This window comes from Marinobacter sp. C7 (assembly GCF_022343555.1).
GTDB lineage: Bacteria > Pseudomonadota > Gammaproteobacteria > Pseudomonadales > Oleiphilaceae > Marinobacter.
In genome coordinates this window covers 170,266-354,745 of sequence record NZ_JAKQZH010000003.1, presented here as the reverse complement: position 1 = coordinate 354,745, position 184,480 = coordinate 170,266, and the positions used below count along the sequence as shown (strand labels likewise).

183 protein-coding genes and 1 pseudogene (1 of these 184 cut by a window edge) are annotated in these 184,480 nt (G+C 59.6%); 58 read left to right on the top strand and 126 right to left on the bottom strand.

Annotated features, from left to right (window positions below; translation table 11 throughout):
* From MD273_RS16150 to MD273_RS16125, 6 genes are all read right to left on the bottom strand, one after another.
* The coding region (locus tag MD273_RS16150) for a type VI secretion system Vgr family protein (protein ID WP_251068312.1) at positions 1-674 on the bottom strand (674 nt) is incomplete at its 3' end.
* Between the two features lie 322 nt (positions 675-996).
* Positions 997-1,884 carry a 3-hydroxyisobutyrate dehydrogenase gene (gene mmsB, locus MD273_RS16145; protein ID WP_239038827.1) on the bottom strand — a complete coding sequence of 296 codons (888 nt, stop codon included), beginning with the start codon at positions 1,882-1,884 and terminating at the stop codon, positions 997-999.
* A gap of 62 nt (positions 1,885-1,946) precedes the next feature.
* Positions 1,947-3,017 carry an enoyl-CoA hydratase/isomerase family protein gene (locus MD273_RS16140; RefSeq protein ID WP_239038826.1) on the bottom strand — a complete coding sequence of 357 codons (1,071 nt, stop codon included), beginning with the start codon at positions 3,015-3,017 and terminating at the stop codon, positions 1,947-1,949.
* Between the two features lie 20 nt (positions 3,018-3,037).
* The gene (locus tag MD273_RS16135; RefSeq protein ID WP_239038825.1) at positions 3,038-3,817 is read right to left on the bottom strand and encodes an enoyl-CoA hydratase; all 780 of its coding nucleotides are present in this window, start codon (positions 3,815-3,817) and stop codon (positions 3,038-3,040) included.
* A gap of 234 nt (positions 3,818-4,051) precedes the next feature.
* Positions 4,052-5,218, bottom strand: coding sequence for an acyl-CoA dehydrogenase family protein (locus tag MD273_RS16130; RefSeq protein WP_239038824.1), 1,167 nt, complete (start codon positions 5,216-5,218; stop codon positions 4,052-4,054).
* A 79-nt stretch (positions 5,219-5,297) separates the two neighbouring features.
* A complete protein-coding gene (locus MD273_RS16125) occupies positions 5,298-6,791 on the bottom strand; it encodes a CoA-acylating methylmalonate-semialdehyde dehydrogenase (RefSeq protein ID WP_239038823.1) in 1,494 nt (497 codons plus the stop codon).
* A 116-nt stretch (positions 6,792-6,907) separates the two neighbouring features.
* On the opposite strand from MD273_RS16125, the gene MD273_RS16120 reads away from it, so the two are divergent.
* The 3 genes from MD273_RS16120 (at position 6,908) to MD273_RS16110 (ending at position 9,296) form a co-directional block, all read left to right on the top strand.
* Positions 6,908-7,828: an AraC family transcriptional regulator gene (locus tag MD273_RS16120; RefSeq protein WP_285229170.1), complete on the top strand. Its 921-nt coding sequence runs from the start codon at positions 6,908-6,910 to the stop codon at positions 7,826-7,828.
* Positions 7,829-7,920: 92 nt separating this feature from the next.
* On the top strand, positions 7,921-8,349 hold the full coding sequence (locus tag MD273_RS16115) for an SRPBCC family protein (protein WP_239038821.1): 429 nt from the start codon (positions 7,921-7,923) through the stop codon (positions 8,347-8,349).
* Positions 8,350-8,495: 146 nt separating this feature from the next.
* Complete coding sequence (locus MD273_RS16110) at positions 8,496-9,296, top strand: oxygen-binding di-iron domain-containing protein (RefSeq protein WP_239038820.1); 801 nt, start codon at positions 8,496-8,498, stop codon at positions 9,294-9,296.
* 84 nt (positions 9,297-9,380) lie between these two features.
* Here MD273_RS16110 and MD273_RS16105 read toward each other — a convergent pair whose 3' ends face one another.
* A complete protein-coding gene (locus tag MD273_RS16105) occupies positions 9,381-9,734 on the bottom strand; it encodes a hypothetical protein (protein ID WP_239038819.1) in 354 nt (117 codons plus the stop codon).
* 317 nt (positions 9,735-10,051) lie between these two features.
* On the opposite strand from MD273_RS16105, the gene MD273_RS16100 reads away from it, so the two are divergent.
* Positions 10,052-10,774: a YebC/PmpR family DNA-binding transcriptional regulator gene (locus MD273_RS16100; protein ID WP_239038818.1), complete on the top strand. Its 723-nt coding sequence runs from the start codon at positions 10,052-10,054 to the stop codon at positions 10,772-10,774.
* Positions 10,775-10,837: 63 nt separating this feature from the next.
* Here the strand turns inward: MD273_RS16100 and MD273_RS16095 are convergent, their stop codons facing one another.
* On the bottom strand, positions 10,838-11,332 hold the full coding sequence (locus MD273_RS16095) for a CAP domain-containing protein (protein WP_239038817.1): 495 nt from the start codon (positions 11,330-11,332) through the stop codon (positions 10,838-10,840).
* A gap of 249 nt (positions 11,333-11,581) precedes the next feature.
* On the opposite strand from MD273_RS16095, the gene MD273_RS16090 reads away from it, so the two are divergent.
* Positions 11,582-12,307 (top strand): glutamine amidotransferase, encoded by a 726-nt coding sequence (locus tag MD273_RS16090; protein WP_239038816.1) that lies wholly within the window; start codon positions 11,582-11,584, stop codon positions 12,305-12,307.
* A gap of 17 nt (positions 12,308-12,324) precedes the next feature.
* Here the strand turns inward: MD273_RS16090 and MD273_RS16085 are convergent, their stop codons facing one another.
* Genes MD273_RS16085 through MD273_RS16075 form a run of 3 tightly spaced genes read right to left on the bottom strand, consistent with a single transcriptional unit; the run spans position 12,325 to position 15,042 of the window.
* Positions 12,325-12,675 carry an FHA domain-containing protein gene (locus MD273_RS16085; protein ID WP_239038815.1) on the bottom strand — a complete coding sequence of 117 codons (351 nt, stop codon included), beginning with the start codon at positions 12,673-12,675 and terminating at the stop codon, positions 12,325-12,327.
* 10 nt (positions 12,676-12,685) lie between these two features.
* Complete coding sequence (locus MD273_RS16080) at positions 12,686-13,438, bottom strand: PP2C family protein-serine/threonine phosphatase (RefSeq protein WP_239038841.1); 753 nt, start codon at positions 13,436-13,438, stop codon at positions 12,686-12,688.
* On the bottom strand, positions 13,438-15,042 hold the full coding sequence (locus tag MD273_RS16075; RefSeq protein ID WP_239038814.1) for a serine/threonine-protein kinase: 1,605 nt from the start codon (positions 15,040-15,042) through the stop codon (positions 13,438-13,440). Before MD273_RS16075 ends, MD273_RS16080 begins: the two co-directional genes overlap by 1 nt.
* Before the next feature lie 316 nt (positions 15,043-15,358).
* Here MD273_RS16075 and MD273_RS16070 point away from each other — a divergent pair, with 316 nt between their 5' ends.
* Together MD273_RS16070 and MD273_RS16065 are read left to right on the top strand one after the other, a co-directional pair.
* Positions 15,359-15,760, top strand: coding sequence for a PA2779 family protein (locus tag MD273_RS16070; RefSeq protein WP_239038813.1), 402 nt, complete (start codon positions 15,359-15,361; stop codon positions 15,758-15,760).
* Between the two features lie 9 nt (positions 15,761-15,769).
* Complete coding sequence (locus MD273_RS16065; protein WP_239038812.1) at positions 15,770-16,768, top strand: PA2778 family cysteine peptidase; 999 nt, start codon at positions 15,770-15,772, stop codon at positions 16,766-16,768.
* A 12-nt stretch (positions 16,769-16,780) separates the two neighbouring features.
* Here MD273_RS16065 and MD273_RS16060 read toward each other — a convergent pair whose 3' ends face one another.
* From MD273_RS16060 to MD273_RS16015, 10 genes are all read right to left on the bottom strand, one after another.
* Entirely contained in the window at positions 16,781-17,434 is a 654-nt protein-coding gene (locus tag MD273_RS16060; protein WP_239038840.1) for a class I SAM-dependent methyltransferase, read from the bottom strand.
* 2 nt (positions 17,435-17,436) lie between these two features.
* On the bottom strand, positions 17,437-18,426 hold the full coding sequence (locus MD273_RS16055; protein ID WP_239038811.1) for a CobW family GTP-binding protein: 990 nt from the start codon (positions 18,424-18,426) through the stop codon (positions 17,437-17,439).
* Between the two features lie 61 nt (positions 18,427-18,487).
* Positions 18,488-19,291, bottom strand: coding sequence for an ABC transporter permease (locus tag MD273_RS16050; RefSeq protein ID WP_239038810.1), 804 nt, complete (start codon positions 19,289-19,291; stop codon positions 18,488-18,490).
* The gene (locus MD273_RS16045) at positions 19,278-19,886 is read right to left on the bottom strand and encodes an ABC transporter ATP-binding protein (protein WP_239038809.1); all 609 of its coding nucleotides are present in this window, start codon (positions 19,884-19,886) and stop codon (positions 19,278-19,280) included. Before MD273_RS16045 ends, MD273_RS16050 begins: the two co-directional genes overlap by 14 nt.
* 21 nt (positions 19,887-19,907) lie before the next feature.
* Positions 19,908-20,300 (bottom strand): hypothetical protein, encoded by a 393-nt coding sequence (locus tag MD273_RS16040; RefSeq protein ID WP_239038808.1) that lies wholly within the window; start codon positions 20,298-20,300, stop codon positions 19,908-19,910.
* Between the two features lie 107 nt (positions 20,301-20,407).
* Positions 20,408-21,976, bottom strand: a complete 1,569-nt coding sequence (locus MD273_RS16035; protein WP_239038807.1) for a bifunctional GNAT family N-acetyltransferase/carbon-nitrogen hydrolase family protein — start codon at positions 21,974-21,976, stop codon at positions 20,408-20,410.
* Positions 21,977-22,018: 42 nt separating this feature from the next.
* Positions 22,019-22,588, bottom strand: coding sequence for an RNA 2',3'-cyclic phosphodiesterase (thpR, locus tag MD273_RS16030; protein ID WP_239038806.1), 570 nt, complete (start codon positions 22,586-22,588; stop codon positions 22,019-22,021).
* Positions 22,589-22,591: 3 nt separating this feature from the next.
* Positions 22,592-23,350 (bottom strand): glucose 1-dehydrogenase, encoded by a 759-nt coding sequence (locus tag MD273_RS16025; protein ID WP_239038805.1) that lies wholly within the window; start codon positions 23,348-23,350, stop codon positions 22,592-22,594.
* Positions 23,351-23,362: 12 nt separating this feature from the next.
* The gene (locus MD273_RS16020; protein ID WP_239038804.1) at positions 23,363-24,034 is read right to left on the bottom strand and encodes an SDR family oxidoreductase; all 672 of its coding nucleotides are present in this window, start codon (positions 24,032-24,034) and stop codon (positions 23,363-23,365) included.
* 37 nt (positions 24,035-24,071) lie between these two features.
* The gene (locus MD273_RS16015; RefSeq protein ID WP_239038803.1) at positions 24,072-24,389 is read right to left on the bottom strand and encodes a putative signal transducing protein; all 318 of its coding nucleotides are present in this window, start codon (positions 24,387-24,389) and stop codon (positions 24,072-24,074) included.
* Positions 24,390-24,498: 109 nt separating this feature from the next.
* Between MD273_RS16015 and MD273_RS16010 the strand changes: the two genes are divergently transcribed.
* Together MD273_RS16010 and MD273_RS16005 are read left to right on the top strand one after the other, a co-directional pair.
* Positions 24,499-25,557: an alpha/beta hydrolase gene (locus MD273_RS16010; protein WP_239038839.1), complete on the top strand. Its 1,059-nt coding sequence runs from the start codon at positions 24,499-24,501 to the stop codon at positions 25,555-25,557.
* A gap of 9 nt (positions 25,558-25,566) precedes the next feature.
* Positions 25,567-26,238 carry an SOS response-associated peptidase gene (locus MD273_RS16005; protein ID WP_239038802.1) on the top strand — a complete coding sequence of 224 codons (672 nt, stop codon included), beginning with the start codon at positions 25,567-25,569 and terminating at the stop codon, positions 26,236-26,238.
* A 14-nt stretch (positions 26,239-26,252) separates the two neighbouring features.
* Here the strand turns inward: MD273_RS16005 and MD273_RS16000 are convergent, their stop codons facing one another.
* The 3 genes from MD273_RS16000 to MD273_RS15990 are packed head-to-tail and all read right to left on the bottom strand — an operon-like array spanning position 26,253 to position 28,785.
* Positions 26,253-26,597, bottom strand: a complete 345-nt coding sequence (locus MD273_RS16000) for a YdbL family probable chaperone protein (RefSeq protein WP_239038801.1) — start codon at positions 26,595-26,597, stop codon at positions 26,253-26,255.
* Between the two features lie 31 nt (positions 26,598-26,628).
* A complete protein-coding gene (locus MD273_RS15995) occupies positions 26,629-26,850 on the bottom strand; it encodes a YnbE family lipoprotein (protein WP_239038800.1) in 222 nt (73 codons plus the stop codon).
* A 36-nt stretch (positions 26,851-26,886) separates the two neighbouring features.
* Positions 26,887-28,785 carry an intermembrane phospholipid transport YdbH family protein gene (locus MD273_RS15990; protein ID WP_239038799.1) on the bottom strand — a complete coding sequence of 633 codons (1,899 nt, stop codon included), beginning with the start codon at positions 28,783-28,785 and terminating at the stop codon, positions 26,887-26,889.
* Between the two features lie 116 nt (positions 28,786-28,901).
* Between MD273_RS15990 and MD273_RS15985 the strand changes: the two genes are divergently transcribed.
* Positions 28,902-29,405 carry a C40 family peptidase gene (locus tag MD273_RS15985; RefSeq protein ID WP_239038798.1) on the top strand — a complete coding sequence of 168 codons (504 nt, stop codon included), beginning with the start codon at positions 28,902-28,904 and terminating at the stop codon, positions 29,403-29,405.
* 29 nt (positions 29,406-29,434) lie between these two features.
* Here MD273_RS15985 and MD273_RS15980 read toward each other — a convergent pair whose 3' ends face one another.
* The gene (locus MD273_RS15980) at positions 29,435-30,040 is read right to left on the bottom strand and encodes a LysE/ArgO family amino acid transporter (RefSeq protein WP_239038797.1); all 606 of its coding nucleotides are present in this window, start codon (positions 30,038-30,040) and stop codon (positions 29,435-29,437) included.
* An 89-nt stretch (positions 30,041-30,129) separates the two neighbouring features.
* Between MD273_RS15980 and MD273_RS15975 the strand changes: the two genes are divergently transcribed.
* The 4 genes from MD273_RS15975 to MD273_RS15960 are packed head-to-tail and all read left to right on the top strand — an operon-like array spanning position 30,130 to position 32,407.
* On the top strand, positions 30,130-31,035 hold the full coding sequence (locus tag MD273_RS15975; protein ID WP_239038796.1) for a LysR family transcriptional regulator ArgP: 906 nt from the start codon (positions 30,130-30,132) through the stop codon (positions 31,033-31,035).
* Positions 31,032-31,601 (top strand): NnrU family protein, encoded by a 570-nt coding sequence (locus MD273_RS15970; protein ID WP_239038795.1) that lies wholly within the window; start codon positions 31,032-31,034, stop codon positions 31,599-31,601. Before MD273_RS15975 ends, MD273_RS15970 begins: the two co-directional genes overlap by 4 nt.
* A gap of 16 nt (positions 31,602-31,617) precedes the next feature.
* Complete coding sequence (locus tag MD273_RS15965) at positions 31,618-31,971, top strand: gamma-glutamylcyclotransferase family protein (RefSeq protein WP_239038794.1); 354 nt, start codon at positions 31,618-31,620, stop codon at positions 31,969-31,971.
* Between the two features lie 31 nt (positions 31,972-32,002).
* On the top strand, positions 32,003-32,407 hold the full coding sequence (locus MD273_RS15960) for a DUF2721 domain-containing protein (protein ID WP_239038793.1): 405 nt from the start codon (positions 32,003-32,005) through the stop codon (positions 32,405-32,407).
* 4 nt (positions 32,408-32,411) lie between these two features.
* Here the strand turns inward: MD273_RS15960 and MD273_RS15955 are convergent, their stop codons facing one another.
* Positions 32,412-33,008, bottom strand: a complete 597-nt coding sequence (locus MD273_RS15955; protein ID WP_239038792.1) for a CPBP family intramembrane glutamic endopeptidase — start codon at positions 33,006-33,008, stop codon at positions 32,412-32,414.
* 3 nt (positions 33,009-33,011) lie between these two features.
* Positions 33,012-33,866 (bottom strand): crotonase/enoyl-CoA hydratase family protein, encoded by an 855-nt coding sequence (locus tag MD273_RS15950; RefSeq protein ID WP_239038791.1) that lies wholly within the window; start codon positions 33,864-33,866, stop codon positions 33,012-33,014.
* 241 nt (positions 33,867-34,107) lie between these two features.
* Between MD273_RS15950 and MD273_RS15945 the strand changes: the two genes are divergently transcribed.
* Positions 34,108-34,632 carry a hypothetical protein gene (locus MD273_RS15945; RefSeq protein WP_239038790.1) on the top strand — a complete coding sequence of 175 codons (525 nt, stop codon included), beginning with the start codon at positions 34,108-34,110 and terminating at the stop codon, positions 34,630-34,632.
* 51 nt (positions 34,633-34,683) lie between these two features.
* Here MD273_RS15945 and MD273_RS15940 read toward each other — a convergent pair whose 3' ends face one another.
* A complete protein-coding gene (locus MD273_RS15940; protein WP_239038789.1) occupies positions 34,684-35,319 on the bottom strand; it encodes a phosphoribosyltransferase in 636 nt (211 codons plus the stop codon).
* Between the two features lie 69 nt (positions 35,320-35,388).
* Between MD273_RS15940 and MD273_RS15935 the strand changes: the two genes are divergently transcribed.
* Positions 35,389-36,366 (top strand): ribonuclease Z, encoded by a 978-nt coding sequence (locus MD273_RS15935; protein WP_239038788.1) that lies wholly within the window; start codon positions 35,389-35,391, stop codon positions 36,364-36,366.
* Between the two features lie 39 nt (positions 36,367-36,405).
* On the opposite strand, the gene MD273_RS15930 is transcribed toward MD273_RS15935, so the two are convergent.
* Together MD273_RS15930 and MD273_RS15925 are read right to left on the bottom strand one after the other, a co-directional pair.
* On the bottom strand, positions 36,406-37,905 hold the full coding sequence (locus MD273_RS15930) for a CoA-acylating methylmalonate-semialdehyde dehydrogenase (RefSeq protein WP_239038787.1): 1,500 nt from the start codon (positions 37,903-37,905) through the stop codon (positions 36,406-36,408).
* A 78-nt stretch (positions 37,906-37,983) separates the two neighbouring features.
* Positions 37,984-38,316, bottom strand: a complete 333-nt coding sequence (locus MD273_RS15925; RefSeq protein WP_239038786.1) for an antibiotic biosynthesis monooxygenase family protein — start codon at positions 38,314-38,316, stop codon at positions 37,984-37,986.
* Positions 38,317-38,477: 161 nt separating this feature from the next.
* On the opposite strand from MD273_RS15925, the gene MD273_RS15920 reads away from it, so the two are divergent.
* On the top strand, positions 38,478-38,897 hold the full coding sequence (locus tag MD273_RS15920) for a universal stress protein (RefSeq protein WP_239038785.1): 420 nt from the start codon (positions 38,478-38,480) through the stop codon (positions 38,895-38,897).
* Between the two features lie 10 nt (positions 38,898-38,907).
* Here MD273_RS15920 and MD273_RS15915 read toward each other — a convergent pair whose 3' ends face one another.
* On the bottom strand, positions 38,908-39,741 hold the full coding sequence (locus tag MD273_RS15915; protein WP_239038784.1) for a CPBP family intramembrane glutamic endopeptidase: 834 nt from the start codon (positions 39,739-39,741) through the stop codon (positions 38,908-38,910).
* Positions 39,734-40,567 carry a DUF6544 family protein gene (locus tag MD273_RS15910; RefSeq protein ID WP_239038783.1) on the bottom strand — a complete coding sequence of 278 codons (834 nt, stop codon included), beginning with the start codon at positions 40,565-40,567 and terminating at the stop codon, positions 39,734-39,736. The genes MD273_RS15915 and MD273_RS15910 overlap by 8 nt, the downstream gene beginning before the upstream one ends.
* A 191-nt stretch (positions 40,568-40,758) precedes the next feature.
* Here MD273_RS15910 and MD273_RS15905 point away from each other — a divergent pair, with 191 nt between their 5' ends.
* A complete protein-coding gene (locus tag MD273_RS15905) occupies positions 40,759-41,262 on the top strand; it encodes a hypothetical protein (RefSeq protein ID WP_239038782.1) in 504 nt (167 codons plus the stop codon).
* Positions 41,263-41,272: 10 nt separating this feature from the next.
* Positions 41,273-43,021, top strand: coding sequence for an ATP-binding response regulator (locus tag MD273_RS15900; protein WP_239038781.1), 1,749 nt, complete (start codon positions 41,273-41,275; stop codon positions 43,019-43,021).
* Here the strand turns inward: MD273_RS15900 and MD273_RS15895 are convergent.
* From MD273_RS15895 to MD273_RS15885, 3 genes are all read right to left on the bottom strand, one after another.
* Positions 43,018-43,644 carry a response regulator gene (locus MD273_RS15895; RefSeq protein WP_239038780.1) on the bottom strand — a complete coding sequence of 209 codons (627 nt, stop codon included), beginning with the start codon at positions 43,642-43,644 and terminating at the stop codon, positions 43,018-43,020. The two genes, MD273_RS15900 and MD273_RS15895, sit on opposite strands and share 4 nt — an antisense overlap.
* A gap of 65 nt (positions 43,645-43,709) precedes the next feature.
* On the bottom strand, positions 43,710-44,165 hold the full coding sequence (locus MD273_RS15890; RefSeq protein WP_239038779.1) for a MaoC family dehydratase: 456 nt from the start codon (positions 44,163-44,165) through the stop codon (positions 43,710-43,712).
* Positions 44,166-44,197: 32 nt separating this feature from the next.
* A complete protein-coding gene (locus MD273_RS15885) occupies positions 44,198-44,653 on the bottom strand; it encodes a CopD family protein (RefSeq protein ID WP_239038778.1) in 456 nt (151 codons plus the stop codon).
* Between the two features lie 176 nt (positions 44,654-44,829).
* Between MD273_RS15885 and MD273_RS15880 the strand changes: the two genes are divergently transcribed.
* Positions 44,830-45,651 carry a M90 family metallopeptidase gene (locus MD273_RS15880; RefSeq protein WP_239038777.1) on the top strand — a complete coding sequence of 274 codons (822 nt, stop codon included), beginning with the start codon at positions 44,830-44,832 and terminating at the stop codon, positions 45,649-45,651.
* On the opposite strand, the gene MD273_RS15875 is transcribed toward MD273_RS15880, so the two are convergent.
* The 5 genes from MD273_RS15875 to MD273_RS15855 form a co-directional block, all read right to left on the bottom strand.
* Positions 45,648-45,881 (bottom strand): hypothetical protein, encoded by a 234-nt coding sequence (locus MD273_RS15875; RefSeq protein WP_239038776.1) that lies wholly within the window; start codon positions 45,879-45,881, stop codon positions 45,648-45,650. The two genes, MD273_RS15880 and MD273_RS15875, sit on opposite strands and share 4 nt — an antisense overlap.
* 45 nt (positions 45,882-45,926) lie before the next feature.
* Positions 45,927-46,259 (bottom strand): SMR family transporter, encoded by a 333-nt coding sequence (locus MD273_RS15870; RefSeq protein WP_239038775.1) that lies wholly within the window; start codon positions 46,257-46,259, stop codon positions 45,927-45,929.
* A gap of 125 nt (positions 46,260-46,384) precedes the next feature.
* Complete coding sequence (locus MD273_RS15865; protein WP_239038774.1) at positions 46,385-46,681, bottom strand: antibiotic biosynthesis monooxygenase family protein; 297 nt, start codon at positions 46,679-46,681, stop codon at positions 46,385-46,387.
* Positions 46,682-46,727: 46 nt separating this feature from the next.
* A complete protein-coding gene (locus MD273_RS15860; RefSeq protein ID WP_239038773.1) occupies positions 46,728-47,354 on the bottom strand; it encodes an NAD(P)H-dependent oxidoreductase in 627 nt (208 codons plus the stop codon).
* Between the two features lie 210 nt (positions 47,355-47,564).
* Positions 47,565-48,461 (bottom strand): LysR family transcriptional regulator, encoded by an 897-nt coding sequence (locus MD273_RS15855; RefSeq protein WP_239038772.1) that lies wholly within the window; start codon positions 48,459-48,461, stop codon positions 47,565-47,567.
* A gap of 126 nt (positions 48,462-48,587) precedes the next feature.
* Here MD273_RS15855 and MD273_RS15850 point away from each other — a divergent pair, with 126 nt between their 5' ends.
* Positions 48,588-49,544, top strand: a complete 957-nt coding sequence (locus MD273_RS15850) for a DMT family transporter (RefSeq protein WP_239038771.1) — start codon at positions 48,588-48,590, stop codon at positions 49,542-49,544.
* Here the strand turns inward: MD273_RS15850 and MD273_RS15845 are convergent.
* The 4 genes from MD273_RS15845 to MD273_RS15830 form a co-directional block, all read right to left on the bottom strand.
* Entirely contained in the window at positions 49,523-49,984 is a 462-nt protein-coding gene (locus tag MD273_RS15845; RefSeq protein ID WP_239038770.1) for a methyltransferase family protein, read from the bottom strand. The genes MD273_RS15850 and MD273_RS15845 overlap by 22 nt on opposite strands.
* 72 nt (positions 49,985-50,056) lie before the next feature.
* On the bottom strand, positions 50,057-50,281 hold the full coding sequence (locus tag MD273_RS15840) for a GDCCVxC domain-containing (seleno)protein (RefSeq protein ID WP_239038769.1): 225 nt from the start codon (positions 50,279-50,281) through the stop codon (positions 50,057-50,059).
* Between the two features lie 60 nt (positions 50,282-50,341).
* On the bottom strand, positions 50,342-51,085 hold the full coding sequence (locus MD273_RS15835; protein WP_239038768.1) for a GGDEF domain-containing protein: 744 nt from the start codon (positions 51,083-51,085) through the stop codon (positions 50,342-50,344).
* Between the two features lie 185 nt (positions 51,086-51,270).
* Positions 51,271-52,323, bottom strand: a complete 1,053-nt coding sequence (locus MD273_RS15830; RefSeq protein WP_239038767.1) for a hypothetical protein — start codon at positions 52,321-52,323, stop codon at positions 51,271-51,273.
* A gap of 82 nt (positions 52,324-52,405) precedes the next feature.
* Between MD273_RS15830 and MD273_RS15825 the strand changes: the two genes are divergently transcribed.
* Positions 52,406-53,335 (top strand): hypothetical protein, encoded by a 930-nt coding sequence (locus MD273_RS15825; RefSeq protein ID WP_239038766.1) that lies wholly within the window; start codon positions 52,406-52,408, stop codon positions 53,333-53,335.
* On the opposite strand, the gene MD273_RS15820 is transcribed toward MD273_RS15825, so the two are convergent.
* The 5 genes from MD273_RS15820 to MD273_RS15800 form a co-directional block, all read right to left on the bottom strand.
* Positions 53,332-54,573 (bottom strand): Glu/Leu/Phe/Val family dehydrogenase, encoded by a 1,242-nt coding sequence (locus MD273_RS15820; RefSeq protein ID WP_239038765.1) that lies wholly within the window; start codon positions 54,571-54,573, stop codon positions 53,332-53,334. The two genes, MD273_RS15825 and MD273_RS15820, sit on opposite strands and share 4 nt — an antisense overlap.
* Complete coding sequence (locus MD273_RS15815; protein WP_239038764.1) at positions 54,570-54,836, bottom strand: hypothetical protein; 267 nt, start codon at positions 54,834-54,836, stop codon at positions 54,570-54,572. The genes MD273_RS15820 and MD273_RS15815 overlap by 4 nt, the downstream gene beginning before the upstream one ends.
* A 152-nt stretch (positions 54,837-54,988) precedes the next feature.
* The gene (locus MD273_RS15810) at positions 54,989-56,794 is read right to left on the bottom strand and encodes a tetratricopeptide repeat protein (protein ID WP_239038763.1); all 1,806 of its coding nucleotides are present in this window, start codon (positions 56,792-56,794) and stop codon (positions 54,989-54,991) included.
* The gene (locus MD273_RS15805) at positions 56,791-58,185 is read right to left on the bottom strand and encodes a glycosyltransferase family 2 protein (protein ID WP_239038762.1); all 1,395 of its coding nucleotides are present in this window, start codon (positions 58,183-58,185) and stop codon (positions 56,791-56,793) included. Before MD273_RS15805 ends, MD273_RS15810 begins: the two co-directional genes overlap by 4 nt.
* Position 58,186: 1 nt before the next feature.
* Positions 58,187-59,176: an NAD-dependent epimerase/dehydratase family protein gene (locus tag MD273_RS15800; protein ID WP_239038761.1), complete on the bottom strand. Its 990-nt coding sequence runs from the start codon at positions 59,174-59,176 to the stop codon at positions 58,187-58,189.
* A gap of 252 nt (positions 59,177-59,428) precedes the next feature.
* Between MD273_RS15800 and MD273_RS15795 the strand changes: the two genes are divergently transcribed.
* On the top strand, positions 59,429-60,913 hold the full coding sequence (locus MD273_RS15795) for a glutamate-cysteine ligase family protein (RefSeq protein WP_239038760.1): 1,485 nt from the start codon (positions 59,429-59,431) through the stop codon (positions 60,911-60,913).
* The gene (locus tag MD273_RS15790; RefSeq protein ID WP_239038759.1) at positions 60,910-61,950 is read left to right on the top strand and encodes a M14 family metallopeptidase; all 1,041 of its coding nucleotides are present in this window, start codon (positions 60,910-60,912) and stop codon (positions 61,948-61,950) included. The genes MD273_RS15795 and MD273_RS15790 overlap by 4 nt, the downstream gene beginning before the upstream one ends.
* On the opposite strand, the gene MD273_RS15785 is transcribed toward MD273_RS15790, so the two are convergent.
* Positions 61,947-62,441, bottom strand: a complete 495-nt coding sequence (locus tag MD273_RS15785; RefSeq protein WP_285229169.1) for a gamma-glutamylcyclotransferase family protein — start codon at positions 62,439-62,441, stop codon at positions 61,947-61,949. The two genes, MD273_RS15790 and MD273_RS15785, sit on opposite strands and share 4 nt — an antisense overlap.
* Before the next feature lie 222 nt (positions 62,442-62,663).
* Here MD273_RS15785 and MD273_RS15780 point away from each other — a divergent pair, with 222 nt between their 5' ends.
* Complete coding sequence (locus tag MD273_RS15780; protein WP_239038757.1) at positions 62,664-63,491, top strand: MipA/OmpV family protein; 828 nt, start codon at positions 62,664-62,666, stop codon at positions 63,489-63,491.
* A gap of 95 nt (positions 63,492-63,586) precedes the next feature.
* On the opposite strand, the gene MD273_RS15775 is transcribed toward MD273_RS15780, so the two are convergent.
* The 12 genes and pseudogenes from MD273_RS15775 to MD273_RS15725 form a co-directional block, all read right to left on the bottom strand.
* Positions 63,587-64,078: a hypothetical protein gene (locus MD273_RS15775; protein WP_239038756.1), complete on the bottom strand. Its 492-nt coding sequence runs from the start codon at positions 64,076-64,078 to the stop codon at positions 63,587-63,589.
* 32 nt (positions 64,079-64,110) lie between these two features.
* Positions 64,111-64,839 carry an adenylate/guanylate cyclase domain-containing protein gene (locus tag MD273_RS15770; protein ID WP_239038755.1) on the bottom strand — a complete coding sequence of 243 codons (729 nt, stop codon included), beginning with the start codon at positions 64,837-64,839 and terminating at the stop codon, positions 64,111-64,113.
* Between the two features lies 1 nt (position 64,840).
* Positions 64,841-65,362: pseudogene (locus tag MD273_RS19220) on the bottom strand (Pycsar system effector family protein).
* 96 nt (positions 65,363-65,458) lie between these two features.
* Positions 65,459-66,775, bottom strand: coding sequence for an ATP-dependent nuclease (locus MD273_RS15765; protein ID WP_239038754.1), 1,317 nt, complete (start codon positions 66,773-66,775; stop codon positions 65,459-65,461).
* A gap of 126 nt (positions 66,776-66,901) precedes the next feature.
* A complete protein-coding gene (locus MD273_RS15760) occupies positions 66,902-67,282 on the bottom strand; it encodes a hypothetical protein (protein ID WP_239038753.1) in 381 nt (126 codons plus the stop codon).
* A 93-nt stretch (positions 67,283-67,375) separates the two neighbouring features.
* Positions 67,376-68,149 carry a HEPN domain-containing protein gene (locus MD273_RS15755; protein ID WP_239038752.1) on the bottom strand — a complete coding sequence of 258 codons (774 nt, stop codon included), beginning with the start codon at positions 68,147-68,149 and terminating at the stop codon, positions 67,376-67,378.
* A 347-nt stretch (positions 68,150-68,496) separates the two neighbouring features.
* Positions 68,497-69,000 carry a copper chaperone PCu(A)C gene (locus MD273_RS15750; RefSeq protein ID WP_239038751.1) on the bottom strand — a complete coding sequence of 168 codons (504 nt, stop codon included), beginning with the start codon at positions 68,998-69,000 and terminating at the stop codon, positions 68,497-68,499.
* Between the two features lie 105 nt (positions 69,001-69,105).
* A complete protein-coding gene (locus tag MD273_RS15745) occupies positions 69,106-70,227 on the bottom strand; it encodes a dihydrolipoamide acetyltransferase family protein (protein ID WP_239038750.1) in 1,122 nt (373 codons plus the stop codon).
* Between the two features lie 159 nt (positions 70,228-70,386).
* On the bottom strand, positions 70,387-71,379 hold the full coding sequence (locus MD273_RS15740; protein ID WP_239038749.1) for an alpha-ketoacid dehydrogenase subunit beta: 993 nt from the start codon (positions 71,377-71,379) through the stop codon (positions 70,387-70,389).
* Positions 71,376-72,458, bottom strand: coding sequence for a pyruvate dehydrogenase (acetyl-transferring) E1 component subunit alpha (pdhA, locus tag MD273_RS15735; RefSeq protein WP_239038748.1), 1,083 nt, complete (start codon positions 72,456-72,458; stop codon positions 71,376-71,378). Before pdhA ends, MD273_RS15740 begins: the two co-directional genes overlap by 4 nt.
* A gap of 175 nt (positions 72,459-72,633) precedes the next feature.
* Positions 72,634-72,972, bottom strand: a complete 339-nt coding sequence (locus tag MD273_RS15730) for a zinc ribbon domain-containing protein YjdM (protein WP_239038747.1) — start codon at positions 72,970-72,972, stop codon at positions 72,634-72,636.
* Between the two features lie 62 nt (positions 72,973-73,034).
* Entirely contained in the window at positions 73,035-73,616 is a 582-nt protein-coding gene (locus MD273_RS15725; protein WP_239038746.1) for a histidine phosphatase family protein, read from the bottom strand.
* Positions 73,617-73,881: 265 nt separating this feature from the next.
* Between MD273_RS15725 and MD273_RS15720 the strand changes: the two genes are divergently transcribed.
* The 6 genes from MD273_RS15720 to MD273_RS15695 all read left to right on the top strand — a co-directional run bounded on the left by MD273_RS15720 (position 73,882) and on the right by MD273_RS15695 (position 80,811).
* Positions 73,882-74,334 (top strand): YaiI/YqxD family protein, encoded by a 453-nt coding sequence (locus tag MD273_RS15720; protein WP_239038745.1) that lies wholly within the window; start codon positions 73,882-73,884, stop codon positions 74,332-74,334.
* Between the two features lie 85 nt (positions 74,335-74,419).
* Positions 74,420-76,210, top strand: a complete 1,791-nt coding sequence (locus MD273_RS15715; protein ID WP_239038744.1) for an ABC transporter ATP-binding protein — start codon at positions 74,420-74,422, stop codon at positions 76,208-76,210.
* Between the two features lie 77 nt (positions 76,211-76,287).
* Positions 76,288-77,061, top strand: a complete 774-nt coding sequence (locus MD273_RS15710; protein ID WP_239038743.1) for an ABC transporter ATP-binding protein — start codon at positions 76,288-76,290, stop codon at positions 77,059-77,061.
* Positions 77,051-77,983, top strand: a complete 933-nt coding sequence (locus tag MD273_RS15705; RefSeq protein WP_239038742.1) for an iron-siderophore ABC transporter substrate-binding protein — start codon at positions 77,051-77,053, stop codon at positions 77,981-77,983. Before MD273_RS15710 ends, MD273_RS15705 begins: the two co-directional genes overlap by 11 nt.
* The gene (fhuB, locus tag MD273_RS15700) at positions 77,973-80,003 is read left to right on the top strand and encodes a Fe(3+)-hydroxamate ABC transporter permease FhuB (protein WP_239038741.1); all 2,031 of its coding nucleotides are present in this window, start codon (positions 77,973-77,975) and stop codon (positions 80,001-80,003) included. The genes MD273_RS15705 and fhuB overlap by 11 nt, the downstream gene beginning before the upstream one ends.
* The gene (locus MD273_RS15695; RefSeq protein ID WP_239038740.1) at positions 79,990-80,811 is read left to right on the top strand and encodes a (2Fe-2S)-binding protein; all 822 of its coding nucleotides are present in this window, start codon (positions 79,990-79,992) and stop codon (positions 80,809-80,811) included. The genes fhuB and MD273_RS15695 overlap by 14 nt, the downstream gene beginning before the upstream one ends.
* A 119-nt stretch (positions 80,812-80,930) precedes the next feature.
* Here the strand turns inward: MD273_RS15695 and MD273_RS15690 are convergent, their stop codons facing one another.
* Positions 80,931-83,108, bottom strand: a complete 2,178-nt coding sequence (locus tag MD273_RS15690) for a TonB-dependent siderophore receptor (protein WP_239038739.1) — start codon at positions 83,106-83,108, stop codon at positions 80,931-80,933.
* A 265-nt stretch (positions 83,109-83,373) separates the two neighbouring features.
* On the opposite strand from MD273_RS15690, the gene MD273_RS15685 reads away from it, so the two are divergent.
* A complete protein-coding gene (locus MD273_RS15685; RefSeq protein ID WP_502846068.1) occupies positions 83,374-84,453 on the top strand; it encodes a PQQ-dependent sugar dehydrogenase in 1,080 nt (359 codons plus the stop codon).
* Between the two features lie 3 nt (positions 84,454-84,456).
* Here the strand turns inward: MD273_RS15685 and MD273_RS15680 are convergent, their stop codons facing one another.
* Complete coding sequence (locus tag MD273_RS15680; RefSeq protein ID WP_239038737.1) at positions 84,457-84,870, bottom strand: GFA family protein; 414 nt, start codon at positions 84,868-84,870, stop codon at positions 84,457-84,459.
* A gap of 125 nt (positions 84,871-84,995) precedes the next feature.
* On the opposite strand from MD273_RS15680, the gene dkgB reads away from it, so the two are divergent.
* The gene (gene dkgB / locus MD273_RS15675; protein WP_239038736.1) at positions 84,996-85,805 is read left to right on the top strand and encodes a 2,5-didehydrogluconate reductase DkgB; all 810 of its coding nucleotides are present in this window, start codon (positions 84,996-84,998) and stop codon (positions 85,803-85,805) included.
* Here dkgB and MD273_RS15670 read toward each other — a convergent pair.
* From MD273_RS15670 to MD273_RS15660, 3 genes are read right to left on the bottom strand one after another with little or no spacing between them, the layout of a single operon-like run.
* Positions 85,720-86,442, bottom strand: coding sequence for a hypothetical protein (locus MD273_RS15670; RefSeq protein ID WP_239038735.1), 723 nt, complete (start codon positions 86,440-86,442; stop codon positions 85,720-85,722). The two genes, dkgB and MD273_RS15670, sit on opposite strands and share 86 nt — an antisense overlap.
* Positions 86,439-87,371: an aldo/keto reductase gene (locus MD273_RS15665; RefSeq protein WP_239038734.1), complete on the bottom strand. Its 933-nt coding sequence runs from the start codon at positions 87,369-87,371 to the stop codon at positions 86,439-86,441. Before MD273_RS15665 ends, MD273_RS15670 begins: the two co-directional genes overlap by 4 nt.
* Positions 87,372-87,409: 38 nt before the next feature.
* Complete coding sequence (locus tag MD273_RS15660) at positions 87,410-88,180, bottom strand: glutathione S-transferase N-terminal domain-containing protein (protein WP_239038733.1); 771 nt, start codon at positions 88,178-88,180, stop codon at positions 87,410-87,412.
* Positions 88,181-88,513: 333 nt separating this feature from the next.
* Here MD273_RS15660 and dacB point away from each other — a divergent pair, with 333 nt between their 5' ends.
* Positions 88,514-90,070, top strand: a complete 1,557-nt coding sequence (gene dacB / locus MD273_RS15655) for a D-alanyl-D-alanine carboxypeptidase/D-alanyl-D-alanine endopeptidase (RefSeq protein WP_502846067.1) — start codon at positions 88,514-88,516, stop codon at positions 90,068-90,070.
* Positions 90,071-90,122: 52 nt separating this feature from the next.
* Here the strand turns inward: dacB and MD273_RS15650 are convergent, their stop codons facing one another.
* Together MD273_RS15650 and MD273_RS15645 are read right to left on the bottom strand one after the other, a co-directional pair.
* On the bottom strand, positions 90,123-91,562 hold the full coding sequence (locus MD273_RS15650) for a DUF4397 domain-containing protein (RefSeq protein WP_239038732.1): 1,440 nt from the start codon (positions 91,560-91,562) through the stop codon (positions 90,123-90,125).
* Positions 91,563-91,715: 153 nt separating this feature from the next.
* Entirely contained in the window at positions 91,716-91,964 is a 249-nt protein-coding gene (locus MD273_RS15645; RefSeq protein ID WP_239038731.1) for a DUF2798 domain-containing protein, read from the bottom strand.
* A 185-nt stretch (positions 91,965-92,149) separates the two neighbouring features.
* Between MD273_RS15645 and MD273_RS15640 the strand changes: the two genes are divergently transcribed.
* Positions 92,150-92,980 carry a DUF6279 family lipoprotein gene (locus MD273_RS15640; RefSeq protein WP_239038730.1) on the top strand — a complete coding sequence of 277 codons (831 nt, stop codon included), beginning with the start codon at positions 92,150-92,152 and terminating at the stop codon, positions 92,978-92,980.
* Positions 92,981-93,185: 205 nt separating this feature from the next.
* Here MD273_RS15640 and MD273_RS15635 read toward each other — a convergent pair whose 3' ends face one another.
* From MD273_RS15635 to MD273_RS15615, 5 genes are all read right to left on the bottom strand, one after another.
* Positions 93,186-93,956, bottom strand: coding sequence for an SDR family oxidoreductase (locus tag MD273_RS15635; protein ID WP_239038729.1), 771 nt, complete (start codon positions 93,954-93,956; stop codon positions 93,186-93,188).
* 17 nt (positions 93,957-93,973) lie between these two features.
* Entirely contained in the window at positions 93,974-94,663 is a 690-nt protein-coding gene (locus MD273_RS15630; RefSeq protein ID WP_239038728.1) for a histidine phosphatase family protein, read from the bottom strand.
* The gene (locus tag MD273_RS15625; RefSeq protein WP_239038727.1) at positions 94,663-95,727 is read right to left on the bottom strand and encodes a phosphotransferase family protein; all 1,065 of its coding nucleotides are present in this window, start codon (positions 95,725-95,727) and stop codon (positions 94,663-94,665) included. The genes MD273_RS15630 and MD273_RS15625 overlap by 1 nt, the downstream gene beginning before the upstream one ends.
* Positions 95,728-95,757: 30 nt before the next feature.
* Positions 95,758-96,579, bottom strand: a complete 822-nt coding sequence (locus MD273_RS15620) for an SDR family oxidoreductase (protein WP_239038726.1) — start codon at positions 96,577-96,579, stop codon at positions 95,758-95,760.
* A 408-nt stretch (positions 96,580-96,987) separates the two neighbouring features.
* A complete protein-coding gene (locus MD273_RS15615) occupies positions 96,988-98,199 on the bottom strand; it encodes an acyl-CoA dehydrogenase family protein (RefSeq protein ID WP_239038725.1) in 1,212 nt (403 codons plus the stop codon).
* 141 nt (positions 98,200-98,340) lie between these two features.
* On the opposite strand from MD273_RS15615, the gene MD273_RS15610 reads away from it, so the two are divergent.
* Positions 98,341-99,234 carry a LysR family transcriptional regulator gene (locus tag MD273_RS15610; RefSeq protein ID WP_239038724.1) on the top strand — a complete coding sequence of 298 codons (894 nt, stop codon included), beginning with the start codon at positions 98,341-98,343 and terminating at the stop codon, positions 99,232-99,234.
* 162 nt (positions 99,235-99,396) lie between these two features.
* Here the strand turns inward: MD273_RS15610 and MD273_RS15605 are convergent, their stop codons facing one another.
* Positions 99,397-99,753, bottom strand: a complete 357-nt coding sequence (locus MD273_RS15605) for a hypothetical protein (RefSeq protein WP_239038723.1) — start codon at positions 99,751-99,753, stop codon at positions 99,397-99,399.
* Between the two features lie 34 nt (positions 99,754-99,787).
* Entirely contained in the window at positions 99,788-100,552 is a 765-nt protein-coding gene (locus MD273_RS15600) for an EAL domain-containing protein (protein WP_239038722.1), read from the bottom strand.
* A 193-nt stretch (positions 100,553-100,745) separates the two neighbouring features.
* Between MD273_RS15600 and MD273_RS15595 the strand changes: the two genes are divergently transcribed.
* Together MD273_RS15595 and MD273_RS15590 are read left to right on the top strand one after the other, a co-directional pair.
* Positions 100,746-101,900 carry an isocitrate/isopropylmalate dehydrogenase family protein gene (locus tag MD273_RS15595; RefSeq protein WP_239038721.1) on the top strand — a complete coding sequence of 385 codons (1,155 nt, stop codon included), beginning with the start codon at positions 100,746-100,748 and terminating at the stop codon, positions 101,898-101,900.
* A gap of 44 nt (positions 101,901-101,944) precedes the next feature.
* On the top strand, positions 101,945-103,204 hold the full coding sequence (locus tag MD273_RS15590; RefSeq protein WP_239038720.1) for an aspartate aminotransferase family protein: 1,260 nt from the start codon (positions 101,945-101,947) through the stop codon (positions 103,202-103,204).
* A gap of 127 nt (positions 103,205-103,331) precedes the next feature.
* On the opposite strand, the gene MD273_RS15585 is transcribed toward MD273_RS15590, so the two are convergent.
* The 3 genes from MD273_RS15585 to MD273_RS15575 all read right to left on the bottom strand — a co-directional run bounded on the left by MD273_RS15585 (position 103,332) and on the right by MD273_RS15575 (position 105,425).
* On the bottom strand, positions 103,332-103,904 hold the full coding sequence (locus MD273_RS15585) for a YceB family lipoprotein (RefSeq protein ID WP_239038719.1): 573 nt from the start codon (positions 103,902-103,904) through the stop codon (positions 103,332-103,334).
* Positions 103,905-103,997: 93 nt separating this feature from the next.
* Positions 103,998-104,189, bottom strand: coding sequence for a CPXCG motif-containing cysteine-rich protein (locus MD273_RS15580; RefSeq protein WP_239038718.1), 192 nt, complete (start codon positions 104,187-104,189; stop codon positions 103,998-104,000).
* 9 nt (positions 104,190-104,198) lie between these two features.
* Positions 104,199-105,425, bottom strand: coding sequence for a pyridoxal phosphate-dependent aminotransferase (locus MD273_RS15575; protein ID WP_239038717.1), 1,227 nt, complete (start codon positions 105,423-105,425; stop codon positions 104,199-104,201).
* A 385-nt stretch (positions 105,426-105,810) separates the two neighbouring features.
* On the opposite strand from MD273_RS15575, the gene MD273_RS15570 reads away from it, so the two are divergent.
* Positions 105,811-106,794 (top strand): D-2-hydroxyacid dehydrogenase, encoded by a 984-nt coding sequence (locus tag MD273_RS15570; protein ID WP_239038716.1) that lies wholly within the window; start codon positions 105,811-105,813, stop codon positions 106,792-106,794.
* 129 nt (positions 106,795-106,923) lie between these two features.
* Here MD273_RS15570 and MD273_RS15565 read toward each other — a convergent pair whose 3' ends face one another.
* The 4 genes from MD273_RS15565 to MD273_RS15550 form a co-directional block, all read right to left on the bottom strand.
* A complete protein-coding gene (locus MD273_RS15565) occupies positions 106,924-107,589 on the bottom strand; it encodes a LuxR C-terminal-related transcriptional regulator (protein WP_239038715.1) in 666 nt (221 codons plus the stop codon).
* A gap of 39 nt (positions 107,590-107,628) precedes the next feature.
* Positions 107,629-109,578 (bottom strand): acetate--CoA ligase, encoded by a 1,950-nt coding sequence (acs, locus tag MD273_RS15560; protein WP_239038714.1) that lies wholly within the window; start codon positions 109,576-109,578, stop codon positions 107,629-107,631.
* 299 nt (positions 109,579-109,877) lie between these two features.
* The gene (locus MD273_RS15555; RefSeq protein WP_239038713.1) at positions 109,878-111,419 is read right to left on the bottom strand and encodes a fatty acyl-CoA reductase; all 1,542 of its coding nucleotides are present in this window, start codon (positions 111,417-111,419) and stop codon (positions 109,878-109,880) included.
* A 232-nt stretch (positions 111,420-111,651) separates the two neighbouring features.
* A complete protein-coding gene (locus MD273_RS15550; protein ID WP_239038712.1) occupies positions 111,652-112,968 on the bottom strand; it encodes a nucleotide-binding protein in 1,317 nt (438 codons plus the stop codon).
* Between the two features lie 208 nt (positions 112,969-113,176).
* Here MD273_RS15550 and MD273_RS15545 point away from each other — a divergent pair, with 208 nt between their 5' ends.
* The 4 genes from MD273_RS15545 to MD273_RS15530 all read left to right on the top strand — a co-directional run bounded on the left by MD273_RS15545 (position 113,177) and on the right by MD273_RS15530 (position 119,288).
* Entirely contained in the window at positions 113,177-115,183 is a 2,007-nt protein-coding gene (locus tag MD273_RS15545; RefSeq protein ID WP_239038711.1) for an HDOD domain-containing protein, read from the top strand.
* Positions 115,180-117,354, top strand: a complete 2,175-nt coding sequence (locus MD273_RS15540) for an EAL domain-containing protein (RefSeq protein ID WP_239038710.1) — start codon at positions 115,180-115,182, stop codon at positions 117,352-117,354. The genes MD273_RS15545 and MD273_RS15540 overlap by 4 nt, the downstream gene beginning before the upstream one ends.
* Positions 117,355-117,584: 230 nt before the next feature.
* Positions 117,585-118,238, top strand: a complete 654-nt coding sequence (locus tag MD273_RS15535) for a class I SAM-dependent methyltransferase (protein ID WP_239038709.1) — start codon at positions 117,585-117,587, stop codon at positions 118,236-118,238.
* 42 nt (positions 118,239-118,280) lie between these two features.
* On the top strand, positions 118,281-119,288 hold the full coding sequence (locus MD273_RS15530; RefSeq protein WP_239038708.1) for a DUF2156 domain-containing protein: 1,008 nt from the start codon (positions 118,281-118,283) through the stop codon (positions 119,286-119,288).
* On the opposite strand, the gene murI is transcribed toward MD273_RS15530, so the two are convergent.
* Entirely contained in the window at positions 119,266-120,123 is an 858-nt protein-coding gene (gene murI / locus MD273_RS15525; RefSeq protein ID WP_239038707.1) for a glutamate racemase, read from the bottom strand. The two genes, MD273_RS15530 and murI, sit on opposite strands and share 23 nt — an antisense overlap.
* Positions 120,116-120,943, bottom strand: coding sequence for an NAD(+) diphosphatase (gene nudC / locus MD273_RS15520; RefSeq protein ID WP_239038706.1), 828 nt, complete (start codon positions 120,941-120,943; stop codon positions 120,116-120,118). Before nudC ends, murI begins: the two co-directional genes overlap by 8 nt.
* Positions 120,944-121,083: 140 nt before the next feature.
* Here nudC and plsB point away from each other — a divergent pair, with 140 nt between their 5' ends.
* Positions 121,084-123,555 (top strand): glycerol-3-phosphate 1-O-acyltransferase PlsB, encoded by a 2,472-nt coding sequence (gene plsB, locus MD273_RS15515; protein WP_239038705.1) that lies wholly within the window; start codon positions 121,084-121,086, stop codon positions 123,553-123,555.
* Positions 123,556-123,559: 4 nt separating this feature from the next.
* On the opposite strand, the gene MD273_RS15510 is transcribed toward plsB, so the two are convergent.
* From MD273_RS15510 to ppc, 5 genes are all read right to left on the bottom strand, one after another.
* Complete coding sequence (locus MD273_RS15510; RefSeq protein ID WP_239038704.1) at positions 123,560-124,378, bottom strand: class I SAM-dependent methyltransferase; 819 nt, start codon at positions 124,376-124,378, stop codon at positions 123,560-123,562.
* Between the two features lie 3 nt (positions 124,379-124,381).
* Positions 124,382-125,080 (bottom strand): tRNA (adenosine(37)-N6)-threonylcarbamoyltransferase complex dimerization subunit type 1 TsaB, encoded by a 699-nt coding sequence (gene tsaB / locus MD273_RS15505; protein ID WP_239038703.1) that lies wholly within the window; start codon positions 125,078-125,080, stop codon positions 124,382-124,384.
* Between the two features lie 30 nt (positions 125,081-125,110).
* Positions 125,111-125,764 (bottom strand): adenylate kinase, encoded by a 654-nt coding sequence (gene adk, locus MD273_RS15500; protein ID WP_239038702.1) that lies wholly within the window; start codon positions 125,762-125,764, stop codon positions 125,111-125,113.
* A 207-nt stretch (positions 125,765-125,971) separates the two neighbouring features.
* Complete coding sequence (locus MD273_RS15495) at positions 125,972-127,342, bottom strand: HDOD domain-containing protein (RefSeq protein WP_239038701.1); 1,371 nt, start codon at positions 127,340-127,342, stop codon at positions 125,972-125,974.
* Between the two features lie 45 nt (positions 127,343-127,387).
* Positions 127,388-130,033: a phosphoenolpyruvate carboxylase gene (gene ppc, locus MD273_RS15490; RefSeq protein ID WP_239038700.1), complete on the bottom strand. Its 2,646-nt coding sequence runs from the start codon at positions 130,031-130,033 to the stop codon at positions 127,388-127,390.
* Positions 130,034-130,136: 103 nt separating this feature from the next.
* Between ppc and MD273_RS15485 the strand changes: the two genes are divergently transcribed.
* Positions 130,137-130,370, top strand: a complete 234-nt coding sequence (locus tag MD273_RS15485) for a hypothetical protein (RefSeq protein WP_239038699.1) — start codon at positions 130,137-130,139, stop codon at positions 130,368-130,370.
* A gap of 78 nt (positions 130,371-130,448) precedes the next feature.
* Here the strand turns inward: MD273_RS15485 and MD273_RS15480 are convergent, their stop codons facing one another.
* The 5 genes from MD273_RS15480 to cysM all read right to left on the bottom strand — a co-directional run bounded on the left by MD273_RS15480 (position 130,449) and on the right by cysM (position 136,340).
* Entirely contained in the window at positions 130,449-130,793 is a 345-nt protein-coding gene (locus MD273_RS15480) for a pilin assembly protein (protein WP_092004802.1), read from the bottom strand.
* A 136-nt stretch (positions 130,794-130,929) separates the two neighbouring features.
* Positions 130,930-131,781: a nucleoside triphosphate pyrophosphohydrolase gene (mazG, locus tag MD273_RS15475; protein ID WP_239038698.1), complete on the bottom strand. Its 852-nt coding sequence runs from the start codon at positions 131,779-131,781 to the stop codon at positions 130,930-130,932.
* A complete protein-coding gene (relA, locus tag MD273_RS15470; protein ID WP_239038697.1) occupies positions 131,778-134,015 on the bottom strand; it encodes a GTP diphosphokinase in 2,238 nt (745 codons plus the stop codon). Before relA ends, mazG begins: the two co-directional genes overlap by 4 nt.
* 58 nt (positions 134,016-134,073) lie before the next feature.
* The gene (gene rlmD / locus MD273_RS15465; protein WP_239038696.1) at positions 134,074-135,423 is read right to left on the bottom strand and encodes a 23S rRNA (uracil(1939)-C(5))-methyltransferase RlmD; all 1,350 of its coding nucleotides are present in this window, start codon (positions 135,421-135,423) and stop codon (positions 134,074-134,076) included.
* A 23-nt stretch (positions 135,424-135,446) separates the two neighbouring features.
* Positions 135,447-136,340: a cysteine synthase CysM gene (gene cysM / locus MD273_RS15460; protein ID WP_239038695.1), complete on the bottom strand. Its 894-nt coding sequence runs from the start codon at positions 136,338-136,340 to the stop codon at positions 135,447-135,449.
* Between the two features lie 220 nt (positions 136,341-136,560).
* On the opposite strand from cysM, the gene MD273_RS15455 reads away from it, so the two are divergent.
* On the top strand, positions 136,561-139,434 hold the full coding sequence (locus MD273_RS15455) for an ATP-binding protein (RefSeq protein WP_239038694.1): 2,874 nt from the start codon (positions 136,561-136,563) through the stop codon (positions 139,432-139,434).
* A 9-nt stretch (positions 139,435-139,443) separates the two neighbouring features.
* Here MD273_RS15455 and pdxJ read toward each other — a convergent pair whose 3' ends face one another.
* The 13 genes from pdxJ to rpoE all read right to left on the bottom strand — a co-directional run bounded on the left by pdxJ (position 139,444) and on the right by rpoE (position 152,770).
* On the bottom strand, positions 139,444-140,184 hold the full coding sequence (gene pdxJ, locus MD273_RS15450) for a pyridoxine 5'-phosphate synthase (protein ID WP_239038693.1): 741 nt from the start codon (positions 140,182-140,184) through the stop codon (positions 139,444-139,446).
* Positions 140,174-140,902, bottom strand: a complete 729-nt coding sequence (recO, locus tag MD273_RS15445; RefSeq protein WP_239038692.1) for a DNA repair protein RecO — start codon at positions 140,900-140,902, stop codon at positions 140,174-140,176. Before recO ends, pdxJ begins: the two co-directional genes overlap by 11 nt.
* 7 nt (positions 140,903-140,909) lie before the next feature.
* A complete protein-coding gene (gene era, locus MD273_RS15440) occupies positions 140,910-141,827 on the bottom strand; it encodes a GTPase Era (RefSeq protein ID WP_239038691.1) in 918 nt (305 codons plus the stop codon).
* Complete coding sequence (gene rnc, locus MD273_RS15435; protein ID WP_092004827.1) at positions 141,827-142,516, bottom strand: ribonuclease III; 690 nt, start codon at positions 142,514-142,516, stop codon at positions 141,827-141,829. Before rnc ends, era begins: the two co-directional genes overlap by 1 nt.
* Positions 142,513-142,902 (bottom strand): DUF4845 domain-containing protein, encoded by a 390-nt coding sequence (locus tag MD273_RS15430; protein ID WP_239038690.1) that lies wholly within the window; start codon positions 142,900-142,902, stop codon positions 142,513-142,515. The genes rnc and MD273_RS15430 overlap by 4 nt, the downstream gene beginning before the upstream one ends.
* A 27-nt stretch (positions 142,903-142,929) precedes the next feature.
* Complete coding sequence (gene lepB / locus MD273_RS15425; RefSeq protein ID WP_239038689.1) at positions 142,930-143,739, bottom strand: signal peptidase I; 810 nt, start codon at positions 143,737-143,739, stop codon at positions 142,930-142,932.
* Between the two features lie 14 nt (positions 143,740-143,753).
* Positions 143,754-145,556, bottom strand: a complete 1,803-nt coding sequence (gene lepA / locus MD273_RS15420; protein ID WP_239038688.1) for a translation elongation factor 4 — start codon at positions 145,554-145,556, stop codon at positions 143,754-143,756.
* Between the two features lie 106 nt (positions 145,557-145,662).
* Positions 145,663-148,389, bottom strand: a complete 2,727-nt coding sequence (locus MD273_RS15415) for a bifunctional diguanylate cyclase/phosphodiesterase (protein WP_239038687.1) — start codon at positions 148,387-148,389, stop codon at positions 145,663-145,665.
* Between the two features lie 127 nt (positions 148,390-148,516).
* Positions 148,517-149,920 (bottom strand): DegQ family serine endoprotease, encoded by a 1,404-nt coding sequence (locus MD273_RS15410; protein WP_239038837.1) that lies wholly within the window; start codon positions 149,918-149,920, stop codon positions 148,517-148,519.
* Between the two features lie 155 nt (positions 149,921-150,075).
* On the bottom strand, positions 150,076-150,522 hold the full coding sequence (locus MD273_RS15405) for a SoxR reducing system RseC family protein (RefSeq protein ID WP_239038686.1): 447 nt from the start codon (positions 150,520-150,522) through the stop codon (positions 150,076-150,078).
* The gene (locus MD273_RS15400; protein WP_239038685.1) at positions 150,519-151,547 is read right to left on the bottom strand and encodes a MucB/RseB C-terminal domain-containing protein; all 1,029 of its coding nucleotides are present in this window, start codon (positions 151,545-151,547) and stop codon (positions 150,519-150,521) included. The genes MD273_RS15405 and MD273_RS15400 overlap by 4 nt, the downstream gene beginning before the upstream one ends.
* Before the next feature lie 21 nt (positions 151,548-151,568).
* Positions 151,569-152,138 (bottom strand): sigma-E factor negative regulatory protein, encoded by a 570-nt coding sequence (locus tag MD273_RS15395; RefSeq protein ID WP_239038684.1) that lies wholly within the window; start codon positions 152,136-152,138, stop codon positions 151,569-151,571.
* A gap of 11 nt (positions 152,139-152,149) precedes the next feature.
* Positions 152,150-152,770, bottom strand: a complete 621-nt coding sequence (gene rpoE / locus MD273_RS15390) for an RNA polymerase sigma factor RpoE (protein WP_239038836.1) — start codon at positions 152,768-152,770, stop codon at positions 152,150-152,152.
* A 201-nt stretch (positions 152,771-152,971) separates the two neighbouring features.
* Here rpoE and nadB point away from each other — a divergent pair, with 201 nt between their 5' ends.
* The 4 genes from nadB to ygfZ are packed head-to-tail and all read left to right on the top strand — an operon-like array spanning position 152,972 to position 156,347.
* Entirely contained in the window at positions 152,972-154,579 is a 1,608-nt protein-coding gene (gene nadB / locus MD273_RS15385) for an L-aspartate oxidase (RefSeq protein WP_239038683.1), read from the top strand.
* A gap of 35 nt (positions 154,580-154,614) precedes the next feature.
* Positions 154,615-154,887 carry an FAD assembly factor SdhE gene (locus tag MD273_RS15380; protein WP_239038682.1) on the top strand — a complete coding sequence of 91 codons (273 nt, stop codon included), beginning with the start codon at positions 154,615-154,617 and terminating at the stop codon, positions 154,885-154,887.
* The gene (locus tag MD273_RS15375) at positions 154,871-155,332 is read left to right on the top strand and encodes a hypothetical protein (protein ID WP_239038681.1); all 462 of its coding nucleotides are present in this window, start codon (positions 154,871-154,873) and stop codon (positions 155,330-155,332) included. The genes MD273_RS15380 and MD273_RS15375 overlap by 17 nt, the downstream gene beginning before the upstream one ends.
* Positions 155,333-155,351: 19 nt before the next feature.
* The gene (ygfZ, locus tag MD273_RS15370) at positions 155,352-156,347 is read left to right on the top strand and encodes a CAF17-like 4Fe-4S cluster assembly/insertion protein YgfZ (RefSeq protein ID WP_239038680.1); all 996 of its coding nucleotides are present in this window, start codon (positions 155,352-155,354) and stop codon (positions 156,345-156,347) included.
* Here ygfZ and ung read toward each other — a convergent pair.
* The 13 genes from ung to ffh form a co-directional block, all read right to left on the bottom strand.
* Positions 156,336-157,088 carry a uracil-DNA glycosylase gene (gene ung, locus MD273_RS15365; RefSeq protein ID WP_239038679.1) on the bottom strand — a complete coding sequence of 251 codons (753 nt, stop codon included), beginning with the start codon at positions 157,086-157,088 and terminating at the stop codon, positions 156,336-156,338. The two genes, ygfZ and ung, sit on opposite strands and share 12 nt — an antisense overlap.
* A 143-nt stretch (positions 157,089-157,231) precedes the next feature.
* Complete coding sequence (gene lysS, locus MD273_RS15360; protein WP_239038678.1) at positions 157,232-158,773, bottom strand: lysine--tRNA ligase; 1,542 nt, start codon at positions 158,771-158,773, stop codon at positions 157,232-157,234.
* A gap of 52 nt (positions 158,774-158,825) precedes the next feature.
* A protein-coding gene (gene prfB / locus MD273_RS15355) for a peptide chain release factor 2 (protein ID WP_239038677.1) occupies positions 158,826-159,921 on the bottom strand; the annotation gives its coding sequence in 2 pieces (ribosomal slippage) (positions 158,826-159,848 and positions 159,850-159,921; 1,095 coding nt in all).
* Between the two features lie 232 nt (positions 159,922-160,153).
* Complete coding sequence (gene recJ / locus MD273_RS15350; protein WP_239038676.1) at positions 160,154-161,884, bottom strand: single-stranded-DNA-specific exonuclease RecJ; 1,731 nt, start codon at positions 161,882-161,884, stop codon at positions 160,154-160,156.
* Positions 161,885-161,890: 6 nt separating this feature from the next.
* Positions 161,891-163,291 carry a threonine synthase gene (gene thrC / locus MD273_RS15345; protein WP_239038675.1) on the bottom strand — a complete coding sequence of 467 codons (1,401 nt, stop codon included), beginning with the start codon at positions 163,289-163,291 and terminating at the stop codon, positions 161,891-161,893.
* Positions 163,292-163,302: 11 nt separating this feature from the next.
* Positions 163,303-164,604 (bottom strand): homoserine dehydrogenase, encoded by a 1,302-nt coding sequence (locus MD273_RS15340; protein ID WP_239038674.1) that lies wholly within the window; start codon positions 164,602-164,604, stop codon positions 163,303-163,305.
* A 144-nt stretch (positions 164,605-164,748) separates the two neighbouring features.
* Positions 164,749-165,492: a DsbC family protein gene (locus MD273_RS15335; RefSeq protein ID WP_239038673.1), complete on the bottom strand. Its 744-nt coding sequence runs from the start codon at positions 165,490-165,492 to the stop codon at positions 164,749-164,751.
* Between the two features lie 124 nt (positions 165,493-165,616).
* A complete protein-coding gene (gene xerD / locus MD273_RS15330) occupies positions 165,617-166,519 on the bottom strand; it encodes a site-specific tyrosine recombinase XerD (protein WP_239038672.1) in 903 nt (300 codons plus the stop codon).
* 75 nt (positions 166,520-166,594) lie between these two features.
* Complete coding sequence (gene rplS, locus MD273_RS15325; protein WP_092004888.1) at positions 166,595-166,951, bottom strand: 50S ribosomal protein L19; 357 nt, start codon at positions 166,949-166,951, stop codon at positions 166,595-166,597.
* 37 nt (positions 166,952-166,988) lie between these two features.
* On the bottom strand, positions 166,989-167,735 hold the full coding sequence (gene trmD, locus MD273_RS15320) for a tRNA (guanosine(37)-N1)-methyltransferase TrmD (protein ID WP_239038671.1): 747 nt from the start codon (positions 167,733-167,735) through the stop codon (positions 166,989-166,991).
* A 3-nt stretch (positions 167,736-167,738) separates the two neighbouring features.
* On the bottom strand, positions 167,739-168,266 hold the full coding sequence (rimM, locus tag MD273_RS15315) for a ribosome maturation factor RimM (protein WP_239038670.1): 528 nt from the start codon (positions 168,264-168,266) through the stop codon (positions 167,739-167,741).
* A 26-nt stretch (positions 168,267-168,292) separates the two neighbouring features.
* On the bottom strand, positions 168,293-168,532 hold the full coding sequence (gene rpsP, locus MD273_RS15310) for a 30S ribosomal protein S16 (RefSeq protein WP_239038669.1): 240 nt from the start codon (positions 168,530-168,532) through the stop codon (positions 168,293-168,295).
* A gap of 163 nt (positions 168,533-168,695) precedes the next feature.
* The gene (gene ffh, locus MD273_RS15305; RefSeq protein WP_239038668.1) at positions 168,696-170,084 is read right to left on the bottom strand and encodes a signal recognition particle protein; all 1,389 of its coding nucleotides are present in this window, start codon (positions 170,082-170,084) and stop codon (positions 168,696-168,698) included.
* A 181-nt stretch (positions 170,085-170,265) separates the two neighbouring features.
* Between ffh and MD273_RS15300 the strand changes: the two genes are divergently transcribed.
* From MD273_RS15300 to MD273_RS15285, 4 genes are all read left to right on the top strand, one after another.
* Positions 170,266-171,072: a cytochrome C assembly family protein gene (locus MD273_RS15300; protein WP_239038667.1), complete on the top strand. Its 807-nt coding sequence runs from the start codon at positions 170,266-170,268 to the stop codon at positions 171,070-171,072.
* Positions 171,073-171,158: 86 nt separating this feature from the next.
* Positions 171,159-172,448 carry an HlyC/CorC family transporter gene (locus MD273_RS15295; protein WP_239038666.1) on the top strand — a complete coding sequence of 430 codons (1,290 nt, stop codon included), beginning with the start codon at positions 171,159-171,161 and terminating at the stop codon, positions 172,446-172,448.
* A gap of 137 nt (positions 172,449-172,585) precedes the next feature.
* Positions 172,586-174,820: a DUF1631 domain-containing protein gene (locus MD273_RS15290; protein WP_239038665.1), complete on the top strand. Its 2,235-nt coding sequence runs from the start codon at positions 172,586-172,588 to the stop codon at positions 174,818-174,820.
* A 5-nt stretch (positions 174,821-174,825) separates the two neighbouring features.
* Complete coding sequence (locus MD273_RS15285; protein ID WP_239038664.1) at positions 174,826-175,629, top strand: energy transducer TonB family protein; 804 nt, start codon at positions 174,826-174,828, stop codon at positions 175,627-175,629.
* Positions 175,630-175,644: 15 nt separating this feature from the next.
* Here the strand turns inward: MD273_RS15285 and grxD are convergent, their stop codons facing one another.
* The gene (grxD, locus tag MD273_RS15280) at positions 175,645-175,971 is read right to left on the bottom strand and encodes a Grx4 family monothiol glutaredoxin (protein ID WP_239038663.1); all 327 of its coding nucleotides are present in this window, start codon (positions 175,969-175,971) and stop codon (positions 175,645-175,647) included.
* A 224-nt stretch (positions 175,972-176,195) separates the two neighbouring features.
* On the opposite strand from grxD, the gene argF reads away from it, so the two are divergent.
* Both argF and MD273_RS15270 read left to right on the top strand, forming a co-directional pair.
* Positions 176,196-177,110, top strand: coding sequence for an ornithine carbamoyltransferase (gene argF, locus MD273_RS15275; protein WP_239038662.1), 915 nt, complete (start codon positions 176,196-176,198; stop codon positions 177,108-177,110).
* Between the two features lie 3 nt (positions 177,111-177,113).
* Positions 177,114-178,187: an ABC transporter ATP-binding protein gene (locus tag MD273_RS15270; protein WP_239038661.1), complete on the top strand. Its 1,074-nt coding sequence runs from the start codon at positions 177,114-177,116 to the stop codon at positions 178,185-178,187.
* An 8-nt stretch (positions 178,188-178,195) separates the two neighbouring features.
* Here the strand turns inward: MD273_RS15270 and glpK are convergent, their stop codons facing one another.
* The 3 genes from glpK to MD273_RS15255 all read right to left on the bottom strand — a co-directional run bounded on the left by glpK (position 178,196) and on the right by MD273_RS15255 (position 182,319).
* Positions 178,196-179,677 carry a glycerol kinase GlpK gene (glpK, locus tag MD273_RS15265; RefSeq protein WP_239038660.1) on the bottom strand — a complete coding sequence of 494 codons (1,482 nt, stop codon included), beginning with the start codon at positions 179,675-179,677 and terminating at the stop codon, positions 178,196-178,198.
* Between the two features lie 260 nt (positions 179,678-179,937).
* Positions 179,938-181,512, bottom strand: coding sequence for an ATP-binding protein (locus MD273_RS15260; RefSeq protein ID WP_239038659.1), 1,575 nt, complete (start codon positions 181,510-181,512; stop codon positions 179,938-179,940).
* Between the two features lie 69 nt (positions 181,513-181,581).
* Complete coding sequence (locus MD273_RS15255; protein WP_239038658.1) at positions 181,582-182,319, bottom strand: response regulator; 738 nt, start codon at positions 182,317-182,319, stop codon at positions 181,582-181,584.
* A 236-nt stretch (positions 182,320-182,555) separates the two neighbouring features.
* Here MD273_RS15255 and MD273_RS15250 point away from each other — a divergent pair, with 236 nt between their 5' ends.
* Positions 182,556-183,317 carry a GNAT family N-acetyltransferase gene (locus MD273_RS15250; protein ID WP_239038657.1) on the top strand — a complete coding sequence of 254 codons (762 nt, stop codon included), beginning with the start codon at positions 182,556-182,558 and terminating at the stop codon, positions 183,315-183,317.
* A 19-nt stretch (positions 183,318-183,336) separates the two neighbouring features.
* Positions 183,337-184,149, top strand: coding sequence for a lysophospholipid acyltransferase family protein (locus tag MD273_RS15245; protein ID WP_239038656.1), 813 nt, complete (start codon positions 183,337-183,339; stop codon positions 184,147-184,149).
* Here the strand turns inward: MD273_RS15245 and MD273_RS15240 are convergent.
* Positions 184,109-184,480, bottom strand: partial view of an FKBP-type peptidyl-prolyl cis-trans isomerase gene (locus tag MD273_RS15240; protein ID WP_239038655.1) — the 3' portion only. The gene runs 99 nt beyond the window's last position; the window shows 372 of its 471 coding nt (coding positions 100-471); the start codon falls outside the window, past its right edge; it ends in the stop codon at positions 184,109-184,111. The genes MD273_RS15245 and MD273_RS15240 overlap by 41 nt on opposite strands.

The following is a 184,480-nucleotide window of genomic DNA, read 5'->3' as shown; positions in this document are numbered from 1 at the left end:
GCCCGGACCCGTTCCTGGTATTTGAAACGAAAAACACAGGGGACTCGCGTGTTACCGCCGGCACGGGCGTTGTAGGGAGCCGGCTCGAGCTTCGGGGCATTGCCGTGGTGATCGGCGAAGACCAGGGCCGGCGGTTCTGCTCCATCCACGCTGGCGTGCTGGTAACGGTAGTGCCAGCCCTCCTCGGCGGCCAGGCGCTCGATCAAGGCCAGGTCGCTTTCCCGGTGCTGGACGCAGTATTCCCGTTCTTCCGGTACCCGTTTGAGGTCGAAGCGCGTATTCACGATGCCCCGCTCTTCCAGCAGGGTGCGGACGATAGTCCCGGTGTCCTGGCCCTGGAAGATCCGGCTGTTGTGCATCAGGCCCAGGCGCCACAGGGGTGGCTGGAAGACCAGCTCATACCGGGTGCGACGGTGGCCGGTCTCCCCTCGGGCACATTCGTTCACCACACCGGTGAAGCGGCGCAAGGGCTGGCCGTCCTGCCAGACCACCAGGTCCACACGCTGTTCCAGCAGGGAGTCGGCGGAGACATCGGGATCGGTACTGGCCAGGTCCAGTCGGCCCTGGAATAGCTCGGAGAGGTGCTCGGTCAGCGCGAAGGCGACCACGGCGAAATGATCAGAGGGGAAGTCACCGACACGGGCGGTGAACTGCAATCCGCTTGCCTGGGGCATGTCTTCAGTCCTTGAAGGGTTGATTCGGTCCGTTGAATCGGTGCGGGGGGTCAAGCCATCGGATCCTTGATGGGGTGCCCGCAGAGTTGGAGAAGGTACCAGTGGCTTTGGAGAAAATCCAGAGTTTGGGGGTGGGTGTAAAGATGGGGTCAGATGAACACGTTCATCAGACCCCTGGGGGTGGGGGTGAAGGTGGGGTCAGAAGAAAGCCTTCTTCTGACCCCGGGTTTGGCCGCGAACTCGGAGTGGGGAATTGAAGGTGGGGTCAGAAGAAAGCTTTCTTCTGACCCCGGGTTCAAACAGTCCCCGACACCCCTTCAGCTCACTCCGGCTTGTACAAGCGCTGGATGCTGGAGAAATCCAGCTCGCCATTGCCCTGTCCGGCGTGCAGCTGGAACAGGTTGCGTGCCAGTGCGCCCATGGGGATGGAGGCCTGGTTCTTGACGGCGTTGTCGAAGGCGAGGCCCAGGTCCTTGGTCATAAGGTTGACCAGGAAGCCACCCTGATAGTCACGCGAGGCGGGCACGCCCTCCATCACGCCTGGCCATGGGTTGTAGACGTTCAGCGCCCAGTTGCCACCGGAGCTCTGCTTCATGATCTCGGAGAGCACGGCAGGGTCCAGGCCATTCTGAACACCCAGGGCCAGGGCTTCGCTGGTACCAGCCATCAGGATCGCCAGCAGCATGTTGTTGCAGATTTTGGCGACTTGACCGGAGCCGTGGGGGCCGGCGTGGAAGATGTTTTTGCCCATGGCATCAAGGATTGGCTCGGCGCGTTTGAAGGTACTTTCCTCACCGCCGCAGATAAAGGTCAGGGTGCCGGCCTTTGCACCGCCGACGCCACCGGAAACCGGGGCATCAATGAAATCCAGGTTCTTGTCGGAAGCTGCTTCGGCTACACCACGGGCCGTCTCCGGCGCAATGGTGGAGGAATCGATGACCAGGGTTCCGGCAGGCAGCTTGGCCAGCAGACCGTCTTCTCCCAGGTAAACAGCTTCCACGTGCTTACCGGCCGGCAGCATGGTGATCACACACTCCGCACCTTGCGCAGCTGCTTCAGCAGTATCCGCAGTTTTGGCGCCCTCGCCCACCAGTGCCTCAACGGCCGCTTTGGACAAGTCGAAAACCGTGACTTCATGCCCCGCCTTGACCAGGTTCGAAGCCATGGGACCACCCATGTTGCCCAGACCGATGAATGTAATCTTTGCCATATCTCTTCCCCTTGTTGTTGTATTCCGATGAGTGGGCCGCTGCAAAGCGCGCACCCCGGCAATCAGTTGAAAAAGTCGTCGATCCAGTCGCCGTCCATCTCTTCCAGCGACGCGAACCGCCAACGGGGCTGCAAATCCTTGTCGATCAGCAGTGCCCGGATACCTTCGGCAAACTCGCCCTTCTTCAGGCAGTTGCAGGACAGCACCAGCTCCTTGTCCAGAACTTCCTTCAGACCATCGAGTCGGCAGCCATGCAGGTGCCGCCAAACCAGAGCCAGGGATGTAGGCGAAGCGTTACCAAGCCCCTTGGTAACTTTCCCCAACCAGTCCTCACGACCGCCCAGTTCAGTGAGCTGATTGACCACCTGCTCCAGCGAATCGGCATCGGTTACCCGGTTGATCTCGTCAAAGTGCTGTCGGACCGGAGACTCAGGCAGGTCCTCCTGACTGTGCTGTTCGTACTGGCGGAGCACCCGGCCGACCACGGCATGGGGGTCTTCATCACGCCAGTCGCTACCGGTAAGCGTCTCAATCACACGTTCCTTGAGGCTGTGTTTCACAAACCGGTCTGCCATGCCCACAAACAGTGCATCGGAAGCGTTGATTCTGGCCCCGGTCAGACCCAGGAACAGGCCGGTACGCCCCGGCATGCGGTTGAGGAACCAGCCGCCCGCAACATCGGGGTAGAGCCCTATGTTCACTTCCGGCATGGCCATTTTCGAGTTCTCGGTCACCACCCGGTGGGAGGCACCGACCATAAGCCCGATACCGCCCCCCATCACGATGCCGTTACCCCAGCAAATCAGGGGCTTCGGGAAGGTATGGATCTGGTAGTCGAGCTCATACTCCTCGGTGAAGAATCGTTCGCCCTCACTGGCACTGCCCGGTTCGGTCATGCTGCGGTACAGGGAGACGATATCGCCGCCGGCGCAGAACGCCTTGTCGCCCTCGGCCTCTAGCCAGACCGCACACACCTGCGGATCCTTCGCCCAGCGATGCAGCTGGGGCTTGAGCAGGTGAATCATGTCCATGGACAGTGAGTTCAGGTTTTTCGGAGTATTCAGGCGGGCCACGGCGATCATCGCGCCGTCCGCGGTTTTCCACTCCTCAAAGACAATCGGTTGATCGCTCATAACAGTCCTCGCGCCGGCGTTTACCGGTTCTTCCACTGAGGTTTGCGCTTCTCGAGGAACGCGTTCACGCCTTCCCGCTGGTCTTCGGTGTAGAAAAGCTCCACGAACAGCTCCCGCTCCATGCGCCAGCCATCACTGTGGCTGCGGCCATCCCGGGCGCTCATGATCAGATTCTTGCAGCGGGCAACGGCCGACGGACTCTGCTTGCAGGCACCCTCAGCCAGCTCCAGGGCCTTCTCCAGACCCTTGCCTGTGGGCACCACGTCCTCGACCAGGCCAATTTTCAGGGCCTTGTCGGCATCAACACGCTCACCACACAGGATCATGCGCTTGGCCCAGCCCTCACCCACCAGCCAGGGCAGGTTCTGGGTGCCGCCGGCGCAGGGCAGCAGGCCGACGCTGGCCTCGGGCAACGCCATCTGGGCATGCTCCTCGGCGATTCGGATGTCACAGGCCATGGCGCATTCCAGGCCACCACCCATGGCATAGCCGTTCACCGCGGCGATGGACACACCGCGGAAGGCGGTCAGTGCCGAAAAGGCCTGCCCGAACAGCTGGCCCATGTAGTTGGCGTTGGCCTTGTCCCCATCGGCAAACGACTTCAGATCGGCACCGGCGGAGAAGAATTTTTCACCCTGCCCGGTAACGACGAGGGCGAAGATGTGCTTGTCCTCGTTAAGCTCCTCGACGGTTTTGGTCAGGGCCTGCAGGGATTCCGCGGTCCAGGTGTTGGCCGGCGGGTTGTCGATGGTCAGGATTGCGATGTGTCCGCGTTTTTCGAGCTGGATGAGATCGCTCATGTTGTTTTTCCTTCCTGTAAACATGGGGTCAGATGAAAGCGTTCATCTGACCCCGGTTTTGACTTTGGGGGTCGGCTTGAACATGGGGTCAGATGAAGGCTTTCATCAGACCCCTTTTGGGCCCCGACTCTGGGGTCTGAAGAACACTTTCTTCTGACCCCGTTTTTTATCTCGTACTCACTGCAACTCTGGGGTCTGAAGAAAGCTTTCTTCTGACCCCACGTTCGCATTGAACTACTGAATCGCCTCAGCCACGCCGTCTTCCAACAACCGGCGGGCCACGATCAGGCGCATGATCTCGTTGGTCCCTTCCAGGATCTGGTGCACCCTCAAATCCCGGACGTAACGCTCCAGCGGGTACTCCCGGATATAACCATAGCCACCATGCAGCTGCAGCGCCTCGTTGACCACATCAAAACAGGCGTCAGTGGCGAAGCGTTTTGCCATGGCGCAGTGCAGGGTTGCTTCCGGATCGCCGCTGTCCAGTTTGAACGCGCCCAGGCGTACCATCTGCCGGGCCGCCACCAGGTTGGTGGCCATATCCGCCAGCTTGAACTGCAGCGCCTGGAAGGCCGCCAATGGTTTACCGAACTGCTCGCGCTCATGCATGTAGTTACGGGCCCGGAGCAGTGCGGCCTGGGCACCGCCCAGTGAACAGGTGGCGATATTGAGACGGCCACCGTCCAGGCCTTTCATGGCGATTGCGAAGCCGTCACCTTCCTCACCCACCCGGTTACTGGCAGGTATCCGCACATTTTCCAGGCTGACCAGACGGGTCGGCTGGCTGTGCCACCCCATCTTGTCCTCGTTCTTGCCGTAGGAGACGCCGTCGGCGTCGGCGGGAATCACAAAGGTGGAAATGCCTTTGGAACCACTGTCGGCATCGCCGGTCCGGGCCATCAGTACCAGGATGTCGGTGCTGCCGGCGCCGGAGATGAACATCTTGCTGCCGTTGATCACATAGCTGTCGCCGTCGCGCACGGCCTTGGTGCGCAGACTGGCCGCGTCGGAACCGGCACCGGGTTCGGTCAGGCAGTAGGAAGCCAGCCACTCGCCACTGGCGAGCTTGGGCACGATCTCCTGCTTCAGATCATCGGAGGCAAAGCTGGCCACCATCCAGGTTGCCATGTTGTGGATCGTGATGAAGGCCGCGGTCGACGGGCAGGCGGCCGCCAGTTCTTCCACAATGACCGACGTGTCCAGTCGGGACAGTCCCATGCCTCCCAGGGATTCCGGGGTATAGAGCCCCATAAAACCCATCTCGCCGGCTTCTTTCATGACGTCTACCGGGAAGATGTGCTCTTCGTCCCATTTGGCGGCATGGGGTGCCATGGATTTTTCAGCGAAGGCCCGGGCCGCATCCCGGAAGGCCAGCTGGTCTTCGGTCAGGTTAAAGTCCATTACCAGGCTCCTGTCATGTCAAAAGGGTAAAAAGAAGGGGCCGGAACTGATTCCGGCCCAAGACCTCACCCTCAACGCTTTAACGAAGCTGAATGGAGAAATTGGTGTCAGAGGAGGCCGCTTCGCTGGAGAACCAACGGGACGTTACCGTCTTGGTTTCAGTATAGAAGCGAACCGCCTGCTTGCCGTAGGCATGCTGGTCACCGTAGAAGGAGCCCTTCCAGCCGGTGAAGGAGAAGAACGGCAGGGGCACCGGAATGGGGATGTTCACACCCACCTGACCCACGTCGATATCGTGCTGGAAGCGACGTGCAGCACCACCGTGGTTGGTGAAGATGGAGGTACCGTTGCCGTAGGGGCTCTGGTTGATCAAATCGATAGCCTCACCCAGATTGTCCACGTTCACGCAGGACAATACCGGCCCGAAGATTTCTTCCTTGTAGATATCCATTTCCGGCGTAACCTCACTGAACAGGGTCGGCCCTACCCAGTTGCCGTCCGGCAGTCCGTCAACGGTGCATCCGCGACCGTCAAGCAGAAGCTTGGCACCCTGGGCCTCGCCAGTGGCAATCAGGGACTCGATGCGGTCCTTGGCCTTGGCGCTGATGATCGGGCCATAGCTGGCACCGGAATCGTTCCAGGCGCCCGGACGGGCCTTGGCCATGGCTTCTTTCAGCTCCGGAATCCATTGCTGGGCCTCGCCCACGAATACCGCGACAGAGATCGCCATGCAGCGCTGGCCGGCAGCACCCACGGAGGCACCTACCAGGGCGTTGATAACCTGCTGCTTGTCAGCATCCGGCATGATCACCATGTGGTTCTTGGCGCCGGCAAAGCTCTGGACACGCTTCATGTGGCGGGTGCCGGTTTCATAGATATAGCGGCCAACCGGAACAGAACCTACAAAGGAAATGGCCTTGATGGCCGGATCGGTCAGCAATGTATCGACCTGTTCCTTGGCGCCATGGACCACCTGCAGGACGCCCTTGGGTGCGCCGGCTTCCTCGAACAGTTCGGCCAGACGCATCGGGGTCAGAGGATCCTGTTCGGACGGCTTCAGGATGAAGGTGTTACCGCAGGCGATGGCCATCGGGAACATCCACAGGGGGATCATCGCCGGGAAGTTGAACGGGGTAATGCCCGCACAAACGCCCAGCGGCTGGATCCAGGAGTGGGTATCCACTTCCCGGGCCACGTTCTCGACCGTCTCCCCCATCATCATGGAGGCCACGTTGGCAGCGTGCTCAACCACTTCAATGCCGCGCCAGACATCGCCCTTGGCGTCGTCGAAGGTCTTGCCGGTTTCCTGAGCCAGGATCTCGGCAATTTCATCGTGATGCTCTTTCAGCAGCGCCTGGTAACGGAGCATGACCCGGGCCCGCTCGGAAACCGGGGTTTCTTTCCAGCTTTTGAACACCTCGCCGGCGTTATCGATGGCCTTGCGCATTTCGTCTTCGGTGGCGCACGGCACCTTGGCGATCACTTCGTTGGTAGCAGGATTGGTGACATCGATCCAGTTGCTGGTCTGGCTCTGGACAAATTCACCGGCAATATACTGGGGAACATTCTTCATGTTGGAATCCCTGGTTTGTTGTTATGTGGGAACGGCTTCACCCCCTCGGGGTTCGGCCACGATTGGAAAAATCCTAGCACGGGGATTGCCGGCGGGTGATTGACTAAATTTCGCCCATGATGGATTATTTTTCGATGACCAGACTTTCAAAGAACGAATCTACAGCGCAAACCTCACAATGGCCGGTACCAGCGGACAGTGTTCGTTATGTAGTTCCGGACCCCATTGTTCGGCTTCTGTCCAGCCATCCACTGACCCGGGAGCTCTACCCGCTGGCTTTCGGGCACTACCGAAAGGCCGCCGGTCACCACATGCATCGCGAACATCATCGCGACAATCTTTTGATCTACTGCACAGATGGCAAGGCCTTTCTGAACGTGGCCGGAGAGCCCTACACCGTGCAGGCAGGAGACCTGCTATTGCTACCATCCGGGGCCAGCCACCGCTATACCGCCGACCCGGATAACCCCTGGACGATCCATTGGGTGCACTACACCGGTCCGCTGGCCGAGGATTTCCGGAACTACATGGGGTTTGATGGCCCCACCCGCATCCGGCACCTTGGCCGCCAGCCCCGGTTACTGGTGGATTTCAACGGCCTGCTCTCGGTCCGGCAGACCGGCTTCCGTACCCGGGGCCTGATCCATGCAGCAAACCGACTGCGTCAGTTGCTGGCTGCGGTACCTCTGAATGTGGACGAAACCAGCCAGGAACGCCGGGCCGAACTGGATACCATTCACAACTATATGCGGGAGCACCTCGAAGAGCGCCTCACCCTTGAGCAACTGGCGGAACTGGCCGGCCTGTCCCCGGCGCACTTTGCCACCCGTTATCGGGAACAGACCGGCAGCTCACCCATCCAGCATTTCCTGCACCTGAAAGTGGAACGCGCGTGCCAGATGCTGGACACCACCGGCCTCAGCTTTGCCGATATCAGCCGACGGCTGGGATACGACGATGCCTACTATTTTTCCCGCCTGTTCAAGAAGGTCATGGGCCAATCGCCAAGGGATTACCGCCACACGGCCCGTCACTGAAGGCCAGAGTGGCCAGGGGGCGCGCCTACGACTTTCGTTGAAGATACTGAACCGTTACTCTGGAGCCATAGCCAAAAACAAGAGATTGAGTCATGGCACAGTACACGATCGAGATAAATGAAACCTTCGATATACCGCGACGACGAGTCTTTGCCCTGTTTGCGGACCACCAGCGCTTTGGCAAGCTTCTCGGCGCTCCGATCAAACGCATCCGGGACAGCGACCAGGCCGATCCCAACGGCATCGGCTCGGTCCGCAAGATTGGCATCGGGCCCCTCGGTCTGGAGGAGACCGTTCTCAGCTTCGAGCCCGAGGCTCTGATCGAGTACACAGTTACGAGCATGAGCCCGATACGCAATCACCTGGGCCGGATTCGGTTTGAGGATACCGAGGACGGCCAGACAAGGGTGCATTACACCATCAGCTTCGAAGACATTGTGCCGTTCACCGGAAAGGTGGTTTCCACCGCCCTGGAGCAGGGAATTCGCCGGGGAATCAAACGAGTGCCGGAACTCGCCTGATACCCGACGGACAACAAATCGTTACTTGATGAATGTCACAGAATTGACCTGCGGCAAAAGTTTGCATTTATCAATTCTGTAACCTTCCGCCAGGTTTGCAATATCCGGCTAATCGGCCGAAAACAAAATCCTGGCGGGAGACAGTAATGGCAGCAGAGCCCATTGTCCTGTTCGATAACGGACACCACAAATGCCTGATGTTCGATTCCCTGGTAACCGGTGAGGGCGTCCAGTCCAACCAGTTCCTCATCGTCGACGGCAAGCACGAAGCCCTGATCGATCCGGGCGGAGACCTGACCTACACCCCACTCTCGGTGGCAGCTTCGCGCTACATGAACATCAAGGACATGGACTACGTCTTTGCCTCTCACCAGGATCCGGACATCATCGGCGCCATCGACCGCTGGATCGTCCACACCCGCGCCAAGATTGTCACATCACGACTGTGGGCCCGATTCCTGCCGCACCTGGTTTCCACCTATGTGACCAACCAACTGTCCGGCAGTGTTTACGATCGTATCGTGAGCATCCCGGACGCCGGTGCCAAGGTGCCCTTCGGGGACTCTTACCTCAGCTGCATGCCGGCGCATTTCATGCACTCAGTCGGCAACCTCCAGTTTTACGATCCGGTGTCGAAGATCCTGTTTTCCGGCGATCTGGGCGCTTCTCTGGGCGGCGAGGACGATCATCTGCCTGTCCAGGATTTCGAGCGCCACATTCCCAGCATGATCGGCTTCCACCGCCGATACATTGCCTCAAAAAAGGTCTGCCGGCTCTGGGCCAGCATGGTGAAGGAACTTGAGGTCGATATGATCGTGCCGCAGCACGGCAAGCGCTTCGAGGGGCCTGCCATGGTTCAACGCTTTCTGGACTGGGTCAGCGATATGGACTGCGGAATCGACCTGATGACGCAGGAAAACTACCGGCATCCAGTCGACTACATCTGATCAGCAAGGAACGGCCCCGCACAGCCGTTCCCCGCTTCGGCACCTATGGCCCACAAGGAGCCTCACACTATTGAGAAGGCGGGCTTAATAGGTGCTTTCAATCTCCCCTCTGTGCCCTCTTCTCCGGTCTTTCATGCCGGCCCCGTCATCCATATCCCTTGCATCAGGGCGTCCGGCCGCCGTAGACGGCAGGTTCTCGATATCCTCGATGCTCTGCACCCCTCCACGGGGTAGGACCTCTCCCCGCTCCAGCTGCATCCTGCGGTTCTGGTGTATTTCATAATTACTGCGTTGGCTTACCATGCCGGAATTCATATGGGCCGAGCGCTCCATCATCATTTCCTGTTGCCGCAATTGACGCTCCCAGTTGTCCCCGTACGACGGTGAAACAACCAGCACCAAGGCCAGCGCTCCCAAGCCAGACATTACCTGTTTCATTGCGATACCCTCCATAGAAAGCCCGATATCCCCGGACTCAGGAACAGCATCAACGGCTCAGCCCTGACGGCCTCACCATCAAAATCGGGATAGTCTCCGGACCACGCTCAATAATGCTTAGAGGGCCACTTGGGCAATTCGTTTCAGCAACCACACAAGAAATTTGTCTTGCAGACCTCTTCCAGGCCTTCAGGACCGTTGTGCCTGAAGCGCGAACGCCCGCTCCAAAGCCCACGCCCGGCCAAATAAGCCTGTTCCGGGGGAGCATAGTTCAGTAAAATCCGGCCTTTTCCCCGGAATACAAAGAGGCAGCGTAGATGGGCAGAGCCTACCAGAACCGCAAAGAATCCATGGCCAAGACGGCCGCTGCGAAAACCAAGGTCTACAGCAAATATGGCCGCGAGATCTACATGTGCGCAAAGTCTGGCGGCATTGATCCCCAGGCCAACCTGACACTGCGAGGCCTCATCGACCGGGCCAAGAAAGACCAGGTTCCCAGCCACGTCATTGAAAAGGCCATCGACAAGGCCAAAGGCGGTGGTGGCGAGGATTACTCCCCAGCCCGATACGAAGGCTATGGCCCCGGCAATTGCATGGTGATCGTGGACTGCCTGACCGACAACCCCAACCGCACCTTTGGTGACGTGAGGCTCGCTTTCACCAAGACCAAGTGCAAGATCGGTACGCCCGGGGCCGTCGCCCACATGTTCGATCACTGCGCGATTTTCGCGTTCAGCGGACAGGACGAGGAAGCGGTACTCGAGGCCCTGATGGAAGCCGATGTGGATGTAACGGATATCGAACACGAGGACGGCCGCATCACCGTGTTCACACCGAACACCGAATATGCCAAGGCCAAACAGGCGCTGGAAGCGGCCTTCGAGGGTATCGAGTTCGACGTGGATGAAATCCAGTTTCTGCCGAAGACCACCACCCCGGTGGAAGGTGACGACATCCCGATGTTCGAGAAATTCCTGGACATGCTGAACGAGCTGGACGACGTCCAGAACGTTTATCACAACGCCGAAGTCAACGAATAACCTGTCAGGGCAATTGCCCGACGTTGATCACCGCGGCCGGACATTGCCGCGGTGATCAACGTTTTAACGGGGTTTTGCAAATACCTGGGTCCAGTAATTCGGATAGTCCGCCGTCCGGGTATCCACTCTGACGACAGACACGCCGGTAAACCTGGCGTCCATGATGTTCCGGCAATGTCCCGGGCTGTCCAGCCATCCGTTCATCACTGACTGGACATCGTCGAAGCCGGCCGCAATGTTTTCGCCCACCACGGACCACTCGAAGCCGGTTTCGGTTACGCGACCGCCAACGCGGAGGCCGTCGGAACCGATGTGGCTGAAGAAATTGTTGTCTGCCATATCGTTACTGTGTTTCGTCGCTGCCGCCTCGATCGGGCAGTTGTACTGCAGAGGTTCTACCGCAGGAAAGAACTCGGACCCGCACTGGCGGCCCCGGGTGCGCGCCGCGTTGACATACTCCAGCATCGCTGCCTGATACTCCTCCACCTCACAGCCATTCACCTGTATCGTGACCGGCTGCGCCGCTGCCGACCGGTTCAATTCGCTGTTATCGGACACGGCCGCCGTCGACGAAGCACCTCCGCCGGATCCGCCACAGCCTGCAAGGGAAAAGGTCAAAAGTACGAAAAAAGACCACTTCGGAGATAATTTCATTGAATACAGGGCCACCGTTTCGGTTAAATTGTGAAAAAGTACGCAATTTAACGGGTGATTCCCGCGATTGGATCCACGAAGCTACATTTCCTTACGAATCTCACCCAGACCGAAACAAACAACATTCATGCTGCCAAACCGGTGAACTGATCAATGGCAAAGAAACGAGTTCTGATACTGAAAACAGGTACCACCTACGCCGACATACGCTCGCGCTTCGGTGATTTCGAGGACTGGTTCATCAGGGGACTTTCCCCGGAGCTGGACCCCGAGGTGCTGGATCTGCCGCACGGCGACACGCCCGGAAACCCGGCCGATTGGGACGGAATAGTCGTAACAGGATCCCCCGCCATGGTCAGTGACCGGGAAACCTGGAGCGAGGAGGCCGCCGGATGGCTGGTCAGGGCAGTCAAGGCCGGTATTCCGGTGCTTGGTGTCTGCTATGGTCACCAGCTGCTGGCCCACGCTCTTGGCGGCGCCGTGGGCTACCATCCCGAAGGGCGCGAAACCGGAACCAAAGTCGTGGAGCTGTTTGCCGAGGCTGAACGTGATGTCCTGTTCAGTGCCTTGCCTCGGCATTTCAAAGCCCAGCTGACCCACAAGCAGTCCGTCCTGAGTCTGCCGCCCGGAGCGGTCTGCCTTGGCCGGTCCGATTTCGAGCCACATCAGGCATTCCGGGTGGGCGACTGCGCCTGGGGAGTGCAATTCCACCCGGAATTTTCCGCTGCCATCATGAGGGCGTATCTTGAAGTCCAGATGCCGGAACTCGTCCGTGAAGGCCTGGATCCGGAGGCTTTGCTGACTGACGTCTCGCCGGCGCCAGAGGCAAGCAGTCTGCTGCAGCGTTTCTCGGAACTGGTTCTGGAGAGGCAAGCCTGACGACTGCAAGCCACCGGTCAGTCGAGGATGTAGGCGGTCTTTTCCAGGACGTTTTCATCCTCATCAACAAAACGGAACTCATTCCAGCCGACCCGGATCATGTCGTTGCTGTTGAGTCGTTGGCGCCCATCGACCCTGAGATCGTTCACAAAGGTGCCATTGGTGCTGTTGCTGTCCACGATATAGAAGTCCACCGTGCCCTCGAGGTAGGCATTCGGTGACGCTTCGATCACGGCGTGTTGTCCACTCACGGAAATCTCGTCAATGCAGATATCATTGTCGGTGCGCCGGCCGATTCGGGTCAGCGGTTGCGCCAGTTCAAAGGTGTTGACCACCACGCTGTCCACCAGTTGTGAAAGTGATGCCATTTTCTATTCCTCAATCCTTAACCATCATGAGTACAACAGAGACGTTGTCTCCGGCGCCATTTTCAAGGCTCTGTTCGATAAGTGCCTGGACGGCATCGCCGGCATCCGGGCCTGACCCGATAAGTTCCGGCCAATGGGATTCGGGTAACGCTCCGGTGAGCCCGTCGGAACACAGAAGCAACCCCTCGCCCGGCGCCAGCTCCTGAATCCGGAAACTCGGCATGGAGTCGTCGGATGCTCCCACGGCCCGGGTCAGCACATTCCGGAAAGGCACCCTCGGCGCCTCCGCTTCCGTAATGCTGCCATCTTCAATCATGTTCTGGACCACGGTGTCGTCCCGGGTCAGGCACCGTGGCCCTGCTTGCGATATCAGGTAACAACGGGAATCGCCGATGTGGCCGATAAAAGCGGTACTATCGATGATCCAGGCCACCAACAGGGTCGTGCCCATTTTCTCCAGCCGGGCATCGTTACCCTGTTCCTCGCGTATTCTCATCGAAGCCAGGTCAAATGCGGCGTCAAGCCTTTCGCGGACAGTGGCGGCCTCCGGAACCTCGTAGGAGGACAGAGAGGGCAATAGCGAATCCAGCACCGACGCCACCGCCAGCTGACTGGCGATTTCGCCGCCCTGATGGCCTCCCATGCCATCTGCCAACACCAACAATGCCTGTCGGCCATCCTCACTGCGCCGCCACTCCACCCTGTCCTGATTGCTCTGGCGAACGCTTCCCACATGGGAGTCGCCGGCAATGTCGTAATCCATCACGAGGCCACCTCCCTTGCCTCACGCTGTGCCTGGCGCCGGAGTGCGTCTGCCATGTCGGCCGCGCTTGAGAAACGTTTGTCCGGCTCACGCTGGATGGCCTTGTTGATCAGCCTGACCACACCGTTGGGCAGGTCCGGATTGAGCGACCGGGGGCTCCTCGGCCGCTTGTTCAGAATCTGATAGGTCAGGTTGGCCAGGGTGTCACCCTGATAGGGGGTCTCCCCGGTCACCAGCTTGTACAGCGTGACGCCCAGGCTGTATGTATCCGATGCGCCCGTCACCTTTTGCCCCTTCAACTGCTCCGGAGACATGTAGAGGGGACTGCCCATCACGCTGCCAGTCCTGGTCACGGAATCATCAGAAATCCTTGCAATGCCGAAATCGGTGACCTTGATATCGCCATTGTCCGGATCATAGATGATGTTTGCGGGTTTGATATCCCGGTGAATGATCTTCTGTTCGTGGGCGTAAGCCAACGCATCCGCCACACGCGCCACCACATCCAGCACCGTCGCCAGCGGTAACAGCCGCCCGGCCCGGCCAAACTCACTCAAGGGCCGGCCCCGGGCGTAATCCATCGCGATATAGGCCAGGTCGGCCTCTTCACCCACGTCGTAAACGGTGACAATAGACGGGTGACTGAGCCTGCCCGCTGCCTCCGCCTCACGGAAGAACCGGTTCTTCAGAGCCCGCAGCTCCTCCCCTTCAAAAGCCTGGTAGCTCAGGGTCTTGATGGCCACCGTGCGGGCAATGGCAGGGTCCCTGCCCAGGTACACCACTCCCATGGCGCCCCGCCCGAGTTCACGCTCGATTTCATAGCGACCCAACGTTGGCCGGCTGACCGACTGGTCCGGCATCACCAGGGTCTGCGTGGCATCAAAGCTTCCCGGATTGCTCCCTGCCGCACCCGATGCCAGCTTCTCCATCGCGGCCAGACGTTCCGATGCATCCCGGAATTTTTTCTCACGCCCGACGATGCTCTGATAGGTCCGCATGGCCTTTTCGTACTGACGTTTCCGCTCCTGCTGCAGAGCGATCCGGTAACGCAGGTCCAGGCTTTCCTCACCTTCAGGACAGCGCGCCACAGCGGCAAGCGCTTCATCGGTCTGACCCTGGTCCAGCAATATCTCGCCAAGCTTCAGGCGAGCCTCCCGGGCGTTCTCCGTAAGCGCCCGGATCTGCCGGTACGGTTGCAGCCAGAACAGCATCACGACAAACCCGACCACCAGTAAGGTATTGATCTCGCCCAGGGGCAGCCAGAGGTTATGGTAGAACATCAGTGCAGACTGAAGCACCAGCAGGCCACCGCCCAGGAGCAGCGTCACCGGCAACGAGACCGCCGCACCCATCCCGGGGATCGCGAACACCAGGTAACCCGCTGTCACCAGCAGGCCGGCATCAACCGCAAGCCGTCCCCAGACTGGCTGGTTCAGGGCACCGACATCTTCCGACCCCAGAAATGCGAGGAGCTCCCTGTCCAGCCATGCCAGCCAGGGAATCTGGTCACCGGCCACGATGAACACAGCCGCGAGGGCGACTACCAGGGAACGAAGGCTGAACAGGCTCGACAACGGATTCGGTAACGGATTCACAGGCAACATCGTTGTAAATGATTGATCCGGTTAGTTTAGAAACCCGACCAACAATCGGACAGTTGCAGGCAGGTGTTTTTTGTAAGGGTTTGTTTACCTGAGAGCGAGGTCACGTATAGTAAAACCTGAATCCGCGCGAGCGCCCTGGCCCCAGATAATCAACACACCGACACAGGCGCCGGCAATCGATTGGAACCCGGGCCCCGGAACGCGCGTGCTATTCACAGTCGGACTTCCCCGGGAAGCGACAATGACAATTTTGTATGTTGAATGAATACATATCCGAATCTACTGTGATAAAGAACATCACAAGAAGGAGCCTGAAATGTCCGAGATACGTAATTATCTGAAACAGGTTTCACTGGTGATGGCCGTGTTGATGGCCATGGCCACGACGTTCTCCACCGCCGCCCACGCCGGCATGGTCGGAACCGGAGAAATCATCCAGCAACAACAGACCGAGCTGGACCGCCAACAGCTCCTGAGCATGCTTGAAAAACAGGAAGTCCAGGCAAAGCTCGCGGAAATGGGCGTGAGCAAGGACCAGGTGGCGGATCGTATCCAGAACCTGACCCCGGCCGAGCTGGCCGATTTTGAACAACAGCTGGCTGAAGCACCCGCGGGCCAGGATGTCGTCGGCATCATTGTGCTGTTCCTGTTGGTGTTCATCATCACCGACATGCTTTGTGCCACGAATATCTATCCGTTCATCAACTGTATCCGCTGATAAGAAAGCGTGATCTATCGACTGAGGATTGCCGGCAGGTTTGCGGCCCTGATGGGCCTGCTCCTGCTGGCAGGCTGTGCCTCCACCCCACCGTGGCCGGAGCCTGAATCTGTAGCCGGCGAGGTCGTCCTGCCCAACCGTGTGTTGCTGGAAGATGTGCCGTTCTACGCCCAGGAAAAGTACCAGTGCGGCCCGGCCTCACTTGCCATGATGCTGAACAGTCAGGGATTGGAGACCGATCCCGACGTGCTGAAGGAACTGGTATACATCCCTGGCCGTCAGGGCTCCCTGCAGGTTGAAATGGTGGCGGGTGCGCGGTCACACAACATGGTCGTCTACCCGCTGAAACCAAGACTGGCGGACGTCCTCGAAGAGGTCAGTGCCGGCAATCCGGTGCTGGTCATGCAGAACCTGCTCATTGACTGGTGGCCTCAGTGGCATTTTGCGGTTGTGGTTGGCTACGACAGCGACAACGAGACTGTCATCCTCAACACCGACACCCGCAAGCACTACGCCATGCCTTACAAGACGTTCCATGCCACCTGGAGCCGGGCCGAACGCTGGGCCGTTGTGGTCCTGCCTCCGGAGCAGGTCCCAGCCACGGCAGAGCCACTGGCGTTCTTGCGGGCCGCCCATGACCTGGAGTCCACCGGGCACACCCAGGCGGCGCTCAGCGCCTATCAGACCGCTGAGCAGGCGTGGCCCCGGCAGCCTGCTCCCATAATGGCCCAGGGAAACCTGGCCTATGGGCAGCAGCAATGGTCTGGCGCGCTCGTCCACTTCAAGCGGGTCGTAGAGCAATTCCCGAAATATGCCGAGGGCTGGAACAACCTGGCCTATGCGCTGGACCGCGCAGGCTGCCCGGCGCAGGCGACATCCGCACTTTCCTGCGCCCGGGCCCTGGGTCCCGACAGGTTTGGCGAGGAAGAAGCATCCTTCGGCAAGGAGGAAGCGGACGGGAGCCAGAGCTGTTCAGCACTACCGTCCTGCCCCGCATCTCCCCAGTGACAGGGCCGGTGATTACCGGCCTTTTCTCAACAGGACAACGTCCTTTACCGGAACCTCCAGCGCCCAGCCATGCTTCCTTGCCAGCCATTGGAAGGTTGCCTGCCGGTAAAACACCACATGCGTCGGATCCCGACGGTAATGCCAGTTATCGAAACGGGCATCGTCCGTCTGGAAGCAGGTCATGATTCCCAACCAGCCGCCAGGCCTGAGCAACTGGTCCAGGAGCCCGAAAACCTCGGCCGGCTCATGGAGATGCTCTACCACCTCGGTACAGGTAATGAAGTCATAGGTCCGGGTCAGGGCCGCATTGTCTGGATGAAAGAAGGGGTCATAGAGTGCCACGGTAAAACCGCCCTCCTCCAGCATTCCGGCGAGCGCGGGGCCTGGCCCGCAACCGAAATCCAGACCTTCTGCGCCGGGAGGCAGGTGTGCCATCAGCGGATCGGCCAGTTTCGACAAAAAGCGCCGATAGCCTGCATCTTCAGGATTGTTTTCATGCAATTCGTAGATGCGCCTTTCTTCCACCGCCGACAGTCGGGATGGCGGCGCCATGATCGTGGCCTCGCAGGTGTGGCATCGCAGGTAGCTCTGCTTGCCGATCGTCCGGAAATGCGCAGGCTGCCCCTCATGGCAGACAGGGCAATGGCGAAGCCCGGCACCGGCCATGGTCAATCCAGCCCCGCAGCAGCGCGGACCGCCTGATCGAATTCGCTGCTGTCCGGCTCTTCCGCACGGATCAGCTCGATCCGGCTCATTTCCCTCGGTTCCGCAGGCGAGACCGACAAGGCGTCATCCACCATATTGATTGCACGCCAGCCCTCCAGGGTGTGGACCACAGCCTTGAATCGTACGACGTGCTCATCCATGGCCAGTGCCATCAGAAGGTTTTCGTCGAATACCAGTGCCGGATGAATGCGCCAGCCAAGGCTGAAATGTCCCTGCCCCTGGTTCGCCACCGTCTGCCAGGGTTCCTCTTCAATGTCCGCCACCGGTGTTTCTGCCCTGGCATGGTGGTGATGGTGGGCACCGGGATCGCTGACGTCCCTGGGCTCCGCCCGGCCATCCAGCCAGGCGGGTGACAACCGGCCATGGCGGGTATGGAAAACCTGCCGTTTGCCGGGCTCCAGAGCGGCGGCCCACTGGTCGAAGTGGGCAAGCTGGGCATCGGCGCACAGGTCGGTCTTGTTGGCAACGAGGATATCTGCGGCCGCAACCTGATCCCGGAACTGCACGTTATCGAGCACCCGGGGATCCTCCAGTTTGCGGGGATCAACCAGGGTGATAACCGGGCCGAGTGCCAGAACATCCCGGTAATGCTCGCTGGTCAGTGTATCCAGAATCTGGGAAGGATGCCCGAGCCCTGTCGGCTCGATCAGCAGTCGGTCCGGCCGGGCCTTGTGGATGAGCTGATTCAGCCCGATCTGCATGGGCAGGCCGGCAACGCAGCACATGCACCCCCCCGGAATTTCCCTGACAAACGCACCTTCGGTCTCCAGCAGGGCACCGTCGATCCCCACTTCACCGAATTCGTTGACCAGAACGGCCCAGGTTTCGTGCTCGGGCTTGTGTTTGAGCAGATCGAGAATGGCGGTGGTTTTACCAACACCGAGAAAACCCAGGATCAGATTGGTTGGAATGGGGCGGGAAATATCCGGCATCGGTCGGGCCTCGAAATTGTTATAAGATAACAATTTCAGTGCTGCATTGACCAGTCCGCGTTCATTTCCCGGCCTTCGTCAGCCGGTCCAGCCGGAGCCGCTCGCGGTCGTCAAACAGTCTGCGACTGCCCCAGGACACCGCCATCAGGGCGCCAAAACCGGTGCCCACAGTGATAAGCAGCATCACCAGGATCTGGTATTTGACGGCCACCGCGGGCGGACTGCCCGCCAGGATCTGACCGGTCATCATGCCCGGCAGACTGACAATGCCCGCAGCCGCCATGGCGTTGATGGACGGCATCATGCCGCCACGCATGGCGTCCTTTCGGATATCCTCCACCGCCTCGCGCCAGGTCTGCCCGAGCATCAACCGGTTTTCGATAACGGCACGCTGACGCCAGACCGACTCGTTAAGGCGATCCAGGCTCAAGGCAACCCCGGTCATGGTATTGCCCAGCATCATACCCAACAGAGGAATGGCATATTGAGGCGCATACCAGGGCGCAGGGCCGATGATGACCGTCAGAGCCAGAATTGTGACGGCAAAGGACGACACAAACATCGCGCCCGTTCCGATACCAAATGCCCAGAAGCCCCGCAGCCGTCGCTGCTGACGAGCCATCACCTCCCTGCCGGCCACCAGCAGCATGACGGCGGCCATCAGGGCGATCCAGTACAACCTCGCCGAGGCAAACAGGGCTTCCAGAACCAGGCCAATCAGGGCCAGTTGTATGCCGGTGCGGGCGCCGGCAACCAACAAACTGCGCGTGATCCCCAGCCTGGCCGCAAAACTTACCCCGGCCAGGCCAAGAATCAACAGAGCCGCCAGCCCCAGTTTCCACCAGGCAAGATCAATGACTTCCATGCGCAAGCTCCAGCCGGGATCCGTTAATCCGGTAGTGGGCATTCGCTACCCGCTGGATCTGTCCGTGGTCGTGGGCAACCCAGAGGACGGCCAGTTGTCGCCGCCGGATTTCTTCGAGCAACCACCCCTCCACAGCGGCAGTCATCTCTTCATCCAGGTTTGCCGTCGGCTCATCGAGTAACAGCGCTTCCGGAGCCATCGCGAGTGCCCGCCACAAAGCGAGCCGCTGACGCTCACCCGATGATAACCGGCTTACCGGCCAATCCATGACCTTCCTGGAAAAGCCGAGGACTGCCGGCATGGTTTGACGGGCACTCCCGGTGAAATGGGCGCCCACCTCGTCAAACCACCACTGGCTGTCTGCCGGGACCATAGTCACCCTTTTACGCCACTCATGGGCCGGGACCGAGAATTGCTCGGCCTCACCCAGATACACCCTGCCCTCGTGGGGTTCCAGATCGGCTACCGCCCGGAGCAACCGACTCTTGCCGCTACCCGACGCTCCCGACAGACAGACCACCTCGCCCCTCGACACCGCGAGGGAAACCTCCCGCAGCGTACCAACCGAAACCTTCTCCAGGCGCAAATCAGTCAATTGGCGTGCTCCGGGTTATCATCAGGGTTGACGTTTGTTACCGAGAAAGCGCCGCATCATCCCCTCGGAGAGGAAAACATGGGCCAGCGCCGGGTAAGGCAGGTAGTGCAGGAAGACGGTTGCCAGCACCACAGCGTCGAAACCCTCCCCGAGAAACAGCCAGGCTGTGAAAGCAGCGAACAATGCCCCCAGGAAGCCACCGTAAATCCACAGCAGCCGGGATCTCTCCTCGGCCATGGGCAGGCGTTCCAGCGCTTTCGCCACGGAAAATCCCATGTAAGCGGCAATCGCAGCGGCAATAATCAGCGAGGCCAGCAGCCCGCTGAATCCGAGCAGAAACCGGCACAGGTAATTGGCAAGAAAGAACAGGACTATGCCTGTGATCGCGATAATGGTAATCCGGGTTTTTTCCATGGAGCCCCTGAACTTGTTGTTTTAAAAGCCGATTGGCCAGCAGCCATAGTCGGCCAACAATATGGCAGAGACTGTCGCCAAGTACCAGCCAGAACCGACGCGGGACGCTACTCGCCGCGCCAGTTCACGCTGTACAGGTCGTGTCGGCGGTCCTGCAGGTTTTTCACGGTTCCGCTGTTCCGGGCCGTGATCAGCGTCTCCGGGCGCAGATCGGCAAAAGCCACCGTTTCGACATTGGGTTCGGTGTCCGCCGCTATGCCATCCCTTGCGAAGGGAAAATCGCAGGGGGTGAGGATGCAGCTCTGACCGTACTGGATCTCCATGTTCGGCACGTTGGGCAGGTTGCCAACGTTGCCCGACAGCACCACGTACACCTGATTCTCCACGGCCCGGGCCTGGCAGCAGTACCGGACCCGCAGATAACTCTGACGTTCGTCCGTGCAGAACGGCACGAAAATGATGCTCACCCCCTGATCCACCAGATGCCGGGCAAGCTCGGGAAATTCCGCGTCGTAACAGATCAGCACCCCGATGGTGCCGCAGTCGGTTTCAATGGCATTTACCCGGTTTCCGCCTCGCACATTCCACCAATAGGACTCATTGGGGGTGGGATGGATCTTGGGCTGGGTATAAACCTGCCCGTCCCGCAGGAACACATGGGCCATGTTGCGTATGGTGCCGTCCTCTTCCCGGACCGGGGTCGAGCCCGCCACGATGTTGATGTTGTAGCGCAACGCAAGATCACGCATCAGTTCCCGGTAACGCTCGGCATAGTAGGTGACCGCGGAGAATGAATCCGCCGGGCTGCCGCTGCGGGCCTCGATAGACAGCAGCTGAAGGGTGAAAAGCTCGGGGAACACCACGAAATCGCCCTTGTAGGTCGAGACAACATCCACGAAGTAACGGACGATTTCGCTGAACTCGTCGAATGACGCCACTGGCCGCTGCTGGTATTGAACCGTCCCGATACGTACGGTATCGGGCATCCGGTGTCCATAGCGTTTCCGTTTCTCGTCGCGGCCATTCTGGGGGACCTTGGGATTACGCCAGACCAGGTGGATGCCGTAGCCCATGGAGTCATGGTCGGCGTCCAGGTAATGGGGAATGATGCCGTGGATTTCGAAACCCTGGTGCATCTGGAACGAGAGCACGGGGTCCTTCTGCTCCTTGCTCCTGATGGCATCGACATAGGCCTCCACCGTGCCGTACTTCTTCAGTTTCTGGCGCAGGGTCGGCAGGCGACCGGCAAACACCACGCCCTGAAGATTGAGTGTCTGGCACAGGCTTTTTCGCTCATTGTAGAGGCGCTCGCCGATCCGATAGCCACGGCATTCCGGGTCGACACACACCTCCATGCCGTAGAGCCAGTCGCCCTCCGGATCGTGACGTGATGCGTACCCGTTGCCGGTGATCGATGTCCAGTCATGTCGCGCCAGGGCGACCTCCCCGGCAATCCGGAAGGTGGCACAGTAGCCCACCACCTGGTCCCCGAGCATGGCAACAAACTGGCCCTCAGGGAAGGTATTGATCTGCCCGGTCAAGGGCCCCTTGGTGTAGCCGTACATTCCGGTGCCCTCGTAGACCCGGCGGCTCAGATCGATGATGGCGGGTATATCAGCGAGGGTGGCGTTGCGGACAAAAAGACGCTGGTCGGGATCGGAAAACGGTGGGCACATACATACCTCGAAGCAAGCGCGAAAAGGCGCGTGGGCATGCCCTCATATTTGGTCGGTCGGCTCCGTTTCGTCAAGCGGCGGCTTCAGGGGGAAGCGCTGGATCACGGTATATACCGACCCGCCTGCTCCGGGGGTGCTCTCGAACAGGACAAACTCCGTTACCGGCAAAACTCCGAATCGCTCCTCCTTGTGGTCTTCCAGCAGGTTCACAATCGACGCGGCCTGCTTGCGAAACCGGGCCACCGTGATGTGAGGCTTGAACCCGCGGTGCTCGGTCTCGAAACCGGCGGCCGCAACCTCGGTCGACAGCTGACGATACAACTCCGCCACCGGCGTCTCCGGAGAGACACCGGCCCAGAGGTTCCGGGGGTGTTCCGGGCGACCGAACGCTCCCAGCCCCGCCACCACCACCTCGAAAGCCGGCGCGGAAACCAGGGACGCTGCGTAGCCCAACGTCGCCAGATCCTCATCGTTGACGCTCCCGATAAAGACCAGCGTCATATGCAGCTGATTACGACTCTGCCATCGGGCCCCGTTGACCGGGCTCTTGAGCTTCAGCAAGCGTTTCTTGACCTCTGACGGGACTTCCACCCCGAAAAACACCCGAGGCACGGTTCAGTCCTCGTAAATCATCTTGCGGGTCATGCCACCGTCAACCAGATAGTTCTGGCCGGTGATAAAGCCCGCTTCTCCGGAAATCAGGAAAGCCGCCAGGCTGGCAATGTCCCGAGGCTCCCCCACCCGACCGGCAGGGTGCTGACGGTGATCGCTCTCCGAAAGCGGCGGGGCTTTTCCTTCCTTATCCTGCCACGCACGGGTGTCGATCCAGCCCGGACTGATGCAGTTGACCCGGATCTCCGGCCCCAGGCTCATCGCCAATGCGTGGGTCAGGGCAACGATGCCGCCCTTGGTGGCGGCATAGGCCTCGGTGTCGGGCTCGGACTGCAAGGCCCGGGTGGAGGCGATGTTGACGATGGCACCGCCATTCTTTCGCAGGTGAGGCACCGCATGCTTGGTAACCAGGAACGGACCGGTCAGGTTCACATCCAGACGACGCTGCCAGACCGCCAGGTCCAGCTCGTCAACAGGCCCGTTTTCCGGGCCGGCGAGCCCGGCGTTGTTGATCACGGCATCGAGCCGAGCGTGCCAGCCGGTTGCGTCACAGACCATTCCGGCAACTTCCTCTTCACTGGACACATCGGCCCGGAAATAACGCGCCTGCTCGCCCAGCTGTTGCTGCAACCACTCTCCCTGCTCCCGATCAACATCGCAGAACGCCACCTGCCAGCCCCGATCGGCCAGGAACTCCACCAGACCACGGCCGATACCCCGGGCTCCACCGGTTACCAGAACAACTCGGGCTTCGCTTGTCACATTGACCTCCGTTTACCAGGGCAGCTCATCGCCGTTGCTGTGCCAGAACGATCCGGTATTCTCCAGGTTCAGGTTGGCGATCCGCTCCGCCAGGCCTCGGGCCGACTCCTCGGGCGTGATCATCCCCCCGAAGTTCACCATGCGGGTCTTCACATAGCCCGGATGCAACTGGGCAACCGCAATGCCCTTGGGTTTCAGGTCCACTGCCAGGGACTTTCCGAAAGCGTTCAGGGCCGCCTTGGAGGCGCGGTAACCATAACGCCCGCCCGAATCGTTGTCTGCAATTGACCCCATGCGGCTGGTGATGTTGGCGATCTTGCCCCCCTCTTCAATCTGCGGAACCAGTGCCTCCGCTACCCGCAGCGGCGCGTAGGCATTGATCTCCATCTGCTTGCGAATGGAATCGAAATCGATGCTGCCGAGCTGTTCGTCCTGCAGCAGGCCGGCATTGTTGATGAGCAGCCCGATCTTCTTGCCCGCCAGGGCCGATTTCAGTTTGTCGATGCCGTCGACGGTGGCGACATCGACCCCGTCGATGACTTCGTAGGCTACCTCTGCCAGGTCATCGGAAGACTGCCGGCATACGCCGATTACATCGCAGCCCTCGCGGGCATAGTGCCGCGCCAGCTCCAGGCCGATTCCCCGGTTGGCACCAGTAATAACGACTACTCCGGATGCAGACATATTTCCTCCGCTTTGCTAATGGATTCAAATGGTTGGATCAGTAAATCTGGACGAGCAGCCACACTGTAACGATCAGTGCCAGCAGAAACCAGCGGGCATACTGGTCGGGCTTGTCATGATCCGGGGATGTTGCGGTTGCTGTGGAGTGGCCCTCCTCGTATTCGCGAATCAGCTCGCGGGCCCGGTAGAGGTCTTCATCATCCACATGGACATTGCTGAAACCCGCCGCACCGATCTCCCCCAGCGCACCCTGCAGGTAATGGCCGCCAACGTAGGACTCGATACCGTGGACTTCCAGAAACCCGGCTACAATGTGTGCTTCGGTAATGTCCCGGGCCCGATAGGCTATTTGCAAAGGCCTACTCCTTCTGTGACATTCAAGGGCAGCACCCGCCCGTTAATGCGGTTATGATTTCAGCATAGACCCACCCGCTCCAGGGAGCCATCAAGGATACGCAGTGGATATTATCTGGATTGTTCTGGCCATCGTCCTGCTCATCGTGGCCGCCACCCTGTTCCTGTTCAGGATTGAAGACCTGTCCCATCTGGACGAAAGGACCTATCCCGTGCGGGAAAACACCCCAAGCGAAGGGCATCGACAGGTGCTGGGACAGCTGAGGGAACTGAGGGAAGCCGCCAAAGACCTCAAGGGCAAGGCCAGGCTGATTGCCCTGCGCCAGCACATGGACACACTCAGCGAGGGCGCGGAACTGGTATCGGAGTTCCGGCATAATGCGGAGCCGCGCGGCGAATGGGTCATCGCACCGGGTGTCGACACCCGCAGGCGTGTGCTCTACATCCACGGCGGTGCCTGGGCAGCCGGCAGTCCCAGGAGCCACCGGACCATTACCGACCGTTTCTCAACCCTCGCCAATGCTGCGGTTTTCGCCGTGGATTACCGTCTGATGCCGGAACACCGCTTCATGGATGGGGTACGGGACTGTCAGAGAGCGTACAGTTGGCTGTTGGACCACGGCCCGAATGGCCGGGAGCGCGCCAGCTTTATCGTGGTGGCGGGAGACTCCGCCGGAGGCAGCCATACACTCAGCCTCCTCGCCTGGGCGCGGGATAATGGCCTCCGGCAGGCGGATGCGGCTGTTGCCCTGGCCCCCTCAACGGACCTGACCCTGACCGCCCCCAGCAACCGCAACAACATTTCCACCGATCCATTGCTGGGCCCGGTATTCGGCGGCCTGGCCAAGATTCCGTTACCCATCATCTGGTGGGGAACCCTGGCGGCCTTCCGGGTATCGCCGACCAATCCCGTCGCCTCGCCGCTGCGTGGCAGTCTCGCCAACCTGCCGCCGACCCTGATCCACGCCAGTGATACCGAAATGTTGCTGGATAACGCCCGGCGCTACGCGGCCAAGGCCCAGTCCGAAGGGTCCTCCGTGGAGCTCCATACCTGGCCGGGCATGGTGCACGTGTGGCACATTTTTGGCGACATGCTCCCGGAGGCTGGTGAAGCCTTTGAAGACATCCGGGAATTCCTGGCCGATGTCGAGGCCGGCAAGCGCGAATAGGATGCCCCCATGTGCGGACGCTTCACCTTTTATACACCGCCCGAGACCCTGATCCTCGAGTACTTTCCGGAAGGTCTGGAGGTGGATGGCCAGTTTGAGCCCAGCTACAACATCACGCCCGGGGTGGGCATTCCCATGATCCGCATGACCATGAACGGCACCCTGATCATGGCTCATTCCCACTGGGGATTCCGTCCGGTCTGGGCCGGTGAGAAAGCGCCCGCGCCCATCAATGCCCGGGCCGAAACGGTGGCCACCTCAAAATACTTCCGGGAAGCGTTTGCCCACCACCGCTGCCTCATCCCGGCCAACGGCTGGTATGAATGGATGGCCACGGAGCACGGCAAGGAACCGCACTATGTAACGCCAAAGGCGCCGGACAAGGACCCCGCCATCTTCTTTGCCGGCCTGTGGACACCGATGGAAGGTGATGAGACCACCGCCTGCGCCATCATTACCGAACCGGCGCACAAGAGCCTGGCACATATCCATGACCGCCAGCCGGTGGTGCTCGATCCCGGCTGCCTGCGGGACTGGCTGAACCCGGAGCTGAGCGAACGCTCTGCAATCCGCTCGGCGACACACCGGCTGCCTCCGGAGCACCTGGGCGAATACGAAGTATCACAGGCGGTAAACAATCCCCGCCACAACACTCCGGATCTGTTGGAGCGGGTCAGGTAGGACAGCCCAACCGGCTATTTCCGGACCCACCGGTCGCCCACTCTGACAAACTGACCGGCCGGGGTTTTCTCCACGGCTTTTTTACCGGCGACCGCCTCTACCTCCGCAACCGGGATGTTGTGTTTCTCGGCGATGCGACCGTACTCCTGACGCCGGGCCTGGTTAATTGCCTCAACGATCTCCCGGGCATTACCTTCAGCCTTTACGACGGCCAGATAGCCTGCCGGAGTTTCTCCCACCAGCCCCTGCTGTTTGGCCGTGTCGAGCTGCCGCTTGGCGTCGTCCAGGCTCATCGCCAGCACCGGAAGGCTCAGGCACAGGGTCAGAAGAAGCGCACCGAATCTACTGAACAATTTCATAATCCTCTCCCCGTCGAAGTGTCCGCAATCATCAGAACAGGCCCTGTTCATCGAACAACTCGTCCACTTCCTTATCAACCTTTACATAGATCTCATGCTGGATCTTGACGTTCAGGTTGACGGTAATGGGCTCCTTTGGCGCCGCCATCTGCACCGTAGGCGTGCAGGCTGCCGACAGCAGGGCAATCGTGAATATCACCGCCCCCTCTCGAAACCGGGCGGTGCCGGCGGATGTCCGGCTCTGCGCTTTCATAGATTTCCCCCATAGATTGTGGCCGGTACAGGAGGATCAGTTTTCCCCGTTACCGGCCTCGCGCTGTTCCATCAGTTTCCTGACTTTCTCCGTGACCGCTTCGTTGACCCGACCGCTGAGCTGCAGGCTGGTCAACAGTGCCGGAATATCCTCCTGCAGGTTGATGTTCACGACAATCGGGTGACCATCCCGCACCTGCGGATTGCTGCCCTCAAGCCTTAGGCCGAGGTTCAGCGTTCCTTCCTGATCATAGTCTATCGTGCTGTTGAGCACGGAATAGTTAAAGTTCTGAAGGGCCCGGACCACGAGATCCATGGTCTCGTTGTTTCGGGCCAGTGCCTGCAATCGGTCCGCCGGCAGTCTCAGGGTGCCTCCCGGTGCCACTGCCCTGATGTGGCCGTCGGCAACCTGCACCCCGTCCCTGCCAATCAACAGAGGCACTTCGCCTTCAAGCGTGCCACTACCGGCTAATCCCTCGGCGGGATATACGGTCATCAGGCGTTCGACCTGTATATCGTTCAGCCACACAGGCACGGTCACTGGCAGGTTGGCCAGATTCCAGTCCCCGGGTCTGGCCCGGAGCTCACCGCCCAGAAATCCGGCATGCCCCCGAATCAGTGAAACAGTGCCTTCCGTCAGGGCCTGCAACGAAGCGCGGTAGCTGCCGGTAATGGATACAGGCCCTAACGGCACACCGGGATTGATCTGGGCCAACTGCAGCTCCGATGTGCGGGCAACCAGAGTGTCTCCCACTGACAGCTCCAGGATACCGTTCAGATCGGTCCAGGCGATTCGGCCCGCAATTCCCGACATGCCGCTGGCGATTATCTTGCCCTCAAGAGCCGGCCCCGTCCCCGGGAGGCGAACATCTGCCTGTGCAGAGAGGCGCCCATCGCTGATCTCGATGCCGGCAGGCCAGGGTTCAAGGGTCGCGGCCAGTGTCCGGCTTGCGTCGCTGCCCTCCAGTACCGTGCTGGCAGCTACCTGTGCCGTTCCCTGGAAGGGCCAGCGGGCATCGATATCCAACACCAACCCTGCAGCGCCCTCTGCCAGGCCACGGACATCCAGGCGATTCAGGTTCGCATCCAACTGGCCCTCAAGGCTCCAGAACTGCGGCTTCAGGTTGGGCTGTTTCAACGTCCCGACATCAACCACCAGCGGACCGGCCAATCGCAATTTCTCCAGGTTCAGGCCGTTCAGGTTGTAGCCGACGTCCAGAGTGCTGCCGCCCGGCCGCGCTTCCACCTGTTCCAGAGCGAGGACCCCGCCGCCTTCCGGGCTGATCACTCCATCCACCTGCACACGCGAACCATCCAGAACGTCCAGCCTGGCTGATTCCACACCCGCGGTCCCGGCCAGGCCGATTCGTCCCCCGATGCTACTAAAGCGCCAGCCGCCGCTCTCAAACTCCGGAAACAAGCCACTGACCCAGAGTTCCGTCGTCTTTATCCGCCACTGGTTCGGATCTGGCGCCAACTCCACATAGAGGTTTCCGCGGATCCCGGTTCCTTCCGGCAGATCGATTTGTAAATTGCCCACGGAAATGGATTCCGGAAGCCACACCGGGAACTGCTCGGGCAATCGTGGCTGGCTCGTCCCTGATCCATCCGGCGCAGGCTCTGGCCAGGCGGGTATTTCAACCGCCAGCTGTTCGACCCGAACGCTGGCCAGGGAGAGGCTCTGCCAGTTCCAGCCCAACAGAAAGTCCGAACCCCGCACCGTGAACCGACGCGCCGGGTCGGAGCTGACCAGCGAAAAGCTGTCGGCACGAATACCCCCGAGCGAGAGATGGATTCCCTGCCAGTCAAACTTCTGGATTGACTGATTCGCCATCCACTGCTGCCAGGCATCCCGGGCATAAACACCAGCGCCGATCACCACGAGCAGCAAAACAACAACGATCACGGCCAGCCATCGACCGATTCTGCTTGTCATCGTGCGCTTTCCTGCTCCCACAAATCGCTTCCTGTCCACGTCTAACAAGTCGTAACCTGACATCCGGCCCAATCAGTAATAAGGTTTATACAGATTCAATGTTGCGGAGTAACGGCATGACGTCAATGCTGCGACAAATCCTGGCTCTGGCATTGCTGGGTCTTGTACTGGGCGGTTGTGCCAGTAATCAGCATCTGCAAACCCGCGAAACCATGCGGCCCGCGCCGGTTGAAACGCCCGATTCGCCGGAGAAGGTCGACCGGTTGTGGCAGGTCTTCGAGCGTTACCGGGGAACGCCCTATGAATATGGCGGCACGTCGGCTCAGGGGTTCGATTGTTCCGGTTTTATCATCACGGCCTATCGGGAGGGCCTCGGCCAGCAGCTGCCCCGCACCACCGCCCAGATGCTTCGCCACGGCCGGGAGGTGCCGCCGGACCAGGTAAAACCCGGGGACCTGGTGTTCTTCAGGATCGGTGGCAAGGAGCGGCATGCCGGAATTTACATGGGCGACAACCGTTTCATTCACGCCTCCACATCCATCGGAGTGACCCTCTCGGAACTGAACGGCTACTACTGGGCGGACCGTTTCACCGAAGCACGGCGTTTTGAAGGAAACTGACCGGATATGACGCCAGCCTGGCGTCAGGCTCACAGACCGCCGAAGGCCAGCTGCAAAGCAATCGCTGCCATCATCAGCCCGATCACGCCATCAATAACCCGCCAGGCAGCTGGCCGTGAGAGAATCGGCGCCAGTGCCGAGCCGCACCAGGCAAGGCCGCCAAACCACAGAATTGAGGCGCTGCTGGCGCCCGCCACGAAACTCTTGGCGTCGTCTTGCTGGGCACCCACAGCCGGGATCAGAAGCAAGGTATCAAGGTAGACCTGAGGATTGAGCAGGGTAACGGCAAGCGTGGTGAACAGAACACCCTTGAGGCTGCGTCTGGCGACTTCGCCTGTCTCCAGGGCGGCCCTGCCCCGACTGGCCCGCACCAACGCCTGCAGGGCCAGCCAACCGAGAAACGCAACACCAAGCCAGCGCAGCAACTCGAGTGCCTGGGGCATGGCCATCAAGGCCGCACTCACACCGAACATGCCCAGGGTAAACAGGATCACATCCGAGGCCATACAGAGCCCGGCTGACCACCAGTGATGTTCCCGGCGAATCGCCTGGCTCAGGACGTAGGCATTCTGGGCACCGATGGCCACAATGATCCCGCCACAGACCACCAGTCCGGTCAGATAACTCTCAAGCACGCTCACTCTCCCTGAAAAAACTGACGCAAGGATACCGCGGCGGCTATATACTGGAAATTCATACTCTTAATAATGCATCAGTTTTCCTTATGATTGACTACAAACTGCTGGAAGCGCTGGCGACCGTCGTGGAATGCGGAGGCTTTGAACGCGCCGGGGACGCTCTCGGGCTCAGTCAGTCGGCGGTATCCCAGCGAATCCGGACGCTGGAAATTCGCCTCGGGCAACCCGTTCTCGTTCGCAGTCCTGTGTTGAAAGCCACACCAGCCGGTCAGAGGTTGCTCAATCACGTCCAGCAGGTGCAGTTGCTGGAGCGCGATCTGGCCAAATCCCTGCCCACTCTCAACGAACCCTCTGCTCGGCTCCGTATCGCCCTGAACGCCGACAGCCTTGCCACCTGGTGGGCCGAGGCCATTGGCGAGTTCTGTCGTGACGAGGAGCTGCTGCTTGACCTTGTTATCGAAGATCAGGATATTGGCCTCCGCCGAATGCGCGAAGGCGACGTTGCAGCCTGTCTGTGCAGCAGCCCACAACCGGTCGCGGGTGCGCGGTGCGTGCCCATGGGTTCAATGGTCTACCTGCCGCTGGCAACCCCCGGTTACATCAGCCGCTATTTTCCCGGGGGACTGACCGAGACAGCCTTGCGAGAGGCACCGGCGATCGTGTTCGGACCGAACGACCAGTTACAGCATCGCTTCCTGGCACAGTGCGGCTTCCACGGGTCTTTCCCTCATCACCTCTGCCCATCATCGGAGGGATTTGTAAAACTGGCAGCCGCTGGCATGGGCTATGGCATGATTCCGGAAATCCAGGCGCGAAAAGAGCTGGCAGCACATACGTTGACCAGCATTGCCTCCGGGCAGCAACTGGAAGTCGAGCTATACTGGCATTTCTGGCGCCACAGCGGAGGTGCCATGGATCGCCTCACGCAGGCTTTGAAGAATGCCCGTGTGCTTACCGCGGAAAGGAACAAACCAGGGAGTTGCAGTAAATGACCACTTTGATTGTCGGCCTGATCCTGTTTCTGGGAATCCACTCGCTATCTATCGTCAATGAACCACTTCGCAACAGGCTACACAGTCAACTTGGCGAAGGAGCATTCAAGGGCCTCTACTCGGTCGTTTCGCTTATCGGCCTTGTCCTGATTGTCTGGGGATATGGGGCCGCCCGGATGGATCCGACCGTGCTATACACACCTGCAGGCTGGCTCCGTCACCTGGCCATGCTGTTACTGATTCCGGTTTTTCCGCTTCTGTTCGCCACATATTTCCCGGGGAAGATAAAAGCAAAGCTCAAACACCCGATGCTGGTCGCCGTAAAACTCTGGGCCCTGGCTCACCTGCTGGCTAACGGCATGCTGCATGATGTTCTGCTTTTTGGCGCCTTCCTGACCTGGGCGGTAGTGGATCGGATTTCCATGAAGAGACGCACCGAGCGGTCCATTCCGACCCTGCCGGCTTCGAAGGCAAACGATGCCATTGCCGTCGTCGGGGGCCTGGCGGTCTACGTCATTACCGTGTTCTGGGCCCATCAGTGGCTCATTGGTGTATCACCTGTCTGAGCAGAGACCGGGCTTCATGAAACACAAGGTTGCGGTGTACGGCACTCTGAAACGTGGCCACAACAACAGCCACCTCCTGAGCCGGGCGACGTATCTCGGGACAGACCGCCTGACCGCCCTGACTCTTTATAATCTGGGCCCTTATCCGGGGGCCCTTCTGAAACCCTCCGACGGTGTCTCGGTGGAAATCTATGCCGTAAACGATCCCATGCTCGAGGAGCTGGACGTTCTTGAGGATTACATCCCTTCGGCGCCGGCGAAGAGCCTCTACCTGCGCAAGCGGCTCGACACCCGCTTCGGGCTATGCTGGGTTTACATCTACAATCAGCCGGTTACCAGCAAACAGATCATTGCTTCCGGAAACTGGTGAACAAGTCACTGGAACCTCAAAGGATTCGCCCTTGGACCTGACCACCCCTGCCCTGCTTTTCCCTGCCATCTCGCTGCTGTTGCTTGCTTACACCAACCGTTTTCTGGTGCTGGCCCAGCTGATTCGCCAACTCAAGCAGATGGACACCGAGGAGGACCATGCCCTCATTGCCCGGCAGATCGGCATGCTGCGTAAGCGCATTGTCCTGACCAAGCGCATGCAGGCTTTCGGCGTTCTCAGTTTTTTCCTGTGCACCGTGTCCATGTTCCTGCTGTTTCTGGATTTCGAGATGCCCGGCATCCTCGCATTCGGCGTCAGCCTGGTGCTGCTGTCGCTCTCGCTGCTGTATTCACTGTACGAAATCCAGATCTCCACGAATGCGATCAACGTGGAGCTGTCCAGCTTCGAGGCCCGGAAAAGCGGAAACCCGGGTTGAACGGTCAGGGCCGGTCCGGAGGGTTGATCCCGAACCAGCGGGGGAAGCGTAGGAGGCAGTAGAGTGCAAGAACGTCATACAGCGCATGCCAGAACATGACGAGCCCCATACTGCCTGACAGATGGTAGGCCGATCCCAGCACCAGCCCGAGCCCGGTGGCCACCAGAAAATAGGTAAACGAAACATAGTGCACCAGGCCGAACAGCACCGAGGATGCCAACACCGCGGTCCACGGCCCGGTGTGCTGCATCAGCCAGCCCTGGGCCGCACCACGGAACAGCAGTTCCTCACCAACACCCGCCAACACTGACAAAACCACCAGCATCGGCCAGGTATAACTGCGGGCAAAGTTATACAGCCCCCGCATCTGGCGGGACAGGTTATCCGGGAATAGACTCGGAATCTGGGTCAGCAGCAACAGTGACACATAGGTGCCAGCCGCGCCGAGCGCGCCGTAAAGCAGCACTTCAATGCCACTCAACCCACCCCACTGGACGGGAATGTCGAGCAACCAGATGGCGACCAGGCCGATAACGCCGATACCACCCTGGAAGACCAGGGCGGCCCGGTTGGAGATGGATGAACCTCCCTGCCCCGGCATCAATTACTGGCTGAACAGGTCGTTGACCGGGAACAGGTCGTCATAGTCCGGCGACTGTTTCTGGGCTTTCGCCTGGAAGCTTTTCATCATGTCCGTGGGCCTGAACATGCCCGCCTGCCAGGTCGCCATATATTTGAGGCTGTCCTCTACCGAGTGATCGCGGCTGTAATTGATCATTTCCTTACAGCCGGTGACCGCCAGTGGCGAATTGGCCGCGATCCGGGCCGCGATTTCCATGACGCCTTCGACCATGGCTTCGTGGCTTTCAAATACGGTGTTCACGAAACCGAGCCGGTGCGCCTCCTGTGCGTCGAACTTCCGTCCGGTGTAGGCCAGTTCACGGACCACACCTTCGGGTATCAGTTTTGGCAGGCGCTGGAGGGTACCTACGTCCGCCGTCATCCCAAGCTCGGTTTCCTTGATCGTGAAGTAGGCATCTTCCGTGCAATAACGGCTGTCGGCGGCACAGACCAGATCCAGCGCGCCACCGATACAGCCGCCATGAACGGCCGCCAGCACAGGCAAGCGGACTTTTTCGAGGGACGTCAGGGTATCTTGCAGCTGCATGACCACCCGGCGCAGGTTCTCCGCCATGCGCCCTGGATCGCCGCTCATGGGGACAGACTTGGGATCGCTGAACACGCCCAGATCCATGCCGGCAGAGAAGTGCTTGCCGGTAGAGGAAATCACGATGACCCGTGCATCGCTGTTGGCTTCAATCTCCCGCATGCATTGCGGCAGCTCAAGCCAGAATGCCTTGTTCATGGTGTTGAGCTCATCCGGGCGCTTGAACTGGACGTGGGCGATGTAATGGGACACATCAACCGAGAAACTCTGATAGGAAAAAGGTTCGGTCACGTTTGGTCTCCGTCGTGTCATCAAAAAACGATAAAAATCGAAATTTGGTAGTATTTTCAACTATTTTAAAAGAATTTTCCGTGATTCTTCCCGAATATACCGCTCAATAGCCATCGACGAAAGCGGATCATCGACACTCGCACCGCATTCCCTCCGACGCACTTGCCGACAGAAAAACTTGTGCCAAGCTTGCAGATGAACAAATTCCTTTCGGGAGATCTCACAGGAGGAGGAAACCGGAATGCACACCGCAAGAGCATTCAGAACAACCGTGTTAGCGACTGTATTGGGCCTGGGACTCTCAGGCGTCGCCGCAGCCCAGGGCTACATGGGCCCGGGCATGGGTCCCGGAATGGGCTATGGTATGGGACCGGGTATGGGCTACGGCCCCGGCATGCACGGCATGGGCCCCGGTATGGGCTACGGCCCGGGCATGCACGGCATGGGACCGGGTATGGGATACGGTCCGGGCATGCATGGCATGGGACCGGGTATGGGCTATGGCCACGGCATGGGTTATGGTCCCGGCCCCGGGATGATGGGAGGCTATCCCGGCATGGGGCCTGGCGCAGGACTGGATCTGACCGATGAACAACGCAAACGCATGGAGGAGATCCAGAATCGGCACTGGGAGGAGCAGCAGGAACGAATGCAGGAAATGTACGAGCGGCGTCAGAAATTCCAGCAGGAAATGAACGAGGTGCTGACTGACGAACAACGTCAGCGGCTCCGGGACCGCCAGCGCCAATACTATCGGGGCTGGTAAGCGCCCCAGGCTCGACAGGAAACCTGCCCCGACCAGGGCGGGTTTCCTGTTTCAGGTATCCGGCAGGAGGACATCCGGCAACCGTCCGAAATAGACCACCCGGGTCAACTGTACGGAGGTAAGCTCCAGCCCATAACAGACCTGCAAACGCCGCAAGGTTTCCTCGGCGTTTCGGGGAGCAGGCGCCATTTCCCGGACAAACTGTGCGATATCTTCCACCATGGCCCAGGGATAAAGGATCCAGCGCCACTTTCGCACCTCACCGGCACTGAAATCCGCCGGGCAGGTGGTCACCAGCTTCTCATGCAGCACAGCGGTGCGTAGCTCCGCCGGCCCCAGCGGCTCGAGGTAGGAGCGCGCCGCCCGAAGGGTATCGCCGCTGTCATTCACATCGTCAACCACCAGTACCCTTGCCCCGCGGATGTCCGCCGCCAGCGGGATGGTCACGCGTGCCTCCCTGCCTTTGCTGGCGCCGGCTGCGTAATGCTGGACACGGATTGAACACAACGTGCCCAAATCGAGAAAGTCACAGAGAAAGCGGGCGGGCATGAAGCCACCGCGGGCGACGGCAACAACCATCTCCGGCCGGAAGCGGCTTGCCAGGATACGCTTCGCCAATGCATCGCAGGCGTCGACTACCTCATCCGGGCTGAGCAGCTGGACCTTCATGATCGTCGGTTCTGCCATCGGGCGCTCCTGGCTTGTGATCCTGTCTTTCAATTTTATACTCTCTGAAGGGTCACCACAGGAAAACACATGGATTTCACCTTCCTCGGAACATCTGCCGGCACACCGACCAAGGCCAGGAATGTCACCGGACTCGCCCTGATGCACGGCAAGCCGAAACACTGGTATCTGATCGATTGTGGAGAGGGTACCCAGCATCAGTTGCTGCATACCCACCACTCCGTGATGCAGCTACAGGCGATCTTTATCACCCATGTGCACGGCGACCACACCTTCGGCCTGCCGGGCCTGCTCACGAGTGCTTCGATGCTCGGCCGCACCGAGCCGCTCTTCCTGATCGCCCCCAGGCCCGTCAAAGCCTTCGTGGAAGCCGCCCTGAGCAACAGCGACTCCAGCCTGAGCTATGAGCTCAAATACATCGACTCCGAAGCTGATGAGTTCTATTGGGAAGACGATGCACTGGAAGTCATGGCAACGCCCCTTTCGCACCGGGTCTCAAGTCGGGCCTTTACCTTCACGGAAAAGAATCTGGAACGTCAGCTGCTGAAAGACCGGCTCGAGGCCGACGGTATTGAACCGGGCCCCGCCTGGGGGGAACTGCAACAGGGGCGGGATACGGTACTGGAGAACGGGACCGTACTCCGCTGCGCGCAGTACACTGCCATCACCCGACAACCCAGGAAAATGGTCGTCGGCGGCGACAACGACAACCCGGAACTGCTCGAAGCCGCCTGCCAGGATGCCCATGTGCTTATTCACGAGGCCACCTATACCCAGGAGGTCGCTGACCGGGTCGGCTCCTGGCCCCAGCACAGCTCGGCTGCCCAGGTCGCCCGGTTCGCAGAAGCGGCAGGCGTGCCAAACCTGGTGCTGACGCATTTCAGCTCCCGCTACCAGCTCAGCAGGGATGCCTACCCGCACATCGGCGAAATTGAAGCCGAGGCGACTGGCCTGTATCGGGGCACCCTTTATCTGGCCCGGGATTTTGCCAGCTACCGGCTCAACAAGGACCTGACGCTCCAGCCACTCGACGCCCCGGCACACTAGCTCAATACCGGGACGCCAGATTCAACCGGCAGAACCGCACTACTTCATTGAAATGGTGGTATTCACCTCGTCAGACAAATGATCCGGCTCAAACCAGCGTGCGGTAACGGTCTTGGTCTGCGTCCAGAACTGGATCGCCTGCTTGCCGTTGGGTCCAAGGTCGCCAAGTTTGGAGCCCCGGGATCCGGTGAAGCTGAAGAATGCCACCGGGACCGGGATGGGCACGTTGATACCCACCTGCCCCACGTCGATGTCGTTCTCGAACCGCCGTGCGGCCCAGCCCGAGCCGGTGAAAAGGGAGGTACCATTACCATTCGGATTCCGGTTGATGAATTCGATAGCCTCATCCAGGGTATCGACCTCCACGACACAGAGCACCGGACCAAAGATTTCCTCACGGTAGATGGTCATTTCCGGCTTCACGTTGGTGAAAATCGTGGGTCCCACGAAGTTGCCCTCGGGGTATCCCTCCACCGTGCAGCCACGGCCATCGAGCGCCAGGGTGGCGCCCTCCTTCTCGCCCTTGTCGATCAGACCAACGACCCGTTTGAGGGCCTGGGGAGAGACCAGCGGTCCGAGGTCCGCGTCCCGTTGGATGCCCGGGCCGACCTTCAGGTTCTTTGATTTCTCGATAATTTCCGGCATCCATTCCCGGGCCTTGCCCACAAGGACCAGCACCGAATTGGCCATACAGCGCTGGCCGGCGGCGCCGAATGCCGAACCGATCATGTTGTTGATGGCCTGACTGCGGTTGGCATCCGGCAGGATCACACAGTGGTTCTTCGCGCCCATCATCGATTGCACCCGCTTGCCCGCGGCACCGGCACGATCGTAGATGTGAGTGCCTACGTGAGTGGAACCGATAAAGGACAGCGCCTTGATGTCGGGATGGTCGCAGATCATGTTGGCCACATCCGGGCCACCATGAACCACGTTCAGCACGCCCGCGGGAATACCCGCCTCATGGGCAAGCTCCACCAGCCGCATGGTGGAGCTGGGATCCTGCTCGGAAGGTTTGAGAATGAAGGTATTGCCGGTGGCAATGGCGAGGGGAAACATGAAGCAGGGCAGCATCACCGGGAAATTGAACGCTGTAATACCTGCGCCCACGCCCAGTGGCTGGTTCAGAGAATAGACATTCACACCACCCGCCGCATTCTCGGCAATCTCGCCCAGCTGCAGGGACGTGATGGAACAGGCATGCTCGATCACTTCCAGGCCACGGCCCACTTCACCCTCTGCGTCGGGCAGAGTCTTGCCATGTTCCTCGGTAATCAGGGCCGCCAGCTCCTCGGTGTGCGCCCGCACCAGGGCCTGGAATTTCAGCATGATGCGCATGCGCTGAACCAGTGGCACCTTCCGCCAATCGCGGAACGCCTGTTTGGCCGAGGCAATCGCCCGCTCCACTTCCGCCTCGGTGGCGAATGGCACACGGGAAACCACTTCCTGGGTGGCCGGATTAACAACGTCACGCCACTCCGAACTCTCCGAACGGACTGGCTTACCATCAATGAAAAGGGGGATCTCACGAACCGACATGACTGACCTCCGGGAAACGATACAGGGCGTCGGATAAATATAGACCACCGCACCGTTTCCCGCTGGGTCAGCCGTCGCTCACATCCCCCACTCCTGGCCGGAGTCAGGGGGCATCACCACCCATTCGGGCTCCTCGAATTCCCCGAGTGGAGTGATCTCCACAAAAGGCGCTGCACTGCGGATAATCTCGGTGATGCGGGGGTCCTTGCCGGACTCCATTGAATCCCGCGCTTCCTTGCTGTCCCAGGAGGCGATGGCAATCAGCGTATTTGGTTCGCCAATTTTCCGGTGCAGCATGGTTCCGCGGGCACCCGGTGCCTGCTGGATCAGCTCGCTGGCGCGAACCCAGGCATCCGCGTACTCCTCGGCCGTATGCCCCTCCTGCACCCGGACCTCAAAAATATACTTCATCGCTCTCTCCCTGTTCCCAGTTGCTTCATCGCCATGGTCCAAGTGAATTTGCTTCGAATCAAACCCGCCAACTAAAGAATTGGCAGCATCCGCTTTTGAGTGCCACTCTTTGAGTATGTAGCACAAGACGCATTTGCCAAGCGACACAGGAGAAACACGCCATGTACAGTAAAATCCTGGTTCCGGTGGATTTGTCACACCTGGATAAAATGCCCAAGACGCTGGAAACAGCGATCGACATTGCCAAGCATTACCACTCCACCCTCTGCTACGTGACTGTCACCAACACCACGCCCGGTGCAGCCGCGCACAATCCCAAGGAACTTGCTGAAAAGCTTAAGGAGTTCGCCGAGGAGCAGGGAAAGTCCCACGGTATCAAGACCCAGTCAGAAGTGATTGAGACGCCGGACACTGCGGTGGAACTTGATGACCGGCTTCTGGATGTCATCGAGGAAACCGGCGCGGATCTTGTGGTGATGGCGTCCCATCCGCCGGGCACTGGTGACCGGCTGCATATTCTGCACTCCAATGCCGCGAGGCTGGTGAAGCACAGTGATGTGTCAATCTTCGTCGTTCGCTGAGTAAGGGCCCTCAGGTCGGCAAGGTTCGTTTTTGCCACGCCATAACAACCAGTGCGGCGAGAATGACGTTACCGGTGAGCATGAAAGGGTACATCTCCGGCGAGATGCGCAGCCACTCGCCGGTGAAGTTCATCATCGCGTGAAAGATCAGCACCGCCAGGATACTTCGCCCGGTGCGGTTATAGACGTGCATGATCATCAAGGTATGGCAGACAATCATGGGCAACCACCAGTACAGCTCCGGATTAAAGGTGGTATTGGCATAGTAGCCCGGAAACCAGACGAAGGGCGCATGCCAGGCGGCCCAGACCATGCCGTTGATGATACCTGCCTGCACAGGACTCAGGTGTTGCTGCAAAATCTCCAGGTAATAGCCCCTCAGGCCAACTTCCTCAATCGCCGGAAAGACAAACGACAACAGCAGAAGAAACAGCAGCGGACCGGGGTTGGAGAACAATCCCCAGTCCGGATCGAGGGGGGTATCCGTGATACCCAGCACAACCGCAACAACGGCCTTGGCCAGATCGAACACGAGCCAGAACGACAGGATCAACAGCCACCAGCGACCGGGAATGCGGCGCCAGTCCACCAGCCTCCAGCCCAGATCGCGCAATGCGCGCATGCCGCCTGACATCGACGCGAGTAACAGCCCTGCCACCAGCGGACTGGCACCTCCCAACAGGAACCAGATCAGGTTGGGGAACGCCCATACCGAGGAGTTCGACAGCAACACGGGAATCCAGAAAAGGTAGGCCCAGCCAAGATACACCACGGGAAATGCCATCACCGGATGATCGAGAATCCACGATCTCAGCCCGACGATGGGGCCTCTGCGCTCAGTCATGGGGAAACACAATCTCCGTTACATCCACCACAAAAAACGGGAAATAACGCTCCGTCCCGAAATAGTTACCCGCCTCCACATGCGTGGGCAACCGGAAGCCATCCACGTCACGAAACTCGGAGAGGTAGCCTCCGAAAGGTTGCCAGCGGTGTTCCTTCTCCGGGTTGGCATTGCTCCAGCGGTCGAAGCGGACCTGAATCGGCCGGCCATCGCCTGCAACCGTCACATCCACCGCCTGGGATAAGCCGCCATGGCGCACCGTCACTCGGGCGGTGTGTACATCGACCAGCTCCCAGTGCACATTGGGACCCGGCAGCACGACCGCAGGTGTCCAGAAAACCGCCTCGGCGATATAACGGCCAAATGCCGACAGCGTGTGATCTGCATCGCCGCCCATGCGGGCCACCGGTAACAGCCCCATTAACCAGAACCGGGTCCATTGCCCGGTATCTGAACCCGAGATCCGCATAGAACCCCGCCGGGCGTGCATACGCCAGATAAAACCGGTGGGCGCGGCCAGGGTTTGCCGGGCGGACATCGCCATGTAATCGGGCTTCGCCCGGTCGCCCATGCCGAACTTTCCTTCCATGGTGAGCGTTGCCACCGTATAAAGGGGTGTTCCGGGAGCGATGGTATACAGAAAGAAGCGTCGGGCCGGTTCAGGCAGAGGGGCGACCATAACCGGATCGAAACGGGCGGGCGCAGCTGGCTGGCTGAGGATCAGAGCTTCCGTAGCCTGCCGATCGGCCCGGAAATCGGCAAACCGTCGCGCAGATAGTGCTGCCAGCACAGCAAGAATCAGTGCAATGATCAGGTAAATCACCATGGATGAATGACGTTCCGTGTCTGGTTGTTCCCGGCCATGAAATTAGCTCTTTTGAGTAATACAAGAACCGCCGCTGATTCCCAATACTTTCAATGTGACGCCCTTCACGGTTTCACGCAAGGGACCCAAGCCTTTTTCAGGCCCGGGGTACGGCTCGTCAGGAGCCTGAACAGGGAATAGTGGAGATTGACATGAAAACCTTACCCTTATTGCTGGCACTCGCCGCAATAACCGGCTGTGCAAGCACGGATACCCAACGCTATGCAGCGCTTGATCCAGCCTCTTCCGGGGTGCCGGAACCCCTTCTGGTCATACTCTCTTCCGAGCAGAAAGCCGCGGCTACAGAATCTGTCGCCGAGATGGTGGCCGATGCCCGGTCAGCTGAATTCTTCAACGTTTACGGCGTTGCTGTTGAAGGCCCGAGCGGCCAGATGGTGGTCTGTGGCAACATCAGATCCAGAGACCCCCGGGGTGGCACTGCCCGAACCCAGCCATTTGCTTTATCGGGAGAACGGGCCATGCTTCTGGATGAGGCAACAAACTGGGGATTTTCCAACACTGGTCGCGAAGTGGCGCATCCGCACCGACAAAGGCCTTTCGTCGGATCCTGGTGGGTTCAGTGCCGTCCACAAACCTTCTCGGTTCTCGTGGAACGACACCAGGAAAACCAGAGGACCATACAGGCGCTAAGGTAAACGGAGACGCATGAATGCCACGGAGATCGAACAGCGCATCACGTTCGAGGCACTGGCCCCTCACTTCAGCAAAATGCGTGAAGGGGCCGCCGTTACCATCCTGGTTCCGCTGACCGTCGTACTGGTCCTGTGGAACCAGGCGGACCGGGCACTGCTATCGGGATGGTTCGTCCTCGTACTTGTCGGCATCGGAAGCCGCTACCTGCTTACCTCAGCCTACCAGAAACACGCTGTCACCCCCGCCAACGCTGCGCCGTGGCATCGCAGGCTCCTGTTGTTACAGGTCTACCTCGGCGCTCTCTGGGCGAGCGCGGTTTTTCTGTTTGCCGACACCGTGTCCGTGCCACACCAGGTATTCATGATCACCCTGGCTCTGATACTGGGCATTGGCTCCATCTCCGCCGGGGCCCACTGGCTGCCGCTCTATTACAGCTACGGCATGCCCATCAAGGGTGCTCTGGTTGCCCACTTCATCAGCCTCGGAGAGGTGGCCTGGTTCGCCCTGGCAATGATGGTTGCGTTTGCGATTCTGGCCGCGTACAGCTTTGCGAACAAACTGAACTCGATCGTACGCTCGGAAATGCATCTGCGCCTCGAAACCGCCGACCTCGCAGATCAGCTCAAACAACGGTCCAGGGAACTGCAGACCGCCATCCGGGCAAAATCGCGTACCCTGGCAACGGCCAGCCACGACTTCCGGCAACCGCTGCATGCACTCTCCCTGTTCTTCGATGCGCTAAAGCATGCGGACAGTCCGAAAGAAGAACAGCGCATCCTCGGCCGGATCGAAGCCTCCCTCGATGCCATGCGCAGGATGTTTGATGCCCTGTTCGACATATCGCGACTCGATGCCAATATTGTCCAGCCTGAAGCAGAGGATTTTGATATCGAGTTTTTTCTCGTTCAGCTGAAAGAAGAGTTCCAGGAAAAAGCCGAACAAAAGAACCTGACTCTCAGGCTCCATGCCCGACCCGCCGTTGTAAGGGCGGATCGTACGTTGCTGGAGCGCGTCATGCGCAATCTGATCGCCAACGCCATCCGGTATACCCGGTCAGGCGGGGTTCTCATCAGCGCCCGTCCCAGACAGGATTCGGTACTTGTTCAGGTCTGGGACACCGGTGTCGGCATCCCCCGCGAGGCCCGGAGACGGATTTTCGTGGAATTCGAGCAGGCACACCCGTCGCCCCATGATGACGAACGGGATAAGGGGCTGGGATTTGGCCTGGCTATCGTAAAAAAACTCTGTGAGCTGATGGAACTGCCATTGGACATGAGGTCCAACGATGGCAGAGGTTCTGTTTTCAGCCTGACAATGCCACTTGGCGATCAGGCCAGGGTCAGGCATCAGGACGAGCCCCCTGCGGAGGGGACGTGGCAGGCCTCGGGTCATCACATTCTGGTCATCGACGACGACAGATACGTCCTCAATGCGATGCACACGTTGCTGAACCGCTGGAATTTCAAGGTCACTTCGGTGTCGTCCCTGGCGGATGCCCTCCAACAAACGAAGGAACGACCAGACCTCGTGCTGTCGGACTTCAGCCTGAAGGGGGGCCAGAATGGTGTTGAGGCAATCCGAACCCTCAGGGAACGTTACGGTTCAACGCTCCCCGGCATCATCATAACCGGCGCATCCACATCCCAGCAGTTACAGGAAGTGGAAAACAGTGGGCTCAGGATGGTTCACAAACCGGTCAGCCCCGCCAGACTCAGGAGCCTCATTCAGCGCCACCTTATCAGCACTGCCAGTGCAGATTAATCCAGCAACCCCAGGCTCCTGGCCTTGTGCACGCATTCGGTCCGGTTGCGGGCATTGAGCGCCTTCAGGATGGCAGCAATGTGAACCTTGACCGTATGTTCGGCCACGAACAGCGCGGTGGCGATCTGCTTGTTGGAATAGCCCTTGGCGACGAGTCCCAGCACATCCATCTGGCGGCGGGTCAGAGTGCCGTGCTCAGGATGACGACGGGACTGGTAATGGCTGAGGCGCTCGCGGACGGAGTCAGGGATATAGAGGTCGCCCGATAACACCTGCTCCAGGGCACGGAGCATGTCGATGCCGCTCTGCGACTTGGGAATGTAACCCAGGGCGCCGAGTTCGAGGGCACTTTCGATACGGGAAATGTCTTCTTCGGCGGAGACCACAACAACCGGTGTGACGGAGCCCGCTTCCCTGAGCCTCTGGAGAATGGCCAACCCATCCATGCCCGGCATCGCAAGGTCGATCAGAACCAGGTCGAAATTGTCCTCTTTCTCGAGCTTCTCGATTGCTTCTTCCGCCCGATTGGTCTCTTCAATAACACTGACACCAGCCAGATGAGTGAGCAGGTGTCGCATACCATCAATGAAGAGTTGATGGTCGTCCACAATGAACAGTTTCATTGACGCATCCTGCGCTTGGCCGGTTTCCATCCCGGATACCGGACCTTCTCAAAATTCTAGAAGGTTTAGCCGGAAACGCCAGATGACTGCGCCATGATCCTCCGCTCCTGCTCGCCGGGCAGCACACCCGTCAGCCAGGCCTCAATCACGGTCTCACCGTGCTGGTTCGACAATACAGCTTCGGCCCTTGCCCGGCTCCTTTCATCCACCTCCGTGATCGTGAAGACACACGCGATGGTGTCGCCGAAATACACCGGCCGACGGAACCGGAAATTCATCCCGGACGCCAGCCAGCCTATCTGGCCGCCCACTTCGGTAATCATTCCGCCCACCAACAGCCCGTGGCAGATGCGGCCCCGCAGGTTCTTTTCCCCGGCAAAGTGGTCATCGTAGTGCACGGGATTATGGTCCCGGCTGATCTCACCAAACGCCCGGGTTTCTTCTTCGGTAAAGGTACGGGTGATGGTAAAGGAATCACCGGCCTTCAGACCGGCAATCGCCTTCTCGCGAATATGAGACATTGCCCCTGATCTCCGATTGATGTCAGCCTGGCTCAGAGATACCGTCCACCAGCCCCGATCGCCACTACGATCAGTCCCAGTATCAGGTTGGTGCCCACCAGCTTTCGGATCTGCCCTACCTGGCGCCCGCCTTCCTGGGGATCGTTGTTGGCCACGGCCTTCCTGAGCCTTCTGAAAGGCGCGAAGTACACGTGAAAGTACAGCAACATCATCACGATCCCCAGCCCCTGCATGGCGTGGATATGCCAGCCGGCGCCCGCCATGCCGCCAAACACGCTGAACACCATCCAGTAGCCGGTCACCAGCAACAGAACCACCGCCAACCAGACCCACCTGAAGAACCGGGACAGCGTATGGCACCACAGCACGCCACGCTGTGAAGCATCAATGACCTCCACCACCGCCGGCCGCATGGCCATATAGGCGAAGAACATGCCGCCGACCCAGACCACGGCGGAGAGAACATGCAGGGCAATAGCCAGACTCATAAAGCGACTCCCGGACGAGATTTATGTGTGATGAGCATAAGCGCCAGCCGCCTTAAAGCCAACCATCCTCTCCGGTGCCGCAGAGTCGGGGACCCGCAGTACAGAGGGAAGATTCGGTGGCTGGCAACATCTCCGGTATGATTTGCCTTGAGACAGGCCCAACAGGCAGGAGCTGTATGTCATCACCCCTGGTATTTGCGATCTTCGCGGTCACCCTGATTTCAGTCTCGGTGTTCTACCTGTTTTTCTACCAGACCTGGCGGCGCAAGCGGGAGCTCAGCCAACCTTTTCCCGGCCATTGGCGGTCAGTGCTTGAGGAGCAGGTCCCCTTCTACCGTCGATTGCCGGAAACGCAAAGAGAGCTACTGGAAGCGTATGTTCAGCTTTTCCTGTCGGAAAAGGACTTCTACGGATGCGATGGTTTTGAGGTGGATGATCGTGTTCGGTTGACCATAGCCGGCCACGCCTGCCTGCTGATCCTCGGCCGCTCGTTTTCCCACTACGACGACATTCGCAGCATCCTGGTGTACCCGGATGTCTACCGCGTACAGCATGCCTGGGAACACGGCATGATCGTCCATGAAGGTGAGGAAGTGCGGGCCGGCGAGGCCTCAAGCCACGGCCAGGTGGTACTGGCCTGGAGCGAATGCGAACACGCCGCCAACCATTCCCACAGTCCGCACAATGTGATCCTCCATGAGTTTGCCCACCAGCTGGATTACCTGGACGGCTCTGCAGACGGCGCCCCTCCGCTCGGCGGTGAACAGGCAAGCCACTGGCAGCAGACCATGACCGAAGCCTACGAGCACCTGAAAAACACCATCGAGCACCGTCACAAACCCTGGCTCGATCCATACGGCGCTACCGAACCGGCAGAATTCTTTGCGGTACTGACTGAAGCGTTCTTTCAACAACCGGAGCACTTGCGGCACGAGCAGCCCAAGGTTTTTGACGCCCTCAGAGACTACTACCAATTCAACCCGATCAATCCGGGCTAGAAGCCATCCCCTTTTACGCCCAACCGGTCCAGATACAGGTGAAGCTCCTGCTCGCTGATGTTCACATACTCCAGAACACGTCCGTAGAGCATGACTGTAGGCACGTTACGGCCGTTAAGTTCCCGCTGGGTTTCATTCAGCACATACAGGATGATCCGCTCGGTGCGGGTGAGACCATCGCGCACGTCGGGAATCGTTTCCAGAAGCGTCTCCAGCTCGTCACTTCCCATACGTCGATTGGAACCTCATCAAACAGGTCAGTACGTCCACTTGCACTAGTGCGCGCTGGACTCGGAGAGCAGGCTGATCACCAGAACGCCGGCTACTATCAGTGTCATGCCGATCACCGCGGGTAGATCCAGCCGCTGACCAAACGCCAGCCACCCAATCAGCGCCACCAACAGAACGCCCAGCCCGGCCCATACAGCATAGGCAATGCCAACCGGGATTGCCTTGAGTGTGAGTGCCAGGAAGTAGAACGCAATGGCATAGCCACCGACGACCAGAACGCTCGGCGCCAGTTTGGTAAATCCGGCGCTGGCTTTCAGTGCCGAGGTCGCAAGCACTTCGGCAACGATTGCAATGCCCAGGAAAATCCAGCTTTTCATCAGCAACCACCCAATCCCGGAAAAGAGCCGAACTCTATCGGAGACAATCGGCGTTGCCTAGCCCGTCGGTATAAGGAGATTTCCTCAGCCGTCCTTCTTCCTGATGTCAGGATCACACACTGCCCTCACCGGGTGTAATCCTCTATTTCTTCAAAAACTTCCGCGTCAATGCGCGTTCCCAGTGCTCTCATGGCCCGCATTTGCCCGGGATCCCGGTTGCCCCAGAACCGTTTCCACGACTCGCGCGATTCCCAGCGGGCAACGGTCAGCACATCCGATGGGTCCTCCTCCCCTCTCAGCATGAAACTGCCCAGTGCCCCGGGCACGGTTTCATGGATATGGTTGGTAGCCCGTTGCCAGGCCTGCCTGAATGCCTCAAAACTTTCCGGCTCCACCCGCCAACGGTAAATTACTCTGATCATCTCATGGTCCTTCGTATGCCTGGGGTAATGGGCGTGCCAGGCCAGATTACATCCGGATCACCATCTCCCGGTCTTCAAAACGCACTTTGGGCAGCCGGGCATGCTCATCCGCCGGGCTGCGATGGCCAAGGGCGACAATGGCGGAAGCCTCCAACCTCATCCCGGTTAAACCCAGAACCTCGTCATAGGCTTTTCGGTCGAACCCGGTCATGGGGCAACTGTCGATCCTCATCGCAGCAGCAGCCGTCAACAGCGTTCCCAGGGCTATGTAGGCCTGCTGGTGGGCCCATTCGCGCCGCTCCGGGTCTGTCTTGGCCGCCAGTGCCTCTTTCATGTGGCGGGCGTACCCCGCGATATCCTCGTAGGGCACGCCCCGGACCTTCATGTACCGGTCGGTGTAACGGTCAACCGTGTGATCCCCGATGTCCGTTTGAGCGGCCAGCACCACCAGGTGGGAACAGTCGAGCACCTTCCGCTGGCCAAAAGAATGGGGCAGAAGGATCCGCCGAACGGATTCCGACTGGATGACTATCAGCTGGTAAGGCTGTAACCCGTAGGAGGATGCGCTCTTTCGGGTGGCCTCGATGAGCGCTTCAACGTCCTGGTTATCCAGCTTTTCTGGTGAAAATTCGCGGACGGCATAACGCCATTCCAGGGCCTCGTGTATGTTCATGAACCGCCTCCATCCTGCTGTATGAGTGCTTGCAGACAAGGAACCGGGTTAAACGCGGCGTTGCTGAACACGTCGCGGTCAGGTTCCTGTCCTTGGAGCGGTCACAATAGAGAAGCCCATTAGCATGATAAATCGACAGAAAAGAAGAATACTGTTTCCTGTACAGAAACAATAAGCAGGAAAACCCGGGCGGCACCATCCCGGCCGGTGCTATTCCCAGTACGGCCTGTCACCAAGGTACTGCTCGAGATGTTCCACCAGCATCTGCACCTTGGTGGGCTGCATGCGACCCGGCGGAAAAACAGCGAATATGGTGTAACTCTCTGGCGGGTAGTCCTGGAGCAGCGGGATCAAGGTTCCGTTGTCGAGATCCTGCTGGACCAAAAACCGGGGCAACAGGCCCACGCCCAGACCCCGCAGCAAGCTATGACGGATGGCCAGGCTGCTGTCGGTTCGATAGTTACCGTGGACGTTGACTTCCTCGCCACCCAGCGCCCAGATGCCGGGCCGGTCGTGAAGGGTGTACATCAGGCAATTATGGCTTGCCAGATCGGTGGGTGATCGGATCGCCGGCGCACCGGCCAGATACTCCGGCGATGCACACACAATATTTCTGGACTTTCTCAGTGGCCTCGCTCGCAGGCTGGAATCGGAGAGCTCGCTGCGCACCCGAATGGCGATATCAACGCCCTGCTCTACCAGGTCAATCATTCGGTCATTGAGCTGGAGATCGATATCGATCAACGGGTAGCGATCCAGAAAACTGTCGATGGCTCCGGTAATGTGGGTCAGGCCAAATGACATGGGTACATTCAGGCGGATTGTTCCCCGGGGCTCCGCCTGGAATCCCCTGGCCTCGAGCTCGGCATCTTCCAGATCATCCAGCAAGGCCTGGGTCCGCTTCAAGAATGCCAGCCCGGCGTCGGTGAGGTTCATGCGCCGTGTGGTCCGGTTAATCAACCGGGTGCCAAGGTCCTGCTCCAGGAATGCGATGTGCTTGCTGATCGTAGCAGCGGTAACGCCGAAATCATCCGCCGCCCTTGTGAAGCTCCCCAGTTCCGACACGCGCCGAAAAACCTTCAGGGCAGCCAGTTTGTCAGTGGCCACTTTACACTCCAATACCGTTTCCAGTTTGGAACAAGTATTGTTCGATCCCTTCCGATTATCAATTCAATGGATTCAGGCACACTCCAAATCATCACCCATTCATTCACACTTCGGAGCACACGGGCGATGACGGCCTTAATCCAACGTTTCACCCCCTCCCCCCGGGGCGTAGTCTGGGGCTTGCTGATAGCGAACGGGTTCCTGATCGCCCTGATGCTGGCGCTGTCGAAAACCGCCACGACGCAGGGAATGCCTCCCGCAACCTATGCCTTCTGGCAGACACTCATTGCCGGCTCGATCCTTTTGCTGCGTTCAACTCCGGTCAGGAGTCTGCTCAACCTGCGCCTGATCACCTACTTCTTCATCAGCGGCCTCTCGGGTATCGCAATACCCAACGTGACGGCCTTCTTCCTGGTCTCAAAACTGGGGACCGGCTTCACCAGCATCATGTATGCACTTCCACCGATTTTCACCTTCCTGATCGCCGCGTCCATGGGGCTGGAAAAACGCAGCTGGAGCCGGTTTTCAGGCCTGTCTGTTGCCGTACTGGCATGCGTCTGGATCATTCTTCAACGCCACTCGGAAGTGCCTCATTCGAGCCTGCAATGGTATCTCCTCGGGCTACTTATTCCTGTCGCCCTGTCCATCGGCAATATCTACCGCGCGGTGGCCTGGCCCCGGCATAGCACGCCGATGACACTGGCGGCGGGAACGCTACTCGCCTGCGCCGTTTCGCTCGCCCTGTTTACCCGGGTTACTGACACGCCACTGGTCTCGGTCAATTTTGGCCCCGGCCTGCAGAAGGTCATTGTTCTCCAGGGTGTGCTCACGGCATTGGCCTACCTGTGTGCCTTCGAGATCCAGAAACGCGCAACGCCGGTGTTCTTCAGCCAACTCGGTGCAGTGGCTGCTGTGTTCGGGCTGGTTATCGGTGTCGTCTGGTTCCGGGAACAATACACTCTGACGATCTGGCTCGGCGTGATGATGGTGATCCTCGGGCTACGCCTGAGCAACCGCTCGGGCCCGGTGACGCGCACTATCATTCAGCCGCATCAGAGAGATCAGAGCCACCGCCGCACCTGAGACATATAACGCTCATAGACATCCCCGAACAACACCCGCATGTGCCGCTCCTCCGGCAGGATCTGGAAGCGGTTCATGTAAATGACAAACAGGGGCAGAAGCAGCCAGGAAAACACACTGCCGAGGAAAATCCCCCAGGCAACCAGCAGCAGGAAAAACCCCAGGTACATGGGATTCCGGCTGTAGCGATAGATTCCGTTTACCACGAGGTTTTCGCTTTGATCCGGCGTGCGCGGGTCCACCGTGGTACCTGCTGCCCTGAACTCGAGTACCCCCAGAATGGCGACGCATGCGCCAACACCGAAAACTGCGGCGGAAAGCCAGAGCCTGCCGGGCAACACGAAATGCCCTGCCGGCAGAAGACGAGAGACCGCCCACATCCCTGCCCCGAAGATCACGGCCAGAATGAGGGGGGGAACCTTGAGTTCGAGTCCTTTCACTATGTTTTTCCCGGAAAAAGAAGGTTTCGTGGATGGTGGTCTGTCCTGAGATGCTAGCATGGGATTGCCGTATCAACCGCCATCCGGGTCACAACACCCTATGCCCTGCTGAACAGGAGGGCAGGCAACCGTACCGAACGAGCAGAAAACACAGCAGTCGCCCTGTTTCGGCTTCAATAAGGCCTTGCACGCCTCACATTCATAGAAATACTGGCACGCATTGGTCGGCATCACCTCCGTTTTCTGATGACCACACTCGGGACATGTGATGGTGGATTCCAGAATGACCTCTGCCATATTTGCCTCCTTATGCCCGGGTATCTCCGTAGGTGGTGAGTCATGGAAAGGCAAAGGGAGTCAGTCTCCGAAAAAGACAGTGCAACCACCACCTTTCTGCTTTGCCTGGTACATGGCGGCATCGGCGTCCCCGATGACCACCTCGGCATCCTGCTCTTCAAATCCGATGAGGCGAACCCCGACGCTCGCGCCAACATGCAAGCTCTCGCCCTCGAAGTAAACTTTAGCACCTACAAAGCTGATGAGTTTTTCGGCCACACTCATCGCCTTGATCCTCGCCGCTGCTTCATCAGCTCCGAGACGGTGAAGCACAACGACAAACTCATCACCCCCCAGCCGCCCGACGATGTCGTCGGTGCGGACGACGGATTGAAGGCGTGCTGCAACTTCGACCAACACCGCATCCCCCGCCAGGTGCCCATGGCCGTCGTTGATCGCCTTGAAACCATCGAGATCCAGAAGCAGTGCTGCCCCATGATCCTTGTGTCTGGCGCTGCCGGCCATAGCCTTCTCCAGATGTTGCACCAGGAGCCGCCGGTTCGCCAGCTGCGTTAACGGATCAACACTGGCCAGGTGCCGGATCCGGGTCAGCGCTGCATCCCGGGCATTAACAAACGGCCTGATGACCCATATATAGATCGCCGGAGTCGAGAGAAGCGCCAATGCCCCGGCATCGAGAACAGCTTCTGTGAATGTGCTTGCCTGGTGGGGAATGTTCCGTAAAACCAGCATGACCAGGAATTCCGCCACGACAATGATGGCGACAATCCGGAGGATGACATCTTTTATGGTGAGCAGTTTCATGGAATTTCTCGGCACTACGGCCAGCGACGATCAGGGTGCGCCTGGTCACTGTGGCCGTATACGGGATTCCCATCCGGAATGAAACTTCTGGCCGGGCGTGACGGGTTGGGCGACTCCGCGAGTGGAATCACTCCGAACCGGTAATGCTAACGGCTTCACCCGAGGGTGACAAATGTCAATCAGGGTCAGAATGTGGTGAGTCGATCGTGATAGGGGCCGCTCCCCATCAGATCAAGACTGCGGGCTATACGTTGGCGATCCGCATTTCGCGGCAGATGCTCCAGTGCGTCAAGAACACGCTCGACCTGCTTCTCGCTGATGCGCCCGGTTAGCGGGTGCCCAAGCCCCATGATGAACTTGGCCCGCTGAAGGTCGGCAAAATGCCCGGGGTCGTCCTGCATTGAACAAAACAGGGCATCGGTGGCTCGCTGGGCCTCCGCAACCTCACGCCAGTCTTCACGGGCGGCCGCGTCCAGCAGATGCACGTATTGGTGCACCGCCAGCGACATCAGGCCCGATGTAATTCCGGCCCGTTGGCGACCCTTTACATCGAAACGCGGACCATCACGCAGGGCACGACTCAGGTGCGGATCCCATCCCTGAACGATCTTGAGGCGACGGAGGGCCGGGTGAGCCAGGAACCGTGCCGTGCTCTTGTCGTAATCGGTCTCGGTCACTTTGACGGCGACGATATGCCCGCCACCCTCACACCCGAGCAGTTGCGCTGCAGATTCGGCACTGAGCGGCAGACCACTGACATCGGAAATCGAATACAGCCCGATGGCGAGCCCCCGCTCTGCCGCCGCTGCGATGACCGGGGCCAGGCTGTCGCTCACCTGATTGTCGCTTGCCTGCGCGGACAGATCGGTCCCCGGCCGCAAAAAAACCACGGGATACCCGAGGTCCGCCAGCAGGTCCAACAGCCGTTGATTGGCTGCAATCCCATCCTCCGGTCTCAGCAGCCCCATCAGCAGCATGTTCCGGGTGTTCGCGTCCGCCGCGCAACGAAACCACGTGGCCAGTTCATCCACTGTGCGCAGATGCCCCTGGCCGGTGGACGATGCAATGAGTGCAGCAGGCGCCCCGGCAGCAGCCAGGCGTTCAAGAAACGTTCGGGTCTGCGTTTCATCCAGTTGCCGCCGGGGCAGCGCACCACGGGTCGGATCAAAGCAGGCCACCGTTGCCGGCGGGTAACAACCGATGGGATCGTCGATGAGTTCGGCGCTACTCAATGGCATGAGGGCCTCCTGATTAAACCCTTTTCCGTATCGTGTGCTAATAGTGAAGGATAGCTCAAACCACTGAGGCCAAGAGGCAATGATGGATAATCTGGAACAGGTGCTGGCAGAACTCGGTCTCCCGGCCCATGACAACAATCAGCTGCCATCATCCGACCTACGATTCCCCGATGGCGGTCACTATCGCATCGAAATATCCGGGGTCGAGCGGGTCTGTGCACTGGAGGCAATGATCAGGGAGGCGGAGCACCAGAAGGTACCGATTCATCGCATCATCGCTACCGTCGGTGGCGCGACGTATCTCACGCAGCCAGAATTACGGGATTTTGCACAGCTGGCCCGTGAACAGAAGATCGAAGTAGTGATGACACCCGGTCCACGCCGAAGCTGGGACGCCGGCCGCCAGATGTCCACACCCGAGGGCCTGGTCTCCGGCATGCGCCTGCGTGGCATGGATGCCGTGCGGCACTGGCTGAAAGACATCGAGCGCTGCATGAATGCCGGATTCCGGGGTTTTCTGATCACCGGTGAAGGCGTGTTGTGGCTGGCCGACCAGCTACGCCAGAAAGAGGTCATTCCCGCGGATGTCATCTTCAAGCTCTCAGTCTTTGCCGGCCAGGCCAACCCGCCCGGCGCCCTGGTTGCCCAGCAACTGGGGGCCAACACCTTCAACCCCCTCGCCGACCTGAGCCTGCCGATGCTTTCGGCCATCCGCAGCAGCATCCAGATTCCCATGGACGTATATCTCTTCCTGGTTCAATCCATGGGAGGCTTCGTGCGTTTCTACGAGGCGGCAGAGATCGCCCGAATCGCCGCTCCCTGCTATTTCAAGATTGAACCCGGCCCATCCGAGGAAACCTTGTACGCGCCGTGGAACCCGGACAGCTACCACAAGGAGATGATGCGCGACCGGGTACGCAATGCCGCCGTGGCACTGGAGTTGATCGACCGTGAGAATCCGGAACTCAAGTGCTCACCGACCGGTGGTGCTGACCTGGCCATACCGCGTTAGCACCAGCCGCGCAGGTGCATCGCTTCTTCAATGCGTTTGAGGGCATTGATCCACGCCCCCAGCCGGACTGATTTCACCTGGTGTTCAGCTGCTGCATTCACGGCTTCACGGTAACTCCTGGCCAGGCGCTCCTGTCTCAGGCGGTTAATCGTATCGATATCCCAGTAATTATCCGAAAGCCCCTGACTGCGTTCCATCTGACACAACTGCACGCTACCGGCATTGGCCAACACATCCGGAACGATGATTACGCCTCGTTCCAGCAGCATCGCATCGGCTTTTATGGTGGTTGGCGCGTTGGCGGCTTCCACCACCATCCGGGCCTGGATCCGTTCCGCATTGCTCGCGGTAATCACCCCCTGAACCGACGCAGGCACCAGCACGTCGCAGTCACATTCGAGCATCTTTTCGCTGGTAATCGGCTCGGTGCCGGCAAAATCCGAAACTTTCCCGGTGGACTTCTTGTGCGCCAACAGGTCAGGAATATCGAGCCCGTCGTTCGAATAAATGCCGCCACGGCTATCACTCACCGCCACCACCTTACAGCCGGCTTCGTGGAACATGCTCGCCGCCACCGAGCCGACCTGGCCGAACCCCTGGATGGCGACACGGGCATTTTCGATGGCAAACTCGGCCTGCTCCGCGGCCTCACGGAACACATCGAAAACCCCGCTTCCGGTCGCCTCATAGCCCCCCAGCGACCCGCCAAGGATGGGCGGTTTGTCGTTGACCGCGGCCGGCTCATGGTAGCCGGTCACCGACTCGTATTCGTCCAGCATCCAGCTCATGGTTTGCAGATCCGTGCCGATATCCGCACCGGGGACATCGTAGGCCTGCCCTCTCGGGCGCAGGTTGCGGATATAGGCGCGGCAAAGTGACTCGAACTCCCGATCACTCAATTCACGGGGATCGGCCACGATGCCACCCTTGCCACCGCCGGCGGGAATTCGCCCGGCTGCATGTTTGATCGACATGATCAGGGCGAGGGATTTCACCTCATCAAGGTCGAGTTCGGGGGAAATGCGGGTTCCATCACGGCTCGGCCCGAGAGCATCGTTATAACGAACACGATGGGCATCAAACACACGAAAACTGCCATCGTCCATTTTCATTGGAATACGGAACGACACCACGCGCCCGGGCGCAGCCAGATATTCGATCACGTTGGGGTCTATCTTGCCGAGATGCCCCGCCTCCCGAAGAATCTGCCCGCTTTCGTCCAGAAAATCGTAATTCATGGCATTCCCCATTCATCCTGTGCTTGATCGCGCTCCCTGTTTGGCAGAGAGACTCCTTGACCCTCAACATAGCAGTCGCCGGGGATGAAGTGGAATCGACGCAACGGAGCAGCGGGCGCTCCCTGCTTCAATTTATACAAGCCATTACCTGTTTCGAACCGGTCCCGGATCATGAACTGTCTGCGTTCCTCTTCAGACAGTTGGAGAAATTCTGGTTTCATTTTGGCAAAGAACTGCCGGACGATCGGGCGTTCATTATTCATGGGGGCACCTCCATGCCAGGGGCTTCCCCAACTATAGGAGGTATCTACTGTTTGTGGGTAACTCGGTGGAACACTGACAAAGCACAGCGGAATTATACGTCCTCTTTCGCATAACTCCGCTTGAAAACCCCTGGAGGGTAGAAGGGCAACCGTCAGAACCGCCGAATCAGCCCAAGGTGAATCGAGGTGCCATAGTACCGCCCGGTCTCCTGCAGCCGGTCGGCGTAGGCAATACGGCCGTGGAACTGCCAGTCGCGGTAGCGGCCGATGAGGGCTTCGAGTTCCACGTCGGAGCCGAACTCGTAGCTGGAGAACGTATCGTCCTTGTGCCAGCCGAGGCTGGTGCGCAGGCCGACCCAGTCATCCACGTTCGGGCTCCAGTAGAAGAGCGCGGTGCCGGCAAAGCGGTTGAAGTAGTCCGGATCGTAGTAACCGTTGTCCAGGTCCTTGTCGAAGGTGAAACGCTGGGCGGAAAGACCGAGGTTCACGCCCCAGGGCCCGTTCTGGTAGACGCGGCGGCTGGGAGCCAGGTAGAACTCCAGGCGGCTGTTGTCGTCCGAGAAGTCCGAGGCGCTGATCCATCCCTCCACCTGGTACAGCATACCCGGGTGCCACAGGGCGCGAAGGCGGTTCTCGGTTTCAACGATCTCCCGTGATACGGACAGCGGTGACAACGCGTACAGGGCCCGTTCGCGGGAAAGCTGCAGCGACCAGTCATCGTGGGGGTGCCAGTCGCCCTCCAGCAGGTAGTAGCCGTAATCGCCGCCGCCCTCGATGTTGCCCCGGCCCACACGGCCTTCCACTGCCACACGCGGGTGCAGCTGGTGGCGCATACCGACCCAGCCGTAGTAATCCATGGTGGAACGGTCGCCATCCTCGGCTATGAACTCCGAGCCCTGACGGGTACTGACGCGGCGGGCGCTGTAGCCCATCAGCGCCCGGGTTTCGGGGCTGAGTGCGAGCTCACCGAATACTTTGCCTGTGGTGATGCGGATGTCATCGGCATCAAACTGATGGTCGCCGGTGATGCCCACCAGGGAACGCAAGGGAGCACGGGTGACCCGGGCCAGCTCGCGGGTTTCCGGCTCGCCCGGCTTCCGGGCTTCCAGGACCGCCAGGCTGTCCAGCGCCTCGGAAGGCTGGCCGGATGCGCGGGTGGCCAGCACCCGGGCAAAGTGGATATCGTAATCCTCCGGGTGTCGCTCGGCCAAAGGCGTGAGCAGGTCCGAGGCCGAATAGTACCGTCCCTGTTGCAGCAACACCTGAGCCCTGGCCCGTTGATAGGCGTCCGTGTCTCCAAAGCGTTGGCGGTAATCCGCCAGGGCCTTTTCGGCCCCCTCATGGTCCCCGGCCCAGCCCAGCACCTGGATGCGGGCTACGGTCGCGTCGTGGTCCTCCGGGTAATGGCGCAGGTACTCGTCATAGGCGGTGGCGGCCTGTTCATACTCACCCATCCAGCTGTGCCAGAGGGCCCGACTCAGCAGGGCATCTCGGTCCCGGGGGGAAATCGCCAGCAGCGACTCGATGGTGCGCTCCGCGGCTGCGCGATTGCGGGCCCAGTTAGCCTGTTGCAGGCAGGTGTGCAGGTAATCGACGTTGCTCGGCTCCAGCTCCACGGCCTGCTGACATTGCTGCAGGGCGTCCGCCGGGCGGTCGGCCATGGCGTAGGCGCGGGACAACCGGAAGGCGATTTCAGCGTTGTCCGGCGCGAGTTCGCGGGCCTGCTCCAGGGCATTGATGGTTTCTTGCGGGCGTTCCAGACGGTGGTAGATATCCGCCATCCTCAACCAGAGATCCACTCGCTGAGGCTGGCTTTCCAGCACGGAACGGTAGACCGTCAGTGCGCTCTCCCACTCTCCGGCCATTTCGGCCTTCAGGCCCGCTTCCGGCACGGCAGGGGCAGCGTGCAGCGCCCCCGCGCACAGGGACAGAATCAGTCCGGCAAACAGGTGTCTCATTTGCGCCACCTCCGGTTGCGTGTAATCCAGAGATCGGTCGCGAACCGCCCGATGTTTACCGCATCGAACAGCAGGCTGCCGTAACGGAGCGGTGTCACCGCGATGGCTTCCCAGAAGGCCCGGAACCGGTGGCCCGGGGCATTGAACATGAGGATCAGGATCACCAGTGTCATCTCGGCCAGGAAGGTAATCAGCAACGGTTCCCACAGTTGCAGGATCAGCATGATCAGCAGGGCTGTGGGGAACGCAATCTTTTCCAGCGCTGCCATGAACACCGCCCAGCCCATGGGCCGGCCGTATTTTCTGGTGTAGCCCTGCCCCCAGGGCTGCCGGTACGGTTCGCCGCGCCGGTGGATGTGGTCACGGGTATCCGGATGGTCTTCCTCGTAGTGCTTCGCCTCATGCTTCTGGCGATAGCGGCGGAAGCCCTTGAAGGGGCTGCGTAGCAGGCCGTCAAAGTAGTAGCAGCTCTGCAGGAAGCTGGAAGACCAGAAGTACAGCTGGTGGGCGAGCCGGGGAAACTCCGGTTCCAGTGAGCGTACCGTCACATCCTGCAGCTGTACGTTGCGGTACCCCTCGTTCAGCAACGCAAATCCGATGAAGATGTCCTCGGAGTTGGTGAGGTCGTCCCCCAGGATTGGCTCGTAGTAATCGAACAGCTCCTTGAGGTATTCGCGGCGATAGGCCACGGCACAGCCGACGGGATTGATGATGCTGCCGAACACGGTCATCTGGCCCCGGTATACGAAGCGCTGGAGGAAGGTATAGAGAATTCCGCGATAGAAGTTGGTGATGGCGCGGTTGAAACGTTGCCAGGCACCGGGACGCGGGGTAACGTAGTTTGCGTGTTTCTCCAGGAAGCCTTTGAGGGGCGCCTCATCGCTGATCGCGCGGCGGTCCGTTTCCCGCATCGGCTGCACCACGCCGCAGACCGAAGCCACGCCGGGGGCCTTGTAGATTTCCTGGACCAGCCGCTCGATGTAGTTCTCCGATTCCAGGAAGGTGTCGCCATCGAGGACGACCTCCACATCGGCGTCCAGATCCCTGGCCTCGCGCTTGACGGTCGGGGTCTTGCCGATCGACTCCTCACGCCGGATCACTTCCAGAGCCAGGCCAAGATCTTCACCGAAGGCACGGGCAACCTCGGCCGTCCTGTCGGTGCTGCCGTCATCCACCAGCACCACCTTGCGGGGCTTGAGACTCTGGCGGGCGATGGAACTGAGGGCAAGCAGAATGTTCTGCTCCTCGTTGAGCGCCGGAATCACCACATCCACGGTGGCGTCACGCCAGTCTTCCGCGCTCTCGGGCGGGGTTTTGTCCGGCCCGCGCATCAGGCCGATGAAGGCAACCAGGGTGCTGGGACCAATGACGAACCAGGGCGCGGTTGCCATACTACTTCTCTCCTTCCGTGATCTGTTTACGGGCCCGGTCGATCAGATCCTTGAGGGTTTCCTCGAGGGTCCAGGCGTGTTCAAAACCGGTGAGCCGGCGGAGCTTGTCCAGCGAGGGTCGACGGTGGCGGATATCCTCAAACTCCGCGCCATAGGCTTCCCGGTAGGGAATATGGTCGATGGTCGAGCGGCTCCCGGCGCACTCGATCACCAGCCGGGCAAGCTCATTGATGCTGATCTCCCGGTCACTGCCGACGTTGACGATCTCGCCGTTGGGCAGATCGGGCATCGACGCCAGACGGTCGAGCGCCACGACCGTATCGCGCACATCGCAGAAGGAGCGCGACTGCTCACCATCCCCGAATACGGTAATCGGCTCATTGGCCACGGCTTTCCGGACAAAGCGGGGCACCACCATGCCGTAGCGGCCGGTCTGCCGTGGTCCTACGGTATTGAAGAAACGGGCGATGATCACGCGGATGTTGTGTTCCCGGGCATAGGCCAGGCCAAAGCCCTCGTCCGCCAGTTTGCTGATGGCATAGTTCCAGCGCAGGGGGGCGCCGGACTGAATGATCAGGGAGTCGTCCTCGGTCAACCGCGGTTCGGTGTGCGGACCATAAACCTCCGAACTGGAGGCGAGGATCACCTGCGGCGCCCAGCTGTCACGGTTCACCGACCGCAGCAGACGCTCGGTGCCGGCGATGTTGGTGGCCATGGTTCCCACCGGCTCACTGAGCACCCGGTACACGCCCACAACCGCCGCCATGTGGTAGATACGGTCTGCCCAGGCAACGGCCGTGTCCAGGCCATCCCAGGTGACGATGTCGGCCTGGTCAAACCGGAAATCGGGATTCTCGATGAATGCGGCGATATTGGCTTCCGAGCCGGTACTGAGGTTATCCACCACATGTACCTTGTCGCCCCGTTTGAGATGGTATTCAGCAATGTTGGAGCCAATAAAACCGGCGCCACCGGTGACGAGTATGTGCAAGGGACACTCCGTTATCAAAACCCAGCTATAGCGGGAATGCTGTCACTGTTTTCCGTCAGTTCGGACCTCAGGATAGCTCAAGAGTGATTCTTGCACAGGTTGATCTGTCTATTTTTGCTTCAAGGCAAGAAAATGATCAGTGGCAAAAACACCGGTGACGGTCCCTTCCTGAGCGTCTACTTCCCAGGGGGGCTGGTGCCGGGCGGATCTTCCACTAATATCAAGGTAAGTCAGTGCTAGAGACGACTTACCGTGGGACTGTCGATCAAAACAACAGAATTTGCGCCGGAAGAGTTTGAGCGTTTTGCAGCCAAGGTCCGGACGGACCTTACAGCACTCTCTCGTCTTCTGGACCGACCCGGCTTCGGTGAGGGAGAAAGTTCAATCGGAGCCGAGGTCGAGTTCTACATCGTAAACCGTGATCTGCACGTTCAACCCATCAACACAGAAATCGCCGCCAGCGTTCAGGACCCCCAACTGACCGTTGAGCTCAACCGCTTCAATCTCGAATACAACCTCAGCCCCCAGGCTTTCAGGGGAGATCCGTTTGCCCGAACAGAGCAGGAGCTGCTCGCTGCCATCCGGCGAATCAACCAGCACGCCGCACCGATGGACGGAGAGCTGGTACCGATCGGCATTCTGCCCACCCTTCGCCAGTCCGACATGGGCGCACACGTGATGACCGACGTGCCCCGCTACCATGCCCTGTCCAACGCACTGCTCAAGCAACGGGGCGAGCCATTCAGCATCCATATCGGTGGCAACGATGTCATCGATCTGGAAGCGGACGACGTCTACATGGAAGGGGCCAATACCTCGTTCCAGCTGCACTGGCGTGTGCCTGCCCAGCGCTTTGCCGATTATTTCAATGCGATCCAGCTGGTCACGCCGATTGTCCTGGCCCTGGCCAGCAATTCGCCCAGCCTGTTTGGCCATCACCTCTGGGACGAAACCCGTATTGCCCTGTTCAAGCAATCCATCGACAGCCGGTCCCCCAACCACAAAACCTGGCGCCACCCGCCACGGGTCTATTACGGCAACGGCTGGGCGCGCAGCGCCTGGGAGCTGTTCGCAGCTTCGGCATCGCTGTATCCGCCCATCATTCCCGTGATGTCGGATGAGGACCCCATGGCTGTGATTGATCGTGGCGAGGTGCCCAGACTTTCCGAACTGCGCCTGCACCAGGGCACCACCTGGCCCTGGAACCGGGCCATCTACGACCATGCCGAAGGGGGGCATCTGCGCATCGAAATCCGTTCCATGCCGGCAGGCCCGACGGCCGTTGATATGTGTGCGAACGGGCTGTTCGTGATCGGGGCTGCGTTGGCCGTGCTTGATGACATCCGTCATCTGACGTCGATACTCCCCTTCCATTACACCGAACACAATTTCTACCGCGCAGCCAAAGACGGCATCGGCGCGGAAATCATCTGGCCGCACAAGGACCAGGTCCAGTTGCAGGATACGCCCCTGCTAACCGTGGCCCGTGAGCTGCTGCCACGCGCCTGGGAAGCATTGAAACAGACAGCCGTGGACGAGAGGGAAATTGACCGCCTGCTGGGCATCATCGAGGGCCGCATCGAAACCGGCATGTCGGGTGCCCGGTGGCAGCGCCGCATCACCGAGTCTTTATCCAGTTCCCTGGGCCCCGATGAGGCGTTCCGGAGTATGCTGTCTCTCTATATGGCCAACCAGAAGAAGAACGTACCGCTCCATGAATGGACACTGTCAACGTGAGTAATTCGACCGTACTTGAGTACCTCAATGACCCCTCACCCCAAACGCTGGGCCGCTCTCCGCTGGAGTGGCTCGACCGTTTGCACAAGCCCACCGTGGTTCGGGTGGCCGGCCGGGATCGCTCCCGTACCCGGGCCATGGCAACACTGATCCACGGCAACGAGCCTTCGGGTCTGTTTGCGCTTCACCGGTGGCTGATCGAGCAGCACACGCCCGCGGTCAACATGCTGTTCCTGCTAGGAGGCGTCTATCCCGCCAAGATTCCGCCTGCGTTTTCCTTTCGACAGCTGCCCGAAGGACGCGACCTCAACCGGTGTTTCAAAGAACCCTTCGAGGGGGAAGAAGGCGCCATCGCACAAGCCATGCTGGAAGAGCTTCGTGATGCGAACCCCGAATGCCTGCTGGACGTGCACAACACCTCAGGCACAGGCCCGGCCTTCGCCGTGACCATCACCAACGACGCCGCCCACCAGGCGCTGACCTCGCTCTTCACCGACCGCCTCATCATGACAGACCTGCGTCTGGGTGCGCTGATGGAGTACTCGGAACAGGAGGTGCCCACGGTGACCATCGAGTGTGGCGGGGCCGAGGACGATCAGGCCCATCAACTGGCATACGAGGGACTCGTTCGGTACACCTCGAGACCCGACGTGTTGTCGCTGGAAAAAGCAGAGTGGGACGTCACCGTACTGCGAAACCCGATCCGGGTGGAGCTGGCACCCGAAGCGACCATCGAATACCGCCTTGAGCCGAGCGGACAGGCTGACCTCACGTTTCCGCCAGACATCGAACACCGCAATTTCGGGATTGTTTCCCCGGATGAGCCTCTGGGGTGGATCGGAAAAAAGGGCCTCGGCATACTCACAGCAATCAGCCACAACCGGACCGAGAACATGGAGCAGGTTCTTCGGGTCAGGGACGGGCAGATCTACCCCGCCCAGGCCCTCAAAGCCTTCATGATTACCACCAACCCGGTGATTGCGAAGAGTGACTGCCTGTTCTATGCGGTCAAAGCGACGGGCGAGCCCATTTTCTAGCGGTATATTGCCCGCTCTCTGGCATCTCTTTCTCTGTCGGGATCTTCCCGGCTTTTTGTGGCCAGCACGGCATCCAGATAGTCACCTGGAACGCCGATCTCCCTCGCGCCGTAGATGACGTGATGCACATACCAGGAGTATGGCAGCAGGGATGGATCGGTATCCGTTGCATAGTAGGTAAACGCTTGGAGGGAGTTCCCTTGGGCATCCGTTACCGTGACCCGCTTTTCCTCATAGCCGAAGCCCACTCCCTCAGCCCGGTCCAGCGCGCCTTTCTCGTGCTCCGGTATCTCGAAAAGGGCACCAATGACAACGTCTTCGGGGTTTCCGGTGAACAGCGCATCGCACTTGGCCGATCCGTCTTTTCGGCTCCACTTGTGAAACCGGAGAGAATGCTCAACGAGCTCGAACCTGCCTACTCGCTCAGCACCCGGCACCCTCTGCCTCAATCTCGGGAGCGACATGTTTGATCCGTAAGCAAAGTACCTCAAGCTGACTCCGCATGGCTTAACGACTTGCTAAGCGGTTGGGGGGTGACTTGGCGGCCTGTGTGCGGCTCTTTGCAAACAAGTGACAATTTACCTCCAGCCGACTTGAGCAACTTACCAGACATTAGAACCGAGCCTTCAAGCGACACACGATTTATGTGAACTATTCACATATCTTTCACGTAATATCTTCAATATAGCATCACCCACTGCAGCGGAATTGAGATGAAAAAGTTTACAGGCATCCTTTTGGTGGTTTGCTTACACGCACTCTTCTCTCAAACAGCGTTAGCACAGGACAGAAATACAGCTCTGGTGCCCTTACCCTCAGTCGACGACTTCACCCGGGGTGATGATGGCTGGGCCCTTGGGCTAGGCCTGAGTATTGAATACGAATCTGCCTACGAAGGGTCGGATGAATTCGGTGCGGAGGTCGATCCCGCCGGTGCGTTGCAATGGCGTAAAGGTAATAATATTTTCTTCTGGGCCGGTGAGGCCCTGGGGTGGCGTGGTCTTGGTTCTGACACGTGGCTATTCGAGGCGGCCGTCGGCTTTGAGGAGGGTCGTGAAGAAAGCGATTCCGATGACGGTCGCTTGGATGGTCTCGGTGATGGAGATGAGGGTGCTGAACTCGTGCTGCAAGCACGTCGTGCTTTCGATGCCGATTGGCGTTACTGGCTGGATGGCCGGATCATAACCGGTGAGAATGGAAGTCTTGGTCTTTTGGGAATTGGGCGCCGCTTCGGCCATCAGATCGACGGAACCGGTCATGAAATTGCTATCGCCGTGGTATTTCACGACAGCGATTATGCCAACAAAGATTTTGGTATAGACGCAGAGCAGTCAGCTGCATCGGGACTGAGTGAGACTGACCTGAGCGGGGGATTTCGCTCGGTTGGGTTCAATTACAATTATCGTCATTCTTTTAACGAGAATTGGCAGATTTTCGGCGAGGCTGTATATGAGCGTTACAGTAGCGACATTGAGGACAGCCCAATCGCACGCAACAATTATGAAGCCGAAGTAGGCGTCGGATTTATTTATGTGTTCTAGAACACCTTACGCCATTGTTCAGCGGCAGCCTTGGCAGAGCGAAGCGGCGACAAGGCTGTCCGGTGAAGGCCCGCTAGGGCCGGAACGAAATGCAACTACTTGTTAGAATTGAGTTTTTCTATCTTCTGGCCAACCCCGTCAATTTTGGAGGTCATTTTCTCAATGGCGTCAGAGTAGTTATTTAGGTTCCTAAATTTCTTGATGTTTTGTATAGCAATTAAAATTGAAACAGCCCATATCGGCACGGACATTGGAAGCAGTAGTTTGACCACTGGGTCAAACAAAGGATTGAGGTTAGCGGCAACTGGACCGACGACTGGGAGTCCTAAACCTAAACTCAGGAACAGGAGCAAAAAGAAAATATCGGCATAAACAGCTCTGCTCAGGGCCACACTGGATTTTTTTACTTTTTCAAGATGCTCTTTTTCCCACTTGAGCATGTTCAGTTTCTGCTCTAGCTTCTTTAATTTCCTTCGATTCCGATAATCGACTATTCGATTTTTAAGAGGAGTCAGCAGGGCGACGACAGCACCGCCAACCAGTGTGGCAGCTACACCCTGAAAAAACGATTGGTCAAAAAACTCCATGTAATTCCTCTACTTCTAACAGCCGATTAGAATCATACTACTTTCCAATAGTATGTTGTGTAATAATATTTTTGTTGCTCTCCATTATACTGAAAGTAATCGCTTTGCCACATATCGACATTCACATCATTGCCAAAAAAATCTTTTTCAACACAATATTTTACTCTATCTTGCAGATTGCTATACACGTAAGTGGAAATTCCAATTCTATTATGCATGTTATCGCCAATTTTTACTGATTTATTTACCGCATTTCCTATCCAAACAAGGTCCCTGTTGTTAACCCCGGCGACACCAACTTTTGAACATAGAACTTTCCCATCGTCTATTCCTATACCAAAGTCGACTGACGAGTACTTTTCCATTTTCTTTTTTACTTTTGACTCGTCTGAAGACAACATCCATTTCATTTTCATGGCAGCTTCTACTGCATTGCTAAGTGTTTCCTTTGACGTGCCGGGAAAGAAAACAAGCATTCCATCGCCATTAAAGCTTCTAACTTCGCCACCTAAACTTCTGGCAATTGTAACGATTGTATGAAAATAGGCTTTGTGCAATTTCGCGACGGATACTCGGTTGTGTCTGTTCAAAACTGACGTTGACCCCCTCATGTCGATAAAAAGGGTGGTCGCTTCGAACCGTAAGCCTTTGTTGTTAAATGTTAGGCTTGTATTGTCGATATCTGGCACATAGGCTATGTCCGTGAATTTGAAGTTGTTATCAATTATCTCTGTCACTTTTGAGTCAATTCCTGACTTCACATTATCTCCTCCCTATCAAATACAGAACTATACCGACCACCGGTGAAACCAACGCGAATAGGCTCAACCAAACAGCAATCTTGAAACAATTATATTTCTTTCTCGCAATTACAGAATTTACTATTATCTGACTCGCAAGATCTTTCTGGTATCCAGTGAAGTCTGAATTCTCTAAGTTTATATTTTATCCCATTCTATTAAGGTAGGACGCGGGCGTATACTTTGATATGTCATCGAAAAAGAGCAAATTGTCAGATTTATCACAACCTCTGGGCTTGGATTCCCAAGGCATTCCTAATGATGGTGTAATCGATATCAAGCAGACTACCATAGACATCAAGCAAAAAAATATCGATACGTTAAAGTGAAGAGCTAACAGCTCAGGGACCTCAGCCGAATGTCTCAGCCTGAAAATGGCAAAAATTAATGCGCCATTCCCTGCAATCAAGGTTGCAGACTTTGCCTCTGCAAATCTCAGCCAGTCATTTATATTAGAGAAAATTTTCTCTAGTTTTTCATCCATACCAAAATCTCGATAAAATTCTAACGCTGGCGTAACGGGCCGATTTGTGGAGCGCAGCGGAACAAAGCGGTCCCGTTGACGCATTGGTTACGTGTTTCAGATTAAAGGTTCGATCTTGGCTAGGAACTCGTCTTGGAATTCCTCGGTTAGCTCAGTATCTTTCGTCATTTTATCTACCACAAGATCTGCGAGCTTGTTTTTGTTATGCTCAATGCCATTTAACCTTACTATGTCACCATCAATTTCAATTTCTCCAGAAGAACCATATATAGACCTTATTATTTTCTCTGGATAATAGTATTCGATTCCATTTTTATTCCATGTCACGATATTTTCACTAGGTAGACCCATTGCCTCAAGCGAAGCTTTCAATCCTGGACCATGCACACTATCTAGAACAACAAAAACTCTGTCTTTATAAGGGCTCTTTTGGATGTCGCCAAATATACTTTTAGTCAAATTGAAAATTTCCTTTATTCTTGAATCTCCATTTGCCTGTATAACGCTAACGTTTGAATTATCATACCTGACATTCAACAACCTATTGATAAACTTATAATCGCTTTTCCCCTCTACTATGATTATGCTCGAAGGCATATACAGAGTTTCCAGTCGGTTCCCCAGCAGGAAGAAATGCATTCTATTTATGTCAGAAACGTTATCCACTCTTGTGATGTCAATTATGTCACCGTCTTTCTCGACAAAATAGTTGTTGGTGATCTGATTTCTATCGAGAAATATCGTCGAATGAGTTGCTAATACTAGGGTTTTGATATGCCCAAAATAACGATCTCTAATTTCTTTATTGAACAGGAAATCAGAGAAAAGTCCTTGAGCTTCAGGACTAATCCCGAGCTCTGGCTCGTCAATAAAAAATGTATCAAATTCTTCGTCAAGAAGAGAAGTAATTAGAGATGTTATTAATCGATAACCTGAGCTTGTAAAAGAAATGTTGTGCCCATCAACTGATATATATTGCTGGGACATAGAGTTGTTTTCAACAGTATGTCTTAGCTCCATTTTTGATCCGAGCAAAGATTGCATTATTTCAATCAATTGCTCTCTTTTTTCATTTGTGAGCTCGGCTATGGCTTGCTGTAGATTAAACGGCGAGTTATCTAAATTCTGCTGTTGGTTACGCCATTGGTTCATGAATTCCTGGTGTTTTCGAGTTCTCCTTCTCTGATTCCGGTTAGGAGCGAAACTACCAATGACATTAAAATTTTGATACCGAGCAGGCCCAAGATATGACGCACGCTCGCCAAGTTGTTGAGTTAGAGTCTTAAGTAGATAGGATTTTCCACAGTTGTTTCGACCACATAGCACCACATACTCAGAGGACTGAATGTCTCTCATGAAGCTCTGCGCCGCCTCGCTGAACTGAGTTCCTGGTCTTTGGTCATAGTGGTACATAAACTCTATCCCTTTGTTTTACTGCACACGTAACGCTTGGGCTAAGCCGCCGGTTGGAGCGCCAGCGCAAACCGGTCGGCTTGAGCCCTTGGTTAAACCTTTTTTCGCGGCCCTAGCTTTGTAGACTTAGCTATCCCGCTGCTCCATCTCTGGCCAAGGCTGATAATTTGCCTGTTCACAACCATTTGTGCCGCCCGTGTTCCAAGTATTATCAGGCTCTAACATTATTTGCTGTGTTTTGACGCCCGTGTACCCACCATAACTATTTTTTGCGTTGGCCTTAAAACAAACGATATACCCAATATCATCGAATATTCGATAGGGGATCGGCTGAGATATAGATACAGATTTTAGAGATCCGGGGTCTTTGTAAGCCTGATCGATGTAGCCCGCCACTCGCTCTTTATAATTTTCCGGGTAAGGCCCCGCTTCCTTGGCAGGAATCACTCCCATCATCGAGCATCCACTGATTGCTATGGTGACCAAAGGAACTGAAAGTGCCCTCATAGATGAAACTCTCCTTTTTTATTTTTGGTTTAACGCCAGTGGTAATGGGCGCCAACGGAGCGCAGCGTAGTTGGCGTCCCGTTGACCACATTGTTAGGAACTTCTACCCGAATTACCTCCCGATTGGCTCACTACCTTGCCATGCTCCCGGTAGGCCTCTGCCACCTTGTCGGGTAGAAATACGTACTTCAAAACTTCATCCAGTATTTCTGGATGTAGGTACAGTGGCGCATTTACCGCATGGAAGGCGGTGGGCATGCGTACCTGCCTCCGGACAACCTTTCCGAAAAACAGATTTTGCCAAACCAAAGCACTGCGTGAAGGATGTTTCTGTTGGTCAATGATTTTCTCTAAAAGCCCACCTGCAATTCTGAACTTCTGAGGGGGCCGCTGTTTACTTTTTTCAATTGCATCAAGCTCATGCTGGAACATGTTCTCGACATTTCCACATTGAAGAGCCAGATCGTAATCCAAAACTTTACAGTAACGCCTTATTTCCCAAACAGCTTTATCCAGTTCAGCTAACTTTGGCCCTTTAATAAAATATGAGGATTCCAAGTATCTGAAACGACCGAAATTGGAAAGATGCTTAATAAAATCGTCAGTAATGGAACTCCTGCTCAGCTGGAATGGCAATTTTCGGGTGAGTTTGAGAGCTTTATCTAGGTCATGATTGATGCTCTTAGCTTTCACCCTGTTATAGAGCAATATCGCCTTTAGATACTTTTCTAGAGCTTGGAGAGACTGCCAATGAAACTGAGGATATAGCCCATGGCGATAGGAGAGCCTAGCCGCGATGTAATCTTGATCCGCTACATCCCTAAAACTACGAGTAGCGAAATCGTTTATCAGGATCTCCCGCTCCATAAATCTAGACCCTCATTCCTAACAGCTAGTTATACGAACGCGTTCGTATAACTCCGGGCGCCTATCCCGCATTCGTATAATTCCATCCGCCTTGTCACGAACCCGACAAAAAACCACTATAGTTCATAACCTTAAAAACCGCACCCTACATACCACTAAAGAAGTTATACGAACGCCAGCAGCCCAGCGCCGGAACATTGCGGGCATATAACTCCACTCTTTGAACAGGAAAATGGCAGAAAATCAGGACGCTGGAGCAGAGGCGGCGGAGTTATGCGCCCTCGTTCGCATAACTCCGAGTTGACGGGTTCAGTAGGAAGGGATAAGAGCCCGGGGAGGAAGCGCAATCAATTGCTCATCTTGTGCCCGGAATGATCCATCTCCTGCTTTTCCATGGCCATGCCACCGTCCAGCGGTTCGACGGTAAGCTCGATGTTCATGTCCTCGGCACCGTCAAACTCCAGTTGCACAGGAATACTCTCGCCCTGGGCCAGCGGCTGGTTGAGCTTCTCCAGCATCAGGTGATAGCTGTGGGGTTTAAGTTCGACGGTTTTACCGGCCGGGATCAGCAGGCCGCTCTTGACCGGCTGCATCCGCATTACGCCGTCTTTCATGCTGCTTTCATGGATGGAGATCCGGGCTGCGCGGGGGGTTTCGGCGCCGGTCAGGGTGATGTCGCGCTCACCGGTGTTGGTGATGCTCAGATAGCCCACACCCATGGGGGTGCCCGGGGGTGTCGGACGGCTCCAGGGGTGGTCGATGGCCACGTTGCCGTTCTGGTAGTCGTGGGCAAAAACGTTCGGGGCCAGTACTGCCATGCTCAGAAGCAGGATGCTCAGGCATTTGTTCATGGAAAAACGTCCTTTCTGGGGAAAACGGAATGCCGCCAGCATAGAAAGGTCTGGCACCGGTGCCAAGCCGTACGGTGCGGCGAATGGTCGCGGCCGCCTGCCGGCTCAGGGTCTGGAGAGGGCCTCGACCATGGCCCCGAGGAAGCGGGAGGCCTCGCCGCCGGTGGCGGCACGGTGATCGAAGGTCAGCGACAGCGGCAATACCGGACGAACCGCCGGTTTGCCATCGACGGGCACCACTTTGTCCCGGATGCAGCCCGAACCGATGATGGCCACCTGCGGCGGGATGATGACCGGGTTGGCGTACTGGCCGGTCATGGTGCCGAAGTTGGAGAGGGTGATGGTGGCGCCCTGCATTTCCTGCGGCGGGATCTTGCGGGTGGCGACCGCTTCCCGCAGGTTTTCCAGGCCTTTTCTCAGGTCCTTGAGGCTGCGGTGGGTAATGTCCCGGAGCACCGGCACGAACAGGCCATCGGGGGTGTCCACGGCAATGCCCACGTGGACTTCGTCCAGTAACCGGCGGGTGAGGTTGTCGCCATCGAACCAGCAGTTCAGTTCCGGGGACGCCTCACAGGCTGTCCCGATGGCCTGTACCAGGCGCATGGTGATGTCCGTGCCCTTTTTCCAGGCGCCAATGTCCACATCCTCGAAGACCGATGCCGGCACCACCTGGGCGTGGGAGAGCGCCATATTCTTGGCCATGGTGCGGCGGGTGCCACGGATGGGTTCGCCGTCGCCCAGTTTTTTCTGGTGGCTGGCCTGGCGGTGAACGTCGTCATTGGTGATCAGGCCGCCGGGGCCGCTGCCCCTGATCTGTTCCGGGCTCACGCCCAGCCGTTCCGCCAGAGCCCGCACGCCCGGCGTGGCCCGGTTGGCGCGGGCGCGTTTGCTGGAGGCGGCGGCTCCGATGATGAACTGGTCCTGGCCGGCTTTGCCTTTGGTGTCCTTGCCGGAGGTCTTGAGTTCGCCGACTACGGTGCCGCTGTCGCCGCCCTCGCCTTCAAAGGCCAGCAACGGTTCGCCGGTGTGGATGATGTCGCCGGGTTCGCCGTAGAGTTTGGCGATGGTGCCGGCGTCGGGGGATGGGATGTCCACGATGGCCTTGGCGGTTTCGACGCTGACCACGACCTGATCAGCCTCGACGGTGTCGCCGACTTTGACGTGCCATTCGACGATTTCGGCTTCGGGGAGGCCTTCGCCTAAATCTGGAAGTTTGAAGTTTTTCATTTGCTACTCCCCTGGTTTCTGGTTTGAAGGTGGGGTCTGACCCCTCGGGGTCAGACCCCGGTGCCTGGCCGGGGCTTTTGCTGACTTCTGGTTTGAAGGTTGGGTCTGACCCCTTTGGGGTCAGACCCCGGGGGTGCGGCAATCCCCGGAGTCAGTCGTTCACAGGGCGATGACTTGTTCTACGGCTTCGACGATATCCTCCACTTGTGGCAGGTAGGCGGCTTCGTTGCGGTAATAGGGCATAACAGTGTCGTAGCCGGTCACCCGCACCACCGGGGCCTGAAGGTCGAGGAAGGCGCTTTCGGCGATGGAGGCGGCGATCTCCGCGCCGACGCCGCCGTTGCGGCAGGCTTCGTGGACGATGACCGCGCGGCCGGTCTTGGCGACGGAGCACAGCAGGGTTTCCCGGTCGAGGGGGCTGATGGTGGCTACATCGATGACCTCGCAGGTTACGCCCTGATGCGAGAGCTTGTCGGCGGCCTGGAGGGTTTCCGTGACGGAGGCGCCCCAGGTGATGAGGGTTACGTCATCGCCCTCGCGCAAGGTGAAGCAGGTATCCAGTGGAAGTGCCTCGCCGTTGTTTTCCACGCTCTGGGTCACCGCCCGGTAGATACGTTTGGGCTCCAGGAAGATCACCGGATCGGGGTTGCGGATGGCCGCCAGCAGCAGTCCGTAGGCCCGCTGGGGCGAACTGGGAATCACCACCCTCAGGCCCGGGATGTGGGCAAACAGCGCCTCGGTGCTTTCGGAATGGTGCTCGGGGGCGTGGATACCCCCACCAAAGGGCGCCCGATAGACGATGGGGCAATGCAGCCGGCCCCGGGTGCGGTTACGCATGCGGGCGGCATGGCTGACAATCTGCTCGATGCCGGCGTAGATAAACCCCATGAACTGGAACTCGGCCACCGGCTTCAGGCCCTGGGTCGCCATGCCCACGGAGGTGCCGGCAATCAGGGTTTCCGCCAGTGGAGTGTCCATCACCCGCTTGAAGCCGAACTTTTCCTTCAGGCCCACCGTGGCCCGGAAGACACCGCCGTTGGTGGCGATGTCCTCGCCCAGCACCACCACGTTTTCGTCGTGCTGCATTTCCCAGTGCAGGGCCATGTTGACCGCTTCCACCAGGGTCACGTCACGCAGCTCGCCCTTGCTCATGACTCACCTCCCCGGTACTTGCTGACAATCCGCTCTCGCTGGGTCTGAAGAGCCGGAGGGAGGGTTTCGAACAGGTAGTCCACCATGGCGGTGGGCGGCTCGGCTTCAATGGCCAGGTAGTCCTCGACCGCCTGCTCCACCGTTGCCTTGCTGTCTGCCTGCAGCGCCTTTTCCTTCGCGGCATCCCACAGGTCGTTGTCATGTAGCCAGTTCTGCAGGCGCTTGATGCCATCCTTCCCCCAGGCCCGCTTGAGGTCCTCGGCGGTGCGATAACGGGTGGCGTCGTCAGCGGTGGTGTGATCCCCGAGCCGGTAGGTCACCGCCTCGATCAGGGTCGCGCCCTTGCCGCCGCGGGCCCGCTCAAGGGCCGTGTCCAGGGCTTCCGAGATGGCAAAATAATCGTTGCCGTCCACCATGTGGCCCGGCAAACCCGCGCTGATGGCCTTCTGGGCGATGGTCTCGGCCCCGGTCTGCAGGCTGCGGGGCGTGGAAATCGCCCAATGGTTGTTGATGGCGACAAACACCACGGGCAAGTGCCAGGCGCCGGCCAGGTTTATGCTCTCCAGAAAATCACCTTTCGAGGTTCCGCCGTCGCCCACGCAGCAGACCACCGCCCGCTCCTCACCCCGGATCCGCATGGCCGAGGCCACCCCCACGGCATGACAACACTGGGTGGCAATGGGTACCGAGATGGGCAGGTCTTCCGGGCAGTTCTTCCAGTTGGCGCTGCCGCGCTCGTCCCCGCCCCAGTAGAGCAACATCTCCCTCAGCCCCACACCACGCAACATGTGCGCCGCCTGATCCCGGTAGTAGGGTACGAACACATCGGTTTTTGCCATGCTCTGGCCGATGGCGGTACCAATCACCTCGTGCCCGAGCACAGAGGGATAGGTGCCGCACTTACCGGTACGCTGAAGGGCAATGACTTTGGCATCGAAGGTGCGGGTCAGCACCATATTGCGGTAGGCGGCCAGGACACGCCCGGTGTCCCCGGCCAGGGCCGGCAAGTCATCCATGGGCTTGCCGTGATCATCCAGATAGCGGGCACTATCCACATGAAATTCGTGGCGTTCTCTCATCCCGTCCTCCTTGACCTCCGGCCCTGACCACAAAGAGGCCCGCTTGTGGCGGGCACACTGGCAGTGTTGAGGCAATAACCGTTTTGTTCGCGTGGATTACGCGTATCCGGGGGATACAGCGAGTGCCCGAAGGCACTCATATACTTATTTAGACGACGGGGAGAGAATGATCAATTCAGGCTTTCTTCACGAACTCTGACTTCAGCTTCATCGCGCCGATGCCGTCAATCTTGCAGTCGATGTCGTGGTCGCCTTCCACCAGGCGAATGTTCTTCACCTTGGTGCCCACCTTCACCACCGAACTGGACCCCTTCACTTTCAGATCCTTGATGACGGTCACCGTATCGCCATCCTGCAGTTCATTGCCATTGGCATCACGAACCACCTTGCCGGCCTCGGCATCGGCCTGCTCAGCCTCCGACCACTCATGCCCGCACTCGGGACAAACCAACTGAACACCATCCTCATAGGTGAACTCGGAACCACACTGCGGGCAAGGGGGAAGCTGGGACATTATCATTTCCTGTTAATTGAATGAGAACCGGATTATACCAGAAACCCCGGCCCCCGGTTTCGCTAACGCCCCGGCGCCACCCGCGCCAGCACCGTCGGATCCTCCGACAACGGCAACGCCAGAATCACACCCTCATTCGAAGCCGGGAAAATACCCGCCAGCGCCGTAATGTTCACCTGGTGCGACACCAACACCACCGGCAGCCCCGGCTCCAAACCGTTCACCCCCTCAATCGTCTCCCGAGTCTGTGCCGGCCCGTCTCCCCGGTTCCGGAAAAACGAATTCAGCGACGGCATGTCCGCCACCTCTCCGACATTCATCTCACTGGCCGTATCCCGACACCGGCACCACTGACTGGTAAACACCCGGGCCTCCTCAATCGCGTGTCTCGCCAGGAACGGCTTCCACGACCGCGCCTGTTCCCGACCGGCCTCGTTCAGGTTCCGCTGGGTGCTGCAGTCGTTCAGTTTGAAGTTGGCGGGGTCGCCGGTTCCGGGAGCGAGGGCGTGGCGGAGAATCAAGATTGCCCGTCCCTCCTGCAGGGCTTGCCAGGCTTCCGCGTTGCCGTCGTTGGCAGAGGCATTCAAGGAAAAAGCGAAGGTGATAACGCCCAGAGTGAGGCCAAGAACTAGTTTCCTGATCATGGCAGTTCGCCCTCCTTCCGCAGTCGCGGAGTTATCGTGAGGTTTGGGGTGGCTTTGGGGCGAGCCTCCCAAAAATGTTGAAGGCCAGGGATGGCCTGAAACAAGCGCACATGGACGTGCTCGTAGCGGTTTTTGGGAGGCTCGCCCCAAAGCCGCCCTGCTCCAACCATCGCAGGCCATGAGAAATACGCGGCCAACCACTAACAAGCTCAATCCCAGAACAGTTAAACTCTAGCCTTGAAACCAACACCAAAGGAAAACCGAAATGCCAATCTGGGTCGACGCCGACGCCTGCCCCGTCCCCATCCGGGAAATCCTCTGCCGCGCCGCCACCCGCTGGCAAATCCAGACCACCTTCATCGCCAACCACGCCATCAACCTGCCGCCAAGCCCCTACATCAGCCGGCGCCAGGTTGCCCACGGCTTCGACGTCGCCGACAACGAAATCATGGACCAGATGACCAAAGGCGACCTCGTGATCACCCAGGACATCCCCCTGGCCGCCGAAGCCATCGAAAAAGGCGCCGACGTCTTCAATCCCCGGGGCCAGGCCTTCACCAAAGACAATATCCGCCAGCGCCTGGCCATGCGCAACTTCATGGAAGAAATGCGCAGCGCCGGCCAGGTCACCGGTGGCCCCGCGCCGTTCAGCCAGACCGACCGCAAGGAATTCGCCGACCAGCTCGACCGCTGGCTACAGCGCAACGCCAGAAGATGATAATGATTCTATTTTAATTGCCGGACATTTCCGCTAACCTCCGTGCCCAATCAAAACCGGGCCAAATATCTGGGAGAACGCGGAAATGTCCAGCAGCAGTCACACCAACACCAGCAGCGTTGCCGCCCTGGGCCGCCTGCTCCGCTATGCCCGCGGGTACCGCCGCCAGATTATCGCCGCCACCACCTGCTCCATCATCAACAAGCTTTTCGACATTGCCCCGGAGATCCTGATCGGTGTCGCCATCGACGTGGTGGTCAACCAGGAACAGAGCTTCGTCGCCGGGCTCGGCTTCGAAACCGCCCGGGAGCAGATCACCATCCTGGCGGTTCTGACGTTCTTCATCTGGGCCGGGGAATCCCTGTTCGAGTACCTGTTCCAGATCCTCTGGCGCAACCTGGCCCAGCGCCTGCAATCCGACCTCCGCCAGGACGCCTACGAACATGCCCAGCGGCTGGACATGAGCTTCTTCGAGGCCCGCAGCTCCGGCCAGCTGGTGGCCACCATGAACGATGACGTGAACCAGCTCGAACGTTTCCTCGATGGCGGTGCCAACGCCATGATCCAGGTTCTGGTCACGGTGGTGGCGGTTGGCGCTGTATTTTTCGTTCTCTCTCCCACCGTCGCCCTGCTGGCTTTCACGCCGATCCCCCTGATCATCTGGGGTGCCTTCTACTTCCAGCGCAAGGCCGGCCCGCTCTACGCCGATGTCCGTGAAAAGGTCGGGGATCTCTCCAGCCGGCTGGCCAACAACCTCGGCGGCATCGCCACCATCAAGAGCTTCACCGCCGAGCAGCGGGAGGCGGAGCGGCTCAAGGCCAGCAGCGAGGCCTATGTGGAAGCCAACCGCAGGGCCATCCGCATCAGTTCCGCGTTCATTCCGGTCATCCGCATGGCCATCCTCGCCGGCTTCCTGGCCACCTTTACCGTAGGCGGCATGATGGCGCTGGAAGGCACCCTCAATGTTGGCGCCTATGGCGTGCTGGTCTTCCTCACCCAGCGCCTGCTCTGGCCATTGACCGGCCTGGCGGAAGTCATCGACCTGTTCGAACGGGCCATGGCCAGCACCCGCCGGATTCTCAACCTGCTGGCCGAACCCGTGCATGTGCGGGATGAAGGCGGCAGGGACCTGGCGCAGCCGGTCAAGGGTGAGGTGGAGCTCCGAAACCTGAGCTTCCACTATGCCTCCAGCGGCGCCGGTATCCGGGACATCAGCCTGCAGGTACCGGCCGGCAATACCCTGGCCCTGGTCGGTGCCACCGGCTCCGGCAAGTCCACGCTGATCAAGCTGCTTCTGCGCTTCTACGATCCGAGCCACGGCGATATCCGCATTGATGGCCAGCCCATCCGGGACATCAATCTCAAGTCCCTGCGCGGGGCCATCGGCCTGGTCAGCCAGGACGTGTACCTGTTCGAGGGCTCCATCCGCGAGAACCTGGCCTATGGCAGGCCCGGTGCCACCGATGACGAGATCATTGAAGCGGCCAGGACCGCCGAGGCCTGGAGCTTCATCGAGGCCCTGCCCGAGGGCCTGGATACAGCGGTCGGTGAGCGTGGTGTGCGGTTGTCCGGAGGCCAGCGCCAGCGACTGTCCCTGGCCCGCGCCCTGTTGAAGAACCCACCGATCCTGGTGCTGGACGAGGCCACCAGCGCGGTGGACAACGAGACCGAAGCCGCCATCCAGCGCTCCCTGCGCCGTATCGGCCACAACCGGACGGTGATCATGATCGCCCACCGCCTCTCCACCATCGTGGATGCGGACACCATTGCCGTGATCGAGCATGGCCGCGTGGTCGAGCAAGGCACCCACGAAGCCCTGCTCTCGAAGGACGGCGCCTACCGGGCCCAATGGCGTGTCCAGACCGGGCAGGCCTGACGTCTAACGGCACTATTATTATTGATAGTAATTCGTATTTAGATTAACCTGCAGACTCTCAGAACAAGGGAGTCTGCATGTCGGCGTTCTTCGAAGTATCCAACCTGGGTGTCCGTATCGGTGACACCCCCATTCTTCGCAATATCAACATCGGTTTTCAGGAAGGGGAAGTGACCGCCCTGCTCGGCCACAACGGCTCGGGCAAATCGACACTGCTCAAGGTACTGGCCCGACATCAGGCGCCCTCGGAGGGCCAAGTCAGTTTGCTTGGCCGGTCCTTTCTCAGTACCGGCGCCCGGGAATTCGCCCGTACCGTCGGTTACCTGCCCCAGCATCCACCCGGCACGGACGGGCTGACTGTGCGCGAACTGGTCGCCCTCGGTCGTTACCCCTGGCGCGGGCCGCTCGGCCGATATAATCGGGAAGATCAGCGGCTGATCGACCAGGCCATTGCCGACACCGGCCTGGAGTCGTTTACCCACCGGTCCGTGGACACCCTCTCCGGCGGCGAGCGCCAGCGGGCGTGGATCGCGATGCTGCTGGCCCAGCAGACCCGGTGCCTGCTCCTGGACGAACCCATCTCCGCGCTGGATGTAAAACACCAGGTTGAGACCCTGCGCCTGGTGCACCGCCTGGCGGAGCGGCGGGAGCTGACCGTGATTGTGGTCTTGCACGACGTGGATCTGGCCGCCCGTTTCTGTGACCGGCTCGTGGCCATCAAGGGCGGCCGGCTGGTGGCGGACGGCCGCCCCGCAGAGATCATGGACTCCGGTATCCTGGAGACCATCTACGGTGTACCCATGGGCGTCATGGAGCGGGCTCCGGGTCAGTGGGTGTCCTATGTGCACTAGAGTTCTCCGGCTGGTCGGCCTGTCGCTGTTGGTCATCCTGATGTCCGCGTCTGCCACTGCAGGTACCTGGCAGCACGAAAATGGCTCCCTCACCCTCGACGAGGTTCCCGAACGGGTTGTGGCGCTCAACTGGGCAGCCACCGAAGCCCTGTTATTGCTGGGCATCACCCCGGTGGGCGTGGCTGATCTGGCAGGCTACAGCTACTGGGTCAAGGAACCGGCGTTACCGGAAACCGGGGTCCGGAATGTGGGCACCCGGGTCGCGCCCAGCCTCGAGGCCATCGCTGAACTCGAGCCGGATTTGATCGTGACCAGTGCCGAGATGGCACCGGCCGCCGACCTGCTCGAGCGGCTGGCCCCCACCTACGTGGTGAGTGTGTACCAGGAGGATTCGAACCCCTTCGCCAAAGCCCGCGAGATGCTGCTCACCCTCGGCCAGATGCTCGACCGGGAAGCGCAGGCAAAGGCGGTGGTGGCGGATGTCGAGCACACCCTCGCCCAACAGCGGGCCCGGCTCGAACGCGCCGGGGTCGACGAGCGGCCGGTGGCGCTGGTGAACTTTCTCGATGCCCGCCATGTTCGGGTTTACGCGCCGAACGGGCTCTACCAGACTGCGCTTGAAGCGCTCGGGCTGACCAACGCCTGGCCGCACCCGGGGAATTTCTGGGGATTCTCCGTGGTGGGTCTGGAGGCCATTGCACCGTTCCCCGACGCGCGCCTTGTGGTCATTTCCCCCACGCCACCCGGGCTCGCCGACACCCTTTCCGAGAGTCCGTTCTGGACCTACCTGCCGCCGGTGCAACAGGACCGGGTGTATCAGGTGGAGGCTACCTGGCCCTTCGGCGGCATCTACCCGGTCAAGCGACTGGCCATCCAGATTGCAGACAGCCTGCTGGCAGGAGGTTCGGACCATGTACAGTAATACCGCCACCCTGCCGTCGCAGCGCCCACTGCTTCCCGCGCGCTTGCCCGTGGCCGCAGCGCTCCTGTGGCTGAGTGCCATTATCGCCAGTGCCCTGCCCTGGCTGGAACAACTGGATCCGGCCACGCTGTTAAGCGCCTTCTGGACCTTCGAGCCCGAGATCTATGCCTCGGTACTGGCCCATTTCAGCTGGGCACCCAGGGTAGCCATGGCCGTCCTGGTCGGCGCAGCGCTGGGACTGGCCGGTGCCGTGACCCAGCAGATCCTGGGCAATCCGCTGGCCTCGCCCACCACACTCGGCGTTGCAGCCGGTAGCCAGTTCGGCGTGACCGTCGCCTCCCTGTTCTTCCCGGGTCTGCTGGCCTTCAGCCCGGACCTGCCCGCCATTGCCGGCGGCCTGCTGGCCATCGTCATGGTGATCGCCCTCACCTGGCGACTGGGCTTTTCCCCGGTGACGGTCATTCTCGCCGGCCTGGTGATCACCTTTTTCCTGGGCGCCACCAATATGGCGTTTCTGCTGCTCAAGGGCGAATGGCTGGGCAACCTGTTTATCTGGGGCGCGGGCTCCCTGGTCCAGAACAACTGGCAACCGTTCGCGGATCTGTGGCCAAGAGTCCTGCTACTGGCAGCCCTGATGCTGCTCCTGATGCGGCCATTGCAACTTCTGCAGCTGGGGGAGACGTCGGCCGGCTCTCTTGGAGCCAAAGTGGCGTGGGTACGGGCCCTGGCATTGTTCCTCGTGGTCCTGCTGAGCGCCGTGGTCGTGAGCCGGGTTGGCGTGATCGCCTTTGTGGGTCTGGCGGCCCCGGTGCTGGCCCGGCTGCTGGGCGCCAGAACCCTCGGCGGGCGCATGCTGTGGAGCACCCTGCTCGGCGGTGGCCTGCTGTTGCTGGCAGACACTTTCGCACACTGGGCATCCACCTGGGGAGACGGCTCGCTGATTCCCACCGGTACCACCACCGCCCTGATTGGCGGGCCGATCATCCTGCTGGCCCTGCAGGGCTTCCGGAATACCCACCACATGCCGGGGCAGACCTCCAGCCCGGCTGGCTTCCTGCCCGGACGCCGGCCGATCACGGTGGTTTCGGCTGTGCTTGCTGCGCTGCTGCTTCTGACGGTGGTGATCTCGCTGAGCTGGTCCCCGGGGCTGAATGGCTGGAGCTGGACCTCCATTGGCCAATGGGGCGACGCCTGGGTCTGGCGAGGCCCAAGGATGCTCGCCGCCGTCCTGGCCGGGGTGGCTCTCGGCCTGGCCGGCACCCTGATTCAGCGCATGACCGGCAACCCCATGGGTAGCCCGGAAATGCTGGGCATCAGCGGCGGCGCCGCCCTGGTGATGGTGGTGATTGTGCTGTCCGGCATTGAGGCAGGACGCGCCGGGCAGCTGATGGCCGCCACCGGCGGCGCGGCCGGTGCATTGGGCCTGCTGATCCTGCTGGCCCGACGGCACCGCTTCGCCGGCAACCAGTTGTTGCTGGGCGGACTGGCGCTGTATGTGTTCATGGATGCCGGGCTGCGACTGGTGATGGCATCGGGCGGCACCGAAGCCTCCAAACTGCTGAACTGGATGTACGGTTCCACCTGGCTGGTCTCCGAAGGGGAAGCCATCGGGCTGCTGGTGTTCATCCTGATGCTTTCCGGCCTGCTGGCCACAATCATCCGCCCCCTGACCATTCTGCCGCTGGGCGACATGCCCGCCTCCTCGCTGGGCATCCGGGTGGCCCGCACACGCCTGCTGTTGCTGCTTCTTTCCGCTCTGCTGACGGCGGCGGCCACGGTGGTGATAGGCCCGCTCAGTTTTGTCGGCCTGATCGCCCCGCATCTGGCCCGGGTGCTGGGCCAACAGACCGTTGGCCGGCAGCTCATTGCGGCCGCACTGGTCGGTGGCGTGCTGCTGGGTGTGGCGGATTACCTGTCCCGCATCATCGTGTATCCCAACCAGTTGCCTGCCGGCCTGCTGGCGGCGCTGGTGGGCGGTATCTACTTCCTCTGGGGGCTCAGCCGCCATGGCCGGGCCTGATTCCGCAACCGGTGGCGAACGCTGGGTCGATCGTTACGATCGGCTCCTGCAGGCCTCCGGTCTCGACCGCGACACAATCCTCTCGCAGTCTCTGAATGCCCCGGCACAGGAACGTCGGGGCCTGTTTTCCCTGGCCCAGAGTCTTGAGCAGCCGGAACTGCTTGTGCACCAGATCCGCCAGGATTATCCGGACGCCTCGGATCGTAAAGCCATCCGGGTCTATGCATCAGTACTGCAGCAGGATCTGGCACTCAGCGTGCTGGCGCCCCTGACGCTGCGCCTGTTCCGGCATGGCCAGGCGCCCGTGGCCGATCCGACCCGCATTTTCCTGGCGCCGGCAGAGGAGCCAGGTCAGACCGTCTCACGGTGGTTCCAGGTTCCGGGCCAGCCACTGGCAAGCGAACAGCCCTTCAAGCACGGCATGGCCGCACAAACCGAAGCCTGGTATCCGGTGTTCCGGCAAAAGCTGGGTGTGAGTCCTGGCGCCTACTGGAGCAGCATCGGCCTGGGCCTGGGCGCGCCTTTCTCGGCGGTGTGGAACCTGGCCAGCCCAACAGCGGTCTGTGATCTGGCGCAGCAATGGCTGGACGCATTCCGGAATGACGCCAATCGGTTCATCGACTGGATTCCGGCGGTGTTCGGAGAGCAGAGAACGGCAATCCCCCAACGTAAGGGCTGTTGTCTGAAATACCTGTTGCCGGGAGGCGGTTACTGCGGCACTTGCGGGGTCTATCGGAAGGAACGGATGGCCGCGCTCAGCCAGTCAGACCATTCCCCAGCGCCAGGCCAATGGCAACCAGGCCGATAAAGAGGCCGGCCCCGGCGGCCAGTTTGAGTCCTTCCAGCATTTCCTGCTCGGGTGTCATTGCATCTTCTCCTGTGGCTGAGTACTGAAGGGCGGGGATAACCCCCGCCCTTCATTCCGGATCAGTAGACCCAGGAAACGGTCAGGCTGGCGTTAGCCGGCTCGCCGTAGAAGCCCTGGGCCGAGGTGCCGAATTTCTTCAGGCTCTCGATGTACTTCTCGTCGGTGACGTTATTGACGTTCAGGGTGGCGTTCCAGTTGCGGGCAAAGTCGTAACTGGCCATCAGATCCAGCACGGCATAGGCATCCTGCTCGGTCACGATGGTCGCACCAGCGTTCGGACCGGTGGTGGCCACGCCCTGCTCCTGGCTGATCTCGGACTGCCAGCGGACCTGACTGCCCAGTTCCAGGCCCTCAACACCCGGCACCTTCCAGGTACCGCGCAGCTGCGCCAGGTGCTCGGGCACGAAGGACTTGGCCTCGTTACCGTCGGCGTCCTCGATGTCCACGAAGGTGTAGCCGGCGAAGAGCTGGATACGGTCGGTCACGTCACCGACGATCTCCAGTTCGATACCCTGACTCTCCAGGCCGTCCACAGCGCGGTAGTAGACGTCCTGTGTACCGGCATAGGTGCCGGCGGCCTCGGCGACGTTTTTCTGCTCCACCTGGAACAACGCCACCGTGGTGTTGATCCGGTCTTCACGGAATTCACTCTTCAGGCCCAGCTCGTAGTTGACGCCATCGATCGGATCGAGCCGGTCGCGATTGATGTCCAGCTCGGTCTGCGGGGAGAAGATCTCGGTATAGCTCGCATAGACCGAGTGGTCCTCGTTGATGTCGTAGATCAGGCCGGCGTAGGGTGTTTCCACCGCATCGTAGCTGGTCTCCTTGGAGTTCCCGTAGCTGGTACCCTCACTCTCCAGCCAGGTCAGGCGGAGGCCCGTGATGGCGGTCAGGCTGTCGGTCAGGGTCCAGCGGGCGGCAGCATAGGTGGCGGTTTCCCGGTCGGTCCAATCGGAGCCTGCCACGCCGTTGTCGAACGTCGGGCGTGGATAATTACCGTCCCATTCGTTCAGGGGTGGCAGCGGCGTGCCGATGCCCTGGCCATAACGGGACTCGTCCTCGGTCTCGGAGCGGGACCAGCTGGCGCCGATCACCAGCTCATGGGTTCGGTTGGCCAGGCTGAACGGGCCGGTGGCGTAGGCGTCCACCACCCACTGCTGGGTATTCAGATCGTACTGGCTCGGGTAGGCGAACAGGCCCTCACCGGTGTCCGGGTCCGGTGTGCCGTACTGGTAGAAGAGCTCGGAGCTGCTGTCGTTCTCCAGACGGAACACGGTGCCCTTCGCCCGCCAGCCTCCGGCCAGCTCCTGCTGCAGTTCCACGAAGCTGTTGTGCTGGGTGTTGTCCCAGTAGGACCAGTCGGAGGCGGTGCTGGTGGAGCGGGCAAAGTCGGTGGCGGTGCCGTCGGTGTAGAACAGTGGCAGCGCGCCCCACAGCGGGCTGTCGGTATCGGAGGTCTGGATCGCGTGGCCGGCGGTAAGCAGTGTGGTGTCGGTCAGGTCCGCTTCCAGCACGCCGTAGAACATCTGTTTCTCGTTGCTGTAACGGTCGAGGTAGGAATCCTTGTCTTCGTAGCCCGCCACCACCCGGCCACGAACCTTGCCGGATTCGGAAACCGAGCCGGAGACATCACCGACAATCCGCTTCTGGTCCCAGGAGCCGGCGGTCACGGCCACCGAGGCATTGGTGTCAGCCGTCGGGCGCTTGCGGATGAAGTTTACAGTCGCTGCCGGGTTGCCGGAGCCGGTCATCAGGCCGTTGGCGCCCCGCAACACCTCGACCCGATCAAAGAACGCGGTGTCCAACTCGCCCTGGACGTTGTCATACACCGCCGGAAGGCCGACGCCGTCATACTGGAAGTTGTTGATGTCGAAGCCGCGGGAGGTGTAGTAGGTCCGGTCCGTTTCGACGGACTCAACGGTCACGCCGGTGGTCCCTTCCAGCACGTCATTGATGTCATTCTGGGCAAAGTCGTCCATCTGCTCCCGGGTCACTACGGTGACCGCCTGAGGCGTCTCCCGATGGGACAGTTCCATCTTCAGGGAGGTGGTGGTTGCCTCGGGCACATAACTTCCGGTGAATTCCGAGGGGGTCTGCCCCCGTTCTGCGGATACCTCGAGTACTTGCAGGGTGGCGGGATCATTCTCCTGGGCCAATGCTGTGACGGGAAGGGTGGCGCACATCATGGCGGAAACCAGGGCCTTGCGGCGGAATGCCGGCTCGGGAAGTCGGAACATCATTTTCTCCGTGAGTGAGTTCTTGCGGGTTGGTAATTATTCGACGATTATCTTAATGCGAATCATTCTAATTTAAAACACCAATTTTGAATAATCCAACCCGGAACACCTTCCCTATATCCGGTATAGCAATGTTAACGGCGGGAGTTCTGGTCAGCTGCTATGCTGAGTGGGCGGCTCTCGCCACGGACTCGCCGAGCAGCTGCGAAGACCGGAGGTTCCCATGATCACCAGCAGATACCTGGCGCTGGCCAGCGGGCTAATCATGCTATCGATGCCCGCCTGGGCAGCGCTGACCTTTTCATCGGACGAGGCAGATTTCCAGCTTGAGGTTGTGGCCGAGGGACTGGAGCACCCCTGGAGCCTGGCCTTTCTTCCGGACGGAACCCAGCTTGTAACGGAGCGAGCCGGTCGGCTGAGGATGATCCGGGACGGCAAACTGGTATCCGCTCCCCTGGCGGGTGTTCCCGAACTTGTGGTTGCCGGCCAGGGCGGTTTATTGGACGTGCTTTTACATCCGGATTATGAGTCCAACCAGATCCTGTTCCTCAGCTATGCCCACCGCTCCCGGGAGGGCATGACCACACGCGTGGCCCGGGCAAGGCTGGACGGCATGGCGCTGACAGATGTGAACGTCATCTTTGAAGCCCTCCCCCGCTCTAATACAACCCGCCATTTTGCCGGCCGAATGGAGTTTGATCGTGAGGGCAACCTGTACGTAGCGGTGGGTGACCGGGGCGAAATGGACCGGGCCCAGGATCTCGGCGATGACGCCGGCGGTGTGCACCGGATCACGATTGACGGTAAGCCTGTGCCGAATAACCCCTTCATGGACCAGGCGGGGGCGCGGGACACCTTTTTCACCTACGGTAACCGGAACATCCAGGGCATGACCATTCATCCGGAAACCGGCGACATCTGGACCCACGAACACGGCCCCCGGGGTGGTGACGAGATCAACATTCTCTCGGCGGGCACCAATTACGGCTGGCCCGAGATCACCTATGGCATCGATTACTCCGGGCTGCCGATCACCATGCACACGGAAAAGGAAGGCATGGCCCAGCCCCTGCACTACTGGGATCCCTCGATCGCGCCCTCAGGCATGGCGTTCTACACCGGTGAACGATTCCCGGAATGGCAGGGTGACCTGTTTGTGGGGGCACTGAAGATGCGCAAACTGGTACGACTGGAAATCGGTGACGGCGATGTCACCGAGGAAGAAGACCTGCTGACCGACCTGGGCGATCGCATCCGGGACGTGCGCATGGGTCCGGATGGCGTGCTCTGGCTGCTCACGGACTCGCCGGAAGGCAAGGTTTACCGGATCGTGCCGGTGAATTGATCCTCAATGGGGATCGTTGGTCCTGTCGGTTTTCTCGTACTGGGGGATGTCGTCGGTAATCCCGAACCAGTCCGATTTGGAGCCGACGTATACGTGCTGGGCCGGCCCCTTGTCCAGGGGTTCGTTGATGACGCCGACCCGCAGCCTGAGGATGCCCGGGATGGCGTCCACCCGACTGTAGAGCTGGCTGCCGCAACGACTGCAGAAGGCGCGATATTTTCCGGGACTGGACTCGAATTCAGTCACCCGCTGCTCTCCGGACAGGAAACGGAAGCGGACCGCCTGGACCGGAGCGCTGGCAGAAAATGCACTGCCATGGCTCCGTCGACACTGACTGCAATGGCACAGGGAAATCGGACCAAGCGGTCCGTCGTATTCAAAGCTGATATCGCCGCACAGACAGTGGCCGGTATACATGGATAAATCTCGCGCTTCGGAGCTGGTTGCTGTTTCTGGCGGGATGATACCGGCGAGCCACTTGAAGAACCACCCTGGCGACATCATCTGATTTAGTACAGAACTGGAACAGGAGGACAAACACCATGTCGTTTACCACCCTTCCGAAGATCGGTATGGGCACCTTCCGCCTCAAGGGCAATGATGCCCGGGAGGCAGTAAAGAGCGCCCTGTCGCTGGGCTACCGCCACATCGACACCGCACAGATGTACGAAAACGAGGCGGAAGTGGGGGACGGCATCACCTCGAGCGGGATTCCCCGCCGAGACATCTTCCTGACCACCAAGATTTGGCACGACAAGCTGCATGCCAGCGACCTGATCAACAGCCTGCACGACAGCCTGGCCCGGCTGAAAACGGATCATGTGGATCTGACCCTGATCCACTGGCCCTCCCCCGACGACGAAGTGCCGATGGAAGAATACCTGGGCGCGCTCCGGGATGCCCAGCGCGAAGGCCTGACCGAGCATATCGGGATTTCCAACTTTACCTGCGCCCAGATGGACCGGGCGAAGGAGATTCTCGGCGATAGCCCGATACTCACCAACCAGGTGGAAGTCCATCCGTTCCTGGCCAACCGGAAAGTGGTGGAGCACGCACAAGAACTCGGCATTACGGTGACCGGCTACATGCCCCTGGCGGTGGGCAAGGTCATGGAGGACGAAACCTTGCAGCGCATTGCCAGTGAACGGAACGTTACCCCGGCGCAGATTGCGATTGCCTGGGTGGCCTCACGGGGCGTGGTGCCTATTCCCTCCTCTACCCGGCCATCCCACCAGAAGGCCAACCTGGATGCCCTGAACATTGAGCTTACCCCGGAGGAGATCCGCTCGATCGATGCCCTCGACCGGGGCGAGCGGATCGCAAATCCGGGATTCGCGCCGGCCTGGGATTAGTCCGCAGGGCCAACACCGAAAGCACGAGTGCCGCACCCGGATAGGCCAGCAGCCAGAAGGTTCCGAGGGCCCAGTAGGTGGCGGCGCTGAACAGGCTCCACGCCAGTGGCAGTAACAGCAGTAACCAGCGCAACGGTGCAGGCTGGCCGGCGAACAGGAGAACAGACGCGGCAACGGTGATGCCCGGGGCCACCCCGAACAGCGCCAATGCCCGCATTTCTCCAGCCTGGAGCACAGCGAACCAGGGCAACACGAGAACCACCAGCCACCAGGCCACCACGGTTGGCCAGGCCAGCGGAGCGGGAAGCGCCTTCCCTTTGAGCATCAGCAGGAATAGCCCCTGCACGACAAACACCCACCCGAACCCGGTGGCGGGCCAGTTGATCGGCCCGTAATAGCGAACCAGGAACAGGTATCCGCACCCGATCCAGGCAAGGCCCGCCAGGGCCATGGCCAGCCGCCGGGGCCATTCGCTGTTCTGGCGGCCAAGCCACGGGAGAAGCAGGGCTGCGGCCGGCCATAGCAATAACCAGGGCCAAAGCGCCTGATTGATCCGGACAAACAGCCGAAGAAACACCTCCGGCCCGAACATGACCAGATCCTGCAGGGAATAACTCAGCCAGACTGCCCCGCTCACAGCTTCCTCACATACTCTGCCATCATCCGGCGCTGACCGGTGTCAGGAAGCCGCCCGTACATTGCCCCCATGTTCTCCTGCATGTGCTCCACGCGGGTCGTGGCCGGAATGGCGCAGGTGACCGCCGGATGGGAAAGGATGAACTTGAGGAAAAACTCCGCCCAGTTGCCCACTCCTGCTTCACCTGCCCAGGGCGGCAGCGGCTCGGACTGGAACCGACGGAACAGGGAACCGCCCTGGAACGGACGATTGACGATCACCGCAATGCCCCGCTCCCGGGCCAGTGGCAGCAGTCGCTCCTCCGCCTCCCGGTCCAGCACGTTGTAGGTCAGTTGAACGAAATCCAGAGGTTCCGTTTCCATAATGCGCGCCAGCTCACGATGCCGCCGGCCGTGGGATGTGGTAATGCCGACATAGCGAACCCTGCCTTCGGACTTCATTTCCCTCAGGGTTGCCAGATGTTCCTGCCAGGCGAGCAGGTTGTGGACCTGCAGCAGATCAAAACGATCGATGCCCCATCGCCGCTCGGATGTCGCTGCCTGTTCGCGGGTTTCGGAGCCGTCACTGGTCCAGATCTTGGTCGCGGCAAAAATACGGTCATGGGCACCCAGCCTGTCCAGCCCGGCGCCTATGACGTCGGCGGAGCTGCCATACATCGGGGAACAGTCGATCACAGTCCCGTTACGTTCCAGGAAGGCTTCAAGCACCCGGGTACGCTGATCGATCAGGTACTGGTCGGCACCGACGTTGAAAGTAATCCAGGTACCCATGCCGATGGCAGGGACAGGCTCCCCGGTGGACGGGATCGGACGGGTCAGGAAGGCCTCCGGACCTGATGCGGTGTCAGCGGCAAAGAGGCGGGGAGAAGCCATAGCCAGGCCGCCGAGACCAGCTCCGATGAGGAATCGTCGCCGCGAAAGCTCAAGCATAATGGCCCTCCCTCAGGAATCCGCCTTTAGTGACAGCATCAGCCGCCGTATTGTTCCTCCAGATACTTCAATATACGTGCGGATTCAAACATGGACGCCCCGGTGTTGGGGTCTTCCAGGTACGGAACCTGGACCCGGCCGTGCTGCTGGAAAAAGGCATCCCGCTTGCCTCCCGGCAAGGGCCGGTATTCGCCGGGTTTGATCCGCTGCTTCGCCGGCCCGACTTCAGTCCAGTGCTCCTTCCCCAGATTATGGAGGGTGTACGGGATTTCCAGCTCGCAGAGTTTTTCCCGCACCAGCCGGGAGAACGGACTCCCCTCGAAGCTCCACAGGTGCAAACCCTGTTCGGGGCGTCTCGCCGGGGTTGCCCGAAGCCCCCGCATTTCACTGGCAACCGAGCCCAATGAACCAAACACCGGCTGCCAGACTTTGGCTCGGTAATAGCCGGGCACCGGGCGGCCGGCATACTGCCGGAACAGATATTCGACAATCTCTTCGGATTCGTACATCACCTGGCCGGTATTCTCGTCCACCAGCAGGGGGAACAGCTGTTTGCCGCCCACTGCTTCCGCTTCAGGCCGGAAAATACGACCGCCCTTGGGGCATGGACGGATCTCGGCATCCAGATGCAGGGCCGTCAGGGCCTCGCGCACCCGGCGGCAATAGGGGCAACCTTCCATGTCGTACAGGATAATTGGCTTTTCCGGCTGTTCCACCGGCTTCACCACCAGGCACCCCCGCCAGGCCGTGAAGGATGAGGTCGCTACCGATTCGAGTACGTTTACGTTGTGCCTGACCGCTCTGAGCATGTTTTTTCTCTGTTTCGGGTGCATTCAATATTCATGGGTGTCCGAGTGTAGGGAACACGAATATGACAGAAAACTCCATGACTGAAATGCCGCGAAACCAACGGTAAAAATCGCACACAAAGTCATTGACAGCAGTAAGATTAATTTTTGTACACCTAACCCACTGATTACAAAGGGGCACTTACGTAACGTCACAAAATTTCAATATAAACAACGCATCTACTGGCAGTTTTTAACGTCATGTAGAGGCTTTCTGCATAGTACAACCGGCCAGGATCGGCTATTGTTCATTTTATAAGAACTCAACGGATGGAAATCATGAGGAACAGGGTCATGCGACGCAACGCCAGCCAGGCGGGGCTCAGGAAGTCCGGCCGTCGATTCATGCTGGCCGCGGGAACTGCCGCGGTCATGGCCGTTGGTGCTTCGGTGTCGGTGGCCGCTCCACCTGCCAGCGAAGACTCCCCCACCCGCCTCTGGAGCACAGAGGTCCGTGATTACGCGCTGAAAGCCCTCAATAATGAGGAGGGCCTGGGTGTTGCGGCCGTTCCCCTGAACGGTCCGGGTATCGAGCAGTATGTGAACGCTGACGAACTGATGAGCCCCGGTTCCATCATGAAACTGGTCACCACGTACGCTGCCCTGGAAATCCTCGGCCCCACCCATCACTGGCGTACCGATTTCCTGACGGATGGACAGATGGTCGGCGACACCCTCAAGGGCAACCTCTATGTCCGGTTCGAGGGTGACCCGAAACTGACGCTTGAGCGCCTGTGGTCGACCCTGCGCGAGCTGCGGCAGATGGGGGTGACCAACATCGATGGTCACCTGGTTCTGGATGGCAGCTATTTCCGGGTGGATGAAGGCTTTCCGAGCTTCGAGGACAACGGGGACAATCCGTACAGGCCTTTCCTCGTGGAACCCTCCGCCTACCTGACCAACCTGAACCTGTTGCACTTCCAGGTACGGGCCGACGAACGGGGCACCCAGGCCTGGACGACCCCGAACCTTGCCGAAGTCCGAATCGACAACCGGGTCACGGCCGTGCCCGAGGGCCCCTGCCCGAGCCGCCGCAGCTTCGACTGGGAGCCGGTATTCGATGACAACATGCAGGTGACGGTCCGGGTGTCCGGCGAACTGCCGCAGGGATGTCGCACCACCACTTACATGTCCCTGCTGCCCCATGAGCAGTACACCGCTTCCCTGATCCGTTCGGTACTCGAGGAAACCGGCGTCACCCTCGGTGGCGCCAGCATGACCGGTAAGACGCCCGACGACGCCCGGCTGGTAATGAGGACCACATCACCGGACCTGGTTACCATGGTTCGGGACATCAACAAGTGGAGCAGTAACGTCATGGCCCGCCAGATGCTGCTCGCGATCGGTGCCGAAAACCGGAAAGAGGATGAACAGGACGATCGCGTTGCCGGTATCCGGGTGATCTACGACTGGCTGGAGGACAAGGGCATCAACACTGCCGGCATGGTGATCGACAACGGAGCCGGCCTGACCCGCCACGGCCGAATTTCCGCTCGCCAGGGTGTACAGATCCTCCAGCACGCCTGGAACAGCCCGTTCGCCTCCGACCTCATGGCCTCCATGCCGATAATCGCCATGGACGGGACCATGGCCCGTCGGCTCAGGAAGGAAGGCATGCAGGGCGAAGGCCGTATCAAAACCGGCTATCTCGAGAACGTTCGTTCCATCGCCGGCTTCACGCGGGACGAGAACAATACCACCTGGGCGGTCGTAGGGATCGTGAACAACGACCCGGCCTGGAATGGTCAATCCGTGCTGGACCGGGTGCTGTATTCGCTGCATTACCGGCCTCCGACGGGAACCGCATTCTCCAGAGCCAATTCAAATAATTCCAACGTCTCGGTCCAGTAACGAAAAAGCCCCGGCGGTGCCGGGGCCTTACTCTGACGGGTCAGTGCGCGATTCACTGCGGCACGGCGACAAAATCATCCAGCAGGGTGACACCCGCCACAGGATCGCTGCCACTCAGGGCACGCCGGGCAACGGCACTGTAAATTCCGCTGGCTGACAAAGTCAGACTCGGCGATTTGTACAACACATTCGCCGGGTTACCTGCCTCCGTAATAAACGCCACATAGCTGCCAGCCGCCACTTGTACATACCCGGTGCTGGTTCCGTACTCAAAACCCGGTACGGTCGGCGAGCCGGCCAGGTTACCAATCACCGTTGCATCTGCACCGCCCTCGGCTGTCGGCACCAGGTAGACATCTACCGTCGACGCCTCAACGGCACCGTGGATCAGGCGCAGTTTAGCCGCGGTGGCGATCCGGCGGTTGTCATCGGCAAAGACCAGGGCATCGAAGCCTGCCTCGACACTGCCGGCGGCAACAATCGTTTTAAGGTCACCCGCAGCGAGTGTCAGGGTTGCCTCGATCGCGGGTGTGGTGTCACCGGACGCGGTTACTGTCAGGTCGTAATCTCCGGCAGCGCCGCCGGGAGAACCAAGCAGATAATTTCCGGTAAAGGCCGCATCAGGAAGCGTGTCACCGAAAGAGAAGGTCAGCGGTGTACCTGATCCGAGGGTTGAGTTGAGATAGACATCGACGGCGGTGTCCGCCCTTCCGAAGCCTATATCAGAAACACTGTGCACCGCCCGAAGGTCGGCACCGGTCTCGGCGGACAGGATTTCACTCGTTTCACTGCCGTTGATCACCAGCAGAGTGATCGGAGACTCGCCGTAAACCGTGTTGTCGATCGCTCCTACCAGCAGATCGGCTCCTGCGGGCAACGCAACCGATCCGCTGTCATATACCACGGTACCTGCGCCCGCCGGGGTTACCCGAATCTGGTAGTCACCCGCGGGTATCTCGAGCGGCCCGACACTGTCCTTGAAGGCAAAGCTGAAAGTCGCCTCTGCAGGGAGCTCCGCTCCCGCTGCCGTAACATAGACATCAACGGGGCCACCAGCAGCCTGCTGAGCCGCGGGGGACAAATGCGCAACACGGAGACGGACCGAGTCCGCGCTGTCTCGCTCACCATCATCGGCAAGAATCAGAGGAGCGATGGTTTCGTCCCCTACCTTGCCGACTGCAATCACGTCATAACTGGTATCAAACCGGAGGGAGGCGTCCGCATCGATCACGGTCGCGGTATCGCCGCCCGGGAGAATGCCATCTACTGCGATGGAAGCCATACCGGCATTCGGCGTCAGGACGGCTGCCTGTTTGTAGTCAGCACCCGAGACAACCGTTTCATTATTCACGCGAACATTCACCGCTGGCGCGTCCGAAGACGCATGAATGACCCGGACACTGGTTTTCGCCGGATCACTGTCACCATCGAAACACCCGGCCAACAACACACTACTGGCCGCCACCAAAGGCAAAGCAAATTTTGTATTCATTGTCACTCATCCTCAATTGCAGAGGTTGCAGATCAGGGTTTGATGGTTCGAACCTGCACAAATTCATTCCATGAACTGTACGCAAAACAATCTACGGATGGGTGTGACGAACAGATTTACAGAATTTGACAATTCGGGCTTCCGGAATGGCCGTTACCGCTCCCTGGCCAGGAAGTTCAGGGTACGCGCCGTCAGGCGACCGGCAAGCGGTGCTACGAAGATCACCAGCGGGAGGGCCGAACCCCAGGCAACCAGGAACGCCGATCCCCAGCGTTGCAGGAAACCCTCGGTCAGACCGGTATTGAGGAACGTGATGATCCCGGACATCATCAGGGACATGATGCCTGACATGTAAAACGCAAAGATCAACTGGCGAGCGTGGGCAAACTTTTGCTTGGACATTCAGTCTCCATGAGCCAGAACGTGGGAGGCCGTGGACCGCTCCATCCGATCCGCGCCCTGTTTCGTATTCACCGGAACAGAAACAGTATGATAATGAGCATGCAATGTTTTTCCATAGGGCTTTTCGCTGAGGCACCGTGATGACTATTCCCGCCCACCTACCGAGCCCCCTCGTACGAGCAGCCATGGCGCTCTTCGTTCTCCTGCTGCTCTCTGCCTGTAGCTCGACGCGTACGGCCTACCGGTATGCCGACTGGGGCGTAAGCTGGTGGGTCGACGACTACGTAACCCTGACTGCCGAACAGGAACAGCGGCTGGCTCGGGACTTCGACAACCTCCGCCAGTGGCACTGCACTGCAGAACTGCCCCGTTACCGGCAATGGCTGACCGAACTGGCCAGGGACACCCGCGCGGGTGATCTGGACCGGGCAAGGGTCAGCTACCACCAGCAGCGCCTGTTCGAGTTTATTCCCGGGTTGCTTGAACAGGCCGCACCAACGGCCGCCAATCTGCTCGCGTCTCTGAGCGACGAGCAGGTGGCCGAACTGGCCAGAAACATGGCCCGAAACCATCAGGAGATGGAGGAAAAATTTCTCCTGGGTTCGCCGCAGGCGCGGGCAGACGCCCGGGCAGAGCGGACGATAGAACGCATCGAAAACTGGCTCGGGACGTTGAACACCCGGCAGCAGAGAATCGCCCGTGAGTGGTCCGAGAACCGGGGCCGGCAGACCGAAATCTGGCTGGAAGGCCGCCGTAACTGGCAGCTGGCCCTGTTGGAAGCGCTGGAAGAACGGGACTCGCCGGCGTTCGGCGAGCGGGTCCGCTACTTGCTTCTGAACTCCGCCGAGGTCCGTGGAGACGCCTACAAGGAAATGATGACCGAGAGCCGGGCGGCGATGGCGGAACTGATGTATGAGCTGATTGAGGCTGGTGCGCCTTCGCATCTGGCGCATCTGGAAGAGCGGGCGGTGGAGCTTCGCGGGGATTTCCGGGCGCTGACCTGTGAGCCGGCCTGAGGGGGGAGTGGGGGGTCGGCGTGAAGTCGGGGTCAGATGAAAGCGTTCATCTGACCCCAATTTCACAGCCCAGGCTTGAGGTTAAACCTGAACCTGGGGTCAGAAGAAAGCGTTCTTCTGACCCCGATTTCAGGCCACAGCCTTGGGGTCGAACTTGAATCCGGGGTCAGAAGAAGGCTTTCTTCTGACCCCAGCTTCGCTCCGGTTAAATGGTCAGGTAACCACCATCGGCGTTAATGCACGCACCGGTCGTGTAGCTGGATGCCCCGGAGACCAGATACAGCACGGTACCCGCCATCTCATCGGGATCGGCCACACGCTTCATGGGGATGTGCGCCATCGCCTGTTTCTTGATGGCGTCATTGGTCGTCAGCGCGCTGGCGAACTTGGTGTCGGTCAGACCCGGCAACAGTGCGTTGACGCGGATGTTCTGTTGGCCAAGCTCCATGGCGAAGGATTTGGTCATGGAGATCACCGCGGCCTTGGTGACCGAGTAGATGCCCTGGAAGTGCCCGGGATTCACGCCATTCACGGATGCCACGTTAACGATCGCCCCACCGTCATGTTTCTTCATCAGCTGGGCGCCGCGGGCGCACATGAAGAAGTAGCCGCGGATGTTCACGTCCACGGTCTTCTGGAACGCGCCCAGGTCGGTGTCTTCCACCGGCCCGAAATACGGGTTGGCCGCAGCGTTGTTGACCAGGATATCCAGCTTGCCGTGTTCCTTGTCGATATGGTCCCAGATAGCCTCGATCTGATCCATTTCCCCGATATGGCAGGCAACCGCTTCGGCGCTTCCGCCCTCCTCACGGATGCTACTGGCTACTTTCTCGCAGCCGTCGATCTTGCGGCTGCTGACGATGACATGAGCCCCGTAGTGGGCCAGGGTCCGGGCGATGCTCTCGCCAATACCCCGGCTGGCGCCGGTGACCAGGGCCACCTTGCCGGACAGATCAAACAGGTTCTTGTTGCTCATCGATTTCCCCTAATGCGTTATCGGAATGTCACCAGTGCGGGATCTTCCGCCTCGAGGTGGCTGTAGTTATTGAAAACGGCCAGGCTGCGACGCGGGCCGGAATACAGGATGCGGGAGACACTGGTGTTGGCGATGACGTTATTCACTGCCAGCGTTTTCTCATCCGAGAGCTCCAGCAAGTGCTGGGCAATCACGGCGATTGGTCCGCCGGAAGTGGAGACCAGGACGTCACCACCATCGGCATAGCTGATCAGGTCATCGAGGGCCGCAATGACCCGTGCCCTGAATGCTCCCCAGCTTTCCGCATATTCGCTGTCATACTCACCGCTGATCCAGCGTGCCATTGCTTCCTCAAACACCTGCTGGAAAAGCCTCGCAGGCTTGGGAAAGGCGGCCATATCCCGGGCCATCACCGCCCGGTCTGCCCACTCGGGCCTCAACCGCTCAACCACCTGCATGTGATCGAATTCGTTCAGCCCTTCAACGGCCTGCATATCCGGCAGGGTCTGGCCGAAACCGGAGGCGATGGCTTCGACGGTCTCCCGGTGGCGCTCCATGTTGCCACCGAATACGGCGTCCGGTGTCACCTTACCGGCCAGCCACCGCCCCAGCACCTGCCCCTGCTCCCACCCCCGGGGTGACAGCTGGTCGTAGTTGTCCTTGCCAAAGCTGGCCTGGCCGTGTCGGATCAGGTAGATGGTCGCCATTACAGAGTGCTCTCGCTGATCAGCCGCTGGCAGCGCTTTTCCAGGTAATTGGCGGCGTGGCCGAAGGCGGCAAAGCGTTTGTCTTTGGTCTGGCCATGGTAAAAGCGGTAGTAGATTTGCTGGATAATCACCGCCAGCCGGAACAGGCCATAGATTTCATAGAAGTCGAAGTTATCGACACGAAAACCGGACTTTTCCATGTAATAGTCCACCACTTCCTTGCGCGTCAGCATGCCAGGCCGGTGCGTTGGCTGGCGACGAAGAATCTGGAACGGCCCCTCGTCATCGGCCTGGATCCAGTAGGCCAGGCTGTTGCCCAGGTCCATCAGCGGATCGCCAATGGTCGCCATTTCCCAGTCCAGCACACCGATCACTTCGAAGGGGTTGTCCGGATTCAGCACCACGTTGTCAAAGCGGTAGTCGTTATGAATGACTACCTGGGCGATGTCCTCCGGCATCTTGTCATTGAGCCAGCCCATCACCGCCTCGAAATCACCCACATCTTCCGTGCGGGCCTTGCGGAACCGATCGCTCCAGCCACCGATCTGACGCTGGACGTAACCCGCGCCCTTGCCCAGCTTGTCCAGGCCAGCCGCTTTGGCGTCCACCCGGTGCAGGTCCACGAGCTTGTCGATCACGTTGAGACACAGCTTGCGGGTATCCGGCTCACTCAGCTCGAAACCCTTCGGGAAATCCTGCCGCAGGATGATCCCCTTCAGGCGCTCCATAACGTAGAAATCGCAGCCCAGAACATCATGATCGTCACAGATGGCCACGATGTTCGGCACGTAGGGATATACCGGCTTCAACGCCCGCATGACCCGTGCCTCCCGGAGCATGTCATGGGCGGATTTGGCGATCTTGCCGAACGGCGGGCGGCGCAGTACGTAGGACTGGTCACCGTAGTCCACCTGGTAGGTCAGGTTGGAGGCGCCACCGGGGTATTGCTTGATCGCAGGCTGGCCCTCCAGCCCGGGAATCGCCTGTTTCATGAACCGGTCAACAGCGGCTACATCCAGCTCCTCACCTTCCCGGATATCCACCGCCTCGTCGATCTGTGTCATTCAGGTTCTCCTGTGGTCTGTTCCTGCCAGTCAGGCGTTCGCCTTGCCGCCCATCTTGTTCATCCAGCGCTTGCTTTCCTGATGCATGAGCCAGTCAAAGGCCCAGGGCGCGTGGCGTTTCAATACCCACATCCGGCGTTCTTTGGCATGCGGCAGCACCCAGAAGCTCTTGTCCTTCACACTCCGGAAAATGTCCTCGGCAACGTCCTCGGCGGTAATACTGGAGCGCTTCATCAACTTGTTCACGTTCTGCTGGATGCCGGGGATGTCCGACCGCATGGTGCTGGCCAGATTGGTCTGGAAAAACGCCGGGCATACACAACTGACGTGGATACCCGCATCCCGCAGCTCCTGGCTCAGGGTTTCAGACAGGGCAATCACGCCGGCCTTGGACACATTGTAGCTATCCATCAACGGCGCCAGCATCAACCCGGCCATGGAGGCAATGTTTACAAACGCCCCGGAGCCCTGCTGTTTGAACAGCGGCGTAAAGGCCTTGCAGCCGCGCACCACGCCCAGCACGTTGATATCGAGGATCCACTCCCAGTCGGCCATGGTGGTGTCTTCAATAGAGCCGGCCGAGGCTACCCCGGCGTTGTTCACAACAACGTCGACACCGCCCCATTTCTTCTCAAGGTCATCCCGGACTTTCTCGAAGTCCGTCAGCCGGCGCACATCGCATTGGACAAAGTAGCCTTCGCCGCCGTCCCTGTTAATCTCTTTCTCCACGGCCAGGCCCTGCTCCGGGTTGATATCCCCGATGCAAACTTTGGCGCCCTCTTTGGCGTAACGCAGTGCGATTGCCCGACCGAGGCCCGAGGCTCCCCCTGTAATGAATACTCTCTGTGTCATCGTTTTTATCCGTTGGTTTCTCTTGTTTTCAACAAAGGTGGAAGAGCCGTCAATGGGTCTTCCTTTCTGAAACACGCTGTGAATACATCCCTGTACGCTCTGCTCCGCCATCCATGGCTCCGCAAGGTTTCAGAAAGGAAGACCCATCGCCGACTCCCGAGCTCTTATATCAGCCTGCAAGATTTTCGGAATTCTGCTCGATACCTCTGCTCTGAATTCTGACTAAATGCATACTCCCCAACTTTAAGGGAGCGGGTGGGAGACGGTTTCTGAAACTGTGCGGAGCCATGGATGGCGGAGCTCAAGCGTCACATGGACGTGCCGAAGAAGCGGGTTTCAGAAACCGTCTCCCACCCGCTCCCCACCCCCAGGTCGGGGGCCCGGCGATCCAGGCTCCCAGACCCGACTTCAGGACTTATACTTCCGAAGCTCAAGCCGAGCCACCATAGCCCGATGGACTTCATCAGGCCCGTCCGCCAGCCGCAATACCCGAGCATAGGCAAACAACTGGGTCAGCGGGAAGTCATCATCGCTGACACCGGCACCACCATGGATCTGAATGGCCTGATCGACAATGGTCTGCAACATCGACGGCACCACAGCCTTGATCATCGATACCTCCTGCAGCGCCCCCATGATGCCCTTGGTATCCAGCGCCCAGGCACACTTCAGGGTCAGCAGACGGGCCTGCTCGATGGACATACGGGCATTGGCAATGATGTCCGGGTTGCCACCCAGCTTGGCAATCGGCCGGCCAAAGGCCTCCCGGGTGGTAGCCCGTTTGATCAGCAGTTCCAGCGTACGCTCGGCGGCACCGATTGCCCGCATGCAATGGTGGACGCGGCCCGGCCCCAGACGGCCCTGGGCAATCTCGAATCCGCGACCCGGGCCGGCAATGATGGCGCTCTTGGGCAGCCGCACGTTATCAAACAATACTTCACCGTGACCGTAGGGCTCATCATAGGCCCCAAACACAGGCAACATACGCTCGACCTTTACTCCCGGAGTATCCAGAGGTACCAGCACCATGGAATGCTGGCGATGTTTGTGGGCGTCAGGATCCGTGAGCCCCATGAAGATCCCCACCTTGCAGTCCGGATGACCGATACCGGTGCTCCACCACTTACGGCCGTTCAGCACCACTTCATCGCCCTCGACAATGGCGGTGGCTTCCATGTTGGTGGCATCGGATGAGGCAACCGCCGGCTCGGTCATACAGAAGGCCGAGCGAATCTCGCCGCTGAGCAGCCTGGGCAGCCATTCGGCCTTCTGTTCCTCGGAGCCATAGTGGATCAGCACTTCCATGTTGCCGGTATCCGGTGCGTTACAGTTGAAGATTTCCGGCGCAATAAAGCTCCGGCCGGTCTCTTCCGCAATCAGCGCATAATCCGAGTTCAGCAGGCCACATCCGTACTTGTCGTCCGGGAAGAACATATTCCAGAGCCCCTGGGCCTTGGCCTTTTCCTTGAGCTCCCGAATGATCGGCAGCACAACCCAGCGGTTTTCCTGTGACGCGAGTTCCCTGTGGTACTGCTCTTCGATGGGGTAAATCTCATCCTTCATGAATTGCTTCACGCGGTTGAGATAATCCTGGCCCTTTTCGGAGATGTTGAAGTCCATTGCCTGTCCTCACTGATTCTTAAAAGCCGGCGAAATTTTGCGCTTGTTGGGACCAGTCTAGGCAGGACCAAGGTATTAGACGACTGAATTATTCTTATCATTTATCATTACCCCTACTTATTCGAAACACGGATCCAAGACATGGCCCTCAATCGCCTGGACCTGAACCTGCTGCACGTATTCGACACCATCTACCGGGAAGGAAGCCTGACCCGGGCTGCGAAGGCTCTGCACCTGACCCAGCCGGCGGTCAGCCATTCCCTGTCCAGATTGCGGGACCATTTCGATGATCCGCTTTTCACCCGACAGGGTAACCAGATGATTCCCACACCGCTGGCGCGGCGGTTCCTGGAATCCATGCGCCCCGGGCTCACACAGATCCAGAGCGCGGTGAACCAGTTTCATGCGTTTGATCCGGCCAATCAGCGCAAGACCTACTCGCTGGGATTAAGGGACGTGCTTGAATCCACGTTTCTCCCCCGGTTGATGCAGCGACTGGATGCCTACCCGGAGCTGGAGATCGTTTCCCGCCGCATTGCCCGGCGAGAGATGGAAACGCAACTGGCAGCCGGCAAACTGGATTTTGCGGTGGATGTTCTCTTGCCGGTGAGCAGTCAGACCGGCCATGAACTGCTGCGCAGGGACCGTCTCGTGGTTCTCGCCCGCGAGGACCACCCCCTGGCCGGCGATCAACTGACCATGGAAGGCTACCTCTCGGCACAGCATGTGCTCGTCTCATCCCGTACGGAGGGACCGGGCATCGAGGATTTCGAGCTTTCACGCCTGGGCGTGCACCGGAATATCCGGCTGCGATGCCAGCATTACTTTGCCGCCTGTCGGGTAGTCGAAGGCACGGACCTGCTGCTGACCATGCCGGAAACCTATGCCCGCATCATCGCAGAGAGCTCGTCCCTCGCACTCATGGATCCGCCGGCTGATCTACCCTCTCTGGATGTGCACCTGTATTGGTACAAGGCCTACGAGAAGGAGCCGGCGTTGGTGTGGTTCCGGGAACAGCTTCGGGGAGTCAGTTAAGACGGGGTCAGAAGAACGCCTTCTTCTGACCCCCGAGTCGCAGGCAGCGACTGGAGTGGAGTGAAGTTGGGGTCAGATGAAGACTTTCATCTGACCCCTGAGTTTGAGTCGAAGCTCGCGGGGAAAGCGGGGTCTGATGAACGCTTTCATCTGACCCCATGTTCAGTACGCCCCCACCGCCGCCAGGAACCCGAAGAAGCCGGCTGCGGTAATTCCCAGCGACGCCACAACAATCCCCAGCCCCCACCAGACTGCGGCTGCATCGGATATATTCACGCCATGGCCGCGGAGGGTACGGTAGAAGGCCCACGGGCCGAGTACGAAGGCACCTGCCACCGCAAATATCAATCCCACGCTGATGCCGGCAAAAGTCCAGGTGGCCAGCACAGTAGCACGGTCCGAAACCTGGTCAGTCACGCCGTGGTGTTCCAGGAACTTTTTGCAGAAAAACCAGATAAGCCCGAACAACGCGGCAACAAAGACCAGCGCGCCAATGATGGTGATGATGCGATAGAGCAATTTCGTATCCTTTCAGGTTCGGTGGAGGCCCGGATCAGGCAGGATACTCGGGTTCCGGCAGGCACTCAAAACCCGGTCTGGCGAACAGGAATCCCTGGAACAGACTGATGCCCTGGTCCCGAAGCCAGAAATATTCCTCCCGCGTTTCTACACCTTCGGCGATGATGCGACCACCCAGGCGCTCCATCATCGCAATGATGCCAGCTATCACAGCCTGCTTGTTGGGCTCGGCGTTGATATTGCGCACCAGCCCCATATCCAGCTTCAGCAGGTCCGGAGGGCTTGCCATCATGATGTTGTAGCGGGAATAACCGGCACCGAAATCATCGATCGCGGTACTGAATCCCATCTCCCGATAGGCCTCGATGATCGACACCAGATGCTCAACGGAGGACAGGTTTTCATTCTCGGTCAGCTCGAAAATGATCTTACTGGTATCAAAGTTGTAGGTTCGTGCCGCCGCCAGGGTTGTCCGGATGCAGTATTCTGCCTGGTATACGGCATTGGGCATGAAATTGATGCTGAGCATCGACTCCATTCCGAGTCGGGAGGCAAGCTTGACGGCCTTGACCCGGCAAACCTGATCGAAGGCATAGCGGTTCTGGTCGGTGACCCTGGAGAGTACATGTTGTGCGCCCTCCCCGCCCGTTCCCCGGACCAGGGCTTCGTGAGCGAACACCGAACGGTTGACCACATCCACAATGGGCTGAAAGGCAAAGCTGAACGAAAACCCCAACCCTTCACCGCAGGCGCATTGACCGCAATGGGACGCGTCAAAGAGAACTTCAGGTCGCTCCACGACTACTCCTGGCTTCTCAGTACAGGCGACGGCCGCATGTCTGTTGAACATACTTCTCCAAACTATAGTTGCTGACTTTCCGTTGGTAAAACCACGTACGCAATCCGTCCGGACAAGCGGTGGCATCCCCGGGGCGTGTGACTACACTGACTTTTGTAGTTATACGCGTCTTTTATGAAAAGGAGTCTCCAGAATGGTCCAATCTACACGTATTGCCGTTACACCGGGCGACGGCATCGGTCCGGAAGTGGTAGCGGAGGCAGTACGTTGCCTTGAAACATTGCGCGCCAAGCACGGCCTGGCACTGGAATGGACCCGCTTTCCCTGGCCTTCGCACGCCTGGCATGAGGAAAACGGCGAATCATGGCCGGCAGATGCCCTGGAGCAACTGAAACAGTATGACGCCATCCTTCTGGGCGCTTTGGGTGACCCGGGCCCGATGGATGATCCCGGCCGCTACCTTTTGCCGGACAGCATTTCCCTGGCGCCGCTTCTGGAGATGCGCAAGGGCTTCGATCAGTGGGTGTGTGAGCGCCCTGCCCGCCTCCTGGAAGGTGCCCGGCAGTACCTGGCTGATGAGCGCGCCAGGGATATCGACATGCTCGTTATTCGCGAAAACAGTGAGGGAGAGTATGTCAGTCAGGGTGGTCGCCTGCGTCAGGGCACACCTGACGAAGTAGCCACCCAGATGGAGGTATTCACGCGAAAGGCCACCGACCGGATCATTCGTTACGGTTTCGAGCAGGCCCGTAGACGGGCGGAGGAACGCGTCCGGGATGGCCGTACCCGCAGTTTCCGTACCCTGGATGGCCGGACCTGCGAGAGCCAGGTGTGTCTGGTGACCAAGCGCAATGCGCTTAGGTACTGGGGTGACATGTACACCGAGGCCTTCGAAGAGATCAGCAGGGAATACCCCGATGTCGCAACCCATCATGAGTTGGTGGACGCTGCCTGCATGAAGTTCGTCCAGAGCCCCTGGGCGTTCGACGTGGTCGTCGCCAGTAACCTCCAGGGTGACATTCTCACAGACCTGGCTGCGGTGCTTTCAGGGGGCATGGGGGTTGCGCCCTCCTGCAACCTGAACCCCACTGAACCGAACATGCCGTCCATGTTTGAACCCACCCATGGCAGCGCGCCGGACATTGCCGGTCAGGGCCTGGCCGATCCTACCGCGATGCTTTTCACTACGGCCCGCATGCTGGAATGGCTGGGCCGCAAGGACCCGACCCTGGCCGCAGCCGGCAAGGAACTGTTCGATGCGGTGGCCGCCGACCTGGCCCAGAACGCAGGGAAGCCGCGGGGTACCCACGAAATTGGCCAGGCTATTTGTAAACGCCTGGAGGCCTGACTAGGCTGCCAAAGAGACATTTCATTCACTTCTGGAGGTGCAATGTGACCGAGCACAAAGGCAAGTTATCCCCACTGCTCAAGCAAGCCACCGGCATCACTGCCGCCAAGGGCGAAGGCGCCTACATCATTGATCCGGAGGGCAAGCGCTACCTGGATTTCACCTCGGGGATCGGCGTAACCAGTACCGGTCACTGCCATCCGAAAGTAGTTGAGGCAGCCCAGAAACAAGTGGCTACCATGATTCACGCCCAGGCCACCACGGTCATGAATCCAAGGCTTCCGGAACTGGCGGAAAAGCTCGGCGAACTGACGCCGGATCCCCTGAATGCGTTCTTCTTCTCGAATGCGGGGACGGAAGTGGCTGAGGGAGCCATCCGACTGGTGCGCCAGGTCACCGGTCGGCCGAACATCATCGTCTTCCATGGCGGCTTCCATGGTCGGACCATGGGGTCGTTGTCCCTGACCACCTCCAGTGTCGGGCTGCGTGCGGGGGTGAGTCCGATGATGGGTGGCGTGGTGGTCGCGCCGTTTCCACACGCGTTCCACTATGGCTGGAGCGTCGAGGAGGCCACGGATTTTTGCCTGAAGGAGCTGGACCGGATCTTTGTAACCTATTCGGCCCCGAAGGAAACCGCCGCCATGCTCATTGAGCCGGTCCAGGGGGAAGGCGGGTACGTGCCCGCCAATACCCGCTTCATGCAGGGCCTGCGGGAACGCTGTGACAAGCATGGCATCATGCTGGTGTTTGATGAAGTTCAGGCCGGCTTTGGCCGCAGCGGCAAATTCTGGGCCCATGAACACTTCGGTGTCACGCCGGACGCCATCATGATCGCCAAGGGGCTGGCCAGCGGCTTCCCGATCTCGGCCCTCGCCGCTTCCGAGGAAACCATGGCCAAGGGCTGGCCCGGATCCCAGGGGGGCACCTATGGCGGCAATGCCGTGTCCGCGGCGGCGGCCATCGCCACCATTGACGTCATCAGGGAAGAAGGCCTGGTCGAGAATGCCGCCAACATGGGGCAGCGCCTCTGGGACAACCTGCAAGCCCTGAAGAAGGATTATCCAGAAATGGCGGACATCCGTGGCAAGGGCCTGATGCTGGGCGTGGAAATGCGCCGGGGCGACTGCCCGGATGGCGAACGCGCTGGCAACATCCTCAAGGAGTGCGAGAAGCGCGGGCTACTGATGCTCCGGTGCGGCCCCTATCACGAGATCGTGCGCTGGCTGCCTCCGCTGATCGTCAATCAGCAGCAGATTGATGAGGCGACCGGAATCTTTGAGGAGGCGTTGAAAGCAACTGCCTGAAATTTGAAGCCGGGCCTGAGACGGGGTCAGAAGAACGCTTTCTTCGGACCCCTTTTTCAACTTTGTAGATAGACCCAAGACGGGGTCAGATGAAAGCTTTCATCAGACCCCATGGTGATTCCATCTTTCATTCGCTATCCATCACGAATTCCAGCCGCCCGGGCGCCACCCGCACATCCATCGGCACCATCCCGAACATCCGCTGGGCAAAGTCAGCCTCGTCCAGGCGGTACACCGGCATGGTTTCCAGCATCTGCGCCACCACGCGCATGACCGAGTCGGTCACCGGTGCCAGGTCGCCCTTGAAGAAGGGAGAATCGACACTGCTCTCCAACAACTGCAGACGACGGATATAAACGGCCTTTTCCTGGCTGTCGTAATACGGCGCGCCCTCCACTTTCAGGGCGATGTCCACGGGCAGCTTTGTCATCAGGGCATTCAGGGCCACCTGCCCGCGCACGTCAATCACAGCAACATCGCGGCCATCGGGGCCCAGCGTGATGTCAGCGTCATCCAGGCTGAGGCTGAGGGGGGAGCCGCTCTGCAGTTGCTTGCGATCATACTCTGCCACGACATCTTTCAGGTGACTCTCCAGTTCTCCCTCGGAGATGGCGTAGGGCGAAATACTGGCGCAGCCGCTTGAAAGCAGCGCCACAATCGCGAAAAGTGCCCCCAGGGCGCGTTTGGGTAATAGTCTCATTGGTCATTCCTCAGCAAGATGTCCCTATCGTGCGGCACCGAGCCGGATCGGGCAACCGCAGGATGTTAAAGATTGGTCAGGAAGGACCCGGGCCTACTCGTTCTCGGCCCGGGCTTCAACGTGCGGTGTGAGGTGCTCGTCAATGGTCACATGCAGCAGGATCGGCTGGCAGCAGACCTGGCAGTCCTCCACGTACTCCTGCTCCGCTACTGACGGGTCGACGCTGATATCGAGCGCCTCCCAGCAGTAGGGGCATTGGATGAGCACGGAGTCCAGGGCTGACACTTCGCCTCCTTAAAGCTGCTGCTTGGCCATCCAGGGGATGATCCGGTCAAACGCTTCCTCCAGCCGCTCACAGGTGGTGGAGAAACTGATGCGCAGGGCGTTGGTGCATTCCTCCCCGAAGGCATCGCCCGGCACCACGCAGACGCCGGTCTCCTTGAGCATCCGCAGGGCCAGATCGGACCCGTCCACGTGTGGCGGCAGGTCCGGGAAGGCAAAGAACGCACCCCCGGGCTTGTAGCCGGTCATATAGGGAGTCTGATCGATCAGCTCCACCACCTTGTCCCGGCGCTCCCGGTATATATCCACCATGTCCCTGACGCACTGCTGGTCGCCGGTCAGGGCAGCCACACCGGCAAACTGCGCAGGCGTGTTGGCCACCGAGGTGGTGAACATGTGATACCGGCGCAGTGACTTGATTGCGGCCTGGCTGGAAATGACCCAGCCCACCCGCAGACCGGCCATGCTGTAGGTTTTGGAGAAACTGCTGATACACATGATGTTGTCCAGGTCCATGGAACAGTTCAGGACACTGGCAAAATCATCGTCGTCAAAGATCAGGTGGTCGTATACCTCGTCGGCATAGACCTGGATACCCCGGTAGGCGCACTCCTCCAGGATGGTTTCCACGGTGCTGCGCGGATAGACCGCCCCCGTCGGATTGTTGGGGTTGTTCAGAACCAGCGCGAAGGTCCGGGACCCCATGGCCTTGATGACGTCGTCCGGATCCAGTTGATGGTTGTTCTCGGCCCGGGTCGGCACGTACTTGACCTCCCCCCCGTTCATGCGAATCAGCGGTGCGTACAACAGGAACGAGGGGTCGGTGACGATGAACTGCCGGCCCGGTGCGGAGGTGGCGGACAGAGCCAGGTACATGGCCTCGGTAGCGCCACTGGTAATCAGGATGTTGTCCCGTGTCAGCTTCCGGTTGTACCGGCGACCGTAATAGTCACGCAGGGCCACCAACAGTTCCGGTAAGCCGGCATCCATGGTGTAGCCGGTCTGGCCGGCATTGAGGGCGTCCACATAGGCGTCGATGATGTGCTTGGGCGTTGGCAGATCCGGTTGACCAATGGACAGATGAATAACGTCCTTCATGCTCGAGGCCATATTCACCAGACGGCGAATACCGGAAACCGGAATCGCCTGCATGGCAGGGTTCCAACTGGCCTTCGCCTTCCGATACTTGACCTTGCGCGGCTTGGCCTGGCCGGTTTCACGGTTTGGAGCTTCTGCCATAAATACCTCCTCGGAACGGGACGGGGAAAGACCTACCTCTGCAGGTTAGCCAGTAAAAACAGGCGGTACAAGACAAAAACCGACAAAGATTGGATAAGTAAAAATACGGCCCCGGGGTAAGATGAAAGCATTCATCTGACCCCATCTTGGCGACTTACACCAGGTAAGGAATCCCGGGGTCAGATGAACGCTTTCATCTGACCCCATCCTATTGACGACCAGCGCCGGGTTGGCCGTATTCTCCGGGAGTCAGAAGAAAGTTTTCTTCAGGCCCCACTCCTCCCAGGTTGACCGGGCTGCAGGGGCAAACCAGACTGTAGGAAGCGGTATGTCCCAACCCACCGCATCACTTTACATTGTTCACCCATAACGAGGCGGAGGCCCAATGACTCAGCAAAGCAAACCGGTTGTAACCGTTTTGACAGCCCCTGGCGAACAGCAGCCACCGGGAATGGATGCGTTAAAGGCAAGGGCCGAAGTCCGGTTCGCCTGCGACGAGCAGACGCTGAGAGATACCCTGCCCGGTACCGATGTGATGATGGTGACGGATTTCAGGACCGAGGCGCTGGAAGCCGCCTGGCCCTGTGCCGACAAACTCCAGTGGATCCACGCCACCAGTGCCGGTGTGGACGCCCTCATGTTCCCGGGCCTGATCGAAAGCGATGTGGTCGTGACCAATGCCCGAGGTATTTTCGACCGCACCATTGCCGAGTACGTGCTCTGCACCATCCTGATGTTCACGAAGGATTTTCCGAATTCGATTCGCCTCCAGAAACACCATGAGTGGAAACACCGGGATACCGAGCGTGCCGAAGGCAAGCAGGTGCTGGTGGTCGGCGCCGGGTCCATTGGCCGCCAGATCGGCCGACTGGTCCGGGCTGCCGGTCTCCAGCCCCACGGCATCGCCCGCACCCCGCGCCACGATGACCCGGATTTTGTCGCGGTTCACGGCAACGACGACCTCTATAACCAGTTGCCCCACTATGATTTTGTCGTGATTGCCGCTCCCCTCACCCCCCAGACCGAGGGTCTGTTCGACCACAAGGCGTTCAGGGCCATGCGCAACAGCGCCCGGCTCATCAATATCGGGCGCGGCCCCATCGTGAAGACCGATGACCTGATTGTGGCGCTCGAAGACGGCGAAATTGCCGGTGCCGGCCTGGACGTGTTCGAAGAGGAACCCTTGCCCAAGGGGCACCCGCTCTGGGATATGGAAAACGTCATCATGACCGCCCACATGGCCGGCGATTTCATTGGCTGGAAGCGGGCGCTGACCGACCAGTTCCTGGAGAACTTCGATCTGTGGCACAAAGGCCGTGAGCGGTTCAACCTGGTCGACAAGAGACTCGGTTACGCCGGCAGCAAATAACGCTGGCAACAAATAACGCTGGCAGCTTCGGAATTACCGGCCATAGAAACAAAAACGGGAGCCCGAGGGCTCCCGTTTTCAGTTCAAACCCGGGGTCAGATGAAAGCTTTCGTCTGACCCCAACTTCAATCAACCACCCGAGAGCGACTGATCCGAGGGATCGATTTCCATCTGCTGGATCGCGATCACTGCCTGGGTCCGGTTACGAACGCCCAGCTTCCGGAACACCGCGGTGATGTGGGCCTTGATGGTCGCCTCCGACACATCCAGGTCATAGGCGATCTGCTTGTTCAGCAGGCCCTCGGCCAGCATACCCAGCACCCGGAACTGCTGCGGCGTGAGGGACGCCAGTCGCTCGGAGAAGTCGGTCGATTCGGACTGCATCCGCTCGATCTTCTCCGCCACACCGTCCGGCAGCCAGACGTCCCCTTCCAGGACAGCCTGAATCGCCTCGGTAATGGTCGGCAGCGGCGCCGACTTCGGAATGAAGCCGGACGCCCCGTAGTCGATCGAACGGCGCATCACCTGCAGCTCCTCCGATCCTGACACAACCACCACCGGCAACCCCGGATACTGCCCGCGCATGAACACGAGCCCGGAGAAGCCGTGGGCACCCGGCATGTTCAGGTCCAGCAGAACCAGATCCGCGTCCGGGTGCGACTCTACCGCCGCCTGCAGTGACTTGATGCTGTCGACTTCCACCGTCTTGGCATCCGGCACCGCCTGACTGACCGCCTGCTTCAATGCTGCTCGGAACAGCGGGTGATCATCAGCGACGATAATTGTTTGTGTCATTCAAGAGATTCCTCACAGGTTATTGGCTGACAGCCGGCGTTACTTGAACGCCCGGCTGTTGATCAGCTCGTCCACTACCCCCGGGTCTGCCAGGGTAGAGGTATCACCCAGCTGATCATGCTCGTTAGCGGCAATCTTACGCAAAATCCGACGCATAATCTTGCCAGAACGAGTCTTCGGCAGTCCAGGCGCCCACTGGATTACGTCCGGAGAGGCGATCGGACCGATCTCCTTACGTACCCACTGGACCAGTTCCTTCTTCAGCTCGTCGCTGGGCTCCTCGCCCTGCACCAGAGTAACGTAGACATAGATGCCCTGGCCCTTGATGTCGTGCGGGTAGCCGACCACGGCAGCTTCTGCCACCTTGTCGTGGGCAACCAGCGCACTCTCGACCTCGGCAGTACCCAGACGGTGACCGGACACGTTCAATACGTCGTCCACACGGCCGGTGATCCAGTAGTAACCGTCCTCATCACGACGGGCACCGTCACCAGTGAAGTACATACCCTTGTAGGTGCTGAAGTAGGTCTGCACGAAGCGCTCGTGGTCACCGTAGATGGTGCGCATCTGGCCTGGCCAGCTGTCCAGGATAACCAGGTTACCCTCGGTCTTGCCTTCCAGAATATTGCCATCGTTATCCACCAGCGCCGGCTGAACACCGAAGAACGGCTTGGTGGCGGAACCCGGCTTCAGGTCCACGGCACCGGGCAACGGCGAAATCAGGATGCCGCCGGTCTCGGTCTGCCACCAGGTGTCCACAATCGGGCACTTGCTGTTGCCGATCACCCGGTGGTACCACTCCCAGGCTTCCGGGTTGATCGGCTCGCCCACGGAGCCGAGAACGCGCAGGCTTTCGCGGGTAGTGCCGTCCATGACATCGTCACCCTGGGCCATCAGGGCACGGATCGCGGTCGGTGCAGTATACAGGATGTTGACCTTGTGCTTGTCGACCACCTGACCCATACGAGAGGAATCCGGGTAGTTGGGCACGCCCTCGAACAGCAGGGTCTTGGCACCATTGGCGAGCGGACCGTACAGGATGTAGCTGTGACCGGTTACCCAGCCGAAGTCGGCAGTACACCAGTAGACATCGCCATCTTGATAGTCGAACACGTACTGGTGGGTCATGGAGGTGTAGACCATGTAACCGCCAGTGGTGTGCAGAACGCCTTTGGGAGTACCGGTAGAGCCGGAGGTGTACAGCATGAAGAGCGGATCTTCCGCGTTCATCGGCTCAGGCTCGCACTCTGCAGACGCGTTCTTCATCAGATCTTCGTAACGAAGATCGATGTCGTCGTTCCAGGGAACCTGGTCATTACCAGTGCGGGTGACCACGATCACCTTGTCCACGTTGGCGCTTTCTTCGTGCTTCAGAGCCGCGTCCACATTCTTCTTCAGAGGAATGGCGCGGCCTCCACGCAGACCTTCATCAGCGGTCACGACAAAACGGGACTTGCCGTTGACAATCCGGGCTGCCAGGGCTTCCGGGGAGAAACCACCGAAGACCACGGAGTGGATGGCACCGATACGGGCACAGGCCAGCATGGCCACCGCGGTTTCCACAATCATCGGCATGTAGATCGTGACCACGTCGCCTTTCTTGACGCCCTGATCTTTCAGCACGTTGGCGAACTTACAGGTCTCTTCATAGAGTTCACGGTAGGTCACGTCGCGGGAAACGGAGGGATCATCACCCTCGAAGATGATCGCTGTCTGGTCGCCCCGGTCTTTGAGGTGACGGTCCAGGCAGTTGGCAGAGGCGTTCAGCTGACCATCTTCAAACCACTTGATGGACAGGTTGTTGTAGTCGTAAGTAGTGTTCTTGACCTTGGTAAACGGCTTGATCCAGTCAATCCGCTTACCGTGTTCGGCCCAGAAGGTATCCGGGTCTTCGACTGACTGACGATACATCTCGTCATACTGCTCCCGGGTTACCAGGGCCCGTTCAGCCACTTCCGGGCTTACCGGATATAGGTGTTTACCAGTCATTGTGCTCCCCCTTTGAGTTAGAGTCTGTTGTCATTGTCGGTTTTTTTAAAAACAGAGCGCTCGGGCCTCTCCGGCCCAGAAGACGGATAGTGGTAGTTCAACATGTGTGCCACCACACAATGAATTAGACTAACGTCCTAATGTGCCTGCACTTTTAGCCCAGAACTGACGGCAAACTGCAAGAAACGGTTGAGAAAAACACCAACTGAGAAGCTATCTTGAGGATAGTCCGGGACGGGGAAATCGCCAGTAAAAATGACCGGGGCCGGTCATTGCGACCGGGCCCGGGGCGCTGTTGATTACGCAGCTTTCTTTTTGCGGTCCCTGGCCGAGCGCAGACTGTAAAGCTTCCGCTCCTTGAGGGCATAGCGGTTGAGTCCGGCAAGGTGGATCTTGCGCAGGTACATCGACCAGTCAATCTGACGGGCATCGACCGGGAACAGTGCCTGGTCCAGGCCGCCCATCCGGGCCGAGAGCGCCATCAGCTCATCGTTCCTGAAGATGTAGTCCGGGGCGGTATAGAATCCGAAGATGGTCGCCAGCGAACGGGTGGTATCGAGGTTACGGAGCATTTTGAGCTCCCGGGTATTGCCCAGCAGCTTCAGCACCCGGTCGGTGAGTCTCAGCGGGATGCGGACACCCCCGACAACCGCATCGAACAGCCTGCGATTCACCGCCACAAACGGTTTGGTCGGTTGGCGATAGAACAGCTGATCGTATTCCGCGTAATGACTCTTCGACTCCGCCATCAGATGGTCGATGAACTCGCCCAGGGTGATCGGGTTCGAGCTTCCGCTGCAGCACTGGTAAATCCTGTGGGCGGCCTGCTCAGACAGGGCCTCGGCCAGACTCAGGATGATGCCATTGGCAACCAGGTCCACCGGAATGACGTCGATGACACCGGATCGTTTGCCCGGGAACAGGGTCACTTTCTCACGGGCATACGCGAGGATGATGGCATCCGCCACTTTCACGCCCTCGATCCAGCCCGGCGCTGGCTCCTCCAGTGCGCTTTCAATGATGGAGGGGCGGACGATTGTCAGGGAGCGACCGGACAGCGCCTTCATCAGGCGCTGCTCGCCAAGCCATTTGGTAAAGGTGTAGGTGTCGCTCCAGCCATACCGGTTGGCCTCCTGGATACCCAGCTCCACCAGTTTTTTCTCGAGAGCCCGGCCGGAATAACGTGAGCGCACGTCTGCGATCTTGTCCTCAAGCAGGTTTATCAGTTCGTCGGTCTCGAAATAACCGCTTTCACTGCGGGGAATGGCTTCGCCGGCAGGCTTGATGACGGATTCGGTCACCTGCCCTGCGTTCATGCCGTTCACATAGCAGGTTGAAACCTGGATCACTGCCAGATCCCGGTTACTCGCTGCCAGTTCGGCGATGTTATCGAGGCACAGCGTATTGATGGTCAGCGCCTTGTCGAGCTCTTCCCGGAAATTCACGCTCGCAGCGGAATTGATCACGGCGTCCAGACCGGCGGCGATAGAACTGAAATCCCTGGCAGGCAAGCCGAAGCAGGGCTCGGTCACTTCTCCGGTTATGCAGTGGATCTTGTCATCCACAAAGTTCTCGAAAGCTTCGGAATCCTCGGCTCGCAGACGCTCGAACACGGATGATGTGGCGATCTCATTCAGGAACCGGCTCCGGGCATCCGGATGACGCTTGTTACCGCGGATAAGAAGGTGAATGCCGCCGATGTCCGGCACCGCACGGATCAGTTTCTCGAGGACGACCTTACCCAGGAAACCTGTAGTACCAGTGACCAGAACCTGCTTGCCACGAAGTGCATCGAGTACCTTCGATGATGAGTTTCCGGGGGTGACTTGCTGTGTTGCCATGAACGAACTCCTTCTCTGACTGAGCTGGTTAGCCGGACTGATACGTGCCGGGGAAACGGCCCCGACGCACATCCAACCTTTCAGGGGATGTACTGCATATAACGGGCCACAACTCCCTTCTCGACGGTCAATGTTTGCACAATCCCTGTGACAACAAGGTGACAAACCGCAAAATTACGACACAAAAAACACAAATAAAATGACAAGAAAACCGGCACACCGGAAGCGTACTTCAGGTGCGGGCTTTACTGTGACTGGCGAGCGCGCGGAGCAACCGGTCCAGGGAAATATCGGTCGGCTGCTCCCGCAGCGCCTGAACCAGCCGCTCCTGCTCGCCAGGGCTGATACGGCCAAACAGAGGCTCGGGCGATTGAGAGGGAACAACAGCGGTTTCGTGGTGGTCACTTACCGTGGGCATGATCTGGTCGGCAAGATGTCGCAAATGCGTCGCCATGTGCCGGCGATCACCAGCCGGCATCTGCTCCCAGGGTATGGCGGCCAGACCGGTCTGGATAAATTCAATGGCATCGGCATCCAGGTTGCGCCCCAGCAGTGCAAAAAAGCGGTTGAATGCCTCATAACGCAGCATGGCATCGAGGTGTGACCCGAGCACGACATCCAGTTCATCCATGGCGGCCGACAGACGCTCCTCCTCGCTTCGGGGGTATTCAACCGTCTCGCCCGGACTTCGGTTCCCCACCCTGTGCCTCCGGAGGATCTTCGACTGCCAATAGCCCGCCACTCCCGTTTTTCCCGGTGGCAGCCGGCAAAGCCGCAGGTCCAGCATGTCAGCCAGGGTATGGAACTGGCGGCAAGACGGATCGGATACCGGCAGTGATGCCACCGGGACCCGGGTCACCACAGACTGGCGCAGGGTTTCATCCCGCCAGACAGCGCCAACATAATGCAGGGGATCCTCCATATGGCGCCCGACGACAGCGTTCAGCCTCTGGAATACCGACTGGGCCTGGCTGGCCCCCGCCGCCATATTCACCACAACTCCGGGAATGCGCCGGTAGCCCTTTTTCCTGAGACGCCGGATCAATGAAAGCCCCTGTTTCAGGGACTCGGGATCCGGTGTCACCACGAGACAGGCCTGAGCGGCGCTGGCCACCATGTGCAGCCCCGGGAGGTCCATATTGCTGCCAGCATCGACGAGCACATAATCATAGCGGCGCTCCAGGGTGGCGAGTGCTCCCAGCCCGCCCAGGACATTACCCGGATCCTCCTCCAGGCACCGACGCAGCGCCGCCACACCGGGCAGGATATTGAGGCCGTAATCCGCTGTCAGCAGGGTCTCGTCCAGACGGTACTGCCGTTCAAGGACTCCTCCGAAATCCTTGTCGGGTTCAAGTCCCAGCATTGCGCTGAGGCTCGAAAGGCCGCCAGTATCGCCGTCCAGTAGCAGCACCCGTTTACCTTGCCTGGCCAGGGTAAACCCGAGATTCAATACCAGGGAAGTTGTTCCCACCCCGCGACCGCCACCGGCAATGGCTACCGTGTGGGGCTGGTGCAAATTGTGCTTGTCATTATCCGGAGCAAGGGCCATCAGAATGTGTTCTCGTCCCTGGGAAAACGGCTAATATCAAACTAACCTGTAAAAAGTCTACACATATCACAGTTGAGATAATATATTGCTCATTAAAACATCAACGTCCGTTTAATAACCGGAAACGATTGATCAGGCTTTTCAGGATAACAAGAATGAACACGGCGACAGGAAACGACGCCAGATCAGGGTTCGGCAAGGCATGCCTATGGAACTAGCGCCAGATCTGCAGCTACCGAGTCTCCCGGAGTTGACGTTACGGGCACTCGAGGCTTGCCACCGGGACGCCAGTTTCCAGACCATCAGTGAAATCATCTCTGCCGATACCGCCCTCGTCGGCCGTGTTCTCTCCCTCGCCAATTCAACGGCAGATACACACGAAGGCCGGTTCCGATCCATCGAACAAGCCCTGGTCGGTCTTGGCCCCCAGCGATTGCGAAGCCTGGTACTGACGGCCGCCCTCAATCAGCTGCAATTCGGACTTGGCAACGACGACTGGCAGCAGATTCGGGATTTCTGGCGGCACTCCCTCACCACGGCATTGACGGCCCGGGCCCTGGCCACGCTCACCAGCTACCCTTCGCCGGAAGAGGCGTTCATGTTGGGGATGCTCCATAACATCGGCGAACTGGTCGCGATAAAAGCCAGGCTTCCGGACGCCCGCCAGTACTATCTGAACAACCATTCCGACGTGGCCGCCGACCTGGTCAGTGCATGGGGGCTGGGCTCGATGGCCGCCGATGCCATGCGCTACCAGCAGGCGGCGCCGGAAGAATCGCGGGACGCAGGCCATTTGGTCAAACTGGTCAGCCTGGCCACCCGGCTTGCCCTCTCGGATGCGGAGGGCATTGCCGCAGCCGGCACGGTATTCGGTCTCAGCGAGGATCTGACGCGTGAGATCAATCGGCGCATCACCCACGAAGTTGCCGGCATTGCCCAATCCCTGGGGATTTCCCTGGACGAAAACTACGATGGCTCGCGCGCAGTGCGCGAACTTCAAGAGGTGCTTCTCCAGCAAGCCATTGTCAACCAGGCCCTGGACTTCGCCGAACCGGGCCAGACAACTGACAGTTTGCTGGCCGAGGCAGCAAAAAGCCTCGGCATGATCACCGGATCACCCACCCTGGGCTTCAGGCCCAAAGAACAGTTCCTCACCCTGATCGCAGGGACAGGCGGGGACGTCCCGGACCTTACGGTTTCAGCAAAACCGGGGGGCAGCACTCTGACCGAGGCGTTCAATACCGGCAGCCCGGTCAAGCTCGCAGGCCGCAGTCGCACAATCCTGGACCGCCAGTTACTCAATCTGCTGCGAACCCCCTCGCTGGTTGCCGTGCCGGTCAACGGTGGCAGCCAGTGCGTCGGCGTTTTTGCATTGGGTACCGATGAGACGAGGCAAGACAGCAATCTGGAGCTTGCCGGCCTTTTCTGCCGACAACTCGGGCACATCATTGCCAACCGTGAATCCACTGGCCAGATTCCGGGTGCCGCCGAGGCCCTTCAGCAGGAACTGAACCGCCAGCAGCTGCGCAAACAGGTACATGAGGTCAATAACCCGCTGACCATCATCCGCCAGTACATCTACCAGTTACGTAACCGGCTGGATGATCCCGATGTCCATCAGGAACTGGACATCATCCGTGAAGAACTGGACCGGGCAGGCAACCTGCTTCAGCGGATGAGCCAGAAGGAGCCGGACCCGGAGCATGCCGGCGGAATCTCACTCAATGACGAGCTCGACAGCCTCAGCCGCATTGTCGAAGACAGCCTGTTTGATGATGGCAATCGCCGGCTGAAACTCGATCTGACCGGTAATCCTGCCCTTGTTGAAGGTCCCGCTTCGGCCCTGCGCCAGGTCATTATCAACCTGTTGCGCAACGCCGCTGAAGCGTTGCCCGAAAAGGGCGGCACAGTCACGGTAAGAACCTCGGCCCCCGTCTGGCAGAACCAGCGCACCTGGGTAGAGCTTGAAATATCCGATACCGGAGCAGGTATCCCTGAAGTCGTGAGGGAAAAACTGTTTGCGCCGGTGAAAACCACAAAGGGAGAGGGCCACAGTGGCCTGGGCCTGAGCATTGTAAAACAGCTCGTTGATGACATGGACGGCATCATCGCTTGCCGGACGGGGCAGGACGGCACCACTTTCCGCATCCTTCTGCCGGCAACGTTCCACAAAAAGAAAACGACTGATGACAAAACGACGGGTACCGACCAATGAAACCTGAACACGCTGATCAGACCCCCGATCAGGGTTTACCGGCACGGCTCCTGGTAGTAGACGACGAGCCCCGACTGCTGAGTTCGCTCGCCTCCCTGCTTCGAGGCGAGGGCTATGAGGTCGTCGAGGCCGAGGGCGGCGAGCGGGCCTGTGAGCTGATCGATCAACATTCGTTTGACCTCGCACTCCTGGATCTTCGAATGCCGGGTGTGGATGGTTTCGACGTCATGGCAGTACTGACTGACAAACAACCGGACTGTGGCACGATCGTGGTCAGTGGTGAGAGTTCGTTTGCGGCAGTGAGCCGGGCTCTTCGACGGGGAGCCCTGGATTATATCCGCAAACCCTTCGATCCTGAGGAACTGCTTGCCACCGTGGAAAGTGTCATCAGCAAGCAGTCCCTCATGCGGGCGCACGAGCATATCCAGGGACGGCTGGAAAAATCCGAAGCCCTGCACCGTTACATCGTCAACACCTCCCCCGATATCGTGTTCATGCTCGATGAGGAGGGATATATCTGTTTCATCAACAGCAAGGTTGAGTCACTCCTTGGCTATCAACCGGAAGAACTCTGCGGTCAGCACTTCCGTCAGATTCTCGATGACCGTGATGTGTCGAAGGGGACCTATGCCCTGAAAGGAACCAACATCACCGCAGACAACCCCCGTACCCTGGAGGTGCGGCTCAAGACCCGCGGCAGCCAGCAGGCTACCCGTCACTTTGAAATCACTGCCTTTCCGATCGACCCCCAGACCTGGCCCCATACCGGCCAGAGTCAGGTGGGTGCGGCACCCAAATCCGCCCGGTACTACGGCACGGCCCGGGATGTGACGGAACGCAAGGAGGCCGAGGCGTTCATCAATTTCCAGGCGTACCACGACCTGCTGACCCGCCTGCCCAATCGCGCCCTGTTCAAGGATCGGCTGGAACTGGCCATCGCCCACGCCCGGCGGGAAAACCAGAAGCTCGCCGTTATGTTCCTCGACCTTGACCGGTTCAAGGTGATCAACGACACCCTCGGCCATGCCATGGGCGATCGCCTGCTCCAGGCGGTCACCCAGCGGCTGGAAAAGTGCCTGCGCAAGGGGGATACGCTGTCCCGGTTTGGCGGGGACGAATTCACCCTGTTACTGCCCGCCATCCACGACAATGACGATGCCCGGCAAATCGCCAGAAAGCTGATCCGGGCACTCCAGGCTCCGTTCCAGTTGGGTGAGCACGAGGTGTTCGTCGGGGTCAGTATCGGAATCGCGGTCTATCCCGAGGCCGGAGAAAATCTCGATCAGTTGATCCAGAGCGCCGACATCGCCATGTATCACGTCAAAGGACGAGGCAAGGATGGCTACCGGTTCTACTCCCGGAGCATGAGCGTGGATACGGCCAACCGGTTGAACCTGGAACGGGATCTGCGCCTGGCCCTGGAACGGGATGAACTCCGGGTGTTCTACCAGTCCCAGGTCTGCGCTAACAGCAACCGAATTGTCGGCCTCGAAGCGCTGGTGCGATGGCAGCATCCGGAACGCGGGCTGCTGTATCCGGGTGATTTCCTGCCTCTGGCCGAAGAGACGAAGCTCATCGTACAGCTCAGCGAATGGGTTATGGACCAGGCTTTGAAGGATGTCGGTGACTGGATCCGCAACGGCCATCCTGACCTGCGTCTGGCAGTGAACCTATCACCCATTCAGGTAGAGCATCCCCGCTTTGTGGACAACCTGGTCAGGCGTTTGACCAAACACCAATTCCCGCCCGACAACCTGGAGATCGAGATTACCGAAAATGTGATCATGAGTGATCTCGACCAGATCAGCCACAAGCTTCGTGAGCTGGCCACCGTCGGTGTGCGCATCGCTATCGACGATTTCGGCACCGGCTATTCGTCCCTGAATTACCTCCATCGACTGCCCATCCATACCCTCAAGGTCGACCAGTCCTTTGTCCGGGCCATACGTGGCGGCGAGGAAGGCGCCTGCATCGTCAATGCCATCGTCGCCATGGCTCACGGCCTGAAACTGGAAATCGTGGCCGAGGGTGTCGAGACCGACGAGCAGCTCACCTATTTACGCAAATTGGGATGCCAACAGGTTCAGGGATTCTTCTACGGCCCCGCCCGTCCGGCTGAGGAGGTTTTCAAGGCGCTGGAACAGAACCCCGTCAGAGCGGCTTCCTTCTAACCCAACAGGATTGTCTGACACTCTTATTAGAAATCTTGACCGGGTTTGCAAAGTGTTGCGTTGCGTTACTTTGTGTATCCGGAAATGTGCAGTACTGCGCATAATTCCCCCCACCTGTTCTCTAATCTCGAAGCTCAAGGCGCTGAAACGGAACTCCCTGTTACGAAATCAGGGTCAACAAAGACAATAACGCTTCAGCATCCCCCGAACAGGTACAGGCAGCAGTGATCATGCGCGACAAGTACAAGTATATTGGCCCCGTCTACGATTTCCTCAGCAACCTATACAGCGGCAAGAACATTCATCGCTGCAAGACCGCCATGCTGGATGTGGAAACCGTCCGCCCCGGAGACCGCATCCTGTTTGCCGGTGTCGGGCATGGCCGGGACGCCATCCGGGCCGCCGAGCTCGGCGCCGACGTCACGGTGGTGGACCTGTCTGAAACCATGTTGCGCAAGTTCGCGGAGGCCCAGCGGGCAGAAGCACCACACCTGAACATTCGCCGGATTCACAGCGACATCATGAAGGTCGATGAATTCGAACAATACGACATGGTCGTCGCCAATTTCTTCCTCAACGTGTTCGATGAGGACATGATGGTGAAAGTACTGGAACACCTGATCCATCTGGGCAAGCCTGATGCACGGGTGGTGGTCGGCGACTTCTGCTATCCGACCGGCAACGTGTTCTCCCGCCTGTTCAAGAAGCTGTACTGGTACATGGCCGTATTCGTGTTCTGGTTATTTGCCAACAATGCCTTCCACAAGATCTACAACTACCCGGAGCACATGCAGCGGCTCGGCCTCGAAGTCACCGACAAGAAACACTTCAAGCTCCTGAATATGGACTGCTACTGGTCCATCCTCGGGCGCAAACAAGCCTGACTCCCAAACATTGCCCAAGAACAATAATCCCGGAGCAGAGACATGACGGATCAGATTCTCGCACTGGACAGTGCCAGCGAACTGGACAGTGGCAGCTTCAGCTTTGCCGAACGGGTGGGTTACCTGAAAAAATACGGCACTCACTCCCAGTCCTTTTCAACCCTGCAGCCCGGGATGCGTTTCTTTGACCTGCCCGGAGTTGGCTACATTGCCTTCATGCGCAAATGGGGTGGCACCTTTGTGCTGTCCGACCCGGTCTGTGCCCCCGAGCACTTTCCGGTGATGCTGGAGCAATTTCACCGGCGTTATCCGAAAGCCTGCTACATCCAGGTATCCCAACCGGTGGTTGACTTCCTGCACCAACGTTTTGGCTTGTTCGGAACCCAGTTCGGCAGCGAATCCCGGATAGATCTGTCCCGCTGGAGTCTCAGTGGCAAGAAGAAGCAGATTCTTCGCACCGCACTGAACCAGGCGGAGAAGAACGGGATCAGTGTTCGCGAGCGGTTCAGCGACGACCATACCCGCGAGATTTCCGAGGCCTGGATCCGAACCCGGAAATGCAAAAGTAACGAAATCCGGTTCCTGATCCGGCCGATGGAAATGGAATACAGGGAGAATGAACGGCACTTCTACGCTTACCAGGACGGCAAGGCCGTCGGCTTCATATACTTCGACCCGATCTACCGGAACAACGAGATTATCAGCTACGTGCCCAACATTTCCCGGGCCAACGCCGATTTCCGACAGGGCATTTTCTACACGCTGATGGCCCATGCCATGGAGGTTTTCAGGGCTGAGGGAGTGCCCTACCTGGATCTGGGACTGATTCCACTGTCCCTCGACACCGCCACGGAACAACAGGAAAGTCGGCTCCTGAAACGGTTGCTGCACCTGGTCTACGACAAAGGCAACTTCCTGTATAACTTCAAGGGGCTGGAATTCACCAAGTCACGATTCCGGGGCGAGGTCTTCAAGACCTACTGCTGTCACCGCCGCGCAATTCCCGCCATGGAGTTCCTGGCCATCTTCAAGTTGACCCGGTTGCTCTGACCGGGTCGGCCAACCCGCCCCAGCGCTCATGAATCCGCTGAACGCCCAGGCCCAACGACGCCATGAACCCCGTCAAGCCAATCGGTACCGCTCCTGACAGCAACACGGCCCGGACAGGTTCCGGGCGATGACTTTCGGCCAGAGCTTCCCGGTCCCGACCGGCTTCACCCAGCAGGAACAGAACCCTCCTGGCAATGGCATCACCGGAGTCGACCCAGTGCCGGACATCCGGCAATACGGCTTTCAGCGCCTCCCGCAGCAGAGGGTAATGGGTGCATCCAAGCACCACGGTATCCACACCTGAACTTTGCAGAGGCGCCAACACCTCTTTCAAATCGGATTCTGGCACAGGCACCCCGCGTACGAGTTGTTCGGCCCAGGACACCAGGGCCGGGTGCCCGACCCGTACCACCTGGCAGTCGCCGGCAAACTCGTCGACCAGCCGGTCCAGGTAGGGTCGGCGGACGGTGGCCGGCGTGGCCAGGACACCGATCCGGCCATTGAGCGTTCTGCCGGCCGCAGGTTTGATTGCAGGAACCACACCTACCACCGGAACATCGATCATCGCCCGCAACCGCGGCAACACCACCGTGCTGGCTGTGTTACACGCAACCACAACCACATCGCAGGGCACCTCCTCAAGAGCCCGACGTATCAGGCCGGTACAGCGCTCGATCACGACCGGCTCCGACTGATCGCCATAGGGGAAGCCGGCATTGTCCGCCAGGTAGACCAGCTCGGCGCCCGGCAAGGTTTCGTGGATGCACCGGGCAACACTCAGCCCCCCTACTCCGGAATCGAACACGAGGATGCAAGGAGCGGCAGCGTCACTCACGGGTCTCTCCTGCCTTGCCGATCTCCTGCTCCATAAGCCGGATCAGCCGGCCGGCAATGGTAGTTTTCGGGGGCACCGGCGGCGTGTCACCGGGGCGGTACCACCCCGCATCGGATAGCTCATCCTCCTGCAGCACCAGCTCGCCCCCGGCATAGTCCGCAAAAAAGCCGACCATGAGCTGGTGCGGAAACGGCCAGGGCTGGGACTCGCAATAGCGCACATTTGTCACTGCCAGACCGGTTTCTTCCATGACTTCCCTGGCTACCGCTTCCTCCAGACTCTCCCCGGGTTCCACAAAGCCGGCGATGAGACTGTAGAAATGGCGTTTGACCCGGGCATTCTTAGCCAGCAGAAACCGGTCACCCTGGCGAATGACCACGATGACACAGGGGGCAAGGCGCGGATACCAGGGGATGTTGCAGGTCGGGCACCATTTCGCCCGTTCCCGGGGGTGAAACCCGGTCTCGCCACCGCAGCGACCACAGAAACGGTGATCCCGCCACCATTGCCACACCTGGAACCCGGTGCTCACCAGGGCGGCCGGCACCCCCTCCCGAATCAGAATCGCCTCACGCAGGTTCACCGGCTCAAACCCGGGGGTATCCTCCGGCAACTCGGTGACATAGACCGCCCGTTCACCGATAGTGCCGAGGGCAACCGCATCGATATCAACACCGGCAAGCCGGGGGTCGTCCCGGGTCACAAGCCAACCTTCCCCGGGTTTCAGGATATCGGCCCGGGAAAAGAGCAGTAACAGGTCTTCGGGCTCCGGCGTGGCGGTGTTCCAGCCGGGTTTCCAGTCAGTGCCTGAATAGGTCATCAAATACTTCGCTGTCCAACAAAAGGTGATGGAGAAATGTACCACATTGCGGCAAATGCCAAGAATGACAGGCCGACTTTCCGCACCGTACTCAACCAAGTAAACTTAGCGCCTGTTTTCAGTGACCGGAGCGACCATTTATGCGACTTTACCAGGGCATTCGCAGCCTGATTCTGACCATTCTCCGCAAGATTCTGTTCTTGTGGGTGCGGACAGACGTCAGCGGCAACAGCGCCGAGTCCCTGGGCCTGGATCCGGACAAGCCGGTCTGTTATGTGCTCCAGTACAGCTCTTTGTCCAGCCGACTGGTGCTGGAACAAGAGGTCATCCGCGCCGGTCTGCCTGGTGCTACGGAGGCCTTGCCCGTGAAAAACGGGCCCTCCCATTCGTTTTTCTTTCTCTATCGTCGAATCGGAGGCCTGTTCAGCGGCGGACGCCAGACACCGGTTCCCACCACCGAATTCAAATCGCTGGTCCGGTACGGCCTCGAGCACCCGGACCAGGATGTACAGATTGTGCCAGTGTCCATGTTCTGGGGCCGGTCACCGGACAAGGAAAAATCCCTGGTCAAACTGCTGCTGTCCGACACGTGGTCAGTGGCCGGGCGCCTGCAGAAGTTCCTGATTATCATGGTGCATGGCCGCAACACTTACGTGCAGTTCAACCAGCCACTGTCCCTGAAACAGGTTATCGACGAATACCGCCATAGCGAGGAACGCGCCAACCGCAAGCTCGCCCGCCTCCTCCGCACACACTTCAGACGTGTGCGCCAGGCCGTGCTCGGGCCAGACCTGTCCCATCGCCGCACTCTGGTGGAAGGGCTGGTCCGCACCCAGGCGGTGAAGGAGGCAATCCGCGAAACCGCAGCCCGGGATGACATTCCACCCGAGAAAGTGCGCGCGAAAGCCTATAAGTATGCAGACGAAATCGCCGCCAGCATGTCCATCGTGACCATCCGTTTTCTGGAAGTGGTCCTGTCCTGGCTCTGGAACCGGATCTACAACGGCATTGCCGTGAACAACATCGAGGTGGCCAAGGAGGTTGCCCAGGACAACGCCGTGGTCTACGTCCCCTGTCACCGGTCCCACATTGATTACCTGCTGTTGTCCTATGTGCTCTACAAGAACGGCCTGATGCCCCCGCATATCGCTGCCGGCATCAATCTGAACATGCCCATTGTCGGGCCGATTCTGCGGCGGGGCGGCGCCTTCTTCATGCGCCGCTCATTCCGGGACAACCCGTTGTATGCCACCGTGTTCAACGAATACATGCACGTGATGTTTTCCCGGGGTTACTCGGTGGAGTATTTCGTGGAAGGTGGTCGCAGTCGTACCGGACGCATGCTGCCGCCGCGTCCGGGCATGCTGTCGATGACCGTGCGCAGCTTCCTGCGGGATCACCGTAAACCCATCGTCTTCGTACCGGTCTACATCGGCTATGAAAAAGTCATGGAAGGCCGCTCCTATCTGGGCGAGTTGCGCGGCAAGAAAAAACAGAAAGAGAGCGTGTTCGGGCTGGCCAAAACCGTCCGCAAACTCACCAACTCCTTCGGCCGGGTGGCCGTGAATTTCGGGGATGCCATTCCGTTGGCCGATGTTCTCGACAATGTGCATGAAAGCTGGCGCCAGGAAGCCTATGACGCCGAGTACCGGCCAGCCTGGCTGAGCCAGGCCGTTGACCAGCTCTCGCTCCGTGTGGCTTCCAACATCAATGCCTCGGTCGCGGTCAATCCGATCGGCATGACCGCCACGGTACTGCTGGGAACCGATCGGCTGGCGATGGACGAAGGCCAGCTGATCCGCCTGATGGATCAGTATGCCGGCCTGCTCAAGGCCTTTCCCTATGCTGACACCGTCACCCTGCCGGAAGGATCAGGCAAGGACTGGGTGGCCTACTGCGAGGACATGGGGCTGGTCACCCGCCAGCCGCAAAAACTGGGTGACATTATTGCCCTCGAGGGCAGCAATGCCATTCTGATGACCTACTACCGCAACAACATCCAGCACCTGTTTGCCCTGCCCTCGCTGGTTGCTAGCCTGTTCGAGAACAAGGATTCCCTGCGTCGGGACAAGATCGTGTTCCTGGCGACCGTGGCCTACCCCTACCTGCAGTCCGAACTGTTCCTGAAATACTCTGCAGACGAGGTGGAAGGGGTCATCAATCACTGGATTGATATCCTGGTGGAGCAAGGGCTGCTGGAAGCCCTGGAAGACGATCGAATTGGCCGCCCGGAGGAAGGCACTGACGCCATGCTCCGGCTGCGGGTCCTGTCCCGGTTCATTATCCAGACCCTGGAGCGATACCACATCGCCCTGGGCATCCTGAGAAAATATGGCTCAGGCACGATCAGCGCCGCTGAACTGGAAGAACAGAGCACACTGCTGGCCGAGCGGATGTCGATCCTGTTCGGTCTGAACGCACCGGAATTCTTCGATAAGACCCTGTTCAGAAACTTCATAGCCAATATGCAGGAGAACGGCGTCATCACCACCGATGACAACGGCCTGATCAACTACGGCGAAGGTCTGGAGGAAGTCGCGGAGGATGCCCGACTGGTACTGAGCGTGGAGAAACGCCAGGCCATCCAGCAGGTCACCATGCTTGGCGCCTGATGGTTCAGGCCGCTGGCAGCGCCTTGAGAGCGTAGATGTCGTAACGACTGCTCTTGCCCTCGACCCGGGTGCTGGGCTCGGGGCCTTCGATGGTGGGAGCCTTACGGGGGCGTTTGACCACTACCCGGTAAGTCGCCACTTTCAGGGCAGCGGCAAGCAGTTCAGAGGCATCCTCGTCATCGCCCACGATCTGCCGGAACACTTCCATTTCTTTCTTTACCCGGGCCGACTTGTCCCGGTGCGGGAACATGGGGTCCAGGTAGACCACATCTGCCGCCCCACTGTCAGCCTGCCGCAACCAGTCTATGCTGCTGCCGGCTGCCAGGGTCATCCTGGCAACGATCGGTGCGCAGTCGACGTTGAGCGCAGCACGGGCCAGGCCGTCCTCCAGTAGAGCATGGATGACAGGATTGCGTTCGAACAGGGTCACTTCGCACCCGAGGCTGGCGAGAACAAAGGCATCCTGGCCGAGGCCCGCGGTCGCATCCAGCACGTGAAGCCTGGCCTTCGTTTTCTGCAAGCCCACGGCACGGGCAACCAGCTGGCCGGCACCGCCTCCGTGCTCACGCCGGTAGCCCATCTTGCCGGAAACAAACTCGACCCGGACCGGACCGGGGGCGCCCTTCCCCGTCAGCTGCAGACAGAGCCCCTGCTCATCCAGGAACAGAAGTACCGGCACCTCGGCGATGTCTCGGGGACGAACCACCCCGAGATAGGGAAGCCCCAGGCGTTCGCTGAGCTCCTCAGCCCGGGCGTGATCCCCCAGGGGGCTACGGGCAATAGCGAGGGACGGGGAGGAAAGGTCAGGACGGGGAGTCGCCACGGCTCACTCGCGGCCAGGCAGCTTTTTCCAGGCCACCTCATCACGGATATAGACGGGTTGCGCCTGTTCCGCCGGAACGGTCCGACCCTCTGCGGCCGGTTTTTCCGCCAGACGCGCCACCCAGCTGGCCCGTAACAACAGGTCCGGCACGACAGAGACCATCGGGCCGGAAACCTCTGCCGGCATCTGGTTCCGGAATTGCCAGCCGGGACCCGCGCCGTACCAGTGTTCGGCCTTTCCGGACAGGCTTACCGCAGCAGGCGGACAAACGCGTTCCTCGCCGAGCAGTTCGGGCCGGCCGCCGTTGCGGCGATAACAGCCCCAGTAGACTTCGCCCATGCGGGCATCGAAAGCGACGGCCACGGCATCGCCCTCGGAGATGTCGAGGGATTGCATCGCCCCGAGGGCGACCGCGGCAAGGGAAGAAACCGGCACCACGGGCAGGTCCAGACCCCAGGCCAGTCCCTGCACCACGCCGGTCGCTATCCGCAAGCCGGTGAAGGAGCCGGGGCCGCAGGCAAACGCAAGGGCATCCAGGTCCGCGGGCACCAATTCCTTCTCCGCCAGCAGTTCCCGCACCATGGGCATCAGCAGCCGGGTATGGCCCCGGGGCGCGACCTCGAATCGCTCGGTTATCTCGCCATCAACCAGAAGGGCTGCGGAGCAGCCCTCTGATGACGTATCCAGTGCCAGCAGTTTCACGGCAGTGAATGCCTCGACGTCAATGGTTGATTACTGGAGCTTGGACAGGATCTGGTCGCGGATGCTGTCCAGGCTACCAACGCCTTCCACGCGCACGTACTTGGGTGCAGCGGAAGAATCCTTCTCGGCCCAGTCCTGGTAGAAGCCAATCAGCGGAGCAGTCTGCTCGTGGTAGATTTTCAGGCGCTTGCGAACCGTTTCTTCCTTGTCATCCTCACGCTGAACCAGCGGCTCACCGGTTTCGTCGTCCTTGCCTTCGACTTTGGGCGGATCGTATTTCACGTGATAGATCCGGCCACTGCCCTCATGAACGCGACGGCCGGACAGGCGACTGACGATTTCCTCGTCATCGACGGCAATCTCGACCACGTAGTCGATGGCAATGCCCTGATCCTTGAGTGCTTCTGCCTGGGGAATGGTGCGCGGGAAGCCGTCCAGCAGGAAGCCGTTCTTGCAGTCCGGCTGCTGGATACGCTCTTCAATCAGGGCAATGATGATGTCGTCAGACACCAGACCGCCGGAGGCCATGACTTCCTTGACCTGGTTTCCCAGCTCGGAACCGGACTTGACCGCAGCCCGCAGCATGTCGCCGGTGGAAATCTGGGGAATGTCGAAGCGCTCAGTGATGAACTGTGCCTGAGTCCCCTTACCTGCGCCTGGCGCGCCTAACATGATGATTCGCATAACGCTGTGCTCCCGTTTTAGTCATTATCGTTTGAAAAGCTGTGGCAAAAACGCCTGCCTTTGCGACAACCTCTCTCGGCGGGACAAATGTCAGCCCGGAACGGCGAAGGCGCATTATACGAAGTCAGCCTGCCCATAGAAAGTCGACCTCAGTATCATGCACTGAAAAGCAGCACTACAGGACTCCTGAATGGGTCGGCGGGGCGTTCAGGATGGGCGGGAAGAGGTCAGTGCGTCAAGGTCGGGGGACAGGCTGTCGATATCCTTCTCGAAGTCTTCCACCGCATCCTGCCTGAGGCCAAGGGAGCCGAGCAGAACCGGGACGTTATCCTCGTTGAACTCATCCCCTATGCCCCTGGCTTTCAGCAATCCGTTCGCCAGCTGCACCATCAACACGTAGGTCTCATGTTCACCGGTATAGCCCTGATGCTGATGCATGCCGGCCGCCTTGATAACCGGCTCGGGCAGCTGCCAGAACCGATGCAAAAGGCTACCGACGGCGCCATGGCCCACCGCCAGCATGCCCTCATCGCCGCCGTGACCGAATACCTGCTGCTCCAGGGACTGCATGCTGGCTTCCGGATTGCTTTCCCGAAGCCGACTGAGTTCCTCGAATTCCGACGGGAACAGATACCCCAGCAACGGCAGGCCGAAATTGTGCAGCAACCCGCACAGGTAGGCCATGTCCCGGTCTGCCCCACATCGGGGCGCGATCCGTTGACACAGGAAGGCACAGTAGAGCGCGTGAGACCAGAACGCCTGCATGCCCAGGATACCCTCGCGCGGAATTCCGAAACCGCCGACCAGGGCGCTGCCCTGGACAATGTGGGACACCCGTTCGATACCAAGAACACCGGTCACGGCCTGACGCACCGTTTCTACCTGACCGGAGGTCTCGAACAGCCCGGATCGAGCATAACGCAGGACCTGAGCCGTCAGACTGGGGTCCAGTTCGATGACGTCGGCGAGGTCCTCGGCGACTGCCCCGCCAGTGGCTGCCATGCCGAGAATCTGGGGCGCCAGTGCGGGCATCGGCGGCAACCTGTAGATTTCCCGCAACTTGGAGGCAACTTCATCCAGTGTCAGCGCCCCACGGTCACCACCACCCTGGCCATGGATCACCAGGCGGGCCCGAAATGCGTCTGCCAGCAGGACTTTCAGGGTTTCCCTGTCGAGTTCGATCAGCGCATCGCTTCGACCGCCGGACAGCAGGACCGATTCCGCATCCATGACATCCTCATCCACCAGCACCGGCACACGGTAGGCACACCCGACCGGCGGCACGAATCCCGGTTCACAGTCCTCGAAAATCCGTTGGCTCTGTCGCGCAGTCAGCGGCTGAAGCCGGCGCCCGGTCAGCTGCTGTACCGCCGGCAGGTCCAGCGTGCTGTCAAAGCGGTGAACTGCCATGACGACACCGTCAATGTCGAGCAACAGCGTAGCCCGGACAAAATCGTGTTGTGACCTGCCCGATGCGATCACCGCCGCATCCAGGTTTGGAACTGGCTCGATGGCCAACTCCCGATAGGCCAGCCCCTTTTCGGTCAGATAGTGCTCCAGCTTGGCAGCAAGCGCCACACCCGGTACTCCTTTATCTGTGTCTGACAGTCAGCTGGCGCCAGGTCAGCCCGTGTTACGCATACCGGCCGAGATACCCGCCATGGTGACCTTCAGGGCCCGTTCCACCATCTCCGGAACTTCGCCCTTGCCTTCACTCTCCCGGTCTCGCCTGAGGAGCTCGGCCTGGAGGTAATGCAACGGATCCGTGTATGGATTACGCACTCTCATGGAATGCGCAAAGACCGGTTCCTGCTCCAGCAGTTCCTGCTGCTCCTTCAGTTCCAGTACACGGCGAATACAGCCGGCAAGGCGTTCACGCAGGCCCTTACCGAGCACCTGCAACTTGCGGTCCTCGATCAGGGTCTCTTCATAATAGCTGGCAATCCGCAGATCGGCCTTTGCCAGCACCATCTCGAGCATATCCACGTACGTTCGGAAAAACGGCCAACCCTGCATCATTTCCCGGAGCTCCGGCAGCCGGTTTTCCCGGGCCGCCTCCTCCAGCGCCACATCACTGCCCAACCAGCTTGGCAGCATCAAGCGCATCTGGGTCCAGGCAAAGATCCACGGAATGGCCCGCAGGCTTTCCACCCCGCCAGAGGGCTTGCGCCGGGCCGGGCGGCTACCAAGGGCGAGTTTGCCAAGCGCCTGCTCAGGCGTCACCTGACGGAAGTACGGGACAAAGTCCGGATTCTCGCGGACCACTTCCCGATAGGCTTTCAGCGACCGTTCGGTCAACCAGTCCATGGTTTGTCGCCAGCTGCCCTCGGGCTCGGGTGGTGGCGCCAGGGTCGCCTCGATCACCGCCGTGCTGTACAGAGTCAGGCTCTGGACCGCCAGGTGTGGCAGGCCAAACTTGAAGCGAATCATCTCGCCCTGCTCGGTGATCCGGAAACTCCCGTTCACAGAACCCGGCGGCTGCGACAATATCGCCCGGTTGGCGGGACCGCCGCCCCGGCCGACCGTGCCACCACGACCGTGGAACAGGGTCAGGTGAACACCATACTGGCTGGCCACCTGGGTGAGCTTCTCCTGGGCCTGGTACTGCGCCCAGGCCGCCATGAGCTGGCCGGCATCCTTGGACGAGTCGGAATAGCCGATCATCACTTCCTGGCGACCCTGGCAATACTCACGGTACCACTCCACCTCATACAGCGCCGCCATGGCATCCGGGGCGCCACGAAGGTCGTCCAGGGTCTCGAACAGCGGCACCACCCGCATCGGGAACTTCATGCCGGCTTCCCGTAACAGCAGGATCACACTCAGGACATCCGACGGCTTGCTGGCCATGGAGATGACGTAGGAACCGAGGGCCTCGGGAGTCTGCGCCGCGACCACTTCACAGGTCGCCAGCACTTCCCGGACATTGTCGGAAGGCTCCCAGTTGCGAGGCACCAGCGGCCGACGGCCCTGCAGCTCCCTGACCAGAAAGGCCTGGCGCTGGTCCTCGGTCCAGCTGGCGTAGTCGCCCAGCCCGAGATAGCCGACCATTTCCGCCACCGCCTCGGCGTGCCGGGAAGCCTCCTGGCGGATATCGAGGCGGATCAGCGGCAGGCCGAAGGTGTGGGCGCGCCGAATGGTATCCAGCAAGGGCCCGTTGGCGATGGTCTCCAGACCGCATTCCATCAGGGAGCGATAGCAGAGTTCCAGAGGGCCCGTGAGGTCTTCATTCTCGAACAGGATACCCTCAGAATCCGCCGGCTGCCCGTGAACCCTGGCCTCGGCCCAGTCCCGGGTTTTGACCAGTCGTTCCCGGAGTTCAGCCAGCACCTGGCGATACGGTTCCCGGGCATCCCCTACTCTCGCCTTCAGTTCATCGCTGGCCTGCCACATGGAAAGCTCGGCGCGCAGCGACTGGATATCCCGGAGGAACAGATCCGCCGCCATCCATCGTCCGAGCAGGAAGACGGTTCGGGTCACCTCATGGGTGACGTTCGGATTACCGTCCCGGTCACCGCCCATCCAGGAGGCGATCCGGATAGGCGAGACGTTCAGTGGCAAGCCCTTGCCGGTGGCATCCGACAGAGACGTATCAAGACTTCGCAGAAAATCAGGCAGGGCCTGCCAGAGACTGTTCTCGATGACGGCAAACCCCCACTTGGCCTCGTCCACCGCTGTCGGACGCTCATGGCGGATCTCGTCCGTGTGCCAGGCCTCGGCAATCAAACGGGACAGTCGCGCGATGATCTCGTCCCGCTCAGCCGGCATGAGATCCTCATGGTCGAGCTGAGACAGGCACTCGGACATCTCGTCGTATTTCATGATCAGGGTTCGACGGGCCACCTCTGTGGGATGGGCGGTCAGCACGAATTCAATGCGCAGATCGGCAACCCGGCGATGCAGCTCGTCCGTGGACACACCTCCGCCCTTGAGCCGGTCAAACACTTCGCCGAGGGACTCCACCATCAGATCGGACTGGTGTCCGCGTTTGCGGCGGATACCATGATACTGCTCAGCGAGGTTGGCCAGGTTGAGAAACTGGTTGAAGGCTCTTGTAACCGGCAGCAACTCATCGTCGCTGAGCTTTCTGAGCAGGCTCACCAGCCGCTGGCCGGAGCCGCTCTCCTGCCGGCGGTCCGCCTTCGCGGCCGCACGGATTTCCTCGATCAGGTCGTAACACTCCTGGCCGGGGAAACGCTGGATACTCTGGCCCAGCAGTTCGCCCAGCATTCGTACGTTTTCGCGCAGATCCGGGTGTAGCTCAGTCACATTGACGTCCTTTTGAATTGACGGAGGCGAAGTAAACTTACGATACTAAGAATCAGCCGAGAAAGTCTATTGGCGCAACCGCTTGTGGTCGCAAGGAGTATTCATGAAAGTGACTGATCTTCCCAAGCACTGGGAGAAAGACAAAGAGCCCGTGGAACGCACCCACGACTACAACCTCCGCCTGCCGCTGGAGGATGCTGCCAGGATTGCCGCCCTGGCAGAGCTGTACCCGGACCGCACCGAGTCGGACATTCTGAACGACATGATCGGTGCCGCCCTGGACGATCTGGTGCGTCAGAGCCCGATCAAGGACAAGCTGGAAAGCAAGGACAAGTAAACAGGGGCGGGGCATCGTGCCGGAGTGGTGGCTTCCACCACTCCGGCAGGGTAAGTCAGGCTGGCAATCTTCCGGTGGTCAGGCCACGGATTCCAGCTGTCGGGCCTTGAGGCGCTGGATGTGCTTCTGGCTCAGGCTGACAAATTTCGGAGTCAGTCCCTGATCCTCGTAGATCTCGAAACCATCCTCGTCGTAAGCAACCACCCGGGTACCCTGCACGTAAGGAAAGCTGGTTTCCAGCTCATCCAGGGCCGCGGAAATCAGATCCCGCATCAGGTCTTGAGGAGACTTCATCGGGTAGAGCGCCGCAAGCTTCTCAAGTCGCTTGTGATGCTGGTCAGACAACGCCATGAAGTAGGCGTCTCGGGTCAGCCGTCCCCGTGCGTGCTTGTCCCAGTAGTTGACCAGATCTTTGATTTTCATGGTGCCTGCACTCCTGCATCTTATTGATAGCATCCGGCGCACTGAAAGCGTGCGTCCGATACCGGAAGTGTAGACGAAGCCTCCTGTTTGGGAACCACCGAATTGGTAACGGATTGTACTTACCGAACACGGGTTCTCAGTTCCCGGAGCGGTCCTTCTCGACACCCTTGACCGCCTGCCAGATGGCATCCAGCGCCTCGAGGGACTCCTCGTCCATGTCACGCCCCTCCCGCGCCAGCACCTCCTCGATCGCCCGGAACCGGGCCTCGAATTTGTGGTTGGTGCGTTTCAGGGCCTGCTCAGGATTCACTTTCATGAACCGTGCCAGGTTGACACAGACAAACAACAGATCACCGAGTTCATCCTCGACGGCATCACGGGCGCCCGTGCCACTCTCAGCCGCCTGCCAGGCCTCCTTGAGTTCGTCGATTTCCTCATGGAGTTTGTCGAACACCGGTGAGATATCCGGCCAGTCGAAGCCGTGGCGGGCCGCCCGACGCTGGAGTTTCTCCGCCCGGGCCATGGCAGGCAGGGTTCGGGCAATACCCTCCAGACGGCTGGCCGGCCCCGCGGCCTCGGGCTTGTCAGCCCGCTCTTCAGCCTTGATGCGCTCCCAGCTTTCCTTGATCCAGGCCTCATCGGGCCGGTTGTCGGGGTCAATGCGGCTTTCCAGGGTGCCCTCGGGAAAAACGTGGGGGTGACGCCGCACCAGCTTGCGCACCAGGTGATCGACAACGCCATCAAAATCGAAATGACCATCCTCACGACCGATCTGGGCATAAAAGATGACCTGAAACAGCAGGTCGCCCAGCTCGTCTTTCAGGTGACGATAGTCCCCTCGCTCGATGGCATCCGCCACCTCGTAGGCCTCTTCGATGGTGTGCGGCACAATGGTGCCGTAGGTCTGTTTCGTATCCCACGGGCAGCCGGTTTCCGGGTCCCGTAAACGGGCCATCAGGGTCTTGAGATCATCGATGCTGTAACTCATCCGCGCTTGCGCCTCACGTCAATGATGTTTGGCAGATTACGGATCTGCGCCAGCAGCCGTGCCAGCTGCTCAAGACTGGAAATTTCCACGGTGACGGTCATGGTCGCAGTGTTCTCATCCTTGTTCGTCAGCGTGTTCAATGCCAGCACATCGCTTTTTGAGGCAGACAGCACCTGGGTGATATCCCGAAGCAACCCGGAACGATCGTAGGCCTCGATCTCGATATCCACCGGATAGACTGCCGCCGGTTTGCCACCCCAGTTCACTTCGATGATCCGGTTCGGCTCGAATTCCCGAAGGCTCAGGAAAGTCAGGCAGTCCAGGCGATGGACGGTCACGCCCCTACCCACGGTGATATAGCCACCGATGGCATCTCCGGGTAAAGGCTTGCAGCATCTCGCCACCTGTGTCTTCAGCTTGCCCACACCGAGAATCTGGATATCCGACTCGGTGTCGTAGGGTTTCTTGCGCTGGGTGGTCAGTTTCAGGTCCAGCTGTTCAGACCTGGGCTCCAGCATCTGCTGGGCCACGTTAGCCACGTGGGTCGGGCGCAGATCTCCGGCTCCGATCGCCGCAAACATATCGGCAGAGCTGTGGCAGTTCACTTTCCGGGCGAGTTCCTCAAGATCCACGTCGTACAGCGACAACCGCTTGAACTCGTCCTCGAGAATGGCCCGGCCATCGACGATATTGCGGTCGCGGTCCTGTTGCTTGAACCAGTGGGTTACCTTGGCCCGGGCCCGGGACGTCTGGATATAGCCCAGGCTCGGGTTCAGCCAGTCGCGGCTCGGTGTCGGATTGTTGGAGGTCAGGATGAACACCTGATCGCCGGTCTTCAGCGGATAGGTCAGCGGTACGATCCGGCTGTTGACCCTGGCCCCCCGGCAGGCATGGCCGATTTCGGTGTGTACCCGGTAGGCAAAGTCCACCGGCGTTGAGCCCTGGGGCAGATCCACCACATGGCCTTCCGGAGTAAAGACATAGACCCGGTCCGAAGCCACGTCGGACTTCAGGTGATCGGCCAGGCCCGACAGATCCCCCAGCTCTTCCTGCCACTCCAGGACCTGGCGCAGCCAGTTGATCTTGGCATCATACCCCGCAGACTTGTTGTGCTTGTCGGTCCCCTTGTACAGCCAGTGGGCACACACCCCCAGTTCGGCCTCCTGATGCATCTTGTGGGTCCGGATCTGCACTTCCATGACCTTGCCCTCGGGCCCGATCACCGCGGTATGGAGCGACTGGTAGCCATTTTCCTTCGGGTTGGCGATGTAGTCGTCGAATTCGTTGGGAATATGGCGCCAGAGGGAATGCACAATACCCAGCGCGGCATAGCAATCCCGGACTTCGGGCACCAGGATGCGCACAGCCCGCACGTCATACACCTGGGAAAAGTCGATGCCCTTGCGGCGCATTTTCCGCCAGATACTGTAGATATGCTTGGCCCGGCCCGAAAGCTCGCCTTCGATGCCAGAGGCCCGGAGTTCCTTGTTCAGAGTGTCGATCACCCGGCGGATGTACCCCTCACGATCGAGGCGCTTTTCGTCGAGAAGCTTGGCAATCTTTTTATAGGCGGATTCATGCAGGTAGCGGAAGGAAAGGTCCTCCAGCTCCCATTTGATGTGACCGATACCCAGCCGGTGAGCCAGGGGCGCGTAGATATCGAAGACCTCCCGGGCAACGCGCATGCGTTTCTCTTCCGGCGCGTTCTTGACCGCCCGGATGGCACAGGTACGTTCCGCCAGCTTGATCAGGGCAACCCGGACATCGTCAATCATGGTGACCAGCATCTTGCGCACGTTATCCAGCTGGCCTTCACTCTGCCCCAGCACATTGCCCTTGAGCGGGTGGTGGATGGAGGAAATGGCGGCCATCTGCTGGACACCGTTGATCAGCCCGGCGACTTCATCGCCGAACTCCTTGCGGATTTCCTCCAGGGGAACCCGCTCCTCGCGCACCGCCCGATAGAGAATGGCGGCAACCAGACTGGCCTGGTCCAGATGCAGCTCTGCAAGCACCTGGGCCATCTCCAGCCCGATCCGGAAGCTGCTGGACCCCGGCGCCCACAGCCGGTCTTCCCGGAACGCCTGCAGGTCGATTTCCGCCGCCTTTTCACAGGCCCGGCGGAACTGGTCAATATCGTCGAGATTGGTCTGCGAGGCGATGTGGCTGACGCATCTCTCGATGTCCACTTCGCCATCGCCGGTCACGGCATAATCTTCGCGAACTTTTACCATATCGGTCTTGTTATTCCTGTTCGTTGTCGCCGTCATCCCTGACCGCGCTCAATCCTGTTCAGCGCTCTGCACGCTCGAACAGGGCGATCGACTCCACGTGGGTGGTGTGCGGAAACATGTCCATCACACCGGCGCGCACCAGCCGGTAGCCGTTACGCACCAGGACGCCCGAATCCCGGGCCAGAGTCGCCGGATTGCAGGAGACATAGACAATCCGATCGGCTCCGAAAGCCGTCAGATACTTGCAGATGTCCTCCGCGCCGGAGCGGGGCGGATCAATCAGAATCTTGTCAAAGCCCTCTTTGGCCCAGGGCTGGCCGGTAAAATCACCGTGCAAATCGGCACCGTGAAAGGCCACATTCTCCAGGCCATTGCGTTCGGCATTCTCCCGCCCTCTCACGACCATGGCCTCGTCACCCTCGACACCTACCACCTGGCCACCACGTCGGGCCAGCGGCAGGGTGAAATTACCCAGCCCGCAGAACAGATCAAGTACCCGTTCATCCGGCTGGACATCCAGCCACTCCACGGCACGGTGTACCATGCTTCGATTGATGCCTGCATTGACCTGGGTAAAGTCCATGGGATGAAATTCCATGGTCAGGCCAAACTCGTCCAGGCGATAGCTCAGCCGCTCATCGGCCCGGCCCGTTGATTCTGGCCATATCCGGTGTACCGTGTCGGGCCCTTTGGGCTGCAGGTAAATATGCAAGTCATGGGCCTGACCGAACCCGATCAGTTTTTCCCGATCGCCGGCACTGAGGTCATCCATGTTGCGGAATACCATGGCTGCCGTATCGTCACCGCACGCCACCTCGACCTGGGCAATCCGGTCAAAGGCGTCCATGCTGTGCAACAGTTCGCGCAGCGGCATGATCCGTTCCCCGATGCGCGGGTCCATAACCACACAACGGTCGATATCGGTCAGGAAACTGTTGCGCTTCTCCCGGAATCCCACCAGCACGGACTCCCGGGCCTTGACGAAACGGACACCCAGTCGGGCCTTGCGCCGATATCCAAGGCTGGCGTCGGAACGCATCGGCGCCACCCATTCCTCCGGTTCTATGCCCCCGAAATGGGCAAAATGCTGGCGCAGGGTATCTTCCTTGAACCGGATCTGGGCATCGCTGCTCATATGCTGCAGGCTGCAACCACCGCACAGGTCGGCAAATTCACAGGGAGTCTCCTGACGCTCGGCCGAGGGCTCCAGCACCTCCAGGGCGCGCAGTTCGTCGAATTTGCTGCGGGTGGAGACGACCTTCGCCATCACGGTCTCGCCGGGCAGGGCGCCATCCACGAACTGGGTCTTGCCGTCATTGCGGGCAATGCCCCGGCCATCATGGCTCAGGGACTCAATCACACAGCGCACAGGTTCCTTGGGCAGGACCTTCCTGCGTCTTCTACTCATACTGAAATCTCTTGCTGGCTGGTTCAGGCGCCGGGAAAGACGCCTGTCGACAGGTAACGATCGCCGCGATCACAGATAATGGCCACGATCACGGCATTTTCAACCTGCTCTGACAATTTGAGGGCGGCTGCGATGGAACCGCCGGAGGAGACACCACAGAAAATACCTTCCCGGGCTGCCAGGGCACGCATGGTGTCCTCGGCCTCTTCCTGGCCGATATCGAGAACCTGGTCCACGCGGGTGGCATCGTAGATCTTCGGCAGGTATTCCTCGGGCCAGCGACGGATACCCGGAATCGAAGCGCCCTCTTTCGGCTGCAGACCGATGATGCGGATATCGGGATTGCGCTCCTTCAGATAACGGGACACGCCCATGATCGTGCCGGTCGTGCCCATGGAACTGACAAAGTGGGTGACGCGCCCGCCGGTCTGCTCCCAGATCTCGGGCCCGGTGGTGCGGTAATGGGCCAGCGGGTTGTCGGGGTTGCTGAACTGGTCCAGCACCTTGCCCTTGCCTTCCGACTCCATCGCGAGGGCCAGGTCGCGCGCCGCCTCCATGCCCTCTTCCTTGCTGACGGTAATGATCTCGGCACCGTAGGCGCGCATCGAGGCCCGACGCTCTTCACTCATGTTGGCGGGCATGATCAGTACCATACGGTAGCCCTTGATGGCCGCGGCCATGGCCAGGGCAATTCCGGTGTTGCCACTGGTGGCTTCGATCAGTGTATCCCCGGGCTTGATCTCACCACGGCGCTCGGCCTCCTGGATCATGCTCAGTGCCGGACGGTCCTTCACCGAACCGGCCGGGTTGTTGCCCTCAAGCTTCGCCAGGATGACGTTGCTGGTATCGCCCGGCAGGCGCTGCAGGCGAACCAACGGGGTATGACCAACATAATCTTCAATGGTGGGGAAATTCATAATAAAACCCTGTGGTACACTTTTGGCTCCGAATCATACGCGTTATGACCCCGGCATCCCAATACAGCTTCTCGCTATATCCATGACCGGTGGCTATAACCTGTGATTTTCTATCCGGTCCGGGACAGATACCACAGTCAGTTCCGGCCGGATCATCTATTCTGACAGGGAAGTGACTCCGGGTTTATTCCCGTAGCCAGGCAATTTTCAGGAAAATCCTATGCGGCGCTGGGGCATTCGCAAGAAAGTTCTGGTGGTGACTCTGGTCCCCACCCTGCTGACCACCCTGATACTGGGGATGTTCTTCACCTACAGCTGGGTTAAGAATATCGAGAGCCTGCTGGGCGATCGCGGGGAATCACTGTCACGGCAACTGGCCGCCGGTTCCGAGTATGGCCTGTTTACCGCCAATCGCAGCCTGCTGAGCACGCTTTCCAATTCCCTGCTGGAAGAACAGGACGTCCGTTCGATCACCTTCTACGGCAGCGACGGTCGCCGCCTGCTTCATACCGGCCCGGGGAGCTCCGAGGCCGCCATTTCCGGAACGCTCCCGCCGGATCATGCCATCCGCATGACCAGCGAAAACAGCACGCGCTTCGTGACCCCGGTGCACCTTCAGGACCTCATGATCGAGACGATGCTGGATCCGGACGCCCGCCAGTCCATGGGCGCGCTGAACAAACCTCTCGGCTGGGTTTCGGTGGAGATGTCCCACGTCCGCACCGACAAAGAAACCTACAAGGCCATGCTCCTTTCCCTGCTGCTGGTGCTCGGTGGCGTGCTCTTGAGTCTCGCCATTGCCATGCGCCTCAGTCGCGCCTTTACCGGACCCGTGTTTGAACTGAATGAGGCGGTGGCAAAGCTCAAGGAAGGCAAGCTCGATACCCGCGTTCATACCGGTGCGGGTCCGGAATTCGAACAGCTGGAATCGGGCCTCAATGACATGGCCGAAGAGCTGAGCAAGGCCCAGGCCGAGATGCAGCAGAATATCGACCAGGCAACCGAAGATCTCCGGGAGACCCTCGAAACCATCGAGATCCAGAATATCGAACTGGACTTCGCCCGCAAGGAAGCGCTGGAAGCCAGCCGGATCAAATCCGAATTCCTGGCCAACATGTCCCACGAGATCCGGACCCCGCTCAACGGCATCATCGGCTTCACCGAACTGCTGCTGAAGAGCCCCCTCCCCCGGCAGCAACGGGATCACCTCAATACCATCCGGAAATCCTCGGAGATCCTGCTGACGATCATCAATGACATCCTGGACTTCTCCAAGATCGAGGCGGGCAAACTGATCCTGGACCGGGTGCCCTTCCAGCTCCGGGACATCATCGAGGAAGTCATGGTCATGCTTGCGCCGGCAGCCCACAGCAAGAACCTGGATCTGGCCCCGCTGGTCTATAACGATGTGCCGGATAATGTCATGGGTGACCCGCTGCGGGTCAAGCAGATCATCACCAACCTCGTGAACAACGCCATCAAGTTCACGCAGACCGGCGAAGTGGTGCTGAGGGCCAGCCTGGAAGATGAAGACCAGGAAAACAACCGTGTCAGCATCAAGATCAGCATCACGGATTCCGGCGTCGGACTCTCCCGCGCCCAACAACAGTCCCTGTTCAATGCGTTCAGCCAGGCGGACGCCTCTACCGCACGGCAATATGGCGGCACCGGGCTTGGACTGGCCATTTCGAAACGCCTGGTGGAGGAAATGGGCGGCCAGATCGGGCTGGAGAGTGAGTTGGGCAAAGGGTCCACGTTCTGGTTCACCCTCAACACCGAGCTGTCCGCTACCGGCGAGAGCGTTATTCCGCGGGACGCGCTCCGGGGCGAGAAGGTCATCTACCTCGAGCATCAGAAAACCACCGGGTTGGCAGTGGAACACATGCTGCGGGACTGGGGCGTTGTCGTGGACCGCGTTGCCTCGGCAGGGGCAATGCAGGAGCAGATCGAGGAAGCGCAGAAGGGGCAGGCCGGCTATGCCGTTGCGATCATCGGCATCACCCGTCACCTGCTCAACTCCAACCAGTACCGGACCCTGTTGCAAAACCTGGAAGTCGAGCGCGATTGCAGGACACTGCTGCTCACGCCCACCCTGGAAACCCACGATGCCGGGCTGTCCGGCATCGCCAGCGGCCATCTGACCAAGCCGGTTTGCCGCAACGCCTTGTATGACGAATTATTGATGCTCGTTCATGGCATCAATGCCGGCAGTGGATCACTGACCAACTATTCCCTGGAGACAGGGCGACAAGTCAGGAACAACACCCCCAGGGTGCTCGCCGTTGACGACAACGAGGCCAACCTGAAGCTGGTCATGGCCTTGCTCAATGATTGCCACCTGGAGGCTGAGTCGGCGTCCAACGGCTTCGAAGCCCTGAGCAAGGTTCGACAGAAGCCGTTCGACCTGGTGTTCATGGACCTGCAAATGCCCGGCATGGATGGCGTTGAAACCACTGCCCGGATCCGGGAACTGGACACCAACACCCACCGGACCCCGATCATTGCGCTGACGGCCCATGCCCTCGCCGATGAACAGGAGGCTCTCGCCCGGCAAGGTTTTGACGGCTATATGGCCAAGCCCATCAGCAGCACCGAACTTACCGCGATCATTCGGGACTACACCGGCTTTGACTGCCGGCACGATGGTGAGGCACCCCATATCCCCGAGGTCCGGGACACCCGCCAGGCCTTGCGGCCTTCATCCCGCAAGATGCAGCAGGATTGCGTGAGCGTCACGGAAAGCATCCAGCTGGCCGCCGGCAAGCCGGACCTTGCGGAGGAACTGTTCAGCATGCTGATTGAGCAGCTCCCCACGGACAGCCGGAAAATCAGGGAGTTCTGGAAAAAGGAAGAGATGGAGAGCTTGCTGGATTGCGTCCACAAGCTCCATGGCGCTACCCGCTACTGCGGGGTTCCGGAGTTGAGGGCCGCTGCCAACCAGCTGGAAACGGCTCTCAAATGCTCGACGCCGGATACCGGCGCCTATCTGGAACAACTACTGAATGCCATTGAGCGGCTGCAGGCATGGAGCGATCAGACCGACTGGCAACAGCTTTTCAGGCAGGATGGCTACCAGACCGGGACCGCCCCCTGACGGGAGATCTCAGCCGCGCCGGCCGGCCCGCTCAATAATGGCCTTCATATTGGCCACCGCGTCCTTCAGGCCGGTGAACAATGCCCTGGCAATAATGGCGTGGCCGATGTTGAGCTCGTTGATACCGGAAATGGCTGCCACCCGTTCGGTATTGTGATAATGAAGACCGTGGCCGGCGTTCACGATCAGGCCCTTTTTACGGGCATAGGCCACGGCATTGGCGATAATCCCGAAAGCCTCGTCTTCCTCCGCGGCGGTTTTTGCCTCGGCGTACTCCCCGGTATGTAGTTCCACGACCGGCGCACCGCAGCGTACCGCAGCGTCAATCTGGACCGGATCCGGATCAATGAACAGGGAAACCTCGGCACCGATCCGGCCCAGCCGCTCGCAAGCCCGGGCTACCCGGGTCTCCTGGCCATCGACATCAAGGCCGCCTTCGGTGGTCAGCTCTTCCCGCTTCTCCGGCACCAGGCAGACACACTCCGGCCGAACCTGCTCGGCAAACGCCAGCATGGCGTCGGTCACAGCCATTTCGAGATTCATCTTGGTTTGCAGGACTTCCCGCAACAGCAGGACATCGCGGTCCTGGATATGACGCCGGTCTTCCCGGGGATGAATCGTGATACCGTCGGCGCCGGCCTCCTCGGCAAGAATCGCCGCCTGCACCGGATCGGGATACCGGGTACCACGGGCCTGGCGCAAGGTGGCCACGTGATCAATGTTGACGCCGAGCAATACTCTAGGATTCATGGTGTTCTCCCCGAAGGTGAGTGAAAAGGCTACGACTGTTCAGTGGGCGGCCCTGCAGCAAATAGTTGACCAGCACCCGCATGATCCGTTTGGCAAGCCGGCGGCTCGCGGCCGATTCCAGGTCTCCGGCGGCGATCGCCAGCAGAACCTCACCCGGCAATTCCTGCAAACGCACACCCTCGAACGGTTTCGAAACAATGCCCTGCTCCGGATCATAGCAATAGCGCTGGCCGGCCTCGACCGCTTCCCCGGAGTCGGTGGTTTGGTCCCAGGCAAAGTCGTACCCCAGTGCGCTGGCGAAAGCCTGTTCGAACCGGCGCAACACCGGCTCTATATCGCGGGTCCGGGACAGTTCGGTGATGGCATCGATGTAGGCGGCAAACAGGGTCGGATGCGGGTCGGCAGCCGGCAGGATCCGCTGCAGCAATTCGTTCAGGTACAGACCGCTGTAGAGCGCCCCGGTGCGCTTCAGTTCCGGCCCCGGGCGCACCTCAACCTGTGTCAGTGTCTTGAGGTCACCGCGCCCGGCCCAGTCCAGCAGAAGCGGCTGGAACGGCTGAAGCTGCGCCTTGAGCGGGCTTCTGGCACTGTTTCCGCCGCGGGCGATGACGGTCATCCGGCCACGATTCAGCGTGAAGACATCGACCATGAGGCTAGTTTCCCGCCACGGGCGGCGGTGGATGACATAGGCGGGCTCCTGCTGCTCCAGCCCCCTCATAAACGCCTCAGAAGTCGTTCATTCCAAGGCTTTTGAGGGCCCGGTCGCTGTCAGCCCAACCGCGCTTTACCTTGACCCACAGCCTCAGCATGATCTTGCAGCCGAACATCCGTTCCATATCGGCACGGGCTTCCTGGCCAATGCGGCGCATGCGCTCACCCTTGTCACCAATGATGATCTTCTTCTGACCGTCCCGCTCCACCAGGATCAGCGCGGAAATATGCAGGGTCTTGCCCTGATGCTTGAACTCCTCGATCTCGACGGCCACGGAGTAAGGCAACTCGGCGCCCAGTTGGCGGGTGATCTTTTCCCGTACGATTTCCGCCGCCATGAACCGCTCGCTGCGGTCGGTAATCTGATCATCCGGGTAGAAATGCACGCTCTCGGGCAGATAACGGCCAACGGCCTCCTCCAGGGGCTGGAGATTGGTTTCCCGCAAGGCGGACAGCGGAATGATCTCTGCGAACTCCCGCTTCTTCGACAGCATCTCCAGGTGTGGCAATAAGGCGTCCCGGTTTTCCAGTTTGTCGACCTTGTTGACCGCCAGGATCACCGGGCACTTCACCCGGGACAGCTTCTCCAGGACCATTTCATCGGCCGTCGTCCAGGCCAGCTGATCCACCACGAACACCACCACATCGACATCGATGAGCGCCGACGAGGCGGCCTTGTTCATGTAGCGGTTCAGGGCCCTGGGCTCGTCTTCATGCATGCCCGGGGTATCCACATAGATCGCCTGGACCGGGCCCTCGGTCTTGATACCGAGCACCTGATGGCGGGTGGTCTGGGGCTTGCGGGAGGTAATGCTCAGTTTCTGCCCGAGAATGTGGTTCAGGAGCGTTGACTTGCCCACATTGGGACGGCCGACAATGGCCACGAATCCGCAACGGCTGTCAGGATTCTCGGGACGGGTAATATCATTCATCAGGAATTCTCCACACCCAGCTCTTTCAGGGCGTTTCGGGCCGCCTGCTGCTCGGCCACGCGGCGGCTGCTGCCGGTACCGGTCGTCTTGCGGTCGAGGGATGGCAGGGCGCAGGATACATGGAAGGTCTGGTTGTGAGCTTCACCGTCTACCGAAATGACGTCGTAGCGCGGGAGCGGAAACTGCCGGGACTGCAGGTATTCCTGCAACCGGGTTTTCGGATCCTTCTGGGTATCCTGTAGATCCAGGTTCCTCAGCCGCTGTTCAAACCAGCGCAGTACCTGCGAACGGCAGGTATGGAAATCACTGTCCAGGTAGATCGCGCCGATGATCGACTCCACGGCATCAGCAAGGATGGATTCGCGGCGGAAACCGCCGCTTTTCAGTTCACCGGAGCCCAGTCGCAGGTATTTGCCCAGCTCGAACTCGCGACCGATTTCCGCCAGGGTCACGCCCTTGACCATACGAGCCCGCAGCCGGCTCAACTGGCCCTCCCGCGCTTTGTCAAAGTTCAGGAACAGGTACTCGGCAATGACCATGTTGACGATGGAGTCCCCCAGGAACTCCAGCCGCTCATTGTTCTGGTTGCCGTAACTGCGGTGTGTGAGCGCCAGCAGCAACCGCTCGGGAGACTTGAACTGATAGCCGATGCGCCGCTGTAACTGGTCCAGATCCGGTTGTGAACTCACTTGCCCTTCAACTCATACTCATGCTTGAAGTGGATAACAGTATCCACGTTACTGAAAACGTTGTTACGAACCTCGTAATCCACCTTGATTACGACGAATTCGCCATTCTTCTCCACGGAAATGTGCTTGGGATCAAAGCCACGCACATTGTTGACGCTCAGGCGCTTGTTGATCAGGGTAAGCACCTGCGCAGGCCCCATGCTGGAAAGCCCCTCCGTGCCGTCCAGGCTCTCCAGGGCTTCCTGAATGGTCAGGTCGTCGATGTAGACCGGCCCCAGCTTGACCACCAGCGTCAGCAGGCTGCCGAAGAACAGCACCATGATCAGGATGGTCAGGACGGATGCGCCACCCTGACGCCCCATCGTGGAGAGATTGTTTTTCTTCATTATAACTGCACTCCAGATTAGTCTGCGTTATTCGATGCCACCGACACGATCAAAGGATGGCAGACTGGTGATGGATTTCCAGTGCATCCAGATCGCGAAGGCCTTGCCCACGATCAGCTCGTCAGGCACCGTGCCCCAATAGCGGCTGTCGTTACTGTTGTCCCGGTTATCGCCCATGACGAAGTAGTGGCCTTCGGGAACGACCCACTCGCCTTCACCGGAGTTACCCGGCCGCCCGAGCGTAAGGAAAATGTCATGCTCCACCGTGCCGAGATCCTCCCGGCGCAGCTCCATCGGGGGCAGGCGCGCCACGAAACTCGTGTCGACCAGTTCACCATTGATGAACAGCTGCTTGTCCTGGTAGCGGATACGATCGCCCGGCAGCCCGATTACCCGTTTGATGTAATTGGTCTCACCATCCTCCGGATAACGGAACACCATAACGTCACCCCGCTCCGGATCCCCGACTTCCAGAATCTTGGTGCCGGCAACCGGCAGGCGGAGCCCGTACGCGTACTTGTTGACGAGAATGAAGTCACCGACTTCCAGCGTGGGCAACATGGAACCTGACGGTATCTGGAACGGCTCCACCAGAAAGGACCGAAGCACAAGCACAATTGCCAGAACCGGGAAGAACGAACGGCTCAGGTCCACCAGATAGGGCTCTTTCGGCTCCGCCTCATCGCCGGATACCGATTCACCTTCCTGGCCGACGCCGGGGCTGCTTGACCTCGCCGCCGCAAGCCGGCGTTCACGCAGGAAGAGCTTATCCGCCAGCCAGATCAGACCCGTCGCGAAGGTCAGTACTACCAGAACCAGGGGAAAATCGATATCCATCCGGGAGCCTTCTGTTATTTGTCGACTTTCAACACGGCAAGAAACGCTTCCTGAGGCACCTCGACATTACCCAGCTGCTTCATACGCTTTTTACCTTCTTTCTGCTTCTGCAGCAGTTTCTTTTTACGGCTGACGTCGCCACCATAACACTTGGCGGTCACGTTCTTGCGCAGAGCCTTCACTGTCACCCGGGCCACCACATGGGTACCGATGGCCGCCTGGATCGCAATATCAAACATCTGCCGTGGGATCAGCTCCTTCATCTTGTCGATGAGCTGACGCCCCTTGTAGTGTGCCTGCTCCTTGTGAACAATCAGCGCCAGGGCATCTACCCGCTCGCCATTGATCAGCACATCCAGACGGACCAGGTTCGCCGGCTGGAAACGCACAAAGTGGTAGTCCAGGGAAGCAAAACCACGACTGGCCGATTTGATCCGGTCAAAGAAGTCCATGACCACTTCTGCCATGGGCAACTCGTAGGTGAGCTGAACCTGAGTGGACATGAAGTGCATGTTCTTCTGGACGCCCCGTTTCTCCTCGCACAGCGCGATCACGTTACCCAGATGCTCCTGTGGCACCAGGATATTGGCCTCGACGATTGGCTCCCGCATTTCCTCGATGGAACCAATATCCGGAAGCCGTGAGGGATTGTCCACCGACAGGGTCTCACCTTGCTTGGTGACAACCTCATAGATGACCGTCGGCGCCGTGGTGATCAGATCCAGGTCATACTCGCGTTCGAGCCGCTCCTGAATGATCTCCATGTGCAGCATGCCCAGGAAACCACAGCGGAAACCGAAGCCAAGGGCGTCGGAATTCTCCGGTTCGAAGAACAGCGAGGCGTCGTTCAGTGTCAGTTTTTCCAGGGCGTCACGGAAGTCGTCGTAGTCGTCCGCGCTGACCGGGAACAGACCGGCGTAAACCTGCGGCTTGACCTTCTTGAACCCGGGCAGCATCGGGGTGTCTTCAGCGAACTTCTGGTGCACGATGGTATCGCCCACCGGAGCGCCGTGGATATCCTTGATACCCGCAACCACAAAGCCTACGTCACCCGCCTCGAGGATATCGGTGTCCTTCGGCTTGGGATTGAAAATCCCCACCTTGTCCGCGTTCCAGGACTTGCCGGTGGACTTGATGACAATTTTGTCACCCTTGCGCAGTGTACCGTCGGTAACCCGCACCAGAGACACCACGCCAAGGTAGTTGTCGAACCAGGAATCGATGATCAGCGCCTGCAGCGGGGCGCTACGGTCACCCTTCGGTGGCGGGATCTTACGGATCAGGTCTTCCAGCACATCTTCCACACCCACGCCGCTCTTGGCACTGCAGCGCACCGCGTCGGATGCCTCGATACCGATAATGTCCTCGATCTCGGCAGCCACCCGCTCCGGCTCAGCCTGGGGCAGATCCATCTTGTTCAGGACCGGCACCACCTCAAGGCCCTGCTCGATGGCGGTGTAGCAGTTGGCCACGGACTGGGCTTCCACGCCCTGCCCTGCGTCCACCACCAGCAGCGCACCTTCACAGGCGTACAGGGAACGCGACACCTCGTAGGAAAAATCCACGTGCCCCGGGGTGTCGATGAAATTCAGTTTGTAGGTCTCACCATCCCGGGCCTTGTAATTGAGCGTGACACTCTGGGCCTTGATGGTAATCCCGCGCTCCCGTTCCAGGTCCATGGAATCCAGGACCTGCTCGGCCATCTCACGGTCTGTCAGGCCGCCACAGATCTGGATGAAGCGATCAGCGAGGGTGGATTTACCGTGGTCGATGTGGGCGATGATGGAAAAGTTACGGATTCGGCTCAGTTCAGTCACAGAAAATGAATACTCATAATTAAGACGAAGGATTGAGCCCGGAGGGGCCGCTACCGGGATCCGGGAACGGCGTGATTTTACCGGTTACCGCCGGCCATTGCCATGATCAGGAAATCAGCGGTTTCTCATACTGGCGAATCAGGAAGCCTATAAGGGCATCTTCATCCAGCGGGTAGCTGAACAGGTTACCCTGACACTGGGCACAGCCGGCGGTTTTCAGGAAGCTCAGTTGCTGGAGCGTCTCAACGCCTTCAGCCACCACCGTCAGGTGCAGTTTGCGGGCCAGAGCGATGACCGCAGAAGCGACGTCGGTGGCACTGACATTGTAGGGAATATCGCGAATAAAGCGATGATCAATCTTGATCACATCCAGGGGCAACTGCTGTAGCGCGTCCAGGGAGCATGAGCCGGTGCCGAAATCATCAAGAATCAGGCACACACCCAGGTCATTGAGAGCCACCAGCAGCTCCCGCAACATGCGCGGGTCCTCATTGAGCAATTCCGCCGGCATTTCGAGTTCCAGCCGTTCCGGCGAGACGCCCGTTTCGGTGATAACCTGCCGAACCATGCTCAAAAAGCCGCTGTCGGTCAGCTGCCGCACCGAGAGGTTGACCGCCATTTTCAGCGAATCGAAACCCGCCCGCTCCAGCGCCTGAACCTGGATACAGGCCTGCCTCAGCGCCTGCTCACCCAGGCGGACGATCAGACCGGTTTCTTCGGCAAGCCCGATAAACTGCTGGGCCGAGACCAACCCCTTGTCCGGATGATGCCACCGCAGGAAGGCTTCAACCCCGATCACCCGCTCCGTGGCCAGGTCCACCTTGGGCTGGTAGTGCAGGACAAACCGGTCCTCATCAAGTGCAGTCGCCAGCTCCTCCTGCTGCAACAATCTGCGGGCAGCCTGGATGTTCATGGCCGGGGTGAAGAACTGGTAGGTGTTCCGACCCACTTCCTTGGCACGGTACATGGCCAGATCCGCGTACTTCATCAGCGTTCCGGAATCCTCACTGTCGTGGGGAATCATCGTGATACCGATACTGACGGTGACGCCGACTTCGTGGTCATTGAGCCGCACCCTCTGGCACAGCCGACGCAGGATGGTCTCCGCCACCTTGCCGGCGGCATCCGGGCCGCTGATCCTGGACAGCAGCACGACAAACTCGTCTCCTCCAAGGCGCGCAACCGAATCTTCCTCCCGGACACACCCCTCCAGCCAGTAGGCGACCTGGCGCAGCAACTCGTCGCCCGCATCGTGGCCGAGGGTGTCGTTGATTCGTTTGAAGCCGTCGAGGTCCAGGAACATCAACGCTGCCGAATCGCCGCTCCGACGGCTCCGGCGAACCACATGATTGAGACGGTCCCGGAACAGCTGTCGGTTCGCCAACCCGGTCAGGGGATCATAGAAGGCCAGCCGATGCAGTTCCGATTGCGCTGCCTTGAGCTGGGTCAGATCACGGAGGCTAAGCACAACGCCATTGACCCCCGGCACCGACAACATGGCAGTGTAGGTGCCCTCCATGTCCCGCCATTGCCCGCGGGCATCCTTGATCCGGGCCCGGATCTCGGGCATCTGTTTACCCGGAGACTTTATGGACGCTTCGAACCCGCGCTGCAGCTCGGGCCAGTCATCGCCGTGAACCAGGTCCTCAAACGCCAGTTCCGGCACTTTTTCCGGCTCGAACCCGAGAATGTCGAGGCTGGAGGGACTGGCGTAAAGGGGCTGGCGATCACGACTCATCACCAGCGTCACGTTCGCAGCTCCCTCGGTGATGGCCCGGTATCTACCTGCAGTGATCTGCGCCATCAGGCGGGAGCGGACCAGGGCCAGTACAAACAGGAACAACAGCGCGGATATCACCACGCCACTACCCAGGACAATGGGCGGCCGCGGGTCAGAAGCCAGGTAATCAAACGCTGGCGTGGAGCGGGTCTGCAACAGCCAGTCACGACCACCGTGGGTGATGGTCTGACTCATCTCGAAACTGAACTCATTGTCCAGTGAGCCCAGGTTAGAGCCATACATGACCGCGTCCCGACTGATAATGCCATTGTCATAAATCCGGACATCAAGGAACGGCGCGATCAGCCCGACAATACCATCGAGCAGGTTGTTCATGCGGAAAGCGCTGAAGACAAAGCCGGCGAGCATCATACGGCGTTCGGCACGATTCTCCGGAATGGTGCCGCCCTGGTAGACCGGATAGTACATCAGGAAACTGGCCTGGTCTTCGGCCAGTTCCTCCTGCACCAACACAACCTTCGGTGTCACGGCAGGTTGAGCCTTGTCCCGTGCCTGTTCCATGGTCTGCCGATGACTGGGGTCGCTGAAGGCATCGTAGCCAAGTGCGCGCAGGTTTCGCTCCGTGCCCGGCTCCAGGTAAACCATGGGATAGTAATAGGGACCGGCACCCAGGGGGGTGACGAGGTAATTGTGAACCCCTTCCGCCCGGACCGACGCAATATGATCGGCCATCTGCCGGACTCCGATGCGACGGACATAGCCGATACCCTGGATTCCCGGGTAATAACGATTGATATCGACCTTGTCGACATACTCCCGCCATTCGTCCCGGGAGACCTCACCCGCTACGGCAAACAATCCGGCACTACCGGCCAGCACCTGTTCGTAGTTCAGCAGACGTTCTTCGATGGCGGTTTTCAGCTGGAGAGACTGGGTCCGGAAACGGGCCTCCGCACGGTCTTCGACCAGGCGGATGGAGAACTGCCAAAGGACCACCGTTACGGTGATGCCGACTGCCAATACCAGCCAGGCAACCCAGGCATTACGGAATTCAAGCAGTCTGCGGAGGGGAAGTTCCTTCTTGTTCGTCATCTGTCGGGGTCCGTTCCGTGGCCTCTTTATTATCGATCCGCGCGAGTATAGCAAAAGCCCCCGGACCTGTCGCTCCGACCGGCCCGGGGGCTTTCAGATTGCCGTATACCGGCTCAGGACCGCTGAATCAGGGTTTCATGACCAGATACAGGGCCCGCCCCTGACGCACGATCCGCACCGATACGGCTCGACCCTCCGGCAGGGACGAGACCACATCGCGGAAGTCGGCCACGGAACGGATTTCCTGGCGGTTGATCTCGGTGATCACGTCCTTCGGCCGGATCCCCGCCTCGAAGGCAGGACCGCGCCCGATATTGGTGACAACGACACCGCCCGGAACCCCAAGCGAGTCGGCCAGTTCCGCCGGCAGAGACTCGACAGTCATGCCCAGGGGCGCTGACGAGGATCCCCCGTTCGGGCCGGCCGGCGCCTGGCTTTGCGCCTGGGCTTCGTCCGGCAGCTGGCCGATCTCCACGTCCAGCACCATTTCCTCTCCACCGCGCAGAACAGTCAGACTGGCGGTTTCGCCGACCGGGGTGCGACCAACCATTGGAGGCAGATCCGACGAGAACTGGATTTCTTCTCCATCATACTCAAGCACGATATCACCGGACTGCAGGCCGGCCTGTTCAGCCGGCGAACCTTCCATGACCTCGGCAACCAGGGCACCTCGGGGACGCTTCAGGCCAAAGGACTCGGCCAGGTCGCGGTTGACCTCCTGGATCAGAACGCCCAGCCAGCCACGGGATACCATGCCCTTGTCGCGAATCTGACGGAATACATTCATGGCGTCGTCAATGGGGATGGAAAAGGACACGCCCATGAAACCGCCAGAACGGGTATAGATCTGGGAGTTGATACCGACGACCTCGCCGTCCATGTTGAACAGGGGCCCCCCGGAGTTACCCGGATTGATGGCAACGTCCGTCTGGATGAACGGAACATAGTTTTCGCTGGGCAGGGAGCGACCCAGGGCGCTGACAATGCCCGCCGTCACGGTGTAATCAAAGCCGAATGGCGAACCGATGGCGAAGACCCATTCACCGACCTTGAGATCCCGGGACTTGCCGATCTGGACCACGGGCAGATCATCTCCGCCCTCGATCTTCAGCACGGCCATGTCGGAGCGGGGATCGGTTCCAACCAGCCTGGCAGGTAGCTCGCGGCGATCGTTCAGCCGCACGACGATTTCATCGGCCCCCTCAACCACATGGTTGTTGGTCAGCACATAGCCGTCGCTGGAGACAATGAAGCCAGACCCCATGGAACGGCGCGGCTGAGCCCCGCCCGGCGCACCACCGAACGGTGACTGCGGGCCGCGGAAAAAGTGCTGGAAAAATTCGGGCATCTGTTCCAGTTGGCGCTCATCGAAGGGCATACCGCCAAAACCGGTGTTACCACCCTTGGGCTCGGTGGTGGTACTGATATTGACCACGGCACCGGAATTCTCTTCAACCAGGCCGGTAAAGTCCGGCAGGCTGCGGGCAGCTACGCCCTGACTCCAGAACACCATCACCATGACGGACATCATCAGCAGGGCTCCGAGAACCTTGTCGAGCCGAAACGCGGGCAAGGTCTGGGTGGCCACTGTTATCTTCCTCGGCATGTTGAACCCCCTGTATTAACATCGGATTACTTTTAGTTTGAGGCTCGGGTAAGCGTTTTCAACTTACAAATCGGTAGGGTTTATGGACAGGTTTCCGACGAAATCCGGTTACGTCGCAGCAACCTGGGCTCATAGCCATCTCTGCGATCGGTGAACAGCCGCGTAAGCACAAAACCGCCACCAAGGCCGGCAACGGCGCCGAGCATGGCCCCGAGATCGCTGCCACCTGTCAGGTTGTGGCCGGCGATGGTTGCCAGCACCATGGCAACGAGCGGCAACGCGTACACCCGCATGGAAGCCCCCAGCAGAGCCCGTTCCTCGATCCCGATGGTCACGTCATCCCCCACCCGGGCGTTGATGGTATTGGCAACCAGGATCTGATTGGCCCGACCACCGCTCACCGAGGCCAACGCCCTCTGGCCGCAGCCACTCCGGGCCGAGCAACTCTGGCAGGCGCTGGCCCGAATGGTTTGCACCCAGACCTGATCCCCCTTGGTCGCTATGACCTTGCCGGTCTCTGTAATCATGAACCACTGCCCTCAAGCGCCAGGCTGTCCTGAATCCGCACGGACTCGGCCACCTTCCGGGCTGTTTCCGGCGGGACCTCACCAACCACGGTGACCAGGAACTTGCGTCCGGAGGACTCAAGCTCATGCATGTAGACGGTCGTTGCGCCGATACGGGATACACCCCGGGGCATTTTCAGTCGACCGGCAGGCTCGACGAATACCGAGAACGCCGCCAGACCATCCGAGAAGGCGACCGCCTGGCCGCGGCCGGCCCTCGGCGCCGCTGCAGGGGCAAATCCCTCCGGGCGCCACCCGAGTTCCCAGCCACTGGTTCGGGGAACCACGGACGCCTTGGCGACCCCTTCTTCTTCGGACAGATTCCGGGATATCTCCCGGCCCTCGGTACGAATCTCGAACTCCTCGTCCGGAATATTGTCGGTAATTTCCAGACTGGTGAACTGGAACTGTTCCATCACATCACCGGATGCGGCCCGGACGTGACTTTTGACGAGCAAGCCGGTCGACCGCTCCAGCCACAACCGATGGCTGTACCGGTATTCGTCCCGGGATCTCAGCGCAATCTCGACGGCCTGATAGCCCGCCACCCGATCCTCGCCAACCATCTCGGCGTTGTACCAACGATTGACCGGCATCAGCTGACTGGTGAATGCCTCGGCAAAGGGGCCGGAAGGGATTACCTGATCCAGCCGGACCCGACCGCGATCCGGCAGCACGCAGACCACATTGACCCCGCGACGAACGATCTCCCCGTTACCCCCGTCCTGCAGTACCAGACGCTCCTCCACGACCCCGTCACGGTAGCGATGGGCAATCTGCATGGAGTGGACCTGACTGCCACGGGCGTAGACAAACACCCCTCGGTAAGAGGTCATGTTCAGGGCCGGGGCAAGACGCTCCAGCCATTGGTGCGCCTCACTCTCGTCCGCATCGGCAACAACCGGCCCCGAAACCACCGCGGCGAGGAGAGCCAACAGCAGGGCCGGAAAGCCGCCCATTTTCAAGCGTGATGAAAGCCTGTTCATGCTCACTCGCACTCCAAGATATCAGTATCCATTGCCGGCACTGACCACCCGGGCATAACCGACCGCACCGCGACCAGCCCCTACACTGTTATGCTGGGCATGCTCCAGCAGGTACTGGCTCATCTGCTCCCATTGTTCTTCATCCAGCCCCTGCAGGGTCACTTCACTGACCGGTGCGGTGGCTGCTGTCTCGTCAGGAAGGGATTGTGCGGCGACCTCCGGAGCCACGCTTGCCGCAGGCCCCTCCCTGGAGTCCCAACCGGCCCCGGCTCCAAAGCCGACCACCAGCGCGACCGCAACCATTGCCACTGCTGGCCAGCGCCAGCGCGTAACCGGTGTGGCACCTCGTGCCGACGCCCGGTAAGGGGTGACACCGGAACGGCCATCGAGCGCCGCTCGGACGCTGGCACTGACATCCACCCCCTCCGCCGGCGTGTGGCCACTGTGCATCAGGTCCCGAACCTGCTGCCAACGCTGCCACTGATCGCGCACGTGGGCCTGATCATGATGAGACAGCAGTCGGCGGACTGAAAGCTCATCCGCTTCGTCATCCATCATGGCCGACAGGGTTTCTCTGAGACGATCATCCATCGGATGCAACCTCAAGTTGTCTCTGTGTGATTGAGCAATGGGCCCAGGTGCCGGTCCACGGCATCGCGGGCCCGGAAAATACGGGAACGGACAGTTCCGATCGGGCATTCCAGAATTTTGGCGATGTCCTCGTAACTGAGACCATCGTATTCCCGCAAGAGGAAGGCCGACCGCAACTCTTCCGGTAATTCGGCGATCGCCCGGGACAGCTCCTCTTGCAGCTGCTCCCGTTGTAACAGCCGCTCCGGGGAGGCAGGATCCCTCAGCCGGATTCCATCATCGAAATTCTCGGCGTCAGAAACATCGGCACTGGCCTGCGGCCTCCGGCCCCGGGACTCCAGGAAATTCTTGGCGGTATTGACCGCAATCCGATAAAGCCAGGTATAAAAGGCACTGTCCCCCCGGAACCGGTCGATGGCCCGGTAGGCCTTCACGAAGGTTTCCTGGGTGAGGTCCATCACTTCCTGGGAATCGTACACATAACGGCTGATGATTGAGGCCACTCGAGTCTGGTATTTGACGACCAGCAGGTCGAAAGCCGCTCGATCACCGTTGCGGACCTTGCGCACGAGCTGCAGGTCCGTCTGGCTATCGGAGTGGTCACCCTGTGTCTGATTCTGTTCAGGCGTCATGGACAGTTTGCCGGTTTTCCCTGATGTCTTGGCCAGTTGAGCGGCCGTTGCGAGATTTGCTTGACTCATCACTGCTGTCCGGCGTCCGTTTTTGTCCATCTTCAGCGCGCGCTCCGAGGGGCGCGCCGTCAGGCCAAATAGACAGCAGGCGTAAAGTTTAGTTCAATACACGTCCACATTATGGCCCGCGATATCGACTCAATGCCACAGTCCTACGTATACGATGTTCTCATAATCGGCAGTGGTGCTGCCGGTCTTACCGTCGCCCTGAACCTGCCGAAGCACCTGAGCATCGGAGTCATCAGCAAGGCCGACATCAGCAGTGGCGCCACCCTTTGGGCCCAGGGCGGCATTGCCGCTGTGCTGGATGACAAGGACTCCGTCGAGAACCACATCCAGGACACCCTGGCAGCGGGCGGGGGCCTTTGCCATGAGGACGCTGTGCGCTTCACCGTGGAAAACAGCAAGGACAGCATCGACTGGCTGATTGACTCCGGGGTGGATTTTACCCGGGAGGATGACAGCGAGAACTATCACCTGACCCGGGAGGGCGGGCACAGTCACCGGCGCATCATCCACGCCGCCGATGCCACCGGCCACGCCGTCTCCACGACCCTGACGTCCCAGGCCCAGGCGCGCCCCAACATCCAGCTGATGTCGAACCGGGTGGCCGTCGATCTGATCACCAACCGGAAACTGTCGTTGCCCGGTAACCGGTGCGTGGGAGCCTACATTCTCAACCTGGAAGACAATCATGTGGAGCTCTTCCGGGCCCGGTTTACCGTAATCGCCACCGGCGGCGCGTCAAAAGCCTACCGTTACACCACCAACCCCGACGGAGCCTCCGGTGATGGCATTGCCATGGCCTGGCGGGCGGGCTGCCGGGTAGCCAACATGGAATTCAACCAGTTCCACCCCACCTGCCTGTACCATCCCCATGCCAAATCGTTCCTGATCACCGAGGCGGTTCGCGGCGAGGGTGGCTTGCTGAAACTGCCGGATGGCGCCCGCTTCATGGACCGTTTCGACGAACGGGCCGAGCTCGCCCCCCGGGACATTGTGGCCCGGGCCATCGACCACGAGATGAAGCGGCTGGGTGTGGACCATGTTTACCTGGACATCAGCCACAAGCCCGCAGATTTTATCAAACACCACTTCCCGACTATCTACGAGAAGTGCCTGGGTTTTGGCATCGACATCACGAAAGAACCGATCCCGGTGGTGCCGGCGGCTCACTATACCTGCGGGGGTATCATCAGCGACGAACGGGCCCGCACCGACGTCAACCAGCTCTATGCAGTCGGCGAGGCCGCCTTCACCGGCCTGCACGGCGCCAACCGCATGGCCAGCAATTCGCTGCTCGAGTGCCTGGTCTACGGCCGGGCCGCAGCGGCCGACATTGCCCGCCGGGAGTCAGACATCCCGCCTCCCCCGGAAGCGCCGGAGTGGGATGAAAGCCAGGTCCGGGACTCGGACGAGGACGTGGTCATCTCTCACAACTGGGATGAATTGCGCCACTTCATGTGGGATTACGTCGGCATCGTCAGAACAACCAAACGGCTCCAGCGCGCCAAACACCGGGTCGACCTTCTGGACCGGGAAATCAGCGAGTTCTACAGCAATTACCGGGTCTCCAATGATCTGCTGGAGCTGCGCAACCTGGTCACGGTTGCCGATCTGATCATCTGTTCGGCACTGCAACGGCGGGAGAGCCGCGGCCTGCATTACACCCTTGATTACCCGGGCCTGCTCAACGAAGCCCGGGATACGGTTCTGGTTCCGACGACCTACCGGACCCAGGCCCCCTGACCCTTCAAACTCTCTGGAAAACTGGCGATACCATTATGTCCGATACTCCCTCTACGTCTGACAACCCCGAGTTCAAGCGCCTGTGGTGGCACAGCCGCCGTGGCATGCTGGAACTCGACGTGCTCCTGGTTCCCTTCGTGGAGGAGGTCTATCGTGACCTTGATCCCGAGGACCAGGCGCGGTATCAGAAACTCCTGGGTTGCGAGGACACCGACATGTTCGAGTGGTTCATGCAGCGCAGCCGACCGGAAGACCCGGATCTCCAGCGCATCGTCGACATGATCCTGAACCGTGTCCAGCCGGATTGATCTCCGGATATCACCCTCGGTCAGTGCCGGCCTCATAGCAGCTCTCCCGTGGCTGACATTGTTCGCCTTTGCACTGACCGCGAGCGCCGACAACAGCCCCTGGATGCTGGCCCTCGCCCCGGTGGCATGCGCCGGCACTGTGCTGCACTTTCGCCGGTTTGGTCTGCTGCAGAGCAAACTCTCGGTCACCGGCCTGGCACTGGAAGCCGGGCAACTGCAGGCAATACTTCCCGGCCAGAGCGCAGTTCCCGTCGAACCCAGTGGCGCCAGCCGGCTGGGGCCGCGGCTGACGCTCTTGAAACTACGCCCGACCGGCACCAGATTAAAGGCGTACTATCTCATTCTCCTGGCCCCCGAATCATGGCCTGGCGGCAACGTCTGCCCCGACCAGTTCCGCAGGTTGCGCCAATGGCTTCGCCTGGGCCAGTCGCCGTCGTCCAACTGACACACGACCCGGAGTTTCCATGACCGACACGGATACCGCTGCTTCCAACCGACCAGAAACCGTCAGCCTGCCGTTGCCCGACCGGGGTTACGCCAGACTCACCGACCGGATCCTGGTCCGAGTCTCCGGTCCCGGTACCGACAAATTCCTTCAGGGCCAGTTCAGCCAGCACCTCGATGAAGTCACCAATAACCGCGCCCTCAGGGCGGCCGCCAGCAACCCGAAGGGGCGTGCCTACTGCCTGACCCGGCTGGCCCGGGATGGGGACAGCGTGGTTCTGGACCTGCCGGCCGCTCTGGCGGACCAGATCCTCGCCCAGCTGCGGAAGTACCTGATGCTATTCCGGGGCACGACCATGGCCCCCCTCGAGGATGGTCTGATCTGGGGCCTTCTGGGCCGGGAAACGGCAAGCGCGATCGCTGGCCGGGATATTTCCGGGCTTGAGTCGGCGGGAGACACTCTCGGCGTCGATTCAGGCCTCCTGATTCGGGTTGAATCCGACGACCGGGGCACCGAACGGTATGAATTCTGGCAGACGTCCGGGGAACAGCCGGAGTTCGGCGACGCTCCGGAGCTGTCACTGGCGGACTGGCACGCAACCGAGATTGCTGCGGGCATTCCCGCCCTTGACGAGGCAAACTGGGAAACCTTCGTGCCACAAATGCTCAATCTCCAGCACCTCGGTGGTATTCACTTCAAGAAAGGCTGCTATACCGGCCAGGAAGTCATTGCCCGTATGCATTTCCTGGGGCAACTGAAAAAGAGCCTGTTCCGGTTCCGGAGTGCCGGGAGCATCGCGCCTGGCGCGGATATCAAAATGGGCGAGCGGACCGTGGGTTCAGTGGTCAACCAGGTCGCCTTTGAGGATGGCTCGGTGGAACTGCTCGCGGTGGTTCGTCACGACGCCGCAGCCCAACCCCTGTCGGCGGACGGTAACGCCCTGACTGCCCTGCCCCTGCCCTATGCGGTGCCGGAGCGGGAACAAGACAACGGTCCGGACGACTCAGCCCGCTGAGGCCGGGGCCGGTTTCCGGTAGCGGGCAATCAGGTCCGCCTTGCTGGGCAGCGACCAGTCAATGGGCGCCTGCCCATTCCCCTGGAGCCACTCGTTGGCCCGTGAGAAATGCCTGCAGCCGAAGAAACCCCGGTAGGCGCTGAGGGGCGACGGGTGCGGTCCTTCCAGCACCAGGTGCCGGTTACGATCAATGTGCCGCCCCTTCTTCCGGGCGTAACTGCCCCAGAGCAGGAATACCACACCGGAGCGCTCCCGATTGACGGTTTCAATCACCTTGTCGGTAAAGGTTTCCCAGCCCTTACCCTGATGGGCACCGGCCTGGCCCTGCAAGACCGTCAGAACGCTGTTCAGCAACAGCACCCCGCGCTCGGCCCAGGGCTGGAGGCAGCCATGGTCTGGCGGCTCGATACCGAGATCGTCCCGGATTTCCTTGAAGATATTGACCAGGGAGGGCGGCACCGGTACTTCCGGGCGCACCGAAAAACACAGCCCGTGGGCCTGACCCGGGCCGTGGTAGGGATCTTGGCCCAGAATTACGACTTCCACCTGGCCCAGGGGCGTACTGTTCAGCGCATTGAAACAGAGCGCACTCGGCGGGTAGATTACCTTGCCGGCCTGCTCTTCCGCCGCGAGGAACTCCGCCAGCTTCTGCATATAGGGCTGGCTGAACTCGCCGCCCAGGTGATCATCCCAGCCACGGCCGGGCTTGAGCTGACTTGCCAGGGTTTGGGCGGGGTGCATGACTGTCTCCCGGGGGATCTTTGGATTGAAGGTGGGGTCAGATGAAAGCCTTCATCTGACCCCGGGGGCGGGGCTGAAAAATGGGGTCAGATGAAGGCTTTCATCTGACCCAGGCTTTCGGACCTACCGCCGACGCTGACCGGTTATTCCTTGTCTTCCGCCTCAGGGTGCTCGATCTTGTGCTCCGGGCGCATGTGCGGGAACAGGATGACGTCGCGGATGGACGGCGAGTCGGTCAGCAGCATGGCCAGGCGATCGATGCCGATACCCTCACCGGCGGTAGGCGGCAAGCCGTATTCCAGGGCCATGACGTAGTCCTCGTCATAGAACATCGCTTCGTCGTCCCCGGCGTTCTTCTCCGCCACCTGGGCGTGGAAGCGCTCGGCCTGGTCCTCGGCATCGTTGAGCTCCGAAAAGCCGTTAGCCAGTTCGCGACCGCCCACGAAAAACTCGAACCGTTCAGTGACAAACGGATCATCGTCCTTGCAGCGCGCCAGCGGCGAAACTTCCTTCGGATAGTCGGTGATGAACGTCGGCTGCACCAGCAGGTGCTCGGCGGTTGCCTCGAAGATCTCCACCAGCACCTTGCCGAGGCCCCAGGTGTCCTTCAGCTGAATACCCAGTCCATCGGCCACCCGGCGGGCGCTGGCCTCGTCGCCCAACTGACCGGCCTGGATGTCCGGATTGTGTTCCAGGATTGCCTCAACCACGGTCATGCGCTTGAACGGCATCCCGAAATCGTACTCCACGGTCTCGGTTTCGCCATTGGCCAGCTCGCGGGTGTTGACCACGGTGGTGGTGCCCAGCACTTCCCTGGTGATCTGCCGGAGCATGTCTTCCGTCAGGTCCATCAGATCGTTGTAATCCGCATAGGCCTGGTAGAACTCCACCATGGTGAACTCGGGGTTGTGCCGGGTGGAGAGACCTTCGTTACGGAAGTTGCGGTTGATCTCGAACACCCGCTCGAAACCGCCAACCACCAGCCGCTTGAGGAAGAGTTCCGGGGCTATGCGCATGTACATGTCGATGCCCAAGGCATTGTGATGGGTCACGAACGGGCGTGCCGTGGCGCCACCGGGAATCACCTGCAGCATCGGGGTTTCCACTTCCATGAAACCACGGGCATTGAAGTAGTTGCGCATGCTGTTGATCAGGCGCGTGCGGATCTGGAAGGTCTTGCGAGTTTCCTCGTTGACCATCAGGTCCACATAGCGATGCCGGTAGCGGGCCTCCATGTCGGTCAGGCCCTTGTGCTTCTCGGGCAGCGGCCGCAGGGATTTGGTCAGCAGCACGTATTCGTCCATGGTGACGTAAAGATCACCCTTGCCGGACTTCGAGAGGGTGCCCCGGACACCGATGATGTCCCCCAGATCCCAGTGCTTGGTTTCCTTCTGGACATCCTTGGTGGCGTAGACCTGGATGCGACCGGTCATATCCTGAACCACCTTGAACGCCTTGCGGTCCAGCATCATGCGACCGGCAATGGCCACCTTGATATCAAGCTGCTCCAGCTCCTCCTTGCTCCTGTCACCGTATTTTTCCTGCAGCTCGGCAGCGGTGGCATCGCGACGGAAGTCATTGGGGAACGGATGGCCGTGGCGGCGCATGTCAGCCAGTTTGGCGCGGCGCTCGGCTATCAGCTTGTTGTCCTCGTGCTGTGCGGCGTGTTGAGTGTGTTCAGTCATGTTGGCTCACTAGGATTCGGATTGTCCGGTTTGAACGAGAGTGCGGCGCCGGTTACAGCGCCATCTTCAGACTGGCTTCGATGAACTTGTCGATATCACCGTCGAGAACCGCCTGGGTGTTGCTGGTTTCCACCTTGGTGCGCAAATCCTTGATGCGGCTGTCGTCGAGCACGTAGGAGCGGATCTGGCTGCCCCAGCCGATGTCCGACTTGGCGTCCTCCTGTTTCTGCTTCTCGGCGTTCCGCAGCTGCATCTCACGCTCGAAGAGCTTGGCCTTCAACTGCTTCATGGCCTGGTCTTTGTTCTGGTGCTGGCTTCGGCCAGCCTGACAGGCCACCACGATACCGGTCGGGTTGTGGGTCAGTCGCACCGCGGACTCGGTCCGGTTTACGTGCTGACCGCCGGCACCGGAGGCGCGGTAAACGTCCACGCGCAGATCCGCCGGATTGATCTCGATCTCGAAACTGTCGTCGACTTCCGGCGATACGAACACGGAAGAAAACGAGGTGTGGCGACGGTTACCGGAATCGAACGGGGACTTGCGGACCAGGCGGTGCACGCCGGTTTCGGTACGCAGCCAGCCGTAGGCGTAATCGCCCTGGATATGGACAGTGGCACTCTTGATGCCAGCCACTTCCCCTTCCTGAAGTTCGACGATCTCCGCTTTGAAACCACGGCGCTCGGCCCAGCGCAGATACATGCGCAACAGCATGTTGGCCCAGTCCTGGGCTTCGGTGCCGCCGGAACCGGCCTGGATATCCAGATAGGCGTTGTTGGCGTCCATCTCGCCGGAGAACATACGACGGAATTCCAGCTTCTGAAGCTCGCCGTCCAGCTGCTCCAGATCGGACTGGATCTCGTCAACCGTGCCCTCGTCGTCCTCTTCCACGGCCATGTCCAGCAGGCCTTCGGCGTCGTTGAGGCCGTTGGTGAGGTTGTCGATGGTGTGGACGATCAGCTCCAGGTCAGAACGTTCCTTCCCCAGGGCCTGGGCCCGCTCCGGATCGTCCCAGACACTGGGTTGTTCCAGTTCCCGCTCTACTTCGACCAGACGTTCACTACGCTGATCGTAGTCAAAGATACCCCCTCAGCGCTTCAGTGCGCTCGCGAAGCTCTTTGATCTTCGTCACTATGGGATTGATTTCCATGAAACCCTTTCTCGCTTTGGCAAATGGGGTGTAAAACAGAGGCGGAATTCTACCGGAATTCCGAGTGTAAATCAGCCGTACCGCGGAATCGCGTCGCCAACTCGTGGGTCGGACCAAAGACGGGGGTCTGACCCCGTGGGGTCAGACCCCACCTTCAACCATCGGCGTACGCCGCAACTCCAACCACGAACTCCGGGGTCTGACCCCGAACGGGGTCAGACCCCATTTTCACCTACAAAGCCTCGATGTAATCGACCAGCAACTGCAGATTCGTCCGCCCCCGAAAGGTATTGGCATCCGGCTTGTAAACCACTCGCGCTCCCGACCGCGTGTAATCTGGCACCTCCGGCCCGGTATTGAAGGCAATGCCGTCAATGATCCCGCCACCATCCGCCGGTTGCAGCACCAGTTTCAGATGGTTTTCGCCGACAATCCGCTGGCTCACCACACGGAACTCACCATCAAACACCGGTTCCGGGAAATGCTGCCCCCAGGGACCGGCCCGCTTGAGCAGGTAGGCGGTGTCCAGGTTCAACTCATCGATACCCAGCGGGCCATCGGTGATGATCGCCGCCTCCAGGTCCTCCGGAGTAAGCGCATCGCGCACAGCCTTGTCGAACGCCTCGCTGAACGCATCCAGATCTTCCCTCGCGATGGTCATGCCGGCAGCCATGGCGTGGCCACCATACTTTTTCATCAGCCCCGGATGACGGGCATCCACCACCGCCAGAGCATCACGAATGTGCAGACCGGGAATGGAGCGGGCGGACCCCTTGATGTGCTGACCATCATCGTCGGGCGCAAAGGCGATGGTGGGCCGATGGGTCTGTTCACGAACACGGGCAGCCAGAATACCGATCACACCCTGGTGCCAGTCGGGATCGAACAGCGCCAACCCCCAGGGCAGACCTTCAATGTCCAGGGACATGGACGCCAGCAGTTCCTGAGCCTGGCTTTTCATGTCCCGCTCGATGGTGCGGCGCTCTCGGTTGAAGGTATCGAGTTCCCGGGCCAGACGCCGGGCTTCGTCCGGGTTGTCAGCAAGCAGGCAGGCAATGCCTACGCTCATGTCATCCAGGCGGCCAGCGGCATTGAGCCGTGGCCCGACCACAAAACCGAGATCGGTGGAGCTGATCTGGGTATGGTCACGACCGGCCACTTCCAGCAACGCCAAAATGCCCGGCCTTGCCTCACCCTGCCGGATCCGGCGCAACCCCTGCTCGACAAAGATACGATTGTTGTGATCCAGCGGTACCACATCCGCCACCGTGCCCAGCGCAACCAGATCCAGCAGGCAGCCCAGATTCGGCTCGGGCTTTGGCAGCCTGCCAACGTCCCGCAGGTGCTTGCGCAAGGCGGTGAGTACATAGAACATCACCCCGACCCCGGCGGCATTCTTGCTCAGGAAGGGACAGCCCGGCTGGTTGGGATTAACGATGGCGTCGGCATCCGGCAGCACCTCGCCGGCCAGGTGATGATCGGTCACCAGGACCCGAACCCCCATGTCCCGGGCCGCCTTGACACCTTCGATTGCGGAAATACCGTTGTCTACGGTGACCAGCAGATCGGGCAACTGACCTTCGTCTTTCAGGCGCTCAATGATACCGGGCGTCAGGCCATACCCGTCTGCGAACCGGCTTGGTACACGGAAATCCATATCGCCGAGTCCGAGCATGGACAGACCAAGCATGGCGACCGCAGTACTGGTGGCACCATCGGCATCGAAATCCCCCAGCACGAGCACCTTTTGCTGTCGGTCGATGGCCTCGGCCAGTAACTCCACGGCACGGTCAATGCCACGCAGCTGAAGGGGTGACGCCAGATGTTTCAGGGTATAACTGAGCTGTTCGTCCGAGGTTACACCACGGGCGGCGTAAAGGCGGCGCAGTAAGGGAGGCAGGTTTTGCCCCCAAACCGGCACCGTGTCCGGCCGGGGGCGACGCAGGATTTTTTTCGGTGTCATACCGTATCAGGCATTTTTCCAGTGTTTGGCAATAAACGCCTGAACCCCGGCCACGTCGTTGTCCAACACGGTATAGCGCTCTTCGCGCTCGAACAGGTCGGCCATATGGGCTGGCAGCTGCGGCTTCACACTGAGGCCCGATTCGGCAATCGCATCCGGGAACTTGGCCGGGTGCGCCGTCCCGAGGGTGATCATCGGCACCGCCGGATCGCGGCGACATGTACGGGCGGCCCGGACACCGATGGCGGTGTGCGGATCCAGCAGGTACTCGTTTCGCTCATAGATCTCGCGGATGGTGTCGCAGGTGGTCTTGTCATCCACTGCATCGCTGTCGAACAGCTTGCGGGCATGACGCCAGCGGTAATCTTCAATGCTGACCGGACCCTTGGCCGCATTCTCCAGCAATTTCTTCACCGCCGCGCCATCGCGACCATGCAGGTCGAACAGCAACCTCTCGAAATTGCTGGACACCATGATGTCCATGCTCGGCGACAGGGTATGTTCCAGCTGGTGCTGCTCGTACTTGTTGCCGCTCATGAAGCGATGCAGGATGTCGTTGCGGTTGGTGGCAATGACCAACTGGGAGATGGGCAGCCCCATCTTCTTGGCCAGGTAACCGGCGAAAATGTCGCCGAAGTTACCGGTCGGGACCGAGAACGCCATGCTGCGATCCGGTCCCCCGAGGGCCAGGGACGCCTGGAAGTAGTAGACGATCTGGGCCATGATCCGGGCCCAGTTGATGGAGTTCACCGCCGCCAGCTGGGTCTTGCCCCCCAGGAAGGACTGATCCCCGAAGCTCTCCTTCACCATGCGCTGGCAATCGTCGAAATTGCCCTTCACCGCGATGTTGTGAATGTTGTCACCCTGCACCGTGGTCATCTGCCGGCGCTGCACCTCGGATACCCGCTGATGCGGATGCAGGATGAAGATATCCACGTGCTCGCAACGACGGCAGCCCTCGATGGCGGCCGAGCCGGTATCGCCGGACGTGGCGCCCATGATCACCACATGCTGCTTGCGCTTTTCGAGCACGTAGTCCAGCAGGCGACCCAGTAGCTGCAGGGCGAAATCCTTGAAAGCCAGGGTCGGGCCATGGAACAGCTCAAGAACCCACTCGTTGGTGTCCAGCTGGACCAGCGGCGCCACGGCCTGATGGGCGAAAACGCCATAGGTCTCATCCAGCATTGTGCGGAAGTCTTCCGCCGGGATGGCATCGTCCACGAACGGGTACATCACGTTGAACGCCAACTCGCTGTAGGACAGGCCGCGCCAGCTGCGGATCTCTTCCAGACTGAAATGCGGAAGGGATTCGGGAACATACAGGCCGCCATCGCTGGCCAGACCGGTCAGAAGGACGTCTTCAAAGCCCAGGGCGGGTGCTTCACCCCGTGTACTGATGTATCTCACTTTGGTACCTGTCAGTTAAAGTTTTCGGCGCGGATGCGGACGACTTTGCCATCGATATCCGACAGCGCTTCCATTTCCTCGATTGCCAGGTTCATCTGGCGCTCCTGAACGGTGTGGGTCAGGATAATCACCGGAATCCGGCCATCCTTGAACTCCGACTCCTTCTGCATGATGGACTCGATGTTGATGCCGTGTTCGCTGAGGATCGAGGCAATCTTGGCCAGCACGCCCGGATGGTCAAACGCCTGGATGCGCAGGTAATAGGCCGACTGGATATCCTCCATCGGCAGGACATCGAGGTCCTCCATCGCATCCGGCTGGAAGCCGAGGTAAGGCACCCGCAGGGTGCTCTCGGTCGACACGGCACGCGCCACATCAACAATATCCGCAATCACCGCGGACGCGGTCGCCTCATCACCGGCACCCGGACCGTAGTACATGGTCTGGCCAACCGCATCGCCGTCCACCAGAACCGCATTGAGTACGCCGTCCACCTGGGCAATCAGATGGCTCTTCGGAACCAGTGTGGGGTGGACCCGCAGCTCGATGCCGTCGTCACGCCGACGGGCAATGCCCAGGTGCTTGACCCGGTAGCCCAACAGCTCGGCGTGGGCAATGTCGTAGGGCGTGATCGCCGAGATCCCCTCGGTGAAGCCCTTTTCGAACTGCAGGGGAACGCCGAAACCGGAGGAGGCCAGAATGGTCAGCTTGTGGGCGGCATCGATACCTTCCACATCAAATGTCGGGTCCGCCTCGGCGTACCCCAGTTCCTGGGCTTCCTTGAGCACTTCCCCGAACTCACGGCCCGCGCGCATCTCGGTCAGAATGTAGTTACCGGTGCCATTGATGATGCCGGCGATCCAGTCGATACGGTTGGCAGCCAGGCCCTCCCGAATCGCTTTGATAACGGGAATGCCGCCGGCCACTCCGGCCTCGTAGGCAACCACGACGCCCGCCTTTTCGGCGGCTTCAAAGATTTCGTTACCGTGCACGGCGATCAGCGCCTTGTTGGCCGTCACCACATGCTTGCCGTTGCGGATGGCGGCGAGCACCAGCTCCTTGGCGGTGTCGTAGCCACCGATCAGTTCGACCACAACATCAACCGCCGGGTCATTGACGACGTCGAAAATGTCGGTGGTGAAAGGAACATTGCCCAGATCCAGGTCGTCGCGGCTGCGACGGCTGGCCACCCGGGTAATTCGGATGTTGCAACCGGCACGACCCGCAATTAGCGCGGCGTTACGGGTCAAAACATTGAATGTACCGCCGCCAACGGTTCCCAGTCCGCAGATTCCGACACTGACGTCTTTCAAACTCTCACCTCTGATCCCGAAGGGGTGCTGATGGATTGCAATAGAAGGGGCATAGTATACCGATTCAGGGGCGGCTGAATAAGCCCCGAATCGGTCAGGTTTCATGCAAAATACGGGGCCGGAGCTGCTGCCCGGCCCGGGAAATCAGAGCAGGCCGAGGCCCTTGGCCAGGTTTTCCGCCGGCACATAACCGCGCACCATGTTACCGTCCTCCAGCACAATGGCCGGCGTACCGGTCACCCCGACACGACCACCGAGGCGGTACTGCTCCAGCACCGGATTTTCGCAAGAGGCCGATTCAACCGTCTTGCCGGACTTGGCGGCATCCATGGCAGCCTGCTGGTCATCGGCGCACCACACCGAAATATACTTCTTGAAGGAGGGCGTTCCCGGGCCTGACCGAGGGAAAGCGTAGTAATTGACGGTGATGCCATAGTCGTTAAGCTGAGGCATCTCGTTGTGCAGCTTGCGGCAGTATGGACAATCAATGTCGGTAAACACATTGATGACCGCCTTTTCCTCACCGCTGGCAGGATAAGTGATCAGCCCCTCCGAACCGTAGTCCTCCATCGCCGCCAGCCGCTGCCCGGCTCTGGCCTGCTCCGTCACATTCGCGATACCGGTGTCGGTAATTTTCAGCAGATCCCCGGTCAACAGGTACTGGCCATCCTCGGTGGTGTAAATGGTCTCGCCATTGTTACTCTGGACTTCATACAGACCTTTGGCTTCGGACTCGCGAACGGAAGATACCGTGAGCCCCGGTACCGCTTCGGTGAGGCGCTCGGCAATACGGTCCTCGACCTCACCCGCTGCGGCGGTTGCAGCGAACAGACTCGCGACCAGCCCGGCCGCGGCTCCCAATGACTTCAAACTCTTGGTGGTGAACATAAATGATTCCAGTCTGATAGCGTTTGGCCCGCATGGCGTTAGCAGGCCGGGACGACCCTCTGTGCGACAGAGGGTCAGCGCAAAAGTTCAGCGAGGATAACACATACCGCCTGCCCGCCAAGGCTCATCCCCGGGGATGATGCTCCCGGTGCATGGCCTGGAGACGCTGGCGCGCCACATGGGTGTAGATCTGGGTTGTGGAAAGGTCCGAGTGCCCCAGCAACATCTGCACTACCCGGAGATCCGCACCATGGTTCAGCAGGTGTGTTGCGAAGGCATGACGAAGGGTGTGGGGCGAGAGGTGCTTGCTGATACCGGCCCGCACCGCATAATGGCGGATCCGGTGCCAGAATGTCTGCCGGGTCATGGCCGCGGCCCGGTTCCCCGGAAACAGGGCATCACAGGGCCGCCCTTTGAGCAGCTCTGCCCGCCCGTCCCTCATGTAACGAAGTAACCAGTCCACGGCCTCCTCACCCAGCGGGACCAGGCGCTCCTTGTCACCCTTACCGGTAATCCGGATCACCCCCTGACGGACGTTAACCTGATCCACGCGCAACCCGGTCAGCTCGGACACCCGCAAACCGCAACCATAGAGGATCTCGAGCATCGCCTTGTCACGCAACTCCAGCGGAACGGAAACATCCGGCGCATCAAGCAGGGACTCGACTTCTTCCTCGGTCAGCGAATCCGGCAGCCGACGCGGAAGCCTCGGGCTGTCGATCCGCAGTGTCGGATCCTCGGCAACCACCCCCTCCCGCATCAGGAAACGGTAAAACCGCCTGATTCCCGACAAGCGCCGTGCGGCCGTAGACGTCTTGACCCCCTCCGCCAGACCCCGGGCCATCCATGCCAGCAAGTCGGTGCGCCTGGCATCGGTGAGCAACGGCGCACCCGGCTGATGCTCCAGCCATTCCGCCAGCCGGGCAAGATCTCCCCGGTAGGCTTCCCGGGTTTTCTCACCCAGGCCGTCCTCAAGCCAGAGTGCGTCGGTAAAACGAACGATGATGGCGTCGTCTTCAGGTCTCACGATACCGGCTCCCGGACAAAAAAAGGCAGCCTCTTGAGGCTGCCTTTTTTAACCGGCCTTTTGACAATTCGTCAATCAGCCCAGTTTTTCCTTGATGCGAGCTGCCTTACCAGACAGGTCACGCAGGTAGTACAGCTTGGCCTGACGTACGTCACCACGACGCTTCACGCTGATGCTGTCGATCAGCTTGGAGTAGGTCTGGAAGGTACGCTCAACACCCACGCCGTAAGAGATCTTACGAACAGTGAAGGAAGAGTTCATGCCACGGTTGCGCTTGCCGATAACCACGCCTTCGAACGCCTGCAGACGCTCACGGTTACCCTCGGTTACGCGAACCTGAACGACCACGGTGTCACCCGGCGCAAACGCAGGGATTTCCTTGGTCATCTGTTCTGCTTCAATTTGACTGATGATGTTGTTCTTGCCGCTCATCGTAATGCTCCTGATACCCAATCTCTCAATGCCCTGATCACTCAGAGACACCCGGTTCATTCAAAATTTCTTCCAGCAGCTCACGCTCTTCGTCCGTAAGCGCCCGCTTCTCCAGCAGGTCGGGGCGTCGCTGCCGGGTTCGCCTTAACGACTCTTTGAGCCGCCAACGCCGGATCTGCTCGTGGTGACCGCCCAAAAGAACTTCCGGCACCGCCTGACCTTCGTAAACTTCGGGCCGGGTGTAGTGCGGACAATCCAGCAATCCATCAGCAAAGGAATCCTGCTCTGCTGACTGCGCATGACCCAGCGCTCCGGGGATGAGGCGTGTCACCGCATCAACGACGACCATGGCCGCCAACTCGCCACCGGAAAGAACAAAATCACCCAGTGACACCTCCCGATCGACTTCTGTCGAGATCAGGCGCTCATCAACACCCTCGTATCGCCCCGAAACCAGGATCAGCTGCCGCTCCTCCGCAAGGGATTCAACAACAGACTGTGTCAGGGTTTCTCCCTGGGGCGACAGGTAAACCACACAAGCTTTACCGGGCGCCGCCTCCCGAGCCGCATGGATAGCATCCCGCAAAGGCTGCATTTTCATCAGCATCCCGGGACCGCCACCGTATGGCCGGTCGTCTACCGTGCGATGACGGTCATGGGTAAACTCCCGGGGATTCCAGCTCTCGAAGGTCAGCAAACCTTCCCGAACCGCCCTTCCGGTTATCCCGTAATCCGTAACCGCACGAAACATTTCCGGGAACAGACTGACTGCGCCAATCCACACCCGTCAGAACTCCGGATCCCAGTCAACAACCAGGCGGTTGCCAGCCAGATCCACCTCCCGGACGACCTGATCCGGCAGGTAGGGAATCAGCCGCTCGCGCTGGTCTGCCGAGTCCCGGGTGGCACGCACCACGAGAACATCGTTGGACCCTGTTTCCAGAAGGTGATGGACCTTTCCCAGGTTCATCCCCTCAACCGTGAAAACCTCCAGACCTTCCAGCTGATACCAGTAGTACTCTCCACTGGGCAGCTCAGGCAGCTCTGCTGTAGAAACTACAACTTCCGCACCACTGTAGGTACGAGCGACTTCACGGTCATCAATACCCTTCAGCCTGACGACGATCCCCTGCCCCTGGCGGCGACCCTCCTCAAGCCTGGCCGGAATCCTCTTACCATTCAGGACCAGCGTCCAGTCCCGGTAATCAAGAATTCCTTCCCTGGGGTCAGTGTAGGAATAGACCTTGAGCCATCCCTTGACCCCGAACACCGAGGTAATGCGGCCGATCACAGTTTCCTGCGAAGTCTGCGTCATGCCTGAAACCCCGGGTTAAAGCGTTATTACTCTGCGCCCTTCAGCAGCTGGGCAACGCGCTCGGAGGTCTGAGCACCTTTTTCCAGCCAGAAGTTTACGCGATCACGGTCCACACGCAGACGCTCTTCCTGACCACGGGCGACCGGATTGAAGAAACCGACACGCTCGATGAAACGGCCGTCGCGGGCGTTGCGGCTGTCAGTGACTGTCAGATGGTAGAACGGGCGCTTCTTGGAGCCGCCACGAGCCAAACGGATTGTTACCATTTCGACCAATATCCTGTTCTGTTGTACGAACTTTGTACGATTCACGCCTGCCGAAGGCGGCTGACGCGAAGACCCATACTCGAAAGGGGCGCTATTCTATGCTAAAAAAGCGCCAAAGAAAACAGGGAAACCTGCTGTTTCCCCGTTTTCGGCATAAGGCTTTTTACATACGGCCAAACGGGGGCATTCCACCACCGCCGCCGCCGGGCGGCATCATACCACCCATGCCACGCATCATGTTGGCCATTCCGCCTTTCTTGCCAAACTTTTTCATCATCTTCGACATCTGCTTGTGCTGCTTGAGCAGACGGTTCACATCCTGGATTTGCGTACCCGAACCCGCCGCAATGCGACGCTTGCGGGAATTGTTGATGACATCCGGAAAACGGCGCTCCTTTGGCGTCATTGAACAGATGATCGCCTCCATCTGGCCCAGCGATTTGTCGTTGACCTGCTGCTGAGCCATCTGGGCCATCTGCCCCATGCCCGGCAGCTTGTCGAGCAGACCACCGATGCCGCCCATGTTCTTCATTTGCTGCAGCTGATCCCGGAAATCCTCCAGATCAAAGCCCTTACCCTTCTTGATCTTCTTGGTGAGCTTCTGGGCCTTCTTCTGGTCCAGCTTGCGCTCCGCCTCTTCAATCAGGGACAGCACATCGCCCATGCCAAGAATCCGGGAGGCCACGCGGTCCGGATAGAACGGCTCGAGGGCATCGGATTTTTCGCCGACACCGAGAAACTTGATCGGCTTACCGGTAATGTGGCGAACCGACAGAGCTGCACCGCCCCGGGCATCACCGTCCGTCTTGGTCAGCACGACACCGGTCAGCGGCAAGGCATCATTGAAAGCCTTGGCGGTATTGGCAGCATCCTGACCTGTCATGGAATCAACCACGAACAGGGTCTCGACCGGCTTCACTGCGCGATGCAGGCGGCCGATCTCATCCATCATCTGATCGTCCACATGCAGCCGGCCGGCCGTATCGAGAATCACCACATCGATGTGCTTCTTGCGGGCGGCACCGATCGCCCCCTCGGCAATATCCACCGGATCCTGGTCTGCGGTACTCGGGAAGAACTCGACACCCACTTCCCCTGCCAGGGTTTCCAGCTGCCTGATCGCCGCCGGCCGGTACACATCGGCACTGACCACCATGACTGACTTTTTCTGCCGTTCTTTAAGGAAGCGGGAGAGCTTGGCGACTGTGGTGGTCTTACCCGCACCCTGCAGACCCGCCATCATGATCACGGCAGGCGGCTGAACGGACAGATTGAGGGACTCGTTACCCTCGCCCATCACCCGCTCCAGCTCCTGCTGGACGACCTTGACGAAGACCTGACCCGGAGTCAGGCTGCGCTGGACTTCCTGACCGATTGCCCGCTTGCGCACTCCCTCCACGAAGTCCTTGACCACGGGAAGGGCGACGTCCGCCTCGAGCAATGCCATGCGTACTTCGCGCAGGGTATCCTTGATGTTGTCATCGGTCAGTCGCGCCTGACCGGTAATCTTGCGCAAACTGCCGGAAAGCCGGTCCTGGAGATTTTCAAACATGCGTCTCTTCCGTACCCCGGAAATAAAATGTATACCGAATCAAGGAGCCAGATATGCTTCCTTGATTCCTGTTGCATAATCGCGACATTATAACCAGACTATCGCCCTGAAACGACCAACCCGGTCAAATCGGCTGACATTCAGCCTCTTTTCCAGCCAGTAGAGTAGTAATAAGGAAGTCATGGGAACGCTGATTCTCGCGGTCACCTCTCTCTTTTTATACAGCGTTGGTACCGCGCTGCAGGCGCTCCATTTCCGCGGACGGGTACAAAGCAATCTCGCCATCACGACCCTCATCGGGATTCTGGCGCTGACCAGCCATGGCCTGCTGATTGCCCAGACGGTCTATCATGACGGCGGCTTTGACCTCAGCTTTTTTAAAAGCTCAGTACTGATCTCGTGGCTGATCGTCTTCCTTCTATTGGGACTGAATCTCCGAAAACCAGTCCAGAGCCTGTTCCTGGGAGTTTACCCGCTCGCAGCACTGACCATTATCCTTGTCCTGATTACCCATACGCCCTCCCGGCTGGTTTCCGAGCACAGCTACGGCATGCTTTCCCATATCGCGTTATCCGTGACAGCGTACAGCCTGTTTACGCTGGCCGCCATCCAGGCCATTCTGCTGTATTTTCAGAACCGCCAACTCAAGCACAACTACAACAGCATTCTGGTACGCAACCTGCCACCACTTCAGACCATGGAATCCCTGCTGTTTGAAATGGTCTGGGCCGGAGTCGTGCTGCTGGTGCTGGCGATTGTCACTGGCGCCCTGTTCATCGAGGACCTCTTCGCCCAGGATCTTGCCCACAAGACGGTTTTTTCCCTGCTGTCGTTACTGGTCTTTGTGGCCCTGCTGATTGGCCGGTACACCCAGGGCTGGCGAGGAATGACGGCCAGCCGCTGGACACTGGCCGGCTGCCTCCTGCTCATGCTGGCTTTCTATGGCAGCAAATTTGTCCTTGAACTGGTGTTCCACCGCGGGGGCTGAAAGACCAACGGCATCTACCCTGCTTGACACCTGACCGAAACAAAACCTATTTTCCCAACTCGTCAGTAAAATAAGGACTCTTTCCTTTGAACGAAACATCGCTATCCGCGCTGTTTATTCTTCTTGTTGCCCTCATCTGCCTGTCGGCCTTTTTCTCAAGCTCCGAGACCGGCATGATGTCGCTGAACCGGTACCGCCTGAAACACATGGCCAAAACCGGCCACAAAGGCGCCCGGCGAGCCCAGGGACTGCTCCAGCGAACAGACCAGCTGATCGGCGTTATCCTCATCGGCAACAATTTCGTCAACATCCTGGCCTCTTCCATTGCCACAGTTATTGCCATCAGGATCTGGGGAGATGCCGGCATTGCCATCGCCACCCTGCTGCTGACGATCGTGATCCTCATTTTCGCCGAGGTGACCCCCAAAACCCTGGCGGCCCTGTTTCCCGAAAAGATCGCCTTCCCGGCCAGCTATGTGCTCGGCCCGCTACTGAAGGTGCTCTACCCGATTGTCTGGGCGGTCAACCTCTTCACCGGAGTGATCCTCAAGCTGCTGAAAGTGTCCCCGGAAGACGCCGCGTCCGAGCATCTCAGCCGGGAAGAACTCCGAACCCTCGTCAACGAAGCCGGCGCCCTGATCCCCGCCAAGCACAAGGACATGCTGGTGAGCATCCTCGATCTGGAAAAGGTAACGGTCAACGACATAATGGTGCCGCGAAACGAAGTGGTGGGGGTCGATCTGGATGACGACACAGACACCATCCTCCGGCAACTGAGGAGCAGCCAACACACCCGCCTGCCTGTCTTCAAGGGTGACATCAACAACATCCAGGGCATCCTCCACCTGCGCAGCGCCTCCAAACTGGTGCAGCAGGAAGAGATCAACAAAGCGATGATCATGCAGCTGTGCCAGGAGCCGTATTTCATTCCCGAAAGCACTCCATTGAACACCCAGCTGATCAACTTCCAGAAAGGCAAGCGCCGGTTCGGCATCGTAGTGGATGAATACGGCGATGTCCTTGGCCTGGCCACGCTGGAGGACATCCTCGAGGAAATCGTGGGCGAATTCACCACCGACTATGCCGCAACCAGCCCGGACATTATCCCTCAGGACGATGGAACCTTTATCATTGATGGCACGTCAGCAGTTCGAACGATCAACAAGACTCTGGGCTGGAAACTGCCGACGGACGGACCCAAAACCCTGAACGGCCTCATAACCGAGACCCTGGAAAACATCCCCGACACCAACGTCTGCCTGAAAGTGGATGGTCACCGGGTGGAAGTGCTCCAGATCAAGGATAACGTGGTGAAAGCCGCCATAGTGCATCCCCGGAAGCGGAAAAAGCGTTCACTTCCTCTCGGCAACCGCTGATTTTTTTGACAAGGCTCTCAGGATGGCGTTTATTCATGTTAATGTGCGGCGAATTGCGGTAAATTTAACCAAGAACGAGAACACATGGAGTTCCAGCTCGGTCATGTATCCGGTTAAGGCGTAGACAGGAGAAGGCCATGAACAAGCAGTCCGGCATACATTACCTCCGCGACCCCCAGCCAGCAGCCAATAGTAAACCGGTTCCTGCAGAGGTTACGCGTATTCGTGACACGGTGGTCGCCGGACTGGGCGATCTGCTGCAGGGAGCTTTTGACGCCGTCGACGACTCCCTGTTCGAATTGGCCAACAACGCCCGCAGCAACAACGAGCAAAACCGGTACTTCGAGGCGATGCGGGAAATCCGCATCAAACGCAAGGGTGTCGAGCGCCAGTTCCAGAGTTCGGTCGCGGGACTGTTCGCCGAGCCACCCCGCACCGGCCAGACACAGGGAGAAACCCCCACTTACAGCACCAGCGCAGAGACGCTGTCGCTGGTCGGTGATGAAGACCTGGAAGAGCAGGTTGCCCTGAACGCCATGATTGGCAAGGCCAAGGCTCACTTTCAGGGCCCTCTGCTACAGCTACAGGCCCGGTTCAGTCAGGTCTACCCCGATGCCAGCGATGATGCCCCGGTCAACCCCATGGCTCCGGAACACCTTTGTGGCGCATTCATCGAGGCCATAAAGGCACTGGAAATCCAGATCCGGGAACGACTCATTCTGCTCAAGCAGTTCGATCGCTATGTGGTATCGAACCTGGGCATGCTTCTGGACGAAGCCAACCGCATCCTGATCCAGGCCGGCATCATTCCCAACTTCCGGTACCATGGAAAAGCCGGCAAACAAGCCGAGACCAGAAGCTCCCGTTCATCCCCTGAAACCTCGCAATCGAAACCGGAAACAGCCGGTAGTGCCGGCGCCGCTGCCTCAGAAGAAGACAGCCCCGTTTTCGAACAGATCCGCCAGATGCTGGCGGCGCAGCGTGCAAACGCAGGCATCCCTCCCCGAGCTTCGAATACGCAGATCCGGGTGGTCGGCCATGCCGAACTGGCCAGCCTTCTGAGCGCCCTGCCGCTTGCCGATTCCTACGCGCCCGACGGCGACCTGAGCGTGGGTGAACCTGTTACCGTGGACCTCCGCGCCGTTGTCAATCAACTCCTGGCAAGAGCGCCATCGGAGGACGGCAGGAAGCCGGCACTGAACGAGGTGGACGAGGACCTGATCAATCTTGTCTCCATGTTGTTCGAGTTCATCCTGGACGACTACAACCTCTCCGCACCGGTCCAGGTTCTGATCAGTCGTCTGCAGATTCCGATCCTGAAAGTGGTTATCCGGGACAAGTCGTTCTTCAGCCAGGCCTCTCACCCGGCCAGGAAGCTGCTCAACTCGCTGGCCCGCGCGGGCATTGGCTGGAGCAAGAGCGACGAAAAGGCCAAGGACAAGCTCTATAACCAGATCCACGATACGGTCCAGCGGATTCTCAACGAGTTCGACGGTGATGTGAGCCTGTTCGACACCCTTTACCAGGAGTTCGAGCAATTCCTCGAACGGGAAAACCGGAAGGCTTCCCTGGTTGAACAGCGCACCCGCGAATCGGAGCGTGGACGGATCAAATCCCAACAGGCACAACAGACCGTTGATACCATCCTGAGAAAGAAACTTTCCAGATACCAATTACCTGACGTTGTGCGCGACCTCCTGCTCCATGGCTGGAGCCGCTTCATGTTCCTGGCCTACCTGCGGGACGATGTGGAGCACCGCTGGCATGAGTCCGTAAAAGTGGTGGACGACCTGATCTGGTGCCTGCACCCCCATCACGAAGATGACGAACGTGACCAGTGGGTCCGGGTGGTACCCGGCCTTCTCAAAACACTGCGTGCCGGGCTTGAGGAAGTTTCCTATAACTCGTCTCGACTGGACGAAACCATGGGTCAGCTGAAACACGAACTGGCAGAAGCCTTCCGCGCCAATGCGTCAGCAGAGAGCGTGCAGGAATCGCCGGAAACACCTGCTGACGCCGGGGAAGACTTCGATCTGGCGGGCACCCAGAAAACGGCGGTAGCACGCCAGCAGGAACTGGAGGACGCCGCCATTGCGGAATTCGTCGCCCAGATAGACGGCATCGAAATCGGAGACTGGGTTGAGTTCCGCCTGGTCAATGGCGCCAGCTTCCGCTGCAAACTCTCAGCCATTATCGAAGAGGCAGACTCGTTTGTCTTCGTGAACCGCATGGGCCTCAAGGTGATCGAGAAGACCCGTCTGGAATTAGCCCATGAAATGCGTCGCGGCCGACTCACCCTGCTGGAACAGGGTGCCCTGATTGACCGGGCTCTTGACGCCGTTGTCGGCTCCCTGCGGAGCAAGACTGCCTGACGCCAATGGCAGTGGCCCACCATGCGGCAACAGGGCTACCGGACAGCTACCGGATAGCCCTGGCGTTTTCAGTTGCCATCCTGCTGCATACGCTGGTCCTTGCCGGACTCCCCTACCCGCAACCGGACCCGCCGAAAAAGCGTCACCAACTGACGCTTGAACTGGTAAATTCCGGCTCAACCCTGACCACAGCCAGTCACCCGGCAACAGCCGCCGATACGCAGCCCCGAAAAACAAGCCGAGAGCGAAACCCACGGTTTGACATACCGGACACCGCGCCCGGAAAACCTCCCGTGCCCGAACCGGTGATGTCGGCGACATCCCCCAGGCTCGCGCCGGAACCGTCACACGCGGAAACCATTGCGGAACCAGACGAAATCAGTCCAGAACCCGACGCACAGCATGCCAACCCGTCGGAGCCGGCCAGCATCCCCAGTCAGGCCGCCGAAGCAGGGACAACAAGGAAGACGACTGAAAAAACGGAGCTCACCCGCATCACCCAATCCCCCACCCAGCAGGATCCCTACCTGATCCGGCTTGCATCTCACCTGGCAAAGGAACTTGAACAATTGCGAGTCCCGGCCGTTGCTCAGCTGGCAGACAGCGCAAGGATGGAAATCGAGCTTCAGCTCATGAAGAATGGCGCCCTGACCCGGGCCAGGGTGGTGAAATCGACGGGCATAAAGGAGGTGGACACAGCGGCTTATCGTGCAGCCCTTGCGGCGAGCCCGTATCCGAAGCCCCCTGCAGAAAGTGCAACCGGAGACCGCTTCGAGGTAGAGCTGGTGTTCTCCCCGAAGCGCCTCTGAATCGCCAGACGGAAATCAGGCCTCGGCTTGCTTGGCAGCTTCCTTGACCATCTTCGCCAGCTCACCGCTCTCGGACATTTCCAGAACGATGTCACAACCGCCGACCAACTCACCGTTGATATACAGCTGCGGGTAGGTAGGCCAGCTGGAGTAGACCTTCAGCGCTTCACGAAGCTCCTGGTTGTCCAGGATGTTGACGAATGCGAAACGCTCGCCACAGGCCATCAACGCCTGCACAGTCTTGGCGGAGAAACCGCATTGCGGAGCCTGCGGGGTACCCTTCATGTACAGAATGACGGGGTTTTCTTCGAGCTGGCTCTTGATGGTTTCGTTGATGTCCATGAACATTCACCTCTGGTTGAAAAAGGAACTGCCCTCGGGCAATCTGCTGGCCCTATTGTACACATGTCACCGACCGGCCACCAAACACCCAAAGGGGGTAGGCAGCGTTGTCATCCCTTCTTCGAAGGGCTAGACTTGTTGCCCCGTTTTTCCGGCACAGCTTTCCATCAACCAGACATCAGGATCCGCGCAAGCCGCGGTTTCATTGAGGTAAGGGCCATTTCATGGCGGCACGACATTTTCTGACACTGAACGACATGTCCACCGGCGAGCTCGAGCAGCTGCTGGACCATGCGAGCAAGCTTCGTAACGAGTGGCGGCAGGGCAAGATACGCGATTCCCTGAAGAACCGCGTGTTGGCCATGATTTTCGAGAAGTCCTCTACCCGCACACGCGTGTCGTTTGAGGCCGGCATGACCCAGCTCGGTGGCTCGGCCCTGTTCCTCTCTCCCAGGGATACCCAGCTCGGGCGCGGCGAACCGATCGAGGACTCCGCCATCGTCATTTCCAGCATGGTCGATGCGGTGATGATCCGCACCTTTGCCCATGACACGGTCGAGCGCTTTGCAGCAGCTTCCCGGGTTCCGGTGATCAACGCCCTGACCGATGACTTCCATCCCTGCCAACTGCTGGCCGACATGCAGACCTATCGCGAGCACCGCGGCAGCATTCGCGGCGCAACAGTGGCCTGGATCGGCGATGGCAACAACATGTGTCATTCCTATATCAACGCCGCCACCCGCTTCGACTTTCACCTGAATGTGGCCTGCCCGGAAGGCTATGAGCCCAGCGAAGCCCTGATGAACGAACACGGCGACCGTGTCACTATCGTCCGGGATCCGGCCGAAGCCGCAAAGGGTGCCAACCTTCTGGTCACCGACGTCTGGGCTTCCATGGGCCAGGAAGACGAGCAGAAAGCACGGGAGAAGGCCTTCCGGGACTACCAGATCAATCCGGGCCTGATGGCGGTGGCAGACAAGGACGCCCTGTTCATGCATTGCCTGCCGGCCCATCGAGGCGAGGAAATCTCCGTCGACATGATGGAACATCCTGGCTCCGTGGTCTGGGACGAGGCGGAAAACCGCCTGCATGCCCAGAAGGCCCTGCTCGAGTTCCTCATTCTCAATCGTCTGGACTGATCTATGGGCGCGCCCACTGCCCCTGCCGGGGACTGGTTACTGGAAGTCAACAACCTCTCCTGCGGCTACGGCGCCGACTCCGTAGTCCAAGGTGTCAATTTTGCATTGAGCCATGGTGATATCGGCTGCCTGCTTGGTCCCAGCGGCTGTGGCAAGAGCACCATCCTGCGGGCACTGGCCGGTTTCCTGCCGCTGAGCAGTGGCGAAATTTGCCTGGAATCCCGCACCATCAGCCTTCCCGGCCGTACCCTGGCCCCGGAAAAGCGCCGGATCGGAATGGTTTTCCAGGACTATGCCCTGTTTCCACACCTGACCATCGCCGACAACGTCGGTTTTGGTTTGAAAGGCATGAGCAAGACTGAACGTCGCCAGAAAGTCATCGAACTGCTGGAAGTGGTGCATCTGCAGGATCTGGCAAACAACTACCCCCACGAACTCTCCGGCGGCCAGCAACAACGGGTAGCTCTGGCCCGGGCACTGGCGCCCGAGCCGACCCTGATCCTGCTGGACGAACCGTTTTCCAACCTCGACGCAGACCTGCGCCGGCGCCTGAGCCTGGATGTGCGCGAAATCCTCAAGACCCTCGGCATCAGCGCAATCCTGGTTACCCATGACCAGCAGGAAGCTTTTGCCATGTGCGACCAGGTGGCTGTACTCAAAGACGGCAAGCTGCTCCAGTGGGATGTGCCCTACAACCTGTACCACGAGCCTGCCAACCGGTTTGTGGCCAGCTTCGTTGGCCAGGGCGGATTCATTCCCGGCAAGGCCCTCGGGCCCGACACCATCGAGTCAGAACTGGGCATCATCCATGGCAATCGAGCCTACAAGTGGGAACCGGGTACCCTCGTTGATGTCCTGATCCGGCCGGACGACATCATCTACGATGAAGCGTCGGACCTGCGCCCCAAGGTGGTGGAGAAGACCTTTGCCGGTACCTCGACCCTTTACCGCTTCCGGTGTTCCGAGGAAACGGAGTTCGAAGCCCTGTTCCGCAGCCATCTGGACTTCCACCTGGGCGAGCAGGTGCCGGTCCGGGTCGAGGCCGACCACCTGATCGCGTTTGAACGCACAAGCTGAGGAGGCCCTCAGCGGTTACACACCCGGTCGACCGCATCCAGCCAGCCGGCATACAGGGACTCCCTGAGTGACGGCCTCATGTCCGGACGAAACTGGCGGTCGCACTCCCAGAGCCGGGCAATTTCCTCCAGACTACCGTAGACACCGGTCTGCAACCCGGCCAGATAGGCGGCACCCAGTGCCGTGGTCTCGGTAATCCGCGGCCGGTCCACCGTGACATTGAGAATGTCAGCCAGGAACTGCATGACCCAGTCGTTCACCGCCATGCCACCGTCCACCCGCAGGGATTCCAGCGGCGCCCCGTCATTCTGGATGGCCCGCACCAGATCCTTGGTCTGGTAGCACACGGACTGCAACCCTGCTGTTACAATCTCACCGATGCCGGTATCCCGGGTCAGTCCCATGATCGCGCCCCGGGCGTGGGGATCCCAGTGTGGAGCACCAAGCCCGGTGAACGCAGGCACCAGGTAAACCGGATTCTCCACCCCGACACTTTCGGCATGGGCCAGCGAATCCCCGGCATGCCGGATAAGGCCAAGCCCATCCCGAAGCCACTGCATGGCCGCACCGGCGACAAAAATGCTGCCCTCGATTGCATAGGTCGGTTTCCCGTCCAGCCGATACGACATAGTGGTCAATAACCGGTTCTCGGACCGAAGAGCCTTGTCGCCGGTGTTCAGCATCAGGAAACAACCGGTGCCATAGGTACTCTTGGCCATCCCCGGCTCGAAACAGGCCTGGCCAATCAGAGCGGCGTGTTGATCCCCGGCGATGCCCGCCACCTGGAGCTCCGCACCGAGCCATTCCCTCTCGGTGGTGCCATAGTCGGCGGCGCAGTCCAGTACCTCGGGCAAAAGCTGACGGGGCACGCGAAACAGGTCCAGGAGCGTGTCATCCCAACACTGGGTATGGATATTGAAGAGTGCGGTGCGGGAGGCATTGGTGGCGTCGGTGTAATGGGATCGGCCGCCGGTCAGGTTCCAGAGCAGCCAGCTGTCCACCGTTCCAAAGGCAAGTTCACCTGCCTCGGCACGATCCCTCGCTCCCTCGACATGATCGAGAATCCACGAAATCTTGGTGGCGGAAAAATAGGGGTCAATCAACAGACCCGTCCGCTCCACCACGGCATTTTCAAAGCCATCTTCCTTGAGCTTGGTGCACCAGGAGGCTGTCCGGCGGTCCTGCCAGACGATGGCGTGATGAATCGGCTTGCCCGTCGCACGTTCCCAGATGACCGTTGTCTCACGCTGGTTGGTAATGCCAATACCGGCGACATCCCTGGCGTCGACACCGGAGTCCTCCAGGGCGGCCCGGCAGACGGCCAGGGTACTGTCCCAGATTTCCAGGGCATCGTGCTCGACCCAGCCGTCCCTGGGAAAATACTGGTGAAATTCCTGCTGGGCCACACCCACGATGGTGCCCGACGAGTCAAAAACAATCGCGCGCGAACTGGTTGTTCCCTGGTCAATCGCAAGCAGGTAGCGGGTCATTGAAAGCCTCCTTTGTTTTCCGCAAGTCTACCAGCAGAAACAGGTCAAGGAGAGGCGCCGAGGTCGGAAACGGGAGGAAGGCCATAAAAAAAGGGCCGGAAAAACCGGCCCTTAAATGACGAATGAAACAAGGAAAGTTCGTAAGAACTACAACCTCAAAAGTCATCCCTTACGCTGTTAATTATCGGCAAGACGGTGAAAATCGTCAGTTGAGGTTATGTAGCAGCTTTGTTACATCAAGTGAGGCAGTGAGGCCTGGTTCACAAAACAGTATCTGCCGGCTTACGCCTCGGCCAAACCAGGCTGAATCTCGCGCCGCCCAGTTCCTCGCTTCGACTCACAAAGGCCTGGCCACCATGCCAATAGAGGATACGACGAACAATGGACAGGCCTAGGCCATAGCCACCGGAGGTACGGGTCCGGCTGTCGTCAAGGCGTGCGAAAGCGGTAAAAACCTTTTCCCAGTCCTCTTCCGGAACGCCCGGACCGTCATCTTCCACATCAACCCGACAATTGTCCTCATCAATCCGGCAACGCACCAGAACCCGGCCACTGGCGTAGCGCCCGGCATTACCGACCAGGTTCTGGATCGCCCGATGGATGTACCTCGGCTCTATGTCGGACAGGGCGAAATGTTCGGTGTCGTCGTCGATATCGCTGTCAATGGTCAGATTCGGGCGAATCACCCGCTGCTCCGACACCACCTGACGCACGATCTCCGTCACCGAATGCTCACGCAACGAGAAGACCGGGCCGCCCTGCTCCAGCCGGGCATAGGTAAGGATTTCATCAATCAGCTCATCCAGCTCCTGAATATCGCCATCAATGCCTTCCAGCTGCTTGTGCAGCATTTTCTGGTCCTGGCAGTCCTCAATCATCTGGACACCAAACCGGATCCTGGCAACGGGTGTTCGAAGTTCATGGGAGACAGCGTGGATCATCTCCCGCTGAACCTGTACCAGGCGCTGGATATGCTCTGCCATGCCGTTGAAGGCCGCCGCCAGGCGGCTCACCAGGGTACTGGTACCGGCCTCCACGCGCGCACCCATCTCCCCGCGGGCAATCCGGATCGCAACCGACTCTACCTGGCGCAGGTTGTTGTCTACAGCCTTCAGCGCCAGCCAGAGCGCGAGCGCCAGAACACTGCCGATAAGCAATACCAGCAGGCTGAGCACCGGCCAGCCGAAAGGTGAAAATGGAGCGGGTAGCCCGACAAGCAACAGGGTACCGTCTGCCAACCTTACCAGGGCATTGCGCCGGTCGCCCTGCTCCGGGCCGTAGAGCACGACCCCCTGCTCGGCAATCTGCTGCAGAACCGGATCCGGGGGAAGCATGCTGGCCTGATCCAGCCGAGTGATCGAAACCCCGAGGTGTCCTCCAAGGCGTGCCGCCACATCTTCCCTGCCGGCGGAATCTACCGAGTCCAGATGCCAACGGACGACCAACGCCAGGGCCCGGGAAACACCGAAGTAAGGCTCTTCAAAGCGAATCTGCAGGATGTTACCGGAGGGAGTCTCCACCATCAGTCGGAAGCCGGTCGGAGCCTCTTCCGCCACGACCTGTCCATAGCCAAGGCGCTCACGGACCACCGGTGACAATGTCATTTCTCCGGCGGGGAGACGCTTCAGGTCATACCAGGCAGAAAGCCAGTGGTATTGGCGTTCGGGAGCCGGCGACTCCGCCAACCAGCGCATCAATGGCTCGGGAAAGCGCTCCAGCCAGAACTGATGCCGGACCGAATTGAGACCGTTGAACAGGACAACGCACAGAATCCCCACCAGTGCAGCGATACCGGCCAGGCGGGCGTACAGTTTGAGAAATATTTTCAGGGACATGTCAGGAATCCTGGCTGGCCAGCCCCCTCCCCTTTACGACCCGGGGAGCCGGAGCCGGCAACAGGAACGTCAGGCTTCCTTCACGAACAGGTAGCCTTTGCTGCGAACGGTCTTGATACGGCGAGGGTGGATCGGATCGTCGCCTATTTTCGGACGGATCCTGGATACCCGAACATCAATGGAGCGGTCCTGACCGTCGTACTCAATACCCCGAAGTGCCGTGAAAATTTCCTCACGGCTCAGCACGCGACCGGCGTTACTGGCCAGCAACCAGAGCAGATCGAATTCGGCGCTGGTCAGGTCAATACTCTGGTCATTCAACCAGGCTTCGCGCATGGAACGGTCGACAATCAGGTCATTGAACTGCAGCCGGACGGGCTCTTCACCAGCCGACTCGTCACCCCCGCCCTGTCCGGACTCGGTCACCCGCCGGAGCATGGCCCGGATACGGGCCAGCAGAACCCGCGGCTTGACCGGCTTGCTGATGTAGTCGTCCGCGCCCATTTCCAGCCCGAGCACCTGATCCAGGTCATCGGTACGGGCGGTCAGCATGATGATAGGACCGTTATAGAACGGACGTACCTTGCGACAGACCGACAGACCATCTTCGCCGGGCAGCATCAGATCCAAAACCACCAGATCCGGCTGCTCGCTCCGTATTCTTTCGACTGCCGCCGAACCGTTTGCTTCCAGGCCTACCGTCAGACCGTTGCTTTCCAGATATTCACGGGTCAGCTCTGCGAGCCGTTCGTCGTCCTCAACAATGAGAATTCGCCAACTTTCGTTCGTCTGTTCCACGCCATCCATCTCTGGTTTTGTTATTCCGGTTTAGGGTCCTTACAACCCCTGACAATACAGGCAACCTGCTGTAACAGCAATTATACATGCAATTCAGAAATATACATGGAAGCCCCTTGTCGTTACACCGTGTGACAAACGGCCCGCACAGAAATCCCCTGTCATCGAGCGGTCATTGGACGGTCACCCCAGTGTCACAGCCGATTCATAGCCTTGTCGGTAAATGGACACAAAGAGACAAAGCCATGACCGCACAAACCGCGACTGCCCGGCACAGCTCACGACAGCTCAGGACCGGCATCACCCGCGATCCGGCCATAATCGAACAGGCCCAACGCCTCCGTTACAACGTGTTTTCCGCCGAATACGGCAGCGATCTTGGCGCAACCACCCCGGGCCTTGACGCCGACGCCTACGACACCCTCTGCGATCACCTGGTCGTGACCGACCAACGGAGCGGCAACCTGATCGCCACCACCCGGGCACTCCCCCAGAGTCGGATCGGGGGTGTCAGTCAATTCTATTCGGCGGGAGAATTCGATCTCTCGGCTCTGGCCACACTGTCCGGTAGCGTGGCCGAGTTGGGGCGCACCTGCGTCCATCCCGACTACCGCAATGGTGCAACCATCAGCCTGCTGTGGTCAGCGCTGGCGGAGTACCTGATCGAGCACCGGATCGACTACCTGATCGGCTGCGCCAGTATAGGTATGTCCGATGGCGGCCACCGGGCCTGGCGGATTGCCAATCACCTGCAGGGCACCCACCTGGCCGATGAGCCTTTTCGGGTTACGCCGCTCCGGGAACTGCCCCACCTGGCGAATCTCCCGGCCACGGACCGACCGGTGGAGGTACCACCGCTGATCCGGGCATACATGCGTCTGGGCGCGAGAGTATGCGGCCCCCCCTGCTGGGATCCCGAGTTCAGGTGTGCGGATCTACTGGTATTGCTGGAGGTCGACAGGCTGGCAACCCGCTACAGTCGTCATTTCATGGGCCGTGCATCGTAAGCGTGACAAGGACAACGCGATGATCGGCTCACTGCGACTGGCTCTTCGCCTGGGTGCTTTTACTCTGTTTCTGGTGGCCATAGCCATTCTGGCACTGGCACTCAGGGCGGGGGACGCCCTCACCGGGCGGAAGCTGGATCGCACACCCTGGGCAGGCCGATGCTTCAGGGGCGCCTGTCGGTGCCTCAACCTGAGAATTCGGTGTCATGGCCCGGCGCCAGTGGAGAATGTTCTGGTGGTCAGCAATCACGTCAGCTGGTGCGACATCCCGATTCTCGGGGGGCTGGCGCCGGTCCGATTCCTGTCCAAGGCCGAAGTGGCAGAGTGGCCTCTGATCGGCTGGCTGGCCAGACAGGCCGGCACGCTCTTCATAAGACGTGGGGGCGGCGAGGCCCGGACGGTCAGATCGGCGATCACCGCAGCACTGGCCGGCGGTGAATCCGTGTTGCTCTTTCCCGAGGGCACAACCAGTGCCGGCCTGACCGTACTTCCATTTCATGGCCTGTTACTGGGCGCCGCCCGCGAGGCAAACATGCTGATCCAGCCGGCGACCATTTGCTACCGCCGGAATGGCCGGCCGGACCCTGTGGCACCGTTTGTCGGCGATGATACTTTCCACAACCATCTGACCCGATTCCTGAGGAACCCTGCGTCCCGGGTGGATGTCCTGTTCCACGAGCCGATAGCCAACATCGGTGCGCTCACGTCATCGGAACTGGCCCGCCAGCTTCAGGAAACGGTTCAGGAAGGCCTGCGCCGGTTACAGGCGGGGGAACTGGACGCGCTACCGGTCAGAACAGGGGACGCCCCTGGGCTATCTCGTCTTCAGTAGCCTCGCGGCGACCCACAATTTCCAGGTCGAAATACAGGGTAAACCCGGCCAGGGGATGATTGGCATCCACCTTCACCAGATTGCCGTCTATACCTACCACCTGAACGATCTGGGCTTCATCACCCGTATTGGTCTGGAATTTCATGCCAACCTGGAGGTTCTCCACGCCTTCGAACAGAGAGCGTGGAACCTTGCGCACCAGATCTTCCCGATGCTCGCCATAAGCCATGGAGGGTGGAATGGTCACTTCCAGGCAATCCCCGACATTTCTGTCCTTCACGGCCTCCTGGATACCCTTGATGATCTCGGGGCTGCCATAGACAAAATGCAG

Bases quoted from the DNA above. Each gene is read 5' to 3' on its own strand.
- mmsB (WP_239038827.1), bottom strand. From the start codon at position 1,884: ATGGCAAAGATTACATTCATCGGTCTGGGCAACATGGGTGGTCCCATG.
- MD273_RS16140 (WP_239038826.1), bottom strand. From the start codon at position 3,017: ATGAGCGATCAACCGATTGTCTTTGAGGAGTGGAAAACCGCGGACGGC.
- MD273_RS16135 (WP_239038825.1), bottom strand. From the start codon at position 3,817: ATGAGCGATCTCATCCAGCTCGAAAAACGCGGACACATCGCAATCCTG.
- MD273_RS16130 (WP_239038824.1), bottom strand. From the start codon at position 5,218: ATGGACTTTAACCTGACCGAAGACCAGCTGGCCTTCCGGGATGCGGCC.
- MD273_RS16125 (WP_239038823.1), bottom strand. From the start codon at position 6,791: ATGAAGAATGTTCCCCAGTATATTGCCGGTGAATTTGTCCAGAGCCAG.
- MD273_RS16120 (WP_285229170.1), top strand. From the start codon at position 6,908: ATGATGGATTATTTTTCGATGACCAGACTTTCAAAGAACGAATCTACA.
- MD273_RS16115 (WP_239038821.1), top strand. From the start codon at position 7,921: ATGGCACAGTACACGATCGAGATAAATGAAACCTTCGATATACCGCGA.
- MD273_RS16110 (WP_239038820.1), top strand. From the start codon at position 8,496: ATGGCAGCAGAGCCCATTGTCCTGTTCGATAACGGACACCACAAATGC.
- MD273_RS16105 (WP_239038819.1), bottom strand. From the start codon at position 9,734: ATGAAACAGGTAATGTCTGGCTTGGGAGCGCTGGCCTTGGTGCTGGTT.
- MD273_RS16100 (WP_239038818.1), top strand. From the start codon at position 10,052: ATGGGCAGAGCCTACCAGAACCGCAAAGAATCCATGGCCAAGACGGCC.
- MD273_RS16090 (WP_239038816.1), top strand. From the start codon at position 11,582: ATGGCAAAGAAACGAGTTCTGATACTGAAAACAGGTACCACCTACGCC.
- MD273_RS16085 (WP_239038815.1), bottom strand. From the start codon at position 12,675: ATGGCATCACTTTCACAACTGGTGGACAGCGTGGTGGTCAACACCTTT.
- MD273_RS16080 (WP_239038841.1), bottom strand. From the start codon at position 13,438: ATGGATTACGACATTGCCGGCGACTCCCATGTGGGAAGCGTTCGCCAG.
- MD273_RS16075 (WP_239038814.1), bottom strand. From the start codon at position 15,042: ATGTTGCCTGTGAATCCGTTACCGAATCCGTTGTCGAGCCTGTTCAGC.
- MD273_RS16070 (WP_239038813.1), top strand. From the start codon at position 15,359: ATGTCCGAGATACGTAATTATCTGAAACAGGTTTCACTGGTGATGGCC.
- MD273_RS16060 (WP_239038840.1), bottom strand. From the start codon at position 17,434: ATGGCCGGTGCCGGGCTTCGCCATTGCCCTGTCTGCCATGAGGGGCAG.
- MD273_RS16055 (WP_239038811.1), bottom strand. From the start codon at position 18,426: ATGCCGGATATTTCCCGCCCCATTCCAACCAATCTGATCCTGGGTTTT.
- MD273_RS16050 (WP_239038810.1), bottom strand. From the start codon at position 19,291: ATGGAAGTCATTGATCTTGCCTGGTGGAAACTGGGGCTGGCGGCTCTG.
- MD273_RS16040 (WP_239038808.1), bottom strand. From the start codon at position 20,300: ATGGAAAAAACCCGGATTACCATTATCGCGATCACAGGCATAGTCCTG.
- MD273_RS16035 (WP_239038807.1), bottom strand. From the start codon at position 21,976: ATGTGCCCACCGTTTTCCGATCCCGACCAGCGTCTTTTTGTCCGCAAC.
- MD273_RS16020 (WP_239038804.1), bottom strand. From the start codon at position 24,034: ATGTCTGCATCCGGAGTAGTCGTTATTACTGGTGCCAACCGGGGAATC.
- MD273_RS16005 (WP_239038802.1), top strand. From the start codon at position 25,567: ATGTGCGGACGCTTCACCTTTTATACACCGCCCGAGACCCTGATCCTC.
- MD273_RS16000 (WP_239038801.1), bottom strand. From the start codon at position 26,597: ATGAAATTGTTCAGTAGATTCGGTGCGCTTCTTCTGACCCTGTGCCTG.
- MD273_RS15995 (WP_239038800.1), bottom strand. From the start codon at position 26,850: ATGAAAGCGCAGAGCCGGACATCCGCCGGCACCGCCCGGTTTCGAGAG.
- MD273_RS15990 (WP_239038799.1), bottom strand. From the start codon at position 28,785: ATGACAAGCAGAATCGGTCGATGGCTGGCCGTGATCGTTGTTGTTTTG.
- MD273_RS15985 (WP_239038798.1), top strand. From the start codon at position 28,902: ATGACGTCAATGCTGCGACAAATCCTGGCTCTGGCATTGCTGGGTCTT.
- MD273_RS15975 (WP_239038796.1), top strand. From the start codon at position 30,130: ATGATTGACTACAAACTGCTGGAAGCGCTGGCGACCGTCGTGGAATGC.
- MD273_RS15970 (WP_239038795.1), top strand. From the start codon at position 31,032: ATGACCACTTTGATTGTCGGCCTGATCCTGTTTCTGGGAATCCACTCG.
- MD273_RS15965 (WP_239038794.1), top strand. From the start codon at position 31,618: ATGAAACACAAGGTTGCGGTGTACGGCACTCTGAAACGTGGCCACAAC.
- MD273_RS15955 (WP_239038792.1), bottom strand. From the start codon at position 33,008: ATGCCGGGGCAGGGAGGTTCATCCATCTCCAACCGGGCCGCCCTGGTC.
- MD273_RS15945 (WP_239038790.1), top strand. From the start codon at position 34,108: ATGCACACCGCAAGAGCATTCAGAACAACCGTGTTAGCGACTGTATTG.
- MD273_RS15940 (WP_239038789.1), bottom strand. From the start codon at position 35,319: ATGGCAGAACCGACGATCATGAAGGTCCAGCTGCTCAGCCCGGATGAG.
- MD273_RS15935 (WP_239038788.1), top strand. From the start codon at position 35,389: ATGGATTTCACCTTCCTCGGAACATCTGCCGGCACACCGACCAAGGCC.
- MD273_RS15930 (WP_239038787.1), bottom strand. From the start codon at position 37,905: ATGTCGGTTCGTGAGATCCCCCTTTTCATTGATGGTAAGCCAGTCCGT.
- MD273_RS15925 (WP_239038786.1), bottom strand. From the start codon at position 38,316: ATGAAGTATATTTTTGAGGTCCGGGTGCAGGAGGGGCATACGGCCGAG.
- MD273_RS15920 (WP_239038785.1), top strand. From the start codon at position 38,478: ATGTACAGTAAAATCCTGGTTCCGGTGGATTTGTCACACCTGGATAAA.
- MD273_RS15915 (WP_239038784.1), bottom strand. From the start codon at position 39,741: ATGACTGAGCGCAGAGGCCCCATCGTCGGGCTGAGATCGTGGATTCTC.
- MD273_RS15910 (WP_239038783.1), bottom strand. From the start codon at position 40,567: ATGGTGATTTACCTGATCATTGCACTGATTCTTGCTGTGCTGGCAGCA.
- MD273_RS15905 (WP_239038782.1), top strand. From the start codon at position 40,759: ATGAAAACCTTACCCTTATTGCTGGCACTCGCCGCAATAACCGGCTGT.
- MD273_RS15900 (WP_239038781.1), top strand. From the start codon at position 41,273: ATGAATGCCACGGAGATCGAACAGCGCATCACGTTCGAGGCACTGGCC.
- MD273_RS15895 (WP_239038780.1), bottom strand. From the start codon at position 43,644: ATGAAACTGTTCATTGTGGACGACCATCAACTCTTCATTGATGGTATG.
- MD273_RS15890 (WP_239038779.1), bottom strand. From the start codon at position 44,165: ATGTCTCATATTCGCGAGAAGGCGATTGCCGGTCTGAAGGCCGGTGAT.
- MD273_RS15885 (WP_239038778.1), bottom strand. From the start codon at position 44,653: ATGAGTCTGGCTATTGCCCTGCATGTTCTCTCCGCCGTGGTCTGGGTC.
- MD273_RS15880 (WP_239038777.1), top strand. From the start codon at position 44,830: ATGTCATCACCCCTGGTATTTGCGATCTTCGCGGTCACCCTGATTTCA.
- MD273_RS15875 (WP_239038776.1), bottom strand. From the start codon at position 45,881: ATGGGAAGTGACGAGCTGGAGACGCTTCTGGAAACGATTCCCGACGTG.
- MD273_RS15870 (WP_239038775.1), bottom strand. From the start codon at position 46,259: ATGAAAAGCTGGATTTTCCTGGGCATTGCAATCGTTGCCGAAGTGCTT.
- MD273_RS15865 (WP_239038774.1), bottom strand. From the start codon at position 46,681: ATGATCAGAGTAATTTACCGTTGGCGGGTGGAGCCGGAAAGTTTTGAG.
- MD273_RS15860 (WP_239038773.1), bottom strand. From the start codon at position 47,354: ATGAACATACACGAGGCCCTGGAATGGCGTTATGCCGTCCGCGAATTT.
- MD273_RS15850 (WP_239038771.1), top strand. From the start codon at position 48,588: ATGACGGCCTTAATCCAACGTTTCACCCCCTCCCCCCGGGGCGTAGTC.
- MD273_RS15840 (WP_239038769.1), bottom strand. From the start codon at position 50,281: ATGGCAGAGGTCATTCTGGAATCCACCATCACATGTCCCGAGTGTGGT.
- MD273_RS15835 (WP_239038768.1), bottom strand. From the start codon at position 51,085: ATGAAACTGCTCACCATAAAAGATGTCATCCTCCGGATTGTCGCCATC.
- MD273_RS15830 (WP_239038767.1), bottom strand. From the start codon at position 52,323: ATGCCATTGAGTAGCGCCGAACTCATCGACGATCCCATCGGTTGTTAC.
- MD273_RS15825 (WP_239038766.1), top strand. From the start codon at position 52,406: ATGGATAATCTGGAACAGGTGCTGGCAGAACTCGGTCTCCCGGCCCAT.
- MD273_RS15820 (WP_239038765.1), bottom strand. From the start codon at position 54,573: ATGAATTACGATTTTCTGGACGAAAGCGGGCAGATTCTTCGGGAGGCG.
- MD273_RS15815 (WP_239038764.1), bottom strand. From the start codon at position 54,836: ATGAATAATGAACGCCCGATCGTCCGGCAGTTCTTTGCCAAAATGAAA.
- MD273_RS15810 (WP_239038763.1), bottom strand. From the start codon at position 56,794: ATGAGACACCTGTTTGCCGGACTGATTCTGTCCCTGTGCGCGGGGGCG.
- MD273_RS15805 (WP_239038762.1), bottom strand. From the start codon at position 58,185: ATGGCAACCGCGCCCTGGTTCGTCATTGGTCCCAGCACCCTGGTTGCC.
- MD273_RS15780 (WP_239038757.1), top strand. From the start codon at position 62,664: ATGAAAAAGTTTACAGGCATCCTTTTGGTGGTTTGCTTACACGCACTC.
- MD273_RS15775 (WP_239038756.1), bottom strand. From the start codon at position 64,078: ATGGAGTTTTTTGACCAATCGTTTTTTCAGGGTGTAGCTGCCACACTG.
- MD273_RS15765 (WP_239038754.1), bottom strand. From the start codon at position 66,775: ATGTACCACTATGACCAAAGACCAGGAACTCAGTTCAGCGAGGCGGCG.
- MD273_RS15760 (WP_239038753.1), bottom strand. From the start codon at position 67,282: ATGAGGGCACTTTCAGTTCCTTTGGTCACCATAGCAATCAGTGGATGC.
- MD273_RS15755 (WP_239038752.1), bottom strand. From the start codon at position 68,149: ATGGAGCGGGAGATCCTGATAAACGATTTCGCTACTCGTAGTTTTAGG.
- MD273_RS15750 (WP_239038751.1), bottom strand. From the start codon at position 69,000: ATGAACAAATGCCTGAGCATCCTGCTTCTGAGCATGGCAGTACTGGCC.
- MD273_RS15745 (WP_239038750.1), bottom strand. From the start codon at position 70,227: ATGAAAAACTTCAAACTTCCAGATTTAGGCGAAGGCCTCCCCGAAGCC.
- MD273_RS15740 (WP_239038749.1), bottom strand. From the start codon at position 71,379: ATGAGCAAGGGCGAGCTGCGTGACGTGACCCTGGTGGAAGCGGTCAAC.
- pdhA (WP_239038748.1), bottom strand. From the start codon at position 72,458: ATGAGAGAACGCCACGAATTTCATGTGGATAGTGCCCGCTATCTGGAT.
- MD273_RS15730 (WP_239038747.1), bottom strand. From the start codon at position 72,972: ATGTCCCAGCTTCCCCCTTGCCCGCAGTGTGGTTCCGAGTTCACCTAT.
- MD273_RS15725 (WP_239038746.1), bottom strand. From the start codon at position 73,616: ATGATCAGGAAACTAGTTCTTGGCCTCACTCTGGGCGTTATCACCTTC.
- MD273_RS15720 (WP_239038745.1), top strand. From the start codon at position 73,882: ATGCCAATCTGGGTCGACGCCGACGCCTGCCCCGTCCCCATCCGGGAA.
- MD273_RS15715 (WP_239038744.1), top strand. From the start codon at position 74,420: ATGTCCAGCAGCAGTCACACCAACACCAGCAGCGTTGCCGCCCTGGGC.
- MD273_RS15710 (WP_239038743.1), top strand. From the start codon at position 76,288: ATGTCGGCGTTCTTCGAAGTATCCAACCTGGGTGTCCGTATCGGTGAC.
- MD273_RS15705 (WP_239038742.1), top strand. From the start codon at position 77,051: ATGTGCACTAGAGTTCTCCGGCTGGTCGGCCTGTCGCTGTTGGTCATC.
- fhuB (WP_239038741.1), top strand. From the start codon at position 77,973: ATGTACAGTAATACCGCCACCCTGCCGTCGCAGCGCCCACTGCTTCCC.
- MD273_RS15695 (WP_239038740.1), top strand. From the start codon at position 79,990: ATGGCCGGGCCTGATTCCGCAACCGGTGGCGAACGCTGGGTCGATCGT.
- MD273_RS15690 (WP_239038739.1), bottom strand. From the start codon at position 83,108: ATGTTCCGACTTCCCGAGCCGGCATTCCGCCGCAAGGCCCTGGTTTCC.
- MD273_RS15685 (WP_502846068.1), top strand. From the start codon at position 83,374: ATGCTATCGATGCCCGCCTGGGCAGCGCTGACCTTTTCATCGGACGAG.
- MD273_RS15680 (WP_239038737.1), bottom strand. From the start codon at position 84,870: ATGTATACCGGCCACTGTCTGTGCGGCGATATCAGCTTTGAATACGAC.
- dkgB (WP_239038736.1), top strand. From the start codon at position 84,996: ATGTCGTTTACCACCCTTCCGAAGATCGGTATGGGCACCTTCCGCCTC.
- MD273_RS15665 (WP_239038734.1), bottom strand. From the start codon at position 87,371: ATGCTTGAGCTTTCGCGGCGACGATTCCTCATCGGAGCTGGTCTCGGC.
- MD273_RS15660 (WP_239038733.1), bottom strand. From the start codon at position 88,180: ATGCTCAGAGCGGTCAGGCACAACGTAAACGTACTCGAATCGGTAGCG.
- dacB (WP_502846067.1), top strand. From the start codon at position 88,514: ATGCGACGCAACGCCAGCCAGGCGGGGCTCAGGAAGTCCGGCCGTCGA.
- MD273_RS15650 (WP_239038732.1), bottom strand. From the start codon at position 91,562: ATGAATACAAAATTTGCTTTGCCTTTGGTGGCGGCCAGTAGTGTGTTG.
- MD273_RS15645 (WP_239038731.1), bottom strand. From the start codon at position 91,964: ATGTCCAAGCAAAAGTTTGCCCACGCTCGCCAGTTGATCTTTGCGTTT.
- MD273_RS15640 (WP_239038730.1), top strand. From the start codon at position 92,150: ATGGCGCTCTTCGTTCTCCTGCTGCTCTCTGCCTGTAGCTCGACGCGT.
- MD273_RS15635 (WP_239038729.1), bottom strand. From the start codon at position 93,956: ATGAGCAACAAGAACCTGTTTGATCTGTCCGGCAAGGTGGCCCTGGTC.
- MD273_RS15630 (WP_239038728.1), bottom strand. From the start codon at position 94,663: ATGGCGACCATCTACCTGATCCGACACGGCCAGGCCAGCTTTGGCAAG.
- MD273_RS15625 (WP_239038727.1), bottom strand. From the start codon at position 95,727: ATGACACAGATCGACGAGGCGGTGGATATCCGGGAAGGTGAGGAGCTG.
- MD273_RS15620 (WP_239038726.1), bottom strand. From the start codon at position 96,579: ATGACACAGAGAGTATTCATTACAGGGGGAGCCTCGGGCCTCGGTCGG.
- MD273_RS15615 (WP_239038725.1), bottom strand. From the start codon at position 98,199: ATGGACTTCAACATCTCCGAAAAGGGCCAGGATTATCTCAACCGCGTG.
- MD273_RS15610 (WP_239038724.1), top strand. From the start codon at position 98,341: ATGGCCCTCAATCGCCTGGACCTGAACCTGCTGCACGTATTCGACACC.
- MD273_RS15595 (WP_239038721.1), top strand. From the start codon at position 100,746: ATGGTCCAATCTACACGTATTGCCGTTACACCGGGCGACGGCATCGGT.
- MD273_RS15585 (WP_239038719.1), bottom strand. From the start codon at position 103,904: ATGAGACTATTACCCAAACGCGCCCTGGGGGCACTTTTCGCGATTGTG.
- MD273_RS15575 (WP_239038717.1), bottom strand. From the start codon at position 105,425: ATGGCAGAAGCTCCAAACCGTGAAACCGGCCAGGCCAAGCCGCGCAAG.
- MD273_RS15570 (WP_239038716.1), top strand. From the start codon at position 105,811: ATGACTCAGCAAAGCAAACCGGTTGTAACCGTTTTGACAGCCCCTGGC.
- MD273_RS15565 (WP_239038715.1), bottom strand. From the start codon at position 107,589: ATGACACAAACAATTATCGTCGCTGATGATCACCCGCTGTTCCGAGCA.
- acs (WP_239038714.1), bottom strand. From the start codon at position 109,578: ATGACTGGTAAACACCTATATCCGGTAAGCCCGGAAGTGGCTGAACGG.
- MD273_RS15555 (WP_239038713.1), bottom strand. From the start codon at position 111,419: ATGGCAACACAGCAAGTCACCCCCGGAAACTCATCATCGAAGGTACTC.
- MD273_RS15550 (WP_239038712.1), bottom strand. From the start codon at position 112,968: ATGGCCCTTGCTCCGGATAATGACAAGCACAATTTGCACCAGCCCCAC.
- MD273_RS15545 (WP_239038711.1), top strand. From the start codon at position 113,177: ATGGAACTAGCGCCAGATCTGCAGCTACCGAGTCTCCCGGAGTTGACG.
- MD273_RS15540 (WP_239038710.1), top strand. From the start codon at position 115,180: ATGAAACCTGAACACGCTGATCAGACCCCCGATCAGGGTTTACCGGCA.
- MD273_RS15535 (WP_239038709.1), top strand. From the start codon at position 117,585: ATGCGCGACAAGTACAAGTATATTGGCCCCGTCTACGATTTCCTCAGC.
- MD273_RS15530 (WP_239038708.1), top strand. From the start codon at position 118,281: ATGACGGATCAGATTCTCGCACTGGACAGTGCCAGCGAACTGGACAGT.
- nudC (WP_239038706.1), bottom strand. From the start codon at position 120,943: ATGACCTATTCAGGCACTGACTGGAAACCCGGCTGGAACACCGCCACG.
- plsB (WP_239038705.1), top strand. From the start codon at position 121,084: ATGCGACTTTACCAGGGCATTCGCAGCCTGATTCTGACCATTCTCCGC.
- adk (WP_239038702.1), bottom strand. From the start codon at position 125,764: ATGCGAATCATCATGTTAGGCGCGCCAGGCGCAGGTAAGGGGACTCAG.
- MD273_RS15485 (WP_239038699.1), top strand. From the start codon at position 130,137: ATGAAAGTGACTGATCTTCCCAAGCACTGGGAGAAAGACAAAGAGCCC.
- MD273_RS15480 (WP_092004802.1), bottom strand. From the start codon at position 130,793: ATGAAAATCAAAGATCTGGTCAACTACTGGGACAAGCACGCACGGGGA.
- mazG (WP_239038698.1), bottom strand. From the start codon at position 131,781: ATGAGTTACAGCATCGATGATCTCAAGACCCTGATGGCCCGTTTACGG.
- relA (WP_239038697.1), bottom strand. From the start codon at position 134,015: ATGGTAAAAGTTCGCGAAGATTATGCCGTGACCGGCGATGGCGAAGTG.
- rlmD (WP_239038696.1), bottom strand. From the start codon at position 135,423: ATGAGTAGAAGACGCAGGAAGGTCCTGCCCAAGGAACCTGTGCGCTGT.
- cysM (WP_239038695.1), bottom strand. From the start codon at position 136,340: ATGAATTTCCCCACCATTGAAGATTATGTTGGTCATACCCCGTTGGTT.
- MD273_RS15455 (WP_239038694.1), top strand. From the start codon at position 136,561: ATGCGGCGCTGGGGCATTCGCAAGAAAGTTCTGGTGGTGACTCTGGTC.
- pdxJ (WP_239038693.1), bottom strand. From the start codon at position 140,184: ATGAATCCTAGAGTATTGCTCGGCGTCAACATTGATCACGTGGCCACC.
- recO (WP_239038692.1), bottom strand. From the start codon at position 140,902: ATGAGGGGGCTGGAGCAGCAGGAGCCCGCCTATGTCATCCACCGCCGC.
- era (WP_239038691.1), bottom strand. From the start codon at position 141,827: ATGAATGATATTACCCGTCCCGAGAATCCTGACAGCCGTTGCGGATTC.
- MD273_RS15430 (WP_239038690.1), bottom strand. From the start codon at position 142,902: ATGAAGAAAAACAATCTCTCCACGATGGGGCGTCAGGGTGGCGCATCC.
- lepB (WP_239038689.1), bottom strand. From the start codon at position 143,739: ATGGATATCGATTTTCCCCTGGTTCTGGTAGTACTGACCTTCGCGACG.
- MD273_RS15415 (WP_239038687.1), bottom strand. From the start codon at position 148,389: ATGACGAACAAGAAGGAACTTCCCCTCCGCAGACTGCTTGAATTCCGT.
- MD273_RS15410 (WP_239038837.1), bottom strand. From the start codon at position 149,920: ATGATGTCCGTCATGGTGATGGTGTTCTGGAGTCAGGGCGTAGCTGCC.
- MD273_RS15405 (WP_239038686.1), bottom strand. From the start codon at position 150,522: ATGATTACAGAGACCGGCAAGGTCATAGCGACCAAGGGGGATCAGGTC.
- MD273_RS15400 (WP_239038685.1), bottom strand. From the start codon at position 151,547: ATGAACAGGCTTTCATCACGCTTGAAAATGGGCGGCTTTCCGGCCCTG.
- MD273_RS15395 (WP_239038684.1), bottom strand. From the start codon at position 152,138: ATGGATGATCGTCTCAGAGAAACCCTGTCGGCCATGATGGATGACGAA.
- rpoE (WP_239038836.1), bottom strand. From the start codon at position 152,770: ATGACGCCTGAACAGAATCAGACACAGGGTGACCACTCCGATAGCCAG.
- nadB (WP_239038683.1), top strand. From the start codon at position 152,972: ATGCCACAGTCCTACGTATACGATGTTCTCATAATCGGCAGTGGTGCT.
- MD273_RS15380 (WP_239038682.1), top strand. From the start codon at position 154,615: ATGTCCGATACTCCCTCTACGTCTGACAACCCCGAGTTCAAGCGCCTG.
- ygfZ (WP_239038680.1), top strand. From the start codon at position 155,352: ATGACCGACACGGATACCGCTGCTTCCAACCGACCAGAAACCGTCAGC.
- ung (WP_239038679.1), bottom strand. From the start codon at position 157,088: ATGCACCCCGCCCAAACCCTGGCAAGTCAGCTCAAGCCCGGCCGTGGC.
- lysS (WP_239038678.1), bottom strand. From the start codon at position 158,773: ATGACTGAACACACTCAACACGCCGCACAGCACGAGGACAACAAGCTG.
- recJ (WP_239038676.1), bottom strand. From the start codon at position 161,884: ATGACACCGAAAAAAATCCTGCGTCGCCCCCGGCCGGACACGGTGCCG.
- MD273_RS15335 (WP_239038673.1), bottom strand. From the start codon at position 165,492: ATGTTCACCACCAAGAGTTTGAAGTCATTGGGAGCCGCGGCCGGGCTG.
- rplS (WP_092004888.1), bottom strand. From the start codon at position 166,951: ATGAGCGGCAAGAACAACATCATCAGTCAAATTGAAGCAGAACAGATG.
- rimM (WP_239038670.1), bottom strand. From the start codon at position 168,266: ATGACGCAGACTTCGCAGGAAACTGTGATCGGCCGCATTACCTCGGTG.
- rpsP (WP_239038669.1), bottom strand. From the start codon at position 168,532: ATGGTAACAATCCGTTTGGCTCGTGGCGGCTCCAAGAAGCGCCCGTTC.
- ffh (WP_239038668.1), bottom strand. From the start codon at position 170,084: ATGTTTGAAAATCTCCAGGACCGGCTTTCCGGCAGTTTGCGCAAGATT.
- MD273_RS15300 (WP_239038667.1), top strand. From the start codon at position 170,266: ATGGGAACGCTGATTCTCGCGGTCACCTCTCTCTTTTTATACAGCGTT.
- MD273_RS15290 (WP_239038665.1), top strand. From the start codon at position 172,586: ATGAACAAGCAGTCCGGCATACATTACCTCCGCGACCCCCAGCCAGCA.
- MD273_RS15285 (WP_239038664.1), top strand. From the start codon at position 174,826: ATGGCAGTGGCCCACCATGCGGCAACAGGGCTACCGGACAGCTACCGG.
- grxD (WP_239038663.1), bottom strand. From the start codon at position 175,971: ATGGACATCAACGAAACCATCAAGAGCCAGCTCGAAGAAAACCCCGTC.
- argF (WP_239038662.1), top strand. From the start codon at position 176,196: ATGGCGGCACGACATTTTCTGACACTGAACGACATGTCCACCGGCGAG.
- MD273_RS15270 (WP_239038661.1), top strand. From the start codon at position 177,114: ATGGGCGCGCCCACTGCCCCTGCCGGGGACTGGTTACTGGAAGTCAAC.
- glpK (WP_239038660.1), bottom strand. From the start codon at position 179,677: ATGACCCGCTACCTGCTTGCGATTGACCAGGGAACAACCAGTTCGCGC.
- MD273_RS15260 (WP_239038659.1), bottom strand. From the start codon at position 181,512: ATGTCCCTGAAAATATTTCTCAAACTGTACGCCCGCCTGGCCGGTATC.
- MD273_RS15255 (WP_239038658.1), bottom strand. From the start codon at position 182,319: ATGGATGGCGTGGAACAGACGAACGAAAGTTGGCGAATTCTCATTGTT.
- MD273_RS15250 (WP_239038657.1), top strand. From the start codon at position 182,556: ATGACCGCACAAACCGCGACTGCCCGGCACAGCTCACGACAGCTCAGG.
- MD273_RS15245 (WP_239038656.1), top strand. From the start codon at position 183,337: ATGATCGGCTCACTGCGACTGGCTCTTCGCCTGGGTGCTTTTACTCTG.